The following is a 228,124-nucleotide window of genomic DNA, read 5'->3' as shown; positions in this document are numbered from 1 at the left end:
CCTCTTTCCCTCCGCCACCCAACACCAGCTCATGGACGCGACAGCCGCAGTGCTTGCCCCGGCGGGTGCCTTCACCGCGTTCACCTACCTCCACGCCGTTCCCCTCACCCCCGCCCGTCGATTCCGCGAACTGATGGCCAACCGCTTCGAGGAAGTCGTCCCGAGCCGCACCATATGGCGCAACACACCCCCGGCCTTCGTCCTCCACGCCCGCAGACCCCGCCCATGACCCATCCTTCCGTCGTGGTCGGCACCCCCGCGGACCACTTTCGCGGTGCTCGCACGTGAGGGCCTGGCCGCTGCCGAGGCGGCCGGGGCCGGGCCGGGCTGCTGGTCGCCGTGGTCGGCGACCCCGGAATCCCGGTCACGGAGTTGACGCACGACGTCGGCGTACTGCCGCCGACCAACTTGCCCGCCGGCGTCCTCCGGAGCGGTGCCCGACCCGGCGTGGTCGGGCCGCCTACCCGATGCCGTTCCAGGAGCAGTTGACGTCGGTCCGCCTGAAATCCATGTGCCTCACGGCAGGTTGAGGCCGAGCCGGGCGAGGACGCCCGCCACGTCGGGCACCGGTGCCAGGCCGTCCGGCAGGGGCGGCCGTCGTACCACCACGACGGGCAGCGCGAGTTCGCGTGCGGCCATGAGCTTGGCCGCGGTCGCCTCTGCCCCGCTGTCCTTTGTCACCAGTACGTCGACACAGTGCTCGCGCGGCAGCGCGGACTCGTCGGCCACGGTGAACGGGCCTCGCGCCGGCAGCACTCCGGTGTGCGGGGGCATCGGCTGCTCGAACAACTCCACGGACCGAACGACGAAGTGACGGTCTCTCAGATGGGCGAAGGCGGCCGGGCTCGTCCGGCCCGTGGTCAGGAACACCCGGCTGCCGCACCGCGGCAGCAGGTCCGCCGCCGCGTGCAGGGAGTCGACCAGGTGCCAGCGGTCCCCGAGGCCTGGCAGCCAGCCCGGGCGGCGCAGCACCACCGCCGGACCCCGGTGGCCGCCGGGGCCCGCGCCGCGTTGACGGTGATCGTCTCGGCGAACGGGTGCGTGGCGTCGACCAGGGCGTCCACGTGCTGCTCACGCAGCCATCGGGCCAGCCCCTCGGCCGCGCCGAAGCCCCCGACGCGTACGTCCCCGGCAAGTGCCCCGGGCCGCGCCACACGCCCCGTGAGAGGCGTGGTGACCTGGACACCGGGGCGCGCCGCGAGCGCGGCGGCCCGGTTCGCGCGCCTCGGCGGTGCCGCCGAGGCTCAGGCCATGGGGGGGCATAGTGACGAGCGTACGAGATCCCGGACGGCTGACCGCACGCCGGGGTAGACAGGACAGCACGTGAGGTAGCGCTCCTCCCGGCACAGCCGCGAGAGCAGCAGCCGGCGAAATCCGGGAGTGCAACGACAGGGCGAACCACCGGTGGGCCTTGCGGCAGGGTCCACCGGAAGAGCCCTGGCCCGGGATCGAGCGATCCGGGGCCAGACCCATGGAAGTTCCGCTACTCGCACCCCCGTATAACGAGTGGATAACGCGCCAGGACGGTGGAAGGCGGCTGCGCTCCTCAACGGGTGACAGATCCTTTGGGGCGCTCGTGCGATGAGCGTCGCTCGGGAGCCCCGTGCAAGTTCGGAGTTCGCTCGCACCTCGCGAGCCGCTCAACCACCGGAAGGACCCCTCCCATGCGTGTGCCTCGCGGCGCCCTGCTCATGTCCGCCGCCTGCACGTCCGTCGCACTGGCTGCGACGGCACCGTCCACCGCCGCTGCCGCGGACGGCCCCGCCCCGCGGCGGATCCAGATTGCGCTGATCAACTTCAGCGACAGCTCCTTCGCTGACCCCGCGAAGGCCAGGAGCAACGCGCAGAACAGCTACTTCGGCAAGACCCGGTCCCTGAACTCGTACTACAACGAGGTGACCCGGCAAGCCACCACGTTCAAGCCGGCCGCGGGGGGTGAGGGCGGAGTGATCGGCCCGATCAATCTCGACCTGTCGGCCGCCGGCTGTGACAAGGACTCGATCTATGGGATGACGAAGAAGGCGCTGGAGGAACAGGGCTTGACGTGGGTGGACGACTTTGATCACCTGTCGCTGGTCTTCCCCGGCGAGAAGGCGGGCTGTGGCTGGGGGGGACTCGGCTCTCTGAGCGGCGGCGTGAGCTGGCTTCCGAGCGGCGACGGCACAGTCGACCAGACGGTGATATCCCACGAGTTCGGCCACAACCTCGGCTACGGCCACCAGATGCGGATCCGCTGCGAGGATTCGGACCTGGCGAGCTGCCGGGACACGGAGGACAACAGCTTCAAGACCCCCATGGGGGGAGGCGGCGTGGGCGTGGGCCTGACCGCGCCCGAGCTGATTCACTCAAAGTTCCTGTCGGACAGGGAAGCCGTGAAGGTCACCAAGTCCAGTACGTACAAGATGCGTTCTTTGCACGGGCCGGGTGACGGCGTGCGCGCGCTGATCGTTCCGGCCGGGCAGGACAGCCTGATCGTGGAGGTGCGCGGCGGGGCCGCCGGCAAGCTCGACGATCGCCTCGCGGGCGTGCACGCCTACCGCGTGAAGAACGGCGACTTCGGCAGGGACGCCGACCTGATCGACACCACGCCTGGCGACGATGACACTCTCAAGGCCGGCACGGTCTTCACCGACAAGGCGCACAAGGTGGAGATCAAGGTGGAGCAGTCCGGTGACGGTGCGGCGACGGTGGCAGTCAGCCTCAATGGCGTGCCGAGCCCCGCGAAGACCGATGGCGAGTCCGGCAACGGCGCGGCACCGCAGACCGGCAGCAGTAAGCCGGTCGCTTCCCCGAGCGAGGACGGTGCGGAAGGCAGGGACGGTGCCGGCGGCCAGAATGGCGCCAATCTCGCCGAGACCGGCGCCGACACCACCAACTACCTGCCCATGGCGGCGGGCGCCGCCGCGCTGTTCGCGGTCGGCGGTGCGTTCCTGCTCAAGTCCCGCCGCAAGCGGGCGGCCATGGCCCGCCACGCACGCTGACTCCGGCTTCCTGAACCGGTTCTGGGCACCTCTCGCGGGAGGGAGGTGCCCAGAAACCTCGGACGTCCCCACGAGGAGTGGCCCTCGTCAGCCGCTGAAGACGTCTCCTGTGTAACGGAACCGGAGGGAGTCGGTGTCGTAGTAGTTCGCCGTCGTGCCGATGGCAGGCGAGTGAGGCCCGTCGGCCTTGTTCCACTCATCGATGCCCAGGAAGTACGTGGTGTTCCCCTTCTGAGCGAAGTTGACCGTGCCGGAAGCCTGGAAGAAGTAGGTCCACCGGGCCGTGACCGCGGTGGAGTCGCAGGCGCGCTCCTGGCGGACCGGGGCGCCGTCCGTCGACGTGCCGCTGTGGGTAAGACACATGCCGGTCGCGTAGTTCCGGATACGGGCCTCCTGCGCGGCACGGTCGACGAGCAGCTCCCACTGCTGCGTACGGCTGCCGTCGCACTCGGCTTCGTACGGCTCGGCGCCCTCTGTCGTGGAAATGTCCATGCAGCGGCCGGTGGACACGATCGGCAGCTGGGCGCGGTCGTCGGCGGCCGGCTGCCAAGCGGGAGGAGTCGACTTCTTGGAGGCGCGTGCGGACGGTGTACGGGCGGGGGGCTTCGGGTCGTGCCGTTCGCTCCGGGTGGGGGCGGGGGACGAGGGGAGCGAGGGTCGCGTGGCCGCCAGGGTGGGCCGCGGCGACGGTGGGTCGTTGCCGTCGGGCAGGGCCGCGTAGCCGCCGATCGATACGGCGAGGAGGGCGGCGCCGACGCCGGCGACCTTGACGGTCGTGCCGGCCCCTGTGGTGGCCGTGGTCGTCCCGGCCGCGGACCCCGTGCCGGGGGAGCCGGCGACCGCGGCCGCTCCCACGGCCTTCGTGCCGTATGAGGCACCCACCCACAGCAGAACACCCGCCGGGAGTACGGCCTTGAGCGAGTTGTTCAGCTCCCACAGCTGGTGGTTCGCACGGCGACACCGGCGGCATCCCGAGAGATGGTGCTGGAGACCTGAGTGCGCGCCGTGTCGCCCGCCGCGGCGGACCGACGCGGCCAACAGGCCCGTGAAGTGCCGGCAGTCGTCGGACATCGTCGGTTCCGCCGCGTACTCGGTCAGGTACGCCTGACGCAGCCCCTCACGCGCCCGGGCGGTGAGGGACGCGACGCCGCTCGGACTGATGCCGAGCAGTGGCGCGATCCGCTTCGCTGGTTCTTCTTCCACAGCCGAGTGCCACAGCGCGGTCTGCCAGCGCTCGGGAAGACTGCGGAACGCGCGCTGCACCAGACCGGCGTCCTCCCGCAGCAACGCCTGTTCCTCACCGCTCGGCGCTTCGGAGAGCCAGGTCTCGAAGTCGGGGGACAGCTCGATCCGGTCGGCGGTGGCGGCCCACGACGCGGCCGTGCGGCGGACCGTGGTCAGCAGGTACGGCCGCCAGGCCCCCTCGGGACCGGCACCTTGGCGCACGGCGCGCAGCGCGCGGGCGAACGCCTCCGAGGCCAGGTCTTCCGCCGTGTGCCTGTCTCGTGTGCAGGTGCGGGCATAGGCGGTGACCGAACTGCGGTGCCGCCGGTAGAGCTCGTCAAGCGCGGCGTCGGCGGCGTCCGGGGGGCCGTTGCGTATGAAGGCGGTCAGGTGGGCGTCGCTGGCGGCTGCCGGAGCGGCGGCTACGGAGGTGCGGTCGCGCATGATGATCATCCTGAGGGGCGGTAGACAGGAAGGCTTGTCGAAGGCGACGAGCGGTCAGCGGGCACGCCGTCCCGGGGTGTTATGAAGCCGTGATCTGGCGGGTTCAACGGGCTGGTGCGGACGAGTGAGAGGTATCGCTGACCGGCATGTCGGTCGATCAGCTACACCACCAAGGGGCATGACCGCCGGCCGTGACTTGCAGCAGGCCGCACGGCATCGTGCCGTTCCTTGAGCCGAGCACATGCACGGAGAGTCGGACGCGCGGCATCGTCGGCATGCCTGTTCGCATCCGGTGCGGTTTTCCTCACTGGGCCGTTCAGTCGGATGTCCTCCGACGGCGCCGTATCGGATCGAGCCCACAAGGCCGCAGTACATGCTGGGAATTACGCGGCGAAGGCATTGGACACCTTCCGGGAGCACGGGTGGGGCGTGATCACCGTCTGGATGTGCGCTGGTCCATTCACAAGGCACGTCCAGGGCACGTAAGCCTGGGAAGCGCGGGACCGGAACTTCAGCCATGGGCTGCATGAGGCGGGGAATCAGCGGCCTGCGTACGGAGGCGGGTACGGGAGCAGGTGCGGGTGCTCTGCTACGTCATGTCAGCTGCTTGAGCATCTCGGCTGCTGCCGGTCCGGCGGAGGCGGGGTTCTGGCCGGTGACCAGGTTGCGGTCGACTACCACGTTCGGGGCCCACGGTTCGCCCTCCTGGTAGTCGGCGCCGATCTCGACCAGGCGGTCCTGGAGCAGCCACTTGGCGCCGGCCGCAAGGCCGCCCTGGATCTCCTCGGCGTTACTGAAACCGGTGAGCCGGTAGCCGGCGAAGGCGTTGTTGCCGTCGGCCTTGGTGGCGGCCAGCAGCGCGGCCGGGGCGTGGCAGACCACGCCGAGCGGTCTGCCCGAGGCGAGGACGTCGATGAGTAGCTTGCCGGAGACTGCGTCGACGGCCAGGTCCTCCATCGGGCCGTGGCCACCGGGGTAGAAAACGGCGGCGTAGTCGTCGAGGTCGACGTCCTCCAGCTTGACGGGGTGCTGGATCTCGCTGATCGAGGCGAGGGCGTCCGCCACCTTCCTCGCGCCCTCCTTGCCGCCGTTGAACTGCGGCGCCAGGCTTCCTTGGTCCAAGGGCGGCACGACACCGCCGGGCGTGGCGGCGACGATCTCGTGGCCGACGGCTGTGAAGGCCTGGTACGGGGTCACGGCCTCCTCAGCCCAGAAGCCGGTCGGGTGCTTGCTGCCGTCCGCCAGTGTCCAGTGGTCGGCGCCGGTCATCACGAAAAGGATCTTCGACATAGTGCGGTCTCCTGGAGAGGTTTGATCGGGAGGCGCCCCGCGGATGCCGGCGCCCCAAGTCTCTTTGCTTGTTACTCGGTCTCGGCCAAGGCGCCGAGAATCCGGTCGCTGACGGCCTTGGTGGAGACCGGGTTCTGGCCTGTGATCAGGCGGCCGTCCCGCACGGCGTGCGGTGTCATCGGGATGGTGGAGCGCACGTACTTGGCCCCCTTGGAGCGCAGTTCGTCCTCCAGCAGGAACGGCACCCTCCCCTTCACCCCGGCCAGCCTTTCCTCGACGGTCGCGAAGCCGGTGACTGTGCGGTTCCGTACGAGCGGGTTCCCGTCGGCGTCCTGGAGGTTGATGAGGGCGCCGGCGCCATGGCAAACCGAGGAGACGATGCCACCACCGGCGCAGACGGCCTGGGCTGTTCGCTGCATGTGGTCAGCCCGGCGTGAGTTCACCCAGCCAGAGGCCGGTCCGGTGTTTGCTCGCCCCGTAGGAGGCCTGATTGGTTACTACTGCCAGGATCTTTTTCTGTCTTACTTCTTCCACGTCTCCATTGGCCAACGACACATTCGGGGCCGGGTGTGGCAGAGCCGCCAACCCGCACATGACCGGTGCCTCAGGAAGTGGCCAGCGCTCGTCTGGATCTGAGTGCGGTGGAATGCGCCCAGACGATGACGATCGAGAGGATGAATTCCAGGAGGGCGGAGGCGAGGAAGACTCCCTCCGGGCTGGGTATGCCGTACTGGCCGAAGGAGACCAGCCGACCGACGCCCCCGAGGAAGATCGGGACGGCCAGGAAGTAGACGAGTACTCCCTGCCGGCGGATCGTTGCCGCCGCCCAGGCGAACAGGGGAGCCCAGCCGATGTAGACGCCGGCCAGGAAGCGGTGCGCGTTGTCCGCGTCCGCTGGGCCTCCCTGCGCCAGTTGCTGCAGGCCGTCTCCGAGCGCGATGGCAGTGGCCAGCAGCAGGCAGACACAGACGATGGTGTTGGCTGCTGCGACAGGATTGCGGGCCGCCATCACGACTCCTTGTGGTTCTCGGGATTGGTGGTCAGGCCTGCTCGGTGGGGCGTACGAGCAGTTCGGCGACAGCCACGTGCCGGGGGCGGGTGACGATGTAGCCGACGGTGTCGGCGATGTCCTGGCTCTGCAGCCGGTCGATGTCGCCGAGTCCGGCGTTGAGGAGCTGCTGGACGGCGTCTGAGTTATGGGTGCGCAGTTCGGTGTCGACGCTGCCCGGCTCGACGACGGACACACGGACATGCTGCTTTGCCAGTTCCTGGCGCAGTGCCTCGCTGAAGCCGGTGACGCCGAACTTGGTGGCGGTGTACACGGCCATCATGGCGTAGGCGTTGCGGCCGTTCAGCGAGCTGATGTTGACGATGTCGGCGACCCGGCGCGGCCCGTCGGCGGCGGCCTTGACCAGGTGCGGCATGGCCGCGTGGCTGGTGTACATCAGACCCATCAGGTTGATGTCGACCATGCGCTGCCATTCGTTCAGGTCCGCGCCGGGGGCGGGGCCGAGCAGCATGAGGCCGGCGTTGTTGACCAGCGTGTCCAGGCGGCCCAGGCCCTCGACGGTCCGCTCAACCGCCTCCGCGGCGGCCTCGGCGGTGGTGATGTCGGCGGGTACGACCAGGGCCTTGCCGCCGGTGCTTGAGATCTCCGAGGCGAGGTCGGTGAGCCGGTCCTCACGCCGGCCGACCACGGCCACGGACGCGCCCTTGCGAGCAAGCTCCAAGGCGGTGGCGTGGCCGATGCCGCTGGATGCTCCGGTGACCAGGGCGACGGTTCCTTCGAGACGACGAGTCATGATTCAAGCCTTTCAATGAACGGCCACGTTGCTCGGGCCGTACGGGATAGGGGTGACGGCCCTGGCAGGCCGTATGGGGGTGGGGACCACTCAGGGCCGGGCTGCGGGCAGAATGGGGAAGTGAGTACTACTGGGCAGAAGACAACCCACCCCAAGCGTCAGGAGAGCACGATCGAAGGAGACCTGCCTCCTCGCGAACGCCTGGTCAGGGCCGCGTCGCGGTTGTTCTACTACGAGGGTGTACGCGCGATCGGCGTGGAGCGGCTGATCGCCGAGGCCGGGGTGACGAAGGCGACCTTCTACCGGCACTTCGCCTCCAAGGACGACCTGGTCGTGGCCTATCTGCTGACCAAGGACGCCTACTACAAGGAGGTGGCCGAACCGCTGGCCGCCGGGCACCCGCCCGCGGAGGCGATCGACCTGATCTTCGAGGCGATCGCCGAGCACGCCCGCGAGCGCGGCTTTCGCGGATCGCCGTTCCTGAACGCGGCCGCCGAGTACCCGGACGTCGACCACCCGGTCCGTGACCTGGTGACGACCCACCGGAACTGGATCCGCACCCTCTTCCAGGACCTGCTCACCCGGCTCGGCCACGCCGACCCGGAGTCGGCCGCCGGTGCGCTGCTGATGCTGTACGACGGCGCGATGGCCGCCGGCTACCTGGACGACTCCACGGCCGCCTACGAGACCCTGCTGAACGCGGTCCGGCTGATCCGGTCGGGAGGCTGACCCCGTCGGGGTGGCATCAAACAGCGACGACTCTGTGCAGGGCCCAGGCCGGGCCGGGGCGCGGATTGGTTTCACGGAACTCTTGATCTCTCTCGACGTGCACCGGCGACCTACTGGCATGTCTCCGCCTGGGGGCAGCCCGGCCAGGAAGTCCGAGCGACCGCCCCCAGGGGGTAGGAAGACCGGTCGTTCTACTGTCCGACGATAACTCCCTTGACGTCCGTGCGCCACTTATCGGCCCGCTTGCGGCTCCCTCACGAGTCCTTGCCGTCCCGCGGTACCTCCTGCCCCTCTGTGGCCGTCTGGAGCGGCCGAACCTTGCAGGGCGGCGAAACGAAGACCGCGCCGGGCGGTGGCGGAGCCCGGCAGGTTCGGTTTTATGTAGATTTTCTACAGGCATTCTCAGTCGCACGACCAGGCGAGTACGTCATGCGTTCCGAGCCGGTTGAGCCCGTATCGACTTGCGCATTTCTGCAGGCGGAGGGGGATTTCCCGCCGAAGCGGGGGTATGGACGCCGCCCGGATCCGCTCGGAGCGTGCCCATTCACTGCCCGCGTCTTCTTCTGTGGATCGGCGACGTTCCAGCGCGACCGGTGCACGGCATCGAGGTCGGGTGCACGCTGCGGCAGTTGCCCGTGGGCCGGGTTCCCGGTGCTCCAACGGTGCTGTGCCCCGGAAACTCAGGAGTTCCAGAGAGCTTCTGCAAGGGGTTAGAGGAAGCCTCTTCCAAACTCTCGGAGCTGCGTGCGGCCCTGTCGCGCGATGGCCCTGTGACTCCGAGCGCCAGCAGGCGCATTCGCACATGGGAGCGTGCCCATCACTCCCAGCCTGCGGAAATCCATCAACGACCGCCCCGGGGTAAGCGATTTCGCGAGGTCATTGGTTTTCGTAAGGGTCAGAAAAAGTGGCGCACGACTCTTGACGTTCGGTAGGCCGAACGGATCTCATGGGCGCGCCGTTTGGTCTCGTTTGCTTCTGAGTGAACTTGTGCTCCCGTGGGCTGCACCCCAAGGGCCCGCTGCTCTGTACCCAGGAGTCGTCATGCAACTTTCCTCCTCCAGTCCTTCCTCTCCCGGCCCCGACCGCCGGCGTCCTGCTGCTGAGCGTCTGCGGAGGCAGCGGTACGGCGAGTGACCCGAAGACCGTCACTCTCGGCTCCAAGGCATCCGACGCCGTGCCGAAGAAGGCGTTCGCGGACATCTGCGCGGCCTACAAGACGAAGTCAGGTATCAGCACCGATCCACCCATCCGCGAGTGGTGGACGACTACGCCGAGAGGCAGCGGCGGCGCGCGTGGCGCCGTGCGAACAAGTCCATGAGACGGGCCGCTCGGCAGGCGATGCCGTGCTGGCTGGGCGAAGCCGACTCCAGCGGACTCACCTTGAGCCGACATCTGCCATGGCTCGAACGAAGCCGGCTGTCGTCCTCGGCGCCCGCCCGCGCCACCTCGATCGGCGGCCGGTACAGAGCCGTATGTACAGAGCCGCAAGCACAGAAGGGACACGAGACAGATACGCCGGAGCCATCGATGCCGCGACAGCCAAGGGCTTCAAGGTCATCCTCTCCTACTGGGAAGGGGACGGCGAGGACAGGAACAACGACGGGAAACCGGACGGGCCCGGCTGGAACGGCAAGGTCGTCGATGCGGACGTGTTCAAGTCGATGTGGAACGCCGTGGCGGACAGGTACGCGTCCAACGGGCTGGTCTGCTTCGAGCCGTTCAGCGAGCCCCATGGACACAGTGCCACCGAGTGGGCGGACATCGCCGCCAAGTGGATCGCCGACCACCCGTCGGTCCCCAGGAACCGGATCCTCGTGAGCGGACCCGGCTACAACGACTGCGTCACGAGCGTGTGCGCCGACTCCCGCCTCGACGGGACCTACCTCTCGCTCCACCACTACGCCTTCAGTAAGCCGGCGAGGACCTACCGCGAGTGGGTCACCGACTTCAAGAGCAAGGTCGGCACCTGCGCCAAGCGCACCATCCTGGACGAATTCGGCGCACCGATGGGCGGCGCAGGGGCAGACGCCGGCAAGGACTACAACGACGCCAACAGCACCGACAACTTCGTGGGGTACCTGCGCGCCGACACCGACACCGTCCGCGAACTCGGCATGGGCGCGGTCTACTGGCCGGCCATCGGCGGCAAGTACCAGGAGTACCCCGACCACGACTACTACTCGCTCTTCGACCTTGAGGGCCGCGGTGCCAACCTGACGCTGGGCATCCGCAACATCAGCGGGATCGACGCCGTCAAGCGTGCCTGGGGTGCCGACCCCGGCTCACACACGAGCATCCTGCGCAACGCCGACGGCAACGGCTGCCTCGACGTCCCCTATGTCAGCCACGACAACGTCCAGGTCCAGGTCTACGACCAGTGCTCGGGCGGCGCCAACCAGCAGTGGACCCTGACGCCCTCCGGACAGCTCACCGTCTACGGCGGCACGAAGTGCCTGGACGCCTACCGTGAAGGCACGAGCAACGCCACCGAGGTCGGCACCTACGACTGCAGCGGGCAGAACAACCAGAAGTGGATGTTTTACTCCGACGGCACGATCCGCTCGGTGCAGTCCGGTCTGTGCCTGGACAAGGACCTGGCCACCTCCAAGGTCCAGCTCTGGTCCTGCTGGGGCGGCGACAACCAGAAGTGGAAGACCAGCTAGCGGGAAACCCCACGGGGCGCGCCAGCAGGCCGGTCGCGGACGCCGAGAGCCGCGACCGGCCTCCCGAGGGCGCTCGTGGCGAGGGAGAGTGAGCGAGCCGGCCTACGGCCAGCGCAAGATTGGGCCGACGGCCCCAGAAGATCATCCCACCCGGTCGGTCAACGTGACAGAGCCCTGCGGGTACGTCGGCGCGCTGATCTCCCTTTTGAGGATCTTGCCGCTGGGGCCGGTCGGCAGCGTGTCCACGAGCCACACCTGGCGCGGGTACTTGTACGCCGCCACGCGCTCCTTGACGAACTGCTGGAGCTCGGCGGGCGTGGCCTCGGCCTTCGGGCGCAGCACCACAGCGGCCGCGATCTCCTCGCCCAGATGCGCGTCGGCCACGCCCACCACCGCGGCCAGCGCGACGGCCGGGTGCTCGTGCAGCACCTCCTCGATCTCGCGCGGGTAGACGTTGTAGCCGCCGCGGATGATCATGTCCTTCTTGCGGTCGACGATGTACAGGTAGCCGTCCTCGTCCTGGCGTGCGAGGTCGCCGCTGCGCAGCCATCCGTCCGGGATGGTGGCCGCCGTCTCCTCAGGGCGCTTCCAGTAACCCTTCATCACGTTCGGCCCACGGACGGCCAGTTCGCCGATCTCGCCGGGCGCCACGTCCTGGCCCTTGTCGTCGAGGAGCCGCACCTCCACGTCCTTGATCGGGGTGCCGATGGACCCGGCCTTGCGCGGCCGGTCGGGGTGGTTGAAGGTGACGACCGGACTGGTCTCGGACATGCCGAAGCCCTCCAGCACCATGCACCCGAAGCGCCGCTCGAAGCCGTGAAGGATCTCCACGGGCAGCGAAGCCCCGCCGGAGACGCACATCCGCAGCGTGGACACGTCGGCCTCGGACGGGTGCTGGAGCAGTGCGGCATACATGGTCGGTACGCCCTCGAAGATGGTCGCCCGGTCGCGGGCGATGGCCTCCAGCACGGTCTGCGGGTCGAAGCGGGGGATCAGGGTGAGCGAGGCGCCGGCGCGGACGGTCACGCTCATCGTGCAGATCTGGCCGAAGATGTGGAACAGCGGCAGACAGCCCACGACCACGTCGTCCGCCGTCACCCGCTGCACATGGACGGCGTTGACCTCGGTGTTGTGCCGCAGTCCGGTGTGGGTGAGCGTGGCGCCCTTGGGGCGGCCGGTGGTGCCGGAGGTGTACAGCAGCACGGCCACGTCCTCGCCGTCCGGCTCGCTCACCTCCGGCAGCGGCTCGCGACCGGCCAGCAGCTCCGCGAAGGCGGCGGGCTCGACGGCCATGTGCCGCACTCCGGCGGCGGCCGCGCCCTGCGCGCCCTCGCCCGGCGCCTGGTGCCACTCGAAGAGCATCCCCGCGCCCGAGTCGCGCAGGTGGTACTCGGTCTCCCGGGCCTTCAGCAACGGGTTCATCGGCACGACAACCGCTCCGGCGCGCAGCACGCCGTAGTACAGGACGACGAACTCGGGAACGTTGGGCAGCATCAGAGCGACCCGGTCTCCAGCTCGTACGCCCTCGGCCCGCAGTAGCGCGGCGGCGCGGGCACTGCGCTCGTCGAGCTCCGCGTAGCTGGTGACCTGGCCCCCAAGTCGCAGCGCGGGGCGTTCCGGCTGCCGCCGTGCCGTCTCCACCAGGAACTGAGCCAGATTGGCCATGACCGCCTCCACGAAAGTCGCCGTCGAAATCCGCTGTTCACGTTGACGACATCGTGCAGATGTCCGTGGCGACGGCCTATGTGCGGCATGCCAGCGTCTGCCCTCCCGCATTGTTCCCGAGGACAAAGCAGGGGCGTTACGCTGCGGGTATGAACCTCTCAGGGGTGGTCTCGGCGCTTCAGGCGAGGCTGCCGGAACTGGGCGAGCGGATGGCGCAGCGCATCCGCTCGGACGTCGATGCCTACAAGGACGAGTCGCTGATTCCGTTCGACTCGCTGCGCCGCTCGTGCACCGCCAACGCGGATCTGCTCCTGAACCAGCTCGGCCGCGCGGACGCACAGGACCCGAGCCCGGCGCGGGAGACCGGCCGCGTCCGCGCGGAGCAGGGCGTGCCGCTGGCGGACACCCTGCACGCGTACCGGATCGGCTTCGAGCTCGTGTGGACGGAGATCCTCGCCGAGGCGCGGACCCATCCCGAGGTCGATGACGCCCAACTGGTGTCCCAGTCCGCGGAGATCTGGGCTTTGTTCGGCCGCTACGCGGAGGCCGTGGCGGCGGCCTACCGGGAGACGACCGCCGAGCTGACCTCGCGGCGTCAGGCGCGCCGCTCGGCACTGGTGGAGGCGCTGTTCACCGGTGTCATCGCCGACCGCACGCTGTGGGAGGCCGCCCGCGAGCTGGGCCTGCCGGACCGCGGTCCGTACGTCGTCGCCGCTGCGGCTGCCGACGCTCCCGGCGAGGAGCCGCTGGCCGGGGCGGAAGCGGCACTGCGTCAGGCCCAGGTCCATTTCGCCTGGCGGCTGCTGCCCGACCAGCAGATCGGCCTGGCCGCCGTGCCCACGGCGACCGCGGAGAGCACGTGTCTGCGCATCCTGCGCCGGGCAGGCGCCCGCGTAGGCATCAGCCCGTGCTTCCACTCGCTGCGAGACACCCCTCAGGCTCTGCGCTTCGCCCGTCTGGCTCTGGCCGGCCTCCAGGGCACCGGCCCCGGCGTCGCGCGGTTCGACGACGACCCGCTGGCGATGGTCGTCGCCGCGGCGCCTGCCGAGGCGGCGCACCTGGTGGGGGTGGTCTTCCAGCCCCTGCTCGACCTCCCGGCCGCGGAGCGTGCCCGTCTCCTTCAGACACTGGAGCACTGGTACGCCGCCGCCGGCTCCGCCACAGACGCGGCGCGGAGCCTGTTCGTCCACCCCAACACCGTCCGCTACCGGCTGCGCCGCGTCGAGGAACTCACGGCCCGCTCGCTGTCCGATCCACGGGCGGCGTCGGACATCCGCGTCGCGCTCCTGGCGGTACGCCGGGCGAGCGTGCCCCTCAGTGACGCCAGGTCATGAACATTGCCTGGTGCCAACTAGTGCCGCATCAGGCAACGTTCACCCTGGGCGGTCTGCGACGATGGCGCCATGGACGAGGAAGTCATTCCTATTCTTCGCGTCGAGGACGCTGCGGCGGCTGTCGCGTGGTACGAGCGACTGGGCTTCGCCAAGCAGTGGGAACACCGCTTCGAACCGGGACTTCCCGCGTTCGTCGAGGTCGCCCGGGGCGGGGTGCGGTTGTTCTTGTCGGAGCACACGGGCGACGCCCGCCCCGACACGTTGGTCTACCTCCGCTTCGGTGATGTCGAGGCCCTCGCCTCCGAGTTCGGTGTGCAGGCGAAGGACGCTAAGTGGGCGCGTGAGATTGAGCTGCGCGACCCTGACGGCAATCGGCTTCGGATCGGCACGCCGACGGAATGACACTCGCCGGCGGCGCGCGGCAGGGAAGCTGTGCGGGTGGCTGAGCGAGTACGTGTCCGTGAGATCGAGGACGACGAAGGCAGACGGCTTCTGCGGATCATCCGCAGGGGCACCCGGTCGGTGGTGACCTGGCGGCGGGCTCAGATGGTCCTGCTGTCCGCGCAGGGCATGCCAGTGGCGAAGATCGCCGAGGTCACGTTCGCCAGTGACGACAGGGTTCGCGACGTGATCCACAACTTCAACGCCGACGGCTTCGACTCGCTCTACCCGAAGTGCAAGGGCGGCCGGCCGAAGACGTTCACGCTGCCCGAACGCCGCGAGATCAAGAAGATCGCCAAGTCCAGGCCTGCCGAGCACCACCTGCCGTTCTCGACCTGGAGCCTGGCCAAGCTGGCCGACTTCCTGGTTGCTGAGGGGGTGGTCGACGACATCAGCCACGAGGGCCTGCGCATCCTGCTCCGCGAGGAAGGCGTCTCCTGCCAACGCCTGAAGACCTGGAAGACCTCCCGCGACCCGGAATACGCGGCGAAGAAGGCGCGGGTCGAGCATCTCTACGCGATCGCCGACGGCGAGATCATGCACGAAGAGGGAGAGCCGGAAATCATCTTCTGCGTGGATGAGTTCGGCCCGCTCAACCTGATGCCACACCCTGGCCGACAATGGGCCAGAGCGTGACGCCGTGTTGAACCGGTCCCCCTCGGCCGACCGGAACAGCCGACCAAACTCCTCAACTACCTGGCATCCCCCGACAGCGGTCCCGCCCGGACCGTCCTACCGCCGCAGATCGTGGACAGCATCGAGACGGCGTCCGCGGCCTAACCACTGAAGAAGGTTGCTCAGTGGCCAAGATCGTGAGACGAACTACTCATGGCCACTGCTGAGACGCGACTGATCAGTGCAGGTAGGCGAGGTGCGATTGGTCAGCGGATTCGAGAACCTACACCGGCGCTCTCCCGGGCCGCACCGCCGTCCTCCCGGGCCAGCCGGTGCGGCCACCACACCTTCGGGCCGACGTCCATGAACAGGGACGTCACCAGCACCGAGCGCACGATGAAGGTGTCGATGAGGACGCCGAGGGCGACCGCGAAGCCGATCTCGGCGAAGGCCACCATCGGGAGGGTGCCGAGGGCGGCGAACGTGCCGGCCAGGACCAGGCCCGCCGAGGTGATGACCGCGCCGGTGGCGGCCAGGCCGGTGACCACGCCCGCTCTGGTGCCCTGGCGGGCCGCCTCCTCGCGGATGCGGGTGGTCAGGAAGATGTTGTAGTCGATGCCCAGGGCGACCAGGAACACGAAGACGAACAGCGGGAAGTCGGTCGCCTCGCCCGCGTAGTCGAAGACGTACCGGAACGCGAGCGCGCTGATGCCGAGTGCGGCCGTGAACGACAGGATCACCGTGCCGATCAGCAGCAGCGGGGCGATCAGGGCCCGTAGCAGGACGCAGAGGATCAGCAGGACGACCACCAGCACCAGCGGGATGATCAGCACGTTGTCGTGCGTGGTCGCCTTGTCCATGTCGAGCAGGGCCGCCGTACCGCCGCCCACCTTGGCGTCGGCGTCCGGTACCGCGTGCACGGCGTCCCGCACCCGCTCCACCGTCTGCTTGGCGGCCTCGCTGTCCGCCGGGGCGGTCATGGTGGCCTCGAAGAGGACCTTGCCCTCGAAGGCCGGTTTCGTGCCGGGCGGCAGACCGAGGGACTGGGGGACCACGCCCTGAGTCCCGGCGACCGCGCGGCCCACCTGCACGGCCTGCGCCTGGTTGCTGACGATGACCAGCGGATCACCGCTGCCCGCCGGGAAGTAGCGCGCCGACACCTCCTGGCCGGTGATCGAGTCCGGCTTCCCGGTGAAGGCGTCCGCGTTGCCGATGCCCTCCGCGCGCAGCTGGATCAGGCCGAGGGAGCAGACCGCCAGGGCGAGCGCCGTGACGGCCCAGGTCATGCGCGGGCGGCGGGCGATACGGCGGCCCGTGCGCGCCCAGACGCCGCGCTCGGTCGGTTCGGGGGAACCCAGGTGCGGGATCACCGGCCAGAAGATCCACCGGCCGAAGATCACCAGCAGCGCCGGGAACAGGCTCATCATCGCGAGCAGGGCGACGGCGACACCGATCGCGGCGACCGGGCCCAGGCCGCTGGTCGAGTTCATCTCGGCGGTCAGCAGCACCAGCATGCTCAGGACGACCGTCGCACCCGAGGCGAGCACGGCCGGCCCGGCGCGGTGCAGGGCCAGGGCCATCGCCTCGTGCCGGTCCTCGTGCCGGCGCAACTCCTCCCGGTAGCGGGCGACCAGCAGCAGGGCGTAGTCCGTCCCGGCGCCGAAGACGAGCACCGTGAGGATGCCGGCGCTCTGGCCGTTGACCGTCAGGCCCGCGTGTTCGGCCAGCACGTAGATCAGCGCCTGGGAGGTGAACAGCGCACAGACGACCGCGATCAGGGGGACCAGCAGCAGGGTCAGGCTGCGGTAGGTGATGAGCAGCATGACGATGACGACGGTCATCGCCGCGAACAGCAGCGTCGAGTCGATGCCCTCGAAGGCCTCCGCGAAGTCAGCCGAGGTGCCGCCCGGGCCGGTGATGTGCACGCTCAGCCCGTCCCCGCCGGTACCGACGTCGTCCCGGATGGACTCCACGGCCGGTGAGATCCGCTCCCAGCCCTCCTCGTCCATCATGATCGGCACGAAGACCTGCGCCGCCCGCGGATCGGGCTGCCGGTCGAACACCGGCCCCCGGGTCTGCTCACCGATGATGCCGTGGTCACGCAGCTGCTTGAGCTGCGAGACGTCCTCGGCGATCTCCGCACGGTCCTGCGCCGTCAGGCCGCTGTCCCGCGCGTAGATCACCACCGCCGGGATCTGCTCCGGCCGGAAGTCCTCGGAGATCTCCAGCACCTGCGTGGACTCCGCGGACCCCGGCAGCCAGGACGCGGCGTCGTTGTCCTGGGCATCGGTCAGCTTCATGGCGAACGGCGCGGCGATGAACAGCACGACCACCCAGAAGACCAGCACCAGCCACTTGGCCCGCCGCCCGCAGACGAGATGCGCGACGCCCTGCTGCCCGGTCATGCCAACCCCCTCTGTGGCAGCGCCCCGCCAGGGGCGCTGGGCTGTGACATGTGCGGCTCCGCCGCGTGGGCGCGAGCGACCCGCCACGGCCCGCGGCCGACGTACCACCGTTCCCACCCGGGACCGGTGCCCACAACCCCCGGAGGGCATGGCAGTCTTAGGACATGGCCGCGCAGATCAACCCCAGCATCCTGTCCGCAGACTTCGCCCGCCTCGCGGACGAGGCGAAGGCCGTGGAAGGAGCCGACTGGCTCCACGTCGACGTCATGGACAACCATTTCGTCCCGAACCTCACGCTCGGCGTGCCGGTCGTAGAGTCGCTCGCCCGTGCGACGGACACCCCGCTGGACTGCCACCTGATGATCGAGGCCCCCGATCGCTGGGCGCCCCAGTACGTGGAAGCGGGGGCCGGTTCCGTCACCTTCCACGTCGAGGCCGCCGCTGCTCCCGTCCGGCTCGCCCGTGAGATCCGGGCCAAGGGCGCCCGCGCCTCCATGGCGCTGAAGCCCGCGACCCCCATCGAGCCGTACGAGGACCTGCTCCCCGAGCTCGACATGCTGCTGATCATGACGGTCGAACCGGGCTTCGGGGGACAGGCCTTTCTCGACATCATGCTTCCGAAGATTCGCCGCACCCGCGAGTTGATCAGCAAGCACGGACTGGAGCTCTGGCTCCAGGTCGACGGCGGAGTTTCCGCTTCCACCATCGAGCGGTGCGCGGACGCCGGAGCCGACGTCTTCGTGGCCGGATCGGCGGTCTACGGGGCAAACGACCCGGCAGAAGCGGTACGTGCACTACGCACCCAGGCGGAGGCGACGACGGCGAAGGCCTCCTGGGCCTGCGACCACTGAGCCACAGCAAAGTGAACGGCTCTCATCAGGGCTGATCAACCGCGCCGGATCTGCAAGGATGAACGGCGAATCCAGAGTGTGAACAGCAGTGAGGAGATCGCCGTGTCGGGTATGTCGGCGGGCCGGTCAGCCATGCGGATGGGACCCGCTGAGCTGGTGCAGGCGGCGGCCATGGCCCGCCGCTTCTACCTTGAGGGCAAGTCCAAGATCCAGATCGCGGAGGAGTTCGGCGTCAGCCGCTTCAAGGTGGCCCGGGTCCTGGAGACCGCCCTCGAACGGGACCTCGTACGCATCGAGATCCGTGTGCCTGCGGAGCTGGACGCCGAGCGCTCGGACGCGCTCCGCGCCCGCTACGGCCTCAGGCACGCCGTCGTGGTCGAGTCTCCGGCCGAGGCCGAGGAGACGCCCGACCCCGAGAACCTGGGAGAGGTGGCCGCCGACCTGCTCGGCGAACTGGTCGACGAAGGGGATGTGCTGGGCCTGGCCTGGGGCCGCTCCACCATCCACATGGCGGCGGCGCTCGACCGGCTGCCGCCGTGCACGGTGGTGCAGCTGACGGGCGTGTACGACGCCGGGACCGCCGAACGCGGCTCGGTCGAGGCCGTGCGCCGCGCCGCCCAGGTGGCCGGCGGGGACGCCCACCCCATCTACGCGCCCATGCTGCTGCCCGACGCGGCCACGGCCGCGGCGCTGCGCAACCAGACGGGCATCGCCCGGGCCTTCGAGCACTTCGACAAGGTCACGGTCGCCTGTGTCTCCATCGGGTCCTGGGAGCCGGGCATCTCCACGGTGCACGACATGCTCAGCGACGAGGAGCGGGCGCACTACGCGTCCCTCGGGGTCGCCGCCGAGATGTCGGCCCACCTCTTCGACGCCGAGGGCCGCCGGGTCGGCCGGGACCTGGGCGAGCGGTGCATCACGGTGAAGGCCGACCAGCTCCGCCGGATCCCCGAGGTCGTCGCGATCGCGGGCGGGCAGCGCAAGGGACCGGCGATCGACGCCGTGCTGCGGTCCGGGCTCGTCACCAGTCTCGTGACGGACACGTCGGCCGCGGACTACCTGATGACGGCCGGCCCGGCGCCGAAGTCCGCGCTCAACCGGTCCGACCCGGACGGGGTCTGACAGGTGGCGGGGGAGTCGCGCGCGGTGCCGGACGACCCGGCGGGCCGGATCGTGGTCGTCCTGGACCTGGGCGGGGTCACGGACAAGGCGGCCTTCATGGACCGCTGCGCCCGTGACCTGGCCCTGCCCGACTGGTTCGGCCGCAACTGGGACGCCCTCGCCGACTCCATGGCCGACCCCGCCCTCTGGCCCGAGGGGGCCGGCGAGCGGGGCCTGCTGGTCGTCGTCCAGGGCTGGCGGAGGTACGCGGAGACGCGGCCCGAGGAGTGGCAGGTCGCTGAGGAGATCTTCGCCGAGGCGACGGACCGGGGCCCTGGGCTGTTCGTGACCCTAGGCCTTGGAGAATCCTCCGAGAGCCCCCCTGGCCAGCCTGGATGATCCGCTGGGGGCGGTTCGGGCGTCCGTCATGGGAGAATGAAGTACGTGCTCTTTCCCCCTGGCCGGCCGGTCCGGGGGTCACCTCTGATCGACTGGGATGTGCAGCACGTGCGTTTCCTCAATGACATCCAGCCCGGGTACGACCTGACGTACGACGACGTCTTCATGGTCCCCAGCCGCTCCTCGGTGGGCTCGCGGCAGGCCGTCGACCTCAGCTCCCCGGACGGCACGGGCACCACCATCCCGCTCGTCGTCGCCAACATGACCGCCATCGCCGGCCGCCGCATGGCCGAGACCGTGGCCCGCCGCGGCGGCCTCGTGGTGATACCCCAGGACATCCCGAACGACGTGGTCACCGACGTCGTCTCCTGGGTGAAGAGCCGGCACCTGGTGCTGGACACCCCGATCATCCTGTCCCCGCACCAGACGGTCGCGGACGCGCTGGCCCTGCTGCCCAAGCGCGCGCACAACGCCGGCGTCGTCGTCGACGGGGACCACAAGCCGGTCGGCGTGGTCACCGACGCCGACCTGTCCGGCGTGGACCGCTTCACGCAGCTCGCCGAGGTCATGTCCCGGGACCTGCTGCTCATCGACGCGGACATGGACCCGGGCGAGGCCTTCAACACCCTCGACCACGCCAACCGCCGTTACGCCCCCGCGGTCAACCAGGACGGCACGCTCGCCGGCATCCTGACCCGCAAGGGCGCCCTGCGCGCCACGCTCTACCAGCCGGCCACCGACGCACAGGGCCGGTTGCGCATCGCCGCCGCCGTCGGCATCAACGGCGACGTCGCGGGCAAGGCGCAGGAGCTGCTGGACGCGGGGGTCGACGCGCTCGTCATCGACACGGCGCACGGCCACCAGGAGTCGATGATCAGCGCCCTGAAGCTGGTGCGCGACCTCGACCCGCAGGTGCCGATCGTCGCGGGCAACGTGGTCGCAGCCGCGGGTGTGCGCGACCTGATCGAGGCCGGCGCGGACATCGTCAAGGTCGGTGTCGGCCCCGGCGCCATGTGCACCACGCGCATGATGACCGGCGTCGGCCGGCCGCAGTTCTCCGCCGTCCTGGAATGCGCCGCCGAGGCGAAGAAGTACGGCAAGCACGTGTGGGCCGACGGCGGTGTCCGCCACCCGCGCGACGTCGCCATGGCCCTCGCGGCCGGCGCGTCCAACGTGATGGTCGGCTCGTGGTTCGCGGGCACCTACGAGTCCCCGGGCGACCTCCAGCACGACGCCCAGGGACGGGCGTACAAGGAGTCCTTCGGCATGGCCTCCGCCCGGGCCGTGCGCAACCGCACCTCGGAGGAGTCCGCGTACGACCGCGCCCGCAAGGGGCTGTTCGAGGAGGGGATCTCCACCTCCCGCATGTTCCTCGACCCGGCCCGCCCGGGTGTCGAGGACCTGATCGACTCGATCATCGCGGGCGTCCGCTCCTCCTGCACCTACGCCGGCGCGGGCTCCCTGGAGGAGTTCGCCGAGAAGGCCATCGTCGGCATCCAGAGCGCGGCCGGCTACGCCGAGGGCAAGCCGCTGCACGCCAGCTGGAGCTGACGCGCCCAACGCCCTTGCCTGGAGCCCCCGATGGAAATCGGGGGCTTCGCGCATGCGGACGGCCTGCCGTCGTACGCCATGGAGATCACCGTATGCAGGGCAGCCGATGTCGACGTGCTCGACCGGTGCATCGGCTCCCCGGGGGCCACCTCGTTCCACGCGCGCCGCTTCGAGCGCCAGGAACGGGGTTCGAGTACCTCTCTCGTCGCCTGGCACGGCCGACGGCCCGTCGGTCATACGGAGGTGCGCTGGGGCGGCTGCGACGACGTGACGGTGCGGGCGGTGTGGCCCGGCCCGGCTACCGGGCCGTCGCTCCGTACGTCGGCCGCTGGTCGTTCGAGAACCACGAGGGCGTCCCGCGCGAATGTGTCGAAAACCTGATGTTCCTCGTGAAAGAGCTGCCCTGAGCAAGCCGTGCGCAACGGATGAAATCAGCTGCGCAACGAACCTCCGGCCGACTGCGAGGAACGCAATGATCTTACGGTTGCGCGCAAGGTTGCTGCATTTCACCAGCAACGCCGTTGCTCATAGGCTGTCGCCTCGTACGTGGCGTGGCGGGGACTCCGCTCGGTGGGTCCCTGCTCAAGGGTGCCCGCGGTCCCTGCCGCCCTGACCGGCAGCGAAAAGGAGCCAGCGCGTGCTCGACCAAGGCGCACCCCCGCAGAACCCAGGCCAGACAGCCGACCCCACGCCCCCCGGCATCGGTGCGCGCCTCATGCGCCGCAAGCCGGTGGAACGGCTGGTCGCGGAGGGTGGCCAGGGCGAGGGAGGCTCGCTGCGCCGCACCCTCGGGCTGTGGCAGCTCACCATGATCAGCATCGGTGCCACTCTCGGCACCGGCATCTTCGTCGTCCTCGGCGAGGCCGTCCCCAAGGCGGGCCCGGCCGTCACGCTCTCCTTCGTCATCGCCGGCCTCACCGCCCTGTTCTCGGCCCTGTCCTACGCCGAGCTGGCCGGCTCCATCCCGGTCTCCGGCTCCTCGTACTCGTATGCGTACGCAACGATGGGTGAGCTGGTCGCCTGGATATGCGGCTGGTGCCTGGTCCTGGAGTACGGCGTGTCGGTGGCCGCCGTCGCCGTCGGCTGGGGCGAATACCTCAACGAACTGCTCGACGGCACCATCGGCGTCACCATCCCGGCCGCCCTGTCCGCCCCGCCCGGCGACGGCGGCGTGTTCAACCTGCCGGCGCTGATCGTCGTGCTGCTCGCGATGGCGTTCCTGCTGGGCGGCGCCCGCGAGTCCGCCCGGGCCAACACCGTCATGGTCGTCGTGAAGATCGCCGCGCTGGTGATGTTCTGCGCCATCGGCGTCCAGGGCTTCCGCTCCGGCAACTACGAGAACTTCATGCCGCTCGGCATGGCGGGCGTCAGCGCCGCCGGCGCCACCCTGTTCTTCTCCTACATCGGCTTCGACGCCGCCTCCACCGCCGGTGAGGAGGCGAAGAACGCCCAGCGCGACCTGCCGCGCGCGATCATGCTGTCGCTGGTCGTCGTCACCGCGCTGTACGTCCTCGTCGCCGCCGTCGCCGTAGGCGCCAAGCCGTGGGAGAACTTCACCGACTCCGAGGCCGCCCTCGCCCAGATCATGCGCGAGGTCACCGGGCAGACCTTCTGGGGCACGCTGCTCGCCTTCTGCGCCGTCATCGCCATCGCGAGCGTCGTCCTGACCGTGCTGTACGGCCAGACCCGCATCCTGTTCGCCATGTCCCGCGACGGTCTCGTGCCCAAGGTCTTCGCCAAGGTCCACCCGAAGACCGGTGCCCCGCGCGCCAACACCCTGATCGTGTCGCTGTTCTGCGGTGTCCTGGCCGCCGCGATCCCGCTCGGGCAGCTCGCCGACGCCACCAGCATCGGCACCCTGTTCGCCTTCGCCCTCGTCAACGTGGCCGTCGTCGTGCTGCGCCGGACCAAGCCGGACATGCCCCGCACCTTCCGGGTGCCGCTCTCGCCGGTCATGCCCGCGCTGGGCTTCGCCTTCTGCATCTGGATGATGGGCAGCCTGTCGACCGTGACCTGGGTCGTCTTCGGTGTCTGGATGGCCGCCGGGCTCGTGTTCTACTTCGTGTACGGCTTCCGCCGCTCCCGACTGGCACCATCCGAGAAGTGATCGACCCACTGTGCTGAACGATCTCGACGAACGCATCGTGCACGCCCTCGCCGAGGACGCCCGCCGCTCCTACGCCGACATCGGCTCAATCGTCGGCCTGTCCGCACCCGCCGTGAAGCGGCGTGTGGACCGGCTGCGGGCCACCGGAGCCATCACCGGCTTCACCGTACGGGTGGACCCGGGCGCCCTCGGCTGGGAGACCGAGGGGTTCGTCGAGATCTACTGCCGCGGGAACACCTCCCCGGAGACCATCCAGCGGGGTCTGGAGCGCTACCAGGAGGTCGTGGCCGCGTCCACCGTCACCGGAGACGCGGACGCGATCGTCCAGGTCTTCGCCTCCGACATGCGCCACTTCGAACGGGTCCTGGAACGGATCGCCGGGGAGCCGTTCGTCGAGCGGACCAAGTCCGTGCTCGTGCTCTCGCCGCTGCTGCGGCGCTTCTCGTCCGGGTCGCCCACGTAACTCCGTGGCCCGTTCCATGGGACACCTCTAGCCTGGGTGTCATGACCTGGCGACATTGATCCACCAGCCGTGCCTCCCGAGGACCGCCTCGGACGCCGTCCCTCCGGCGTCCGATCCGTCCTTCCGGGAAGGCCTCATGACACTCTCACCCGCGCGCGTGCCCGTCGCCGGTGTCCGCCGTCTGACCCGCACGCTGTACGGCTACGCGTTCCTCGACGACTTCGTCCTGCTCTACCCGGTGTACGCGCTGCTGTTCGCCGACACCGGCATGTCGCTCTGGCAGATCTCCTCCCTGTTCGCCCTGTGGTCGGTCACCGGTGTGGTGCTCGAAGTGCCCTCCGGCGCCTGGGCCGACGCCGTGTCGCGTCGCAGGCTGCTGTGGATCGGTCCCCTGCTCACCGCCGCCGGCTTCGCGCTGTGGGTGGCCGTTCCCTCGTACGGGGCCTTCGCGGTGGGCTTCATCCTGTGGGGCGCGGGCGGTGCCCTCGGCTCCGGCGCTCTGGAGGCGCTGGTCTACGACGAACTGGACCGGCTCGGTGCCGCCGACCGGTACGCGCGGGTCATGGGCCGGGCCCGGGCCGCGCGACTGCTGGGCACCGTGGCTTCCATAGGCCTGGCGGGGCCGGTCTTCGCGCAGGGCGGCTACGCGGCCGTCGGAGCCGCGAGCTTCCTGGCCTGCGTGCTGACCGCCGTCACCGCGACCCGGTTCCCCGAACACCGGGTGCGGGCGGAAGGCGCGGGCGACACCTGGGCGACGACCCTGCGGACCGGCCTCGCCGAAGTCCGCGGGGACCGTTCGGTGCGCGGCGCCCTGCTGCTGGTCCCGGCCGTGGCCGCGGTGTGGGGCGCGCTCGACGAGTACACCCCCCTGCTGGTCCGCGACATCGGCGTCGCCGAGGCGACGGTGCCCTACCTGATCATGCTGATCTGGGCCGGCGTCACCCTCGGCAGCCTCCTGGCCGGACCGGCCGAACGCCTCGGCACGAGCGGGCTCGCGATGCTGCTCGCGGGCGCCGCCCTCGCCCTGGCGGTGGGAGCCGTGTCCCGTTCCCTGGCCGGAATCGCCCTCGTGAGCCTCGCCTTCGCCGGGTTCCAGCTGGCCGAGGTACTCGCCGACGTCCGTCTCCAGCACCGCATCGACGAGTCACGCCGGGCCACGCTGACCTCCGTGGCGAGCCTGGGCACCGAGCTGGCCACGGTCGCCGCGTTCGGCGTGTACGCGCTGCTCGGCACGGACCTGCCGCACGGCACGGTCTTCGCGGTGCTGGCGTTTCCCTACCTCGTGACGGCCCTGGCGCTGGCTAGAGCTCGGGCTGCCACGGGACGACCGTGAAGTCGCCGGTCCCCTTCTTCACCTTCTCGAAGGGGGCGGAGCTCACGCACCGGGGAGGCTCGTCACCCTCGCCCGGACGGCCCGTCGAGGCCCAGCTGTAGCCGAGCCGGTCGTGGCGGCCGAGGTCGTGGACGGTGACGCCGACGCGCTTGCCCTCGGCCCCCGGCAGGTCCGACTCGGTGATCACACCGGAGACGACGGCCACCTTGCCGCCGGTGATCAGGCAGTCGACCTCGACCTCGGCCCGGGCGCCGGAGCCGTTCAGATAGTGGCTGAACCGGAAGGTGCCGGTGGCCTTCATCGGATCGGCCTTGTCCTTCGCGGCCAGATGCGCGTCGAAGGAGAACGTGATGTCGTCCCCGGCCGAGCGGTACAGCTTGGCGGTGCCGGTGAGGGCCGCGGCCTCCCGCTGCCGGGGCGCGTCCGACGTGGCCTCATGGCGCCGGGGCGCGTCCGACGCGGCCTCCTGCTGCCGGGGCGCGTTTGATGCCGTCGCGGCCGAGGCCGCCCCGGCTGTGAGCAGCAGTGCGGAGCCGAGCATGACGATCTTCGTACGGCGCTTCATTTCGGTCCTTTCCGCAGGTTGACCGGACAGCCCCAACTCTCCCGGCCCGGTGCGGCCGCGACATCGCGCGCAGGGCGGGACCCCGTCTCCGCCGCGCGGCGGGGAGAGGGCGACGGGCCCGGGCTCCGAGGTGGAGCCGTGCTACGCCTCAGGGCGCGCAACGAATCGCCGCCCGCCCCCGGACGCACGCAACGAACCGTTCACCGGCGCGCAACGGCTCCTTCTTGTCCGCCCTGGTCAGCCGCCCGTACCGTCTACGTGGCCCCTCCAACGACCCTTCCGCCCGGTGAGGAACACGCATGCGCACCGCCCTGCTCCAGAGCTCCGGCCGACCCGGCTCCACCGTCGAGAACCTCAAGGTTCTCGACGAGGCCGCGGGCCGGGCCGCCGCCGCGGGGGCGGGGCTGCTCGTGACGCCGGAGATGTTCCTGACCGGGTACGCGATCGGCGACGCCATCGGCCGCCTCGCCGAGCCCGCCGACGGCGAGTGCGCGGACGCGATCGCCGAGATCGCGACGAACCACGGCCTGGCGATCGCCTACGCGTACCCCGAGCGCGACGGCGACGCCGTGTTCAATTCCGCCCAGCTGATCTCCGCCGACGGCACCCGGCTCGCGAACTACCGCAAGACCCACCTCTTCGGCTGTTTCGAGCGCGACCACTTCACGCCCGGCGACCGGCAGATCGTTCAGGCCGAGATCGACGGCGTACGCGTCGGCATCCTCATCTGCTACGACGTGGAGTTCCCGGAGAACGTCCGGGCCCACGCCCTCGCCGGCACCGACCTGCTGGTCGTGCCGACCGCGCAGATGCACCCGTTCCAGTTCGTGGCCGAGTCGATGATCCCGGTGCGGGCCTTCGAGAACCAGATGTACGTCGCGTACGTCAACCGGGCCGGTCAGGAGGGCGAGTTCGAGTTCGTGGGCCTGTCCACGCTCGCCGGGCCCGACGGGATCGCCCGCACCCGGGCCGGACGCGGTGAGGACCTCGTCCTCGCCGACGTCGATCCCGCCTTCCTCGCCGCCTCGCGCGAGGCCAACCCGTATCTGCTCGACCGGCGGCCCGGCCTCTACGGGCCGCTCGTCTGACCACCCCCGCTGAACCGCCCGTTCGTACCCGTGCAAGGAGTTCGTACCCCATGACGTCCACCGTGCCCAACGCCGTCGAGCACGCAGACGCGCAGCAGCCGCCGATCACCATGTTCGGCCCGGACTTCCCGTACGCGTACGACGACTTCCTCGCCCACCCGGCGGGCCTCGGGCAGATACCCGCGACCGGGCACGGCACGGAGGTCGCGGTCATCGGCGGCGGCCTGTCCGGCATCGTCGCCGCGTACGAGCTGATGAAGATGGGCCTCAAGCCGGTCGTGTACGAGGCCGACCAGATCGGCGGCCGGCTGCGCACGGTGGGCTTCGACGGCTGCGACGAGTCCCTCACCGCCGAGATGGGCGCGATGCGCTTCCCGCCCTCCTCCACGGCCCTCCAGCACTACATCGACCTCGTCGGCCTGGAGACCCGGGCGTTCCCCAACCCGCTCGCCGAGGCGACCCCGTCGACGGTCGTCGACCTCAAGGGCGAGTCGCACTACGCCGAGACGGTCGCCGACCTGCCCCAGGTCTACCGGGACGTCGCCGAGGCCTGGAACCGGTGCCTGGAGGAGGGCGCCGACTTCTCCGACATGAACCGCGCCCTGCGCGAGCGGGACGTCCCGCGCATCCGCGAGATCTGGTCCCGGCTCGTGGAGAAGCTCGACAACCAGACCTTCTACGGCTTCCTCTGCGACTCCGAGGCGTTCAAGTCCTTCCGGCACCGCGAGATCTTCGGGCAGGTCGGCTTCGGCACGGGCGGCTGGGACACCGACTTCCCGAACTCCATCCTGGAGATCCTGCGCGTCGTCTACACCGAGGCCGACGACCACCACCGCGGCATCGTCGGCGGCTCGCAGCAGCTGCCGCTGCGCCTGTGGGAGCGCGAGCCGCAGAAGATCGTGCACTGGGCCCAGGGCACCTCGCTCGCGAGCCTGCACGAGGGCGGCGAGCCCCGCCCGGCGGTGACCCGGCTGCACCGCACCGCCGGCAACCGCATCACGGTGACCGACGCGGACGGCGACATCCGCACGTTCCAGGCGGCCATCTTCACCGCCCAGTCCTGGATGCTGCTGTCGAAGATCGCCTGTGACGACTCGCTCTTCCCGATCGACCACTGGACGGCGATCGAGCGCACCCACTACATGGAGAGCTCCAAGCTCTTCGTGCCGGTCGACAGGCCTTTCTGGCTGGACAAGGACGAGGAGACGGGCCGTGACGTCATGTCGATGACGCTCACCGACCGTATGACGCGCGGTACTTACCTGCTCGACGACGGCCCCGACAAGCCCGCCGTCATCTGCCTCTCCTACACCTGGTGCGACGACAGCCTGAAGTGGCTGCCGCTGTCCGCGAACGAGCGGATGGAGGTCATGCTGAAGTCGCTCGGCGAGATCTATCCCAAGGTCGACATCCGGGGGCACATCATCGGCAACCCCGTGACGGTCTCCTGGGAGAACGAGCCCTACTTCATGGGCGCGTTCAAGGCCAACCTGCCCGGCCACTACCGCTACCAGCGGCGCCTGTTCACGCACTTCATGCAGGACCGGCTGCCCGAGGACAAGCGCGGCATCTTCCTGGCCGGCGACGACATCTCCTGGACGGCCGGCTGGGCCGAGGGCGCCATCCAGACCGCCCTCAACGCCGTCTGGGGCGTGATGCACCACCTCGGCGGCACGACCGACCCGACGAACCCGGGCCCCGGCGACGTCTACGACGAGATCGCCCCCGTGGAACTGCCGGAGGACTAGGCACTAGCGACACCCGGGTTCGGCCAGGGGCGTGAGCAGCATGCGCCCAGCGAAGCCGACCGCCGTGTCCAGCCGTTCCGTGAACTCGTCGGCCACATCGGGGAGTTCACCCAGGGCCCACAGCGCCCGGGCCGCCGTCCACGCGGCGTCCCGGGCGCGCTCCAGGCTCCAGGAGCCGAGCAGATGGGTCAGCGGGTCGGCGATCCGGAACAGATCGGGACCCGGCATCAGATCGTCGCGGATGCGCTCCTCCAGCGAGAGGAGGAGATCGCCCACCATGTCGAACTCGTCCTCCAGATCGACGGGAGCGCAGCCGAGCGTACGGCAGGTGTCCACGACGGCCAGCGCGAGATCGTGCCCGATGTGCGCGTTGATGCCCGCCAGCGCGAACTGCAACGGACGTACCCCGGGATGGCGGCGGAACTGGAACAGCGGCCGCCAGCAGGCAGGCGGACGCCGCTCGTCCGCGACCGCCTGGACGGCCGCCAGGTACCGCTGCGCGAACCGTACGTCCAGCGTGATCGCGGCGTGGGCGTCCGCGAACCGCCCGGTGTCGACGTACCGGTCCACCGCCTCCGTCACGGCGAGGTAGACGCGGTTGAAGACCGCCACCCCGTCCCGCGGGTGCAGGGTCGCGTCGAGCGCGCGCAGACGGGAGATGACGGTGTCGACCGGAGTGTCCACGGCTGGGGGGAGTTGTTCGCATCGCGGCATGCGGGCAGAGTCGCAGTTCTAGGCTGGCGGGAGCACCGGCGGGCCCGGCTCTTCCCCGAAACGGGGGAACAGTGCCCGCCGCAGGGGGAGGGGGAGCAGCACCGTGGCAGGCTCGCGTGCCCAGCGCCTGGCCGCCCGCAGGGCAGGGCGCAGGCGTGCCGCCCGGCGTGGCGCGATGGTCGTGGCGGCCTCGCTCGTCGTCGTGGCCGGTGCGGTCGCGGGGGTCCTCGCCGCGTTCGGCGACGGCGGTCGGTCCTCCGACGAGGCCGGGCCTCCCGAGGTGTCGGCCTCGCCCCGGCTGGCGCCGCTGCCGGCGGTGCCGACGCCGTCCGCACCGGCCACCACCGCGTCCGCCCCGCCCTCGCCGTCCCCGTCCGCGCGCCGGACGACGACCTCCACGCCCTCGAAGCCCGCGAAGAAGCGGGAGCACCGCACCGCCGCAGCCGGACGTCTCTACCGCCACCCGGACTCCCAGGTCCTGGAGTGGGTCCGCTCCCACTCGGGCGACGCCCGGCACGCGGTCATCGCGTCCCGTATCGCCGAGCAGCCGGCGGCCGTCTGGTTCGCCGACTACTCGCCGGACACCGTCACCGCCCGGGTCGCCGCCGTGACCTCGGGCGGGGCCGCGCTCGGCCGGGTGCCCGTCCTCGTGCCGTACGCGATCCCCGGCCGGGACTGCGGCGGCCACTCCCAGGGCGGGGCGCCCGGCCTGGACGCCTACGACGCCTGGATCGAACGGTTCGCGGCGGGGCTGGGCTCGGGCGAGGTCATCGTCGTCCTGGAGCCCGACTCGCTCGCCCAGGCCGAGTGCCTCTCCGCCGGTGAACGCGCGGACCGCTTCGCCTCGCTGGCCCGGGCCGGCCGCGTCCTGAAGGCCGCCAACCCCCGGGCCCGGGTCTACTTCGACGCGGGGCACTCGGGCTGGAACGCGCCCGGCAAGCAGGCGGCCTGGCTCCGGCAGGCCGGTGCCGCCTCACCCGAGTCCTCCGACGGCATCTTCAGCAACGTCTCCAACTTCCACACCACCGCCGACGAGGTCGGCTACGACCGGCGGGTGCTGGACGCGCTCGGCGGCCCGGAGAACCTCGGCGCGGTCATCGACACCAGCCGCAACGGCAACGGCGCCCCGGCCGACGGCGAGTGGTGCGACCCGGCGGGCCGCAAACTGGGCCGGACCCCGACCCTGAGCACGGGCGAGGCCCGGATCGACGCCTACCTGTGGGTGAAGCTGCCGGGGGAGTCGGACGGCTGCAAGGGCAGGCCGGGGACGTTCACGGCGTCGTACGCCTACGACTTGGCGTTGTCGTAGGAGGAGGTGCCCTCGTCCAGCAGGGGCGCCTGCGTCTTCAAGTGGGCCGGGGCGAAGGCCCGCAGGGCGTGGTAGCCGGTGATGACGACGATCGTGCCGAGCGCGATGCCGCTCAGCGAGAACGTGTCCGAGAACTTCAGAGAGACGTTGCCGACCCCGATGATGATGCCCGCGGCGGCCGGGACCAGGTTCAGCGGATTGCGCAGATCCACCTTGGCGTTGATCCAGATCTGCGCGCCGAGCAGGCCGATCATGCCGTACAGGATGACGGTGATGCCGCCGAGCACCCCGCCCGGGATCGCCGCCACGACCGCGCCGAACTTCGGGCAGACGCCGAAGAGCAGGGCGAAGCCGGCAGCGGCCCAGTACGCGGCCGTCGAGTACACGCGGGTCGCGGCCATCACGCCGATGTTCTCGGAGTACGTGGTGTTCGGCGGGCCGCCCACCGCGGTGGACAGCATCGAGCCGACGCCGTCGGCCGCGATCGCCGTGCCGAGCTTGTCGTCCAGCGGGTCGCCGGTCATCTCGCCGACCGCCTTGACGTGCCCGGCGTTCTCCGCCACCAGCGCGATGACGACGGGCAGGGCGACCAGGATCGCCGACCACTCGAACGACGGGGCGTGCAGGGTCGGCAGCCCGATCCAGTCGGCCTGGCCCACGCCGGAGAGGTCGAGCCGCCAGTGGTCGGTGACCTTGCCGCTCGCGTCCACCGAGTGGATCTTGCCGAAGACCAGGTCGAACACCCAGGAGATGCCGTACCCGAAGACCAGCCCCAGGAAGATCGCGATCCGGGACCAGAAGCCGCGCAGGCAGACGACCGCCAGACCGGTGAACAGCATCACCAGCAGGGCGGTCCACTGGTCCTGCGGCCAGTACGTCGAGGCCGTCACCGGTGCCAGGTTGAAGCCGATCAGCATCACCACCGCGCCGGTCACGATCGGCGGCATGGTGGCGTGGATGATCCGCGCCCCGAAGCGCCGCACGGCGAGCCCCACCAGGAACAGCGCGCCCCCGACGACGAACACCGCTCCTGTGACGGTCGCGCTGCTGCCGCCCTGCGCGCGGATCACCGCCGCCACGCCGACGAAGGAGAGCGAGCATCCCAGGTAGCTGGGCACACTGCCGCGGGTGGCGAGCAGGAACACCACGGTCGCGACGCCCGACATCATGATCGCGAGGTTCGGGTCCAGGCCCATCAGAACCGGGGCAACGAAGGACGCGCCGAACATCGCCACGACGTGCTGGGCGCCGAGCCCTGCCGTGCGGGGCCAGGAGAGCCGCTCGTCGGGGCGGACCACCGCGCCGGGCGCCGGGGTGCGTCCGTCGCCGTGCAGTTTCCAGCGGACGCCGAGATCCATCGGGTGTCGCTTTCGTCGTGGGACCGTTTATGTCCGGACCATTGTCAGGGATGACCGGAGGTGCCCCGCACACGTCAGCGCACGTGGCGGCGACGGCACCGCCTCACCCCTCGAACCAGCTCCTGAACACCCCTCCGGCGGGCGGCCGCCTGGCGTGGCTCTAACCTGACGAGGTGGTGATACCGGAGGGAAGGCTGGTGCCGCGCCCGAGCGCGCGCGTGGTGCTGCTGGACGACGCCGATCGGCTGTTGCTGTTCTCAGCGAGGAACGAAGACGACGGTTCCGTCCGCTGGTTCACCCCCGGAGGGGGACTCGCACCAGGCGAAAGCCATGAACAGGCAGCCCTGCGGGAGCTGCGGGAGGAAACCGGGCTGCCCCATGTCTCCCTGGGGCCTGAGATATGGCGAGGGCGTCCGTGGACGACGGTCCGGGGCGGCGTGGCCTACGAGGTTCGCCAGCGGTACTACATGGCCCGGGTGCATGCGTTCGAGGTCGATACCTCGGCTTTCGAGGAGATCGAGAAGGCCGCCATCACAGGGCACCGCTGGTGGACCGCGGCGGAACTGGCCACGACCTCGGATGTGCTGAGGCCGGCCGAGCTGCCGGAGCTGCTGCCGCCCTTGCTGAAGGACGGCCCACCGGACTCACCGATCATGGTGAACGGCTGAGCGTCGCCGACGGCGCGGGCGTTGGGCGCGCCCCGGCGGCTCGCACCCCCGCTGAGAGTCCCTCCCCGTGGGCGCCGTGCGGCGGCTTCAGGGCCGCCGGTCGGGGACCGCCGCGTCCGGCCGGCCGATCTTCGTCCGCTCGCCGGGGCGGAGCACACCGGCGAATGCCACCAGGCCACACGACAGCGCCGTCACCAGGCAGAACGACACCATCAGGCTGGTCGCTTGCGCCAGCATGCCGATCGCGCTCGGCGCGATCAGGCCCGAGGTGTAGGTGATGGTCGCGACGCCCGCGATGGCCAGGCTCGGGTTGGCCCCGCTGCGGCCGGCCGCGGCGAAGCACAGCGGTACGACGACGGCGATGCCCAGGCCCATCAGCGCGAACCCGCCCATGGCCACCGCCGGATGGTCCGCCACGACGATCAGCAGCCCGCCGAGGACGGCGAACACACCGCTCGCCCGCACGGTCCGTACGGCACCGAAACGGTCCACGATCCTGTCACCGGCGAGCCGGGCGACGGCCATGGTGAGCGTGAAGCCCGTCGTGCAGGCCGCGGCGAGCCCGGCCGAGGTCTCCAGCTGCTCGCGCAGATAGACCGCCGACCAGTCCAGGCTGGCGCCCTCCGCGAACACCGCGCAGAACCCGATCGCGCCGATGAGCAGCGCCGAGCGGGGCGGCAGCGCGAAGCGCGGCGGCGGCTCCTCGTCCTCGGCGGGCTGCAGGTCGAGCACCCACTGGCAGGACGCCACGCCGACGACGGTGAGGACCGCGGCGGCCAGGACGTGGTGCAGCCGGGCGTCCGAGCCGAGGTGTGCGGCGAGGGTGCCGGCCGCCGAGCCGACCAGGGCGCCCGCGCTCCACATGCCGTGCAGCCCGGACATGATCGACCGGCCGAGGCGGTTCTCGACCTCGACCCCCAGCGCGTTCATCGCCACGTCGGCCATGCCCGCCGTCGCGCCGTACGTGAACAGGGCCAGGCAGAGCGTCAACAGGTTCGGGGCGAGGGACGGCAGGACCAGCGACAGGGTCCACAGGGCGATCAGTCCGCGCAGCGCGTTGCGGGCGCCGAAGCGGTGACTGATGCTGCCGGCGAGGGGCATCGCCACGGACGCGCCGAGCGCGGGGAAGGCGAGGGCGATCCCCAACTGGCCCGCGCTCACGCCCGCGTGGTCCTGGATCCACGGCACGCGGGTCGCGAACGAGCCGGTCACGGCGCCGTGCACGGCGAAGACGGCGGCCACGGCGTACCGGGACCGCTTCACCAGGCGCTGTTCGTCGACCACCTTGCCCATTCTGCGGTCCCCCTCCAGGTCTGTGCCGGGCTCGTGTCCGGTGCGGGCGTAAACTATCAGGAACCCTGCCTGATAATAAGAGGGTCTCCCGGCAGGCCACGGCCGACGGCTCCGCCCGTCTGGAAGGATCCCGGCATGCCCGCATCCCCGAGCACCGCCCGGGCCATCAACGACCGGCTCGCCCTGCGTCTGCTCCAGCAGGAAGGCCCGTTGACGGCAGGGCAGTTGAAGCAGCTGACCGGTCTGTCCCGGCCGACCGTCGCCGACCTCGTCGAACGGCTCGGTGCCGCCGGGCTCATCGCGGTCGTCGGTGAGGCGGGGGAGCAGCGGCGCGGCCCCAACGCGAAGGTCTACGGCATCGTCGCCGACCGGGCCCACCTCGCCGCCCTCGACGTCCGCACCGAAGGCGTCGCCGTGGCCGTCACGGACCTGGTGGGGCGGGTGCTGGCCGAGGCGTCGGTGCCGATCGGCGGAGACACCGGAACGGGTCCCGCCGTGCAGCAGGCGGTCACGCTGGTCGAGCGTGTGGCGAAGGAGGCCGGGGCCGGCCGCCTGCACACCGTGGGGATCGGAGCGCCCGGTCTGATCGACCCGTCCAGCGGCGAACTCCGCGACTCCACCGGGCTGCCGGAGTGGCACCGCCGACTCGTCGCCACCCTCCAGGAGCGGCTGCCCGAGGCCCGCGTCAGCGTCGAGAACGAGACCAACCTCGCGGCACTGGCCGAGCAGCGCTACGGAGCGGCCCGGGACCGGGACACCTTCGTCCTGCTGTGGCTGGGCCAGGGGACGGGAGCGGCCGTGGTCCTCGACGGCGCCCTGCGCCGCGGCGCCTCCGGTGGCACCGGCGAGATCGGCTTCCTCCCGGTCCCCGGTACGACGGCACTGCCGACCTCGACGGACTGCGAGGGCGGCTTCCATTCGCTGGCCTCCGCGGCGGCGGTCGTGTCCCTCGCGGCCGAGTGCGACATCGCGGCGACGCCGCGGGAGCTGACGTCCGCGGCGGGGGTGGTACGGGCGGCCGTCGCCGTGACGCGTGCGTCGGACGGGGGGCCGGGGGAGGAGCCGGCCGCGGACGACGCCGAGGGAGCGGTGCGGGCGAGCGGAACTGGGAGCTCCATGCTTATGCCGCGAGGGGACGCGCCCACACCTGGGGATGCGGCGCCGCTGCTGCCGGGAGGGGCCGCGCCCGTGCCCGGGGCCGAGTCTCGCTCCCCCGGAGCCGAGGCACCCCCACCCCCCGCCCCTGCCTCAGCCGCCCGCTTCCTGGACGCCCTCGCCGATCGTCTGGCCGTCGGGGTCGCCTCCGTGGTGGCGATCCTGGACCCCGGGTGCGTGGTGCTCGGCGGTGAGGTCGGTCAGGCCGGTGGCGAGGAGCTCGCCTCGCGGGTGCGGGACCGCATCGCCCGGATGACGCCCCTGCCGACGGAGGTACGGGCGACGACGCTGGGCGGCGGCGCGGTCCTGCGCGGCGCACTGCTGACGGCCCGGGACCGTGCCCAGGAGGAACTCTTCGCGCCGGGAGGGCCCCCACCCCAGCCCTCCCAGGGCTGGTAGGCCGTGGAACCGTCCCCTCCGCAGCCCCCGGGCCGCCCGCTGCGCGCCTACACCCGGCCGCCCCCGAACCGGCTCTCCAGGTGCTCCTCGAACGATCCCTTGCCCACCGCCCGTCGCGGCGTCAGATGGCCCCCGCTCCGGAAGCCCCGGTACGCCGCTCCCCACAGCGGTACGTTCACCACCGCTCGCCGACGGCCTGACGCCCTCAGATACGCACGGGCCAGGGACTCCAGCGGTCGTACCTCCGGCCCGCCCATGTCCTCGACCCGCCCCGCCGGCGCGGCCTCCGCCAGCTCGGCCAGCCGGTCCGCGACCTCGGCCACCTCCACCGGCTGGTCCCGCACGCCCGCCGGGAGGAACATCACCGGCAGCTTCGACAGCCCCTGGAACATCATGATCAGCAGATCGTGGAACTGCGTCGCCCGCAGCACGGTCCAGCCGATCCCCGACTCCTCGACCAGCCTCTCCACCGCGAGCTTGCTCCGGTAGTACGGGAGCGGTACCTCGTCGACGCCCACGATCGACACATAGACAAGATGTGGCACGCCCGCACCGTGGGCCGCCCTGATCAGGTTCTGGGCCGCCTGCTCGTCCCCCTTCTGTGCCGACGCGCAGTGCACGATCGTGTCCACGCCGGCGACGGCCGCGTCCAGGCCGGCTCCGCCCGCTCGCAGATCCACCGCGTACGGCTCGCTGTGCCGGCTGAGCACCCGCACCTCGTGCCCGCCTGCGCGCAACCGCTCGGCGACGAGCCGCCCCAGCGTTCCGGTGCCGCCGGTCACCAGGATCGTGGTCATGCTGTTCAGCCCCTTCGGACGTCGGGCGCTCCCGGGTGGAGCGCCCCTCGCCACTGAGACCGAACAGCCCCGCCGAATGTGACAGGCGCGCCCTGCGGTCCTACGGCCGGGTGAGCTGACGCCGTGCGAACGCCAGCTTCTCCGGATTGACCACGGCACGCACACCCGTGACCAGCCCGTCGCGCACCTCGATCACCGACAGTCCGACGAGCGTGTCGCCCGCCCAGCTCGCCAGCCCCAGCGCCCCGTTGACCTCGGCGGGCACGAAATCCAGGCCCCGCGCGAACTTCGGCCCGCCGCCCGCCAGGAACCGGGCGATGCCGGCCCCGCCCTCGATGGGCCACCGCGCCGCGGTGACCTTGCCGCCACCGTCGCTCCACCAGGTCGCGTCGGCCGCGAGTAGCTTCTCCAGCCCGGCCAGGTCCCCGTCACGGGCCGCCGTGATGAACGACGAGACCAGCTCCTCCTGGCGCTCGGAGGCGGGCTCGAACCGGGCCTGGGGTTCGCCCACCCGTCGCACGGCACGCCGGTACAGCTGACGGCAGTTGGCCTCGCTCAGGTCCAGCACCCCGGCGATCTCCCGGTGCCCGTAGCCGAACGCCTCCCGCAGCACGTACACGGCCCGCTCGGTCGGTGTCAGCCGCTCCAGCAGCACCAGCATCGCCATCGACACGGCGTCCCGCTGCTCCGCGGACTCCAGCGGGCCGAGCGTGCCGTCCGAGGTGATCACGGGCTCGGGCAGCCAGGTCCCGACGTACCGCTCGCGCCGGGCCCGCGCGGAGGTGAGCCGGTTCAGACAGAGGTTGGTGACGACCTTGGCCAGCCAGGCCGCCGGGTGCTCGATCCCCGCCCGGTCGGCGCCGCTGTAGCGCAGGTAGACGTCCTGGACCGCGTCCTCGGCCTCCTCGGCGGAGCCCAGCAATCGGTAGGCGAGCGAGAACAGCCGGGGCCGGTGGACTTCGAACTCCTCGGCGCTGGTTGTGGTCATACGCCTCACCCTGCCAGAGGCCGCACGCCCGGCGTGAGGAGGCCCGACGGCGGGCAAGGGCCGTCGTCACCGCCGCCGGGCCGGTCGGGGGGTTGAGCCGATCCCGGCGATGACCCTAGAAAGGACTAGACCACATCGTCAATAGGTGTGTACCAATACCGGACCTCAAGAAGTCGGCCCGGTGGGAGAGTTGGAGTGCCGGTCGCGCTCGGGAAGGGGTGTGACACGGTCTGTGAGGCAGCCCACACGTCGGGCCTCTCTCCAGCGCGATCAGGCGTGGCACACTGGCCGTGTACCAGTAGCAGCGCACTCCGGGGTCGGTGAAAGTCCGAACCGGCGGTTACAGTCCGCGACCCGGTCGCCTCCAGCGGCCGGTTGACCAGGTGAAATTCCTGGACCGACGGTTAAAGTCCGGATGGGAGGCAGTGCGCGGCGAGCGGGCATTCGTGCGCGCCGCCGAGAAGTCCGTCCCCGTGACGGGCTCCGTCCGGCGTCGTCCCCGGTGTCCCTGCTCGTACCTCTGTCGTCATCGACAGCCCCGGAGTCCGTGCCCGAAGAGGCAGGAGGACCCGGGAAGTGTTCACCGGAATCGTCGAAGAGCTGGGCGAGGTCACCGCCGTCGAGACCCTCGACGACGCCTGTCGCTTCCGCCTGCGAGGCCCGGTCGTCACCGAAGGCGCCAAGCACGGCGATTCGATCGCCGTGAACGGCGTCTGCCTCACGGTCGTCGACCACGAAGGCGACGAATTCACCGCCGACGTCATGGCCGAGACGCTGAACCGCTCCAGCCTCGGCGCCCTCAGGGCCGGCTCCCGGGTCAACCTCGAACGCCCCATGGCCGTCGGCGAACGCCTCGGCGGGCACATCGTGCAGGGCCACGTGGACGGCACCGGCGAGATCCTGGAGCGCAAGCCCTCGGAGAACTGGGAGATCGTGAAGATCTCCCTGCCCGCCGACCTCACCCGGTACGTGGTCGAGAAGGGCTCCATCACCGTCGACGGCATCAGCCTCACCGTCGTCGACGCCGGCCAGGACCACTTCACGGTGAGCCTCATCCCCACCACCCTCGACCTGACCACGCTCGGCCACAAGCAGCCCGGCGACCCGGTCAACCTCGAAGTGGACGTCATCGCCAAGTACGTCGAGCGGATGCTGGGCGACCGTGCTCTGGGCGACCGTGCGCAGGGGGCGACCCGGTGAACTCGCTGAACTCCGAGGCGTTCGTCCTCTTCGGCCAGCACATCCTCTGGTCGGACATGGTCGGCAACCTCTTCGGCCTGGCCGCCCTCGCCCTCGGCTGGCGGCGCTCCATCTGGACCTGGCCCGTGCAGTTCCTGGCCGGCCTCATCCTCTTCGGAGCCTTCTTCGGGCATCTGACCGGCAGCGCGGGCAAGCAGGCGGTCGTCATGCTCGTCGCGCTGTACGGCTGGTGGCAGTGGCAGCGCGGCAAGGAGCAGGGGGGCGACGGTCACATCGCCGTACGGTTCGCCACCTGGCGCGAGCGCGCCGCGATGGCCGCGGCGGCGGCCGCCGGCACGGTCGCGGTGGCGCTGCTCTTCACGGCGTACCCGAAGCTGTCCTGGGACCCCTGGCCGGACGCCTACATCTTCGTCGGCACCGTCGTCGCCATGTACGCCCAGGCACGCGGCATGGTCGAGTTCTGGTTCGCCTGGCTGCTCGTCGACCTCGTCGGCGTACCCCTCAACTTCGCCAACGGCTACGCCTTCTCCGGCTTCGTCTACGTCATCTACGGCGCGCTCGTCCTGTGGGGCCTGCGCGACTGGTGGCTGCGCTCGCGTCAGCCCGCGCGGCCCACCCTGGAAGGAGCGCCGGCATGAGCGCCACAACCGCCCTCTACAGCACCGACGACGTCGAGACCTTCGCGCTCGACCCCGTCGAGCAGGCCATCGCCGACATCGCGGCCGGCCGCCCCGTCGTGGTCGTCGACGACGAGGACCGGGAGAACGAGGGCGACCTCGTCATCGCCGCCGAGAAGGCGACCCCCGAGATCGTCGCCTTCATGATGAGCGAGTGCCGCGGTCTGATCTGCGCCCCCATGGAGGGCGACGAACTGGACCGGCTGAGGCTGCCGCAGATGGTCGAGGACAACACCGAGTCGATGAAGACCGCGTTCACGGTCTCCGTCGACGCCTCCGCCGCGCACGGCGTGAGCACCGGCATCTCCGCCTCCGACCGCGCCACCACGCTCCGGCTGCTCGCCGACGGCGTCTCCGGGTCCGACGACTTCGTCCGCCCCGGCCACATCTTCCCGCTGCGCGCCCGGCCCGGCGGGGTCCTCACCCGCAACGGCCACACCGAGGCCGCCGTCGACCTCGCCCGGCTCGCGGGGCTGCGCCCGGCCGGCGCGATCGTCGAGATCGCCGGCGAGGACGGCACCATGCTGCGCCTGCCCGAGCTGATCCCCTTCGCCCGCAAGCACGGCCTGACGATCATCTCCATCGAGGACCTGATCGCCTACCGCCGCAGCAGCGAACCCACCGTCCGCCGCGAGGCCAGGACCCAACTGCCCACCGCCCACGGCACCTTCACCGCCCATGGCTACCGCTCCACGGTCGACGGCGTCGAGCACATCGCCCTGGTGCACGGCGAGATCGGCGACGGCCAGGACGTCCTCGTCCGCGTCCACTCCGAATGCCTCACCGGCGACGTCTTCGGCTCGGCCCGCTGCGACTGCGGCCCCCAGCTCGACGCCTCCCTCGCCCGCATCCAGGAAGAGGGCCGCGGCGTCGTGGTCTACCTGCGCGGACACGAGGGCCGCGGCATCGGCCTGATGTCCAAGCTGCGCGCCTACGAACTCCAGGAACGCGGCCGTGACACGCTCGACGCCAACCTCGAACTGGGCCTGCCCGCCGACGCCCGCGACTACGCCGCCGGGGCGCAGATCCTCGCCGACCTCGGCGTGCGCGGTGTCCGGCTGCTGACCAACAACCCCGACAAGACCGACGCGCTCGTCCGCCATGGCATCGCGGTCAAGGCCCGTGTGCCGATGCCCGTGAACGCCGGCGAGCACAACCTCCGCTACCTGCGCACCAAGCGGGACCGGATGGGCCACGACCTGCCCTGGCTGGACACGACCACCGTGCCGGCCTGCGGCAACCAGTAACAGAGCACAAGAGGAGCAACGTGAGCGGCAAGGGTGCACCGGAGCTGTCCGTACGCAATGTGGGTGACCTCCGGGTCGCCGTCATCGCGGCACAGTGGCACGAGAAGGTGATGGACGGACTGGTGGACGGCGCCCTGCGCGCCCTGCACGACCTGGGCATCGACGAGCCGACCCTGCTCCGGGTCCCCGGCAGCTGGGAGCTCCCGGTCGTCGCCAAGGTCCTCGCGGGCCGCGGCTACGACGCGATCGTCGCCCTCGGCGTCGTCATCCGCGGCGGAACCCCGCACTTCGAGTACGTGTGCCAGGGCGTGACCCAGGGCCTCACCCAGGTCTCCGTCGACACCGGCGTCCCCGTCGGCTTCGGCGTGCTCACCTGCGACACCGAGGAGCAGGCCCTGGACCGCGCCGGCATCGAGGGCTCGAACGAGGACAAGGGACACGAGGCGGTGACGGCGGCGGTGGCGACCGCGGCCACCCTCCGCTCAGTATCCGAACCCTGGCGCTGACGGAAGCCACCTGTGGCATAGGCTGAGCGTCACCATGTCCAAGAAGACGTTCGAGGAGCTCTTCACCGAGCTCCAGCACAAGGCCGCCCAGGGCGATCCCGCCACTTCCCGCACCGCAGAACTGGTCGAGAAGGGCGTCCACGCCATCGGCAAGAAGGTCGTCGAAGAGGCCGCCGAGGTGTGGATGGCCGCCGAGTACGAGGGCAAGGAAGCCGCCGCCGAGGAGATCTCGCAGCTGCTGTACCACGTCCAGGTGATGATGGTCGCCCGCGGCATCTCCCTCGACGACGTCTACGCCCACCTCTGAGCCGCACCCGTTCCCGTCCCGCACGACGCAAAGGAAGCCGACCTCATGCTGCGCATCGCCGTCCCCAACAAGGGTTCCCTGTCCGGCCCTGCGGCGGAGATGCTGCATGAGGCCGGCTACCAGCAGCGCCGGGAGTCCAAGGAACTGCGGATCGTCGACCCGGTGAACGAGGTCGAGTTCTTCTACCTCCGCCCCCGCGACATCGCGATCTACGTCGCCTCCGGGCAGCTGGACATCGGCCTCACCGGCCGGGACCTGCTCATCGACTCCGGCGCCGAAGCCGAGGAGATCCTCGCCCTCGGCTTCGCCCGCTCCACCTTCCACTACGCCGCCAAGCCCGGCACGATCGGCGGCCTGGCCGACCTGGCCGGCAAGACCGTCGCCACCTCCTACGAGGGCATCGTCGCGGCGCACCTCGCCGAGCACGGCATCGACGCCTCCGTCGTCCACCTCGACGGCGCCGTCGAGACCGCCATCCAGCTCGGCGTCGCCCAGGTCATCGCCGACGTCGTCGAGACCGGCACCTCGCTGCGCAACGCGGGCCTGGAGGTCGCCGGCGAGCCGATCATGAAGTCCGAGGCCGTGGTGATCCGCCGCACCGGCGCGGACGCCGACGACCTCAAGGTGCAGCAGTTCCTGCGCCGCCTCCAAGGCGTCCTGGTCGCCCGGACGTACGTGATGATGGACTACGACTGCCGCGTCGAGCAGCTGGAGAAGGCCGTCGCCCTCACGCCCGGCCTGGAGTCCCCGACCGTCTCCCCGCTGCACAACGAGGGCTGGGTCGCCGTCCGCGCCATGGTTCCGGCCAAGGAAGCCCAGCGGATCATGGACGACCTGTACGACATCGGCGCCCGGGCCATCCTGACCACGGCCATCCACGCCTGCCGTCTCTGAGGGACGTGCGCGAGATGTCCGACATTCCGACCCTGCCCGTCACGTTCCGGCCGGGCAGCACCCGCGTGGTGCTGCTCACGGCCGCCGTCGCCATCTTCGTGGTGATCACGGCGGTCGCGATGCTGCTGAAGCAGCTCAGCCCCGGCGAACGCGTCAGCTTCATCTTCACGGCGCTCCTGCTGGACGCCGTGCTGCTGCTCCTGGCGCGTCCCAAGGTCGTCGTCGACGAGGACGGCGTCACTGTCGTCAATCTCACGAACAAGCGCCGGCTGGAGTGGGCGGAGATCCTCCAGGTGACCCTCCGGCCGGGCGACCCCTGGGTCTTCCTCAACCTCAGCGACGGCACCAGCCTGCCTGCTCTGGGCATCCAGCCGGGCCTGGCCAAGCAGCGTGCGATCGCCGACGCCCGGGCGCTGCGGGCGCTTGTCGAGGCCCGTTCCACGGCAGGCCCCGAACGGCACCAGAGCTGACTCGCGGGATCCTCCGGGCGGCCGCCACTGCCGTACCGGGCCATGTCTTGATTAATCTGTTGGCGGAGGCGTGATGGATGCGCCTCCGCTTCTGTCGCCCCGACCGGTGCGCAGAGGCTCCTGCTAACCGAGGAGTGACCCCCTCCGGCGATGGACGGATCGTCCTGCAGTACCTGCGCCGCCCCCTGCCCAGATAGCGCGAACCTCGTAGCCGGGGTTCGCGACCGTGTGGAGGCGGCGGCACCATGACCACCCCCCTGCTGCTCCTGGCAGCTGCGTTCCTGCTGATTCTCGCCAACGGATTCTTCGTGGCGGCCGAGTTCGGACTCGTGACGGTCGAACGGCCGGAGGCCGAGAAGGCCGCCGCCGAAGGCGACCGGCGCGCCCTCCGGGTCGTCGAATCACTCAGGGAACTGTCCTTCCAGCTCTCCGGCACCCAGCTCGGCATCACCATCACCTCGCTCGTCGTCGGCATGCTCGCCGAACCGGCGCTCGCCGAGCTGCTGCACGGCCCGTTCATCTCGATCGGCATCCCCGAGGGAGCCGTCTCCGGTGTCACCGTCGTCGTCGGCATGCTGCTGGCCTCCGCCGTGCAGATGGTGATCGGCGAGCTGCTGCCCAAGAACTGGGCGGTCTCCCGGCCGCTGCAGGTCGCGCGTTTCGTCGCGGGCCCGCAGCACGTCTTCGCCCGGCTGTTCCGCCCGGTCATCGCCGGCCTCAACGCCGTCGCCAACCGGCTCGTGCGCGCCCTGGGCATCGAACCCACCGAGGAGCTGGCCTCCGCGCGCACCCCGGGAGAGCTCGTCTCCCTGGCCCGCCACTCGGCCCGGGCCGGCGCCCTGGAGCAGGACACGGCCGACCTGTTCGTGCGGACCCTGTCGCTGGGCGAGCTGACCGCGCAGCACGTGATGACGCCGCGCGTGAAGGTCAGCGCCCTGCAGTCCTCGGCCACCGCCGAGGACGTCGTCAACCTGACCCGCGCCACGGGCCTGTCCCGCTTCCCGGTCTACCGGGAGAAGATCGACGAGGTCGTCGGCATGGCCCACCTCAAGGACGCCCTGGCCGTGCCCGTCCAGGACCGGCTGCGCACCCCCGTCGGCCACATCGCCCGCCCGGCGCTGCTCGTCCCCGAGACGCTGCCGGTACGGCCGCTCCTCACCCGTCTGCGCAGTGAGCAGCCCATCGCGGTCGTCGTCGACGAGTACGGCGGCACCGCCGGTGTCGTCACGCTGGAGGACATCGTCGAGGAGATCGTCGGCGAGGTCCGCGACGAGCACGACGGCCACGACCTGCCCGAGCTGGCCGCCGCGCCGCCCGAGGACGGCAGGCCCGCCTGGGACGTCGACGGCAGCTGCCGGGTCGACATCCTGCAGCGCATAGGCCTCGACGTGCCCGAGGGCCCGTACGAGACCGTCGCCGGCCTGATCGCCGACCTCTTGGGCCGCATCCCGGCCGTCGGCGACAAGGCGGAGCTGCCCGGCTGGCGGCTGGCGGTGCGCCAGGTCGGCCACTACCGCGCGGAGCGGGTCCGGCTGGTGCGGACCGCCCCGGTGGTCTCCATGGCGGAGGCCGTCCGATGAGCGTGCTCCAGCTTCTCTTCGCCGCGCTGCTCGTGCTCGCCAACGGCTTCTTCGTCGGCGCCGAGTTCGCGCTGGTCTCCGTACGCCGCAGCCAGATCGAGCCGCTCGGCACCGCCCGTGCCCGGCAGGTCCTCTACGGTCTTGAGCGGCTGCCGCAGATGATGGCGGCGGCCCAGTTCGGCATCACGATCTGCTCCCTCACCCTCGGTGCTGTCGCCGAACCGACGGTCGCCCACCTGCTGGAGCCGGTCTTCGAGTGGATCCACCTGCCGCACGGCATGATCCACCCGCTCACCTACGTCATCGCGCTGGCCGCCGTGGTCTTCTTCCACCTCGTCATCGGCGAGATGGTCCCGAAGAACCTGGCGATGGCGGCGCCGGAGAAGGCCGCGCTGTGGCTCAGCCCCGGCCTGGTCTGGTTCGCGCGCTTCTGCAAGCCCATCACCGCCGCCCTCGGCGCGGTCTCGCAGGGCATCCTGCGGCTCTTCCACGTCGAGCCCAAGGACGAGGTCGAGGCCGTCTTCACCAGTGAGCAGCTGAACCGGCTGGTGGAGGACGCCGGCCAGGCGGGCCTGCTCGACCCCGAGGAGGCCGAACGTCTGGAGGACGCCCTGGAGCTGGGCTCGCGCCCGGTGACGGACGTCCTGCTGAAGCGGGAGTCCCTGGTCACGGTCAGCCCGTCGGTCACGCCCGGGCGGATCGTCGAACTCACCGCCCGCACGGGGTACTCCCGGTTCCCGGTCGCCGCGGACACCGGCGCGTTCATGGGGTACCTGCACGTCAAGGACGTCCTCGACGTGGAGGACTCCGACCGCGCCGTTCCGCAGCACCTGTGGCGCCCCATGACGACCCTGCGGCCCGAGCTGCCCCTCGACGACGCCCTCACCGTGATGCGGCGGGCGGCGACGCACCTGGCCCAGGTCGCCGACGCGTCCGGCAAGGTGCTCGGGCTGGTCGCGCTGGAGGACGTGCTGGAGCTGCTGGTGGGGGAGGTACGGGATCCCGCGCACCGGGAGGTGCGCGAGGTGAAGCTGACCGAGCCGAGGAGCAGCGGGGCGTCGGAGGAGGTACTGGCCACCTAGGTCCAGCTGCGGGCATGCGTGCCGCCTGAGGGCGGCACGGGTGGGCGCGCAACCCCGCTCCGCCGGGTTGCGCGCCCACCCGCCTCTCAGCGGCAATGCCGGTTCCTCACACGCCCGATGGATTCCCGGGCCCCCGCCCCGACAGCACCTCCCCGTACGCCTGCATCAGATCCGGCAACCGCAACGTCGCCAGGTCCTCCCTGCCCAACACGCCCGGGTACACGGACAGCCGCAGATCCCGGTACGCGCAGCTCTTCTCGTACAGCGTCCGCAGGAACCGCCCGTTCCCCAGCTCGTCGATCCACCCCTGGTCCACCACGTGCCCCGCGATGGACCGCAGCTCGTCGAGGGACTCGTCGTCCCACAGGTCGCCGTTCTCCGCGGCGAGCACCTTGCCGATCTCGGTGAGTTCGAGCGGCCGGTACGAGGGGAAGTCGACGCGGGTGGTGAAACGGGACGACAGCCCGGGGTTCGCGGCGAGCAGGCGGTCCATGCCCTCCGGGTAGCCGGCCAGGATCACCACGAGGTGGTCGCGGTTGTCCTCCGCGCGCTTCAGCAGGACCTGCAGGGCCTCGTCCCCGTACGCGTCCCCCTTGCCGTAGCCCGAGTTGGACAGCGAGTAGGCCTCGTCGACGAAGAGGACGCCGCCGAGGGCCGAGTCGATCAGATCGTTCGCCTTCACCGCTGTCTGCCCGAGGTACTCGCCGACGAGGTCGGCCCGCTGTGCCTCCACGAGATGGTCGCCGCCGAGCAGCCCGAGGGCGTAGAAGACGCGGCCGAGGATGCGGGCGACGGTGGTCTTGCCGGTGCCGGAGGGGCCGGAGAAGACGAAGTGGCGTTTCGGCGGTTGGACCGGGAGGCCCTGCCCGGCCCGCAGCCGGGCCATGTTCAGCTGTGCCGACAGTGCCTTGACCTGGCGCTTCACCGGCTCCAGCCCCACCATGCGCTCCAGCTCGGCGAGCGCTTCCTCCAGTAACGCCGGGTCGGTGGGCCCGGCGGGCAGTGAGGGAACGGGGCCGGTCCGCTCGCGCACCGGAGGGCCGGTCACCGGCGGCAGGGGAGCGATCGGCAGCTCGGGGTCGGGCAGTCTCAGGTCGCGCCCCTCGATGCCGAAGAGCGGATCGAACCCGTCCGGCCCGTCCACGGCGTCCTGGCCCGCGCCGGTGAGTGTGATCGCCGCGAGGTCCGTGACGTCGTCGTACCCGTCGCCCTCGGCGATGGCGGCGAGCCGGGCGGAAGTGTCCATGAAGGCCGGGTCGACGCGGTGCACGGCCCGGTACAGGGGGAGCGCGGCGGCGCTGCGGCCCGTGCCCTCGTGGGCCCGGGCCAGCCAGTAGCGCAGCTCCTTGCGCTGCGGCTGCTCGCTGCGGCAGCGCATCAGCGCGGCGGACAGGAGCGGTTCGGCCTGGCCGTACATCTCCAGGCGGACCCGGGCCATGCCCCCGAACAGGCCGGCCTCGATGCCGAGCATCGGATCGCCGAGCAGCGGGTCGGTGTGACGGACCAGCTGCTCCCAGTCCTTGACCAGGTAGGCGCGGCAGGCGTGCAGGAAGCGGACCTGGTGGTCGGTGTCGACGGGCGGCAGCCCGGCGAGGGCCTGGTCCAGTTCGGGGACATGGCGGCCGTCCAGCCAGTGGGAGGCGTGCGCGAGCAGCAGATCGCGGGGGCTCTCCAGCACGGGCTGCACCCACCAGCCCAGCCAGTACCAGGAGTTGAGCGTGCGGCCGTAGCGGGAGCGCTGCTCCCCGAAGCGGTCCCGGTGCCGGAACATCCGCAGCAGCGCGGTCGTCGTGTCGACGCGCAGCGCGTGCAGCCCCAGCCAGCCGTCGGCCATCCCGGAGTCCATCCGCACGGCGGCACGGAACTCCTCCTCCGCCTGCGGATACGCGCCCATGGTGTAGGCGTCCACGCCTCGCAGCCAGGCGAGGTCGGCCGGGGCCTGAGGGCCCTGCGTGCCGAAGTCCATCACGTCCCCCACGAAAGCGTGCCCCCGTCGGTATGCCAACGAGCCGTCCCCCAGCCGGCGCTGCCCTGCTCGAACCGCTGTGCCACGGACCGGAGTTGCGTCGTGCGCGAAGCAACCGTCCGTAGGTCGCGACGAGGGCATCGTACCTGCGGGGGCGGCGCGCCCGTAGGGTGCCGCACGGGCCGTTCGGCGAGGTGGGAGCGGACACGGCGCACTCGTGCGCGGTGACCCAGGGTGAGCGTCCGGCGCCCCGCGGCGGCCGTGAAACCGGAAGAAGGCAGAACGAAGCCCCCGATCACGGGGGAACAACCGGGGGCTTCGCGTCTGTGGGCGGCTCCGATGCCGCACATTGAGAACGTAAGACCTGTGCGGCCCGGTGGTCAAGCCGAGTTGAAGCACTCCGGAAACTTGCCCCGCAAGCGCCTTCACAAGTTCAGCACACAGCGGGCGGCCCGTCACCGTGCGTGAGGGGCTGGTCCGGTCCAACGGTCCCAGCAGGTCCCGCGAGCACCTCGTATCCCTCATCTCGCTGCCGTACCAGGAGGTCGGCGAACGGCCGCGAGGGATCGTCGGCGAAATGCCGGCGCTCCGCTGGAACCCACCCGTCCCAGAACTCCCGCTGTTCCTCCCCGTCACGCGACCTTCCTCGCGCCCAGGCCTCCTCGCGTGGCAGCTCCATCCACAGCAGCAGGGCCAGGTGGGAGCGCAGTGCCCGGCGTCCGGCGCCGACGCCCTCCACGAGGAGCACCGGGGCCGGCGGCAGCGGACGCGGCGGGCCGAAGCGGCGGGCCCGCCAGTCGTAGGGGGCGTAGTGCGCGGTCCGGCCGTGGGAGAGCGGCTCGATCACCTGCTCCAGCAGCCGGACGGTCCAGGCGAACAGCGCGTCATGGCTGGCGATGTCGTCGAGGCGCAGCACCGGCGCATCGCCCAGCGCCGCGGCCAACTGCTCGGCGAACGTGCTCTTTCCGGATCCGGCGTGCCCGTCGACGCCGACGAGCCGGACCGGGCCGCAGGAGGGGGAGAGGTGCCGGATGCGGGCGGCCAGGTCGCGGACCGCGGGGCCCGGTGCGGGGCGGAAGGAGGGATTCATCTCGCTCAGCACTCTAATGACGGGGTCCGGCCCGGATGCCACTGGTCGACGCCAATATTGGTGGGCGCGGCGCGCGTCGAAGTGCTGGCAGGACACGGCGTGCTGTGCTCATATGTGGCGCACGCACGGATACGACCGGCCGTGCACGGACTTGCCCCGCTCCTGCCCGACTCCGACATCCGGGGGTCCCTGTCATGCGCAGAGCCGAACCGCCCTCCCGCCGAACCGTCCTGGCCGCCGCGGTCGCCGCCGCCGTCACCGCGGGCGCGGGTCCGGCGGCCGCCGGACCCGAGGCCCCTGTGACGACCGACGCCGCAGATCCCGCCCGGGCCGTCCCGGCCCGCACCGTCGACAACCGGGCCTGGGTCTCGTACGGCGACTGGCGCGGCGGCACCGCCAAGGGCACCGGGGCCGTCGCGGGCACCCGCCCGGGCCTGGTGATCGCCAAGCCCGCCGGAACCGCCGCCTACACGGATCCGCACACCGGCAAGACCGCCGAGTGGCAGTACGGCACCTGGACGTCCCCCGTCCACCGGCTCGCCGTCCCCGCGGCCGAGGCGATCGTCTCGTGGAACGCGCGCACCCCGGCCGGCACCTGGATCCAGATCGAGATCAAGGGCACCTACACCGACGGCACCAGCACCCCCTGGTACGTGATGGCCCGCTGGGCGGCCGGCGACCAGGACATCCGGCGCACCTCGGTCGACGACCAGAGCGACGGCAAGAGCACCGTCTGGACCGACACACTGGCGATCGACGACGCGTCGACCGGCCTGCGCCTGGCCTCCTGCCGGCTGCGCCTGACCCTCCACCGCAAGCCCGGTACCAAGGCGACCCCCACCGTGTGGCGGCTCGGCGTCATGGGCTCCGACGTGCCCGACCGGTTCACCGTCCCGGCGTCCGTGCCCGGCCTCGCGAAGGAGCTGGCCGTCCCGCGCTACTCGCAGGAGATCCACAAGGGCCAGTACCCCGAGTACGACAACGGCGGCGAGGCCTGGTGCAGCCCGACGTCCTCCCAGATGATCATCGAGTACTGGGGCGGCCGGCTCACCGACGGGCAGCTGGCCTGGGTCGATCCCTCGTACGCCGACCCACAGGTCTGCCACGCGGCCCGCTACACCTACGACTACCAGTACGCGGGCTGCGGCAACTGGCCCTTCAACGCCGCCTACGCCGCCACGTTCAAGGACCTCCAGGGCGTCGTCACCCGGCTCGGCTCGCTCACCGAACTGGAGACGCTGATCGCCGCGGGCATCCCGGCCATAACGTCCCAGTCGTTCCTCAAGGAGGAGCTGACCGGTGCCGGCTACGGCACCGCCGGGCACCTGATGACCGTCATCGGCTTCACCGCCGACGGCGACGTGATCGCCAACGACCCCTTCTCGGCGAGCAACGAGGCCGTACGGCGCGTCTACCGGCGGCGCGAGTGGGAGAACATCTGGCTCCGGACCAAGCGGTACAACGCCTCCGGCAAGGTCGTCTCGGGCACGGGCGGCGTCTGCTACCTGTACTTCCCGGCGCGTCCGAGCAAGGCCCAGAGCAAGGCGCTGACCGCCGTGGGCGTACGCGTGTGAGCAAGCTCTCGGCCGCAAAAGCCACTTCCGGTGGCAAGGTGGACGGAACTCCGGGGGAGTCCCTCCAGCCACCGAATGAGCGAGAAGCCATGACCACGCACTCAGTCACCGCCCCACGCGTCCGCACCGGCGGTCCTCAGGACGACGGTCCGAAGGTCGTCGAGCACCTCATGGGCTGGGCCCTCGTCGTGGTCGTGGCGATGCTCGTGACCCAGCTCGGGCTGCTGTGACCTGACCCACGGACCGGGAGTGGGGCCTGCCATACTGCGGAGGTCCCACCCCGCCCGTTGAGACCAGGGTCGAAATTGAATATCAGCCCCCAGCCCGCCGCGCGTCCCAGGGCCCGCGGTACCGAGCGCTCGATGGCGCGCCGTGCCGAACTCATCGTTATCGGGCGGAGGTTGTTCGCCGACACCTCCTACGACGCCCTGTCGATGGACGACATCGCCCGGCAGGCGCACGTCGCCAAGGGGTTGATCTACTACTACTTCCAGTCCAAGCGCGGCTACTACCTGGCCATCATCCAGGACTCCGTCACCGAGCTGCTCACCCTGGCCGCGAGCGGTCTGGAACTGCCCCCGGTCGACCGGGTCCAGCGCACCATCGACAGCTATCTGCGCTACGCCGAGCACAACCAGGCCGCGTACCGCACGATCGTGAGTGGCGGAGTCGGCTTCGACACCGAGGTGCACGCCATCCGTGACGGAGTGCGCGAAGCCGTCGTGACCACCATCGCCGAGGGTGCGTACGGCCGTGCCGACGTCACCGCGCTGACGCGGATGGGCCTGCTGTCCTGGGTGTGCAGTGTCGAGGGCGCCACGCTCGAATGGATCGACCGCCCCGAGCTGCCCCGCGACACCATGTGCGAGCTGCTGGTGAAGACCCTCGGGGGCGTCCTGCGCGCCATCGAGGAACTCGACCCCGCCCATCCGGCACCGCAGCCCGCCCGCCGGGGCGCATGAGAAAGGGGCGGAGAGTCCGCCGCGGACCTCCGCCCCTCGCCCGGCGCGCTAACGGATGGCCTTGATCAGCTCACCGTTCGACGTGTCGCCGCTCAGCTCCCAGAAGAACGTGCCGCCCAGGCCCTGCTGGTTCTTGTAGTTCATCTTGGTGCCGATGGTCGCCGGGGTGTCGTAACTCCACCAGTTGCTGCCGCACTTGGCATACGCCGTGCCGGCCACCGTCCCCGTCGCCGGGCATGTTCCCTTGAGTACCTTGTAGTCCTCGATGCCCTGCTCGTACGTGCCCGCCGCCGGGCCGGTCGCGGTGCCGCCGGGGGCCGCCTGGGTGACGCCCGTCCAGCCACGGCCGTAGAAGCCGATGCCGAGCAGCAGCTTCGACGCGGGGATGCCGAGGCCCTTGAGCTTGGCGATGGTCGCCGAGCTGTGGTTGTCCGCCTTCGGGATGCCGGAGTACGAGGTCAGCGGCGAGTGCGGGGCCGTCGGACCGGCCGCGTCCCAGGCGCCGAAGAAGTCGTACGTCATCGGGTTGTACCAGTCGACGTACCGGGCGGCGCCCGCGTAGTCCGCCGCGTCGATCTTGCCGCCCGGGGTGGCGTCGGCGGTGATCGCCGCGGTCACGAGGTTCCGCGGACCGAATTTGGCCCGCAGCGCCTGCATCAGGTTCCTGAAGGCGGCCTTGCCGCTGGTGTCGCAGGTGGCGCCGCAGGTGTTCGGGTACTCCCAGTCGATGTCGATGCCGTCGAACACATCCGCCCACTTGGAGTTCTCCACGAGGTCCCAGCAGGACTGGGCGAAGGCGGCCGGGTTCTTCGCGGCCTCACCGAACCCGCCCGACCAGGTCCAGCCGCCGAAGGACCACAGGACCTTGAGATCCGGGTGCTTCTGCTTCAGCTTGCGCAGCTGGTTGAAGTTGCCGCGCAGCGGCTGGTCCCAGGTGTCGGCCTTGCCGTCGACGGACTCGGCGGCGGTGTAGGCCCGGTCGGTGGCGGCGTAGCCGTCGCCCATGGCGCACTTGCCGCCGGTGACGTTGCCGAAGGCGTAGTTGATGTGGGTGAGCCTGCTGCCCGATCCGGACGTCTCGATGTTCTTGACGTAGTACTTGCGGTCGTAGGTGCCCCATTCGGTGAAGTACCCGATGACCTTGGATCCGGCCCTGGCGCCGGGAGCGGCCTTCGAATCGGCGGCGGCCTCCTGAGCCGAGGTCGCCGCGGTGGCGGAGGTGCCCGCGCCGGCCAGCAGGCCGGCGCCGAGGACGGCGCAGCAGGCCGCGGACACGATGGCCCGGAAGCGGGAACGGTGGGGGGTGTGCATCCGGTGTCTCCTCGTGGGGAGAGGGAAACGCGCGCCGATTGGCATGAACGCGGTGAATCGGTGGAGCGAAACAGTAGGAGGACTAGACCACTTGGGTCAATGGTTCGGACCAATTTCGCCGCACCGGTCGCGCGCGGCTTATTCTTGAAGTGAGCGGTCGTTAACTGGTGACGGGATGCCTCCGATCGGGCATACTCACAGCGCACAGCCGCTGGTCAGCAGCTCCCGAGACCCGGGACTGCAAGCATCGGCCAGGCACCAGAACGACCCGGCGGCGCCGCCCCCACCCATGGGCCCGTCCGCCAGTGCCCGACAGGGAGGAGAGCGTCGCCATGCCCGACCGTGCCCCGCAGCCGGTGGACCGACAACTGCCCACGGAGGAGGCCCGGGACCTGATCTCACTCGTGCGCGACATCGCGCAGCAGGAGATCACCCCGAATGCGGCCGAGGAGGAGGACGCCGGCCGCTTCCCCCGTGAGCTGTTCACACTGCTCTCCCGCTCCGGGCTGCTCGGCCTGCCGTACGACTCCGAGTACGGCGGAGGCGACCAGCCCTACGAGGTCTACCTCCAGGTCCTGGAGGAGCTCGCCGCGGCCCGCCTCACCGTCGGCCTCGGCGTCAGCGTCCACTCCCTGGCCTCCTACGCGCTCGCCGCCTACGGCACCAAGGAGCAGCAGGTCGAGCACCTGCCCGCGATGCTCGGCGGCGGCCTGCTCGGCGCCTACTGCCTCTCCGAGCCGCACTCCGGCTCGGACGCGGCGGCCCTGCGCACCAAGGCCGTACGGGACGGCGACGACTGGGTGATCACCGGCACCAAGGCCTGGATCACGCACGGCGGCGTCGCGGACTTCTACACGGTGATGGCGCGCACCGGCGAGGAGGGCCCCCGCGGGATCAGTGCGTTCCTGGTGCCCGGCGACGCCGAGGGGCTGAGCGCGGCGGTGCCCGAGAAGAAGATGGGCATGAAGGGCTCGCCCACCGCGCAGGTCCACTTCGACGGCGTCCGCGTCTCGGACGACCGCCGCATCGGCGAGGAGGGGCAGGGCTTCGCGATCGCCCTGTCGTCGCTCGACTCGGGGCGGCTCGGCATCTCGGCGTGCGCGATCGGCGTGGCGCAGGCCGCGCTCGACGAGGCGCTCGCCTACGCGGCCGAAAGGCGCCAGTTCGGCAAGCCCATCGCCGACTTCCAGGGGCTGCGGTTCATGCTCGCCGACATGGCGACGCAGATCGAGGCGGGCCGCGCGCTCTACCTCGCGGCGGCGCGGCTGAAGGACGCCGGCCGGCCGTTCGCCAGGCAGGCCGCCATGGCCAAGCTGCACTGCACCGATACGGCGATGCGGGTCACCACCGACGCCGTGCAGATCCTCGGCGGCTACGGCTACACCGCCGACTTCCCGGCCGAGCGCTATATGCGCGAGGCCAAGGTGCTGCAGATCGTGGAGGGCACCAACCAGATCCAGCGGATGGTCATCGCCCGCCATCTCGTGGGTCCAGAGGGACGCTGAACTGGTCGAGGCCCCGCCAGGGGGCCGCGAGCCGCATCCACTCCGGATCGTGCCGGCCCGGAAGGGTGCGGCCGCCCTCGGCCCAGGTCTGCATCAAGTCGCGGTAGATCGGCGGGTCCTGATAGCGCGGCGGAGCCGGCCGAACCGATTCTGCGGGCGGCGGGACGTACAGGAGGCGCTGACGCCCGGTCGCTGAGGAGATGGGGGTCATACCAGGGCAACGCGGCAAGCCCGGACAGGTCACCGGACGACGGAATCGGGCGTTCGTTCAGTGCCGCACACGACTCCGGACACACCGAACCGCACCACGGCGATCCACGAGCCGTGGTGCGGTTTCAGCTACGGGAGTGGAGCGAACGGGCCGGGAGGGCCCGCGCTCAGGCCGCGCGGCGCATGACCGGAACCCTGATGGGCCGTGAGCCCGGGCCGCCGACGTGCGAGAAGGGCTGGGTCCGCCAGTCGAGCCCCTGAGGGAGCGTCAACAGCAGTGCGGTGTCCTGCTCCTGAGGTTCCGCGGACTCGTCCGCGGAACGGGCGTCCGTTGCCCTGCGGCCGGTCCCGGCGCAGACCGTGAGCCCGAAGGGGTTCCACGGTGAGGCGCACAGCGCGTGCTCCGGCAGAACCTCCTCGTCCGCCAGCAGGGCGATGGGCTGCGCGCAGTCCGGGCAGACGACCCGGAACATCTCGAACGTGTCGTAGGCGTCGAGTTCGTCGTCGAAGGCGTCGGGTTCGACACCCTCCGGCTCGGGCTCGACGACGAGCTGCTGCCGCTTGGGTGCGGTGCGACCAGGGCGCTTAAGACTCTGCATTGGGTTCTCCCCCTCGGGCTGGGCCGTATCAGGCACTGCGGCCTCGACCACAGCAAGCACTTCCCGTCACCCCTGGGCGGTAATCACGAGAACATTACGGAGACTGTTCGAGGCCTGTGGCGTTCGTCACATGCCCCGTGCAGGTGTCCGCTGCGGCGCATTTGTCCCCCGGACGGCTGACAGTCGGCTTCCGGCCACATCACGAACCGGGCATGACCTGGGCTGCTCAGGTATCCGAGGAGATCAACCGCCCTGTAGGTTCTTGCGCCATGGAGGAGCTGGACCGACAGATCGTGCAGCTGCTCGTCAAGGACGGGCGGATGAGCTACACCGACCTGGGCAAGGCCACGGGGCTGTCCACGTCGGCCGTGCATCAGCGGGTGCGGCGGCTGGAGCAGCGGGGTGTCATCCGGGGCTATGCCGCGGTCGTCGACCCGGAGGCGGTCGGACTGCCGATGACGGCGTTCATCTCGGTGAAACCGTTCGATCCCAGTGCGCCGGACGACATCGCGGACCGGCTGGCCGGCGTGCCCGAGATCGAGGCGTGCCACAGTGTCGCGGGCGACGAGAACTACATCCTGAAGGTGCGGGTGGCGACGCCGCACGAGCTGGAGGAGCTGCTGGCCCGGTTGCGGTCGCTGGCGGGGGTGTCCACGCGGACGACGGTGGTGCTGTCCACTCCGTACGAGGCGCGGCCGCCGCGAATCTGACGCCGGTTGCCGGTTGCCGGGCGCGGGGTCGTGCGGGGTTGTTCGCGCAGTTCCCCGCGCCCCTGATTCAGGAGTCGCCCCCGCCCCTGTGAGACTGTGCTCCATGAGTGAGTCCACCGCCCCGCCCAAGACCGTTCTTCTCCGTCGTGGAGAGGTCCACAGCCCCGCCGACCCCTTCGCCACCGCGATGGTCGTGGAGCGGGGGCAGATCGCCTGGGTGGGGTCCGAAGGGGCCGCGGACGCCTTCGCGGACGGGGTCGACGAGGTCGTCGATCTCGATGGAGCGTTGGTCACTCCGGCGTTCACGGACGCGCATGTGCACACCACTTCCACGGGGCTCGCCCTCACCGGGCTCGATCTGTCCGGTGCCCCCTCTCTCGAAGCCGCCCTCGCCCTCGTACGGGACTTCGCCGCCGCGCGTCCGGGCGACCGCGTCCTGCTCGGGCACGGGTGGGACGCCGCCCGCTGGCCCGGAGGCCGGCCTCCGACGCGGGCCGAACTCGACGAGGCCACCGGGCACCGACCCCTCTACCTCAGCCGGATCGACGTCCACTCGGCGGTCGTGAGCTCCGCCCTGCTCGACCTGGTTCCCGATGTCACCCGTGCGGACGGTCCGCTCACCGCGGACGCCCATCACGCCGTGCGGGGCGCCGCGTTCGCCGCCGTGACGCCGCAGCAGCGCACGGAGGCGCAACGCGCCGCCCTCGCGCACGCCGTCTCGCTCGGGATCGGCACGGTCCACGAGTGCGCCGGGCCCGAGATCTCCTCCGAGGACGACTTCACCGGCTTGCTGCGCCTCGCGGGAGAGGGGCCCGGGCCGCGGGTCGTCGGCTACTGGGCCGAGCAGGACGTCGCCAAGGCGCGGGAGTTGGGTGCGGCCGGTGCCGCGGGGGATCTGTTCGTCGACGGCGCACTCGGCTCGCACACGGCCTGTCTGCACCAGCCGTACGCCGATGCCGGGCACACGGGCATCGCCTACCTGGACGCCGCCGCGGTCGCCGCGCACGTCGTGGCCTGCACGGAGGCGGGACTGCAGGCCGGTTTCCACGCCATCGGCGACGCCGCCGTGGACGCCGTGGTGGAGGGCATGCGCGCCGCCGCCGAGAAGCTCGGGCTCGGCCGGATCCGCGCCGCCCGGCACCGCGTCGAGCACGCCGAGATGCTCACCCCGGAGAGTGTCGCCGCCTTTGCCGAACTCGGCCTCACCGCCTCCGTGCAGCCGGCCTTCGACGCCCTGTGGGGCGGCGAGGAGGGCATGTACGCGCAGCGGCTCGGGAAGGAGCGGGCCCGGGCCCTGAACCCCTTCGCGGCCCTGCTGCGCGCCGGTGTCCCGCTCGCGTTCGGCTCCGACAGCCCGGTCACCCCGCTCGACCCGTGGGGCACGGTCCGGGCCGCCGCCTTTCACCGCACGGCGGAGCACCGCGTCTCCGTTCGCGCCGCGTTCACGGCGCACACGCGCGGCGGCTGGCGGGCCGTCGGACGGGACGACGCGGGCGTGCTGGTCCCCGGCGCCCCCGCCGACTACGCCGTCTGGCGCACCGGCGAACTCGTCGTCCAGGCCCCGGACGACCGCGTCGCCCGCTGGTCGACGGACCCCCGCTCCGGCACCCCGGGACTGCCCGACCTCACCCCGGGCCGCGACCTGCCCGTCTGTCTGCGCACCGTCGTGGGCGGACGCACGGTCTTCGTAGGGCCGGGCGAGTGATCTACGGGGGTGGCGCGCATGAAGTCGTGCGCCGCGCCCCCGGCGCGCGACCTGCGCATCCTCGGCCCTGACCAGGGCTTTACCGCAAGATGCGCAGGTCGGAGGGCTGTTGACAGGCGGCCGCAGGAGGCCGGTAGGTTCGTCCGAGTCCACCACCGGACGCCCGACCGGGGAACGTCCGAGCACTCGCCGCGGCGCCGCCGGGTCAGGGACGGTGCCGCACCGGGCACCGCCACTGGGAGCCAGGCTCAGGCCGGCGCAGCGCCGAGGGAACGTTCCGGCCGGTCGGGGAGGTGTGACCCGGGTGGGGCCCGGGCGCTCAGTAGACAACGGCTCTCGGTCGATCCGCAGCCGGCGGATCCCAGGCCGGCCCGAAGGGCGCCGGGCCCCCATCCGCCGTACGCGCACGCCGGGAGGCGCCCTCTTACCCGCGTCTTGCGGATTCGACACCGCGATTCGAACGTCCTGTCACGTCATCGCAGGCCGGGCCCACTATGGTGGACCCCTGCGTATGAACATGAAGGGGCAGCAGTGAACGACGGCGACGGAACCCTCGCGGCAGAAGCCCAGGTGAGGAAGTTCGGCCCGCTCGGTACGGCCTTGGTGATCATCCCGACCTACAACGAGGCGGAGAACATCAAGAGCATCGTCGGCCGGGTACGCAAGGCCGTCCCCGAGGCGCACGTGCTCGTGGCCGACGACAACAGCCCGGACGGCACGGGCAAGCTGGCCGACGAAGTGGCCGTCGAGGACGATCACGTCCACGTGCTGCACCGCAAGGGCAAGGAAGGCCTGGGCGCCGCCTACCTCGCGGGCTTCCACTGGGGCCTGGAGCGCGACTACGGCGTGCTGATCGAGATGGACGCCGACGGCTCCCACCAGCCCGAGGAACTGCCCCGTCTGCTCACCGCCCTCAAGGGCGCCGACCTGGTCCTGGGCTCGCGCTGGGTGCCGGGCGGCCGGGTGGTGAACTGGCCGAAGTCCCGCGAGGTGATCTCCCGGGGCGGCAGCCTCTACTCCAGGCTGGCGCTCGACCTGCCGCTGCGGGACATCACCGGCGGCTACCGTGCCTTCCGCCGCGAGACCCTTCAGGGCCTCGGCCTCGACGAGGTCTCCTCGCAGGGGTACTGCTTCCAGGTCGATCTCGCCCGCCGCGCGGTCCGGGCCGGCTACCACGTGGTCGAGGTGCCCATCACCTTCGTCGAGCGCGAACTCGGCGACTCCAAGATGAGTCGGGACATCCTCGTCGAGGCGCTGTGGCGCGTCACGGCCTGGGGCGTGGGGGAGCGGGTCGGCAAGGTCACGGGGCGCGGCGGCAAACCCCCGAAGCCCTAACCGCGCGCACGGCCGGGGCAGCCGTTCACAGAGACAACCGGGGCAGCCGTTCACAGAAACAGCTGATGGCGGCCTTATCCCGTGCTGAGCCGGGGCCAGGCACACTGGAGGCATGACGACTGGCGCTCAGACCCCGCTGCCCCCTGCCCGGCCCAAGCGCTCCCGGCTGCGTACGTTCCTGCCGCTGGGTGTCGCCGCGTGGTTCGTGCTGGAGATCTGGCTGCTCACGCTGGTCGCGGGGGCGACGAGCGGGCTGGTGGTCTTCCTCGTCCTGCTGGCGGGTCTCGTGCTCGGCTCGGTCGTCATCAAGCGGGCCGGCCGGCGGGCCTTCCGCAAGCTCTCCGAGGCGCTGCAACAGCAGCAGAGCGGTGTGATGCCCGACGCGGCCCACCCGGGCAGCGAGGGCAACGGCCTGATGATGCTGGGCGGCCTGCTCCTGATCATCCCCGGCCTGGCGTCGGACGCGGTCGGCCTGCTCCTGTTGCTGCCGCCGGTTCAGAAGGCCGTGAGCCGCTCGGCGGAGCGCACCTTCGAGCGCAAGCTCAGTCAGGCCCGCCCCGGCACCCTGGGCGATGCCTTCCAGCAGGCCCGGATGCACCAGCCCGACGGCAAGGTCGTGCAGGGCGAGGTGATCAGGGACGAGCCCGGGGACGCCGCGCAGCCGCCCCGCCCGCCGCTGACGTACTGAGCCGTGCCCGGGCGCACACACCCGGGCACCGGACACGCGGAAGACCGCGGGCGCCGTACTCCTCGTACGGCGCCCGCGGTCTTCTGATGCGCTGTTACTTCGGCCGGGCCCGTGAAGGGCTATGCCGACTTGCGGCTGTCCCGGGGATGAACAGCGATGTTCATCGCACCGGATCGCAGAACCGCCAGGCGCTCCTCGAGGACCTCTTCGAGTTCCTCACGGGTGCGCCGCTCCATCAGCATGTCCCAATGCGTACGCGCGGGCTTGCCCTTCTTTTCTTCAGGGACATCGCCGTCCACGAGGAGTGCCTGGGCCCCACAGACCTTGCACTCCCACTCCGGCGGGATCTCCGCCTCGACCGAGAAGGGCATCTCGAAGCGGTGCCCCTTCTCGCATGCGTACTCCACGGCCTGGCGCGGGGCCAAGTCGATGCCGCGGTCCGTCTCGTAGCTGGTCACCACGAGGCGCGTGCCGCGAAGAGCTCGCTCACTCATGAATCGTGCCTCCCGGGCTTGTCGCCCACAGGACAGGTGTCGCTGTCGTCGTCATCCGGTCAACGTCCGGTCGGCGGTAAAGATTCCCGTTCCGAGTCCCGTTCCGGGTCGTGCGTCGCCGTCGTAGCCGCCCTTGTTGTACCCACCAGCGCCCGGTTTGTCACATCTGATAGCAGATATAACCCAGCGTTTCGGCATCTTTGACGCGCAGTAACGGTCCGCCTGGCAGGCCAAACGCGTACACTACAGCCCTTTCGCTCCGAGTGCTAAATCCTGTCTGGAACCGGATTCCCCGCTTCGCCGATCGCACGCCGCACCGGCACCCGAGCGAGCAGGACGAAGCCGAGAACGAAGAAGGCCACCAGCGAGATGATCGCGTCCCGGTAGCTCCCGGTCAGCTGGTAGGTGATCCCGAACAGCAGCGGCCCGAGCCAGCTCATGCCGCGGTCGCTCATCTCGTACGCCGAGAAGTATTCGGCCTCCTTGCCCGGCGGGATCAGATGGGAGAACAGCGAGCGGGACAGCGCCTGGCTGCCGCCCAGGACCAGGCCGATCCCGGCGGCCAGGACGAAGAACCACACCGGCGCCCCGGCCGGCAGGAAGTACCCGGCCGCCAGCGTCACCGTCCACGCGACCAGCGAACCGAGGATCGTGCGCTTGGCCCCGTACACCCGGGCCAGCCGGCCCATGGTCAGTGCGCCCGCCACCGCCAGCACCTGCACCAGCAGCACGGCACCGATGAGGGTGGACTGCCCGAGGCCGAGTTCCTCGGAGCCGTAGACCGAGGCCTGGGAGATCACCGTCTGGATGCCATCGTTGTAGACGAGGTACGCGAGCAGGAAGGCCAGCGTCAGCGGGTGGCGGCGCATGTCGCGGACCGTCGCCGCGAGCTGCTTGAAGCCCGGCAGGGCCGCCTCCCGCCCGGCCGTCCGGCGATCGCGCAGCCGCCGCAGCGGGATGAGGGCGAACGCACCCCACCACAGGCCGGCCGAGGCCAGGCAGATGCGCACCGCCGTGCTCTCGGAGAGGCCGAAGCCGTCGTGCCCCGTGTAGAGGACCAGGTTCGCGACGAGGACCAGTGAACCGGCCGCGTAACCGAAGGCCCAGCCGCGGGAGGAGACGGCGTCCCGCTGCTCGGGCGGGGCGATCTGCGGCAGGTAGGAGTTGTAGAGCATCATCGCCACGGACTGCGCGGCGTTCGCGACGATCAGGAGGGCCCCGCCCAGCAGGTAGCGGTCGCCGTCCAGGAAGAACATGGCCGCCGTGGCCGTGGCGCCGGTGTAGGCGGCGGCCGCGAGCAGGGGCTTCTTGCGGCCGGTGCGGTCGGCGGCGGCGCCCACCAGCGGCATCACCAGCACGGCCACGATCACCGACAGGGACACCGAGTAGGCGAAGAAGGAGCCGGCCCGCACCGGGATACCGAGGGGGTGGACGTACCCGTCGGCGTCCGCGGCCGACTTGGCGACCGAGGTCAGATAGGGGCCGAGGAACACGGTCAGGACGCTCGTCGAGTAGACGGAGCAGGCCCAGTCGTAGAAGTACCAGCCGCGCTGCTCGCGTCTCAGCTCCGCCGATCCGTCGGCCGGCGGTGTCCGCACGGTGTCGTTGCCCACCCCTGCCCTCGCTTCCCCGTGACCGCGCGGAGGGGACGGGCCCGGGGTCTCAGACCCAGACGCCGCGGTCCTCCATGACCTTGCGCAACGTGTCGATGTGATCGGTCATGATGCCATCCACGCCCAGGTCGAGGAGCCGGTGCATGCCCTCGGGATCGTTGACGGTCCACACGTGCACCTGGAGCCCGCGCGCGTGGGCCGCGAGCAGGAAGCGCCGGTCCACGACCTGGATGCCGGACTGGATCTCGGGGACCTGGGCGGCCACCGCCGAGCGGCGCACCGCGGCCGGCAGCCCCCAGGAGCGCAGTCGCAGGTTGAGTACGCCGCGCGTGCCGTACGACGTGGCCAGACGGGGGCCGGCCAGCCGCTGGGCGCGGACCACCCGCGCCTCGGAGAACGAGCCGACGCAGATCCGGTCCCAGGAGTCCGTCCGGCCGACCAGGTCGAGGAAGGGCAGCAGGGCTGCCTCCGCCTTGACGTCCACGTTCCAGCGCACACCCGGGAAGGTCTCCAGGAGCTCCTCGAAGAGGGGGAGCGGTTCCTCGCCCGCCACGCGCGCCTGCCGTACCTCCTGCCACGGCAGGTCGGCGATCCGGCCCGCGCCGTCCGTCACCCGGTCCAGGGTCGCGTCGTGGAAGGCGACGACCCTGCCGTCCCGGGTGGTGTGGACGTCCGTCTCGATGTACCGGTATCCGGCCTCGACCGCGCACCGGAACTGCCGCACGGTGTTCTCCAGGCCGTCCGCGGCTCCGCCCCGGTGGGCGAAGGCGATCGGGCCGGGATGGTCGAGGTAGGGGTGGCGTATCCGCGGGGTCACGGACGCAGTATCGCTCCTCGGGGTTGACCGCTGGCAACGGTCGTACTGACGCCGGATGCCGCAGGGACGGCGAACACGCGCAGGAACGCCTGGGCGAGGGGGCCGATCGCCAGGGCGTACAGCAGGGTGCCGATCCCGACGGTGCCGCCGAGGGCGAAGCCGGTCGCCACCACCGTGAGCTCGATGCCCGTGCGCACCAGCCTGATCGAGACGCCGGTGAGCTGGTGCAGTCCGGTCATGAGGCCGTCGCGCGGGCCCGGCCCGAAGCGGGCCGCGATGTACAGGCCGGTCGCCGCGCCGTTCAGGACGATCCCCGCCAGCATCAGCGTGATGCGTGGCGCCAGGCCGTGCGCGTCGGGCACCAGGGCCAGCGCCGCGTCCATCGCCATGCCGATGACCAGCACGTTGGAGACCGTGCCCAGGCCCGGCCGCTGGCGCAGCGGGATCCACGCGAGCAGCACCGCTGCGCCCACGAGGGTCAGGACGACGCCGATCGACAGGCCGGTCCGCTCGGCCAGCCCCTGGTGCAGCACGTTCCACGGCTCCAGGCCGAGCCCCGACCGGACGAGCAGTGCCGAGCTCGCGCCGTACAGCGCGAGACCGGTGTAGAGCTGGACGAGTCGCCGGGTGAGCCGATCCCGCGTAAACATGATGCGCCCCCTGTGTGGCGGTAGTGGACTGCTGCATGACACCCTGTGGCTTGGATGGAGAGGCCATCCATGGCCAATTCGGGGAAGGTGGACTGATTTCGATGGCGGAGTGGACCTCGGCAGTGGGTGCGGCACAGCTCGCCCGGCTCCTCAGCTCCCAGCAGGACCGCCCGGCGGGCCCCGGCACGCGCCGGCCGCCGGCCTACCGTGCCCTCGCCGACGGCATCCGGCTGCTGGTGCTCGAAGGGCGGGTCCCGGTGGCGGCCCGGCTGCCCGCCGAACGGGAACTCGCCCTCTCCCTGTCCGTCAGCCGCACGACGGTCGCCGCCGCGTACGAGGCGCTGCGCAGCGAGGGCTTCCTGGAGTCCCGGCGTGGCGCAGGCAGCTGGACCGCCGTCCCGGCCGGGAATCCGCTGCCCGCGCGCGGGCTTGAGCCCCTGCCTCCGGAGGCACTCGGCTCGCTGATCGACCTCGGCTGCGCCGCCCTCCCCGCTCCCGAACCCTGGCTCACCCGGGCCGTCCAGGGCGCGCTGGAGGAACTGCCGCCCTACGCGCACACCCACGGCGACTACCCCGCTGGGCTGCCCGCGCTGCGGGCGATGATCGCCGAGCGGTACACCGCCCGCGGGATTCCGACCATGCCCGAGCAGATCATGGTGACGACCGGGGCGATGGGCGCGATCGACGCCATCTGCCATCTGTTCGCGGGGCGGGGTGAGCGCATCGCCGTCGAGTCGCCCTCCTACGCCAACATCCTCCAGCTGATGCGGGAGGCCGGGGCCCGGCTGGTGCCCGTGGCCATGGCCGAGGGGCTCACCGGGTGGGACATGGACCGCTGGCGGCAGGTCCTGAGGGACGCCGCGCCCCGCATCGCGTACGTCGTGGCCGACTTCCACAACCCCACCGGGGCGCTCGCCGACGAGGACCAGCGGCGGCGGCTGGTGGACGCGGCACGGTCCGCGGGGACGGTGCTGATCGCGGACGAGACGATGAGCGAGCTGTGGCTCGACGCCGAGGTGCGGATGCCTCGGCCGGTGTGCGCGTTCGATCCCGCCGGGTCGACGGTGATCACGGTGGGGTCGGCGAGCAAGGCCTTCTGGGCGGGGATGCGGATCGGCTGGGTGCGGGCCGCGCCGGACGTGATCCGCAGCCTGGTCGCCGCCCGGGCGTACGCCGATCTCGGTACGCCGGTGCTGGAGCAGCTGGCAGTGAACTGGCTGTTCGGGACCGGGGGCTGGGAGCAGGCCGTGGAGGTGCGGCGGGAGCAGGCGCGGTCGAATCGGGACGAGCTGGTGGCCGCGGTGCGACGGGAGCTGCCCGGGTGGGAGTTCGAGGTGCCGCGGGGCGGATTGACGCTGTGGGTGCGTACGGGCGGTCTGTCCGGGTCACGGCTCGCCGAGGCGGGGGAGCGTGTGGGCGTGCGGGTGCCGTCCGGGCCGCGGTTCGGGGTGGACGGGGCGTTCGAGGGGTATGTGCGGTTGCCGTTCACCGTGGGCGGCGCGGTGGCCGAGGAGGCCGCCGTGCGGCTCGCCGCCGCAGCGGCGCTGGTGGAGAGCGGTGCGGTGGGGAACGCGGAGGCGCCGCGTACGTTCGTGGCCTGAGGCCGGACGGGTGTGACCGCTGGGGCTCGAAGCCTCGGCTATGTCTCCTTGGTCAGGACGGGCACCGCGGCCGGAGCTGCTTCCGGCGTCTCCGGGGCTCCCGGCTCCGGTTCCGGCTCCGGTTCCTCCGCCGTCGGAACCGGCTCCGGTACGTCTTCCGACTGGTCCTGCTCCGGGATCGTCTCCCCGTCCGCCGGGGTCGTGCGCGGCGGCAGCAGGCTGAGGACCGCCTCGCACAGGGCGTCGGGCGTCGCGTCGTCATAGGGGTTCGGGGTGGCCGGCACCTGGAGGCGGTGGACCGGCCCCGTGCCGAGGCGGGCGTAGCCGCGGCCGGGCGGGAGCTCGTCGATCGGGGTGGTGTGCGGGGGTGCGCCCAGGACCGACTCGAGTTGTTCCGCCGTCGCCGGGCCCAGGACCACACGGGCGCGGGTGTGCTGGCGCACCGGCTCGATCAGGGCGTCCATGCTGTCCAGCTGGTCGGCGACGACCACCGTAACGTTCGCCGGGCGGCCGTGCCGGAGGGGGACCTGGAGGAGGGACTGCGGATCCTTGCGGCCGTCCGCCGCGGCCAGGTGGGTGAAGGCCGTCGGACGGTCGAGGAGGATCCACAGCGGGCGCTTGGTGTCGTCGGGCGGCGGGTCGCCGGCCTGGTGGGCCCGGTTGGCGGCGATGAGGCGGCGCTCCGTCTCCGTCGCGGCCCACTCCAGGCTGGCCGTGACCCCGGCGAGCCCCGCCTCGACCGCCAGGACGCCGTCCCGGCCGGTCAGACAGGCGTACTCGCCGGTGCCGCCGCCGTCGACGATCACCACGTCGCCGTGGAGCAGGGCCTGCAGGGCGATGGACCGCAGCAGGGTGGAGGTGCCGCTGCCCGGCTGGCCGAGAGCCAGCAGGTGCGGCTCGGTGGAGCGCAGGCCCGTGCGCCAGACGACCGGCGGTACGTCCCGCTGCCGTTCCCCGTGGGTGACGGGGAGCGTGCGCTGGACCCGGGTGGGGTCGGTGAAGCCGAGAACCGTTTCGCCGGAGGTGGTGACGAAATGCTGGGCGGCGATGTCGACGGGCAGCGGCAGGAGTACGCCCACCGTCAACTGGTTGCCCTCCTCGTCCCACGTGAAGTGGTATTCGCGGCCTCGGCCCGACTTGGCCGCGAGGAGGTGCTCGATCCGGGCGCGGGCCTCGGCCTCGCCGTCGGTGAAGTACGCCGGGTAGCGGACCACCAGCTGCGAGATCCGGCCGCTGCCGTCGAAGGCGTAGGTGGGGAAGGCCTTGTCCCAGGCGCCGCCGTGGGAGTAGAGCGGCTCGGGGTCCTCGGCGGCGGAGAAGTACGGCACCAGCGCCTCGTACAGCGACTTCAGCCGCTGGGTCTGCGACTCGTCGGGCCCGTCGGACGCCGAGGGGGAGCGGTCCCGGCCCTGCCAGGCCGCCGCCGACATCAGGGTGATGGCGGCGAGCAGGGGTCCGTACGGCACCAGCGCCACGACCAGGACCACGGAGGCCGCCAGGAACAGCAGCGCCCCCCTTCGCTCCTTGGGCGTCTCGGTCCATCTGCGCCGTCCGGCCGCTGCCAGCCGGCGCAGACCCCGCGCGATCGTGATCAGCGGGTGGAGGACGTCGGTGGCGCTGTCGGCGGCCGTCCGGGCCAGCTCCCGGCTCCGGGCGAGCTGCGCGCTGCCGTTGCTCAGAATGCGGGGGAGGGGGCGCCGGGCCACTACTGCCTCCAGTGAGTGCGTACGGGCGGGATGCGTACGGGGAGCGGGGACGTCAGAACTTGATACCGCCGAGGAGGCTCGCCAGGCTCTCGCCGCCCGCCTTGATGCTCGGGGCGATGGCCGTACTCGCCAGGTAGAAGCCGAACAGCATGGCGACCACGGCATGCGACGCCTTCAGCCCGTCCTTGCGGAAGAAGATGAAGACGACGATGCCGAGCAGGACCACGCCTGAGATGGAGAGGATCATGTGAGTTCTCCTGGTTCGCGGGGACAGTCACCATGAGTACTTCCAGGCTCACAGGATGTATCCATACGATAAAAGGTGCAACTGGGTGAAATTCGGACGTTTTCCCCCGAGTGGCGGAGTGCTCCCGGGCCCGGTGGAGCCGGGCGGTTGTGCATGTCCGGGTCTGTACTGATCTTTACCTCGGGCACATCGGGTCATGTGCCGCACGAGCCAGTACCCTGGCGATTCACTCGTACGGCTGCGCCCCTCGCAGGCGTACGCACCGAGACGATGAGCAGTGGAGAGGCGGTCCGGCCGATGACCGAAGTCCCCGACCCCGAGGTCGTGGAGCTGGCGACCAAGATCTTCGATCTGGCCCGGCGGGGACAGACCGAGGCGCTCGTGGCATACGTCGACGCGGGTGTTCCGGCCAACCTCACCAACGACCGCGGCGACTCGCTCGTGATGCTCGCCGCCTACCACGGCCACTCCGACGCGGTGCGTGCGCTGCTGGAGCGCGGCGCCGAGGCCGACAGGGTGAACGACCGAGGCCAGACCCCGCTCGCCGGAGCGGTCTTCAAGGGCGAGACGGACGTGATCAAGGCCCTTCTGGAGGGCGGCGCCGATCCGTCGGCCGGGACGCCCTCGGCCGTCGACACCGCCCGGATGTTCGGCCGGACGGAATTGCTCGAACTGTTCGGCGAGCACTGAACCGACAGGTCTGACCAGCAAGGACACGGAAAACGGGGGAGGCGGTACAGGGCCGCCGAAATTTCGGTCGCGGCAGACGAGAGTGCCGAGTCATCATGACGACGTGGTTCACGGACGTGATGGTTGGGCAGGTGTTGCCGCACCGCGCGGGCCGTGACGCGGTCCGCAAGGGCCACCGACGAGAGGCAGAGGAAGATGGTCTACAGCAAGCAGGAAACGGCGGGCACTCCGACGTGTTGTCGCGCGGCCAGGTAGTACACGTCCCCGGTTGCGTCGACGCTTGATGTGAGGCTGTTTCCCATGTTCGATCCGGTCATAGCGCCCAGCGGTACGCTGCTCGGCCTGCTTCAGCGGGGCCGCGGCGACGGCACGCTGCACGCGCTCACCGCCCCGCGCCCCGAGGCGCTGGCGGCGTTGAACCACTGCGTGCTGCGCGATCCCCGCCACGACTGGCAGGTGGAGAACCGCTCCCTCTACTACGCCCGCCTCTACCTCGACCTCAACGGCGAGCTGGACGAGGTCGAGGCCCATCTCTTCTGCGCCGAGGACGTCCTCGACACCGACGAGTCCCGTACCGGGCTCGCCCTCGCCGTCCTCGGGCACCTCGCCTCCTACGGCAGGCGGGACGCGCTGGAACTGCTGCGCAGGTACGCCTCCCACGGATCCAACTGGGCCTGGGCCCTGGACGAGCTGGCCCTCAGGGACGACGACGCGGGCCTGCGTGCCCTCGCCGCACCCGTCCTCGCCCGGTTCCCCGCCGATTCGGAGGGCGATGCCGAACTGGCCGCCACCGTCCGGGACGCCTTCGAGCCCCGCCCGTGGCGTCTGTGGGCCGAGGATCCCCGCGAATCCGTCGCCGCACGCGTGCGTGCCGCCCACGAGACGGGCTCCTTCGACCGCTGGCAGCGGCAGATGCGGCCCTCCGGCCCCCGCCCGGGGTGGAGCGTGCAGGCCGTCTTCGAGTGGGCCCAGCAGGGCATCGAGCGGGGTGCCGCCCTCCATGTGCCGGCCGCCCGCTGTCTCACCGCCGTGGCGGGCCCCGAGGACCGGGCCGAGATCGTCCGGGCGGCGAAGGACGGCTCCGACGGGGCCCGGTGCACGGCCCTCAGGTACCTCGCCGACGGCAACGATCCCGAGGCCCTCGATCTCATCGAGGGCGCCGTCGCCACCGGCTCGACGCTCGTCGTGGACGCTGCCGTCGACGCCTTCGAGCGGATGCGCTCACTGGCCGCCGTGGACCGGGCGCGCGGCTGGTCCACGCGCCCCGACGCGCTGGGCGCCGCCGCCGGACGCGTCCTCGCCTGCCGGGGCGGGGTGCAGGATCGCGACCTGGTACTCGCCGCCCTACGTGAGGCCGTGAGGGGCGAAGGCCCCGACGCGCAGACCCTGTGGACCCTCGTGGACGGCGCCGGACGGCTCGGCATCGCCTGCGCCGCCCCGGTACTGCGCCACGTCTACCGCGAGACCGCCTCCTCCCATCTGCGCGGCCGCACCGCCCGGGCCCTGGCCGCCACCGACCCCTCCTTCGCCACCGGCTTCGCCGTCGAATGCCTGTGGGACTGCGAGGAGACCACCCGGGAGATCGCCGCCCGGCACGCCGAGACCGGAGACACCCGCGTCGTCGAGCGACTGCGACGGCTCGCCGCCGACCCGGCCGAGGAGGCCGAGGTGCAGACGGCCGTACGCAGCCGGATCGGGCCCGAGGAGACCGCTGTGTGACCCCCTTGCCGGCAGGATGCCGGGGCGGAATCGCGCCTTTGAGGTGAACACGGGATGACTCGCGGGTCAGGAGGGCGTGGACGCCGCCTGACCTGCGCGGGTGCACCTCAGAACGCTCATAGGACGTTCCTCGGCCGGAAAGATCCACGTTGACGCGGCCACGTCCGGCACGGCGACAACAGCGGTATGCGTGTCGTCATCGTGACCGAATCCTTTCCCCCCGATGTGAACGGCGTGGCCCACTGCGCGCTCCAGACCGCCCGGCACCTCGTCGATCGCGGTCACGCCCCCGTCGTCGTCGCCCCGGCCCCCGCGCCCGGCAGCAAGCCCGACGCCTCCGCGCCGTGCCCCGTCGTCCACGTCCCCTCCCTCCCGCTCCCCGGCTACCCCCAGGTGCGCGTCGCCCTCCCCAGCCGCCGCCTGGCCGCCACCCTCATCGAGCACCGTCCCGACGTCGTCCACCTCGCCAGCCCCTTCGTCCTCGGTGTGCGCGGCATGGCCGCCGCCGCGCGCCTCGGCATCCCCGCCGTCGGCGTCTACCAGACCGACCTGGCCGGGTACGCCCGTACCTACATGGGCGCAGGGGAGGCCGCCGCCTGGCGGCGTATCCGCTCCGTGCACGGCGCCTGCGACCTCACCCTCGCCCCGTCCAGCGCCGCCCTGCACGACTTGCAGACCCACGGTGTCCCGCGCGTCGAGCTGTGGCCGCGTGGCGTGGACACCGAGCGCTTCCGGCCCGACCGGCGCGACGAGGCCCTGCGGCGGGAACTCGCCCCGAACGGCGAGCTGATCGTCGGCTACGTCGGCCGGCTCGCCCCCGAGAAGCAGGTCGAACTCCTCTCCGGTGCCTGTGGCCTGGAGGGCGTCCGGGTCGTGATCGTCGGCGACGGCCCCAGCCGGCCCGGTCTGGAGCAGGCGCTGCCGGGTGCCCTCTTCCTCGGCCGGCGCACCGGTGACGACCTCGCCCGGGTCTTCGCCTCGTTCGACGTCTTCGCCCACACGGGCCCCTTCGAGACGTTCTGCCAGACGGTCCAGGAGGCCATGGCCAGCGGCCTGCCGGTGGTGGCGCCCGCCGCGGGCGGACCGCTGGACCTGGTCGCCCACGGACGCACGGGGCTGCTGGTGCCCCCGCGCGACGCGAGCGCCGTCCGCGACGCGGTGCGGTCCCTGGCCGCCGACGCCGGGCTGCGGGCAGCCTTCGGCGCCGCCGGGCGCGCCACGGTCGAGGGCCGCACCTGGGCGGCCGTCGGGGACCAGCTGATCGGGCACTACGCGAAGGTCCTCGCCGGGCGCCGGACGGCGGTGGCGGCATGAGCGCCTCCCGCTCCGGCGGCAGCACCCGGTCGCTGCGGATCGTCCGGCTCGCCAACTTCGTCGCCCCGTCGTCCGGCGGCCTGCGCACCGCCCTGCGCGAACTCGGCAAGGGCTACAAGGACGCGGGACACGACCCCGTCCTCGTGATCCCCGGCGAGTGCCTGAGCGACCGAGAGACCGAGCAGGGGCGGGTGATCACCCTGCCCGGGCCGCTGCTGCCCGGCACCGGCGGATACCGCGTCCTCGCCGACAAGCGGCGCGTGGCCCGGCTCCTGGAGGAGCTCGCGCCGGACCGGCTAGAGGTGTCCGACCGGACGACCTTGCGGTGGACCGGCAAGTGGGCGCGCCGCGCCCGGATCCCGGCCGTGATGGTCTCCCACGAGACGGCCGACGGGGTGCTGCGCACCTGGGGTGTGCCCGAGGGGGCCGCCCGGCGTGCCGCCGACGCCCTCAACACCCGTACGGCGCACACCTACGCGCGCGTGGTGTGCACCACCGAGTTCGCCGAGCGGGAGTTCGTGCGGATCGGGGCCCGCAACGTCGTCCGAGCCCCGCTCGGCGTCGATCTGGTGCGGCGTCACCCGGCGCTGCGCGAGCCGGAGGTACGGGCGCGCCACGCGCGCGTGGACGAGACGTTGCTCGTGATGTGCTCGCGGCTCTCCGTGGAGAAGCGGCCCGGCACGGCTCTGGACGCCCTTCAGACGCTGCGGCGGCGCGGTCGCAGGGCCGTGCTGGTGGTGGCCGGGGACGGTCCGCTGCGGGCCGGGCTCGAACGGCGGGCGCGCGAGGGCGGCCTGCCGGTCACCTTCCTCGGGCACGTCTCCGACCCGGGGCAGCTCGGTGCACTCCAGGCGTCCGCCGACGTGGCACTAGCCCCGGGGCCCGCCGAGACCTTCGGGCTCGCCGCTCTGGAGGCCATGGCCTGCGGCACGCCCGTGGCCGCGAGCGCGTCGTCGGCACTGTCGGAGGTGATCGGCGCCGCCGGCGCCGTCGCGGCGGACCACGGGGAGGCGTTCGCGGACGCCGTGGACCTGCTGCTGGAACGCCAGGAGGCGGACCGGCGCGAAGCGGCACGCGCGCGTGCGGAGTGCTTCGGGTGGAACGCGGCGGTCGACGCGTTTCTCGCCGCGCACGACGCGGCTGTCCCCGTGCGCCCGGCTCGGCCGTTCGTGCCCGGGGGCGTGGCATGAGACCCCCGCGGTCCGAGGGGACCGGGTGGTTCGCAGGGTCCTCGTGGTGCGGGGAGCCTGGGGCGTTCGGCGGGTTCTCGCGGTGCGCGGAGCCTGAGTCGTTCGGAGGGTCCTCGCGGTCCGAGGAGCCCGGGTGCTTCTGCGGGTCCCCGTGGGCCGAGGAGCCTGAGTCGTTCGGAGGGTCCTCGCGCTCCGAGGAGCCCGGGCGGTTCGGCGGGTCCCGGCGGTGCCAGGAGCCCAAGTCGTTCGGCGGGCAACCGCGGTTCGTGGCGCTCGGGGACTCGCTCACCGAGGGCGTGGGGGATCCCGCGGGGAACGGGGCGTGGCGTGGCTGGGCTGCGCTGCTCGCCGACGGGCTCTCCGCGGAGGCGGCCGCGTTCACCAACCTCGCGGTGAGCGGTGCGCAGACCCGGGACGTTCTGGAGCGGCAGCTGCCCACCGCGCTGGAGCTGCGGCCCGACCTCGTGTCCGTGGTCGTCGGCGTCAACGACACCCTGCGCTGCACGTTCGACATCCGGGCCGTGGCAGCCCGGCTCGACCAGGTGTACGCGGCCTGCACCGAGCAGGGGACGTTCCTGCTCACCGCGTGCCTGCCCGACCCGGGCAGGATGCTCGGCCTGCCGGGGGCCCTCGCCAACCCGCTGGCCCGGCGGCAACGGGCCGTGAACACCGTGGTGCACGCCCTGTCCGAGCGGTACGGGGCGCTGCACCTGCACGCGGGCGAGGGCGACTGGACCACCGACCGAGCCCTGTGGAGCGCGGACCGGCTGCACCCCGGGGAGCGCGGGCACCGGCAACTCGCCCTGCGCTTCCATGCGCTGCTCGCGGAGCACGGCCTCGCGACGGGGCCCGCGCCCTCGCCAGAGCCCGAGTTCCCCGCCCCGGCGAAGGCGGCGAGCCTGTGGTGGCTGGCCACGGCCGGCACCGGCTGGGTGGCACGCCGGTGCACCGACCTGCTGCCCCAGCTCCTGGCCCTGGCCGCCGACGAACTCCGGCACCGCGCCCGCGGCACGAGCGCCGGGCTCGACCTGCGGGCCTCGGCCGCGGTGTCCGCCGCGCTCGGCGCCCTGTCGGTGGCTGAGCGGGCGGACGCGGTTTAGGTGTGCTGTCCGGGCAGGTTGACGCTGGGCCTAGCGGCGGCGCACGGTCACGAAGCGGACCGGTGTGTCCGGGACCGCCTGGGCCGCGGCCGGGAGGTCGGCGGCGTGGACCACGGCGATCACCGGATAGCCCCCGGTGGTCGGGTGGTCGGCCAGGAACACCACCGGCCTGCCGTCCGGCGGGACCTGCACGGCGCCCAGCACCATGCCCTCGCTGGGAAGTTCACCCGGCCGGGCCCGCTCCAGGGCGGGCCCCTCCGTGCGCAGTCCGATGCGGTTGCTCGCGGAGGACACCCGGTAGGGCCGGGAAACGAAGGCCCGTACCGCCTCGGGCGTGAACCAGCCGTCGCGCGGACCGAGCGTCACCCGCAGCACCAGCTCGGCCGGTGGCGCCGGCTGCGGAGCGACGTCCACGCGCGCCTGCACGCCGGCCGGCCGGCCCAGGGGCAGCACCGTCCCGTCCGCGAGCGGGGGCGGGCCGAGCCCCGACAGCAGGTCCGTCGACCGGCTGCCGAGCACCGGCTCGACCGCGATGCCCCCGGAGACTCCCACGTAGGCGCGTACGCCCGACACGGCGGGACCGACGTCCAGCAGCGCCCCGGCGGGGACGCGTACCGGCGCGCCCCAGGCGACGGGCCGTCCGTCCACCGTGACCCGGCAGGGCGCGCCCGTGACCGCCACGGTGACGGTCGAACGGGGTCGTACGGCACAGCCGTCGAGGGTCGTCTCCAGTACGGCCGTCTCCGGCGGATCGCCGACGAGCCGGTTGGCGAGGCCGGCCGCAGGCCGGTCCAGCGCCCCGGAGCGGGGGACGCCGAGGTGGGCGTGCCCGGGACGGCCCGCGTCCTGCACGGTGGTGAGGGCCCCGGCCCGGACGACGGCGAGGGCGCGGTCCGTCATGACCCCGCCTCGGGGACGAACCGCACCGGCGTGCCCGGTGACAGCAGCGCGGCCGGCACGCGCGCGTGGTCCCACAGCACCGCGTCCGTGGTGCCGATGAGCTGCCAGCCGCCCGGCGAGGAGCGCGGGTACACGCCCGTGTACGGGCCCGCCAGGGCGACCGACCCGGCCGGGACGGCCGTACGCGGAGTGGCCCGGCGCGGGACGTCGTAGCGCGGCGGCAGCCCCGTGAGGTAGCCGAAGCCGGGTGCGAAGCCGCAGAAGGCCACCCGGAACTCGGTGTCGCCGTGGATACGGGCGACCTCCCGCACCGGCACGCCCCAGTGCGCGGCGACCTCGGCCAGGTCCGGGCCGTCGTAGCGGACCGGGATCTCCACCACGTCACGCGCGCGTGGGGGAGCGGCCGGCAGTTCGGCGGCGGTCAGTTCGGCGGCCAGTCGGGCGGGGGCGTCGAGGCCGTCGAGGAGGACCGTGCGGGCCGCGGGCACGATCTCGCGGACCGAGAGCGTTCCCTCCGCGCGGCGCCGCAGCAGCTCCGCGTGCAGGGCCTGGGCCTCGTCGCCCGAGGAGACCTCGACGAGCAGGGCGTCCTCGCCGACGGGCAGGACCTTCATGCGAAGGCCTCCACCCGGACCCCCGACGCCTCCAGCCGCTCCCGCACCCGGCGCGCCAGCTCCACAGCGCCCGGGGTGTCGCCGTGCAGGCACAGGGAACGCGCGCGTACCTCGATGCGCGTGCCCGAGCGGGAGACGACCTCCCCGGAACGGGCCAGGCCCAGGGACCGCTCCACGACGGCATCCGGGTCGGTGACCACGGCGCCCTCCAGCGTGCGCGGCACCAGGGTGCCCGCGTCGGTGTACGCCCGGTCCGCGAACGCCTCGGTGACGACCGGCAGTCCGGCCTTCCCGGCCAGCTCCAGCAGGCGTGAGCCGGGCAGCCCGAGTACGGGCAGGGCGGCGTCCGCGAGGAGCACGCCGTCGACGACCGCGGCGGCCTGCTCCTCGTCGTGCACGACCCGGTTGTAGAGCGCACCGTGCGGCTTCACGTAGGCCACGCGGGCACCGGCCGCGCGCGCGAAGACCTCCAACGCGCCGATCTGGTAGGCGACTTCCGCTGCCAGCTCGGCGGGCGGCACGTCCATCGCGCGCCGCCCGAACCCGGCCAGGTCCCGGTAGGACACCTGGGCGCCGATGCGGACTGCGCGCTCGGCTGCCAGCTCGCACACCCGACGCATGGTGACCGCGTCCCCGGCGTGGAAGCCGCAGGCCACGTTGGCGCTGGTGACGACGGACAGCAGCCGTTCGTCGTCGGTGAGCCGCCAGCGGCCGAAGCCCTCGCCGAGGTCGGCGTTCAGGTCGATCGAGGTCATGTGCCGTGTCTCCTGTCAGGCCACGCGGTACTGCTCGTCGCGGGCGTCGGTGAGGAACATCTGCCCCGGGGCGTGCGTGAGGGCGAACGGCGGACGCGAGGCCATCACGGCCGCCTGCGGGGTCACCCCGCAGGCCCAGAAGACCGGGATGTCGTCCGGCTCGGCGTCCACCGGGTCCCCGAAGTCGGGGCGGCCGAGGTCGTCGATGCCGAGCCCCGACGGATCGCCGCAGTGCACGGGGCTGCCGTGCACCGCCGGCATGAGACTGCTCTCCCGGATCGCCGCCGCCAGCTGCCGGGGCGGCACCGGCCGCATCGACACCACCAGCGGCCCGTGCAGCCGCCCCGCCGGACGGCACTGCCGGCTCGTCACGTACATCGGGACGTTGCGGCCCTGCTCGACGTGGCGCATCGGAACGCCCGCCTCGCCCAGCGCCCACTCGAAGGTGAAGCTGCACCCGATGAGGAACGACACCAGGTCGTCCCGCCAGTACGCGCGCACGTCCGTCGGTTCGTCCACCAGCTCGCCGTCCCGCCACACCCGGTAGCGCGGCAGGTCGGTGCGCAGGTCCGCGCCATCGGCGAGCACGGTCGTCCAGGAGCCGGCGTCCGTGACGTCGAGGACCGGGCAGGGCTTGGGGTTGCGCTGGCAGAACAGCAGCATGTCGTAGGCCCAGTCGGCGGGCACCGAGATGAGGTTGACCTGGGTGTGGCCCGCCGCGACTCCGGCCGTGGGGCCGGTCAGGCCCGCCCGGAAGCGGGACCGGGCCGTTTGGGGGCTCCACGCGTGCGCGTGCTCGTCGACGAGGAGCAGAGGGCGGTCCTCGGTGCTCGTGTGGTTCACGCGAGCTCCTTTCCGCGCGTCTCCGGCAGCCCCAGCAGCGCGAGCGCCGCGATGCCGTAGCCGATCGCACCGAAGACCAGCGCGCCCCCGACGCCCCAGCTGTCGGCCAGGAACCCGACCGTCGTCGGGAACACGGCGCCCACCGCACGGCCGGTGTTGTACGTGAAGCCCTGCCCCGTCCCGCGCACGGCCGTCGGGTACAGCTCGCTCAGGTAGGAGCCGAAGCCGCTGAAGATCGCCGACATGCAGAACCCGAGCGGGAAACCGAGCACCAGGAGCAGGGTGTTGGCACCGCTCGGGATATTCGCGTACGCCAGGATGCAGAGTGCGGAGAGCAGGGCGAAGAGCCAGATGTTGCGCCGCCGGCCCAGCTTGTCGGTGAGGTAGCCGCCGGTCAGGTAGCCGATGAAGGCGCCCGATATGAGGAACGTCAGATAGCCGCCGGTGCCGACGACCGACAGGTCGCGCTCGGACTTCAGATACGTCGGCACCCAGGTGGCCAGCGTGTAGTAGCCGCCCTGGACACCGGTCGACAGCAGTCCGGCGAAGATCGTGACCCGCAGCAGGCCGGGCTTGAAGATCGCCGTGAACGAGCCCTTCTCTGCGCTCTGTTCACGCGCGGCGGCGGCCTCGGGGGCGTCGTGGACACTGCGCCTCAGCCAGATGACGAGCAGCGCGGGCAGTGCCCCGGTCCAGAACATGATGCGCCAGGCCAGGTCGTCGCCGGCCACCGAGAAGATGACGGTGTAGGCGATCACGGCCATGCCCCAGCCCACCGCCCAGGAGCTCTGGATCGCGCCGAGCGTCTGGCCTCGGTGCTTGGCGCTCGCGTACTCGGCGACCAGGATCGCGCCGACCGCCCACTCGCCGCCGAAACCGAGGCCCTGGAGGGCACGGAAGACCAGCAGCGTCTCGTAGTTGGGCGCGAAACCGCAGGCGACGGTGAACACCGCGTAGGTGATCACCGTGACCATCAGCGCCTTCACCCGGCCGACACGGTCCGCCAGGACGCCCGCGAGGGCGCCGCCGACCGCGGAGACCACCAGGGTGACCGTCGTGAAGAGGCCCGTCTGTCCGCTGTTCAGGCCGAAGTAGGCGGACAGCGCGACCATGCTCAGCGGAAGCGTGAAGTAGTCGTACGAGTCCAGGGCATAGCCGCCGAAGGCACCGGCGAAGGCGCGGCGGCCGCGCGGGCCCAGGGCACGCAGCCAGCCGAACGCCCCGTCGTCCGAGGTGCGTTCGGTGGTCGCGGGGCGTGTGTCGTCGGTCAGGGCCTGCGGTGGAGGGGTCGTGCTCATGGGCACCTCGCAGAGGGAGGACGGAGGGTGCTGAGGGGTGAGCCGTGCCGTACGGAAGCGGTCGGCGCCGCGGTGGGGAAAGCGGTGGGGAAGCGGCCCCGCCGCCGTGACGCCGTGCGTAGCACCGTAGAGGATTGTTCAACGATCCCTCAATACCCATGTTGGTTCGTTCTTGAGATCTGCGATTGAATTCCGGCATGGCAGAGCAGCTGAAGGACCTCGCCGACGACCGGGCTCTCCTGGGGCGCACCAGCACCGCGGAGCGGGTCTCGGACATCCTCAGGAGCCGGATCGCCGAGGGCTACTTCCCTCCCGGCACCCGCCTGTCGGAGGACAGCATCGGCGGCGCCCTCGGCGTCTCCCGCAACACGCTGCGCGAGGCGTTCCGGCTGCTCACGCACGAGCGTCTGCTCGTCCACGAGCTGAACCGGGGGGTCTTCGTCCGGGTTCTGACCGTGGAGGACGTCGAGGACATCTACCGCACCCGGCGGCTCGTCGAGTGCGCCGTCGTGCGCGGTCTGGGCGAGCCCCCGTACGGCCTCGACGGGCTCGCCGGCGCCGTGGAGGAGGGGCGGCGGGCGGCTCGGGAAGGTGACTGGAAGGGTGTGGGTACGGCCAACATCCACTTCCACCGGGAACTGGTCGCTCTCGCCGCGAGCGAGCGCACCGCCGAGCTGATGCGGAGCGTCTTCGCCGAACTGCGGCTGGCCTTCCACGTGGTGGATGAGCCGCAGCGCCTGCACGAGCCGTACATCGCGCGAAATGTCGCGATTCTGGAGGCTCTTCAGGCGGGGGACCGAGGGAAGGCCGAGAGCCTGCTCGCCGGGTACCTCGACGACTCGCTGGAGCGTGTGGTGGAGGTGTACCGGCGGCGGGTCGGCGAGGACGGGTGAGGGCGGCGGTCGGGGACGGGTGAAGACGTCGGTCGAGGGCCGGTGAGGGCGGTGGCCGAGGACGGATGAGGGCGGCGGCGCAGGGGGCGTACCGCGTCGTTTGGGTTGTTGTCAGACCCAGGACCTAGTCTGTGCACCGTGACTTCGCCTGCATCGACGGACAGCGTTCCGCCCCAGCTCAGCGCGGGGCCGCGCCCCGCCCCGGGGCCGGCCGCCGACGAGGGCCTGGCGCGGCGGCTGCGCGCGCTCGCCTGCACCGCGCCGCTGCACGACCTGGACGCCCGCAAGGCCAACCTGGCCGGCGAGTACTCGGTGTACGGCATGGCGGAGGTCGCCCTCGCGGCCATCGACCTGGTCACCCTGAACATGGACTTCGACACGGGTGCCGACCACGACCAGATCGTCGCCCGCCTCATCCCGCGCATCGCCGCCCAGGCCGCCCAGCGGCCCGCAGCCGAGCACGAGCGGGTGGCCCGCTGGGTCCTGGAGAACCTGATCAACGTCGGCAGCGTCGACCGCGGCTTCCGCGCCGTGTACGGCACGTTCGGCGCGGACGGCACCTATGTGCGCCGCGACTACGACTTCAAGCTGATCGAGGAGGTCCCCGGCCCCGGCGGCACGGTCTACCTCCGTACGACGGACGAGGCGGTCAACGTCCTCGTCGGCGCCCTCGACACGGACGTCACCAGCGCCCAGATCGCCGCCGAGGTCAAGCTGGAGGTGCTGATCAGCCGCGGCCGGCTCGCCGACGCCCAGCTCGCGGCCGAACAGGCCCGCTACCGCACCGTGCAGTACTCGGAGACCCTGCGCCGTGCCCTGGACGCGACCCGGCGCAACGTGCGCGCGGTGGACTGGCTGGCCACCGTGCCCGACATGATCGCCGAGGCGCTGGAGCACGTCGCCGACCGCTACCGCCACGAGAACGCGATCCTCACCAACATCCGCAAGGCGCGTGACGAGTCCGAGGATCCCGAGCAGAAGCGCCGCGCCGCCGAGCTCGTCGACATCGTCAAGGACTGCATCCGGCGGCACACACAGCTGCAGTCCCGGCTGCTGGAAGCCGGGCCGCTGTTCCGCGCCGAGCAGGACCGGCAGGCCTTCGCCACCCCGATGACCACCTCGGGGACAGACCTGTACGGGCATCTCCTCTCGCCCGTGCTGCCGCTGCCGCTGGAGCAGGCCGTCCGCGTCACCGACGCCTTCTTCGGCCGCGGCACCGGGCTGCGTACGCCGGTGTCCGTGCGGGTCGGCGACCTGGTCGACATACTGCTCACGCCGCCGGCGGAGCGGGAGCACCTGGGCGCGGAGATGCCGGAGCCGGACCTGATCGCCACGCCGGACGACAGCCGGTTCAGCGAGGAACAGCTGGCGGCGGCGCAGGAGCTGCTCGACCTGCCGGCGGACGCGCCGCGCCGGTTGTCGGGGCTCCTCGCCGAGGCCCGGCGGCAGGATCCCGAGCTGCCCTACCTGGTGGCCCTGCTGGCGGTGCACGCCGCCAGTCCGCCGGTCGGCACGGCCTACCGCCAGGGCGAGCAGAAGCTGCTGTTCGCCGTGGACGACGGGACCGAGCTCGACGACCCGGAGTTCGGCGGGGCGGACCTGATCGTCGGCACCGCACTGCTGGACGCGGCGGGGATGGCGGCGGACCGGACGGAAGCAGCATGAGTCAGTACGAGTGGCACAAGGAGTCCCGACCGTGAGCGAGCATGTCGAGTGGAGCGAGCCGGACGGACCGGCCCCCGCGGCCGGCGCCGCCGTCACTCCCGCCGACGCCGCCGACGCGGCGCGGCTCGTGTCCTTCGGGCTGCAGCCCAAGCTGCAGCCCGCCCGCGACCAGGAGTACGCCGACCTGCTGCGGCGCTACCGCGAGGACCCGCCGTTCGCGCGGCTCGCGGACGCCGTGGCGACCGGTCTGGGGCTGATCGTCCTGGAGGTGTCCCCGCGCGCGGGCATGGCCGTGACCGCCGCGGAGGACTCGGTGTTCGCGGTCCGCATGGGCGACTACGCGCGTCGTACGTCCGCCGACGGCGGCGACCGGTTCCTGCACGGTCTCGCGCACCTCGCCGTCGCCGCCATGGCGTTCCCGCGTCCCGAGGACCTCGCCGACGACGGCTACATCGGCCGCGTCACGGTCAACGGCGTCGACGCCTTCGTGCGCCAGGCCTGCCGCCGGCTGGAGGAGCGCGCCGAGGAACAGGGCGAGAACACCGACCCGGCGACCGACGCACCCGGCCTGGAGGCCGCCTGGCGGATCTGGGTGCGGCGCAGCGCCACCGGCGCCACCAAGGACGCCCGCAGGCTCGCCGGTTCGACCACCGGCATCGTCGCCAAGGCCGTCGCGTTCCTCACCGACTCCGGATTCCTCCAGCGCACCGGCGACGACCACGGTGGCACGTACCGCACGACCGCCCGCTACCAGCTCCAGGTCCGCGACCTGGCCGGCAGCGCAGCCCTGGCCGAGCTGCTGGAGCTCGGCGTCGTCCCCGTCACCGACGGCACACCGACACTGCTGCCCCCCGAGGAGGGCGACGACCTGGAGCTGGTCGCCGACGCCGGGCTGCCGTTCCACTCCTCCTGAACCCTCCCCACCTGACGAAGACTTACGAGAGTCCGCCATGTACGAGCTGTCCCGGGTCCGCCTCTACTCGATCGGGCCCGCCGGTGCGCGCTACGCCGACACCGTGCTTGACCTGCGCGGTGTGGGCGAGATCGTGCCCGACCCCGCGCCCGCCCAGGCGGAGTTCTTCGAGGAGGAGCCGGTCGGCCCGCCGCGCCGGCCCGCCCCCGCGGGCGTGCTCTTCCTGGAGAACGGCGGCGGCAAGTCGGTGCTGCTCAAGCTGATCTTCTCCGTGATGCTGCCGGGTCACCGCAACACGCTCGGCGGCGCCAGCTCCGGCGTGCTGCGCAAGTTCCTGCTCGCCGACGACTGCGGACACGTCGCGCTGGAGTGGCAGCACGTGCTGACCGGCGAGTGCGTCGTCGTCGGAAAGGTCAGCGAGTGGCGCGGGCGGCAGGTCTCCAACGACCCGCGGAAGTTCGCCGAGGCCTGGTACTCCTTCCGCCCTGGGCCGGGACTGAGCCTCGACAGCCTCCCCGTGGCGGAGGCCACCGCCGTACGGGCCCCGGTCGAGGGCCAGTCCAGTGCGCGCGGGCGGCGCCGCACCATGAAGGGCTTCCGGGACGCCCTCACGGAGGCGGGCAAGACGTACCCGCACCTGGAGGTGCACTGGGAGGAGATCCACGACCGCTGGATCGAGCACCTCGGCGACCTCGGCCTCGACCCCGAACTCTTCCGCTACCAGCGCGAGATGAACGCCGACGAAGGTGAGGCCGCCGGTCTCTTCGCGGTCAAGAAGGACGCCGACTTCACCGACCTGCTGCTGCGCGCCGTCACCGACACCCGCGACACCGACGGGCTCGCCGACCTGGTCAGCGGCTTCGGCAACAAGCTGGGCCGGCGCGCCGAGCTGATCGCCGAACGCGACTTCACCGCCGGCTCCGTCGACCTCCTCGGCCGGATCGTGGAGGCCGCGGAGGCCCGCTCCCGCGCGCGTGACATCCACGCCGGAGCCGAGCGCCGCACCCGGACCCTGGCCCGCCGGCTCTCCGCGCGCGGTGTGCGGGAGCGGGTCCGGGCCGCCGACCTGGCCCAGCGCGTCACCGCCGCCGCGTACGCCGTCACACACGCCGAGGCGGCCCGCGAGCGCAGTGCGCTGATCTCCGCCGAACTCGCCTACCGGCACGCCTCGCTCGCGCTCGCCGGGGCCGAGAAGTCCGCCGCCGCGCAGAAGCGCGAGCTCGCCGACGCCCGCACGCTGTACGCGGCGTGGCAGGCCGCCGAGGCCGTGCTGCGCCACCGCGCCGCCTCCGACCGCGTCACCCGCGTGTCCGCCGCGATCCAGGAGGCCGAGCGGGACGCCGCCCCGGCACTGGCCGCGCGCTCCAAGGCCGCCGTCGACCTCGTACGGGCCCTGCACGCGGCCGCGGAGAAGGCGGAGAGCCACGCCAACGAGGAGGAGGAGCGCTCCGCCGCCCTCCAGGAGGTCAGCGACGCGGCCTACCGCGACTCCACCGCCGCCGCCACGCAGGCGCAGCGCGCCCGCAGCGAGATCGGTCACCTCAAGCAGCGCCTCGCCGAGGTCGAGCAGGAGACCGCCGAGGCGGTGCGGGCCGGCTGGCTCGACGACTCCGCGCCCGACGCCGACCCGGCCCGGGCGGCCCTGGCCGCCAGCGACGCCGAGAAGTCCGCCGTCGCAGCCTGGGACTCGGCCCGCGAGGCGTCCCGCCGGGCCACGGAGCACGCCCGCGAAGCCGCTGCCGGCGAGAGCCGCGCCGAACTGACCGCCGCCCGCGCGGCCGATGCGGCGACAGCGGCGGAGCGGTCGTACGAGGCCGAGCGTCGCACCGCCGGGGCCCTGGCGGGGGAGGAGCGGCTGGCGGAACTGCTCAGCCTGACCCCGGAGCCCCGCCCGGGCATCCCGCAACCCCGCCACGGCACGGACAGCGAGCCGGTCATGCCGTCGGCCCACGGGGAGCAGGGGCTCACCGCCGACGAACTCGACCGCTTCGCCGACGACCTGCGCGACCTGCTCGACGACGCCGTCTCCTCCGCCGAGCGGCAGCTGTTCGAGCTGCGTACGGCCGCCGCCGACGACTCCCGGATCCTCGGCGCGCTCGGCGATGGCGGGCTCCTGCCGCCCGGCCCGGACGTCCTGGCCACGGTCGAATTCCTCGGCGAGCACGGCATCCCCGCGCTGCCCGGCTGGCGTTACCTCGCCCAGGCCGTCGACCCGGCCGACCACGCACGCGTGCTGGCCGCCCGGCCCGAACTCGTCGACGGCGTGATCATCACCGACCCGGACTCCCACGCCCGGGCCCGGGAGGCGCTGGGCGACGCCGCACTGCTGCCCCGCTCCGCCGTGGCGGTCGGCACCGCCGCCGCCCTGCTCGCCCCGACCCCGGCCCCGGACAGCGACAGCGGCGATGTGTTCCTCGTGCCGCCGAACCCCGCCATGCACGACGAGCACGCCGCCGACGAGGAGCGGCAGGCACTGCGCGCCCGGGCGACCGAGCGGGACGAGGAGATCCGCACACTCGCCGCCCGGCTCGGCAAGGACCGCGAACTGGCCGCCCGGCTCGCCTCCTGGCGCACCGGCTGCCCCGCCGGCCGGCTCGCCGAACTGGCCCAGGCGGCCCACGCCGCCCGGACGTTCGCCGAGGAGTCGGAGGCCGAACTCGCCGAGGCCCGCACCGTGCGGGCCGAGGCCGACGAGGTCGCCGCCGAAGCCGCGCGCGTCCGGGACGAGCGCCAGGAAGCCGCCCAGAAGGCCCGCCGCTCCGCCGACGCCCTCGCCGGACTCGCCTTCCGGCTGCGCGAGCGGGCCGGCTGGCAGGTCAAGCTGCGCGAACTGGCCGACGAGGCGGCCGAGTCAGAGGCGAGCGCCCAGGCCTGCCTGGAGCGGGCCCGGGCCGCCGACGAGGACCGGCGTGCCGCCCAGCGCGCCGCCGACGACACCCGCCGTACCGCCCGCGCGCTGCGCGCCGAGCGCTCCGAGATCGCCGGCGCCCCCGACGACGTACCCGAGGACGACGACCAGACCCCCAAGGCATCCCTGCCCGCCCTGCGCGAGGCCTACCGGGCCGCGTCCCAGGTGTACGAGAAGGTCGGCGTCGGCGCCGACCTGCGCGCCGAGCAGGCCCGCGCCGAGAGCGACGAGAGCGCAGCCCGCGCCGAGCTGGACCGGCTCAGCAACAAGGTCCGCACGCGCGCGGAGCAGCTCCTCGAATCACCCGACGGCTCCGACGGGCCCAGCCGCCAGGCCGCCGCCGCCCGCGCCGAGGAGCTGGTGCAGCTCCTGGAAACCCGGATGTCGACCGCGAGCGAGCAGCTCGGACGGCTGCGCGGCGAGGCTGAACGCCTCGCTCCCGCAGACGACGGCGAGACACACACCGACCTGCCCGAGGACCTCCAGCCGCGCGACGCCGAGCACGCGCAGACCCTGCTGCGCACCGCCACAGCCGAACTCGCCTCCCACACCGAGGCACTCGACCGGGCCCGTGACGCACACGCCGAACTCCTCGACGCCCACCGCGCCGCCGAGGACGCGGCGAGCGGCTTCGACGAGATCGCCGCCATGCTCCGCGACCTGCTGCGCGAGCACACCACGGACGAGGAGCACGAAGAGCCCGAGCCCTACCCCGGGACCACGGAGGAGGCCCGGCAGGCGGCCGCCGAGGCCCGCCGTTCCCTGCGCGGCTGCGCCGCCGACCTGTCCGCTGCCGAGGCCGCCGTCCGCGAGGCGAGCGACATCCTCGTCCGGCACGCCAACTCCACGCGCTACGAACAGGTCCGTACCCCGGCCCGCCAGCAGATCCGCGAACTGCCCGCCTCCACGCTGCCCGAGCATGCCCAGAAGTGGGCGGACGCCTTCGCGCCCCGGCTCCGCGTCCTGACCGACGAATTGGAGCAGCTGGAGCGCAACCGCGACTCGATCGTGGACCGCCTGCGCGGCCTCGTCGAGTCGGCCCTGGCCACCCTGCGCTCCGCCCAGCGGCTCTCCCGGCTGCCCGAGGGCCTCGGCGAATGGTCCGGGCAGGAGTTCCTCCGCATCCGCTTCGAGGAGCCCGACCAGGCCACGCTCACCGAGCGGCTCGGCGAGGTCATCGACGAAGCCACCCGCGCCGCCGTCAAGAAGAACTCCGACCTGCGCCGCGACGGCATGTCCCTGCTGCTGCGGGGTGTCGCCGCCGCCCTGCAGCCCAAGGGCGTCGCCGTCGAGATCCTCAAGCCGGACGCGGTGCTGCGCGCCGAGCGCGTCCCCGTCGGGCAGATGGGCGACGTCTTCTCCGGCGGGCAGCTCCTCACCGCCGCCATCGCCCTCTACTGCACGATGGCCGCGCTGCGTTCGAACGACCGGGGCCGCGACAAGCACCGGCACGCCGGCACGCTGTTCCTCGACAACCCCATCGGCCGCGCCAACGCCACGTACCTGCTGGAACTCCAGCGGGCGGTGTCGGACGCCTTGGGCGTCCAGCTCCTTTACACCACGGGCCTGTTCGACACCACCGCGCTGGCCGAGTTCCCCCTGGTCATCCGCATGCGCAACGACGCCGACCTGAGGGCGGGCCTCAAGTACATCAGCGTCGAGGAGCACCTCCGCCCGGGCCTGCCGCGTGAGGCTCCCGCCGGGGAAGCCGTCCACAGCGAGATCACGGCGACCAGGATGTACAAACGCCCGGTTTCCTAGGCCGGGGCGGCCTATTCTGCTGGGTCCTTCTTCGCGTAGGGGTTGTCCGGCGATCAATAGCCGGCCGTCAGCCGCTGGCGGCCAGCGCTAAGCCGCCATCGGTGGGTCAGCCGTCGGCCGACGGTCAGCCAGCCGCCAGCCGTTGGCCGACGGTCAGTCAGCCGCCAGCCGCCAGCCGTTGGCCGACGGTCGGTCAGCGTCGGCCGTCGGTCAGTCGGCCGTCGGCGCGGCGGCGGGAGCGGTGGTCGGGGCCTCGGAACGGTGCTCGGCGAGCACGCCGGTCCGGTGCCGCTGGACGAACCAGTAGTAGGCGAAGCCGCCGCCCGCGATGACGGCGACGAACAACACCGCGCCCCAGCGCAGGTACCAGTGGTAGGGAGCCGCGGCGTTGTAGACCGCGGCGCGCGGCCAGATCAGGTTGAGCGTCATGGCGGCGCCCCACAGCACGGCCAGGATGTTGACCGGCAGACCCCAGCGGCCCAGTGAGAACCGGCCCTCACCCGCGGGCTGCCACTTCCCACGCAGCCGGGCGACCAGCAGCGGGACCGTGACGCCCAGGTAGGCCAGGTAGATCATGATGATGCCGATGCTGGTGACGACCGTGAAGATCTGCGGCTGACGGATGTTGACCACGAGGATCGCCAGAGCCAGGATGCCGATGATCACGGTCGGCAGGACCGGTGTCTGGAACCGCGGGTGGCACTTGGCCAGCTTCGAGGACGCGGGCAGGTTGTTGTCGCGGGCCATGGCGAACGCCAGCCGGACGGCCGCCGTGTGCACGGCAAGGGCGCACACCGTGACCGCGATCAGCACACACCACAGCATCGCCTTGCCGGCCGTCGGCCCGAGCACGTCCAGCACGATGTACTGCAGGCCGTCCGTGGACAGCTTCTCGCCCTTGAGGCTGGACACGCTCATCAGCGCGAGCAGCAGGATCAGGCCGCCGAGCACGAAGGACGCCACGATCGCCCGGATGATCGCACGCGGCGCGTTCCTGGTCGGGTCCAGGGACTCCTCGCCGAGCGAGGCGGCGGTGTCGAAGCCGTACATGACGTACGCCGAGGCCAGCGAGGCCACCAGGAAGGCGCCCAGGTAACCGTTTCCGTACCCCGCGCCGGTGCCGTGCGTTTCCATGACGACCTGCGGACCGCGCGTGATGTGGACCGCGAAGAGGACGATCAGAACGACGGTGGCGATCAACTCGATGAACACGCCCGCCGTGTTGATCCTTGCCATCAACTTGACGCCGAAGGCGTTCACGAGGGTCGTGAACAGGATCAACACCGCGGCCAGGATGACCGCGTTGGTCGCCACGTCGTACGTACCGGTGCCGTCCCCCACGAACTGGAAGAACGACGAGATCTGCGGCAGCGTCAACTGGTAGGCCAGCGCGACCGCCGATATGGACACGATCGAGGCGATCAGCATCATCCAGCCGGCGAGCCAGCCCAGATGCGGATTGCCTATCTTCTTCGACCAGTTGTAGACCGAGCCCGCCACGGGGTAGCGGGCGGCGAGCTCCGCGAAGCACAGGGCGACCATGAACTGGCCGACGAAGACCATCGGCCACGACCACCAGTAGGCAGGACCTCCGCTTCCGTAGCCGAAGTAGAAGAGCTGAAAGGTGCCGGTCAGGATCGAGATGTAGCTGATCCCGGCGGCGAAGGTGTGGAAGTTGCCGAGGGTGCGTTTGAGCTCGGGGCGGTAGCCGAATTCGGTGAGTTCGGCGTCGTCCCGGCCGTGGGGATCGGTTGGCTCTGCGGTTGTTCTCATGGCGGATTCCTCAACGGGTGTGTCTCAGGGCGATGTGGATCAGTCGGACCAACCCTGGTGGGTGAGGCAGGTGTTGCGCCAGAGGTGCTTCGTCTCAGGGGGCTCCGCCGGCCCCGCGAGCCTGATTCCGGGACCGAGGCCGGGGTGCTCGTGACTGCCCCACTCCGCACTCGTCCCGCCGTTTCGATGAGTCCACAGGCAGCGTCGTGCCGGTCCGGGCCCCACAGCCTGCCGCAGGGCGCCACAACGCCCCTCAGCCGAACGCCGCGCCACGGACCGCCGGTCGGAGTGGAATCAGCCGGTCCCAGAGTGAGGAGCAGGCGCGGCCTGCCCCGGGGCGAGGAGGTGGTGGTCCGGTTCCCTGATCCCGGCGGCCGCTCTCAAGCATCCGGTCGCCCCGCCCCGCCCCCGTGCCAGGGGTCTTACGAGTGGGACAACTGCCCGGCTCCACCCCGGCGGCGTATCCGCCCCTGGGCCCGCGCGGCGGCCCGCTCCTGCCGCCGGGTGCGGCGCCGCTCGCGCCGCAGGGTCCGCGCCGTGCTGCTCGGCACGGACACCACCCCGTTGCGCTGGTTCCAGACCTGACGCGTCACCCACACGTCGAGCGCACCCCAGGTGGCCGCGATCGTGCTGACCACACTGCTGATCACCATCGGGAATGCCAGCCAGGACCCGGCCATGGTGCACAGGAAGGCCACCATCGCCTGGATCAGCGTCACGGCTATGAGGAGGACCGCTCGCACGGCCGCCGTCCGCACCGGATCCGGCAAGCGGCGCCGGCGCGCGGGCTCCTCGACCCAGAGGGGCCGGTACTGCTGCCGCTCTCTGCTGCGGCGGCCCACCTCGTGTCCCTGGCCCTCCGACTCCCGTCCCGAGGGGGCCGCCACGCCCCCGGGGATGTCGCGATCGGTCGCCTCGGGATCCCGATGCCCCGTCAGCTGCGCCCCACCCGCCCTGGGCGCACCGCGCCGTTCCGCCGTGCCCATCACCGTGTCACTCCCCACCGCCAGCAGACCGCTCGCTCGCATCCGAAGACCCGTGCTCCCCAGTGGCTGCCCGGCTTGCGCTGTTTTACGCCGCCCAGGTGCGGCACGCGGCTCCTGTGGCCGATTCCGCCCCCGTTACCCGTAAGGAATGACGAACAACTCCTCACGAAGATTCCCGGGAACCGAAAAATTTCAGCCAACCGCCCTGGCGGAGTCCGGGGATTGGTCGGCGCCATGACCACTGCTTTCGGGGAGACAACTCCCGCAATGCCCGGACAACTCGCCACGCCGCGTGGCTGGCGCGGAAGTTCAGGTTCCGGACCGGCTTTCGAGTTCCCTGTGGGTCGGTAGTAGGCTCGCGCCGTTTGTTGACGCACATGTGTACCCCCGGTAGCCGGGGGCCCGAGCTGGGGGAGGCCATGCGCTTTCGCGGGAAGTCCATCCGCCGGAAGATCGTGGCGCTGCTTCTCGTGCCGCTGGTGTCCCTCACCGCGATCTGGGCCTTCGCCACCGTGCTCACGGGACGTGAGGCGGGCGACCTGTTCAACGTGTCGTCCGTGGTGGAGAAGATCGGCTACCCCATCGAGGACACCGTGCGCGTCCTCCAGGAGGAACGCCGCCAGACCCTCGTCCACCTCGCCGACCCCCGCGCCTCCGACGGGCTCGCCGCGCTCCGGCGCAGCCGGACCGCCACCGACAAGGCCGTCAGCAGCATCCGCGAGAACGCCCGCAACCCTGATGTGCGCGACGCCATGGGCGCGGACACCGACGAGCGGCTGACCGCCGTTCTGGACGCCTTCGACGGCATCGAGTCGCTGCGCCGCAGTGTCGAGGACGGCACGGTCAACCGCACCCAGGCCCTCGACCTCTACAACCGGCTCGTCGACCCCTGCTACGTCCTCCTCGCCAACCTGCACGTGGTCGACAACGTCGAACTGGACAAGCAGTACCGCGCGCTGGTCAACCTCGCCCGCGCCCGCGAACTGCTCTCCCGCGAGGACGCCCTCCTCGGCTCCGCCCTGATCGTCGGCAGGATCTCCCACTCCGAAGAGCGGGACATCTCCGACCTCGTGGCCCAGCGCACCCTGATGTACGACGTCAACCTCCCGCTGCTGCCCGTGGCGGAGCGGGACCGCTACCAGAGCTTCTGGAAGAACGCCTCCTCCGCCCCCCTGCGTGTGGCCGAGGAAGCCGCCGTCTCCTCCGGGGCCGGGACCCCCCGCGGCGTCTCCGCCAAGGGCTGGGACAGCGCCGCCGGCAACGTGCTCGACGAGCTCGGCACCCTCAACGACCAGGCCAACGACCGCTACCAGGACCGTGTCCACCCCGTCGCCGTAGGCGTCATCGCCAAGGCGGTCATCGCCGGCGCGCTCGGCCTGATCGCGCTCCTGCTCTCCCTCTTCCTGTCCGTACGCGTCGGCCGCACCCTCATCCGCGATCTGCGGCAGCTGCGCCTGGAGGCCCACGAGGCGTCCGGAGTGCGCCTGCCCAGCGTCATGCGCCGCCTCTCCGCGGGCGAGCAGGTCGACGTCGAGACCGAGGTCCCCCGCCTCGAATACGACAAGAACGAGATGGGCGAGGTCGGCCAGGCCCTCAACACCCTGCAGCGCGCCGCCGTCGAGGCCGCCGTCAAGCAGGCCGAGCTGCGCGCGGGCGTCTCCGAGGTCTTCGTCAACCTCGCGCGCCGCAGCCAGGTCCTGCTCCACAAGCAGCTCACCCTGCTCGACGCCATGGAACGCCGGACCGAGGACACCGAGGAACTCGCCGACCTGTTCCGCCTCGACCACCTCACCACGCGCATGCGCCGGCACGCCGAGGGTCTCGTCATCCTCTCCGGCGCCGCGCCATCCCGGCAGTGGCGCAAGCCCGTCCAGCTCATGGACGTCGTGCGCGCCGCCGTCGCCGAGGTCGAGGACTACGAACGCATCGAGGTCCGCCGCCTTCCGCGCATCGCCATCAGCGGCCCGGCCGTCGCGGACCTCACGCATCTCGTGGCCGAACTCCTGGAGAACGCCACGGTGTTCTCGCCGCCGCACACCGCCGTACAGGTTCTCGGCGAGCGCGTCGCCAACGGCTTCACCCTGGAGATCCACGACCGAGGTCTCGGCATGGCCGCCGAAGCGCTGCTGGACGCCAACCTCCGGCTCGCCGAGACGCCGGAGTTCGAGCTGTCCGACACCGACCGGCTCGGCCTGTTCGTGGTCAGCCGACTCGCCCAACGCCAGAACGTCCGGGTCTCCCTGCAGCCCTCCCCGTACGGCGGCACGACCGCAGTGGTCTTCATCCCCGACGCCCTGCTGACCGACGACGTCCCGGACACCAACGGCATCGGATTCCGGCTCGACCGCCCCCAGCTGGCCCCGGAGAGCGAGCCGCAGGACAGCCGCCGTGCCGCGCTGTCCCAGGCACCCGCACAGCGCGCCGGTCTGCCCGCCTCCCTGCTGGACGGCCCGGTCGAGCTGGAGGCCCCCGTCGGCCTGGAGACCATCGGGGATTTCCCCGGCGCCATCCAGGACGAGGACAGTGAACACGGCGGCCTGTTCCGCCCCCGCCACTCCCTCACCCGTGCCCCGGACGAGACGGCGGGCCGCCGCACCGACCCGCGCCGGCAGAGCGCCGATGCCCGCGGCGCGGCGGACCCGAGCGACAGCGACGAGGAGCTGAGCGCTCCTGTCACACTGCCCCGCCGCCACACCCCCAAGCTGGTCAGTTCGCACGGGCGCCCGGTCACCGAGCAGCGCCCCCGGCGGGGGAAGACCGACGAGGAGACCACCACGGCCATCGGCCGAACGGAGTCCAGCCCCACCTCAGCCCTACCGCAGCGCCGCCGGGGCGAGGAGCCCACGAGCGGCCGGGCCACCGGCCGGCCGGGCCCCGAGCCCGCGTCCACCCTTCCGGCCCGCCGGCCCGGCGAGAGCTCCACGGCAGGCAGCCGACGCGGGGACGCCCTGCCGGACGCACCGCCGCCGCTGCCCGCGCGCCGTCGCGGGACGGACTCCGCCCGCCGTGGCATCGGCTCGTCCGGCCGCGATGAGAACCACACGGAATCCCCGGCCCCGCCCGGCAGCGCCGCCGGCAACCGGTCCGAGCCGCCCGCTCTGCCCTTGCGGACCCGCCGCGCGGAGATCGCCTCCAGCGGCCCGGACGGACCGGACCACGGCTCCGGCTCCACGTCGCAGGTCACCGGCGGGCCCTCGCGCCACGAAACAGGCTCCCGCGCCGCGGCCCAGCAGACCGGTTCCGCACCACCGCCCGGCTCCGGCTCCGCGCCGCTGCCCCGGCGTGTCCGCCAGGCCAACCTGGCCCCGCAGCTGAAGCGGAGCTCGGAGCCGCGTACGGACGACAGGGCCGAGCCCGTCGAACGCGACGCCGAGGAAGTACGCAGCCGCATGGCATCGCTCCAGCGCGGCTGGCAGCGTGGCCGTGAGGAGAACGCCGAGGGCGATTCAGCCCACAGCGGCGCAGCACCACAAGGAACGACAGAGGGGGACGGTCGATGACCGCACCGAAGGCGACCGGCCACACCGCGACCAAGGGGGAGCTGAACTGGCTCCTCGACGACCTGGTGGACCGTGTCGCGAGCATCCGCAAGGCCCTCGTGCTCTCCGGCGACGGTTTGCCGACGGGCGTGTCCAAGGACCTGACCAGGGAGGACAGCGAGCACCTTGCCGCCGTCGCCTCCGGCTTCCACAGCCTCGCCAAGGGCGTGGGGCGCCATTTCGAGGCCGGCAACGTCCGCCAGACGGTTGTCGAGCTCGACGACGCCTTCCTGTTCGTGACGGCCGCCGGTGACGGCAGCTGCCTGGCCGTCCTCTCGGACGCCGACTCCGACGTCGGCCAGGTCGCCTACGAGATGACGCTCCTCGTGAAGCGAGTGGGCGTGCATTTGGCCAGCGCCCCGCGCACCGATCTGCCCGCAGGCGGGTAGTGGGATGACATGAGCGCTGACGGTCAGGGAAGAAGCCACTGGTTCGACGACGATGCCGGACCGGTCGTCCGCCCGTACGCCATGACCCGCGGCCGCACCAGCAGTCAGGGCCAGCACCGCCTGGACCTGATCGCGGTCGTGGTCACGGAGCCGCACGCGGACGATCCGGAAGCCGACCACATGCTCTCCCCGGAGCATGTGGACATCGTCGAACTGTGCCGCGACCTCCCGCAGTCGGTCGCCGAACTCGCAGCGGAACTCGACCTGCCGATAGGGGTGGTACGGGTCCTCGTCGGAGATCTCGTGGACGCGGAATTCGTCCATGTGAACCGGCCCGTACCCCCTGCCGAACTGCCGGACGAGAGTATTCTGCGCGACGTGATCAACGGCCTCCGGGCGCTGTGAGCAGCGCGGAAGCGGGGTACTGACGTGACTGGCTGGCAGTTCTGGGTGGACCGAGGCGGCACCTTCACCGACATCGTCGCCCGGCGCCCGGACGGCCGGCTGCTCACGCACAAGCTGCTCTCAGACAGCCCCGCACGCTACGCCGACGCCGCGGTCGAGGGCGTCCGCACCCTGCTGGCCGGCTCCGATGACCCCGTCGACAGCGTGCGCATGGGGACCACCGTCGCCACCAACGCCCTCCTGGAGCGCAAGGGCGAGCGCACCCTGCTGCTCATCACCCGCGGCTTCCACGACGCCCTGCGCATCGCCTACCAGAACCGCCCCCGCATCTTCGCCCGCCGCATCGACCTGCCCGAGCTGCTGTACGAGCGGGTCGTCGAGGTCGACGAGCGCATCGCCGCCGACGGCACCGTCCTGCGCGCCCCCGACCCGGACGCCCTCACCGGGCCATTGCAGGAGGCGTACGACGACGGGATCCGCGCCGTCGCGGTGGTCTGCATGCACAGCCACCTCCACCCGGCCCACGAGCAGGCCGTCGGGGAACTCGCCGCCCGCATCGGCTTCCCGCAGATCTCGCTCTCCAGCGAGGCCAGCCCTCTGATGAAACTCGTGCCCCGCGGGGACACCGCCGTCGTCGACGCCTACCTCTCGCCCGTGCTGCGGCGCTACGTCCGGCAGGTCGCCGACGAGCTCGAAGGCGTGCGGCTGATGTTCATGCAGTCCAATGGCGGCCTCACTGAAGCAGGGCAGTTCCGCGGGAAGGACGCCATCCTGTCCGGGCCGGCCGGAGGCATCGTCGGCATGGCCCGCATGTCGCAGCTCGCCGGCTTCGACAGGGTCATCGGCTTCGACATGGGCGGGACCTCCACCGACGTCTCCCACTTCGCGGGCGCGTACGAGCGCGTCTTCACCAGCCAGATCGCCGGCGTCCGGCTGCGCGCCCCCATGCTGGACATCCACACCGTCGCCGCCGGCGGCGGGTCGGTCCTGCACTTCGACGGCTCCCGCTACCGCGTAGGGCCGGACTCGGCGGGCGCGGACCCGGGGCCCGCCTGCTACCGCGGCGGCGGACCGCTCGCCGTCACCGACGCCAACGTCATGCTCGGCCGGATCCAGCCCGCTCACTTCCCGAAGGTGTTCGGACCCGACGGCGACCAGCCCCTCGACGAGACACTCGTCCGGGACCGTTTCACCGCCCTCGCCCGCGAGATCGCCGAGCGGACCGGCGACGACCGCACGCCCGAACAGGTCGCCGAGGGCTACCTGCAGATCGCCGTGGCCAACATCGCCTCCGCCGTGAAGCGGATCTCCGTCCAGCAGGGCCACGACGTCACCCGCTACGCCCTCACCACCTTCGGAGGGGCCGGCGGCCAGCACGCCTGCATGGTCGCCGACTCCCTCGGCATCCGCACCGTCCTGGTGCCCCCCATGGCCGGAGTCCTGTCCGCACTCGGCATCGGCCTCGCCGACACCACCGCCATGCGTGAGCAGTCCGTCGAGGCGCCCTTGGCACCGGCCTCGATGCCCGGCGTCCTCAAGACCGCCGAAGACCTGGAAGCGGCGGCGCGCGCCGAACTTCTCGCCGAGGACGTCCCCGAGGAGCACATCGCGGTCACCCGTCGCGCGGAGCTCCGCTACGACGGCACCGACACCACCCTCACCGTGGAGCTGACCGAGCCCGGCGCGATGCGGCACGCCTTCGAAGACCGTCATCGCGCCACGTACTCCTTCACGCTCGACCGCCCGATCGTCGTCGAAGCCCTCTCCGTCGAAGCCACCGGCATCACAGAACCCCCCGATCTCTCCGCTCTCGCCCCCTACGAAGCCACCACGGACGGCAGCCCCCCGGCGCCGCGCACCGTCCGCCTTCACACCGGCGGCGCCTGGCGCGACGTACCCCTCCACCGCCGCGAGGACCTTCCCCCCGGCGACTCCGTCACCGGCCCGGCGATCATCACCGAAGCCGGCTCGACGACCGTCGTCGACGACGGCTGGCGGGCCGCGGCGACCGACGACGGGCATCTGGTCATGGAACGCGCCGCGATCACGCAGAGTTCCGATCTCGACACGAAAGTCGACCCGGTTCTACTGGAGGTCTTCAACAACCTGTTCATGTCGATCGCCGAGCAGATGGGCGCCCGCCTCGAATCCACCGCCCAGTCCGTCAACATCAAGGAGCGCCTGGACTTCTCCTGCGCCCTCTTCGACCCGGACGGAAACCTGGTGGCCAACGCCCCGCACATCCCCGTCCACCTGGGCTCGATGGGCACGAGCGTCAAGGAGGTCATCCGCCGGCGCGGCCCCCGCATGCGCCCCGGCGACACCTACGCCGTCAACGACCCGTACCACGGCGGCACCCACCTGCCCGACGTCACCGTGATCACACCGGTCTTCGACACCCCACCACCGGCCGACACGGAGAGTGACGCGACCGGAAGGGCGGGGAGCGACCCGGAGGTCCTCTTCTACGTCGCCTCGCGCGGCCATCACGCCGAGATCGGCGGCATCGCCCCCGGCTCCATGCCCGCGGGCAGCCGCACCATCGAGGAGGAGGGCGTCCTCTTCGACAACTGGCTTCTCGCCGAGAACGGCCGCTTCCGCGAGGACGAGACTCTCCGCCTCCTCACCGAGGCGCCCTACCCCTCTCGCAACCCGAAGACCAACCTCGCCGACCTGCGCGCCCAGATCGCCGCCAACCACAAGGGCGTCGACGAGGTCCGGCGCATGATCGAGGACTACGGCCTCGACGTCGTCCAGGCCTACATGAGGCACGTCCAGGACAACGCCGAAGAGGCCGTGCGCCGCGTCATCGGCGCCCTCGACGACGGCGACTACGCCTACGAGACCGACTCCGGCGCCGTCATCCGCGTGGCCGTGCGCGTGGACCGCCAAAACCGTTCCGCGACCATCGACTTCACCGGCACGTCCGCGCAACTGCCCACCAACTTCAACGCCCCCTTCTCGGTCGTCAACGCAGCCGTCCTCTACGTCTTCCGCACCCTCGTCGCCGACGACATCCCCCTCAACGACGGCTGCCTGCGCCCCCTGAGCATCGTCGTCCCGCCCGGCTGCCTGCTCGCCCCCGAGCCGCCCGCCGCCGTGGTCGCCGGGAACGTCGAGACCTCCCAGGCCGTCACCGGCGCCCTCTACGCGGCGCTCGGCGTCCAGGCCGAGGGCTCCGGGACCATGAACAACGTCACCTTCGGCAACGAACAGCACCAGTACTACGAAACCGTTGCCTCAGGCTCCGGCGCGGGCGACGGCTTCCCCGGCGCACCCGTCGTCCAGACCCACATGACCAACTCCCGCCTCACCGACCCCGAGGTCCTGGAGTGGCGACTGCCCGTACGCCTCGAGGAGTTCGCCGTCCGGCGCGGCAGCGGCGGCGCCGGTCGGTGGCACGGCGGGGACGGCGCCGTACGCCGCATCCGCTTCCTCGAACCCATGACCGTCTCCACCCTGTCCCAGCACCGCCGGGTCCCGCCCTACGGCATGGCGGGCGGCGAGCCGGGCGCTCTCGGCGCCAACCGGGTGGAGCACGCCGACGGCACGGTGACCGCACTCGGCGGCAGCGACTCCGCCGACCTCGTCACCGGCGACGTACTCGTCATCGAAACCCCCGGCGGCGGAGGCTACGGCCCGCCGTCGCCCGACCCCCATCAAGCAGGAGAAGAGATCGATGATCTTCGGGCGTTCTGAGCGCGGCAAGCCTCCGGTCGAGCCCGTCACGCTCAAGATCCTGGTGGCCGGCGGCTTCGGCGTGGGCAAGACCACGCTCGTCGGCGCGGTCAGCGAGATCAGGCCGCTGCGCACCGAGGAGCTGCTCACCGAGGCCGGGCGCCCGGTCGACGACACCAGCGGCGTGGAAGGCAAGAACACCACGACCGTGGCCATGGACTTCGGCCGCATCACCCTCCGCGAGGACCTCGTCCTCTACCTCTTCGGCACGCCCGGCCAGGAGCGGTTCTGGTTCATGTGGGACGAGCTCTCCGAGGGCGCCCTCGGAGCCGTCGTCCTCGCCGACACCCGCCGTCTGGAGGACTGCTTCGCCGCCGTCGACTACTTCGAGCGGCGCTCGATCCCCTTCCTCGTCGGCGTCAACTGCTTCGAGGGCGCTCCCCGTTACCCGATCGAGGACGTCCGCCAGGCCCTCGATTTGGACGAGGGCGTGCCGCTGATGATGTGCGACGCCCGTGACCGCGAGTCGGTGAAGGAGGCACTCATCGGCGTCGTCCAGCACGCCATGGCTTACGCGGCCGACCGCCGCGAGGCCGTCACCGGCTGACGCGCCCGGTTGGCGTACGCGGCCCGCGCCCCGCCGACCGGGGTACGGGCCGCTGCCCTGAAGGACGCTCCACGCGCGCGTGGTCAGCTGTCGCCCTCCTCCCAGCCGAAGCTCTTCTCCACGGCCTTGCGCCAGTTGTGGTACTCGCGGTCCCGCACCGACGCCTCCATGTTCGGTGTCCACTCGACGTCCTTCTGCCAGTGGGCCTTGAGCTCGTCCGTGTCGTTCCACACACCGGTGGCCAGACCGGCCGCGTACGCGGCACCCAGGCAGGTCGTCTCGGAGACCTTGGGCCGCACCACCGGCACGTCGAGCACGTCCGACTGGTGCTGCATCAGCAGGTTGTTCTTCGTCATGCCGCCGTCGACCTTGAGGGTCGTGATGTGCACCCCGGAGTCCTGGTACATGGCGTCCACGACCTCGCGGGTCTGCCAGCTCGTCGCCTCCAGCACCGCGCGCGCGAGGTGCGCCTTAGTGACGTACCTGGTGAGTCCGGTGATCACGCCACGCGCGTCGGAGCGCCAGTACGGCGCGAACAGGCCGGAGAACGCCGGCACGATGTACGAGCCGCCGTTGTCCTCGACGCTCGCCGCCAAGGGCTCGATCTCGTCGGCCGTCCGGATGATGCCGAGCTGGTCCCGGAACCACTGCACCAGCGCGCCCGTGATGGCGATCGCGCCCTCCAGGCAGTAGACCGGCGCCTCGGTGCCGATCTTGTACCCCATCGTCGTCAGCAGTCCGCTCTTCGACGGCACCGGGCGGTCGCCCGTGTTGAGCAGCAGGAAACTTCCCGTGCCGTACGTGTTCTTGGCGGTGCCCACGTCATAGCAGGCCTGCCCGAACACGGCCGCCTGCTGGTCGCCCAACGCGGAGGCCACGGGCACACCGGCGAGCTGCCCGACGGCGGTGCCGTACACCTCGGAGGAGGACCGGATCTCGGGCAGCATGGCCTCGGGGATGTTCATGGCCGAGAGGATCGAGGGGTCCCACTGGAGGGTCTCCAGGTTCATCAGCATGGTGCGCCCGGCGTTGGTCACGTCGGTGACGTGCTGCCCGCCGTCCGTGCCGCCGGTGAGGTTCCAGATCAGCCAGGAGTCCATCGTGCCGAAGGCGATCTCGCCGCGTTCGGCGCGCGCCCGGAGGTCGGGCACGTTGTCGAGCAGCCAGGCCGCCTTCGGGCCCGAGAAGTAGGTGGCCAGCGGCAGACCCGTCTGCTCGCGGAAGCGGTCCTGCCCGTCCTGGCCGCCCAGCTGGTTGCACAGCGCCGCCGTGCGCGTGTCCTGCCAGACGATGGCATTGTGCACCGGCTTGCCCGTGGAGCGGTCCCACAGGAGGGTCGTCTCGCGCTGGTTGGTGATCCCCATCGCGCTCAGCTGGTCGGCCCTCAGACCGGCCTTGGCGATCGCCCCTGCCACCACCGCCTGCGTCTTGGACCAGATCTCGGTGGCGTCGTGCTCCACCCAGCCGGGCTTCGGGAAGATCTGGCGGTGCTCACGCTGGTCCACGGCGACGATCGCGCCGTCCTGGTTGAAGACGATGCAGCGGCTCGACGTGGTGCCCTGGTCGATGGCTGCGACGTACTTCGCGGAGTTGTCCGTCATGGCTATCCCTTCGGCTGGTCAGAAGGCTGCGTTGTAGATGACGCCACCCAGGAGGCCGCCGATCAGTGGTCCGACGACGGGGATCCACGAGTAGCCCCAGTCGGAGGTGCCCTTGTTCGGGATCGGCAGGATGGCGTGGATGATGCGCGGGCCGAGGTCACGCGCCGGGTTGATGGCATAGCCGGTGGGGCCACCCAGGGACAGGCCGATGCCGACGACCAGGAAGGAGACCAGAAGGATCGCGATGCCGGACCCGTAGATGCCCTCCCCGCCCTCGATCAAACCGATGCCGATGCCCTCGACGTGCCTGTTGCTGCCCACCAGGGCGAGGAGGGGAAGCACCAGGGCGATGGTGGCGAGGATCTCGGTGATCAGGTTGGCCACCGGATTACGGATCTCGGGGATCGTGGAGAAGATGCCCAGCGTCGGAACCGGCTCGTCCACCGTGCCTTCCGTGGTGCCCGTCTTCCGCACGTTCGCCTGGAACTGGGCCAAGTACACGAGGTAGGCGAGGACGGCCCCGATCATGGCGCCGGTGATCTGTCCCAGTAGGTAGACCCACACCTTGTCCCACACGCCGGTGTCGACGGCCAGGCCGAAGGTGACAGCCGGGTTGAGGTGCCCTCCGGAGAGGGGAGCGGCGGTGTACGCGCCTGCCAGCACGCCGAAGCCCCAGCCGAACGCGATCACCACCCACCCCGCGGCTCGGGCTTTCGAGAACCTGAGGGTGACGGCGGCACACACGCCGGCACCGAACAGGATCAGAATCGCCGTGCCGATCATCTCGCCGACGAAAATGTCTCCGTTAGTCATGGCGGCTCCTCAGCCCTGGCCCGGGACGATCGGCCCCGGTTCTCACCTGCAGGGTGCGTTTCCCGTGGCTACTTCAGCCGGAGGCAGGGGTTCCGCGCCCCGCCCGGCATCCGTGACGAGCGTGCCGTCGCAGCCGAATCGCCCGTGGAGGAATGGGCCTTGGCGCAGGCGCATTCACGCGCCGCAGTGCCGGAATACGCCGCGTATGTACGGCGATGTCGACTGACACCGGAAGTGTTCACCGGCACCCAAAGGGCGTCAAGGTCGCCGACCGCAACGGTTGACGGCCATCCGACGGCCGCCGGGCTCGCGCCGGGCCGACGGGCCGGTTGCTCGGCCATGGCGGCGCCCGGTCGGGTCGATGTTCAGATCTGTTCCGGACCCGCGCGGGCCTGGGTGAGCCGCGCGAGGCTTGGCTGATGGTGTCCGGCCTCCGCCGGGCTCCGCTGGGGCGAAAGCCCGGCCGCACCTGACTCCTCGCTTGCTAGTGTCCAGGATTCACCTGACCTGGCGGTTTCTCAACCGCAGGAGTTCCGCGGGGCTATGACTGCCGCGGAAGGCCCCCGGCGGACCGGGTGCCGTCCGCTCCAAGCACGACCTCGACAGCGCCGCAACCCCGTGCGCAGATCCCCTTGGCACAGCTGCTGAAGGGCCGTGTACGCCGCGGCCCCGGACCACAGGATCAGGACCGGCACTGTCAGCACCCCACCGATCACCCTCCGCCCGTCAGGATCCCGCCCGACAAGATCTCGCCGGCCAGGAACCGACGCCCGGACCGCAGACGAGCCCGGCCGGGTCGCAGCCGCATCAGCGTCTCCCACACCCAAAAAGGCCGTGCTCGGTGTGGCCGGGCACATCGTCACCGGCCACACCGGGCACGCCCCGCCCTCAGACGCCCTGTACGCCCCTCTCGACCGCCACTCCGCGCCCCGCCGACGCCGGCGTCGGTCGCGAGCCCCTGCGGGCTTCATGGCCCGGCACGCCCGCCCGGCCCAGCACCCAACTCGCCCCGTGCAGCGCCTTCGCCGCCTTCTTCAACGGAGCCAGGCAGGCCGCCGCCTGCCGGTGGTCGGTCACACTGCCCGGCGCGCACACCACCGTCGCGAGGGACAGCGTGACCGGCCTGCCCCCGGCCGACCAGTCGGCGCCCAGCACCGAAGCGGCCAGCGGATCGAGACCGTCCGGATCGGCGAGCACCAGGAAGTCGTCCCCGCCGATGTGCCCCACGCGCGAGCCCTCCGACGAGGCACGCTGCAGCGCACGGCCCACCGCCCGGATCAGCTCGTCGCCCGCCGCGAACCCGGCCCCGTCGTTGACCTGCTTGAAGTGGTCGACGTCCAGCCAGCTCAACGCGAACGCCCGCCCCGCAGCGATCCGCCGGTCCACCTCGTCGGTGATCGCGTCCGAGCCGGGCAGACGCGTCAGCGGATTGAGCCCCGCAGCCTCCTCCACCCGCGTCTCGGCCAGCGCCCGCACGAGATCCGCGAGCCGCACGGCCCCCATGCACCGCCCGTGCTCGTCCACCACGGCAACGTCGTCCGACGTGCGGTCCCGCCCTCCGACCGCCACCACGTCCAGGACTTCCCAGGCCGTCGCGTCGACGCCCACCGTCCGCGGCGGGTCACCGAGTTTGGCCGCGGGCCGGTCGGCGTACAGGGCGTGTCCGTAGCGCCCCGACATCGACAGCAGGAAGCGGGAGCGGTGCACCGACCGGACCGGCACCCCGGCGGTGTCCACGAGCAGCACCCCGGACACGTCCGGCGACCCTGTCAGCAGGGCACGCACCTGCCCTGCGGACGCGGTGGCCGGCAGCAGAGCGGCCGGCCGGACGAACTCCCGCACCGACGGCCCGGTCCGTGGTGCGCCCGGCTCGGCGGGGGAGCGTGGCGGGACGTAGACGTCCGCGGCGGGCAGGCGCGCCGGCGGTGCGAACAGCTCGCCCTGTGCCAGTTGCGCCCCGCTCGCCAGCGCCGCCGCACACTGCCCCTCGGTCTCGACGCCCTCCACGGCCAGGAGCGCCCCCAGCTCGTCGCACAGCGTCCGCATCGACCGCACCACCGCCGGTCGCGCCAGCAGCGAGGCGTCCAGCTTCAACAGGCCGGGGGAGAGGTCCGAGAGCAGCCGCAAGGGCACGTCCCCGTCGCCGATCCCGTCCGCGCAGATCCGGAAACCCTGCCCGCGCAGCGTGGCCACCGCCTCCAGCAGAGCCTTCTGCGGCACATGCGTGTAGGGCGGGCAGAGGTCGATCGTGACCTCCCAGGGCAGTCGCCCCGCCTCCCGCACGGCCTCGTGCAGCGACGAGAGCCCGCCGAGGTCCGCGAGTGTCCCGGCGAACACGTTGACGAACAGCGGAAGCAAGGTCTCCCTGCGCGCCGCCGCGCGAACGGCCGACACGGCCAGTCGGGCGTCGAGCCCGGGGTCCCGGCGGGCCTCCGCAAGGACGTCGCCGGTCTCCGGCCGGGCGAGTATCTCCAGCCCCGCGACCGCGCCGGTCGTCAGATTGACCACCGGTTGGAAGGCGAAGCGGAGAGTGTCCGTCCAGGAGTGCACGGGAGCATGATTGACGCCATCGGCGCACGCCCAAGCGCAGTTCATGAGACGTTCACGCAGGATTCCGGAGCGATCACGCAGCGTATGGATCAGGGTCCGACCTGGCGGTGCGACCCGCACGAACGCCGACCGGGGCCCTCGTCTCCGACACCACAGGTGTGGTGCTCGCGCCACAGCACCCTCTCCAGGCGGAATATGACGATGCATCGGAAGTGTGCGCCACGGTCGGCCGAAAATCGGCAGCCCACGATCCCCGGTCCGTCGGGCAGTCGCCATGCCGCCCGCCATCCCCTTCCACGGCGCCCCCACTCCTGATAGACGCAGGGGCATGACACGACTCACCACCGTGGCACGTGCCCTGATCACCGCGTTCGCCGCCGTCCTGGCATCGACCGCCCCCACCGCGACCGCCCGGGCCAGCAGCGATCCCAAGGCGCCGGGGGACTTCGTGGCGCTGAGAAGCGTTGACCCGACGATCATCCAGGAGATGCGCTACGTCACCCCGCACACCTTCGTCGGCGAGCGCATCGACGGCTACCGGCAGCCCATCTGCATCCTCACCCGCCCCGCCGCAGAAGCCCTCCACAAGGCCCAGCGGAAGCTCCTGCACCAGGGCTACACGCTCAAGGTGTACGACTGCTACCGGCCACAACGGGCGGTGGACCACTTCGTCCGCTGGGCCGAGGATCTCGACGACGAGGCCATGAAGGGCGAGTTCTACCCGAACGTCGACAAGGCCCGGCTGTTCGCCGACGGGTACATCGCGGCGAAATCCGGCCACAGTCGCGGTTCCACCCTGGACGTCACGCTCGTCCGGCTCCCGGCGAAGCCGACCAGGCCCTACCGTCCAGGAGAGCCCCTCGTGCCGTGCTTCGCTCCCCAGAACGAGCGGTTCCCCGACAACTCGGTCGACATGGGGACCGGATTCGACTGCTTCGACACCCTCTCGCACACCCTCGACCCCCGCATCCAGGGCCGACAGCGCCACAACCGGCTGCTCCTCAAGAGCACCCTGGAAGGGCTCGGCTTCGTGAACCTGGCAGAGGAGTGGTGGCACTACACCTTCAAGCCAGAGGTCTATCCGGACACCTACTTCGACTTCCCCGTGTCCAGGAAGTCGCTGACCAGCGCCCACTGAGCAGCCTGCTCGATGTGCCCTCTCCGTGATCGGCTACAGTCCGCCGCGTGTCCGAGAATCAGCACTCCGCTTCCAACTCCGCGCCGAACTCCCACTGTTCGAGCTGCGGAGCGCCCTACGGAGAGGGCATCACCGGCTGGCCCCGCACCTGCCCGGTGTGCGGGGCCGTGGCCTACCGCAATCCACTCCCGGTCGCGGTGGCCCTCCAGCCCGTGTACGACACCCAGGGCACCGCCCTGGTCGTCATCACCCGAACCATCGCCCCCGCGCGCGGGGGGATCGCCCTGCCCGGTGGCTACATCGACGACCGCGAGGACTGGCGGCAGGCCGTCATACGCGAACTCCGGGAGGAAACCGGTATCGACGCGGCCGGCCGTGACGTACGGCTCGCCGACGCGATGAGCTCACCCGACGGTCACCTGTTGCTGTTCGGTCTCCTGCCGGAGCGGCCCGCCGAGGGCCTGCCCTCCTCCGCCGCCACGGACGAGACATCCGGCTGGCACCTCCTGCGCAGGCCCGAGGAACTCGCCTTCCCCCTGCACACCCTGGCCGTACGCGCCTGGTTCGAGGGCCGGTACATCTGAGCTCACCGCTCACCGCTCACCGGTCCCGCGGACGCGCACCGGGTAGGGCGGCGCGCCCCCGCCGTCCTCACCCGCCCGCTCCACGACCACCCGCGAGCCCACCCACCGAGCGGTGTAGCGCTCGATCTCAGGCTCGTCCCACCCGTCGCCCCCGTCCGGCACGACCAGCCCGCCCCCGGTCCGCCCCCGGGCGGGCGCCCACACCTCCAGTTCCAGCCCGCCGTCCTCCCCGCGCACCGGAAGCACGGCACCCGCGCGTGCCAGCACGGGGATGCGCGACAGGGGCGCGTCGACGAGCACCTTCCCCGGCCCCTCGTACGCCCGCCCTGTCGCGGTGTCGTACCAGCGCCCCCGCGGCAACTGCACCGCACGCCGGTCGGCGCCCGGGTCCAGCACCGGCGCCACCAGCAGGCTGTCACCCAGCAGAAAGGCGTCCTGACACTCCCGCAGCGCCCGCTCCTCCGGCGCCGTCCACCACAGAGGCCGCACGTAGGGCGCTCCCGTACGCCGCGCCAGATGCGCCAGCGTCATGAAGTACGGCAGCAGCCTCCGGCGTTCGACGAGCGCCACGCGCGCGTGCTCCAGCACCTCGCCACCGAACTCCCACGGCTCCCTGCGCCCCGCCCGCAGACTCGCGTGCGTACGGAACAGCGGCAGATAAGCGCCCAGCTGGAACCACCGCAGATACAGCTCGGGGGACGGATCCCCGTCGAAGCCCCCGACGTCGGGCCCCGAGTACGGGACACCGCACAGCCCGAGCCCCATCACCAGGGCCAGCGAGGCCCGCAGCCCCGGCCAGCCGGTGGCCACGTCCCCCGACCACGTCCCTCCGTAGCGCTGCATACCGGCCCACCCGGAGCGGGAGAACAGGAACGGCCGCTCCTCGGGAGCGAGCTTCCGCAGGCCTTCGTAGGCCGCCCTGGCCATGCACAGCGCGTAGACGTTGTGCGCCTCGCGATGGTCACCGCCCCGCCCCTCCAGGGAGTGCCGGGCCGACCGCGGCAGCGTCGACTCACCGAAGGCGGTGAACGACGTGGGTTCGTTCAGGTCGTGCCAGAAACCCGAGAAGCCCTGGGCGAGCCGCTCCTCGTAGAGCCCGCCCCACCACTCACGCACGCGCGCGTGCGTGAAATCGGGAAACACCGCCTCCCCGGACCACGCGACCCCCTCCACCACGTCCCCAGAGGCGCCCCTCACGAACGCGTCCTCGGCGGCCCCGCCGTCGTACACCGCATGGCCGGGCAGGGCCCTCACCGCCGGGTCGACGATCGACACCAGCCTGACGCCGTCCCGCCGGAGCTCCTCTGCCAGGACGGGCAACTTCGGGAAGCGGTCCTGGTCGACGGTGAAGACCTGATGTCCCTCCAGGTGGTCGATGTCCAGGTGCACGGCATCCAGCGGCAGACCGCGTTCCAGGTATCCCGTGACGATCCGCCGCACCTCCTGCTCGCTGCCGAACCCCCACCGCGCGTGATGGTGCCCGAGCGCCCACGCGGGCGGCAGCGCGGGCGCCCCGGTGAGCGACGCCCAGGCGAGCAGCACGCGCGCGGGAGTGCCCACCATCACCCAGCAGCGCAGCGGACCACCGTCCATGCGCAACTCGCTCGTCCCGGCACGGTCGTGCCCCGAACCCGCGCCCTCCTCGCCCTCCCGCAACGTCACCGTGCCGTCCCACGAGCTGTCGTGGAACGCCAGATGCGTACCTCCGTCGGACACCACCAGCTGCACCGGCATCGTGATGTACAGCGGGTCGTCCCCCGGAGCGAAGGAACGGCCCGGATCGGTGTTCCACAGCCGGTACGTCCCGTCCGGCAGCCGGGGGCCCGAGGCACGCCCCCCGAGTCCGAAGAACCGCGCGTCGGCGCCCACCTCGGACCGCTGCATCCACCGCGCCGGACCGCCACCGACCGGCTCCCACCACCGCGGCGGCAGATCACGCCGCAGGGTCACACCACCCGGAGTGAGCACCTCCACCGCGCCGTGCCGCGAGACCACCACCGTCACCCGCTCGGCCACCACACGCCAGCCACCGTCCTTGTCCGGCTCCAGGACCGCCCGCGGATCGGGCTCCGGGCAGCGGCCGGCCAGCGCGTACGACGGCTCGGGCTCCGCCCCGTCCCAACCCCAGAACACGGCCCCGTTCACGGCGACCAGAATCCGCAGCTCCGACCGGCTGAACCGGACGACGCCGCCACCCGGCCCCGGCTCCGCGTCCTCCACGAGCCCGGGCACCCGCGCACGCTCCGTCCCCCGCGCCGGCAGCCAGGTGGCGTCGGCCCGGTGCCTGCGCCACGCTGCTCGTACGGTACGCAGACCCTGCGCCGCCCCCACCGAAGCCACCGCTTTCACCGAACGCACCAGGTCACGACCGTTCATGCTGCTCACCCTGCCACTGACCGCCTCGCGAACGGGTGTCGTTCAACTGCCGTTCACCCATGCCGGGACCACATCTTCACGACACGGACTATGTGGGGCGCGCCCTGGTGCCGAAGTCGATCACATGGCATTGTCCGTGCCAGCCGCTCACGCGCACACCCCAGCCCGTGCGCGGAGGACGCACACGACGCGCACAGTCCGGGAGCCGACCATGCCGACCGACAGTTTCCAGCCGCTCTGGCAGCCCGACCCCGGGCGCATCGCCCGGGCACGGATCACCAGGTTCCAGGCCTGGGCCGCCGAACACCACGGCGCCCCCGCCGAAGGCGGCTACGCGGCCCTGCAGCGCTGGTCCGTCGACGACCTGGACACCTTCTGGAAAGCCGTCACCGAGTGGTTCGACGTCCGCTTCTCCCACCCCTACGCGCGCGTGCTGGGCGACCGCTCGATGCCGGGCGCCCAGTGGTTCCCCGAAGCGACCCTCAACTACGCCGAACACGCTCTGCGCGCGGCCGACACCCGCGCGGACGAACCGGCCCTCCTGTACGTCGACGAGACCCACGAACCACGCCCCGTCACCTGGGCCGAGCTGCGCCGTCAGGTGGGCTCCCTCGCCGCTGAACTGCGCGCCCTCGGAGTACGCCCCGGCGACCGCGTCAGCGGCTACCTCCCGAACGTCCCGCAGGCGGTGGTCGCCCTCCTCGCCACAGCCGCCGTCGGCGCGGTCTGGACGTCCTGCGCACCCGACTTCGGCGCCCGCAGCGTCCTCGACCGCTTCCAGCAGGTCGAACCCGTGGTGCTCTTCACGGTCGACGGCTACCGCTACGGCGGCAAGGAGCACGACCGGCGCGACGTCGTCACCGAACTGCGCCGCGAACTGCCCACCCTGCGCGCAGTGATCCACATCCCGCTCCTCGGCACCGAGGCACCCGAGGGCGCCCTGGACTGGTCGGCCCTCACCACGGCCGACACCGAGCCCGTCTTCGAGCAGGTGCCCTTCGACCACCCCCTGTGGGTGCTCTACTCCTCCGGCACGACCGGACTGCCCAAGGCCATCGTCCAGTCCCAGGGCGGCATCCTGGTCGAGCACCTCAAGCAACTCGGCCTGCACTGCGACCTCGGCCCCGAGGACCGCTTCTTCTGGTACACCTCGACCGGCTGGATGATGTGGAACTTCCTCGTCTCCGGCCTGCTCACCGGCACCACGATCGTCCTCTACGACGGCAGCCCCGGCTACCCCGACACCGGCGCCCAGTGGCGGATCGCCGAACGCACGAAAGCCACCCTCTACGGCACCTCGGCCGCCTACGTCATGGCGTGCCGCAAGGCCGACGTGCACCCCTCCCGCGACTTCGACCTGTCCTCCGTCCAGTGCGTCGCCACCACCGGCTCGCCCCTGCCGCCCGACGGCTTCCGCTGGCTCCACGACGAGGTCCGCGACGACCTGTGGATCGCCTCCGTCAGCGGCGGCACCGACGTGTGCTCCTGCTTCGCCGGAGCCGTACCGACCCTCCCGGTCCACGTCGGCGAACTCCAGGCCCCCTGCCTGGGCACCGACCTCCAGTCCTGGGACCCCAACGGCGGCCCCCTCGTCGACGAGGTCGGCGAACTCGTCGTCACCAACCCCATGCCGTCGATGCCCATCCACTTCTGGAACGACCCCGACGGCAGCCGCTACCACGACAGCTACTTCGACACCTACCCCGGCGTGTGGCGGCACGGCGACTGGATCACCGTCACCTCCCGCGGATCGGTCGTCATCCACGGCCGCTCCGACTCCACGCTCAACCGCCAGGGCGTCCGCATGGGATCCGCCGACATCTACGAAGCCGTCGAGCGGCTCCCCGAGATCAGGGAGTCCCTCGTCATCGGTATCGAGCAGCCCGACGGCGGCTACTGGATGCCCCTCTTCGTGCACCTGGCCCCTGGAGCCGTCCTCGACGAGGCCCTGCTCAGCCGCATCAAGCAGACGATCCGCGAGCAGTTGTCTCCGCGCCACGTCCCCGACGAGATCATCGAAGTACCCGGCGTCCCGCACACCCTCACCGGCAAGCGCATCGAGGTCCCCGTCAAGCGTCTCCTCCAGGGCACCCCGCTGGAGAAGGCGGTCAACCCGGGCTCCATCGACAACCTCGACCTGCTGAACTTCTACGAGGACCTGGCCCGCAAGCGCGCCTGACCCCGACGACCTCCGTCACACACTCCCCGTCACCGCCGCTCGGGGCGCAGGTCACACGACTACACCCGCTGTGACCTGCCCCTTCCGGCCGTGCCTGCGCACGCGATCGCCCGGAGCCAGGCCGATGTCAGTGCCGTCGATTACTGTGAGTGAGCATTGATCGACCGTGCACAGGGGGAAACAATGGCGCACACCGACAACCGGACCATGCGACGCGTTCTGCACCGCGAGATCGCCGGCACATCGGCCTGCTGACCGACGAACACGACTTCCGGGCCATGCGGCGCTACCGCAGCTTCACCTTCGCCGACCACGCGACCTACCTGAAACAGGTGGAGGGCCTCCTCAGGACCCGCGCCCTGCAGGGCAGCCACACCACGGTGGCCCTCTTCGATCCCGAGGAGTACGCCGAGTTCTGCACACAGAAGGGCCTGGACCCCGACCACCCGTCGAGCCGCACACGCTTCACCGCACAGATCGCAGCCACAGGCCCGACCCTTCCCTACGACGGCCGCCCACTGGCCGACCTGCTCCCGGCCCTCGTCGACGAAGCCGTACGGCAGGCCACCTGGGAGTACGCGACCACCCTCCTCGCCAGCCTCGGCTCCTGCACCTCCTGCGGCGAGGACATCGCACGCGCCGCCTTCACCCGAGCCGCGGGCCTGCTCGTCCACATCCTCGACACAGCCCCACCCGGCGACCGCCACCTCGTCTGCAGCGTCACCGGACCGCCCGAAACCCTCACCGCGGCCCTCCACATCACCGACGACGGGGCCTCCCTGCAACTGAACGAAACCGAAGCCCTCGAATTCACCACCCTCCTGGCCCTCGGCCTGGCCACCGAGAGCCCCGGAGGACTCGTCATCCGCGTCAGCGCCCCGGACACACCCGACCGCGTCTACGGCTGGCGCATGCGCGCATACGGACTCGAACCCCTCACCGCAGGAGAGGTCTTCGACGCCTACTGCACCGACGTGGAATCCGGAGACCTGATCTCCCCTGAATCCAACGTCGACTACTGCGCGCCGCCCGACCTCAGGGAGGAGAAGCCCACCCCTGGGCACCAGCACTGAAACGCCGGCAGGGGCACCCCACCTCAGTGGAGTGCCCCTGCCGGGAAACGGTCGCCGCGGGCCGGACCGGGCCTATTCGCCCGACAGCACCGCTTGCGCGGCGATGCGCGCCTCCTCAGCGCTGTCCGTCGCCCGCGCCGCCGCAGCAGCCCGCTCGCACTGCGCCAGCGTGTACTTTGCCAGCGTCGCCCGGACATAGGGAATCGACGCGGCACCCATCGAAAGAGAGGTGACGCCCAGACCGGTCAGCACGCACGCGAGCAGCGGGTCGGACGCGGCCTCACCGCAGACACCACAGCTCTTGCCCTCGGCCTTGGCCGCCTCGGCTGACAGCTCCACCAGGTCGAGCAGAGCGGGCTGCCAGGGATCCTGCAGACGGGACACAGCGCCCACCTGACGGTCGGCGGCGAAGGTGTACTGAGCGAGGTCGTTCGTTCCCAGCGACAGGAACTCGACCTCCTGAAGGATCGAGCGGGCCCGCAGCGCGGCCGACGGGATCTCGACCATCGCACCGAACTTCGCCCGCAGCCCAGCGGCACGGCAGGCGTCCGCGAAGGCCCGGGCATCCGTACGGTCCGCCACCATCGGGGCCATGACCTCAAGGTAGACGGGCAGTCCCTCCGCGGCCTTGGCCAGCGCGGCCAGCTGGGTACGCAGGACCTCCGGGTGGTCGAGGAGCGTCCGCAGACCCCGCACGCCGAGCGCCGGGTTCGGCTCGTCCGCGGGAGTGAGGAAGTCGAGCGGCTTGTCCGCGCCCGCGTCCAGCACCCGCACCACGACACGCCCCTCGGGGAACGCCTCGAGCACCTGCCGGTACGCAGCGACCTGCTTCTCCTCGGACGGCGCCTGCTTGCTGTCGTCCAGGAAGAGGAACTCGGTACGGAAGAGACCCACTCCCTCGGCACCGGCCTCGACGGCGGCCGCCACATCAGCGGGGCCACCGATGTTCGCGAGCAGCGGCACCTTGTGACCGTCCGCGGTGGCTCCGGGCCCGGTCGACGCAGCCAACGCGGCCTTCCGCTGGGCGGCCGCGGCCTCGAGCTGAGCCTTCTTCTCGTCGCTCGGGTCCACGAAGATCTCTCCCGTGCTGCCGTCGACCGCGATCATCGTGCCCTCGGCGAGCTCACCGGCACCCGGCAGCGCCACCACGGCCGGCACACCGAGCGCCCGGGCCAGAATCGCGCTGTGGCTGGTCGGACCGCCCTCCTCCGTGACGAAGCCGAGCACCAGAGTCGGGTCCAGCAGCGCGGTGTCGGCCGGAGCAAGGTCGCGGGCAACCAGGACGTAGGGCTCGTCGCTGTCGGGGACGCCCGGCATCGGCACCCCCAGCAGACGGGCGACGATACGGTTCCGCACGTCGTCGAGGTCGGCCACACGACCGGCCAGGTACTCACCGGCCCCCGCCAGCAGCTCGCGGTAGGAGGCGAACGCGTCGTACACCCCGCGCTCCGCCGTGCTGCCGACGGCGATCCGCCGCTCCACATCGGCCATCAACTCGGGGTCCTGGGCCATCATGGCCTGTGCCTCGAGCACGGCCTGGGCTTCACCGCCGGCCAGGTTGCCGCGCGCCATCAGGTCAGCCGCCACCGCCTCCACGGCCTTGCGGGCGCGCCCCTGCTCACGCTCCGCCTCTTCCGCCGGGATCTGCTTCGCGGGCGGCTCGAGTACCGCCGTTCCCATGTGCCGAACCTCGCCGATGGCCACACCGTGGCTCACCCCGACGCCTCGCAGCGTTGTCTCCATCTCACCCGTCTCCGATAGAGCGGCGGGCCCCGCCGCCGCGTTGGTTGTCGTACTCGCCGTCATACGACGGCACTGACGTCACTTCCAGAGGAAGAGACTGTCGCCGGCCTTCACTTCGCCGTCGATGCGAAGATCGGAGAGAGCCTCGGCCGTGGCCTCCAGGGCCACGACCGGGCAGATCGCGGACTTGCCGGCGGCCTCGACGGCAGCCGGGTTCCAGCGCACGACACCCTGTCCGCGCGTGACGGTGTCGCCCTTGTTCACGAGCAGCTCGAAACCCTCGCCGTTGAGCTGCACGGTGTCGATACCGAGGTGGGTGAGCACGCCGTGCCCGCTCTCGTCGACGACGACGAACGCGTGCGGGTGCAGGGAGACGATGACGCCGTCCACGGGCGAGACGGCCTCGGAAGGTTCACGTACGGGGTCGATCGCTGTGCCCGGGCCGACCATGGCCCCGGAGAAGACGGGATCCGGCACGGCTGCCAGTCCGATGGCGCGTCCTGCGAGCGGGGACGTCACGGTGGTCATGGGAAGCCTCCCAGGGGTGGAGATCGATATGGCCGTCCCTGTAGGTACCGGGCGGCACACTGTTCAGCAGCGTATGTCACCTGAAGTGCCGGTTCCGCGGGAGCACCTCGAAGTGGTCTAGACCATACCCCAAATTGATTTGCACCTGCTCCGCGGCCGCGTGTACAGTCGTACTCCTGCCTGGGGCTGAGCGATGCGACCGCGCGTCCCGGCCGGGCAGCAACCAACTTGTCAGATCCTAACTTTGGGTCACCTTCTGCATGCCTGCGGGAGAGTGGTCAGGGGGCCGGAAAAACACTGATAGAGTTTGGAACACCGAAGGGAAGCGCCCAGAGGAAAGCCCGAGAGGGTGAGTACAAAGGAAGCGACCGTTCCTTGAGAACTCAACAGCGTGCCAAAAGTCAACGCCAGATATGTTGATACCCCGTCCATCGGACAACCGATGGTCGAGGTTCCTTTGAAAAAACACAGCGAGGACGCTGTGAACGGTCGGGCCTATTCCGCCTGACTGTTCCGCTCTCGTGCGTGTCATCCCGATTACGGGAAAACATTCACGGAGAGTTTGATCCTGGCTCAGGACGAACGCTGGCGGCGTGCTTAACACATGCAAGTCGAACGATGAACCACTTCGGTGGGGATTAGTGGCGAACGGGTGAGTAACACGTGGGCAATCTGCCCTGCACTCTGGGACAAGCCCTGGAAACGGGGTCTAATACCGGATACTGATCCGTCTGGGCATCCAGATGGTTCGAAAGCTCCGGCGGTGCAGGATGAGCCCGCGGCCTATCAGCTTGTTGGTGAGGTAGTGGCTCACCAAGGCGACGACGGGTAGCCGGCCTGAGAGGGCGACCGGCCACACTGGGACTGAGACACGGCCCAGACTCCTACGGGAGGCAGCAGTGGGGAATATTGCACAATGGGCGAAAGCCTGATGCAGCGACGCCGCGTGAGGGATGACGGCCTTCGGGTTGTAAACCTCTTTCAGCAGGGAAGAAGCGAAAGTGACGGTACCTGCAGAAGAAGCGCCGGCTAACTACGTGCCAGCAGCCGCGGTAATACGTAGGGCGCGAGCGTTGTCCGGAATTATTGGGCGTAAAGAGCTCGTAGGCGGCTTGTCACGTCGGTTGTGAAAGCCCGGGGCTTAACCCCGGGTCTGCAGTCGATACGGGCAGGCTAGAGTTCGGTAGGGGAGATCGGAATTCCTGGTGTAGCGGTGAAATGCGCAGATATCAGGAGGAACACCGGTGGCGAAGGCGGATCTCTGGGCCGATACTGACGCTGAGGAGCGAAAGCGTGGGGAGCGAACAGGATTAGATACCCTGGTAGTCCACGCCGTAAACGGTGGGCACTAGGTGTGGGCAACATTCCACGTTGTCCGTGCCGCAGCTAACGCATTAAGTGCCCCGCCTGGGGAGTACGGCCGCAAGGCTAAAACTCAAAGGAATTGACGGGGGCCCGCACAAGCGGCGGAGCATGTGGCTTAATTCGACGCAACGCGAAGAACCTTACCAAGGCTTGACATACACCGGAAAGCATTAGAGATAGTGCCCCCCTTGTGGTCGGTGTACAGGTGGTGCATGGCTGTCGTCAGCTCGTGTCGTGAGATGTTGGGTTAAGTCCCGCAACGAGCGCAACCCTTGTCCCGTGTTGCCAGCAGGCCCTTGTGGTGCTGGGGACTCACGGGAGACCGCCGGGGTCAACTCGGAGGAAGGTGGGGACGACGTCAAGTCATCATGCCCCTTATGTCTTGGGCTGCACACGTGCTACAATGGCCGGTACAATGAGCTGCGATACCGCGAGGTGGAGCGAATCTCAAAAAGCCGGTCTCAGTTCGGATTGGGGTCTGCAACTCGACCCCATGAAGTCGGAGTCGCTAGTAATCGCAGATCAGCATTGCTGCGGTGAATACGTTCCCGGGCCTTGTACACACCGCCCGTCACGTCACGAAAGTCGGTAACACCCGAAGCCGGTGGCCCAACCCCTTGTGGGAGGGAGCTGTCGAAGGTGGGACTGGCGATTGGGACGAAGTCGTAACAAGGTAGCCGTACCGGAAGGTGCGGCTGGATCACCTCCTTTCTAAGGAGCACTTCTTACCGATCCCTTCGGGGTGAGGTCAGAGGCCAGTACATCAGCGAATGTCTGATGCTGGTTGCTCATGGGTGGAACGTTGACTATTCGGCCAGGACCTCGGGTCGGAGGCTGCTAGTACTGCTCGTAAGAGCGTGGAACGCATGATCTCCGGACGGGACTTGGCCGGGCACGCTGTTGGGTGTCTGAGGGAATGAACTTCCTCAGTCGCCGGCCCCAGTGAACTCGCCTGTAGAGGGCGGGGTGATGGGTGGCTGGTCGTTGTTTGAGAACTGCACAGTGGACGCGAGCATCTGTGGCCAAGTTTTTAAGGGCGCACGGTGGATGCCTTGGCACCAGGAACCGATGAAGGACGTGGGAGGCCACGATAGTCCCCGGGGAGTCGTCAACCAGGCTTTGATCCGGGGGTTTCCGAATGGGGAAACCCGGCAGTCGTCATGGGCTGTCACCCTTGTCTGAACACATAGGGCAAGTGGAGGGAACGCGGGGAAGTGAAACATCTCAGTACCCGCAGGAAGAGAAAACAACCGTGATTCCGGGAGTAGTGGCGAGCGAAACCGGATGAGGCTAAACCGTATACGTGTGAGACCCGGCAGGGGTTGCGTATGCGGGGTTGTGGGATCTCTCTTCCACGGTCTGCCGGCCGTGGGACGAGTCAGAAACCGTTGATGTAGGCGAAGGACATGCGAAAGGTCCGGCGTAGAGGGTAAGACCCCCGTAGTCGAAACATCAGCGGCTCGTTTGAGAGACACCCAAGTAGCACGGGGCCCGAGAAATCCCGTGTGAATCTGGCGGGACCACCCGCTAAGCCTAAATATTCCCTGGTGACCGATAGCGGATAGTACCGTGAGGGAATGGTGAAAAGTACCCCGGGAGGGGAGTGAAATAGTACCTGAAACCGTGTGCCTACAAGCCGTGGGAGCGTCGGAACAAGGCTTGCCTTGTTCTCGTGACTGCGTGCCTTTTGAAGAATGAGCCTGCGAGTTTGCGGTGTGTTGCGAGGTTAACCCGTGTGGGGAAGCCGTAGCGAAAGCGAGTCCGAATAGGGCGTTTCAGTAGCACGCTCAAGACCCGAAGCGGAGTGATCTAGCCATGGGCAGGTTGAAGCGGAGGTAAGACTTCGTGGAGGACCGAACCCACCAGGGTTGAAAACCTGGGGGATGACCTGTGGTTAGGGGTGAAAGGCCAATCAAACTCCGTGATAGCTGGTTCTCCCCGAAATGCATTTAGGTGCAGCGTCGTGTGTTTCTTGCCGGAGGTAGAGCACTGGATAGGCGATGGGCCCTACCGGGTTACTGACCTTAGCCAAACTCCGAATGCCGGTAAGTGAGAGCGCGGCAGTGAGACTGTGGGGGATAAGCTCCATGGTCGAGAGGGAAACAGCCCAGAGCATCGACTAAGGCCCCTAAGCGTACGCTAAGTGGGAAAGGATGTGGAGTCGCAGAGACAACCAGGAGGTTGGCTTAGAAGCAGCCACCCTTGAAAGAGTGCGTAATAGCTCACTGGTCTAGTGATTCCGCGCCGACAATGTAGCGGGGCTCAAGCGTACCGCCGAAGTCGTGTCATTCACACAATAGGGCCAACGCCTGTGTGGATGGGTAGGGGAGCGTCGTGTGCCGGGTGAAGCAGCACCGGAAGGTAGTTGTGGACGGTTCACGAGTGAGAATGCAGGCATGAGTAGCGATTCACACGTGAGAAACGTGTGCGCCGATTGACTAAGGGTTCCTGGGTCAAGCTGATCTGCCCAGGGTAAGTCGGGACCTAAGGCGAGGCCGACAGGCGTAGTCGATGGATAACCGGTTGATATTCCGGTACCCGCTGTGAAGCGTCAAACATCGAGCATCGTGATGCTAAGGCCGTGAAGCCGCCCTGGAGCCTTCGGGCAAAGGGGAGTGGTGGAGCCGCTGAACCAAGCGGTTAGTAGGTGAGTGATGGGGTGACGCAGGAAGGTAGTCCATCCCGGGCGGTGGTTGTCCCGGGGTAAGGGTGTAGGCCGTGCGATAGGCAAATCCGTCGCACATTAAGGCTGAGACCTGATGCCGAGCCGATTGTGGTGAAGTGGATGATCCTATGCTGTCGAGAAAAGCCTCTAGCGAGTTTCATGGCGGCCCGTACCCTAAACCGACTCAGGTGGTCAGGTAGAGAATACCGAGGCGTTCGGGTGAACTATGGTTAAGGAACTCGGCAAAATGCCCCCGTAACTTCGGGAGAAGGGGGGCCACACTCGGTGATCCGATTTACTCGGTGAGCTGGGGGTGGCCGCAGAGACCAGCGAGAAGCGACTGTTTACTAAAAACACAGGTCCGTGCGAAGCCGTAAGGCGATGTATACGGACTGACGCCTGCCCGGTGCTGGAACGTTAAGGGGACCGGTTAGCTCAGATTCGTCTGGGCGAAGCTGAGAACTTAAGCGCCAGTAAACGGCGGTGGTAACTATAACCATCCTAAGGTAGCGAAATTCCTTGTCGGGTAAGTTCCGACCTGCACGAATGGCGTAACGACTTCTCGACTGTCTCAACCATAGGCCCGGTGAAATTGCACTACGAGTAAAGATGCTCGTTTCGCGCAGCAGGACGGAAAGACCCCGGGACCTTTACTACAGTTTGATATTGGTGTTCGGTTCGGCTTGTGTAGGATAGCTGGGAGACTGTGAACTCTGGACGCCAGTTCAGGGGGAGTCGTCGTTGAAATACCAGTCTGGTCGTGCTGGATGTCTAACCTGGGTCCGTGATCCGGATCAGGGACAGTGTCTGATGGGTAGTTTAACTGGGGCGGTTGCCTCCTAAAGAGTAACGGAGGCGCCCAAAGGTTCCCTCAGCCTGGTTGGCAATCAGGTGTTGAGTGTAAGTGCACAAGGGAGCTTGACTGTGAGACCGACGGGTCGAGCAGGGACGAAAGTCGGGACTAGTGATCCGGCGGTGGCTTGTGGAAGCGCCGTCGCTCAACGGATAAAAGGTACCCCGGGGATAACAGGCTGATCTTCCCCAAGAGTCCATATCGACGGGATGGTTTGGCACCTCGATGTCGGCTCGTCGCATCCTGGGGCTGGAGTCGGTCCCAAGGGTTGGGCTGTTCGCCCATTAAAGCGGTACGCGAGCTGGGTTTAGAACGTCGTGAGACAGTTCGGTCCCTATCCGCTGTGCGCGTAGGAATATTGAGAAGGGCTGTCCCTAGTACGAGAGGACCGGGACGGACGAACCTCTGGTGTGCCAGTTGTTCTGCCAAGGGCATGGCTGGTTGGCTACGTTCGGGAGGGATAACCGCTGAAAGCATCTAAGCGGGAAGCCTGCTTCGAGATGAGTATTCCCACCTCCTTGAGAGGGTAAGGCTCCCAGTAGACGACTGGGTTGATAGGCCGGATATGGAAGCACGGTAACGTGTGGAGTTGACCGGTACTAATAGGCCGAGGGCTTGTCCTCAGTTGCTCGCGTCCACTGTGTTGGTTCTGAAACCACGAACGGCCCCATGCCATGGTCACGGTGTGGTGCGGCATTGTTCGACAGTTTCATAGTGTTTCGGTGGTTATAGCGTAGGGGAAACGCCCGGTTACATTCCGAACCCGGAAGCTAAGCCTTACAGCGCCGATGGTACTGCAGGGGGGACCCTGTGGGAGAGTAGGACGCCGCCGAACTCCTTTTAGAGCTCTGGCTCTTGGGCACTCAGCCCAAGAGCCAGAGCCTTTTTGCGTTGAGGTAAGGTCAGGGGGCATCGTCGGTACATTTCCCACAGGAGGCCCCCGGGTGGAGGTTCAGGAGACTCGCGTCCAGACGGACCGTGTGCTCACCATCCCGAACATCCTCAGCATGGCGCGCCTCGTCGGCGTGCCCGTGTTCCTGTGGCTGATCCTGCGGCCTGAGTTCGGTGGGCCCCAAAGTGACGGCTGGGCCCTTCTGGTGCTGGCCCTGAGCGGTGTCAGTGACTATCTGGACGGCAAGCTCGCGCGTCGCTGGAACCAGATCAGCAGCCTCGGCCGGCTCCTCGATCCTGCGGCCGATCGGCTGTACATTCTCTCGACCCTGGTCGGCCTCACCTGGCGCGAGATTCTGCCCCTCTGGTTGACCGCTCTACTCCTGGCGCGAGAGCTGGTTCTGCTGGTCATGGTCGGCATCCTCCGCCGGCACGGCTATCCGCCGCCCCAGGTGAACTTCCTGGGCAAGGCCGCGACCTTCAACCTGATGTACGCCTTCCCCTTGCTGCTGCTCAGTGACGGAAGCGGCTGGATCTCGTCACTGGCTGCTATTTTCGGATGGGCGTTCGCAGGGTGGGGTACAACGCTGTACTGGTGGGCAGGAGTCCTCTACGTGGTACAAGTCCGCCGCCTGGTCCGTGCGGACGCCACGACCGATTGAACTCCCGGATGGTCCTGCTGCCGTAGCGGAGCGATGGCCCGTGCTGGATATGTGCGGGACAATCCTGGCGGGGGAAGTCGGCCAGACCGTCTCTTCGAGGAGGACGCTTCCGACATGAAGGCCGTCGTGATGGCCGGAGGCGAAGGCACGCGCCTTCGTCCTATGACCTCAAGCATGCCCAAGCCGCTCCTGCCGGTGGCCAACCGGCCGATCATGGAGCATGTTCTGCGGCTGCTCAAGAGGCATGGGCTCAACGAAACAGTCGTGACTGTCCAGTTCCTGGCGTCGCTCGTCAAGAACTACTTCGGTGACGGCGAAGAGCTCGGTATGGAGCTCACCTATGCCAATGAGGAGAAGCCACTCGGTACCGCCGGAAGCGTCAAGAACGCAGAGGAAGCGCTGAAGGACGATGCCTTCCTCGTCATCTCCGGCGATGCTCTGACGGATTTCGACCTCACCGAGCTCATCAATTTCCACAAGGAGAAGGGCGCGCTCGTCACGGTCTGTCTGACGCGTGTGCCCAATCCGCTGGAATTCGGTATCACCATTGTCGACGAAGAAGGCAAGGTGGAGCGCTTCCTGGAGAAGCCCACCTGGGGCCAGGTCTTCTCCGACACCGTGAACACCGGCATCTACGTGATGGAGCCCGAGGTCTTCGACTATGTCGAGCCCGACGTGCCCGTCGACTGGTCCGGCGATGTCTTCCCGCAGCTGATGAAGGAAGGCAAGCCCATCTACGGCTACATCGCCGAGGGCTACTGGGAGGACGTCGGCACGCACGAGAGCTATGTGAAGGCTCAGGCCGATGTCCTGGAGGGCAAGGTCGACGTTGACGTCGACGGATTCGAGATCTCCCCGGGCGTATGGGTCGCCGAGGGAGCGGAGGTCCATCCCGACGCCGTCCTCCGCGGGCCCGTCTACATCGGTGACTACGCCAAGGTCGAGGCGGGCTCCGAGATCCGTGAGCACACCGTCGTGGGCTCCAACGTCGTCGTCAAGAGCGGTGCTTTCCTGCACAAGGCCGTCGTCCACGACAACGTCTACGTGGGGCCGCACAGCAATCTCCGCGGCTGCGTGGTCGGCAAGAACACCGACATCATGCGCGCGGCGCGGATCGAGGACGGGGCGGTCATCGGTGATGAGTGCCTGATCGGTGAAGAATCGATTGTCCAGGGCAATGTGCGGGTCTATCCCTTCAAGACCATCGAGGCCGGCGCCTTCGTCAACACCTCGGTGATCTGGGAGTCCAGGGGACAGGCCCATCTCTTCGGCGCCCGTGGTGTGTCCGGGATCCTGAACGTGGAGATCACTCCGGAGCTCGCGGTCCGCCTCGCAGGCGCGTACGCGACGACGCTGAAGAAGGGCTCGACCGTCACCACGGCCCGGGACCACTCCCGTGGTGCCCGCGCGCTCAAGCGGGCGGTGATCTCCGCGCTTCAGGCCAGCGCGATCGACGTGCGGGACCTGGAGAACGTCCCGTTGCCGGTTGCCCGGCAGCAGACCGCGCGGGGCAGCGCGGGCGGCATCATGATCCGCACCACGCCCGGGGTGCCGGATTCCGTGGACATCATGTTCTTCGACGGGAACGGCGCGGACCTGTCGCAGGGCAGCCAGCGGAAGCTGGACCGGGTGTTCGCGCGGCAGGAGTACCGTCGGGCGTTCCCCGGTGAGATCGGGGATCTGCACTTCCCGGCCAGCGTCTTCGATTCGTACACCGGGTCGTTGCTGCGGAACGTCGACACGACGGGCATCTCCGAGTCCGGGCTGAAGGTCGTCGTGGACGCGTCCAACGGAAGCGCGGGACTCGTCCTGCCGAGCCTCCTCGGCAAGCTCGGGGTGGACTCGCTGACGATCAACCCCGGCCTCGACGAGTCCAGGCCCACGGAGACGGCCGACATGCGGCGGTCGGGGATGGTGCGTCTCGGGGAGATCGTGGCGTCCTCGGGGGCCGCGTTCGGCGTCCGGTTCGACCCTGTCGGTGAGCGGCTGTCGCTCGTCGACGAGAAGGGGCGGATCATCGAGGACGACCGGGCGCTGCTCGTGATGCTGGACCTCGTCGCCGCCGAGCGGCGCAGCGGCCGGGTCGCGCTGCCGGTGACCACGACCCGGATCGCCGAGCAGGTGGCGGCGTACCACGGGACGCAGGTCGAGTGGACGACCACCTCTCCCGACGACCTCACCCGGGTCGGCGGTGAGGAGGGGACGATCTTCGGCGGTGACGGCAAGGGCGGCTTCATCGTCCCCGAGTTCAGCAGCGTGTACGACGCGACCGCGGCCTTCGTGCGGCTCATCGGACTCGTGGCGCGGACGCAGCTCACGCTCAGCCAGATCGACGCGCGGATTCCGCGGGCGCACGTCCTGAAGCGCGATCTGGCGACCCCGTGGGCCGTCAAGGGGCTCGTGATGCGGCGGGTCGTCGAAGCGGCCGGAGATCGCTTCGTGGACACCACGGACGGGGTGCGGGTGGTGGAGACCGACGGCCGCTGGGTGATGGTGCTGCCCGATCCGGCCGAGGCCGTCACCCACCTGTGGGCCGAGGGGCCGGACGACGCCTCCGCGCAGGCCCTGCTTGACGAATGGTCGGCGGTCGTGGACAGCGCCGGCCGGTAGAACGGGCTGCACGCGTGCGTGCCGGACAAGTGTCCCCAACGGGGCCTGTCCGGCACGCCGGTGGGGCCGTTCGGAGGTAGCGCTCGCGACGTGCGACGATGTGCGGCATGCCGCAGCAACCCCCCATTCGGAGCACACCCGCGCGGCCCCGGCGCCCGGATGCGTCCATGTCGTTGCTGACCAACGTCATGGACCACAGCCTCGACGACGGATATGCCGAGGCCGCGGCGCGCAAGAAGGCCGCGGGAGACAGCGGCATGCCGAAGACGCTCCGGGCGAAGCTCGGGCTTGCCGCCGGACTGGTGCTCGCGGCCCTCGTCGTGACCCTCGGAGCGGCGCAGGCGCGGGTCGCGGCTCCGGTCGTCGCCAAGGAGCGGGAAGAGCTCGTCGACCGCATCGACCGGGAGACCGAGACGGCGGACAAGCTGGAGGACTCCGTCGACGAGCTGCGCGCGGACGTGAGCGCACGGCAGCGCGAGGCGCTGAGGAACAGCGGCGGCAGCGCGGACTCCGACCTGGCGGGCATCCTGTCGGGCGCGGTAGCGGTGCACGGGCCCGGCGTGAAGCTCGTGGTGAACGACGCCAAGGAAGCCGCCACGGGTGGCGACGGCGACCCGCGGGAGACCTCCGGGTTCTCCGACACCGGCCGGGTGCGGGACCGGGACATGCAGCGCGTGGTGAACGGGCTGTGGGAGTCGGGTGCCGAGGCCGTCTCGATCAACGGGCAGAGGCTGACGGCACTGTCCGCGATCAGGGCCGCCGGTGACGCCATACTGGTCGACAACAAGCCGCTGGTGCCGCCGTACACGGTGCTGGCGGTGGGGGACGGGCAGCGGCTGAGCACGCGGTTCCAGAACAGCGCGGACGGGTTGTATCTGAACGCGCTGCAGGAGAGCTACGGCATCAGGACAGGCATCTCCGTGGAGGACGACCTCCGGCTGCCTGCCGCACCGAGTGTGACCGTACGTACAGCACAGCCGAGCGTTGAGAAGAGTGAGAAGGGCACATCGTGATCGCCGTACTGGGCCTCGTCGTGGGAGTCGTGGCCGGCCTGTTGGTCCGGCCTGAGGTTCCGGCGGTGGTCGAGCCTTATCTGCCGATCGCCGTCGTGGCAGCGCTCGACGCCGTCTTCGGCGGCCTGCGGGCCATGCTCGACGGCATCTTCGACGACAAGGTCTTCGTGGTGTCGTTCCTGTCGAACGTCGTCGTGGCCGCGTTGATCGTGTTCCTGGGCGACAAGCTCGGCGTGGGCGCCCAGCTGTCCACCGGTGTGGTGGTCGTCCTCGGTATCCGGATCTTCTCCAACGCCGCGGCGATCCGCCGGCACGTGTTCCGGGCGTGAGGCCGATGAGCGATCACGACGAGAAGACCGCCGAGGACCGGGGCGACACGCGCGACGGCGGGGGCGAATCCGGGAACGGGCTGCGCAAGGAGCTGCCTCAGGAGGTGCCCTCGGCGGCGCCTGCCGCCGAGGAGGCGCCGAAGGAGCCGGAGCCCGAGCAGGTACCGGAACCGCAGCCGGACCCCGGGCCGCGGCTGACCGGCAGGCAGCGGCTGGTGCAGGGGCTGTGGCCGCCGCGTGTCACCCGGGCGCAACTCATCGTCGCGGTGCTGTTGTTCGGTCTGGGGTTCGGGCTGGCCGTGCAGGTGGCCTCCAACAGCGACAGCGACAGCGCCCTGCGGGGCGCGCGGCAGGAAGATCTTGTCCGCATTCTCGATGAACTGGATGACCGTACTCAGCGTCTTGAGGACGAGAAGCAGGGTCTCGAACAGCAGCGCGACGAGCTGGAGAACAGCTCGGACCAGGCCGAGGAGGCCAGGAAGCAGACGATCGAGAAGGAGAGGCAACTCGGCATCCTGGCGGGCACGGTGGCCGCGCAGGGGCCCGGCATCACCATGACGATCGTGGACACGAAGGGGACGGTCGAGGCGGACATGCTGCTCGACGCGATCCAGGAGCTGCGCGCCGCGGGCGCGGAGGCGATTCAGGTCAACGGCGTCCGGGTCGTCGCCGGCACCTATCTCGCGGACTCCGGCAAGGGTGTGAGCGTCGACGGGAACAAGATCAACGCGCCCTATCGTTTCAAGGTCATCGGCAAGTCGCAGGACCTGGAGCCGGCGCTCAACATCCCCGGAGGCGTGGTGCAGACTCTCGAGAAGGAACAGGCCACCGTCGCGATCGAGCGGTCCACCGACATCGTGGTGGACGCCTTGCGAGCAGCGAAGCGGCCTGACTACGCTCGGTCGTCCTCGCAGTGAACCGGGGGTGCATGGGCGGCGTCGGGCGAGGGCATGACGTTGCGGGGGGTCGGCGCACCGAATGGGCGGTGCGTGGTGGAAACTGTCTGGTGCAGACGGACGTTGTCAGGATGTCCGGGTCGGCCAGAGTGTTCAGTCAGGGTTCGTCCTGCCCCACGGGCGGGTCTGTTTCGGTCAAGGGGAATCGCCCGTGAAGTTGTTTGCGAAGTTGTTCGGCAAGAGCGCGCGAGAGGGCAGCGACAATGCGACCGCCCGTCATCGCGCACAGCCTGACGCGGAGGGCCAGCGGCCGCTGTTCCGGGACCAGGTCGGCGGCCCGGGCGGCGATGTTTCCGGTGGTCAGGGCGCGCCGTCGGTTGACCCTGCGCAGCCCGGCGGCATAGGTTTCGGGCAACCGTCAACCTCAAGTGCGGGTGGAGGGTTTTCCGACCCGTATGCGTCCAACGCCCCCGGTGGGCAGCCGCGGCAGGAGGATCCGATGTCGGCACTGGTGTGTACGAGGTGCGGTAACCGCAACGCGGAGAACAGCCGTTTCTGCTCCAACTGCGGCGCGCCGCTGCGGGCGGGGGCGACGCCGGAGCGTCCGTCCGAGACGACCTCCACGATCTCCATCTCCGGTCTCGAGGCCTACGACAGCGAGACCACCGGCCAGACGCCGATGCCGACGCTGTCCCCGGAGGCTCAGGCCGCCGTCGAGGCGCTGCCGCTGGGTTCCGCGCTCCTGGTGGTGCGGCGCGGTCCGAATTCGGGCAGCCGCTTCCTGCTGGACGGCGATCTGACGACGGCCGGCCGGCATCCGCAGAGCGACATCTTCCTGGACGACGTGACGGTGTCCCGGCGCCACGTGGAGTTCCGCCGCGGCCAGGACGGTTCGTTCACGGTGGCCGACGTGGGCAGCCTGAACGGCACGTACGTGAACCGCGAGCGGATCGACCAGGTCGCTCTGAACAACGGCGACGAGGTGCAGATCGGCAAGTACCGGCTGGTCTTCTACGCCAGCCAGCGGGGCTACTGACCGGCTCCGTCCGGGCAGACCCCAGCGAGGGTCCATCCGTCAGGGAAGGTCCATGCTGCAAAAACCGAGCGGCGGTGCCGGGCGCGGCGCCGCCGCCACGGACAGTGGGCTGATGAGCATCGGCGCGGTGCTGAACGCGCTGCGCGACGAGTTTCCCGAAGTGACCATCTCCAAGATCCGTTTCCTGGAGTCGGAAGGGCTCATCGAGCCGCAGCGGACCCCGTCGGGGTACCGCAAGTTCAGCGCCCATGACGTCGAGCGCCTCGGTCACGTCCTGAGGATGCAGCGGGATCACTATCTGCCCCTGAAGGTGATCCGGGAGCACCTGGCGGCCATGGAGCGCGGTGAGGCCGTACCGCTGCCGGTGGTGGGCCGTCAGCGGGACGGAGAGTCCGCAGCCGAGCCGTCCGAGGGGCCCACGGCGGCCAGGATCGGGCGGGACGCGCTGCTCGCCGCCGCGGATGTCGACGAGCAGGAGCTCAAGGAGTGGGAGTCCTACGGTCTTCTCACCCCCCTGGAGGACGGTGCCTATGACGCCGAGGCGGTCACCGTCGCCCTGCTCGTCATCGAGCTCGGGCGGTTCGGGATCGAGCCGCGGCACCTGCGGGCGATGAAGGCCGCCGCGGACCGTGAGGCCGGGCTCGTGGACCAGGTGGTGGCCCCGTTGAGGCGGCACCGGAACCCGCAGACCAGGGCTCATGCCGAGGCCCGCACCAAGGAGCTGGCGGGGCTCACGGTGAAGCTGCACGCCGCGCTGGTGCGGACGGCGCTCGGCGTGCGGCTGCCCTGAGGTGGGCGCGCAGGGGGCCGGATCAGGCGCCCGATACCGGCCCGACTACCCAAACGTCCCGAGCACGGCCTAGGGTTGCTGTGTGAACGAGCTCGATGTCGTAGGTGTCCGGGTCGAAATGCCCTCCAACCAACCGATCGTGCTGCTGCGTGAAGTGGGAGGCGACCGTTACCTCCCCATCTGGATCGGGCCGGGGGAGGCGACGGCGATCGCCTTCGCCCAGCAGGGCATGGCTCCCGCGCGGCCGCTGACTCACGACCTGTTCAAGGACGTGCTGGAAGCCGTCGGCCAGGAGCTCACGGAAGTGCGCATCACGGACCTGCGTGAGGGCGTCTTCTACGCGGAGCTGGTCTTCGCCAGCGGCGTCGAGGTGAGCGCCCGCCCGTCCGACGCCATAGCGCTCGCGCTGCGCACCGGGACGCCGATCTACGGCAGTGACACGGTGCTCGACGACGCCGGCATCGCGATTCCGGACGAGCAGGAGGACGAGGTGGAGAAGTTCCGCGAGTTCCTCGACCAGATCTCCCCGGAGGACTTCGGCAGCAGTAGCCAGTGAGCGCCTCGGGAGGGGCAGCGGCCTGAGAAGGCGTGTGGGCGGCCCGGCGGACGATGTGGTCCGTGGCGGGGCCGCCCGCCGTATGTGGGACGGGTGAAATGCCCGCATGTGCCGGAGGCGATGGAGAGCGTCACACGGCTTGCGCCGAGCACATTCGGCTAGCCTTTCCCCGCGGTGGGGCACGGGAAACCACTCTCAGGGTGATTATCACTCGGCGTGGCGAGTGTGGCGATCGTTGACGCACCCCTGGTGACTGCCTACCGTCGAGAAGGCAGGTCAAGGACGGAGGTCGGCGTGAGAAGCAGCGGCGACGGTACGGCTGGGGGCGGCCCCGAGCGCAGTCTCAGGGCGAGCGGTCCGTACCCTCCCCCCGGCTCACGGCCCCTCCCGGGCGGGGGATGCCCTCAGCCCGGAGGCGCGGCCGAGCACGCTCCGCAGCGACCGAGTGCGGTGCCGAGCAGCGGAGGGACGACGTCCATGGCGTCCGAGCAGATCGGCTATCGCGGCCCCACGGCCTGTGCGGCCGCCGGTATCACCTACCGGCAGTTGGACTACTGGGCCCGCACGGGGCTCGTCGAGCCGAGCGTGCGCCCCGCCTACGGGTCCGGGACGCAGCGGCTGTACAGCTTCCGGGACGTGGTCGTCCTGAAGATCGTCAAGCGGTTCCTCGACACCGGGGTGTCCCTGCAGAACATCCGTACGGCCGTCCACCACCTCAGGGAACGCGGTTTCAGCGATCTGGAGCGCATGACGCTGATGAGCGACGGCGCGACGGTCTACGAGTGCACCTCGCCCGACGAGGTCCATGCCCTGCTCCAGGGAGGCCAGGGTGTGTTCGGGATCGCCGTGGGCGTGGTGTGGCGGGACGTCGAGAGCGCGCTGTCCCAGCTGCACGGCGAGCGGATCGACACCGGCGAGACCCTGGTCGGGCCCAATCCCGCGGACGAGCTGGCGCGTCGGCGGAATCGGGCCGTCTGAGCCGTCCGGCAGCGCAGGACCGCACGCGGCCGCAGGAGGCGGGACGTTTCCGCACCGGAGGCAAGCGGTTTCCCGTTGGGCGTTCGGAGCGGTCGCGTGGGGCGTTCAGGGCGGTCGCGCGGGGCGTTGTCAGTGGCGTAGGGCAGCATCGGAGTTGTGAGAACCGCGCCCACGATCCTGCATCTCGACATGGATGCCTTCTTCGCCTCGGTGGAGCAGGCGTCCAAGCCGAGTCTGCGCGGGAAGGCCGTGGTGGTGGGAGGGCTCGGGCCGCGGGGCGTGGTGGCGACCGCGTCGTACGAGGCGCGGGTCTTCGGGGTGCATTCGGCGATGCCCATGGGGCAGGCCCGGCGGCTCGCGCCGAACGCCGCGTATCTCGTGCCGCGCTTCAATTTCTACCGGTCGATCAGCGAGCGGGTGATGGAGCTGCTGCGGGCACTGTCGCCGCTGGTGGAGCCGCTGAGCCTGGACGAGGCGTTCGTGGATCTGGAGGCCGGAGGCGTGGCCTGGGACGAGCGGTCGGCGCGGCTGGCCGGGGTGAAGCTGCGCGCGGACATACGGGCCGTCACGGGGCTCACCGGGTCGGTGGGTCTCGCCGCCTCCAAGATGCTCGCGAAGATCGCCTCGGAGGAGGCCAAGCCCGACGGGCTGGTGGTGATCGAGCCCGGGACGGAGCGGGCCATGCTCGCGCCGATGTCGGTGCGGACGCTGCCGGGGGTGGGGCCGGCCACGGGGGACCATCTGAGGCGGGCAGGGATCACCACGGTCGAGGAGATCGTCGAGGCGGGCGAGGACGAACTGGTCCGGCTGCTGGGAAAGGCGCACGGGCACGGTCTCCACGCCATGGCGCTGGCGCGGGACGACCGGCCCGTGGTGGCGGAGCGCGAGACGAAGTCGGTGTCGGTCGAGGACACCTACGACGTCGACATCCACGACCGGACACGGGTCGGGCTGGAGGTGCAGCGGCTCGCCGAGCGGTGCGTACGGCGGCTGCGCGGGGCAGGGCTGTCCGGGCGGACGATCGTGCTGAAGGTGCGGCGGTACGACTTCTCGACGCTCACCCGGTCCGAGACGCTGCGCGGGCCCACGGACGATCCCGGGGTGATCCGCGAGGCGGCGGCCAGACTGCTGGACTCGGTCGATACGACCGGTGGGGTGCGGCTCCTCGGGGTGGGGGTCAGCGGCCTCGCCGATTACACGCAGGAGGACCTGTTCGCCCAGGCGGCGGGGGAGCGGGCGGTCGCGGAAGGCCCGGTCGAGGAGCACGCCGTGGCGGCGGCCGAGGAGCAGCCGTCGCTCGCCGAGCGGCGGTGGCCCGCCGGGCACGACGTGCGGCACGCCGAGTTCGGGCACGGATGGGTGCAGGGCAGCGGCCTCGGGCGGGTCACCGTACGGTTCGAGACGCCCGACTCGGAGCCCGGGCGCGTGCGGACCTTCCGGGTCGACGACCCGGATCTGGAGGCGGCCGATCCGCTGCCGTTGGTGTTACGAGGGACCGAAGGGGGAGACGAAGCGCCCGGGACGGCGGCTCAGGCCGTCTCGTCGGTGCCCGCCAGCTTGCCGAAGTCGTGGTCCGGGAGCGGGGGCGGGGCGGCGACGTCGAGACCGTAGTGGTGGTAGAGCTGCAGTTCCTGCTCCGGGGAGAGGTGACGGCCGACGCCGAAGTCGGGGGCGTCCTTGATCAGGGCGCGTTCGAAGGGCACGTGCAGGGCGCCCTCGATCAGTTCACTGGGCTCCAGGGGGACGAATGCGTCCCTGCTGAACAGACCGGTCCGTATGGCCGCCCACTCCGGCTCGCCGGTGGCGTCGTCGAGGTAGACCTCGTCGATGGTGCCGATCCTGGTCCCGTTGCGGTCGAACGCCTTGCGGCCGATCAGGTTGCGCGGATCGATATCGGTTCGCACGGGCCCTCCAGCTGGTCGCACCTCATCCGTAAACACTACAAAACGGTACAAGTGGGGATGCGGCCACTCGACGGTTCGTGCGTTGACCTCGCTGGTACGCTGGCAGCGGCTGTTGACCCCGTGCGGGAGAGTCCTCCAGACACCATCGGAGGCGCCGAAGGAGCAAATCCTCCCCGGAATCTCTCAGGCTCACGTACCGCACGGACGAGGTCACTCTGGAAAGCAGGGCGGGTGTCGACGGCGTCCGCTCTCACCGACGGTGAAAGCCGGAGGCCTTCGGGCGATCCGGTGAAGCTCTCAGGTTGAGATGACAGAGGGGGAGGCCGTCCGGGTACCCGTGCCGTGGTGCCCCTCGCAGGTCGTGTCGACCAGGAGGCCTCCGTAATGACCGCCCACCGCATTCCGCTCTCCGAGCTCGAAGAGGCAGTCCCCTTCGAGCAGCGCCACATCGGCCCCGACCACGAGGCCTGCGCCAAGATGCTCGCCCACGTCGGCTACGGGTCGCTCGACGAGCTCACGGCCGCCGCGGTCCCGGCAGTGATCAAGAGCACCGAGGCACTGGACCTCCCGGGCGCCCGCAGCGAGGCCGAGGTGATCGCCGAGCTGCGCTCCCTCGCCGACCGCAACGAGGTCCTCGGCTCCATGATCGGCCTCGGCTACTACGGCACCTTCACGCCGCCCGTCATCATGCGCAACGTCATGGAGAACCCGTCCTGGTACACGGCCTACACGCCGTACCAGCCGGAGATCTCGCAGGGCCGGCTGGAGGCGCTGCTCAACTTCCAGACGATGGTCGCCGAGCTGACCGGTCTGCCGACCTCCGGCGCCTCCCTGCTCGACGAGGGCACCGCGGCCGCCGAGGCCATGGCGCTGTCGCGGCGCCTGGGCAAGAACAAGAAGGGCCTGTTCCTGGTCGACGCGGACACGCTGCCGCAGACCGTCGCCGTGATCCAGACCCGCGCCGAGCCGGCCGGAGTCGAGGTCGTCGTCGCCGACCTGAGCGAGGGCATCCCCGCCGACATCGCCGAGCGCGACATCAACGGCGTGCTGCTCCAGTACCCGGGCGCCTCCGGTGCCGTGCGGGACATCAAGCCGGTCATCGACCGGGCGCACGAGCTCGGGGCGCTCGTCACCGTCGCCGCCGACCTGCTGGCGCTGACGCTGCTGAAGTCGCCCGGTGAGCTCGGGGCGGACATCGCCGTCGGCACGACGCAGCGCTTCGGCGTCCCCATGGGCTTCGGCGGACCGCACGCCGGCTACATGGCAGTCCAGGACAAGATGGCGCGCAGCCTGCCCGGGCGGCTCGTCGGCGTGTCCGTGGACGCCGACGGCAACAAGGCCTACCGGCTGGCGCTGCAGACGCGTGAGCAGCACATCCGCCGTGAGAAGGCCACCAGCAACATCTGCACCGCGCAGGTGCTGCTCGCCGTCATGGCCGGCATGTACGCCGTCTACCACGGTCCGGAGGGCCTGAAGGGCATCGCGCGGCGCACCCACCGGTACGCCACCGTCCTCGCCGCCGGACTCGCGAACGGCGGGGTCGAGGTCGTGCACGGCTCCTACTTCGACACGGTGACCGTGCGCGTCGAGGGCCGGGCCGCCGAGGTCGTGGCCGCCGCCCGTGACAACGGGGTCAACCTGCGCCTCGTCGACGCCGACCGCGTCTCGATCGCCTGCGACGAGACCACGACGCGGGCCCAGCTGCGTGCCGTATGGGCCGCCTTCGGTGTCGAAGGTGTCGTCGAGGCACTGGACGCATCGACCGAGGACGGGCTGCCGGCCGCGCTGCTGCGTACCGACGACTACCTGACCCACCCCGTCTTCCACCAGCACCGCTCCGAGACCGCCATGCTGCGCTACCTGCGCAAGCTGGCCGACCGCGACTACGCGCTCGACCGGGGCATGATCCCGCTGGGCTCCTGCACGATGAAGCTCAACGCGACGACCGAGATGGAGCCGGTCACCTGGCCCGAGTTCGGGCAGCTGCACCCCTTCGCGCCCGCCGAGCAGGCAGGGGGCTACCTCACCCTCATCCACGAGCTGGAGGACCGCCTCGCCGAGGTCACCGGCTACGACAAGGTCTCCCTCCAGCCGAACGCCGGGTCTCAGGGTGAGCTGGCCGGTCTGCTCGCCGTCCGCGGGTACCACCGGGCCAACGGGGACGAGCAGCGCACCGTCTGCCTGATCCCGTCGTCCGCGCACGGCACCAACGCCGCCAGCGCCGTCATGGCGGGCATGAAGGTCGTGGTCGTGAAGACCGCCGAGGACGGCGAGATCGACGTCGATGACCTGCGGGCGAAGATCGAGCAGTACCGCGACCAGCTGGCCGTGCTGATGATCACGTACCCGTCCACGCACGGTGTGTTCGAGGAGCACGTCGCCGACATCTGTGCGCAGGTGCACGAGGCGGGCGGGCAGGTCTACGTCGACGGGGCCAACCTCAACGCTCTTGTCGGGCTCGCCAAGCCGGGGCACTTCGGCGGCGACGTCTCGCACCTGAACCTGCACAAGACCTTCTGCATCCCGCACGGCGGCGGAGGCCCCGGCGTCGGCCCGGTCGCGGTGCGTGAGCACCTCGCGCCCTACCTGCCGAACCACCCGCTGCAGCCCGAGGCCGGCCCGGAGACGGGCGTCGGCCCCATCTCGGCGGCTCCCTGGGGCTCGGCCGGCATCCTGCCCATCTCATGGGCGTACGTCCGGCTCATGGGCGGCGAGGGGCTGAAGCGGGCCACGCAGGTGGCCGTGCTCAGCGCCAACTACATCGCCAAGCGGCTGGAGCCGCACTACCCGGTCCTCTACACCGGTCCCGGCGGGCTCGTCGCCCACGAGTGCATCATCGACCTGCGCCCGCTGACCAAGGCGACCGGTGTGAGCGTCGACGACGTCGCCAAGCGGCTGATCGACTACGGCTTCCACGCGCCGACCATGTCGTTCCCGGTGGCCGGGACGCTGATGATCGAGCCGACCGAGTCGGAGGACCTGGCCGAGCTGGACCGGTTCTGCGAGGCGATGATCGCCATCCGCGCGGAGATCGAGAAGGTCGGCTCCGGCGAGTGGCCCGCGGAGGACAACCCACTGCGCGGCGCTCCGCACACCGCCGGCGCGCTCGCCGGGGAGTGGGAGCACGCCTACAGCCGTGAGGAGGCCGTCTTCCCGGCCGGGGTGTCGACCGCCGACAAGTACTGGCCGCCGGTGCGCCGCATCGACCAGGCCTACGGCGACCGGAACCTGGTGTGCTCCTGCCCGCCGCTGGACGCGTACGAGGACTGATCGGCCGACCGGTCAACGGGAGGGGCTCCGCGGTGCGGGGCCCCTCCCGCCGTCTCCGGGCTCGTCAGGGGGTGGCGAGTGACACCTCGGTCGCCTTGATCAGGGCGACGACGGGGATCCCGGGGGACAGGGCCAGGTCGTCCGCCGCGTCCCGGGTGATCGCGGCGGTCAGTTCGCCGCCCTCGACCGTGACGCGGACCGACGCCATCGCGTCGCCGGCCGCGATGTCCGTGACCGTCCCGGGGAGCTGATTGCGGATCGACAGGCCCTCGACCGGCGCGGTGGCCAGGGAGACCTCCGTCGACTTCATCAGGGCGCGCACGGTGGCGCCCGGGGTGAGACGGAGCTCTTCCGCGGCCTCGCGGGTGATCGCCGCGGTGAGGTCCTGGCCGCCGGTGAGGCGGACCCTGACCGTCGCCATGGCCTCGCCTGGAGTGACGGCGGTGACGGTGCCGGGGAGCTGGTTGCGGATGCTCAGGCTCATGGGTGCACGGTAGCCCGATGGCGGTGTTCGCCCTGGCAGGTGTGCGCTTGCGTCGCCTCCGCCTCCCCTCGGGGTTCAGACGCGGTCGATGTGGACGTTCGTCGACTTCACACGGGCCGTCGCCTCCATGCCGACCTCCAGGCCCAGTTCCTCCACCGCCTCGCGGGTGAGCAGGGAGACGAGCCGGTGCGGGCCGGCCTGGATCTCGACCTGGGCGGCGACGTCGCCGAGCTTGATCGCGGTGACGATGCCCGGGAACGCGTTGCGGGCCGAGGTGTACGTCGTGTCCTCCTCGGCGGAGCCGGACCGGGCCAGTTCGACCGAGAACGCGGCCAGGTCCCGCCCGTCGATGAGCCGTCGCCCGGTCTCGTCGCGGTGGGTCGTGATGCGGCCCGCGTCCGCCCAGCGGCGGGCGGTGTCCGGGCTCACGCCGAGCAGCCGTGCTGCCTGGCCGATCGTGTAGGACTGCATGCCGGTCACGATAGGCGCGCGGGAAGGGAACGGCGGATGCGGGGTTGGCCGTTGGGTATAACGCGATATAGCGTTAGTCCCGACTGGTGGGCCGGGTGCCGTGCCCGGGGGATCGGGGTGGAGTGATGGCGGCGGAGATCGTGCGGACCGGTGGATCGCCCGAGGTGAGGGCGTCGCACGCGGACCGGGACCGGGCCGTGGATGTGCTGCGCGTCGCCGCGGGCGACGGCCGGCTCACCCTGGAAGAGCTCGACGAGCGGCTGGAGGCCGCGTTGTCCGCCCGGACGATGGGCGAACTCGCCGTGCTGACGGAGGACCTGCCCGTGCCCGTCGGCGGGACGCCCGCCGAGGCCGACGGCGTGGTCCGGATCCGGCAGGAGGGGGCCTCGACCCGGCGGGGCGACGGCTGGGTGGTGCCGCGGCGGCTGGAGATCCGTTCGGCGTGGGGCGAGGTGACGCTCGACTTCACCGACGCGGTGATCACACACGACACCCTGGACATCGACCTGGACCTGCGCGCCGGCTCCCTGAAACTGCTGACCAGGCCGGGTGTCGTCGTGGACACCGACGGCCTGGTGATGAACTACTCGGCGCTCAAGGCGCGTCGGCCGGCCGACGCCCCCGTCCGGCTGCGGGTACGGATCACCGGCGAGGTCACCTACGGGCAGCTCGTCGTGCGCTCGCCGCGCAGGGGCTTCGGCAGGAGGAGCGCGACGGCCTGACTCAGCCCACGTGCACCCTCGGCCGCCGCTTGCGGTCCCGCTCCGCCTCGCGCAGGACCTCGCGCGTCACCGGGGCGACCTCGCCCTGGCCGAACAGGAAGAAGCGCAGGAAGTTGGCGAAGGGCCCGCCCTCGGTCCACTCGAAGTAGATGTGCGGGGTGCACCCCGTCGAGTCGCGGACGTGCAGCAGCAGCGCGGCCAGGGCGTTGGGGATGGAGGACGACTCCAGGGTCAGCACACGGTAGCGGCCGTGCAGCACCTCCCCGCGTACGGTCAGGCCCGCCTCGAACTCGGACGGGTCGGTGACCGTCACCTCGACGAAGACGAAGTCCTCCTGGCCGGGCACGTCGTTGTCCTGCCGGATCTGCTCGATCTTGTCGCGGTACTCGGCGATGTCGCGCCGGTCCGGCTCGTTGGCGATGAACCGCATCCGGCGGCTGGCCATGTCCCGGACGAAACGTTCCGCCATGTCGTCCAGCGTCACGCTGGTCACACGGAGCTCGAACGCCCGGGCCAGCCGTGAGAGCAGGGAGACCAGGATGATGCCGGCGATGAAGCAGGCGCCGATCTTCACGCCGTCCGGGCGCTCGATCACGTTGAGCACGGTGGTGTACAGGAACACCGCGGAGATCACCGCGAAGGCGACCGTCCAGTTCCGCTGCCGGGCCTTGCGGGCGGCGATGGTCACCGCGATCGCCGCGGAGCTGATGAGGACCAGCACGCCGGTGGCGTAGGCACCGCCCTGGGCGTTGACGTCGGCGTCGAAGATCCAGGTGACCACGAAGGCGATCAGTGTGAAGACGATGACCATGGGCCGCACGGCACGGGCCCAGTGCGGGGCCATGCCGTAGCGGGGCAGATAGCGCGGCATCAGATTGAGCAGGCCGGCCATCGCGGAGGCGCCGGCGAACCACAGGATGGCGATCGTCGAGGCGTCGTAGACGGTGCCGAAGGTGTTGCCCAGGTAGTCGTGCGCCAGATAGGCGAGCGCCCGGCCGTTGGCCTGGCCGCCCGCCTCGAACTCCTTCTCCGGGATGAGGAGGGTGGTGATGAAGCTGGTGGTGATCAGGAAGACGCTCATGATCAGCGCGGCGGTGGTGAGCAGCTTCTTCGTGTCGCGGATGCGGCCGGTCGGCCGGGCCTCGGTGTCGTCCGGGTCGCCCTTGACGTGCGGCATCACGGCGACGCCCGTCTCGAACCCGGAGAGGCCGAGCGCCAGTTTCGGGAAGACGAGCAGGGCGACGCCGATCATGGCGAAGACGTTGCTGTGCTGGGTGGTGAGGGCGCTCGACCAGTCGGTGACCACATGACCCGCGGTGATGACGTGGTAGAGGCCGACGATCACCACGACCACGTTCAGTGCGAGGTAGGCACCGACGAGGGCGACCGCGACACCGATCGCCTCCAGGAAGCCTTTGAGGAACACCGCGCCCAGCAGCGCCACCAGGATCAGGGTGATCAGCATCTGCTTGTCGTGCAGGACGCCGGTGAGATGCGGGTTCTCCACGAGGTGGGTGGAGGCGTCGGCGGCCGACAGGGTGATGGTGATGAGGAAGTCGGTGGCGGCGAAGCCCAGCAGGGTCAGCACGAACAGCTTGCCCTGCCAGAAGGAGAGCAGCCTCTCCAGCATCGCGATCGAGCCCTCGCCGTGCGGGCTCTCCTCGGCCACGCGGCGGTAGACGGGCAGGGCCCCGGCCAGCGTGACGACGACGAGGACGATCGTCGCGATCGGCGACAGCAGTCCGGCGGCGAGGGCCGCGATACCCGGCTGGTAGCCGAGCGTGGAGAAGTAGTCGACGCCGGTCAGGCACATCACCCGCCACCAGGGCTGGCCCCGGTGCGGGGGTTCCGGCTCGGCATGGGGCCCGGTGTGGCCGCCGCCCTTGCCCATGTCGGACAGGCCCTCCAGCATCCAGCTGCGCAGACGGCTGGGTGAAGGGGGCTCCGGAGGGCTCGGTGCCGGGTGCTCGGTGGTGGCCATCGACGTGCTCCCGATGTGCGGACTCAGCGTGGTTCCGGCCATCACTGGACGGCCCGATCAGCGTAAGCGGAGCGTGATGCCGTGGCCCCTGAATGCGGGGGTCGTGCGCGTCAAGCTTCCGTTAAGACTCGCGGCCGGGGCGGACGCGGATGCAGAAACGCGAGCTGAGAGCGCGTTCGGCGGCTCGGCTCGCGCGGTGTGGGGGGTCGGTCTCCGGCTCCTGGGCGGACACCCTGTGTGATCGCGATCAGGGCAGCTTCGTAACGTTCGCCTGACGAGCCGAATGTTTCGTCAGCCCTCCCCGTCGATGTCCTGACGCAAGATTCAGCGTGCACGAGGGGTTGCCACCGTTTACCCGCTGTCTCTAGGGTGCGGCAGCAGCGAACCTTTCTGGAACTACTTCGAAACTTTCGAGGAGCGCATGATGGGCGACCCCGCACTGTCCCGACGCGGCTTCCTGGCGGCCTCCGCCGCGGCCGGTCTGGGGATGACGGCACTGACCGCATGCGGCGGGGACTCGGACGGAGGGTCGTCCGGGACGACCACGGTCGAATGGTGGAACATCTCCACCACCGAGCCGTCCAAGACCGTCTGGGCTGCCCTCGCCCGGAAGTACGAGGCGCAGAACCCCAAGGTCAAGATAAAGATCGTCCAGATGGAGAACGACGCCTACAAGTCGAAGATGACGGCCCTGACCGCCTCCGGGAAGCTGCCCGACATCTTCCACACCTGGGGCGGCGGCGTGCTGAAGCAGCAGGTCGACGCCGGGCTCGTCGAGAACCTCACGGACCGCACCAAACCGTGGGGCGAGGCCCTGCTGCCGGTCGCCAAGGAGCCCTACCTGCTCGACGACCAGGTCTACGGCATCCCGTTCGACATCGGCATGATCGGCTTCTGGTACAACAAGGCGCTCTTCGAGAAGGCCGGCATCGCCGAGCCCCCGACCACCTGGGACGGTTTCCTCGACGCCGTACGCAAGCTCAAGGCCGCCGAGGTCACCCCGCTGGCGCTGGCCGGCAAGGAGAAGTGGCCCGGCATGTACTACTGGGCCTACCTGGCGATGCGCACCGCCGGCGCGGAAGCCCTCCAGAAGGCCTACGACGACAAGGACTTCACCGGTGCCCCCTTCGTCGAGGCGGGCGAGCACCTGGAGGAACTCGTCGGACTCCAGCCGTTCCAGAAGGGCTTCCTCGGCGCCGCCTACTCCTCACCCACCGGCCAGGCCGCCACCGTCGGCAACGGCAAGGCGGCGATGGAGCTCATGGGCCAGTGGGCGCCCACGGTCCAGGCCGACGCGGGCAAGGGCCTCGGCAAGGACCTCGGCTTCTTCCCGTTCCCCGCGGTCGAGGGCGGCAAGGGCGCCATCACCGAGGTGTTCGGCGGAGGCGGCGGACACGCCCTGCGCCGGGGAGCCCCGCAGGAGGCCGTCGACTTCCTCAAGTTCTTCGCGTCCGAGGCGACCGACCTGGAACTGGTCAAGAAGACCGGCGTGCTGCCCGTGGTCCCCGCGGCCGAGAGCGCCATCGCCGACCCCAACATCAAGGCCGTACAGGCTCAGCTGAAGGCGGCCACCGGCTTCCAGCTCTACCTCGACCAGGCCTACGCGCCCGCCGTCGGCCAGGAGGTCAACGACAGTGTGGCCGCGCTCATCGCCGGCTCCAAGTCGCCCGGGCAGGTCGCCCAGTCCATCACGAAGACCGCGAAGGAAGAGCAGTAGCCGGCGATGACCTCCACGTTCCTGCCGGACAAACGGGCCGGCCGCGGCGCCGGTGCCCCGCCCCCGGCCGCTGACCGGCGGCCCCCGGGGCGGACCCGGCGACGCGCGCTGCACTGGCTCACCGCGGCCGGCTTCCAACTCCCCGCCCTGGTGCTGTTCATGGGGCTCGTGCTGCTGCCGATGCTGTTCGCCCTGTACGCCGCGTTCTTCCGCTGGGGCGGCTTCGGCATGCCCTCCGACTACATCGGCGGCGAGAACTTCACCCGGCTCCTCCAGGACGACGTCTTCCTCGGCGACCTGTGGCGCTGTCTGGTCCTGGTGGTGCTGTCGCTCGCCCTCCAACTGCCGTTCGCGCTCGCCATGGCCGTGCTGCTCAACCAGCGGATGCGCGGCCGGGCGGTCTACCGGATGCTGTTCTTCGCCCCCTACGTCCTGTCCGAGGCGATCACCGGAATCCTCTTCGGCATGATCTTCGCCCCGGACGACGGCTTCGCCGACCAGGTCCTCGGCAAGGTAGGACTGGAGGGGCTGGGCGGGGAGTGGTTCGCGGATCCGTCCACCGTCATGGCGACCGTCTTCCTGGTCATGACCTGGAAGTACTTCGGCTTCCACATGATGCTGTACCTCGCCGGGCTTCAGGCCGTCCCCCGGGAACTGACCGAGGCGGCGCTCATCGACGGGGCGAGCGCCTGGCAGCGGTTCCGCAACGTCACCCTGCCGCTGCTCGCGCCCACCCTGCGCATCAGCGTGTTCCTGGCGGTCATCGGGTCCATCCAGCTCTTCGACCTGGTCTGGGTCACCACCGCGGGCGGTCCCGACCACCACTCGGAAACCATGGCCGTGACCATGTTCCAGTACGGCTTCAAGCGCTACCAGGTCGGCTACGCCAGCGCGATCAGTGTGGTCATGTTCGGCATCAGCCTCGTCTTCGCCCTCGCCTACCAGCGGTTCGTGCTCCGGCGCGATCTCGAAGGGGCCACCACGACCATGCGGGGGGACGGAAAGTGACCGCCAGTCAGAAGACCCGTGAGGGCGGCAGGACCTGGGGCCTGCACCTCGTCCTCACCGCAGTGGGCGCGGTCATGGCCGTCCCCCTGCTCTACGCCGTGCTCTCCGGCTTCAAGTCCACCGACGAACTCTCCCGCAACCCGGTCGGTCTGCCCGAGTCGTGGGTCACCTCCAACTACACCCAGATCCTCGGCTCGGGGGACTTCTGGCGGCTGATCGGCAACAGCACACTGATCGCGGTGGGCACGACCGTCCTGATCGTCGCCGTCTCCGCCCTGTCGGCGTTCTCCTTCGCGCGGTTCGCCTTCCGGGGCCGGGAAGCGCTGTTCACGCTGTTCACCATGGGGCTGATGTTCCCCTTCGCGGTGGCCGCCCTGCCGCTGTTCCTGCTGCTGCGCTCCCTGGACCTGCTGGACAACCCCCTCGGCGTGATCCTCCCGCAGGCCGCCTTCGGACTGCCCATGACGATCATCATCCTGCGGGGCTTCTTCCGGCAGATCCCCGGTGAGCTGGAAGAGGCCGCCACGCTCGACGGGTGCACTCCGTTCGGCTTCTTCTGGCGGGTGCTGCTGCCCATGGCCCGGCCCGCGCTCGGCACCGTCTCCGTGCTGGCCGTGGTCACCAGCTGGAACAACTTCTTCCTGCCGCTGCTGGTGTTCACCGACGCGCAGTGGTGGACGCTGCCGATCGGCGTCCAGCAGTTCCAGGGGCAGTACTCCGCCGAGTACGCGAAGGTCTTCGCCTATCTGGTGCTGGCCATGGTGCCCGCACTCGCCTTCTACTCGGTCGCCGAGCGTCAGCTCGTCGGCGGCCTCACCGCCGGCGCCACCAAGGGCTGACGCGCTCCGCCAACGTACGGCTCTGCCCACCCACCTGTCGTGAGGAGTCGCACCATGCGCACCACCCGTCTGAGACTCGCCGGCGCCGTCGCCGCGCTCCTGGTCGCCGCCGGCATCACAGCCGGCACCCCCGCCCACGCGGATCACCAGCAGCCCACCCTCGCCGACCTCGCCCAGCGGCACGGCCGCTACTTCGGCAGCGCCACCGACAACCCCGAGCTCGTGGACGGGCCGTACAAGGCCCTGCTCGGCAGCGAGTTCGACCAGATCACACCCGGCAACGGCATGAAGTGGTACGCGACCGAGCCCGAGCAGGGCGTGTTCGACTTCTCCCAGGGCGACGAGATCGTGAACCTCGCCCGGGCCAACCGGCAGAAGGTACGCGGTCACACCCTGGTCTGGCACAGCCAGCTGCCCGGATGGCTCACCAGCAGGGAGTGGACGGCCCCGGAGCTGAGGGCCGTGCTGAAGAAGCACATCCAGGCGGAGGTACGGCACTATCGGGGCAAGGTGTTCGCCTGGGACGTCGTCAACGAGGCGTTCAACGAGGACGGTACGTACCGGGAGTCGGTCTTCTACAAGACGCTCGGCCCCGGCTACATCGCCGATGCGCTGCGCTGGGCTCACCAGGCCGATCCTCGGGTCAAGCTGTACCTCAACGACTACAACATCGAGGCGACCGGCCCGAAGAGCGACGCCTACTACCGGCTGGCCAAGGAACTGAAGGCCGCGGGCGTCCCGCTGCACGGCATCGGCCTCCAGGCTCATCTGGCCCTGCAGTACGGCTATCCGGCCACCCTGGAGGACAACCTCCGCCGCTTCTCCCGGCTCGGCCTCGACACCGCGCTCACCGAGGTCGACATCCGGATGCAGCTGCCCGCGACCGAGGAGAAGCTGACCCAGCAGGCCCAGTGGTACGCCGACCTGACCGAGGCGTGCCTGGCGGTACGCCGATGCGTCGGCATCACCCTGTGGGACTACACCGACAAGTACTCGTGGATCCCGGCGTTCTTCCCGGGTGAGGGCGCGGCCCTGCCGTGGGACGAGGAACTGCGGCCGAAGCCGGCGTACTTCGCGCTGCGTGAGGCGCTCGGCGGGAAGTAGCGGGGGCGGACGGCGCCCTGCCCGACAGGGGGTGGCGGGGCGCCGTTCCTCAAGCCGGAGTCAGGCCGGAGGCGCGGTACTTGCCCGTACCACCAGGTCGGTGCCCAGTTCCACGCGCGGTGAGTCCGGCTGCTCGTCGCGGGTGAGCCGGAGCACCGTGCGCACGGCCAGTTTGCCCATGTCGGCCAGGGGCTGGCGGACCGTCGTGAGCGGCGGGGCCGACCAGCGGACCTCTGGAAGGTCGTCGAAGCCGACCACGCTCATGTCCTGCGGCACCCGCAGCCCGCGCCGGCGCAGCGCCTCGACAGCGCCGAGTGCCATCTGGTCGCTGGCCGCGAACAGAGCGGTCGGCGGTTCGGGGAGGTCGAGCAGGGTGGTGCAGGCGGTGAATCCGGACTCGGGGCGGAAGTCTCCGGGGACGACGAGGGACGCGTCGGGCGTGATGCCGGCGCCCTCCAGGGCCGCGCGGTAGCCGTCCAGACGGGCCCGTGAGCACAGCAGGCGGGGCGGGCCGGCGATCAGGCCGATCCGGCGGTGGCCGAGGGACAGCAGGTGTTCGGTGGCCGCGAGGCCGCCCGACCAGTTCGCCGCGCCGATGGTCGGGGCGTCCAGGGCGGGGGAGCCCGCCGGGTCGACGACCACCAGGGGCACGCCGAGGATCCGCAGCTCCTCGTGCAGCGTGGAATCCAGGGCCGACGTCACGAGGATGACGCCGTCGGAGGCGCGGGCCCTCAGGTTGCGCATCCACTCGCGGGCGTCTCCCGAGCGCCCGTGGATGGCCGACACGACCGTGCCCACCCCGGCGGCGTGCGCGACCTCCTCGACCCCGCGGATGATCTCCACGGCCCAGGGGCTGTCGAGGTCGTTGAAGACCAGGTCGAGCAGGGCGGCACGGGCTCCCGGGGCCGCGGGACGCCTGCGGTAGCCGTGGCGGCGCAGGAGGTCCTCGACTCGGGCCCGGGTCTGCGGCGACACGTCGGACCGGCCGTTGACGACCCGGGACACGGTCGGTACGGACACGCCGGCCTGCCGGGCGATCTCCGTGATCGTGACCTTGCCCTCGGCGTCGGCCCCACGTCCTCCCACTTGCCCCACCTCCGTCGACGGGTGACCGCGAAACTTCCAGGAGTCTTCCGGAAAACGGGCATCCGTGGGAAGGCGTACGAGCCGGGAACGGCACGTCGCGACGGGTGACGGTGAGTGACGGCCGCCGGACATGCGTCGGGGCCGGTTCGCAGGGTGCGCTGCGGCCGGCCCCTCATGTGTGCCGGCGGGGCGTCGCCCCGCCGAGCGGCCTCAGGCGGCCGTCATCACCTGGCCGGCCAGCGGACGGTGCGGGGCGATGGCCCGGCCGTCCGGCAGGAGCTCGCCGGTGTCCTCGAAGAGCACCACGCCGTTGCACAGCAGGCTCCATCCCTGCTCCGGGTGGTGCGCCACGAGGCGGGCGGATTCCCGGTCGGCGGATTCTGCTGAGGGGCACTGGGTCTGGTGCTGGCACATGGGTGGGATCTTTCGCTGGGTCGAGATGGACGATGAGAGTGAGTTGGCTGAGTTGGCTGTCGTGTCTGTTCCGCGGCTAGAAGTGTCGTTCATGGCCGCCCCCCGTTGTGATAAGTCGTCGGAACCCAGTGTTGCCCTACGGGCGTCAATCCGCAGGGATTTCGCGGCACCGCCTCTCACAGATTCATGACGCATCACCCGCGCCGACGGTTCATCCCAACTGCACTGTCCCTTCGGGTGGTTCGCAGTGGCCGAATGGGGCTAGTCCGCTCGGGCCGACGACTATTCCGGCTCGTACGAGCCATTAGGTGCTCGTACGAGCGATCGTGTGAGCGAGGAAGCGATCGTGCGAGCGAAAGAGCAGCCGTGCGAGCGAAAGAGCAGTCGTGCGAGTGGGAAAACGAGCGGCCGGGTGGGAAAGCGAGCCGCCGGGCGGGTGACTGGCGGCGGGCGGAGGAATGGCGGCGGGCTGGGCAACGAACGACCCCGCCGCCGGAAATCGGCGACGGGGTGCGAGAGAGGGGACTGCGCGGCGCTTCAGGCAGGTGAGCCGAGCAATCTGGTGGGAGTGACCCGGTGGGTCAGCACCGGGAGGAGCTCGGCGACGCGGTGCGGGCGATGGGCCGCGATGCCGGGAGGCGCGGGCGCCAGCGGGACGAGCAGGTCGGTGGCGGCGGGGTGGCCGGCGGCACCGTCCGCGGTGCAGTCCTCGTGCAGCCAGAGCGTCAGCATGTACAGGCCGGGCACCGACAGCAGGCGGGGCTGGTACGGCTGCGGCATCGTCTCCGCCTGGCGCAGGGCGCGCTCGGTGGAGGTGATGTACGGGCCCTCGAAGAAGTGGGAGAAGGTCCAGCCGTCGGGAGTCAGCACGGTCTCCGCCGCGGCCACGGCGCGATCGCCGCAGCGGATCAGGAAGCGCCACCCGGCCAGCCGGGTCGCGGACACGCCCTCGGCCGTCACATGGTCGAGGACGTGCACGGGCAGGGGGAGCTCGGGTGTGGCGGGTCCCTGGGTGCCGAGCAGGGAAGGAGTTCGGGCTTCGCGGACCGCTGTGGGAGAGGAGAGGGCGGTGAGGACGGAACGGAGTGCGGGCGCGGGAGCCGGGGGGACATGCAGCGGCATGGTGGGTCGCCTCTCATTCAAAGGCACGGTGGCGCGAGGGCGGGGGCGGACGGCGCTGTCAGCTCACGAGGGTCAGAGAGGCAGGGGCCGGGGTCATGAGAACGAGAGGGGGGTGGGGTCCGCGTCGCCTCGACGGCAGGCCCCATCGACCGTGGGCGCCAACCTTCTGCCTTGTTCGCGGAGTTTATACGACACGGGTTCAGACTGTGTTTCGTCTAGCCGTTTCCGGTGAGTAGAACAAGGGTACATTCGGTCGGCGATACGCGAGAATCATCCTGATTTCAGGTGGGGGTGCACTGCGGTGACCTCGGCGAATGCCCGCGAACCGGTCGGCCCATTCTCGTCGGCGTTTTTCACGAGTTCCTGGGCCCCGAAACCTGTCCTGTGCGTCATGCCGAGTGAATGTGCCACCGGTCACTCGTGACCAGCGTAGCGGCCGACAGGTCCGCCCGGGACGTTATCGATCGCTTTCGCTGGGCATCCTCCACCTGACCGGGACCCCGGCGGCCCTGGATCCTGGCCCGCAACACCGAGGAAGGACGCTTCGATGGGGGAGAAGGTCGCGGCAGGCCGGTTCGACCTGTCCGATCGCCAGCGCTACCGCGACAAGCTGCGTCAGTGCCTGACGGGCTTGGAGCGACTCCTGGCGGAGAAGCGGTTCGATCGTCCCAGGAACCTCATGGGGCTGGAGATCGAGCTGAATCTCGCGGGCGCCGACGGCATGCCGAAAATGTTGAACGGGCAAGTCCTCGAACGCATCGCGAGCCGTGATTTCCAAACAGAACTCGCCATGTTCAATCTGGAAGTCAACATTCCCCCACACCGTCTGGGGGGCCGGGTATTCGACCGCCTCGCGGAGGAACTCCGTACGTCACTGGCATATGCCGACCGGAAAGCCGGCGAGGTCGACGCCGGTATTGTGATGATCGGTATTCTGCCGACTCTCGACCGTGACGACCTGGTGTCGTCGAACCTCTCCGACGTCGACCGGTACACCCTCCTCAACGACCAGATCGTGGCCGCCCGCGGCGAGGAGTTCACCCTCGACATCGACGGCGTGGAGCACCTGAGCTGCACCTCGAAGTCCATCGCGCCGGAGGCCGCCTGTACCTCCGTGCAGCTGCACCTCCAGGTGACCCCGGCCCGCTTCTCCGACGTGTGGAACGCGGCCCAGGCGGTCGCCGCCGCGCAGATCGCCGTCGGCGCCAACTCGCCCTTCCTCTTCGGCCGGGAGCTGTGGCGCGAGTCGCGGCCCCCGCTGTTCCAGCAGTCCACCGACACCCGCCCGCCCGAGCTCCAGGCCCAGGGCGTCCGGCCGCGCACCTGGTTCGGGGAGCGCTGGGTCACCTCGGCGTACGACCTCTTCGAGGAGAACCTGCGCTACTACCCGGCCCTGCTGCCGATCTGCGACGACGAGGACCCGCTGAAGGTGCTCGACCAGGGCGGCACACCGTCGCTCGCCGAACTCGTCCTGCACAACGGCACGATCTACCGCTGGAACCGCCCCGTGTACGGCATCGCCGACGGTGTCCCGCACCTGCGGGTGGAGAACCGCGTGCTGCCGGCCGGGCCCACGGTCATCGACGTCATCGCCAACGCGGCCTTCTTCTACGGGGTCGTCCGGGCCCTCGCCGAGGAGTCCCGGCCGGTCTGGACGAGGCTGCCGTTCGAGGCGGCCGCCGCCAACTTCGACGCCGCGTGCAAGGACGGTATCGACGCCCGCTTCACCTGGCCCCGGCGCGGCCGTTACAGCGGCACCACCCAGGTCGACGCCGTGAGCCTGATCCGCGACGAACTGCTGCCGCTCGCCGAGGCCGGACTGGACGCCTGGGGAGTCGAGCCGGCCGACCGTGATCTGTACCTGGGCGTCATCGAGGAGCGGTGCCGGCGCAGGGTGAACGGGGCGAGCTGGCAGGCCGCCACGTTCCACAAGGCACTGGACGCGGGCCTCTCCCGGGACGACGCGCTGGCCGCCACGACCCGGCGGTACCGCGAGCTGATGCACAAGGGCGACCCGGTCCACACCTGGCCGGTGGGACCGCCGGAGCCGGTGTCGCCGGACTGACCGCCGCCGTCGGGGTGACGTCACGCTGCCGCCATACTGATCCGACACGTCGGTGAAGTGGAGGCAGGTGTGCAGGCGGAGGCGAGCCCGGTGGGCGGTTCCATTCCCCAGCAGGGGCTCTCACGGCGGATGCTCCGCAACGAGACGCTGCTGGTCCTCGCGCTGTCGCTGGGCGCGAGCGGAGTGTCCGCGCTGATCAGCTTCATCGGGTCGGTCACCAAGCCGGGCGGCCTCAAGGACCAGGCGGCCACGATGAACGCCTCGGCCGCGCCCGGCCGGCCCTGGCTCGACCTCGCCTGGCAGCTCTTCGGCATCACCACGGCGCTCGTCCCCGTCGCGCTCGTCGCGCACTTCCTGCTGCGCGAGGGCGCGAGCCTGCGCACGATCGGCTTCGACCGCACCCGGCCGTGGTTCGACCTCGGTCGCGGGGCGGCGATCGCGGCGGTCATCGGCAGCACCGGCATCGCCTTCTACCTCGCGGCCCGCGGGCTCGGCTTCAACCTCACCGTGGTGCCCGAGGCGCTGCCGGCGGTGTGGTGGAAGTACCCCGTGCTGATCCTCGCGGCGATCCAGAACGCGGTGCTGGAGGAGGTGATCGTCGTCGGCTACCTGCTGAGGCGCCTCGACCGGCTGGGCTGGAGCCCGACGGCCGCGCTGGCCGGCAGTGCCGTGCTGCGCGGCTCGTACCACCTCTACCAGGGCATCGGCGGCTTCATCGGGAACATGGTCATGGGCGTCGTCTTCGTCTACCTCTACCGGCGCTGGGGGCGCGTCGGCCCGCTCGTGGTGGCCCACTCGCTGCTCGACATCGGGGCGTTCGTCGGGTACGCGCTGCTGGCGGGCAAGGTGGGCTGGCTGCCCACGGCGTGACGCGCTGCGAGAGGGGGCGTACGACGGTGTCGTGCGCCCCCTTTCCGCTTCTCAGGCCAGCAGATCGCCCTCGATGACGGTGACCGCCCTGCCGGTCAGCAGGGTGCGGTCGCCGCGCAGCTCCGTTCGGACGCGCCCGGAGCGGGGTGAGGCCTGGAGCCCGGTGAGGTCGGCGCGGCCCAGGCGTTCGGACCAGAACGGGGCGAGCGCGGTGTGGGCGCTGCCGGTCACCGGGTCCTCGTCGATGCCGACGTTCGGGAAGAAGCAGCGCGAGACGAAGTCGTAGCCACGGGCGGGGTCCTCGGCGCGGGCGGTGGCGATGACGCCGCGCTCGGAGTGGGCGGCGAGGGCCTTCAGGTCGGGGGTGAGGCCGTGCACCGTCTTCTCGTCGGCGACCTCTACGAGCAGGTCGCCCACGTTCGGGCCGGTGTCGAGGACCGTGAGCGGGTCGGTGCCGAGCGCCTCGGCCAGGCCGCCGGGCGGGTCGACGGGGGTGAGCGGGGCCGTCGGGAAGTCCAGTGTCACGGAGCCGTCCCCGGCGGGCGTGGCGACGAGGACGCCACTGCGGGTGGCGAAGCGTACCGGGCCGTCGTGGGCGCCGGTCGTGTGCAGCACGTGGGCGGTGGCGAGGGTCGCGTGGCCGCACATGGCGACCTCGGTGGCAGGCGTGAACCAGCGCAGGGCCCAGTCGGCCCCGGCACCCTCGGGGAGCGGGTGGGCGAAGGCCGTCTCGGCGTGGTTGACCTCCAGGGCGACGTCCTGCAGCCAGGTGTCGTCCGGGAAGGCGTGCGCGCCGGTCAGGAGCAGGACCCCGGCCGGGTTGCCGGAGAAGGGGCGATCGGTGAAGGCGTCGACGATTCGTATCCGCATGCCCGGACGCTAGGGCTCCCACGAACCCGGAGGCCAAGGCCAATACGCGAGCACTGGACCGGTTCTGCCGGTCGGCCGGGCGGTGAGGAGCCTTGTCGAACCGAGCATTACCGATATATCGTTGAGACATCGCGACAGATCAACGATGGAATGGAGAGTGGTTGCGATGCGTACCCATGGATTCGAGCGTGGACATGGACACGGCGGCCCGCATCACGGCCGGGGCGGCTTCGAAGGGCTGCGTGCGGCCTTCGGTCCGTTCGGGCCGGGTGGTCCCGGCTGGGGCGGGCCCGGTGGGCCGGGCTTCGGTCCCGGCCCCTGGGGCGGGCGAGGGCGCGGGGGGCCGAGGGGAAGGGCGCGGCGCGGTGACGTGCGCGCCTCGATCCTGGCCCTGCTGAAGGACCGGCCGATGCACGGCTACGAGATGATCCAGGAGATCGCCGAGCGCAGCGGCGGGGCGTGGAAGCCCAGCCCCGGCTCGGTGTACCCGACCCTTCAGCTGCTGGAGGACGAGGGGCTGATCGCCAGCGCGTCCGAGGGCGGCAAGAAGCTGTTCTCGCTCACCGAGGCGGGCCGCGCGGCCGCCGAGGAGGGGCCCGAGGCGCCCTGGGAGGAGGCCTCACGGGGGGTCGACTGGGAGGCTCTGGGTGAGATCCGTCAGGCCGGCTTCGGTCTGATGGAGGCCTTCGGTCAGGTCTGGAAGACGGGCAGCAAGGAGCAGCGGGAGAAGGCGCTGGGCGTCATCAACGAAGCCCGCAAGAAGCTGTATCTCATCCTCGCCGACGAGGACTGAACCCCGTCGCGGGACAAGCGCCCCCGGTCCGCTCCGGGGGCGCTTCCGTGTGCCGGAGCCGGGGTCAGGTCACCAGGCCGTCCAGCTTGCGCAGCGACTCGTGCAGGGCCGCCGTGGCCGAGTCCTTCAGCTTGCCCGCCATCAGGGACACCGTCGCGCCCGTGAACTCGCCGTCGATGCGGACCCTCGTGGCGTCGCCCTCGGGCGTGAGGGTGTAGCGCGTCGCCACGGTCACGGCCATCGGGCCCTTGCCGCGGATCGCGAGCACACGTGCCGGTTCCAGCGCCTCGACGGTCCATGCCACCTCGGCCGGGAAGTTCATGAGCCGCATGTTCTCCTGGAACGTCGCACCCACCTCCAGGGGCTCCGGGCCGCCCGCAGGGAAGCTCGTGTGGGTGGCGTTCCACTCGCCCCACGCGGACCAGTCCGTGAGCCTGGACCACACCTTCTCGGCCGGTGCCCCGATGCGTGCCTCCGCGCTGACTTCGGCCATGCGACCACCTCTTCGTGTCGGGGCTGGGTGTCGCGGAACGTAGCCGCGGCGGGCGCAATGTTCAATACTGACGAACTGTCAGCCCTGCGCGGGCCTCCACCTGAATCCGCCTGATCTCCTCCGTAAGGAGGAGATTCCGCTCGCTGAGGTCCACTTCCCGTGGGACGCCAAGATGCTTCCCGCCGGGGATGACCCGGGGCCGCGGGGCTGATGGGGTAGAGGATGTGCAACCCCTCATCTCCCGGCAGTCGGCCCATGAGCACGGCATTCAGCGCGTGGACAACGATGCCAGGCTCAGTGACGAGCTGGCTTCGGTGGTCGGCGGCGCCCGGCGCCGGGCCGTCCGGGACGGGGACCGGCAGATCGACACCGCCCATCTGCTCCACTCGCTGCTGGAGTCCGACCCCGAGGCGCGCTCCGTCTTCGGCGAGGGGCCGCAGATCGCGCGGCTGCTCGGCTACCTCGTCCAGCGCAGCATCGGCTACGGCCTGCGCTGGCAGAGCGGCGTCGAGGACTCCGGCGCCGTCCCCGTGGTGACGGAGACGGCGGGCTACTCCCCGCTCGCCGCCGGGTGCATGGAGTACGCCCGCGAACGCGCCGCCGGGCGCGGCGGACCGGCCCGTGGCACCGATCTGCTCGCGGCGATCGTCGCCGACCCGCAGGCCCGCGCGGTCGAGGTGCTCGAACGGGCCGGCATCGACCCGCGCGAGGTGTTCGCCCGGCTCGACGACCGGTACGGCCTCACGGGGGAGTGCGGCGAGGCCGCGCTGTGAGCGCAGCCGCTCTGTGAGCCGGCAGCCATCCTCTGAGGGGCAGTCATCCCCTGAGCCGCAGCAGCCCTCTCATGAGTCGCAGCCGCCCTCTGAGCGGTAGCCCCCCTCTGCATGAGGGGCGGCCCCTCTGATGGGCAGCCCCGAGGGGTCGTCCGCCGCATCCAGGCAGTGAGACAGGTGCCACAGGGGATGACGCTCCTGTCATGGCCTGCCATCATGTGCCGGTGCGTACCTCTGACAGCAGCGTGAGCGGACCCGGCAGGGGTGTGGGGCTCGGCCTCGCGCTCCTGTCAGCGGTGGCCTTCGGCGGATCCGGTGTCGCGGCCAAGCCGCTGATCGAGGCGGGCCTGGACCCGCTGCACGTGGTGTGGCTGCGCGTGGCCGGGGCTGCCCTGGTCATGCTGCCGCTCGCCGTGCGCCATCGCGCGCTGCTGCGGCGGCGACCCGGGCTGCTCGCCGGGTTCGGACTGCTCGCCGTCGCCGGAGTCCAGGCCTGCTACTTCGCGGCGCTCTCCCGCATCCCCGTCGGGGTGGCACTGCTCATCGAGTACCTGGCACCCGCGCTCGTGCTCGGCTGGGTGCGGTTCGTGCAGAAACGGCCCGTGACGCGTGCCGCGGCCGTCGGCGTCGTGCTCGCGGTCGGCGGACTCGCCTGTGTCGTCGAGGTGTGGTCGGGCCTCGGCTTCGACGCTCTGGGGCTGCTCCTCGCGCTCGGCGCGGCCTGCTGCCAGGTCGGCTACTTCGTCCTGTCCGACCAGGGCAGCGATGCCGGGGAGGAGGCGCCCGACCCGCTGGGCGTCATCGCCTACGGGCTGCTCGTCGGCGCGGCCGTGCTGACCGTCGTCGCCCGGCCCTGGACCATGGACTGGTCGGTGCTCCAGGGCACCGCGAGCATGGACGGCAGGCCCGTCGCCGCCGTCGTCCTGCTGGCGTGGATCGTCCTCGTCGCCACCGTCGTCGCCTACGTCACCGGTGTGGTCTCCGTGCGCCGGCTCTCCCCGCAGGTCGCGGGCGTCGTGGCCTGCCTCGAAGCGGTCATCGCCACCGTCCTGGCCTGGGTCCTGCTCGGTGAGCACCTCTCGGCACCGCAGATCGTCGGTGGGGCGATCGTGCTCGCGGGCGCGTTCATCGCGCAGTCCTCGACGCCCTCGAAGGGTTCCGCGCAGCCGGTGGCGAGCGGCGGCCCGGAAAGGGAATTGTCCCGGCGCGGAACCAGCGCATAGGGTGTCGATCATGCCTTCGAACGCACTCGTTCTTCCGCCTCCGGCCGCCTGAGGCGGGCCCTCCGGACACCGCGCCCGGCGATTCGCCGCCGCGTAGAACGGTGCTGCCCGCAGACGAAGTCCGTGGACCCCTGATCCCGACCGATCCGGGGTTCTTCCCGAACTTCCGCGCACCTGCCGCCGCTTGTCGCGTGCGGCGTGCCGTGCGCGTCTGCGGAGAGAACGCGTGTCGAACACTGCCTTCGGCCTGCCCGTCGGGCGAGGCCTCCTCTATCTGATCGTCGCCGGTGTCGCCTGGGGCACCGCCGGCGCGGCCGCCTCCCTGGTCTACCGGACCAGTGACCTGGGGCCCGTCGCCCTTTCGTTCTGGCGCTGCGCCGCCGGTCTCGTGCTGCTGCTCGCCGTCCGCCTGCTGCGGCCCCGCGGCGGAACTCCCGTGCGTGAACCGCTCGGCCGCCGGGCGCTGCGGGCCGGGGTCACCGGGCTCGGGCTCGCCGTCTTCCAGACCGCGTACTTCGCGGCCGTCTCGGCCACCGGCCTCGCCGTGGCCACCGTCGTCACCCTGGGGGCGGGGCCCGTCCTCATCGCGCTCGGCGCCCGGCTGACCCTGGCCGAGCGGCTGGGCCGGGGCGGAGCCGTCGCCGTCACGGGCGCCCTCGCCGGGCTCGCGGTGCTCGTCCTCGGGGGAGAGGGCACGACCGTACGCACCGTGGGGGTGCTGCTCGCGCTGCTGTCCGCGGCCGGGTACAGCGCGATGACCCTGCTCACCCGCCGGTGGGGCCGTGACGGCGGGACCGACGCCGCGCGGACGACCACGGGGGCCTTCGCCGTCACGAGCCTGTGCCTGCTGCCGTTCGCCCTGGCGGAGGGACTGCTGCCGCACACCGAGGAGCCCGGCCGCCTCCTGCTCCTGCTGGTCTACGTCGCCGCCGTCCCCACCGCGCTCGCCTACGGCCTCTACTTCGCGGGCGCGGCCGTCGTGCGGTCCGCCACCGTCTCGGTGATCATGCTGCTCGAACCGGTGAGCGCGGCGGTGCTCGCCGTCGTCCTGCTCGGCGAGCACCTCACGGCGGCGACGCTGGCCGGGACCCTGCTGATGCTGGGCTCGGTGGCGGGCCTCGCGGTGGGGGAGGCGCGAGGCGCCCGGATGCGCGAGGAGCCGGTGACGGCCGTGTGACGCGGTGAGGCCGCGTGACGCGGTGACCGGCCGTGTGAGGCGAGACCGGCCATGTGGGCGAGGACGGCCGTTCGAGGCGGGGCGGCGGCCTAGGCCTGCTGTCTGCGCAGGAGGTGGTCGCGAGCCCTCGTATCACCCGGGCCGCCGCGGGCCGCGAGGCCCGCGGCGATCCGGTCCCGGACTTCGGCAGGCCTGTGGTTCGCGTACTTGAACTTCGCCCGTACGTCCGTCACTTCGAGGCGCAGGCCGCGAATGCCGGCCAGCATCCTGCCGTACGGGGCCTCGCCCGCCGCCGCCCGTGCGGAGCCGCCCCGCGGCTGGAAGTGGTCGACCTGGCGGTTGAGCAGCGCGGCCTTCTCCGCCGGGTCGTCCACGACATGTGCGCGGCAGCGGAGCTGTACGGCCGTGTAGAAACTCGTCGGGGTGCCGTGCTCGGGCGGGACGTCGGGGGCAGCCTGCCAGGGGCCGGGTACGAACACGTAGTCGTCGACCACGCTCAGCAGGACGTCCGGGCAGGCCTCCAGCGCGGGCCAGAGCGGGTTCGGACGGGCGAGATGGGTGACGATCTCGCGGCCCCCGGCGTCGTAGGCGAAGTGCAGGGGCTGGACGTGGGGCGGTTCGCCGGGCAGGCCGTTGACGGCGAGCTGGCCGAAGTCGTGACCGGCCAGCCACTGCTGCCACTCGGCGTCGTCGCGGGGCGCGTCCCAGGGGTGGATCAGCATCACAGGGCCCCGAGGTAGCCGGGCAGTTCGGTGCCGGGCGCCAGGCCGGGGTCGGAGACCGGGGTGCCGTAGGTGCGCCGCACCGGGACGACGCCGGCCCAGTGCGGGAGGGCGAGGTCCTCCGGTTCGTCGTTCACGCCACCGGTGCGCAGCTTCGCGGAGACCTCGTCCAGGTCCAGGAGGATCACGGCGGTCGCGGCGAGTTCCTTCTTGTCGGCGGGGCGCGAGTCGGCTGAGCGGCCGGGCACGACGTGGTCGACCAGCGCGTCCAAGGCCTGCCGCTTCTCGTCGGGGTCCGTCACGTCGTGGGCGACGCCGTGCACCACGACGGAGCGGTAGTTGATCGAGTGGTGGAAGGCCGAGCGGGCCAGAACCAGACCGTCGACGTGCGTGACCGTCAGACAGACCTCAAGGCCCGGGTCGGCCTGACCGGCCGCCCGCAGCGGACGCGAGCCCGTGGAACCGTGCACGTACAGCCGCTCGCCGACCCGGGCGAACAGCGTGGGCAGCACGACCGGCGCGCCGTCGCGGACGAAACCGAGATGGCATACGTAGGCCTCGTCGAGTATCGAGTGCACCAAGTCCTTGTCGTACGAGGCCCGGTCCGGGGAGCGGGTGGGGACGGTGCGGTCGGTCGGGGTGTAGCCGGTGTCGGGCTGCGACGGCGTCTGCGCGGTCCCCTGCATGGCGCTCTCCATTGCACTAGTGCATACTTGGCTTTGTGCTAGGAGAGTATCCGATCAGTGGGCGTCGCGCAGCGGACATTTCCGCGAGCATCGAGCGGGCGGTGGGGGCCGGCGGGCTTCGGCCGGGGCAACTGCTGCCTCCGATGCGGGAGTTGGCGGAACGGCTGGGGGTGAATCCCAACACGGTCGCGGCCGCGTACCGGACCCTGCGCGAGCGCGGGGTCATCGAGACCGCGGGCCGGCGGGGCAGCCGGGTGCGGCCCGCACCGGCGACGACCGGGCGGGAGCACTTCAGGGTGGACGTCCCCGAGGGCGTGCGGGACGTCGCACAGGGCAATCCGGACCCGGCGCTGCTGCCGCCGCTCGCGGGCGTGTTCGCGGCGGCCGCCGCCGAAGGCGACCGGGCGCCCGTGCTCTACGGGGACACCGCCGTGGAACCGGAGCTGGCCCGGATCGCGCGGGCCGGCTTCGACGCCGACGGGGTGCCGGAGGGGCCGGTCGCCGTGGTCTCCGGGGCGCTGGACGGCGTCGAGCGGGTGCTCGCGGCCCACCTCAAGCCCGGCGACACCGTCGCCGTGGAGGACCCCGGCTGGGGCCGCACCCTCGATCTCGTGCCGGCGCTCGGCCTGCGGACCGTTCCGGTGGGCGTCGACGACGAGGGCCCCCGTGCGGAGGACGTGCGCCGGGCGCTGGAGGCCGGGGCGCGCGCCCTGATCGTGACGGACCGGGCGCAGAACCCGACCGGCGCTGCGGTGAGCGCGCCGCGCGCGCGGGCCCTGCGAGCCGTGCTCCGGGAGCACCCCGAGGTCCTGCTGATCGAGGACGACCACGGGCACGGCATCGTCGACGTGCCCCTGCACCCGCTGGCCGGAGTCACCCGGCACTGGGCTTTCGTCCGCTCGGCGGCCAAGGCCTACGGTCCCGATCTGCGGCTCGCCCTGCTCACGGGGGACGCCCTCACCGTGGACCGGGTCCGCGGACGGCACCGGCTCGGACCGGGCTGGGTCAGCCGGCTGATGCAGCGGGCCCTGGTACGGCTGTGGGGCGACGGTGCGGTGGACACGGCAGAGGTGGCGGCGTCGTACGGGAGGCGGCGGGACGCGCTGATCGGCGCGCTCGAACGGCGCGGTGTCGCGGCGCACGGGCGCAGCGGTATGAACGTGTGGGTGCCCGTGCCGGACGAGACCGGCGCCGTCGCCCGGCTGCTGCACGCCGGCTGGGCCGTGGCCCCCGGAGCCCGCTTCCGGCTGGCCGCGCCGCCCGGCATCCGGGTCACCGTCTCGACGCTCGCCGGGAGCGAGATCGAGGCGCTGGCCGACGCGATCACCTCGGCGGTCGGTCCCGCTCCGGCGCGGAGCTACGACTGATCGGACCTACGACTGATCAGATCTGCGGAAGGGCTGGGCCGTGGGTTTCTGCGCGGGGCTACGACGGGGGTACGCCTTCCGGCCTCGGGGCGGCGCGCAGCTACGGCCGTGGCATCTGGCTTCCGCGGAGGCAACGACCCGGACCCCGGCCGGGTCGTCGGTCCTGGTGCAGTGAGGGCTGAACCGCAGCTGAGGGCTTCTGGCCTCCGAGGAGCTGGAGTACGGAGGCTCCGGCCGGGGCTTCCATGCCCGCAAGGGGCGGCGGCTGAGACGCGGCTCAGGCTCCTGGCCCGCTCCCCCCGGTGACGGCCGGGAGGCCGCCGCGCCTCCGGGCCCTGCTGAGCTGAAACCGAGGCAGCGGCCAAGTCGTCAGGCCCTGCGGAGTTACCGCCGGGATGTCCGGCGGGGCTTCGGGCGGATCTGGGTGAGTGCCGCTCCCGTCAGTACGATCACCGCCCCGACCGGGGTCGACCACGTGAGCGCCTCGCCGAGGAGAGCCACGCCCGCGGCCGTGGCGATGACCGGGATGAAGTACGTGACCATCTGGGCGGTCGTCGGGCCGACTTCGGCGACCAGGCCGTACTGGAGGAGCACCGCCAGACCCGTGCCCAGTGCGCCCAGGGCGGCGATCGCCAGCAGCGGTCCGACGGACACGCGGGTCGGCAGGGTCGTGAACAGCGGGGTGACCACCGCCAGCTGGACCGTCGCGAGCAGCAGCTGGGCTCCGGTCATCGACAGGTGGGAGTCGCCGGTCCCGGCCAGGGTGCGGCGGACGTAGATCCAGCCGATCGGGTAGCTGAGGGAGCCGAGCAGCGCCAGTGCCGTCCCGGTGGCGTCCAGGCCGTGGAAGCCCTGCCAGGCACCCAGCACCGTGAGCACCCCGAGGAAGCCGAGGCCGAGCCCGGCGACCCGCACCCGGGTCGGGCGGTCCTCCGACAGGGCGATCAGCGACAGCGCCATGCCCCACAGCGGTGAGGTCGCGTTGCAGATGCCCGCCAGCGTGGACGGGATGGTCAGCTCGGCGTAGGCGAACAGCGAGAACGGCAGGGCGTTGAGCAGGAACGCGGCGACCGCCAGATGCCCCCAGACCCGGATCCCGCGCGGCAGCCGCTCTCGGCGCACCGCCATCGCCGCGGCCAGCACCGCCGTGCCGAACAGCAGCCGGCCGAGCGTCACCTGGAACGGCGCGTACGCCCCGGTGCCCACCTTGATGAGGAGGAAGCTGAAGCCCCAGATCAGGGACAGGGCGGCGAACCGGAGGCGCCAGTCGAGGCGGCGGCGGGCCGGTGCGGGCGGGGCGTCGGCGAGCCGGCCGGGCGGTGTGGTGACGGTGCTCATGCCAGCCACGATGTGACACCGGAACCTCGTAGCACAATCGAGATTTCGCACTCGGTACTGCGTAGCATTGCTTACATGTTGAATCTGGAGCGCCTGCGCACCCTCGATGCCCTCGCCCGGCACGGCTCGGTCAGCGGCGCGGCTGAGGGGCTGCACATCACCACGTCCGCCGTCTCGCAGCAGCTCTCCAAGCTGGAACGGGAGGTCGGGCAGCAGCTCCTCGCCAAGAACGGGCGGGGCGTGCGGCTCACCGACGCGGGCCGGCTGCTCGCCGAGCACGCCGCACGCATCCTGTCCCAGGTCGAACTCGCCCAGTCCGACCTGGAGGCGCAGCGCGGACAGGTCGTCGGCGAGCTCAGACTGTCGGCGTTCCCGACGGCCGCGCGGGGGCTGTTCCCCCGCGCGCTGGCCGAGCTGCGCGAGCAGCACCCCGCGCTCCGGCTGCGCTCCTGCGAGCTCGAACCGGAGCTCGGCATCGCCGGAGTCGTGCGCGGCGACCTCGACCTCGCCGTGGTGCTCGACTGGTACAACAAGCCGATGGCGCTGCCCGACGGGCTGGTCAAGGCGTCGATCCTGGACGACCCGGCCGAGGTCGCCATGCCGGTGGCCCACCGGCTCGCGGCGCGCGAAGAGGTGGATCTCGCCGAGTTCGCCGACGACGAGTGGATCACCTGGGGCGAGGGCGAGTTCTGCCATGAGTGGCTGATGTTCACGCTGCGCTCCAAGGGCGTCGAGCCGATCGTCGGCCACCGCGCCGCCGAGAACCACACCCAGCTGGCGCTGGTCGCCGCAGGGCTCGGGGTGTGCATCGCCCCGGTGCTCGGCCGCCGTCCCGTGCCCGCCGGGGTCGTGACCGTGCCGCTCAGACAGCGGGTCCGGCGGCACGTGTACGTCGTCTGGCGCGCGGACGCGGACCGCCGCCCGTCGATCCGGGCGGCGGTGCAGGCCCTGCGGGCGGCGGGGGAGAGTGCCGGCTGACGTCCCCGGGAGCGGCCGTGGCCCGTGCCTCGGCCGGAGTTCCGGGAGGAGCGGCTACTGCCCGGCCAGTTTGCGGAAGTCCCAGGAGACGATCTTCTCCGGCGTCAGCCGGATCCAGGCGTGCCGGCCGTCGTGCGGCATCTCCTCAAGGCCGAAGTTCTTCCGCGCGAACAGCGTCTCCGGGACGTCGAGTTCGGCGCGCAGCTCGCCCGTCCGCGGTATCTCGCCCACGAACTCGACCGTGCCGGACAGCTCGGCGCCGCGCAGCTCGTCGTACTCCTCGCCGGTGTCGACCACGATCGCCACCCGCGGGTCGCGCCGCAGGTCGGTCCAGCGCTTGCTGCGCACGACCGAGTACAGCCACATCGACGCGCCGTCCCAGGCGAACCACAGCGTGCTCACGTGCGGTGCGCCGCCGGCCGAGACCGTGGCGACCCGGCAGGTGCGCTGGGTGGTCAGGAAGTCGTCCAGCTCGCCCGGCGTCATCATGATCTTCCGGCCTCTGCGCTGCTGTGTGACAGTCATGCTCCCCCTCTTTCTCCCACGTCGTGCCAGAGGAGATCCTCTGACATCACGTCAGAAAAGGATGGGTTCTCTTCCGTCCGTGCGCAATGGTGGTTACGCTCGCCCGCCCAGCCGCCGGTGACAGGGGGAACCGTGCCCTCGTACGAAGCGCTCAGCCGACTCCTCGAACCGGGCACCACGGTGCTGCTCACCGTCGAGTGCCAGGAGGGTGTCGTCGGGGCGGACAGCGCACTGCCCGAACTCGCCGAGGAGGCACGCGCCGGCGGTGCCCTGGCCAACGTCGCCCGGCTGGTGGCAGCCGCCCACGAAAGGGGCGTTCAGGTCGTGCACGCCGTCGCCGAGCGCCGCTCCGACGGCCGGGGGGCCAGCCGCAACGCCCGCCTCTTCCGCGCCGCCGCACGCCTGCCCGTCCAGCAGCTGGCCGGCACCCCGGCGGTGCGGGTGGCGGCCCCGATCGAGGTCGCCGACGAGGACCTCGTCGTACGGCGGCTGCACGGGCTGTCACCCCTGCAGGGCACCGACGTCGACCCGCTGCTGCGCAACCTCGGCTGCCGCACGCTGATCGTCACCGGGGTCTCGGCCAACGTGGCCGTGCCCAACGCCGTGTTCGACGCCGTGAACCGCGGCTACACCGTCGTCGTCCCGGCGGACGCCATCGCGGGGGTGCCTTCCGACTACACCCCCGCGATGATCCGCCACACCCTCGCGTTGGTCGCCACGGTCGCGACCACGGACGAGGTGCTGGCGTGCCTGGAGCGGCCGGGCGGAATCAGGCGAGCGTGATCGAGTCGCCGTTCACCGTCACCTTCTTCGCCTCCAGCGGCTTGACCGCGGGGCCCTTCTTCACACTGCCGTCGAGGACGGAGAACTGACTGCCGTGGCAGGCACAGGAGATGACGTCGTCCTTGAGGTCCACCATCGGACAGTTCTGATGGGTGCAGATCGTCGAGAAGGCCTTGTAGTCGCCCGCGGCCGGCTGTGAGACCACCACCTTCTCGTCCTTGAAGATCTTGCCGCTGCCCTCGGGGATGTCGGTGGTCTTCGCGAGCGCCGCACCACCGGCTCCCGCTCCGGCCGACGAGCCGCCCCCTTCGTTCGTCGCGCCGCCGCCGGCGGCGCCCTGTTCGGTGGACGGGTCGGACGCCTTGTCGTCCGACCCGCACGCCGTCAGCGCCACGGTGAGCCCCGCCGCGCCAACCGCCGCCACGACGGTGCGGCGGCTCGGTCCCGACATCGGCTGAACTGATTCGCTGGTCATGCTGACGTTCCTTCCGGGGGTTTCGTGATCTGCGGAGAGGTACGGCCCCTGCGGACCGGCTGTTCAGACCCTGCCGAAATCCTGGCCCGTTAGCGGAAGGACACGGGTAAAGCGGAGCTGTCGGTTGGCTGTCGGGTTCCGGCCCGGTGCCGCGAGGCCGTCGCCACGACCGCCGCGTACGTCAGTAACCTGGGGCGATGCTCAAGGAAGTGATCGCGACCCGGTTCATCGCGCCCCTGCGCGAGGGCGGTTCGCTGCCGGGCCTGGTCGAGGCCGACGACTCCGGCACCTACGTCCTGAAGTTCACCGGTGCGGGACAGGGCCGCAAGACACTGGTCGCCGAGGTCGTCTGCGGCGAACTCGCCCGCCGGCTCGGGCTGCGGATGCCGCGCCTGGTCACCGTCGAGCTCGACCCGGAGCTGGGCCTCGGCGAACCGGACGAGCAGGTGCAGAGCCTGCTGAGGTCCAGCGGCGGCACCAACCTCGGCATGGACTTCCTCTCCGGCGCCCTCGGGTTCGACCCGCTCGCGTTCCCGGTGAGCCCCGAGGAGTCAGGCCGGGTCATCTGGTTCGACGCGCTGATCAACAACGTCGACCGGTCCTGGCGCAATCCCAACCTGCTGAGGTGGCGGGGCGAGCTGTGGCTCGTCGATCACGGCGCGACGATGATCTGGCACCACAACTGGCCCGGCGTGGACGCCTCCGCCGCCCGCCCGTACGACGCCTCCGACCACGCGCTGGCGTCCTTCTCACCCGATGTCGCCTCCGCCGCGGCCGAGTTGGCGCCCCTGGTCACCGAGGAACTCCTCGCCGACGTCACCGCGCAGATCCCCGACGCCTGGCTCCTGGACGAACCCGGCTTCGCCACGCCGGGCGACCTGCGGCAGGCCTACGCGCGCCCGCTGCTGGCACGGGCCGCCGACATCCACGACCGCATCCAGGGGCTGAAGTGAACGACCGGCACATCATCAAGGGCGGGCCCCGGGACCGCCACGTCTACGAGTACGCCGTGCTGCGCGTCGTCCCGCGTGTCGAACGCGGCGAGTGCATCAACGCAGGCGTCCTCGTCTACTGCCGCGCCGCGTCCTACGTCGGTGCGCGCACCCACCTCGACGAGACCCGGCTGCTGGCCCTCGACCCCCGCGCCGACGCGGCCGGGGTCCGTGCCGCCCTGCGGGCGGTGGAGGGGCTGTGCGCGGGCGGCCCGACGGCGGGCCAAGCGGCGGCCGACGACCCGGGCCGCCGCTTCCGCTGGCTCGTCGCCCCCCGCTCCACGATCGTCCAGCCCGGCCCGGTGCACACCGGCCTGACCACGGACCCGGAGGCGGAGACCGGGCGGTTGCTGGACCTGCTGGTGAGGTGACTGCCGTCCCGCGGTTGTCCCCCACGACCGCCGCGCCCGGCCGTCAGCGCCGGCGGCGCCTCACCACGTACCCGGCGGCGACGGCGGCACCCGCCGCGAAGGCCAGACCGATGGCGAGGTCCCAGTGGCTCGGCCCCGAGGCCACCGCGCCCCCGAGCCCGCCTCGCACACCCTGGCTCGGACCGCCGGTGGGAGTGGCGGTCACGGGAGCGGAGGGAGTGACGGACGGGCTGACCGACGGGCTCACGGACGGACTGACCGAGGGGCCGGCCGAGGTGGGCGACGTCGTGGGGTCGATGATGCCGCGGTGGGCCAGCGCCTCGCACGCGACGCCGTCGTCGCGGCCCTGGTCCTCGTCCAGCCTGTTGGGATCGCTCGGATCCGCGTTCAAGACTGCCTGCGCGTCCTCCTGGAAGGCGAAGTCGCGGCAGTCCAGGTCCTGCCGGGCGTGAGCGGGGTCGGCCAGCGGCACGATCGCGGCGATCGCGAACAGCGTGCCGATGGCACCGGTGCGACGGCGCATGGAGCGCCTCCCTTCCGGTCATGGGTGGCTCGCGCTCCGACGCTAGGCGCCGAGAGGTGCGGCGGCGCGTGTCCGTAGGCCGATCGGGTGTCCCGGAAGGTGCCGTCGGGCAGGGTGGGCCCGGGTGATGGATCACATGCCGCCCTGGGCCGTTGACACCGCGTGCCAGGGCTTCTAGCGTCACACCCACTGAAGGTACTAAGCGGTCGCTCACCTGAGGAGTAGCAGTCATGTCCACCACTGAGCAGCGGGTTGCCGTCGTGACCGGTGCCGCGCGCGGCATCGGTGCCGCCACCGCCGTACGACTGGCCGCCGAGGGCCGCGCGGTCGCCGTGCTCGACCTCGACGAGGCGGCCTGCAAGGACACCGTCGAGAAGATCACCGCCGCGGGCGGCAAGGCCGTCGCGGTCGGGTGTGACGTCTCGGACGAGGCGCAGGTCGAGGCGGCCGTCGCCCGGATCGCCGAGGAGCTCGGCGCGCCGACGATCCTGGTCAACAACGCGGGCGTGCTGCGCGACAACCTGCTGTTCAAGATGAGCGTCTCCGACTGGGACACCGTCATGAACGTGCACCTGCGCGGCGCCTTCCTGATGTCCAAGGCCTGCCAGAAGCACATGGTGGACGCGGGCTTCGGCCGGATCGTCAACCTGTCGTCGTCGTCCGCGCTCGGCAACCGCGGCCAGGTGAACTACTCGGCCGCCAAGGCGGGTCTGCAGGGCTTCACCAAGACGCTCGCCAAGGAGCTCGGCAAGTTCGGCGTCACCGCCAACTCCGTCGCCCCCGGCTTCATCGCCACCGAGATGACCAAGGCCACCGCCGACCGCGTCGGCATGGGCTTCGAGGACTTCAAGGCCGCCGCCGCCACCCAGATCCCGGTGGCCCGGGTCGGCGAGCCGGAGGACATCGCCAACGCCATCGCCTTCTTCACGGGCGAGGCGGCCGGGTTCGTCTCCGGCCAGGTGCTGTACGTGGCCGGCGGACCGCTCGACTAAGGGATGTAGAACATGACTTCCGTGGAACTCTCCGGCAAGGTCGCCCTCGTCACGGGCGCCAGCCGCGGCATCGGCTACGGCGTCGCCGAGGCCCTCGTCGCGCGCGGTGACCGCGTGTGCATCACCGGCCGCAACGAGGACGCCCTCAAGGAGGCCGTCGAGCAGCTCGGCGCCGACCGCGCGGTCTACGTGGCGGGCAAGGCGCACGACGAGGCCCACCAGGCCGTCGCCGTCGAGCGCACGTTGGAGGCCTTCGGCCGCGTCGACTACCTGGTCAACAACGCCGGCACGAACCCGGTGTTCGGGCCGATCGCCGACCTCGACCTCAACGTCGCCCGCAAGGTCTTCGAGACCAACGTCGTCTCGGCCCTGGGCTTCGCCCAGCGGACCTGGCACGCCTGGCAGAAGGACAACGGCGGCGCGATCGTCAACATCGCCTCCGTCGCGGGTCTGTCGCCCTCGCCCTTCATCGGCGCGTACGGCGTCAGCAAGGCCGCGATGATCAACCTGACCGTGCAGCTCGCACACGAGTTCGCACCCAAGGTCCGGGTCAACGCGATCGCCCCGGCCGTCGTGAAGACCAAGTTCGCCGAGGCCCTGTACGAGGGCCGCGAGGAGGAGGCCGCCGCGGCCTACCCGCTGGGCCGGCTCGGCGTGCCGTCCGACATCGGGGGCGCGGCCGCGTTCCTCACCTCCGAGCAGTCCGACTGGGTCACCGGCCAGACGCTCGTGGTGGACGGCGGCATCTTCCTCAACGCCGGGACCGGCTGACGCGGACCGCACCTGCGGACCGAAACGGGCGCCGTCGACTCCGACGGCGCCCGTGCCTGCGTAAAGACATGGCAAAGGGCGATGACAACGTCGTCAAAGGTTTATCGATCAAGAGGTCATGCACCGGGGAGGGCCAGGGGGCGCGGCACTGCGGTATGGTCTGCCGACCCTTGGTATGGCAGATCGAGGAGCGTGCGCGTGTTCAAGCGGAACCGGTGCCTGTGGCAGGTGGCGGCCATCGCGTCCATATCGTCCCTGCTCGCCGGGTGCGGCGTGCTGTCGTCAGACACCCCGGAGGACGAAGGACCGATCGTTCTGGGCACCACCAGTGCCCCCAGCACCCTCGACCCCGCCGCGTCGTGGGACAGCTCCTGGGAGCTGTTCCGCAACATCTACCAGACGCTGCTGAGCTATCCGACGGGCGCGAGCGAGCCCCAGCCGGACGCCGCCGAGCAGTGCGGCTTCAGCGACTCCTCGAACCAGGTCTACCGCTGCGAGCTGCGCGAGGGCCTGAAGTTCTCCAACGGCGACGCGCTCGACGCCCAGGCCGTGAAGTACTCGTTCGACCGGATCCGCAAGATCAACGTCAACGGTGGCCCCGCCGGTCTGCTGGGCAGCCTGGAGCGGGTCCAGGCCCCCAACGACCGTGAGGTGATCTTCCACCTCAACAAGCCCGACGCCACCTTCCCGTTCGTGCTCGCCACCCCGGCCATGTCGATCGTGTCCCCGAAGGCCTATCCGCGGGACAGCCTGCACAAGGGCAGCGACGTGGTCGGATCCGGGCCGTACACCCTCGACTCGTACGCCGACGGCAAGGAAGCCGTCCTCGTCCGCAACAACTCCTACACGGGCTACGCGGAGCGCCGGAACGACGCGGTGACCGTCCGCTACTTCCAGGACTCCGGTGCCATGGTGAAGGCCCTGCGGGACAAGGAGATCGACGTGACGTACCGCGGCCTGGCCGCCGGAGACGTCGTCGACCTCCAGAGCAAGTCCTCCAAGGACGAGGAGATCCAGCTCGTCGAGGGCACGGGCACCGACATCAACTACCTGGTGTTCAACCCGAAGGACTCCTGGGCGAACAAGAAGGCCGTGCGGCAGGCCATCGCGCAGGTCGTCGACCGGGCGGCGATCGCCCACAAGGTCTACAAGGACACCGTCGACCCGCTCTACTCCATGGTCCCCAAGGGCCTCACGGGCCACACCACGGGCTTCTTCGACGACTACGGCGACCCGGACGTCGCAAAGGCCCGCAAGATCCTCACCGAGGCGGGCATCAACCAGCGCGTCCCGCTCACCTTCTGGTACACGAGCGACCGCTACGGCTCCGAGACCGCCGGCGAGTTCAAGGAGCTGAAGCGCCAGCTCGAAGCCTCCGGCCTGTTCTCGATCAGCCTGAAGAGCCGCCCCTGGAAGACCTACGTCGAGGGCTACCAGAAGGGCGAGTACCCGGTCTTCGGGCGCGGCTGGTTCCCCGACTTCCCGGACGCCGAGAACTTCATCGCGCCGTTCGTCGGCGACCAGAACGCCCTCGGCACGCCCTACTCGGCGCCCGAGATCACCGGCGATCTGCTGCCCAGGTCGCGCCGGGAGAGCGACCGCGCGAACGTGGTGAAGGAGTTCGAGGAGGCCCAGCAGATCCTCGTGGAGGACGCGCGACTGCTGCCGCTGTGGCAGGGGCGGCAGTACGTGGCGTCGAGCCGGGACGTCTCGGGCGCCGAGCGGGCCCTGGACCCGTCGACGATCATGATGCTGTGGGAGCTGCACCGCAAGACCGCCTGGTAGCGGGTCGGCTTCGGGCTCTCCCGGGCACGGTGTCAGTGGTCGCCTGTAGGTTCTGTGGCCTGAAGTGACCGCACATCGTGAGGACGTTGACGTGACCGACATCGCCATGCTGCCCGAGTCCTGGCGCGGGGTTCTGGGCGACGAACTGCAGCAGCCCTGGTTCAAGGAGCTGACGGAGTTCGTCGAGGAGGAGCGGGCGAAGGGTCCCGTCCATCCGCCGCGCGAGGAGGTCTTCGCGGCGCTGGACGCCACGCCGTACGAGGGGGTCAAGGTCCTGATCCTCGGTCAGGACCCGTACCACGGCGAGGGGCAGGGGCACGGACTGTGCTTCTCGGTCCGGCCGGGGGTGCGGATCCCGCCGTCCCTGCGCAACATCTACAAGGAGATGCACCAGGAGCTGGGCACGCCGATCCCGGACAACGGCTATCTCATGCCGTGGGCCGAGCAGGGCGTGCTGCTGCTCAACGCGGTGCTCACGGTCCGCGGCGGCGAGGCCAACTCGCACAAGGGCCGGGGCTGGGAGAAGTTCACCGACGCCGTGATCCGGGCCGTGGCCGAGCGCCCCGACCCGGCGGTCTTCGTGCTGTGGGGCAACTACGCGCAGAAGAAGCTCCCGCTGATCGACGAGTCCCGGCATGCCGTGATCAAGGGCGCGCATCCCTCGCCCCTGTCCGCGAAGAAGTTCTTCGGCTCCCGGCCCTTCACACAGATCAACGAGGCCGTGGCGGCCCAGGGGCACACGCCGATCGACTGGACGATCCCGAACCTGGGCTGACGCACCCCGCCCGTACGGCCGTGCCGTGCCCGGCCCGGCGGTGTCCGGAGCCGCCTGAGCCGGATCGCCCCCGCCTGCGGTTAGCGTCGGCGGGAACAGCCGGCGAGTACGCGGAGGGCGTCGTGGCGGAGCGACAGGAGCAGGCGGCGCCCGATGCCGTGCTGACGCGGATCGGGCAGGTCGTCATGCTGCACCACGCCGGGGACCGGGAGGAGGCCCGGCACCGCTACCTCGGCCTGTGGGCGGAGATCGGCGAGCACGGCGACCCGCTGCACCGCTGCACCCTCGCCCACTACCTGGCCGACACCCAGGACGACCCGGCGGACGAACTGGCCTGGGACCTGCGTGCCCTGACGGCGGCCGACGAGGCCAGGGAGGAGGCCGTCGCGGTGGCCGCGGTGATCGCGATCTACCCCTCCCTGCATCTGAACCTGGCGGACGACTACCTCGGGCTCGGCCGCCGCGACGCCGCCCGCACCCATCTGCGGTGGGCCCGGGAAGCCGCCGCCGGCCTCGCCGACGACAGCTACGGCGAGGGCGTGTGGGCGGCCATCGGCCGACTGGAGTCCCGGCTGGGGGAGGGCGGCACGGGGACCTGGACGCCGCCGCGGCAACGGCCCTGAGGCGACCGCGTCGACGGTCTGTGGTGCCTGCGGCGCTGGGGCGACCGCGTCGACGACCTGCGGTGCCTGCGGCCCTGGGGTGACCGCGTCGACGACCTGCGGTGCCTGCGGCCCTGGGGTGACCGCGCCAACGACCCGCCGCGGCGGCGGCCCCGAGGCGACTGCGTTGGCGAACCACACGCGCCGCGGCCATGACGGGAGCGCGTGGGCGAATCAGAGGCGGGGGCGGCCCTGGGGCGATCGTGCTGGCGGGCCCGGCGGGGCGGCGATCTTGGGGCCGGCCGTGCTCTCGCCCGACGTGTCAGTGGCTCTGAGGTGACCCCGCTGAGGGGCCCTGGGGCGACCATGCTGAACGGGCCCGACGGGCCGGCGGTCCTGGGGTGACCCCGCCGACGGGCCCGACGTGTCAGTGGCCCCGAGGTGACCCCGCTGCGGGGCCCGACGGGCGGCTGTCCGGGGGCGACCCCGGCTGACATGCCCGGCGGGCCGGCGATCCCGGGGCGGCCCCGCCTACGGGCCCGACGTTGCAGCGGCCGGCCCTGAGGTGACGCCGCCTCCTGGCCCAGCAGGCCGGCGGCTCAGGGGCGACCACGCCGGTGACCCCGGCGTGAAATGTGGGCGCCCGGCCGACACCCCGCCGGCGCCCGTTCAGCGCCCGTACGTGTCACGGCAGATCGTCGCCTCCGGGCTGTCCGCCCGCCATCCCCCGTAGCGCCTGCCCAGTGCGCACACGTCCGCGTTGTCGTTCGGGGCGCTCCGATCGACGTCCTGCCGTACCGCATCCGACATGTCGGGGAGGCCGGTGTGCGACCGCCGGGGGCCGCGGCGGGCGGGCTCGGGGTGTTCGGGGCGGGCCGGGCGGGGGCGGACGGTGCGGTGGCCGGGCTGGGGCCCCGGTTCCGGCGTGGCTGCCGGTGGCGCGGGCGGGCGGGTCGTCGGCGTGGCCGGCTCCGGGCGGCGGGACGCCTCTTCGATGAGCTGCAGGGCCTCGCGGGCCGGCGCCTGCACGATCTGGGTCTCCGCCTCGGCCTTCCGCTCCGGCGCCGACGGCCGGGACGGTGCCGCAGAGGGCCCCGGCGCGGTGGGATGCGGGACCGTCGTCGTACAGCCGGAGAGGGCCGAGACCGCCACGGTCAGCAGGAGCGTCGCTGTGGTCGTCGTTCGATGCACCCGCGCAACTCTGGTGCGTCCGACCGTCCCTGGGGCCGCGGACCTGGAGCAGGATGCCCCGCACGGGTGATCTCGCGCCCCGTACGGAGGGCGTCGGTGCGGCGGGGGTGACGTCAGTCGCCGGTCGCGCCGTCGACGCGCTCGCGGATCAGGTCGGCGTGGCCGTTGTGCCGCGCGTACTCCTCGATCATGTGCGTGTAGATCCAGCGCAGGTTGAAGCGCTCGCCGGTGCGGCGGTGCTTGCCCTCGGAGACGTCGTCGAGGCCGAAGCGGGCCGCGTTGCGCCGGGCGGTCTCGATCTCGGACTGCCAGGTGGCGTACGCCTCCTCCCACGTGTCGCTCTCGGAGAGATGGAACTCGCCGTCCGGATCCTCGTCGGTGTAGTAGACCGGGCCGGCGTCCTCGGCCGCGAGCACCTTGCGGAACCAGCCCCGCTCCACCTCCGTCATGTGCCGCACCAGTCCCATCAGGCTCAGCTCGGACGGCTCCACCGCGGCGGTGCGGAGCTGGACGTCGGTGAGGCCCTCGCACTTCCAGGCGAGGGTCTGGCGGTGGTAGTCCAGCCAGCCCTCCAGCATCGTGCGCTCGTCGGCGGTGGTGGCGGGCTCGTGGCGTTCGTTGGTCATGGACGCATCCTTTCCGAGCCGCCCCCGCCGCACCACAAGATTTTCAGCCCCCGAGCATGCCCTCCAGCAGTTCCCGCAGCCCGGCCCGCACCTCCTCCAGGCTCGGCACCTCGGCGCCGAACGACCCCGCCACACAGCTGAACATCAGCCCGTCCCCCCAGGCGATCAGCGACAGGGTGTGCCGGGCCGGGTCGGTCGAGCCCAAGCCGCCGACCAGTGCGGCGAGCTGGTCCCGGAAGCGGGCGCCGGTGGCGTCGAAGAAGGCCCGCAGTTCGGGGCGGCGCGTCGCCTCCAGGGCCAGTTCGTAGCGGGCGAGCGTGAGTGCGCGGTGGCCCGTCAACGCCCGGTGGGTCGCCAGGGCCAGCGCGTCCGCCAGAGGGCCGGGCCCGGCCCCGGGATCCGGCATCTCGTGCAGCGCCAGGACCCGGGCCTCGCGCTCCGCCAGGCGCCGCACCGTCAGCTCCAGCAGCGCCTGCCGGGTGCGCGCGAGGTTCGACGTGGAGCCCTGGGGGAGCCCGGCCGCCTCGTCGACCGCCCGGTGCGTGAGGCCGCGCATGCCGCGCTCGGCGAGCAGGGCGAGGGCGGTGTCGGCGACCAGATCGGAGCGGGAGGGGCCGGCGGTGCGTACGGACATGGGTTCACGCTACCCGTTCGACTACAGCTGTAGTAACGTCGACGGTGTCACTACAGATGTAGTCGATTTCGAGGAGGGGCCATGACACAACCCGGGCATGCCGTCGTGATCGGTGGCGGTATCGGAGGCCTGACGGCGGCGGTCGCCCTGCACCGGCGCGGCCTGCGGGTCACGGTGCTGGAGCGCGCCCCCTCGCTGGAGCCGGTCGGCGCGGCGATCTCCCTCGCGCCCAACTCCCTGCGCGCGCTGGACGCCATCGGACTCGGCGACGAGATCCGCGACCTCGCCGCCTGGTCCGGGGACGGCGGGCTGCGGGCCCCCTCCGGGCGGTGGCTCTCGCGGTCCTCCGCCGCCGCCGCCGCCGAGCGCTTCGGCGGCCCGCTCGTGCTGCTGCACCGCGCCACGCTCATCGCGAACCTGGCCTCGCGGCTCCCCCCGGGTGCCATCCGCACCGACGCCGCAGCGACCCTCACCGACAGCGGCGGCCCCGACCGGCCCGCCCGGGTCGACGCGGGCGGCAGGGTGCTGGAGGCCGACCTGGTGGTGGGAGCGGACGGCATCCGCTCCGCCGTACGCCACGCGCTCTTCCCCGCTCACCCCGGGGCCGTGTACTCCGGCTTCACCGCCTGGCGGCTCGTGATCCCCGTGCCCGGCGCCGAGTTCGCCTCGCACGAGACCTGGGGCAGGGGCCGCATCTGGGGCACACACCCGCTCAAGGACGACCGCGTCTACGCCTACGCCGCCGCCGTCGCACCCGCCGGCGGCCACGCGCCCGACGAGAGGGCCGAGCTGCTGAGCCGCTTCGGCGACTGGCACGACCCGATCCCCGCCGTGCTCGCCGCCGCCCGGCCCGAGGACGTCCTGCGCCACGACGTCCACCACATCACCGAACCACTGCCCGCCTACCACCACGGCCGGGTCGCCCTGCTCGGCGACGCCGCGCACGCCATGCCCCCGACCCTCGGCCAGGGCGGCAACCAGGCCATCGAGGACGCGATCGTCCTCGCACACCACCGTGACGACCTGCCCGCCTACACCGCCGCCCGGCTGCCCCGCACGACCGCCGTCGCACGCCGGGCCGTGCGGGTCGCCCGCCTCAACCTCATGACGAACCGCGCTGCGATCGCCGTACGCGACACCGCCATGGCCACGCTGGCGAAGGCCGGGCCCGCCCTGTTCCTGCGCGGCTTCGACGGCATCGCCGACTGGAGGCCCCCGCGGCCGGACGCCGTATGCTCCGAGCAGACCCCGGCAGGCAACCGTTAGAGGAGATCACCCCGTGAAGGTCGGCTGCATCGGACTCGGCGACATCGCGCAGAAGGCCTACCTCCCGGTCCTCGCCTTCCAGCCCGGGGTGGAACTGCACCTGCAGACCCGTACGCCCGCCACCCTCGACCGGGTCGCCGAGGGCCTGCACGTCCCGCCGGAGCGGCGGCACACCACCCTCGACTCCCTGCTCGCGGCGGGCCTCGACGCGGCGTTCGTGCACGCGCCCACGCTCGTGCACCCGGAGATCGTGACGCGGCTGCTCGAGGCGGGCGTACCGACGTACGTCGACAAGCCGCTCGCCTACGAAATCGACGACTCCGCGCGGCTGGTGGCGCTCGCCGAGGAGCGGGGCGTGAGTCTCGCCGTCGGCTTCAACCGGCGCCACGCCCCGGGCTACACGCAGTGCGCGGACCATCCGCGCGAGCTGATCCTGATGCAGAAGAACCGCATCGGGCTGCCGGAGGAACCCCGCGCGATGATCCTCGACGACTTCATCCACGTCGTCGACACCCTCCGGTTCCTGGTGCCCGGCGAGATCGACGACGTGACCGTGCGCGCCCGCGTCCAGGACGGGCTGCTGCACCACCTGGTGCTCCAGCTCGGCGGGGACGGCTTCACCGCGCTCGGCGTGATGAACCGGCTCAGCGGTTCCGCCGAGGAGATCCTGGAAGTGTCCGGGCAGGACACCAAGCGGCAGGTGATCAACCTCGCCGAGGTCGTCGACCACAAGGGGCAGCCGACCGTCCGGCGACGCGGGGACTGGGTGCCGGTGGCCCGGCAGCGCGGGATCGAGCAGGCGGTGCTCGCGTTCCTCGACGCGGTCCGCACGGGCAAGCCGCTCAGCGCCCGGGACGCGCTGGAGACCCATGAACTGTGCGAGCGGGTGGTACGCGCGATCCAGGAGCGGACCGCCTGAGCCGCACGGTCCGTACGCCCTCGCCGACGGCCCACAGGGCGAGGATCAGCATCGCCGCGTGCACCGCCCAGTCGCCGTGACGGACGTACGGCGTGGTGCCGTGGGCGAGGGGGATCTCGTAGATCCGCGCGGCGGAGGCGTCCGTACCGAGCCATGATCCGACCCGCTGCCCGTCGGGGCCGTAGACGGCGGAGACGCCCGTCAGCGTCGCGTGCACCATGGGGCGGCCGGTCTCGGCGGCCCGCAGCGCGGCGAGCGACGCGTGCTGCCCGGGCGCCCAGCTGTGCTGGAACGTGGACGTCGACGACTGGCCGATCAGCACGTCGACGCCCTCCCGGGTGAGGTGGCGCGTCATGTCGGGGAAGGCGGTCTCGAAGCACACCAGCGGGCCGACGCGCAGATCGTCCCCGATGTTCATCACGACCGGCTGCGAGCCGCGCCTGCGGTCCTCGCCCGCGGCCTTGCCGACGGAGGTGGCCCAGCCGAGCAGGGACCGGGCCGGGATGTACTCGCCGAAGGGCACGAGCCGCATCTTGTCGTAGCGCTCGCCGGTCAGGCCGTCGGGCCCGACCAGGACCGAACTCTTGTAGATGCCGGGCTTGTCGGAGCGCCGGGCGTCCACGTTGACCAGGATGTCGGCGCCCGTCGCGCGGGAGAGGTCCGCGAGCCGACGGGCGAGGTCGGGCCGGTCGTCGAGGTCGAAGCCGACGCTGCTCTCGCCCCAGACGATCAGGTCGACGTCCTGCCCGGCGAGCCGGCGGGTGAGCTGCTCCTCGCGGGCGAACCGGCCGTCCGGGCCGGCGATGACGCCCGGCTGCACGACGGCGATCCTCACCTGGCCGTCGACGGCGGGGCGGGGCGAGAACGCCCAGGCGGCGGAGGTGGCGGCGGCGGTGGCGACGAGACCGGCCACGGCGGGCATCCTGGCCCGGCGGACCGCGACGAGGACGGCGACCGCGACGTTGACGGCCACGAGCAGGTAGCTGAGCAGCCACACCCCGCCCACCGAGGCGAGTCGCAGCGCGGGCTCGGCCTGCCACTGACTGCTGCCGAGCATGCCCCAGGGGCCGCCGAGCCCCTGCCAGGAGCGGACCAGCTCGACGGCCAGCCAGCCCGACGGCAGGACCAGCAGCGCGACCGTGACCCGACCGAGGGAGGGAAGGCCTCCGAGGAGACGGCGTACCAGCCAGCCCCACGGTGCCCACAGCGCGCCCAGCAGGGCGGCGATGAGGAACGTGAACACGTGCAGGCTCGGCAGCAGCCAGTGGTGCATGGCCAGCATGAAGCCGAAGCCGCCCCACCAGCCGTCGTACGCGGCCCGCTTCCCGGCCGGCGCGGTGCGCAGCAGGAGGAGCCAGGGGACCAGGGCGACGTAGGCGCACCACCACAGGGCCGGCGCGGGGAAGGCCAGGACGGGGAGGGCGCCCGCGACCGCCGCGGCGGCCGAGCGGCGCCACGGGGAGGCGACCCAGTGGCCGAGCGTCTTCATAGGCGCCTCCTACCCGCGGGTGCCTCCAGTGTGCGCCCTGCGGACGATCTAGGACACAGGACGCCGGGTCAGTGGACCACAGGCGCGGTCCGCGGCTCGGGAAGGCGCCGCCACTTCTCCCGCACGACGACTCCACTCAGCCGCCAGCCGTCGTCCGTGCGCAGCACCGCGAAGGCGTACCGGCCTCCGCACACGAAATCCGGAGCGGGCCCCGCGGTGGCCATGGGATTGACGTAGTCGGCCTGCACCTCGGCGGTGTCGCCGGTGTCCTGCTCCCAGATCCCGAAGCGCACCCGCCGGTTGACGATCAGATGCTGCCGCATCGGGAACAGCCGCAGGCTCTCCGCGAGCCACGCGGCGACCGCCCGGGCCTCTCCCTCGATGCCGCCGGCCGAGCGGTAGTCCGCCCGCCCCCGAGGGGCGAACAGTCCCCGGTACGCCTCCCAGTCACCGTCGTCGACCGCCACCGCGTAGTCGGTGATCAAACCGTCGACGGCCAGCCGGTCCCTCACGGTAGCGAGCTCCACGCGCTGCGTCATCGGCTCAGTGTTGGGCATGGCGGAGCAGGGGCCAAGAGCCGTGCGTGCGCGATATTCGGTGGCCGCCGGGGGACGCCGGAGGCCAGCCTGTCCTCCGTGAACGATCGAAACGAACCGAGATTCCGGGTGCGCGCCCGCCATACCGAGTCCACGATCACCGTCTACCAGGCCTACCGCCCGGAGATCGGCGACCCCGCCGCCCGCCTGGGCCGCTTCCCGTCGTCCTGGAAGCGGGAGCGCATGACATGGATCAAGCCGTCGTTCCTGTGGATGATGTACCGCTGCGGCTGGGGCACCAAGGAGGGCCAGGAGACGGTCCTGGCGGTCGAGATCCACCGCGAGGGCTTCCTCTGGGCGCTGCGCAACGCCTGCCTGTCCCACCACGTCCCCGCCCTGCACGGCGACCGGGCCTCCTGGAAGCGGCAGTTGAGGCAGGCTCCCGCGCGGGTGCAGTGGGATCCGGAACGGGACCTGCACCTCAACCCGCTGCCGCACCGGTCGCTTCAGCTGGGGCTCGCGGGGGAGGCCGCCGCGCGGTACGCGGACGAGTGGATCGTGGGGATCGAGGACGTCACGCCGCTCGCCAGGGAGATCCACGGGCTGGTACGGGCCGGACAACCGGACGCGGCCGCGGGGCTGTTGCCCGAGGAGCGGCCCTTCGCCCTCGACGACGAGGTGCTGGAGCGGCTGCGCGCCTAGCGGGAACGGGAGGGAAGGGGGGCCGCTCAGGCCGCCGTGACGACGCCGCCTCGGATCGCGGCCGCCCACTCGACGACGAGCAGCTCGTACTCCGCGCGCTCCTCGGCCGACAGGGTGCCGCCCGTGCGCTGCCACAGCGCACGGATCTCGTCGTTGACCTCGGCGGCGGGCCGCACGGAACCAGGGGTCACGAAATCGGGGGACATGCGGACAAGCCTAGGGGCAGCCACTGACAGCCCGCTACCGGACGGCTACCCGATCGATATGCGGTTGGTCACGAGAGCGGGGTCACACGGCCCCGAACCCGCCCCGGGTCAGCCCGCCGACTCGGCCGCGTGAGGATTCAGCGCACCCATGCTGACCAGCACGATGATGACGATGCCGAGGGCGATGCGGTAGTAGACGAAGGGCATGAAACTTTTGGTTGAAATGAACTTCATGAACCACGCGATCACGGCGTACCCGACCCCGAAGGCGATCACCGTGGCGAAGATCGTCGGACCCCAGGAGACATGGCCGCCCTCGGTGGCGTCCTTCAGCTCGAACACGCCGGAGGCGAGCACCGCGGGGATGGCGAGGAGGAAGGAGTAGCGGGCCGCGGCCTCGCGCTTGTAGCCCATGAACAGGCCGCCGCTGATGGTGGCGCCGGAGCGCGAGACGCCCGGGACGAGCGCCATGGCCTGGCAGACGCCGTAGATCAGGCCGTCCCGGACGCCCAGGTCCTCAAGGGCCTTGCGCTGCTTGGGTGCGCGGTGCTTGCCGCCGCTCTCGTCGCGGGCCGCGAGGCGGTCGGCGACGCCCAGGACGATGCCCATGCCGATCAGCATCGTCGCGGTGATCCGCAGATCGCGGAACGGTCCCTCGATCTGGTCCTTCAGCGTCACGCCCAGCACGCCGATCGGGATCGAGCCGACGATCACCAGCCAGCCCATCCGGGCATCGGGGTCACTGCGCAGCGCCTTGTTCGTGAGCGAGCGCGTCCACGCCGAGATGATCCGTCCGATGTCCTTGCGGAAGTAGATCAGCACGGCTGCCTCGGTGCCGATCTGCGTGATCGCCGTGAAGGCCGCGCCCGGGTCCTTCCAGCCCGAGAAGGCCGCCGTCAGCCGCAGGTGGGCGCTGGAGGAGACGGGGAGGAACTCGGTCAGCCCCTGGACGAGTCCGAGGATGAGTGATTCGAACCAAGACATGAGGTAACGGAGTCCAAGTGCCGATCGTGGGACGGACGACGGGCACGCCGGACCGCCGTTGCGGGGAACGGGGGATCAGGTGTGCCGAGGGGGAAGCGTAGCGCCCCCGAGAGGCCGCCCGGACACAGGGGTTTGGATGCCGCTCCCGACCAGCGGCGATCAGGCCGCGGTGGGTCCGGTCACCGTCCATCCGGGTGTCTGGGGGCGGGCCGTGAGGTCCTCGTGGCGCACCTCGTCGCCGCACGCCCGGCAGGTGACGGCCGGGGCGAGGGCCTGGCCGCAGGAGTGCTCCAGGAGCATCGGACGGTCGCCGTCGGGCCTGAGGTGGCGGTCGCCCCAGGCCATGAGGGTCACCAGCACCGGCTCCAGTTCCAGCCCCGCCCGCGTCGGCCGGTACTCGAAGCGCTGTGGCCGCTCGCTGTAGAGGTGCTTGGCCAGGATCCCGGCGTCGACCAGCCGGCGCAGCCGGGTGGCCAGGATGTCGCGCGGGGCGCCGGTGTTGCGGACCAGCTGGTCGAACCGGCCGTTGCCCAGGCACACCTCCCGCAGTACCAGCAGGGAGTACTTCTCGCCGACGAGCGCGAGGGTGTCGGCGATGGAGCAGGGGCGCGGGTCTTTGCGGGCGGCCATGAAACCCAGTCTAGGAGAGGGTTGGAAATTCAAACCCTCGGGGCTACGGTGAGTTCGGATTTCCTACTCATCGGTGGTCGTGGAGGCCCGCACATGCGTGACGCAGTCATCGTCGAAGCCGTACGCACCCCCATCGGCAAGGGCAAGCCGAACGGCGCCCTGGCGCACGTCCACCCCGTGGAGCTCCTGGCCCACACCCTGCGCACCCTCGTCGAACGGTCCGGGATCGACCCGGCGCTGATCGACGACGTCATCGGTGGCACCGTCGACCAGGTCGGCGAACAGGCCATGAACACCACCCGCTACGCCGTGCTGTCGGCGGGCTTCCCGGAGTCCGTGCCCGCGACCACCGTGGACCGCCAGTGCGGCTCCTCCCAGCAGGCCGTGCACTTCGCGGCGCAGGGCGTCCTCTCGGGTGCGTACGACCTGGTCGTGGCCTGCGGGGTCGAGTCGATGAGCCGGGTGCCGATGTGGTCCAACGTGCCCGCGGGCGCGGATCCCTTCGGACCCGGGGTCGCCGAGCGCTACCCCGAGGGGCTCGTCCCGCAGGGCATCAGCGCCGAGCTGATCGCCGCGAAGTGGTCGATCGGCCGCGAGCAGATGGACGCCTTCGCCGTCTCCTCGCACCGGAAGGCCGCCGAGGCCTGGGACAGCGGCCTGTTCGACGCCGAGGTCGCGCCGCTGGAGGGGGTCGCACGCGACGAGTGCGTCCGGCCCGGCAGCACCACCGAGATCCTCGCCGGGCTCAAGCCCGCCTACCACGACCCGGTCTTCGCCGAGCGGTTCCCGCAGATCGAGTGGAACGTCACGGCGGGCAACGCCAGCCCCATCAACGACGGGGCCTCGGCGGTGCTCATCACGTCGAGCGAGACGGCGGCCCGGCTCGGACTGCGCCCCCTCGCCCGGCTGCACAGCTTCGCCGTCACTGGTTCCGACCCCCTGCTGATGCTCACGGGCGTGATCCCGGCGACCGAGAAGGTGCTGCGCAGGGCGTCGCTGACCCTCGACGACGTCGACCTGTTCGAGGTCAACGAGGCGTTCTCCAGTGTCGTCCTGGCCTGGCGGCAGGAGACCGGCGCCGACCTCGCCCGGGTCAACGTGCACGGCGGGGCCATCGCCCTCGGGCATCCGCTCGGTGCGAGCGGAACCCGCCTGACGACGACGCTCGTGCACGCGATGCGGGAACGCAACGCCCGCTACGCGCTCCAGACCATGTGCGAGGCGGGCGGACTCGCCAACGCCATGGTGCTGGAACGGGTGTGACCCGGGCAGGTGTGACAGGGCGTCAGAGGCGGCGCAGCTGGTGCCGCTTGCGCCAGGCCACCACCACGCCCGCCAGCGCGGGCAGGGCGATGCACGCCAGGGCGATCAGGAAGGCGGGCGAGGTCGGGGTGGAGGCACGGGCGCCCGCGACGGCGTAGGCGGCGGTGTTCGGGATCGAGCCGAGGCCCGTGGCCAGCAGGAACGGCAGCAGGCCCATGCGGGAGACGGAGGCGCAGTAGTTCGCGGCCCAGAACGGCACACCCGGGAACAGCCGCACCGCCAGCATCGAACGGAAGCCGTGCCGGCTGAGCTGGCCGTCCGCGGCCTTCAGCCAGCGCCCCCGCAGCAGCGGGCGCAGGGCGTCCTGCCCCAGCGCCCGGCCCAGGCAGAAGGCGATCCCGGCGCCCAGCACCGTGCCCGCCAGGGCCACGCCGAGGCCGAGCTGCGAACCGAACAGGGCGCCCGCCGCCAGGTTCAGCAGTGGCCTCGGCACGAACGCCACGGTGCACACGCCGTACGCCACCGCGAACACCGCCGCTGCCGCGGCACCGCCGAGCTGCGGCGGCCAGCCCTCCGTCAGCAGCCGCTGCGGCTCGAACAGCAGCACGCCGCAGGCGCCCGCGCCGAGCAGAGCGACGAGCAGGGACAGCCGCGACCACGGGGACAGCAGAACTCTCGTGCAGCGGGCGGCGAAACGGGTCGGTACGGCGGTCGAGGCGTTCGTTGCCGGGGGAACGGCGACGGCGAGCTCCGCGGCGGTGGCCCGGGGAGAGGCCGTGGCGGTGCCCCCAGAGCGGGTGGTGGCATCGAGCATCCGGTGACACTAACCGACAAATGTGTGTGATCGCCGTATGGTTCGTCTCACGAGCGTCACAGGCCGGCGTGCGCAACGGGGCGTGCAGCCTCGTGCGCAGGCAACCTAAAACCATTCGACGTGCGGTAAAGCGTCGGCAATGATCGACGACATGTTCCGGCACGCCTTCACCCTCGCAGCATCCGTGGTCACGGATGCCCCGAAGGCTGCCGTCGCCGATCTCACGGCCGTCATGGACGGCGCCCGAAGCTGACCCTCTCCGGTTCGTCCGGCGGACCCCGCAAGGGGAGGGTCGGGCAGGCACTCGGGGTCCCACTTCTTCTTCGCCGATCACACGCTTCGAGGTACCGCCATGTCCAAAACGGCCTACATCCGTACGAAACCGCATCTCAACATCGGCACGATGGGTCATGTCGACCACGGCAAGACCACGTTGACGGCCGCCATCACCAAGGTCCTCGCCGACCGCGGCAGCGGCGCGTTCGTGCCGTTCGACCGGATCGACCGGGCGCCCGAGGAGGCGGCGCGCGGCATCACCATCAACATCGCGCACGTCGAGTACGAGACCGACACCCGGCACTACGCGCACGTCGACATGCCGGGCCACGCCGACTACGTCAAGAACATGGTCACCGGCGCCGCCCAGCTCGACGGGGCGATCCTCGTCGTCTCCGCGCTCGACGGGATCATGCCGCAGACCGCCGAACACGTCCTGCTCGCCCGGCAGGTGGGCGTCGACCACATCGTGGTCGCCCTCAACAAGGCCGACGCGGGGGACGAGGAGCTGACCGACCTGGTCGAGCTGGAGGTCCGCGACCTGCTCACCGCGCACGGCTACGGCGGCGACTCCGTACCCGTCGTACGCGTCTCCGGTCTGAAGGCGCTGGAGGGGGACCCGCGCTGGACGGCGTCGATCGAGGCGCTGCTCGACGCGGTGGACACGTACGTGCCCATGCCGGAGCGGTATCTGGACGCTCCGTTCCTGCTGTCGGTGGAGAACGTGCTGACCATCACCGGGCGGGGGACCGTGGTGACCGGGGCCGTCGAGCGGGGTGTGGTGCGGGTCGGTGACCGGGTCGAGGTGCTCGGGGCTTCCGTCGAGACGGTGGTCACGGGCCTGGAGACCTTCGGCAAGCCGATGGACGAGGCGCAGGCCGGGGACAACGTGGCCATGCTGCTGCGGGGCGTTCCGCGGGACGCCGTCCGGCGGGGGCACGTCGTCGCGGCGCCGGGGAGTGTCGTGCCGAGTCGCCGGTTCACCGCGCAGGTGTACGTCTTGTCCGCGCGTGAGGGCGGTCGTACGACGGCTCTCTCCAGCGGGTACCGGCCGCAGTTCTACATCCGTACCGCGGATGTGGTCGGGGACGTCGACCTGGGGGAGGCGGCGGTGGCCCGGCCCGGTGACACGGTGGTGATGACGGTGGAGCTGGGGCGGGACGTGCCGTTGGAGGCGGGGCTCGGGTTCGCCATCCGTGAGGGTGGCAGAACGGTCGGGGCGGGGACCGTGACCGTGGTGGGCTGAGGTCGTGGGGGACCGCGGGCCGTACCGGGCTGGTCGCGCCCACGCGGCGCAGCCGCTTATCGGAACAGGCCCGCGCCCCTTCACCGCGTCGCCCCACAGCACAATGGAGCAGTGAACGATCCCATTCCCGTGACCAGGACCACCGATCACGGCACCGCCAAGCTCATGCCGGACGTCGATCGGGAACGGGCCTGGCTGCTGACCGTCGACGGGGCACCTCAGTCGTACGTTGACCTGGATGAACCGACGCATCTGGAGTTCGAGTACACGCGGCGGCTCGGGCACGTGCTGGATGTCGTGGCCGAGCCGGGGCGGGCGCTGGACGTGGCGCATCTCGGGGGAGGGGCGCTCACCCTGCCCCGGTACGTGGCCGTGACCCGGCCGGGCTCGCGGCAGGACGTCGTGGAGGCCGACCGGGGGCTGCTGGAGCTGGTGTCCGGGCATCTGCCGCTGCCGGAAGGCGCGGACATCGCCCTGCACACGGCGGACGCCCGGGTCTGGCTGGAGCACGCTCCGGCGGCCTCGGCGGACGTTCTCCTCGCGGATGTCTTCAGCGGGTCGCGGGTGCCGGCGCACCTCACCTCCGTCGCCTACGTCCGTGAGGCCGCGCGGGTGCTGCGGGGACACGGGGTCTATCTCGCCAACCTGCCCGACGCCGCGCCCTTCGCCTTCCTGCGGTCGCAACTCGCCACCCTGGCCACCGCCTTCGAGGAACTCGTGCTGATCGCCGAGCCGGGGGTCCTGCGGGGACGGCGGTTCGGGAACGCCGTGCTCGTCGCCGGGCATCAGCCCGTCGACGTCGCGGCCCTCGCCCGGCTCACCGCCGCCGACGCCTTCCCGGCCCGGGTCGAACACGGCGCCGGGCTGCGGGAGTTCATCGGCGATGCGCGGCCGGTGGGGGACGCGGACGCCGTGCCGTCACCCGTGCCCCCGGACGGCGCGTTCGGCATCGGCTGAGGCAGGCTCGGTGCCGTGCGTGCCACCGGCGTGGTCCGGCGGCGCGGTTCCCGGGGTCCTGTCCACCGCGGGCACCTGAAGGGCTGATCCCCCCTCGCGATGCTTCGGTGAGCCCGGACCGCCCCCGTCGCGGGGGGCGGGCCCGTTCCGTGTCCGGGTCAGCCGCCGGTCGGCTCGCCATGCAGCCGGACCGTGCTGAGGATCTTCAGGACGGTCTTCTCGGGCACCTCGCCCTTGACGCCCTTGGCGCCGAAGAAGCTCCACGCGACGAAGTCACCGGCGGAGTTCTTGAAGCCGAACGTGACCGCCTTGCCGTCGCTCGCGCACTTGCCCTTGTCCGGCGTGTCCTCCGAGTGCGCCCAGGCGACGCTGCCCTTCACGCCCGAGGCGGTGGTGTAGGGCTTGGCCTTGTCGTCGGCCTTGACGCTCTTCTTGTCCGGCTGCGTGTAGCCGCCGTACACCCACCAGGCCACCTGGTTGACCGCGACCTCGTCGGTGTCCTTGGCGCCGTCGGCGCCCTTGGTGCCCGCCCCGGCCAGTGACTCGCTCTCGGTCCGGCCGTCCTTGTCGTCGTCGCTCGTGCACCACTCGGACTTGTAGAACGCCGGTGCCGACATGAGGATCAGCGGCTTGCCGTCGTCGGACTTCTCGTCCTCGAAGAAGACGGACGAGGTCGGGGAGGCCACCTCCCAGTCCGCCGGGACGTCGAAGGCGGTGCCCCACTTGGGGTTGATGACGACCTTCCAGCCCTTGACCGTGGGCTGCGCCGCCTCGCCGCCGCGGGGGTTGTCGCCGGTGGCGCCGGCGCTCGGCTCCTCGGCCGGCGGGCTCGACGCGGCCTTGTCTTTCTTGCCCTTCTTGCCGCCGTCCGCGGTGTCGTCCTTGTCGCCGCCCAGCACCAGGAAGCCGGTGACACCGGCCGCGACGACCACCGCGGTGGCAGCGATGAGCGCGACCAGTTTCGTCCGGTTGCCGCCGCCACCGCCCTGCGGGGGCTGCGGCGCCCCGGCCGGCGCGGGGGTGCCCCACTGCGGCTGCTGCCCATAGGGGCCGGGCTGCTGCTGGTACCCCGGCTGCTGGTACGGATTCGGCTGCTGGTACCCCGGCTGCTGGTACGGGTTGTTCGCCTGCGGGTTCTGCTCGCCCCCGGGCGGCTGCTGTCCTGGCCACATGAGCAGTCACCCTAGCCGTGCCCCGGACACGATTCGGTCACTGCCCGTGGACGGAGACGTAGCAACCCGGGGAGCGGACGGTGGGGATGTCGTGCGGACCGGTGCGGCGGTCGTCACACGGCCTGGTCAGCCGTCTCTACTCGTGAGTAACATGCGGCCATGAGCGCAGACCAGATGTCCATCGGCGAGATGCTCGCCGCCACGGTGCCCATGGCCCGGACCCTGAACCTCCAGTTCCTGGAGACCTCGCCGGAGCGGGCGGTGCTGTCGCTGCCGGACCAGGCCGAGTACCACAACCACGTGGGCGGCCCGCACGCCGGTGCGATGTTCACGCTCGGCGAGTCCGCCAGCGGGGCGATCGTGCTGGCCGCGTTCGGGGACCAGCTCTCGCGCGCCGTGCCGCTCGCCGTCAGCGCCGAGATCTCCTACAAGAAGCTGGCGATGGGCGCCGTCACCGCCACGGCCACCCTCGGCCGCCCGGCCGCCGAGGTCGTCGCCCAGCTGGACGCCGGTGAGCGCCCCGAGTTCCCGGTGGCCATCGCCCTTCAGCGGGCCGACGGTGCCGTCACCGGCGAGATGACCGTGGTGTGGACCCTGCGGCCCAACAGCTGACCGGGCTGTCGCGTGTGCGGGGACCCCGGCCGGGTGCCGGGGCTTTCGCATGTCGGGCCGCCACGTCCCGGTGCCCGGGGCGCGCGCCGTCCAGCTCCCCGGGGGAGCCTCTGAGTCATGTCGCGAACTCCGGCCCCAGGCCGGGACGTTGGCAGGCCTGCCTGCTCACCGTGCGCAGATGGCCGGCCCTGTCGCCGGTGTCGTGACGCAGATCCTCGAAGACGACCCCGTGCACGGTGCCGCCCGCGGCCGGCTCCCACGGGGCGGCGGCCGGCTGGTTCTCGCCGCCCTGGCCGGGCGGGGTGCGCTCCAGGGCGGTGAAGACGTCCGGGTCGAGGACGTGGCGGCCGATGAGGGCGTAGCGGTTCGGTGCGTTCTGCGGGGCCGGCTCCTCGACCAGGCCCGTGACGCGGACGACGTCCTCCTCGCCGGTCGGTTCGACGGCGGCGCAGCCGTAGCGGTGGATCCGCTCGGGCGGGACCTCCGTCAGGGCGAGCACGCTGCCGGGCCATCGGTCGCGGACGTCGAGCATCCGGCTCGGCAGAGTCTCGCGAGGGTCGATCAGGTCGTGGCCGCGGAGGACCGCGAAAGGCTGGTCGCCGACATGACGGCGGGCGCACAGCACAGAGTGGCCCAGGCTGAGCGGCTCGCCCTGCCGCATGTGGTGGATGCTCGCCGGCTGCGCCGGGTCGCGCACCGCGGCCGGCCGCACGGTGTCACCCCTGGCCGCGAAGCCTGCTCCAGCTCGAAGGCACGGTCGAAGTGGTCTCATGCGGCCCATGCCGACGGGCGGAGCTGAGAGCCCGCCGGGAGCCGGATGGGGGCGCGCTGCGGAGTTGGAGATTTCGTGTACCAACCGCCTTTGCGCGCACACAACTTGTGGCCCCCGACGGCCTCGTTTTCGAAAGCCGGTGCGGATACCGTCGGTAACGTATCTGAAATTCCCGCGTTTTGAACTCGGGTCATGCGAACTCCTTGTTACCAGTGAGTCGTATGTGCGAAAGTGAGCCACCTCACAGCCGGGTCCGCCGTTTGACGCGGCACAGGTATGCACCAATCACGCACCTGCTTTCCGACGGACGCGCAATTCGCCTGCCGTTCTGCGGCTGGAAGGAAATGGTTCCGTGCAATCCCCCAACCCCCCACGCCCGCCGTACCCGCCACGACCCGGAGCGGGGCCCGCGGAGTCCGACCGCAATCTTCTCGCCCGGGTCGGTGAACCCGCCGAAGCACCGCGCGCCGTCGCGCTGTTGCTGGCGCGGCACTGGCGCTCGGTCTACGAGTACGCCGTGATCTGCCTGGCGTCCTCTCAGGATTCCGCGGCGATGGCGGCAGCCGCCGCCTTCCGCGAGGAACTGGCCCGGCCGGGCGGTGGCGCCCTGCGTCCGCGGCTGCTCAGGAGCGTCCGGGAGACGGTCGGGAAGTGGGCCGCCGACGACGGCATTTCCGGAGTACTGCCGGAACTCCGCAAAACCGTCGGCGCCCGCGGCCTGCGCGCCGCCCGCTCCGGCACACCCGAAAGGCGACGCCTCGCGGAGCGCGCTTTCCGGGGCCTTCCGGGTGCGTCCCAATGCCTGCTGTGGCACACGGAGGTCGAGGCCGAGCCCATATCCGTACCGGCCGGTCTGCTGGGAGTGGACGCCGCCACGGCTTCGGCCGCACTGATGCAGGCGCGCGAGCAATTCAGGTCGGGATGCGTACGGGCGCACCGGGAACTCGCACCGTCGCAGGAATGCCGCTACTACAACCGCCTGCTGGACGTTCCGATGCGCCGCGGCGGGGCCCTGCTGCCGGATGTGCAGCGGCATCTCATGGCATGCCGCTACTGCCGTCACGCCGCTGAACAGCTCAGCCATTTCGAGGGCGGTCTGGAAGACCTGCTCGTGGAGACGGTGCTCGGCTGGGGCGCCCGCCGCTACCTCGCGTCACGACAGGGCCGCGACGAGGGCCGGAGCGCCCTGCCCGCCGGCGGACGGCACCGCTTCCGGCCCCGGGCCGACCCGGCGACCGGCCGGTCCCTGTCGCCGAGGAGGCACACCAAGGCACTGGCCGCCGCGATCGGGGTGACCTCCCTCGTGCTGCTGGCGACCCTGCTCACCGCCCGGGGCTGGACCGAGGAGAGCGGCACCGCCGGCCCACGGGCCACCTGGGGCGCGGTCAGCGGTCACTCCGTCGCCCCGGACGGCGCGGAATCCGCCCCCGGGGAACCGGACTCCACGGCCGCCTCGTCCGACGGGTCCTCGTCGGCCGGCGCCGGCGCCCCGTCGGCCGCCTCCGCCGGCAGCTCCGCGGAAGTGGCCCGGGGGCGCCTGCGCAACCTCGACGACGGCCTGTGCCTCGACGTCCAAGGCGGCCGGGCCCGGGCCGAGGCCCGCATCGTGCTGACCGCCTGCTCAACGGGCGGGTCCCAGCAGTGGTCGTACCAGGAGGACGGCGTCCTGCGCAGCGGCGCCGACCCCACCCTGTGCCTCGGTTCCGACCCCGCCGAGGGCTCGGTCGTCCTGGCCGGCTGCCTGGTGCACGCCGGAGTCGTCCGCTACGACCTGACCGTGCGCGGCGAACTGCTGCCGCGCGGCGGCAGGGGACTGGCCCTCGCCCCGGGCAAGGGCCGGGACGTGACCGTCACCGGTCGCGACGGCTCCGCGGCGCAACGCTGGACGGTGGAACCGCCGGACGCCATCGGCGGCCCGGAGGAGCCCCGGCGGAAGCGGGCCGAGGACGCACCGCGCGAGAGCCGCGAGGAGCGCGGGCAGCGCCCGTACGGCGAGACCCCGCCCGGGCAGCGGCCCGAACCACCGCGCGGCGGGTCGGGGGCACCGACCCAGGAGCGGTACGAGACGCGGGTCGCGCCCGTGGGCTGCTGCGAGGAAGCCGAACCCGAGGCCGGCGACACCGGCCGGCGGCCCGGCGCCGACGTCCTCGGTCCCGCGACCGCGGCGGTGACCGACGTGGTGACGGCACTCCACTCCGGCGCCCTGCCGTAGAACGGACCGGGGGCCGCCCGCCCGGGAGTCTCCTGGGGGCGCGCAGTGGTGCGAGGACGCTGCGCCGGGGAGTCTCCTGGGGTGCGGCGGAGTGCTGCGAAGACAATGCGCCCGGGCGTGCCCTGGGGTGCGGCGCAGTGCTGCGCGGACACTCCGCCCGGGCGCCCCCCGGGGCGCGGCGTGGTGCTGCGAGGACACCGGCTGCTCACGCTGACGACGCACGGGTGGGCTGTTCACGCCCGGCGGTGCGACCGGCATGGCCGAGAGGCGCCTGGCATCGAACCGGAACAAACTGGTACTCCTCCTGAGGCAGCCCGCAGAACCCCAGGGAGTCACTCATGCCCGAGGCCCCGCGCCAGGACAGCAGGACCGACAGCCCGACCGCCCCGACCGACGAGGAACTGCGCACGCTGGACGCCCACTGGCGGGCCGCCAACTACCTGGCGGCCGGTCAGATCTATCTGCTGGCCAACCCCCTGCTCACCGAGCCGCTGCGGCCGGAGCACATCAAGCCGCGGCTGCTGGGCCACTGGGGCACCTCACCCGGGCTGAACCTGGTGTACACGCACCTCAACCGTGTGATCAGGGCACGCGAGCTGGACGCCCTGTGCATCTGGGGCCCGGGCCACGGCGGGCCGTCGGTCCTCGCCAACTCCTGGCTGGAGGGCAGCTACAGCGAGAAGTACCCGGACGCCTCCCGGGACGCCGAGGGCATGGAACTGCTGATGCGGCAGTTCTCCTTCCCCGGCGGTGTGCCCAGCCACGTCGCCCCGGAAGTGCCCGGCTCGATCCACGAGGGCGGCGAACTCGGCTACTCCCTCGCCCACGCCTACGGCGCCGCCCTCGACAACCCGGACCTGCTGGTGGCCTGCGTGATCGGCGACGGCGAGGCGGAGACCGGGCCGCTCGCCGGGTCCTGGCACGCCAACAAGTTCCTCGACCCCGTCCACGACGGTGCCGTCCTGCCGATCCTGCACCTCAACGGCTACAAGATCGCCAATCCGACCGTGCTGGCCCGGATCCCGGAGGAGGAACTCGACGCGCTGCTGCGCGGCTACGGACACGAGCCGATCCATGTCGCCGGCGACGAACCGGCCACCGTCCACCGCGCGATGGCCGCGGCCATGGACACCGCGCTCGACCGCATCGCCGCCGCACAGCGCGCCGCCCGCGAGGACGGCGCGACCGAGCGCCCGCACTGGCCGGTGATCGTACTGCGCACCCCCAAGGGCTGGACCGGCCCGGCCGAGGTCGACGGCGAACCGGTCGAGGGTACGTGGCGCGCCCACCAGGTGCCGCTGTCCGGCGTCCGCGACAACCCCGAGCACCTGCGGCAGCTGGAGTCCTGGCTGCGCTCGTACCGGCCCGAGGAACTGTTCGACGCCGAGGGCCGCCCCGTCGCGGACGTCCTCGCCTGCGTCCCCGACGACACCAGGCGGCTCGGCGCCACCCCGCACGCCAACGGCGGACTGCTCGTCCGCGACCTGCCGATCCCGTCCCTGGACGACTTCGCCGTCCCCGTCGACAAGCCCGGCACGACGACGCACGAACCCACCCGGGTCCTCGGCGACCTTCTCGCCCGGGTCATGCGCGACACCGCCGACCGCCGCGACTTCCGCCTGGTCGGGCCCGACGAGACCGCCTCCAACCGCCTCCAGGCCGTCTACGGCGCGAGCGGCAAGGCCTGGCAGGCCGGGACCCTGCCCGTGGACGAGCACCTGGACCGGCACGGCCGGGTGATGGAGATCCTCTCCGAGCACCTGTGCCAGGGCTGGCTGGAGGGCTACCTGCTCACCGGCCGGCACGGGCTGTTCTCCTGCTACGAAGCGTTCGTGCACATCGTCGACTCCATGGTCAACCAGCACATCAAGTGGCTGCGCACCTCCCGCAGGCTGCCCTGGCGGGCCCCCATCTCCTCCCTGAACTACCTGCTGACCTCCCATGTGTGGCGGCAGGACCACAACGGCTTCTCCCACCAGGACCCCGGCTTCGTCGACCACGTCCTCAACAAGAGCCCCGAGGTCGTCCGCGTCTACCTCCCGCCGGACGCCAACACCCTGCTGTCGGTGGCCGACCACGCCCTGCGCAGCCGCGACTACGTCAACGTCATCGTGGCCGGCAAGCAGCCCTGCTTCGACTGGCTGTCGAACGAGGAGGCCCGGGTGCACTGCGCCCGCGGCGCCGGCATCTGGGAGTGGGCGGGCACCGAGGACGGCGCCGAGCCCGACGTCGTGCTGGCCTGCGCCGGTGACGTCCCGACCCAGGAGACGCTGGCCGCCGCGCACCTGCTCCGCCGGTACCTGCCCGAGCTGTCCGTCCGGGTCGTCAACGTCGTCGACCTCGCCCGGCTGCTGCCCCAGGGGGAGCACCCGCACGGCATGAGCGACTTCGAGTACGACGGCCTGTTCACCACGACCAAGCCGGTGATCTTCGCCTACCACGGCTATCCGTGGCTGATCCACCGCCTCGCCTACCGCCGCACCGGCCATCAGAACCTGCACGTGCGCGGCTACAAGGAGGCCGGCACCACGACCACGCCGTTCGACATGGTCGTCCGCAACGACCTCGACCGCTACCGCCTGGTCATGGACGTCATCGACCGCGTCCCGGGCCTCGCGGTGCGCGCCACGGCCGTACGCCAGCGGATGGCCGACGCCCGCACCCGCCATCACGCCTGGATCCGTGAGCACGGCACCGACCTGCCCGAGGTCGCCGAGTGGAGCTGGAACGCCTGAGCCGCGAGGGACGTCTTCAGAGCCGGTAGGCTTCCCGGGGCACGCAGGGAAGCTCAGAGAAAGGAACCGGCGTTGCACGTCCAGGAGTGGCTCGAAACCGTACCCGCCGTCGCCGTCTACGCGCTGGTGGGAGTGGTCATCGGCCTGGAGAGCCTGGGCATCCCGCTGCCGGGCGAGATCATCCTCGTCTCCTCGGCGCTGCTCGCGTCCCAGCACGGCGAGATCGACCCCGTCGTCCTCGGCGCCAGCGCCACGGCCGGTGCGATCATCGGCGACTCGATCGGCTACGCGATCGGCCGCAAGGGCGGGCGGCCCCTGCTGGCCTGGCTGGGCGGCAAGTTCCCCAAGCACTTCAGCGAGGGGCACATCGCCACCGCCGAGCGCTCCTTCGAGAAGTGGGGCATGTGGGCGGTCTTCTTCGGCCGCTTCGTCGCCCTGCTGCGCATCTTCGCCGGCCCCCTCGCCGGTGTGCTCCGCATGCCGTACTGGAAGTTCCTCATCGCCAACATCCTCGGCGGCATCCTCTGGGCCGGCGGCACGACGGCGGTCATCTACTACGTCGGCATCGTCGCGGAGTCCTGGCTGAAGCGCTTCTCGTGGCTCGGCCTGGTCGCGGCGGTCCTGGTGGGCCTCACGTCCATGCTGGTGCTCAAGCGCAAGGCGAAGAAGGCGGGCCAGAACCTGGAAGCGGCAGAAGCACAGGTCCCCTAGGCAGTTTCGTTTGGATCACCGGGCGGACCAGAGGAAGATGCCCGCGACGTGGAGTCCGGCCAGGTAGATGGTGGCGGTCTTCTCGTAGCGGGTGGCGATACCTCGCCACTGCTTCAGGCGGTTGATGCACCGCTCGACGGTGTTGCGCTGCTTGTAAGTCTCGCGGTCGAATGCCGGTGGCCTGCCACCGCGGCTGCCCCGACGCAGCCGGTGTGCGTGCTGGTCAGCGGGGACGGGGATCACTGCCCGGATGCCGCGCTTGCGCAGGTGCTCGCGGATCGCGCGGGAGGAGTACGCCTTGTCGGCCAGGACCAGGTCCGGTCTGGTGCGGGGCCGTCCTCGCCGACGAGGAACGCGCAGGCGGGCCATGACATCGGTGAAAGCGGGTGCGTCACCGGCCTGGCCCGCGGTGAGAACGAACGCCAGAGGTCGGCAGCGGGCATCGGCAGCGAGGTGGATTTTCGTGGTCAGTCCGCCCCGGGACCGGCCGATGGCGTGGTCGGCGGGTTCGCCGGCCGGGGCCCCCTTTTGCGCGCCCCGGCCGCGTGCTGGTGAGCCCGCACGATGGTGGAGTCCACCGACACGGCCCAGCTCAGGTCCTCGTCCGCGTCGGCCTGGGCGACCAAAGCGGTGAACACCCGCTCCCAGGTGCCGTCCACGGCCCACATCCGCAGCCGGTTGTAGACGCCTCGCCAGTTGCCGTACTTCTCCGGCAGGTGAACCCACTGCGTTCCGGTCTGGAACTTGTAGGCGATCGCGTCGATCACCTCGCGGTGGTCCCGCCAGCGGCCACCCCGCTTCGGCGTTCGGTCCGGGAGTAACGGCTCAATCCGCGCCCACTGCAGGTCAGTCAACGACACACCCGGACCAACGACCGACTGATCCAAACGAAACTGCCTAGGGGTGCGGGGCTGTATCGATGTGCGGCTCCGCCGCGTGAGCGCGACCAGCCCCCACGATGCCGCACCCGCCGAAGAACCTACGCATGCACATCCCGATGCGCCTTCGCCAGCTCGGCGTACATCGTGCCGTTGAGGGTGACGCCCTGCCGCTCCTCCTCCGACAGCTCCCGCCGGACCTTCGCGGGCACACCCGCCACCAGCGAACCGGGCGGCACCACCATCCCCTGCGGCACCAGCGCCTGCGCGGCAACCAGCGACCCGGCCCCGATCACCGCCCCGTTCAGCACCGTCGCGCCCATCCCGATCAGACAGTCGTCCTCGACCGTCGCCCCGTGCACCACCGCGTTGTGCCCGATGCTCACCCGCTCACCGACGCTCACCGGGAACCCAGGGTCGGCGTGGAGGGTGCAGTTGTCCTGGACGTTGCTGCTGGCCCCGACGGAGATCGCCTCGACGTCGCCGCGCACCACGGCTCCGTACCAGACGCTCGCCCCCGCGCCCAGCGTCACGCCCCCGATCACCGACGCCGTCGGCGCCACGAAAGCCGTCTCGTCGATCTCCGGCTCCCTGCCGCCGATCCCCGTGATCATCGCGCGCCGACCCATGTCCGCCTCCCAGCGTCGTAGACAACGCGCAAACCGTACGCCACCCGGTGGGGCGAAGATCACAGGCATCCGACGCCGCGGGTGGAGCTACCGCTGAGTACCGTGAGCACGTGCCGAAGCGCAAGAACACGTTCTCATCCTGGCGGCGGGGCCTCACGCAGCGCGCCGTCCACGTGGGCTGGGCCTGGGTGCAGCGCACGGGCTCCGTCACCGCCGAGCACCCCGGCCGCTACCGGTTCGGCACGATGGGAACAGGTACTAGACTCGCCTTCCCGCTCGGCACGGTCTTCGGCGAGCCCTGGATCCACCTCGGCTCCTACTGCATCATCGGCGAGCAGGTCACCCTCACCGCCGGCCTGATGCCCGACCTCGACCTCGGCCCGGACCCGATCCTGCGCATCGGCGACGGCGTCGTCCTGGGCCGCGGCAGCCACGTCATCGCCGACACGACGGTCACGATCGGCAACGACTGCTACTTCGGCCCGTACGTCTACGTCACGTCCACGAACCACTCCTACGACGATCCGCACCAGCCGATCGGCAAGCAGTGGCCGCGGATGGAGCCGGTGGAGATCGGGCCCGGCTGCTGGATCGGCACCGGAGCGGTGATCCTGCCGGGCGCCCGGATCGGGCGGAACGTGGTGGTGGCCGCGGGCGCGGTCGTGCGGGGGGCGGTGCCCGACCACTGTGTGGTGGCGGGCGCACCGGCCCGCGTCGTACGGCGCTGGACCCCCGCCGACGGCTGGCAGCCACCGTTGCGCACCCCGGCGCCGGTGCCGATACCGGACGGCGTCACCCCCGAGCAGCTGAGCGCGCTGTCCGGCCTGGACGAGGAGACGGCGGCGCGGCTGGCCGAGCTGGACGAGGAGGCGGCGGCCGGACTCGCGGAGCTGGAGCCGGGTTCCTGACGGTCCGGTCAGCCCGACGCCAGCAGCACCGTCCCCACCAGGGCCAGTCCCGCCCCCGCGGCCTGCACCGCCCGCAGCCGTTCACGCAGCACGCCCCGCGCGGCCACGGCCGTCACCACCGGGTACAGGGAGGCCAGCACGGCGGCGACCGTCACCGGGCCGTGCTGTGCGGCGATCGAGTACGTGCCGTTCGCGGCGACGTCCGCGAGGCCGACGAAGGCGAGGGCGGGCAGGGTGCGCCAGGGGAAGCCGTCCGCCGGGAGGGCGGGCCCGCCGCGTCGCACCGACACGAACAGCGCGAGACCGCCCGCGGCGACGTTCGTCACCCGCTGCACGAACAGGGCGAGGAACAGCCCGGTCAGCGTCGTCGACGCCTCGGCGATCAGGGCCATCACCGCGCCGAAGCCGAACGCCGCGAGCAGGGTCAGGGCGATGGCCTGGCGCTGGACGGGGGCGCCGCGGAACTGGGGGCCGCCGGCGAGGCAGACTCCCGCCACGGCGACCAGGATGCCGGCGAGCTGCAGCAGGCCCGGACGCTCGCCCAGCATGAGGCCCACCCCGACCGGCACGGCCACACCGATCGACCCCAGCGGCGAGACCACGCCCATCGGGCCCAGCGCGAGCGCCTTGTAGAAGGCGAGCATCGCCACCGGCCCGACCAGCCCGGCCGCGACGGCGAACCACAGCTGTGGCCCCGCCTCGCTCCAGCCGCCGGTCGCCACCACGAGGGCGCCGAGCACCACCACCGCGATCGACTGCGAGACCACGACCACCGTGAGCGCGGGTGTGCGCCGGGTCAGCAGACCGCCGCCGAAATCGGCCAGCCCCCACAACAGGCTGGTGGCCAGGGCGAAGAGCGCTGTCATGGGGCGGAAACCTCGCAGTACAGTTCAGTGAACGATCAGGTCAACCACACCATAGTGCAACACATTGCACTGTGTCATACAGAATATTGGACGGAACGTGTCGGACCTCGACCTGCTGACCCAGTCCCTGGCGCGGAGCGTCAAGCACTGGCGCGCGGTGCGCGGCTTCACCCTGGACGTGCTCGCCGCCCGGGCGGGCGTCAGCCGCGGCATGCTCATCCAGATCGAGCAGGCCCGCACCAACCCCAGCCTCGGTACCGTCGTCAAGATCGGCGACGCACTCGGCGTCAGCATCACCACCCTGCTCGACTACGAGCAGGGCCCGAACGTCCGCATCGTCCCGGCCGAGCAGGCCGTACGGCTGTGGCACACCGACGCCGGCAGCTACAACCGGCTCCTGGCGGGCACCGAGGCGCCCGGCCCGCTGGAGATGTGGGACTGGCGGCTCATGCCCGGCGAGAGCAGCCCGTCGGACCCGCACCCCGCCGGCACGACCGAACTGCTGCACGTCACGACGGGCGAACTGACCCTCACCGTCGACGGCGTCGAACACCGGGTGCCCGCGGGCGCCAGCGTCCACTTCGAGGCCAACGTCCCGCACACCTACGGCAACACCGGCGACGAGCCCATGGAGATGGTCATGGCCGTCTCGGTGCCGCCCGTGGCCTGAGACGCCCGGGACGCCGCCGACGCGCTGTTGTTAGCGTGCGGCCATGCGCGCACCCATCGGACACTTCGACAACGCCCGCCCGGCCCCCGCCTGCCTCGACGAACTCACCGCCCCGGTCGCCGACGCCGTACGCCACTGGCGGGGCAGCGTCCCGGCCGAGCAGATCGTCTACGTCGACACCGACCCGGAGTGGGCCGACACCGCCACCTTCGTGCAGCACTACGGGCAGGACCTGCTGGAGCGGTCGGCGAACTGCGTGGTCGTCGCGGGCAAGCGGGGCGGCGAATCCACACTCGCCGCGTGCGTCGTGCTGTCCACCACCCGGGTCGACGTCAACGGCGTGGTGCGCCGGCAGCTCGGTGCCCGCAAGGCCTCCTTCGCCTCCATGGACACGGCCACCGGCGAGACCGGCATGGAGTACGGCGGCATCACCCCGCTCGGCCTGCCGGACGGCTGGCCCGTCCTGGTGGACGCGGCCGTCGTCGACCTGCCGTACGTGCTCGTCGGCAGTGGCCGGCGGCGCGGCAAGCTGCTGGTTCCGGGCAAGGCGTTCGCGGAACTGCCGGGCGCAGTGGTGCTGGAGGGGCTCGGGGTCTCCTGAGCTACGCCGCGATGTGGTGGGCCAGGGGGAGATGGGGGTCGCTCTCGCCCGGGGCCGGTTCCGGATCCGCGTGGACCAGGGCCGCGGTCAGGCGCGGTACCGCGTGCAGCAGGGCGTGCTCGGCGTCCACGGCGATGCGGTGGGCCTCGCGCACCGTCGCGTCACCGTCCACCACGACCGCCACCTCGGCGCGCAGCCGGTGACCGATCCAGCGCATCCGCAGCTCACCGACCCCGCGCACCCCGGGCACCTCGGTCAGCGCCCGCTCGGCCCGGTCCACCAGGGCCGGGTCGACGGCGTCGAGCACCCGGCGGAACACCTCCCGGGCCGCGTCCCGCAGCACCAGTGCGATCGCCGCGGTGATCAGCAGCCCGACGACCGGGTCCGCCAGTTGCCACCCGAGGGCGGAGCCTCCGGCGCCCAGCAGCACGGCCAGTGAGGTGAAGCCGTCGGTACGGGCGTGCAGCCCGTCGGCGACCAGCGCCGCCGATCCGATCGAACGGCCGACGCGCATGCGGTAGCGGGCCACCCACTCGTTGCCCGCGAAGCCGACGAGGGCGGCCACGGCGACCACCGGGATGTGCTGGACCGGGCGTGGATCCAGCAGCCGGTCCACGGCCGTCCAGCCCGCGAAGGCCGCGGACGCCGCGATCGTCAGCACGATCACGAGACCGGCCAGGTCCTCGGCCCGCCCGTAGCCGTAGGTGAAACGGCGCGTGGCCGCGCGCCGGCCCAGCACGAAGGCGATCCCGAGCGGGACGGCGGTCAGCGCGTCCGCGGTGTTGTGCACCGTGTCCCCGAGCAAGGCCACCGACCCTGAGACGGCCACCACGGCGGCCTGGGCGAGCGCCGTGGCACCGAGGACGGCGAGCGAGACCCAGAGCGCCCGCATGCCGCGGGCCGAGGACTCCAGGGCGGAGTCGACCTTGTCGGCCGTCTCGTGGGAGTGCGGGGCGAAGAGGTGACCCAGGCGATGGCGCAGGCCGTGCCGGTGCCCGTGTTCGTGACCGTGCCCGTGTTCGTGTGCGGGTGTGTGGTCGTGCGAGTGCTCGTGCCGGTCGCTCACGTGGATCCCCTTCCGGTGCGCGCGAGAGTGGACGTACCCGTGACCGGGCGCCATTATGTGCGTATGAGCGCACGCATGCACCTGTCATCTGCGCATGATGCGCATCCGCGCAGCCCCGGCGAGGACCAGCTGGCCCTCGCCGCGGAGCTCCTCGCCCTGCTCGGCGACCGCACCCGTCTCGCCCTGCTGCACGCGCTGACCGGGGGAGAGTCCGACGTCACGACGCTGACGGAGGCCTGTGGGGCGGCCAGACCGGCCGTCAGCCAGCATCTGGCGCGACTGCGCCTCGCGGGCCTGGTGAGCACGCGCAAGGAGGGCCGCCGGGTGATCTACTCACTCCGCGACGGCCATCTGCGCCGGCTCGTCGACGAGGCGCTGAACGTGGCCGACCACCGCCTCAGCGACCGCCCGCCGCACGACTGAGTCAGTAGCGCGCGGCCGTCCCCAGATACTGCTCGGCGAAGGCGGCGGCCGCCGTCGGCGAGGTGAACAGGCGGCGCAGCCGGGCGAGCGTGGTGCCCGCGCGGAACGGGTTGCCCGCCGCCGTGCCGTGGTACACCTCGGACAGCCACTGCGAGAACTCCTGGTAGTCCCACACCCGCCGCAGACACGCCTGCGCGTAGCCGTCGAGGCCGCTGTCGTCGCCTGTGGTGAGCCGCGCGACCAGGGCGTCGCCGAGCAGGAAGGCGTCGTGCAGGGCGAGGTTCATGCCCTTGGCGGCGATCGGGGCGACCAGATGGGCCGCGTCGCCCGCGAGGAAGAGCCGGCCGTGCACCATCGGCTCGACCACGTAGTCGTGCATGTCCAGCACGCGCTTCTCGATCAGCCGGCCTTCGGCCGGAGGCGGCACCCCGGCCGCCCCGAGGCGCTCCCGGAGCTCCGACCAGACGCGCTCGTGCGGCCAGTTCTCCGGGTCGTCGCCCGGCGGGCACTGGAGGTAGTAGCGGGTCACCTCCGGGCTGCGGGGCATCTGGCCGGCGAAGCCGCGCGCATGGCATCCGAACAGCACGCAGTCGGCGGACGGCGGCGCCTCGGCGAGCAGGGCCAGCCAGCCGATGCCGTAGTCGTGCCGCGCGATCCGGACCCGCTCGGGCGGCAGAGAGGCCCGGCTCACCCCGCGCGCGCCGTCACAGCCGGCGACGAAGTCGCAGTGCACGACCTGGCGTTCACCCGTCTCGGGGCAGGTGTACGACACCCACGGCCGGTCGGTGTCGAGGAGGTGGATCCGCACGTCACGGACCCCGAAGCGGATGTGTCCGCCCCGGACGTCGGCGTACTCGCGCACCAGGTCCGTCACCAGCAACGGCTGCGGATACACGAAGTGGTGACTGCCCGTCAGCTCGCCGTAGGGGAACCGGTAGCGCTCCCCGTCGAAGCGGAACTCGCACGCGGTGTGCAGTTCCGCGCGGTCCAGCAGGTTGCGGGCGAGGCCCCGCTTCTCCAGGCCGCGTGCGGCCCATTCCTCGATGACCCCGGCCCGGGGCCGCTGTTCGATGAACTCGCGGGTCTCCGTCTCCAGCACCAGGCAGTCCACGGAGGCGGCCCGCAGGATGTTCCCGACGGTCAGACCCGCGGGTCCGGCGCCCACGACAACGACCGGGAAGCGGTGCGGGGCGCCGGAGCCGGCACGCGGCAGGGGGCGGGTCATGCGCACATTATGGAGGCCGGACTCAGTGGACGGGCACCTCCGCGACGGCCACCTCCTCGATGCTCCGCTCGATCTCCCCGGACCCGGAGGCCGAGGCCCGCGCCCAGTAATAGATCGCCAGCGAGAACACCGCGACGACCAGGATGTCCCACCACAGTGCGAGGTGCCCCTGGCCGCCGAAGCCGCCCTGCCAGGAGATGACGCCCATGCCCAGCAGGTAGACGGGCAGCCACTGGGCGGCCTTCCAGTCGAGCCGCGGCGCGTCGGGCAGACCCTTGCGGGTGGCGTACCAGGCGTAGCCGCCGAGCAGGACGTAGCCGAGGACGATGGCCACGCCGAGCCGCCACAGGGTGTCCCAGGTGGACCAGTAGATGATGAGGTTGGCCACCACGAACGACAGCGGCGAGAGGACCTTTCCGCCGGGCAGGCGGTAGGGGCGCGCCCGGTGCGGCAGCCGGTCCGCGAAGACGCCGTAGGCCAGCGGGGCCCCCGCGTACATCAGCACGCTCGCCGAGGTGATGAAGCTGACCAGCTGTTGCCAGCTCGGGAAGGGCAGGAAGCAGACCACGCCGGTCACGAAGGACACGATCAGGCCGAACCACGGCACGCCGCGCGCGTCGGTACGGACGAAGAGCTTCGGCGCGTAGCCGTTGCGGGCCAGTCCGTAGGAGACGCGGGACGTGGCCGTCGTGTAGATCAGGCCGGTGCCGCCCGGGGAGACCACCGCGTCCAGGTACAGCACCACGCTCAGCCAGCCGAGGCCCACCAGGGTCGCGAGCCCCGCCCACGGGCCGCTGATGCCGGGGTAGTCGAGCTTGGTCCAGCCGTGCGCGAAGGCGCCCAGTGGCAGGGCGGCTATGAAGACGATCTGGAGCAGGACGTAGATGGCCGCCCCGATGGCGACCGAGCCGATCGTGGCGCGCGGCAGGTCCCGCTGCGGGTCGCGGCTCTCGCCGGCCAGCTGGATCGCCTGCTCGAAGCCCAGCAGGGCGAAGATGATGCCGCTGGAGCTGACGGCGCTCAGCACGCCGTGGGCACCGAACGGGGCGAAGCCGTGCTCGGTGAAGTTGCCGGGGTGGAAGTTGCCGGCCGCGATGATGAAGATCGCGGCCAGCGGCACGGCCACCTTCCACCAGGTGGCGGCGCTGTTGGTGTGCGCGAGGATCCGCACGCCGAGGAAGTTGACCACGACGAACACGGCCATCAGCAGGACGGCGACGACGAAGCCGCTCGTCGTCAGCGTCCCGTCCTTCGCGTGCTCGAAGCCCTGGGCCCAGTGCCAGTGCCCGGCGTAGCCGATCATGGCCTCGACCTCGATCGGTGCCACGGTCGCCGCCTGGAGCCAGGAGAACCAGCCGAAGGACATGCCGGCCAGACCGCCGAACGCGTAGTGCGGATAGCGGGCGGTGCCGCCCGCGACCGGGAACATGCCGCCCAGTTCCGCGTGCACCAGCGCCAGCAGCACGATCGCCACAGCACCGATGAGCCAGGACAGGATCGCCGCGGGGCCGGCCGCCACGACCGCCTTCTCGGCGCCGTACAGCCAGCCCGAACCGATGATGGAACCGACCGACGCCCACATGAGCCCGATCAGTCCGACATCCCGCCGCAGGCCGTCTCTTTCCATGAATACAGGGCCTCTCGAAGATGAACTCGGGGAGTTCGGGGAGCAAGAGGCCTCAGGTTAGGAATCGGCCGGCCGGCCGCAGAAGACGAGTTGTGCACCCTTGACCGGGTGCGGGTATTTCGTGGGGAACGCTTCAGGATTCCTGTACGCGGTGATGAGACAGCCGTGGGATCTCGATCGCCGGGCAGCGGTCCATCACCATCTCCAGACCCGCCGCGCGGGTCCGTTCGTAGGCCGCCTCGTCGACGACACCCAGCTGGAACCAGACGCCCTGCGCGCCCTTCGCGACCGCCTCGCCCGCGACGGCCCCGGCGAGGTCGCTGTTCACGAACACGTCGACGACGTCCACGTCGAAGGGGATGTCCGCCAGGCTCGCGTACCCCTTCTCCCCGTGCACCGTCTCCGCCTTCGGATGCACCGGCACGACGCGCTTGCCGAAGCGCTGGAGCACGGCGGCCACCCCGTACGCCGCCCGCTGCCGGTTCGACGACAGGCCCACCACGGCCCAGGTGTCGCCGAGCTCGGTGAGGATCCTGCGGACCGTTGCCTCGTCGCCGTACACCGGCGGCCTCCTCGTAAGTCGTGGACACGCTGCTCTCCCGGCAACGGCGCGGGACGCGCGGTGATTCCCGGGCGCCCCCGTGATAGCTTGCCGAGGCCAGTCGAACCCATGTACGTGGGTCAGGGAATCCGGTGCGAATCCGGAACTGACGCGCAGCGGTGAGGGGGACGGGCGGGGCCTCGGCCACTGGACTCCCTCGCGGACGTCCGGGAAGGCGCTCCGATCCGGGTGAACCCGAGTCCGAAGACCTGCTGGCGGCCCCCGCGGCCGCGTGCGGCGGGGGAGCACCGTACGACCGGGCTCCGCGAATGGGCCCTCGACGCCTGAGGACTGGTTTTCGTGCCCCTCGCCCGACCCGCCCGTGCCGCCGCCCTGCTCGCGGCCGGCTCCCTGCTCCTGACCGGCTGCGGCGGCTCCGCGTCCACCGACGCCAAGGCCGCCGTCACCCTCACCAACTGCGGGCACGACGTCCGGGTGGCCACCCCGCCGCGGTATGCCGTGTCCCTCAACCAGGGCACCACCGAGATCCTGCTCTCCCTCGGCCTCGCCGACCGCCTCGCGGGCACGGCCACCTGGACCGACCCCGTGATGAAGGGGCTGGGGAAGGCCGAGGCCAAGGTCCCGCGCATCGCCGACAACAACCCGTCCTTCGAACGCGTCCTGGACACCGAACCCGACTTCGTCACCGCGTCCTTCGTCTCCACCCTCGGCAAGGGCGGCGTCGCCACCCGCGAGCAGTTCGAGAAGCTCGGCGTCCCCACCTACGTGTCCCCGTCCGACTGCGCCGGCAAGGACAACTCGGGCGGCGGCGACGGCGCCCGCGACAAGGCCCTGGGCATCGACACCGTCTACGGCGAAGTCCGGGACCTCGCGACCGTGTTCGGGGTGAAGAAGCGCGGCGACGCCCTCGTGACCTCACTCCAGCGGCGCATGAAGAAGGCCACCGCCGGGATCGACGCCTCCGACGTCACCCTCCTGTACTGGTTCGCGAACTCCGAGTCGCCCTACATGGCGGGCTGTTGCGGAGCACCCGGCATCATCACCCGGGCCCTCGGCGCGAAGAACGTCTTCGACGACACGCACGAGGAGTGGCCGCAGATCAACTGGGAGACGGTCGCCGACCGCGACCCCGACGTCCTCGTCATCGGCGATCTGACCCGCAAGTCCCAGACCGCCGAGTCGGCCGCGAAGAAGATCGCCTTCCTGGAGTCCAACCCCGTCACCAGGACCATGGACGCCGTCCGGCACAAGCGGTACGTGCTGCTCAGCGGGCAGGCCATGAACCCGACCATCCGCACCGTCGAGGGCGTGGAGCAGGTGGCCGCCGGGCTGCGCCGGTTCGGACTGGTGAAGTGACCGCCCAGGGGCTGCCGGTCGCCGGGACCAAGCCCCGGCGCCGGGCAGGACTCGCGCTGGGAGTGGCCGGGACCGTCGCGCTCGTCGCCTCCCTCGCCGTCGCCATCACCATCGGTCCCGCCGACATCCGCGTCGCCGACGTGTGGTCCGTCGTGGCCGCCCGTCTCGGCCTCGGCAGCTCGGAGCTGACGCCGATCCGGGACGGGATCGTCTGGCAGCTGCGGCTGCCGCGCACCCTGCTCGCGGCCGTGTGCGGAGCCGGACTCGCCGTCTGCGGGGCGGTGATGCAGTCGCTGCTGCGCAACCCGCTCGCCGACCCGTTCGTGCTCGGGGTGTCCTCGGGCGCCTCCACCGGAGCGGTCCTCGTGGTCGTGCTCGGCGCGGGCGGCGGCGCCCTGTCGGTGTCCGCCGGTGCGTTCCTCGGCGCCCTGCTGTCGTTCGCGCTGGTGCTGCTGCTCAGCCACACCCTCGGCGGCACCACCGACCGTGTCGTCCTCGCGGGCGTCGCCGCCATGCAGCTCTTCTCCGCCCTCACCTCCTTCGTCGTGATGACCTCCGCCGACGCCGAGACGACCCGCGGCGTGCTGTTCTGGCTCCTCGGCTCGCTCGGCGGCGCCGGCTGGACCGACGTGTGGCTGTGCCTGGCCGTACTGGCCGTGGCCCTGGTGGTCTGCCTGTCCTACGCCCGTACCCTCGACGCCTTCGCCTTCGGGCAGGACGCGGCGGCCGCGCTCGGGGTGTCCGTCGGCCGCACCCGCCTGGTGCTGCTGTGCGCCACGGCCCTGCTCACGGCCGCGCTCGTCAGCTCGGCCGGGGCGATCGGCTTCGTCGGACTGGTCCTGCCGCACGCCGCCCGGGCCCTGACCGGCCCGGGGCACGCGCGGCTGCTGCCGGTCACCGCCCTCGCGGGCGCGGTGTTCCTGGTGTGGGTGGACACCCTCGCCCGGACGGTCCTCGAACCGCAGGAGGTTCCGGTGGGGGTCGTGACGTCGCTCATCGGGGTGCCCGCGTTCGTGGCGGTGCTGTACCGGACGAGGAGGGCGCGATGAGCGGCGCGGAGGCATCGGTGGGGATGGAGGGCGCGGTGAGTGGCGCGGGGGCATCGGTGGAGGTGGAGGGCGCGGTGAGCGGCACGGGGGCATCGGTGGAGGCGGGGCTGCGGGCCGACCGGGTCAGCCGCCGTGCCGACGGGCATCTCATCCTGGACGGCGTCGCCCTCGCGCCCGAGACAGGCTCCACGGTCGGCGTCCTCGGCCCCAACGGCTCCGGCAAATCCACCCTGCTGCGGCTGCTGGCCGGGCTGCTCACCCCGACCTGCGGAGTCGTCACCCTCGACGGCACACCGCTCGGCGACCTGCCCCGCCGCACGGTCGCGCGCCGCCTCGCCGTCGTGGAGCAGCAGTCGGACACCCAGGTCGAGCTGACGGTCGAGGACGTCGTGCGGCTCGGCCGCGTCCCGCACCGCCGTGCCTGGACGCCCGGAACCGACGACGACGATCGGGCGGTGCGCGCCGCCCTGGAACGCACGGGCCTCGACGAGCGTTCCGGCCGGCTCTGGCACACCCTCTCGGGCGGCGAACGCCAGCGGGTGCAGATCGCCCGCGCGCTCGCCCAGGAACCCCGCGAGCTCCTCCTCGACGAGCCCACCAACCACCTCGACATCCACCACCAGCTCGACCTGCTCACCCTGGTCACGGGCCTGCCGGTCACCACCGTCGTCGCCCTGCACGACCTCAACCTCGCGGCTACATACTGCGATCGGGTCGTCGTGCTGTGCGCGGGACGGGTCGTGGCGGGAGGCACCCCGGGGGACGTCCTCACGGCGGAGCTCATCGCCGAGGTGTACCGGGTGCGGGCCGCCGTCAGCCGTGAAGGGCCCGAGGGGCGGCCCCACGTGCGGTTCCTGGGCACGCTGGCCTGAGGGAGGAGGGGCCGGGCACGCCACGGGTGGGGCGATTGCGCCACGGCGGCCAGAAAACGCCGAACCTGCCCGCGTGTGGCCGCCCGCCCGCCTACGCTCACCTCGTGCTGCGCATCATCGACGCCCGGACCGGCGAGCCGGTCGACGCCGCCCCGGCCCGCCGGGGCCTGACCCGTGTCGAGGTGCACGCGTCCGGATCCGACACGACGGACCTGCGGGTGCTGCTCGTCGGGGACCTGCTCGTCAGGACGCTTGAGCTCGGCGGCACACCGGTGTGGGCGCTGCTGACCGGCGGCCGCCGGGAGGCGGAGCTGCGCGCAGGCGCCGCGACGCTCGGCATCCGCCCCTTCGAGGACAGCCCCGACGTCGGCGCCGGTCTGGGCGAGGCCCAGGTCGTCCATGTCACCGCCCGGGGCGGCAAGGCGCCCGACGGGGTGCGGATCGCCGTCGCGCCCGTGGAGCCGGATCCGCCGGACCACGGCGACCCGGCCGCCCTGCGCCTCGCCCTGATCACCCGTCACCACAGCGCCCCGCTCCGGCTGGAGGCGGCCGGGCTCGACGACGCCCGCGCCACCCTCGCCCGCTGGCGCGGCGCGGTCGCCCGCTGGGCACGGCAGCCCTCACGGCCGATCCCCGACGCCGTGCGGCGAAGGCTGCGCGACGCCTGGGAGGACGACCTGGACGTCCCCGGTGTGCTGGACGTCCTGCGTCACGTCGAGACCGAGCCGGGCCTGGCCGACGGAGCCCGGTTCGAGACGTACGCCTACGCCGACCGGCTCCTCGGCCTCGACCTCACCCGCGATCTGGGAGCCCCGTCATGATCGAACGCGCCGGATCAGGCCCGCTGCGCCGCCTGGTCGTGCTGCGGCACGCCAAGTCCGCCTGGCCCGTGGACGTCGCCGACCACGAACGCCCCCTCGCCCCGCGCGGCCGCCGGGACGCCCCCGCGGCCGGGCGGGCCCTGGCCGATGCCGACCTCCTGCCGGACCTCGCGCTGTGCTCCACCGCCGTCCGCGCCCGCGGGACCTGGGACCTGGCCTCCGCCGAGTGGGGCACACCCCCGCCGGTCCGGTACGACCGGCGGCTGTACGCCGCCGGCCCGGCCGGCCTGCTCGCCGTCGTCCACGAGGTGCCCGCCGAGGTCGAGACGCTGCTGCTGATCGGGCACAACCCCGGGCTGGAGGAACTGGTCCTGGCCCTCGCCGGTGACGGCCTCGACGACACCCTGGAGCAGGTCCGCACGAAGTTCCCCACCTCGGCGATCGCCGTACTGACCTGGCGCGGCACCGCCTGGGGGGCCCTCGCCCCCGACGCCGCGCTGCTCACGTCCGTGACCGTGCCCCGGGGCAAGAAGAAGTAGCCCCGGACCCCGTCCCGGCATGGGTCCTTTCCAGTGATCTGCGCCGGGTCCGTGCTGCGCCCACGTGCCCTCACGGGTACGCCGTCTGCGAAGAACGGCCGTGCCGATCCAGGAGGAGAGCAGCCATGCACGCGGTGATTCGGCGGTACGAAGGCGTGACCGACCCGGCGGAGGCGGGACGCCGGGTGAACGAGGAGTTCCTGCCGCTCCTCCGCCAGGTCCAGGGTTTCGTGGCCTACTACTTCGTCGACGCCGGCGGCGGGGTGATGGTGTCGACCAGCGTCTTCCAGGACCGGGCCGGCGCCGAGGAGTCGACCGAGAGGGCGGGGGACTACGTACGGGACCGGCTCGCCGAGCTGCTGCCCAACCCGCCCCAGGTCACGGCCGGCGAGGCCGTGGCCCACTCGTAGCGGAGGTCCCGGCGGTTGCGGCCGACCGCCCCGCCGGGACGCGGCGGCCACGCGATTAGGCTGGCCGGATGCAGGACGAATACCGCACGGTCGCCGGCACCGGCGTGCACGAGACCGAGGTCAACCGCTCCCGCTTCCTGTGCGCCCTCGCTCCGGCGGCCACCGAGCAGGAGGCGCAGGACTTCATCGCCACGGTCCGCAAGGAGCACGCCGACGCCTCCCACAACTGCTGGGCCTATGTGATCGGCGCCGACGCCTCCGTCCAGAAGGCGAGCGACGACGGCGAGCCGGGCGGCACCGCCGGCGTCCCCATGCTCCAGATGCTGCTGCGCCGCGACATGCGGTACGTCGTCGCCGTCGTCACCCGCTACTTCGGCGGGGCCAAACTCGGCGCCGGCGGGCTCATCCGGGCGTACGGCGGAGCGGTCGGCGAGGCCCTGGACACCCTCGGCACCCGCACCCGCCGCCGGTTCCGGCTGGCCACCGTCACCGTCGACCACCAGCGGGCCGGCAAGCTGGAGAACGACCTGCGCACCACCGGGCGCGAAGTCCGCGACGTGCGCTACGGGGAGGCGGTGACGATCGGGATCGCCCTCCCCGACGCCGACGTGGACGCCTTCCGGTCCTGGCTCGCCGACGCCACCGCCGGGACGGCCGGCTTCGAACTCGGCGGGGAAGCGTACGGGGACGCCTGACGGCGGTTCCGTCCCCTCCACCGCCCGGCAGCCGCGACGGGGGCCAGCGGTCGGCGCCTGTCCGGCCCCCGTCGTCCGCCGCGACGAAGGTCAGCGGTCGGCGCCGGTCCCGCCCCCGTCGTCCGCCGCGTTCCCGCTCGCCGCACCCGTCGGGACGCGCCCCAGCCGGAACGCGAGCAACGCCGTACCGACGGCGAGGGCCGCGAGGACGTACGCGGAGGTCGAAGGCCTGCGCGAAGTCGGCCGAGTCCGTGTCCCGGCCCGGGGACTGGGGATTGGTGCCCAGGAAGCCGCGGTACAGGGCCCCGATGACGGCTGCTCCGAAGGCCATCCCCGCCTGGGTCACGGTGTTCAGCACACCCGACCCGGTGCCCACGTCGTCCCGGTGGACCCGCCGGGTTCTCGTCCCGAAGTAGCGCCCCGCCCTTGCTCCCCGATCTCCGGACCGCCACCCGCTACGAGGAGTGCCGCGCGGACAGCTGCCGGGAGGCCCTCGGTGAGGTCGAGCACCGGCGGGGATGCTCCTCTCTGCCTCGACCGGTGCGATGCCGGAGCGCGGCATCGCACCGGAATGACTTGTTCCACTGCACAGTTGCGACATTTCCCCTGAATTGCCGTCGGATGGGTGTGGCGGTCCGGAGTTCGTGGTGGACCAGGTGTCCACACGCGTTAGCGTGGTGGGTCTGACGACGAGCGGACCGGCTCGTGCCGGTGGAGAACGACAGCAGGGGGAGCCATGCAGGCCGGGGCGGCATCTTGAGGCTGCTGCACACCTCCGACTGGCATCTCGGACGGGCCTTCCACCGGGTGAACATGCTCGGCGCCCAGGCCGAGTTCATCCGCCACCTCGTCACGACCGTGCGGGAGCGGGCCGTGGACGCGGTGGTCGTGTCGGGAGACGTGTACGACCGTGCCGTGCCGCCGCTCGCCGCGGTCGAGCTGTTCGACGACGCCCTGCACCGCCTCGCCGCTCTCGGCGTGCCGACGGTGATGATCTCCGGGAACCACGACTCGGCCCGCCGGCTGGGCGTGGGCGCCGGGCTGATCGGGCGGGCCGGCATCCATCTGCGGACCGAGCCGTCGGCGGCCGGCACCCCCGTGGTGCTGGCCGACGCCGACGGGGAGGTCGCCTTCTACGGGCTGCCGTATCTCGAACCGGCCCTGGTGAAGGACGAGTTCGGTGTGGAGAAGGCCGGACACGAGGCCGTGCTCGCCGCCGCCATGGACCGGGTCCGCGCCGACCTCGCCGCCCGTCCGGCCGGCACCCGCTCCGTCGTCCTCGCGCACGCCTTCGTCACCGGCGGCGAACCCAGCGACAGCGAGCGGGACATCACCGTCGGCGGCGTCGCCGCGGTACCGGCCGGGGTATTCGACGGCGTCGACTACGTGGCGCTCGGGCATCTGCACGGCTGCCAGACCCTCACCGACCGCGTCCGCTACTCCGGCTCCCCGCTGCCCTACTCCTTCTCGGAGGCCGCCCACCGCAAGAGCATGTGGCTGGTCGACCTGGCCGCGGACGGCTCCCTCGGTGCCGAGCGCGTCGACTGCCCGGTGCCCCGCGCCCTGGCCCGGATCCGGGGCACCCTGGAGGACCTGCTCGCCGATCCGGAGCTGGCCCAGCACGAGGAGGCGTGGGTCGAGGCGACCCTGACCGACCCCGTCCGCCCGGCCGACCCGATGGCCCGGCTCGCCGAGCGCTTCCCGCACACGCTCAGCCTCGTCTTCGACCCCGACCGCGACGAGGACGAGTCCGAGGTGTCGTACGCCCGGCGCCTCGCCGGCCGCAGCGACCAGGAGATCGCCGAGGACTTCGTCGCCCATGTGCGCGGCGCCGGCCCCGACCCGCACGAACAGGGCGTGCTGCGGGACGCGTTCGACGCGGTCCGGGCCGACGAGACCGTACGGGAGGTGGCCCGGTGAGGCTCCACCGGCTCACCCTCACCGCCTTCGGGCCCTTCGGAGGCACCCAGGCCGTCGACTTCGACGACCTCTCCAGCGCCGGGCTGTTCCTGCTGCACGGCCCCACCGGCGCCGGCAAGACATCCGTCCTCGACGCGGTCTGCTACGCCCTCTACGGCTCGGTGCCGGGCGCCCGGCAGGGCGGCGGTCAGGGCACCACCCTGCGCAGCGACCACGCCGCCCCCGTGACCCGCACCGAGGTCATCCTCGACCTCACCGTCGCCGGACGCCGCCTGGAGGTCACCCGCCAGCCGCCCTGGGAGCGCCCCAAGAAGCGCGGCACCGGCACGACCCTGGACAAGGCCCAGACGTGGCTGCGCGAGTACGACGCGACGGCCGGGGCCTGGAAGGACCTCAGCCGCTCCCACCAGGAGATCGGCGAGGAGATCACCCAGCTCCTCGGTATGAGCCGGGAGCAGTTCTGCCAGGTCGTGCTGCTGCCGCAGGGCGACTTCGCCCGGTTCCTGCGCGCCGACGCCGAGGCCCGCGGCAAGCTGCTGGGCCGCCTGTTCGACACCCGCCGCTTCGCCGACGTCGAGAAGCGCCTCGCCGAGCGCCGCCGGGCCACCGAGGCCCAGGTGCGGGACGGGGACGCGGAACTGCTGGCCGACGCCCACCGCATGCAGCAGGCCGCGGGCGACGCCATGGAGCTGCCGGCGCTGGCTCCGGGCGAACCGGGACTGGCCGAGGCCGTCCTGAGCGCGGCCGCCGTCGCCCGCAGCACCGCCCGCGATCAGCTCACCGTCGCCGCGTGCACCCTCACCGCCGCCGAGTCCGCGCAGGCCGCCGCCGGCCGCGCCCTGGACGACGCCCGCGAACTGGACCGCCTCCAGCGGCGGTTCGCCCAGGCACGGGAACGGGCCGCGAGTCTGGAACAGGGAGCCGAGGCCTACCGGGAGGCGCAGGCGCTCATGGAGCGGGCCCGCAAGGCCGAAGCGGTCGCCCCCGCCCTGGACCTGCGGGAATCCTCAGAAGCCGAACACCGCCGGGCAGCCGCCGCCGAGGCACGCGCGCGTGCCCTGCTGCCGGAGACCTTCGCCGACGCGGGTGCGGCCGGGCTCGCCTCCGCCGCCCGCCGGGCCGCCGAGGAACTGGGCGGACTCGACTCGGCCCGCCGCGCCGAGCGGCGGCTGGCCGAACTCCTCGACGAGCGCGCCGGCCTGGACCGCCAGGAGCACGCCGACGCCGACCTCCTGCAGGAGGCGGAGGCCTGGCTCGACGGCTGGGAGGAGACGCGCACCGTACTCCAGGCGCGGGTCGACTCCGCCCAGAAGGACGCCGCCCTCGCCGAGCAGCTCGCCGAACGGCGCGAGCCCGCGCGGCAGCGGCTGCGGGCGGCCCGCCTGCGCGACCAGCTCGCCCACGACACGGACCGGGCGGCCGACCGGGTCCGCACCGCCCAGGACAAGGCACTGCGGGCCAAGCAGCACTGGCTCGACCTCAAGGAACAGCGCCTGAACGGCATCGCCGCCGAGCTGGCCGCGCACCTCACCGACGGCGAACCGTGCGCCGTCTGCGGCGCCACCGAACACCCCGCCCCCGCCCGCAAGGTCGCCGGGCACGTCGACCGCGAGGCGGAGGAGCACGCCCTCACCGCCTACCAGCGCGCCGACGAACAGCGTGCCGAGGACGAGCGGCGCCTCGGGGCCGCACGGGAGGCACTGGCCGCCGCCGGCGCGGAGGCCGGTGACACCCCCACCGACCAACTCGCCCAGGAAATGGAGGAGTTGGAGGAGCGGTATGCGCGGGCCCGCAGCGCGGCAGCCGAACTGCACACCGCGCAGGAGCGCCTGCGGCAGGCCGGGCACGAACACGAACGGCGCCTCGCCGCCCGGCAGGAGGCCGCCGTGCGGACCGCGTCCCGGGTCGGTCACCGGGAGCGGCTGGACCGTGAACGGACCGCTCTGGAGGAGGAGCTGGACCGGGCACGGGGCTCCCTGGACAGTGTCGCCGCCCGGGCCGCGCAGCTGGAGCGGCGGACCGCGCTGCTCACGGACGCCGCCGACGCCGCACGGGCCGCCGAGGACAGCGCCCAGCGGCTCAAGGACGCCGACGCCCGGCTCGCCGACGCCGCCTTCCGGGCCGGCTTCGAGACGCCGCAGGCCGCGGCCGCCGCCCTCCTCGACAACGCCGCCCACCGTGAGCTGCAACACCGCCTGGACGCCTGGCAGCACGAGGAGGCCGCCGTCCGGGCCGTCCTCGCCGAGGCCGACACGGCCGCCGCGGCCCGCGAGCCGCGGGCCGACCCGGACGCGGCGCAGCGGACGGCCGACGAGGCGGAACGGCGGCTGCGCGCCGCCGCCTCCGCCCACGACGCCGCCCGTCGGCGCTGCGCCGAACTCGCCTGGCTGTCCGCCCGGGCGGCCGCCTCCATGCGCCGGCTGGCGCCGCTGCGCGAGGAGTACGACCGCGTCGCCCGGATGGCCGGTCTCGCCGCCGGCACCTCGGCGGACAACGAACGCCGCATGCGCCTGGAGTCGTACGTCCTGGCGGCCCGGCTGGAGCAGGTCGCCGCCGCCGCGACCGTACGGCTGCGCCGCATGTCGTCAGGCCGCTACACCCTCGTCCACTCCGACGACCGCACCGGACGCGGCCGCAGTGGGCTCGGACTGCACGTCGTCGACGCCTGGACCGGCCGCGAACGCGACACGGCGACGCTCTCGGGCGGCGAGACGTTCTTCGCCTCGCTGGCCCTGGCCCTCGGCCTCGCGGACGTCGTCACGGACGAGGCGGGCGGGGTGCGGCTGGACACCCTCTTCATCGACGAGGGCTTCGGCAGCCTCGACGACCAGACCCTCGACGAGGTCCTCGACGTCCTCGACTCCCTGCGCGAACGCGACCGCAGCGTCGGCATCGTCAGTCACGTCCCCGACCTGCGGCGGCGGATCCACGCCCAGCTGGAGGTCGTCAAGGGCCGGTCCGGGTCGGCACTGCGGCAGCGCGGCGCCTGAGGTCAGCGGCCCAGGGGACGCCGGGGGAGGGGCGAGGAGTACACCACGCTCGTCGTCACCGAGCCCAGCGCCCCGATCTTCCCCGACACCTCCTCCAGATGGCGCATCGAACGGGCCGTGACCTTGATGACGAAACAGTCGTCGCCCGTGACGTGGTGCGCCTCCAGGATCTCGGGCGTGACGGCGACCAGGTCGTGGAAGGGCTTGTAGTTGCCGTTCGGATAGCGCAGGCGCACGAACGCCAGGATCGGCAGGCCCAGCCGCTCCGGGTCCACCACCGCCGCGTAGCCCTGGATGACCCCGGCCTCCTCCATGCGGCGCACCCGGTCGGTGACCGCGCTCGCGGACATGGACACCGCACGGGCCAGCTCGGCGAAACTGGCCCGCCCCTCCCTCTGGAGGACGTCCAGGATGCGCCAGTCGGTGGCGTCCGGGGAATACTCGGTCATGCCCGAGGGATAGCAGGGGAATCCCCGGCAGATCAAGCGGAGCACCGGGGATCGTCCCTTCATGGACGGGACCGGCGCCCGTAGCTTCTCTCCCATGACCACCGCCGTGAACCCCGTCCTGCGCGTCGCCCCCGCCGCTCCCGCCGAGGCCGCCGCCCACTTCCGTGCCGGTCTCGCCTTCCACACCGACGTGTCCGACGTCGCCGCCGCACTCGGTGCCGGGGGTGACCCCGGATTCGTCCTCGTCGACTCGCGCTCCACCGAGGCCTGGGACCAGGGCCACATCCCCGGCGCGCTCCACCTGCCGACCGCGCTCGTCCCCGAGCAGGCCGGGCAGCTCCTGGACCGGTCGGTGCCGGTCGTGACGTACTGCTGGGGCCCCGGCTGCAACGGCGCCGTCCGGGCTGCCCTCGCCCTCGCCGAACTCGGCTACCGGGTCAAGGAGATGCTCGGCGGCTTCGAGTACTGGGTGCGCGAGGGCCTGGCCTTCGAGACCTGGCAGGGGCGTGAACGCAGAGCCCCGGACCCGCTGACGGCACCCGTGGACGCCGGTGACTGCGGCTGCTGAACCCCCGATCTTTTGCCGTGAGTTGACCCTGTAGGTTCTTGCGCCATGGTGCGATACGCGGAGCCGGGCGCAGTGGAATGGGTGGAGTCGGGCGGCGGGCCGCTGATAGCGGTACCGGAGACCGTCCTGCCGTTCTGGGCGGGCGCCGACGGCGAGGAGACGGCCTCGGACTACGACCGGGCCTGCGAGGTGGACGGCGACGTCGGCCTCCTCCCGGTCGGCGACTGCACCGCCCTGGTCCTGGGCGACGAGCCCGCCGCGACCGCCTACCTGCCCGGCCACGGCATGTTCGTCCGGTGGCGCGCCGGCGACTCGGAGGACGAGCTGCTGGCGAGCGTCCCGCCTGCCGTCGACGGCGCGGAGTGGGAACCGGAGGTGCACTGGGAGGTGCCGGGCACGGTCCTCCTGTTCGACGCGGCCTGGCCCGGGTCGCACCCGTCGGGGGCCGAGCACGTGCGGGTGGCCCTGGAGCCGGGCCGGTACGCCGTGCGCGCGGCAAGGGTCCAGCCCGGCCCGGAGACCTGGCTGGGTCTGGTCCAGCTCCGGCTGCTCGCGCGGAGATGACGCGGCGTCACCGGCGGGAAAACCGTGTGCGCCGGGCGGCCGGCGCGATCACCATGAACTCATGCCACGCCTTCCCCACCCCACCCCCGAGGAACTGCGCCGCGACCCTCTGCCGCTGCGCGGCCGTACCGCACTCGTCACCGGTGCCAGCCGCCGCGGCGGCATCGGGCACGCCGTGGCCCGCCGCCTGGCCGCCTACGGCGCGAGTGTCTATCTGCACCACCACGTCCCCCACGACGCCGACCAGCCCTGGGGCGCCGACCGCCCCGAGGACGTCCTCGTCTCCGTGCGCGAGGCGGCCGGCGACCCCGGGGCCCGAATCGTCGCGGGCCCCGGAGACCTGGCCGACCCCGCCGTACCCGCGGAAGTCGTCGGCAGGGCGGCCGACGCCCTCGGCGGACGTCTCGACATCCTCGTCGCCAACCACGCGCAGAGCGGGTTCGACGGCTCGCTGGACGAGATCGACACGGCGATGCTCGACCGGCACTGGTCGGTCGACACCCGCGCGGTCCTGCTGCTCGTCCAGGCACACGCCCGGTCGAGGCCACCGGGTCCGGGAGGCCGCGTGATGATGATGACCTCGGGTCAGGACACCGCGGGCGGCATGCCCGGCGAGATCGCCTACGCCCTCCAGAAGGGCGCCCTCGCCTCGATCACCCGCTCCCTGGCGACGACGCTCGCCGAGCGGGGCATCACGGTCAACACCGTCAACCCGGGCCCCGTGGACACGGACTACCTGACCGGCGAGTACTACGAGGCCGTCGCCGCCCGCTTCCCCTCGGGCCGGTGGGGCATGCCGGACGACCCGGCCCGCCTCATCGCCTGGCTCGCGACCGACGAGGCGGGCTGGATCACCGGCGAGGTCATCAACTCCGAGGGTGGATTCCGCCGCTGATCACAGGGCCGACAACTCGTCCACCAAGTCGTCCAGACCGAGCGAGCCCTGCGACAGCGCCGCCATGTGCCACGCCTTCGGGTCGAAGGCGTCGCCGTGGCGTGCGCGTGCGTTCTCGCGGCCCAGCAGCCAGGCCCGCTCACCGAGCTTGTAGCCGATGGCCTGGCCCGGCATGGACAGGTAGCGGGTCAGCTCGCTCTCCACGAAGTCCGCCGGCCGGCTGCTGTGCGAGCCGAAGAACTCCTGCGCCAGCTCGGCCGTCCAGCGCTCGCCGGGGTGGAAGGGCGAGTCGTCCGGGATCGTCAGCTCCAGGTGCATGCCGATGTCGATGATGACGCGCACCGCCCGCATCATCTGGGCGTCCAGATAGCCGAGGCGGCGCTCCGGGTCGGTCAGGAAGCCCAGTTCGTCCATCAGCCGCTCCGCGTACAGCGCCCAGCCCTCGGCGTTGGCGCTCACCATGCCGACGCTCGCCTGGTAGCGGGAGAGGTTCTGCGCCACGTGCTTCCACTGGGCCAGCTGGAGGTGATGGCCGGGCACGCCTTCGTGGTACCAGGTCGACACCAGGTCGTAGACCGGGAAGCGCGTCTCGCCCATGGTGGGCAGCCAGGTGCAGCCGGGCCGCGAGAAGTCGTCCGACGGGGGCGTGTAGTAGGGGGCCGCGGCGCTGCCCGGAGGGGCGATGCGCGACTCCACCCGGCGCACCCGCTCGGCCAGGTCGAAGTGGGTGCCGTCGAGCGCGTCCATCGCCTCGTCCATGAGGCTCTGCAGCCAGTCGCGGACCTCGTCGACGCCCTCGATGTGCGTGCCCTGCGCGTCGAGGTGGGCCAGCGCCTCCCACGGCGTGCCGGCGCCCGGCAGGATCTTCTCGGCCTCGGTCTTCATCTCGCCGAGGAGGCGGTGGTACTCGGACCAGCCGTAGGCGTACGCCTCGTCCAGGTCGAGGTCCGTGCCGTTGAAGTAGCGCACCCAGCGCGCGTACCGCTCCCGGCCCACCACGTCCGGCGCGCCCTCGATCGCCGGGGCGTACACGTCCCGCATCCAGTCGCGCAGCCGGACGACGGCCTCGGTGGCCGAGCGGGCGGCGGCGTCCAGCTCGGACCGCAGGGCCTCGGGGCCGGCGGCGGCGTACTGCTCGAACCAGCCGTGGCCCTCGCCGTCCGCGTCGGCCCACTCGCCCAGCTGCTGCACGAACGTGGCCGTGGCGCGGGGCCCGCCGTACAGCTTCCGCTCCAGCCCGAGCGCCAGGGACTCCCGGTAGCCCTCCAGCGCGGCCGGGACGCCGCGCAGCCGCTCGGCGATCGCCGTCCAGTCCTCCTCCGACTGCGCCGGTGTCACGGTGAACACCTGCCGCACCGCGTGGGCGATCGAGCTCAGGTTGCTGACGGAACGCAGGCTCTCGTCGGCCTCGTGCACCGCGAGTTCGGCGCCCAGCCGCTCGCGCAGCAGACGCGCACACCGGCGCTCGATGTCACTGTCCGCGCCGGGCAGCCGCTCGGCCTCGTCCAGCCGGGCCAGCGTCCGCCGCGCCAGCTCCGCGAGTGCCTCCTGGCCCGCAGGCGAGGTGTCGGGCAGCCTGCTCGAACTCTCTTTGTCGCCGAGGAAGGTACCGGTGATCGGGTCGAGGGCGACGAGTTCGTCGACATACGCGTCGGCGACCTCACGGGGCAGCGGGCTCTTGATCTCAGACATGCCGCCATCCTCGTACGACGGGCCGCACACGTCACGCCGATTGAGCCGAGGGCGAAGGCGGCAGCAGCGGCCCGCACTCCCACTGCTGGAAGATCAGCCGGGTCTCCACCCGCGCCACCTCTCGCTGCGACGTGAACTCGTCCAGCACCAGCCGCTGCAGATCGGCCATGTCGGCGACCGCGACATGGACCAGATAGTCGTCCGGGCCGGTCAGGTGGAAGACCGTCCGCGACTCCGGCAGGACCCGGATCCGCTCCACGAACGGCCCCACCAGCTCCCGCCGGTGCGGCCTGACCTGCACCGACAGCAGGGCTTCGAGGCCGCGCCCCAGCTTGGCCGGATCCAGCTCCAGCCGGTGCCCGAGGATCACGCCCGACCGGCGCAGCCGCGTCACCCGGTCCAGACACGTCGACGGCGCGACCCCGACCTGCGTGGCGAGATCCCGGTACGTCGCCCGGGCGTCGTTCTGCAACAGCCGCAACAGATGGAGATCCACCGGATCCAGTACGACAGATTCAGCCATCGGTCGAACGTAGCACGGGATCCGCACACCGCCGCCCGGTCGATGTTCACCCTTGCCCACCATGGACATGGACACAACGAGCACGCGCGCCCACGACGGCGTCCGCACCGCACCGCGAGCCCTCGCCACCGAGGCCGTGCACGCCGGGCGGGACGACCTCGCCCGGCAGGGTCTGCACGCCCCGCCGATCGACCTGTCCACCACCTACCCGTCGTACGACAGCCGCGGCGAGGCGGCCCGCATCGACGCGTTCGCCACCACCGGCGCCGAGCCGGACGGCCCGCCCGTCTACGGGCGGCTGGGGAACCCGACCGTCGCCCGCTTCGAGACGGCCCTGGCCCGTCTCGAAGGCACCGAGGCGGCGGTGGCGTTCGCCAGCGGCATGGCGGCGCTGAGCGCCGTCCTCCTCGTCCGCGGCTCGATGGGCCTGCGCCACGTCGTCGCCGTCCGCCCCCTCTACGGCTGCAGCGACCACTTGCTGACCGCCGGGCTGCTGGGCTCGGAGGTGACCTGGACCGACCCCGCCGGGGTCGCCGACGCGCTGCGCCCGGACACCGGCCTGGTCATCGTCGAGTCCCCGGCCAACCCCACCCTCGCCGAGGTCGACCTGCGAGCCGTCGCGCACGCCTGCGGCTCGGTGCCGCTGCTCGTGGACAACACCTTCGCCACCCCCGTCCTCCAGCGCCCCGCCGAGCACGGCGCGCGGCTGGTGCTGCACAGCGCCACCAAGTACCTCGGCGGCCACGGCGACGTCCTGGCGGGCGTGGTCGCCTGTGACGAGGAGTTCGCGGGCCGGCTGCGGCAGGTGCGCTTCGCCACGGGCGGCGTCCTGCACCCGCTGGCCGGCTACCTGCTGCTGCGCGGCCTGTCCACGCTCCCCGTCCGGGTCCGTGCGGCCTCCGCCACGGCGGCCGAACTCGTCCGCCGCCTCGCCGCCGACCCGCGGGTGGCGCGTGTCCACTACCCGCGCATCGGCGGCGCGATGGTCGCCTTCGAGGTGTACGGCGACCCGCACGAGGTCATCGCCGGCGTCCGCCTGATCACCCCGGCCGTCAGCCTCGGCAGCGTCGACACCCTCATCCAGCACCCGGCGTCCATCAGCCACCGCATCGTCGACGCGGACGACCGCAGGGGAGCCGGAGTGAGCGACCAGCTCCTGCGCATGTCGGTGGGCCTGGAGGACGCGGACGACCTGTGGTCGGATCTGGACGGAGCGCTGGGACGACGCCCCGAAAGGGGCGCGGGGAACTGCGCGAGCAACCACGTAGCACCCGCACTCGCCAACTGACGCACGCCCCTACGGTGCGGAGGCGCTCCCCAGCTCCTCCGCACTCGTCACGACCGCCTCACCCAGCCTTGCCGTGATGACCAGCGTCCCCTCCTCGACCTGGTAGTCGAGAGGCAGCCCCAGCCCCCGCATGGCGGCGACCATGCCCGTGTTGGACGCCTGCGTCACGGCGTACACGCTGGAGCACCCCGCCTCGACGGCCAGGGCCACCAGCCGCGACAGCAACTCCGCTCCGACACCGCGCCGCTGCCAAGCGTCCTCGACGATCAGCGCGACCTCCGTCTCGTCCCCGTCCCACAGCAGGTGACCGAGCCCGACGACCCGCCCTGAGGCCGTCTGCACGGCGAGGGTGCGGCCGTAGCGCGGGCTGAGCAGGTGGTTGAGATACCGGGCGGCGTCACCGACCGGCCCGTGATAGCGCAGCTTCAGCGTGCGCGCCGAGCAGCGCTCGTGCATCGCCCTGGTCGCTTCGAGGTCACGGGTGTCGGCCCGCCGCACGGTGATGTCGCTGCCCTCGGCGAGCGTGAGCACGTCCCGTCCGTGCGGCAGGCGCGGTCCGAGCCGGGCGTCCAGTTCCACCAGCGCCCTGGCCCGGGCGAACTCGGTCGGGGTGAACGGCAGGTACGGCCGCTCCACGATGATCACTCCGCCTTCCGGAGCGCGCAGCCGCATCACCGTGTCGTCGAGGGCGCCTTCCACCGGAAGTCCACCCGGCGCCCGGCCGCCACCGGCCGGAGCGGGCTGGGACCGGATCGTGCACCGGCCCAGCAACTGTCGCAGGGCCAGCGGCAGTTCCGCTGAGTCCAGGGCCGTGCGGGCGGCGAGTCCGAGGATCCGGGTCGGCGCGTCCACGAGGTCGTGGGCGTCGGCCCGCTCGATCCAGGTGTCGGCGCCACCGGCCGACTCGACGGCCGTGGTGATCGCGGACACCGGCAGGGCGGCAGGGCCCCGCAGCAGGAACTCGTCGACCGTGCCCTCGGCCAGCGGGTGCGTCTGCAGGCTGAGGATGTCGACGCGCTGCCCGGCCAGGGCGCCGCACAGCGCCGCCAGCGACCCCGGCTCGTCCTGAACCGTGGTCCGCATCCGCCACAGGGTGTTCGCCCCCGGCACCGCTTCCGGTGCCGGGGACCCGGTATCACTCGTCGGGGGCGCGTGTTCCTGGCGTCGTGTCCGCCAGGCGTGGAACGCCGCCGTGACCCGCCGCCACGAGGTGGCGGGGCGGCAGTTGTCATGGGGCTGGGTCCGGTGAGTCTTTTCTCGCGTCATGCACCCACTGTGACGGAACGGTGTTGCGTGATCGCGAACGCATTGTGACCGGCGGGTAAAGACGCCAGTATTCCCCCTTCGTCCATGCTTCAAACGTTGCGCTTCGTGCCTACTGGCCGACCAGGCCCGGCTGGAGCGTCTGCGTGAACAGCACGGTGCCGTCCTGCTCCCGCAGACGTACCGTCAGTTCGCCGCTGTGGCCGTCGATGTCGACCTCGCCGAAGAACTGGAAGCCGCCGGCGGGGGAGACGTTGGCGGTCGTCGGTGCCTTCACGAACACGCGGTCCGGACCGAAGGTGCCGTCGAGCGCGTTCGCGGGGAAGGCACCGGCGTTGAGGGGCCCCGAGACGAACTCCCAGAACGGCTCGAAGTCGGTGAAGGCGGCCTTCGACGGCAGGTAGTGCTGCGCCGAGGTGTGGTGCACATCGGCCGTCAGCCACACCGTGCCCGTGATCCGCCGGTGCTTGACGAACCGCAGCAGTTCGGCGATCTGCAGCTCGCGGCCGAGCGGCTTGCCGGGGTCGCCCTGGGCGACGGCCTCGATGTTCGTGCCGTCGGGGACCACGAGGCCGATCGGCATGTCGGAGGCGATCACCTTCCACACCGCCCGGGAGCGGGACAGCTCGCGCTTGAGCCACTCCAGTTGCTCCCGGCCGAGGATGCCCTGCGGGTCGGTGGGCTGGTCGTCCGGCGAGTTCGCGTTGCGGTAGGTGCGCATGTCCAGGACGAACACGTCCAGCAGCGGGCCGTGGTGCTGCACGCGGTAGACCCTGCCGTCGGGGCGGCGCAGCGTGGAGACCGGGAAGTACTCGGAGAAGGCCTGGCGGGCGCGGGCGGCGAGCACGTCGACGCGCTTCTCGGTGTAGCGGGCGTCGGTGAGCATCTCGCCCGGGTACCAGTTGTTGACGACCTCGTGGTCGTCCCACTGGACGACGGACGGGACCCGGGCGTTGAAGGCACGCAGGTTCTCGTCGAGCAGGTTGTAGCGGAAGTTGCCGCGGAACTCCGCGAGGGTCTCGGCGACCTTCGCCTTCTCCTCGGTCGTGATGTTCCGCCAGGTGCGGCCGTCGGGCAGCGTCACGGTCCCGGAGATCGGGCCGTCGGCGTAGATGTTGTCGCCGCTGCAGAGGAAGAAGTCCGGGTCGAGGGCGCCCATGGCGTCGTAGATGCGGTAGCCGCCGAGATCCGGGTTGATGCCCCAGCCCTGCCCGGCCAGGTCCCCGGACCACACGAACCGCACACCGTCGCGGCGCTTTGCGGAGGCCGTGCGGAAGGTGCCGGTGACCGGCTCGCCCGTGCGGCGCGGGTCGTCCGGGTCGGCGAGCAGCACGCGGTAGTGGATCTGCTCACCGGCGGGCAGCCCGCGCAGCCGGGTCGTGCCGGTGAAGTCGCTGCCCGGGCCCAGCAGCGGGCCGTGCCACCGGTGCGGGTTGCGGAACGACTCGGTCGCCGAGGTCTCCACGATCATCCGGGCGGGCCGGTCGGAGCGCACCCACACCAGCCCGGAGTCGCAGGTCACGTCTCCCGCCTGCACACCCCATCCCGCCGCCGGGCGCCCGGAGCGCGCGAACGCGGGTGCCGCGCCGAGGGCGGTGGGCAGGGACAGGGCGGCCGACGCCGCGAGGGAACCACGCAGGACGCTACGGCGCCCGGGCAACGGACGGTGTGACATGGATGCGCCTCCAGGGACGGGATCCGGCCAAGTGTGCAGAGCCACAACTACTGGCACGTCGCAGCGCACACACGAACCCCAAGTGAACAACTGACCGCAGGGTGAGGGAACCCGCGAACCGGTCGGCTCACCCGGTCGCAGCCTCCGCCATCAGGCGCACACCCGCGGCGATCCGGGCGGGCGGCACATGGGCGTAACCCAGGACGAGCCGAACCCCGCCGGCCTCCTCGGGCGCGGCCGGCGTGTGGGCGTACGCCGACAGCGGGCGCACCGCCACCCCCGCCTCCGCCACCCGCGCGAGGAACCGCTCCTCGGGCCCGTACCGCTGCGGCAGTGTGGCGATCACATGGAGGCCGGCGGCGATCCCGGACACTCTCGAACCGGGGAAGTGCGCGTCCAGGGCGGCGACCAGCGCGTCACGCCGGTCGCGGTAGGCGCGCTGGCAGCGGCGCAGCTGACGGTCGTAGTCGCCGCGCTCCAGGAAGCGGGCGAACAGGGCCTGGTCGAGGGAGGGGTGGCCGAGATCCATGGTGCGCTTGCGTTCGACGACCTCCTCCGCCCAGGACTCCGGCACCAGCATCCAGCCCAGCCGCAGGCCCGGCGCGAGGGACTTGCTGACCGAGCCCGTGTAGGCCACGTGGTCCGGGTCGAGGCCCTGGAGCGCGCCGACCGGTGCACGGTCGTAACGGAAGTCGCCGTCGTAGTCGTCCTCCAGGACGATGCCGTCCACCGACCGTGCCCAGTCCAGGAGTTCCGCGCGGCGCCGGGCCGAGTAGGCGATGCCGGTGGGGAACTGGTGGGCCGGAGTCGTCACCACGGCCCGGACGCCCGAGGCCCGCAGCGGCTCCGGGGCGACGCCCTCGTCGTCCACCGGCAGGGGCACGACGGTGACCCCGGCCGACGCGTACAGCGCGTCATGCTGCGGACTGCCCGGGTCCTCCACGCCGACCGCGCGCATCCCGCGCGCGTGCAGCGCGAAACCGAGCAGGGTGGTCGCCTGGGCCACCCCCGAGACGACGACGATCCGCTCCGGGTCGGCCACCACGCCCCGCCGCCGGGCGAGCAGTTCGGCCAGCGCGGTACGCAGCCGCGGCAGCCCGCGCGGGTCGGGGTAGCCCAGCTCCTGGTGCGGCAGGTCCGCCAGGACGCCGCGGTGCGCGGCGGCCCACGCGGCGCGCGGGAACAGCGCCAGGTCCGGCGTCCCGGGCACGAAGTCCGCTCGGGTGCCGGGTGAGCGCGGTGCGAGATCGTGCGCCCGCGGCTCCGCCGCCCGGACGGCAGCGCCCACCCAGGTCCCCGAACCCCGGCCGCTGCGCAGATATCCCTCGGCCGTCAGCTGCTCGTAGGCCTCCGTGACCAGCCCGCGCGACACCCCCAGGTCCGCGGCGAGGTCCCGGCTCGACGGCAGCCGGGTGCCCGGGGCGAGCCGGCCCGAGCGGACCGCCTCGCGCAGCGCCGCCTGCAGGGAACGGCCACGCGTGCGTGCCGGAGCGGAAGCGGCGGGGAGCAGCAGCTCCCAGGCGGCGGACGCCGCGCCTTCGCCCGGGTCTGCGCTCCGCGTCTGCCTCATGAGGCAGAACCCTAGAGGAGGTTCTGCCGTCCCCCCCCCGGGCCGGTCAGCGGCTGCCGTCGAGGACCACCCGGGCCACCAGGGCCGGGTCGTCGTTCATCGGGACGTGGCCGCAGCCGGGCAGCCGTACCAGCCGGGCCCCGGGAATGACGCCCTTGGCACGCAGGCCCTGGCGCGGGATGAGCAGCCGGTCCCGGTTGCCCCACGCGACGGTGACCGGCGTGCCCACGATGTCGTCGGTGAACTGCACGGTCCGGCCGGAGCGCAGCGTCTCGGAGAACCCCTGGGCCCGGGCCAGCGCGAGGGTCTCGGCGACCACGGCCTCGGGGGAACGGCGGCCCGGGCGGGCGTAGATGGTGCTCGTCAGCAGGGTGCGGCCGATGGCCGGGCGGGCCAGCCGCTCGACCATGGGCGGCGGCATCCGGCGGGCGATCTGCCGCATGGCCATCAGCACCGTGAAGGCGTAGCGGCGCTCGGCCTCGTTCCAGAACCCGGCGGGGGACAGGGCGGTGACGGAGCGGACGAGTCGCGACCGGGCCAGGTCCAGCGCGAGCAGGCCGCCCAGCGAGTTGCCCGCCACGTGCGGCCGTTCGATCTCCAGCGCGCCGAAGAGCGCGCTCAGGACCGTGCTCATCGTGGGCAGGTCGTGCGCCATGCCGCCGGGGAGCGCCGGCGACTCGCCGCAGCCGGGCAGGTCCACGGCGATCACGTCGCGCTCGGCCGCCAGCGCGGGGATCACCGGGTCCCACACCTGGCGGTGGTGGCCGATGCCGTGCAGGAGCAGGAGCGGCTCGCCGCTGCCCCGGCGCGTGTAGGACAGGGTCACGCTCTGATCGCCCTGCGCGGAGGCGACTTTGAAGGAGACGGTGGCGGACATGGGGTGCTCCTCGGCTGTACTCGCTGACGGACGCCGTAGACAGCTTGTCAGCAATTGCTACCCGCCGGTAGCCCCGTGGCGCCGCCGCCTTCGCGGTGCCGGGCAGCAACGGCTCCCCGGCCGTGGCCGCATGGTGCCGCCGCCCTCACGGTGCCGGGCCGCTCAACGGGCCCGCCGCACCTCCAGGTTGAACTCGCCGTGCCCGAACTTCCGGAACAGGCCGGCCCACAGGGGCAGCCACATCTCCACGGCCCGGGCCGCCCGGATCCCGCCGAGGTCGAGCACGCGGTCCGCCGGCCAGCCGAACTCCCCGAGCAGCGCCGTCACCTGCTCCTTGGCGTCCGGGTCGTCCCCACAGACGAAGACGTTGTGCTCGCCCGGCACGCTCGCCGGATCCACCATCACCCGGCAGTTGACCGTGTTGAGCGACTTCACCACGCGCGCGTGCGGAAACGCCCGCTGGATCTGCTCGCCCACGCTGTCCGACTCGACAGGGGACAGCCGCAGCTCACCCTCCTCGACCGCCAGCGGGTTGGACACGTCCACGACGACCTTCCCGTCGATGTTCTCCGCCCCGGCCGCCTCCAGCGCGGCGAGCGCCACCCGCCCGCCGACCGCGTTCACCACCACCTCCCCGAACTCCGCTGCCTCCGCGAACGTCCCCACGCCCCCGCCCGGGCCCGCGTCGGCGGCCCACTGCACAGCGGCCGTGTTGTCTCGCGTGCGCGAGCCGAGCCGCACCTCGTGCCCCAGCTCCACCAGCCGCCCGCCGAGCGTGCGCCCGACCTGTCCCGTGCCCAGCACCGCGTACCGCATCGCCACCTCCGGGAACCATGCCGCCGATCACCGGCGCGCTGTCGGCCATTGTGTCCGGGAAGGGATGATTCCGCCTGGACAGGGCCGCATCGGTGGGCTGGGATGGAGCCGTGACCACCGAGACCGCGACCGACGTCTTCGAAGCACACCGCCCCGTCCTGCTGGGCGTCGCCTACCGCATGCTCGGCCGGGTGGCCGACGCGGAGGACGTGGTCCAGGAGGCCTGGCTGCGCTGGTCCGGCAGCGACCGAGCAGACGTGCGTGAACCGCGCGGCTACCTCGTACGGATCACCACCCGCCTCGCCATCGACCGGCTGCGCCAGATCAAGTCCCGCGGCGAGACGTACGTCGGACCCTGGCTGCCCGAGCCGTACGTCACCGACTTCGGCGACACCGTGCCGGACACCGCCGAACGGGCCGTGCTCGCCGACTCCGTCTCCCTCGCCGTCCTCGTCGTGCTGGAGTCGCTGTCACCGCTGGAGCGGGCCGTCTTCGTGCTGCGCGAGGCCTTCGGCTTCCCTTACGCCGACATCGCCGCCATGCTCGACCGCGGCGAACCGGCGGTGCGCCAGCTCGCCGGGCGGGCCCGCAAGCACGTCGAGGAGCGGCGCCCGCGCTACGACGTCGACCCCGCCGAGCGCCGCGACCTCACCGAGCGGTTCCTCGCCGCCGCGGCCGACGGCGACCTCGAAGGCCTCATGGCGCTGCTCGCCCCGGAGGTCCGGCTCGTCGGCGACAGCGGCGGCAAGTCGCGGGCGCCGCTGCGGGTCCTGCGGACCGCCGACAAGGTCGGCCGTTTCCTCATCGGCACCGCGCAGAAGAGCCTCCCGGGCCTGACCATGCGCTTCCTGGAGGTCAACGGCGGCCCGGCCGTGCTGATCCTGTCCGGCGGCGAGCCCGACTCCGTCCTCCAGCTCGACGTGGCCGACGGCACCGTGCGGTCGGTCTACATCATCCGCAACCCCGACAAGCTGCGGTCCCTGGCCGCCGCCTAGACACCCCTGCGGGGCCCGGTCCGAGGCCCCGCGCGGACGCCCCGTGAACGTTCCCGGCCATTGGTCTTGACCAAGGATCAGGGCCGCCCTATGGTCGCAGAGAAGTGCAACAACCTTTAATAAACAAGGGCGCTAAAACGCCGCCGACCACGGCGATTGCGGAGGACAGGGTGGGGACCACGCAGCTGGAATCGGTGCAGGAGCCGAAGTACTGGCACCTCAAGACGGTGCTCAGTGAAGCGCTCGACTCGGAGTTCTCGGTGGGGGAGATCCTGCCGAACGAGCGCGACCTCGCGGCCCGCTTCGGCGTCGCGCGGGCCACGCTCCGCCAGGCCTTGGAGCAGCTCGAACTCGAAGGCAGGCTGCAGCGCCGCCGCGGTGTCGGCACGACCGTCGCGCCGCCCCGCATGGGCGTCTCCCTCGGCACCGGCCCGCACACCTGGCCGGGCGGCTCCGAGGACGCCTGGCAGCCGGTCGACTGCACGGCGGACGTGCCGCCGGCGGCCGTCGCCGACGCGCTGGAGACCGCCCGCGACGAGCCCGTGCACATCGTGCGGCGCTCCCGGGTCTCGCACGGCCGGCCCGTGGCCGCGGAGCTGCTGTACATCCCGCAGCCCTCGGTGCCCGAGCTCTCCGGCATCGAAGCGCCCTCCGGGGCGGCACACGCGCGTGCGGTGCTGCGGGAGTTGCAGCGGCTGGAGCCGGAGCGGCAGGAGAACGCGGTGGAGCTCGGCTCCGCCGGGGCCGACGAGGCGAAGGAGCTGGACCGGCTGCCGGGGGCGCCGGTCCTTGTCGTCACGACCCGCTTCATCGCTCTGGGGCGTACGGCTGCGCTGTCCGTGGCGACCTACCGCGCTGACACGTGCCGACTGACCTTCGGCGACTCGGGGAACGTGGAGATCCACGACCGACATCAGCGGCAGGCGTCCTGACCTTCGCGCCGCGGGGGTGTGGTGAACCGGGGCCGCGCGTTCGCTGTGGCTGATCGCGCCCACGCGGAGCCGCATGCCGACACGGCCCCGCGCCCCTAAAGGGGGCGTTGCTCCACCGCGAAGAGCTGTTCCTCCACGTGGTCCAGGGCCAGGCGCAGGGCGCCTGTGGCCACGGCCGCGTCTCCGAGGCCGGAGAGGGTGACCTCCGGGGGGCGCAGGCAGTAGCGGGCGAGTTCCTGGCGGAGGGGGCCCAGGACGCCGTCCAGGCCCGCCGCCCAGCCGCCGACGACGACCAGCTCCGGGTCCAGGGCGAGGACCAGCGCGGCCACGTCGTGGACCAGGCGCTGGAGGAAGCGGTCGACGGCGGCGCGGGCCCGCTGGTCGCCCTCGCGGGCCTGCGCGAAGACCCCGGCGACGGCCTGCTCGTCGAGGGGGTGCAGGGGCTCGCCCGTGGTGGACAGCAGCGTCTCGGGTGTCACCTCCCGGCCCAGCAGATGCAGCGCACCGATCTCGCCGGCCGCTCCGCCGTACCCCCGGTGCAGCCGGCCCCCGATCAGCGAACCGGCTCCCGGGCTCAGCCCCGCCAGCACGAACACCACGTCGTCCGACTCGGTGGCCGCGCCCTTCCAGTGCTCGGCGACGACGGCCGCGTTGGCGTCGTTCTCGACCAGCACCGGGCACTTGAACGACCGGCTCAGCCGCTCGCCCAGCCGCAGCCCCGTCCACCCCGGCAGCGCCGTGCCCAGCCGTACCGTGCCGTCGGCCTCCACGATCCCGGGCGTGGCCACGCCCACGGCCCGCAGCGAGCCGCGTGCCACCCCGGCCCGCCGCAACAACTCGGCGACGGCCCCGCGCAGGCGCTCCAGCCGCTCATCGGCCTCCGCCGTCTCGGGGACCTCCCTGGCCTGCGCGCCGATCACCCGGCCGTCCAGGTCGGACAGCAGCGCTGCCACCCGGTGCGCGCCGATCTCCAGCCCGAGCAGATGACCGGCCTCCGCGCGGAACCGGAACCGCCGCGCCGGACGCCCCTGCCGCCGGGCAGCGCCCTCCTCGGCCGCCTTCTCCACGACGAGCCCGGCCTCGATGAGCCCCTCGACGACGCCTTCCACGGTCGGCCGGGACAGCCCCGTCACCCGGGTGATCTCGGTCAGCGTCGCGCAGTCCGTGGCGCGCAGCGCGTGCAGCACCACCGCGGAGTTGATCCTTCGCAGCAGCGAGGGATCCCCGCCGGTCAGCCGCCCCACCGTCCGTCCTCCCAGGTCGTGCCCGTGTTGGCCGGATCGTACTGCGACGCGGCGCACCCCGGCGAGGGGCGGGCACCGGCCCGGTGATCAGCCGGGCGCCACGAACCCCGACTCGTACGCCGCGATCACCGCCTGGGTGCGGTCCCGCGCCCCCAGCTTCGCCAGCACCGCGCTGACATGCGACTTCACGGTCTCGGTCCCCACGACCAGGCGGGCGGCGATCTCCGCGTTCGACAGGCCCCGGGCCATCAGCCGCAGCACCTCGGACTCGCGCTCGGTCAGCTGGGCCCGCTCCAGCACGGCCCGCGCCGCGCGGTTGCCGCCGGTGTCGCCGTACTCGGCGGCGAGCTGCCGCACCGAGGCCGGGAACAGCAGCGACTCGCCCTCGGCGATCAGCCGCACCGCGTGCACGATCTCGGCGGGCCGGGCCCGCTTGAGCAGGAACCCGTCGGCTCCCGCCCGCAGCGCCTCGTACACGTACTCGTCGTTCTCGAACGTCGTCACCACGAGGATCCGCGGCGGATCGTCGACCGCCCGCAGCAGCGCCCGGGTGGCCTCGATGCCGTCCAGCAGCGGCATCCGTACGTCCATCGCGACCACGTCCGGCCGCAACCGCCGCACCAGCGGGATCACCGCCGCCCCGTCCGCCGCCTCCCCGACGACCTCGATGTCGGGCTGCGCCTCCAGCACGGCCCGCAGACCCGCGCGCACCAGGGGTTCGTCGTCGACGAGGAGAACGGTGACCGGCATCGGACCAGCGTAGATCAACTCAACGGCAGTTCAGCATGGACCTGCCAGTCGCCTTCGTCGGGCCCGGTCCGGGCCAGCCCGCCGAGCAGGGCCGCGCGTTCGCGTATCCCGCGCAGCCCGCTGCCGCGCCCCGCGCCGGGGGCCCCGGCCGGCAGCGGATTGCGTATCGCGAGCACGAGGGCGTCGTCGGCGACGTTCACACGGACGCGCACCGGGACCGCCCCCGCGTGCCGCAGCACGTTGGTCAGCGACTCCTGGAGGATGCGGTAGCCCTCCCGGGACACCGGACCTGGCACCGTCTCCACCGGGCCGGTCACCTCGGCGTCGACCTTCGCCCCGGAGGCCCGGGCCGACTCCAGAAGGCGGTCGGCGTCGGCGAGGGTCGGTCTGCCGCTCACCGGTTTCCCCGACTCACGCAGGACGCCGAGCACCCGCTCCAGGTCCTCCAGGGCGGCCCGGCCGGTCTCCTCGATGGCGCCCAGGGCCCGGTCGGTGAAGGCGGGATCGCCCGCCGCCCGGGCCGCCCCCGCCTGCACGACGGCGACCGTGAGCGCGTGCCCGATGGAGTCGTGCAACTCGCGGGCGATCCGCGTGCGTTCCAGGAGCTGTTCCGTGCGCTCCTCCAGTGCGGCGAGCCGCTCGGCGGGGGAAGGGCCGAGCAGGCGCAGCGCGAGAGCCGTGATGAGGTGCCCCGAACCGACCACGACGGCCGCCGCCAGGACCAGGGGCAGGGGCGCCAGCAGGGCGTGCCACCAGTGGTGACCCGTGACGACGAGCCAGGCGCCGCCGACGCGTTCGCCGCTGATCCCCGTCGACACCAGGTCCACCCCGAGGAGGAGCAGTTGGACGGCGAGATGCGACACCAGGGCGCCGAAGAACAGCCTCGTCTGGAGCCACACCACCACCCGGCCGCGGTCGCCCCAGGTGGCCGAGGGGGTGACGACGATCTCCGGGCTCTCGCCGCCGTCCCGTTGGCCGGTCAGCAGCAGCAGCCTGGCCTGGAACCCCTCCACGACCCGCATGGCGGGGACGAGACCCGCGAGCCCCAGCAGCACGGTCGCCGTGGCCACCGTCCACCACGCCTCGTCGATGAACAGCCACAGGGAGGGCCACACGATGGCCATGGAGAGATGCAGCCACCGCGTGTACGTCACCGCCCGGGTGAAGGGGCGCAGCATGCGGACCATGGCGTCATCGTGCCAGCAGGCACCGACAGCGAGCCTCCCCCGCACGGGGGAGGCGATCTCCACCGCCGGGGGAGGACCGTAGTCCGGTCCGGTTGCCACGCTGCTGTCATGACCAGCATCGACGTCCAGGACCTCACCAAGGAGTTCGGCGGCCGGCGGGCCGTGGACCGGCTCACCTTCCGTGTGCACCCCGGCCGCGTCACCGGCTTCCTCGGCCCGAACGGCGCCGGGAAGTCCACCACCATGCGGCTGGCGCTCGGCCTCGACCGGCCGACCGCCGGCTCCGCCACGATCGGCGGCCGGCCCTACCCGGCGCTCCGCGAACCCCTGCGCCACGTGGGCGCCCTGCTCGACGCACAGGCCGCGCACGGCTCCCGCACCGCCCGCGACCACCTGCGGGTCCTCGCGGCGAGCAACCGCATCCCGGACCGGCGGGTCGACGAGGTCCTCCAGGAGACGGGCCTGACGTCGGTGGCCCGGCGCCGCGTGCGGACGTACTCCCTGGGCATGCGCCAGCGGCTCGGCATCGCCGCCGCCCTGCTGGGCGACCCCGAGGTCGTCATGCTGGACGAGCCGTCCAACGGCCTCGACCCCGAAGGCATCGTGTGGATACGGACGTTGCTGCGCAGGCTCGCGGGGGAGGGCCGCACGGTCCTGGTCTCCAGCCATCTGATGAACGAGACCGCCTCCTTCGCCGACCACCTCGTCGTCCTCGGCCGGGGCCGGCTCCTGGCCGACACCCCGATGCGGGACTTCATCCACGCGCGCGTGCAGCCCCGCGTGCGCATCCGCACGACCGATCCCGTCGCGCTCACGTCTGCCCTCGCCCGGCACGGCCACGACGCGGAGGAGCACCCGGACGGGCACTGGACCGTGCACGACGCACAGGTGGACGACATCGGTCGCATCGCCTCGGCCGCGGGCCTGCCCGTCCTGGAACTGGCCGCCGAGGAGGGCACGTTGGAGCAGGCCTACTTCGACCTCACCGGGGCCGAGACCGAGTTCACCGCACAGCACCAGGAGGCCTGACCATGGAACTCACGCCCGTACTGCGCTCCGAGTGGCTGAAGATCCGCACGCTGCGCTCGCTCCCCGGAGCGCTGCTGGCGCTGTTCGCGGCCACCATCGCGTTCTCCGCGATCGCCGGTGTCTCGGATGCCTCGGAACCGGGGTTCGATCCGCTGTTCGCGTCGCTGTCCGGCGTCATACCGGGCCAGATCGCGGCCGTCTCCTTCGGGGCCATGGCCGTGTCGTCGGAGTTCCACCAGGGCGCGCTGCGGCTCTCGCTGGCCGCGGTGCCGCGACGCGGCCGGTGGTTCGCGGCCAAGGCGGCCGTCATCGCCGTACCGGTGTTCCTCGTGGGGCTGGTGACGGCCCTCGCCGCCCTGTTCGCGGCGCGGGCGGGCCTCGGCCCGGCGGCCGGCGGGCTCAGCACCGGTGAGCAGGTGCGCGCGGTCGTCGGGTGCGGCGTCTACCTCATGCTGATGGCGCTGTTCGCCGCGGGGATCGCCACCCTGCTCCGCAGCGGAGTGGCCACCCTCTCCCTGCTGGTGCCGTTCATCCTCGTGGTCTCGTTCGTGATCGGCGACGCCACCGGCACCGTCGCCGACTTCCTGCCGGACAAGGCCGGCCAACTGGTCCTCCGGGAGACGTACGACGGCACCCTGGGGCCGTGGTCGGGGCTCGCCGTGACCGCGCTGTGGACGGCCGCCGCCCTGCTGGCGGGAGCCTGGCGCCTGCGCCGCAGGGACGCCTGACGGCGAGCCGGGTGATGCCCCGCCAAGTGTCAGTGGGGGCGGGTTTACTGGACCCATGAACATCGCACAGCACATCGCCGTCATCGACGAGCTGTGCTACCGCCCCTTTCCGGCGGAGCACGGCCCGTCGGACGTCGGTTTTTCGGGACCGGGTCACCACGTCGCGGTGTTAGAGGCCGCGGCGGACACCGGCCCGGCGGCCCGGGCGGTGACGATCGACCAGTACGAGAAGGACCGCGACGCGCTCTACGAGCTCCTCGCCTCCCGCTGGGGCGACACGGACCCCTACAACCTGCAGACCCTCCTGCTGCGCACCGAGCGGGAGGAGATACCCCGGCCGTGGGCCGAGTTGAGCGCGTGCGCGGGCGTCGCCCACCTGTGGGAGGTGGAGGGCACGGGCCGCTGGGTCGCCGTGGCGGTCGGGGACCGTGACCTGTCACGGGAAGTCCGGCTGCTGGCCCTGGTCACGGAGACGGACCCGCCGTAGCGGATCAGGCCCCGGAGGCTTCCCTCAGCCGGCCGAACTCCTCCGCCATCGTCTCGGCCGTCCAGTGCGCGTTCAGCCCGCTCGGATTGGGCAGCACCCACAGGTGCGTGTCCCCGATCGTCCGCGACTGCGGCCCCACCCGCGCCGCGCGGTCGTCGAACGCGGCCCGGTAGGCGGTCACCCCTACTACGGCCAGCCAGCGCGGCCGCAGCCGCTCCACCTTCGCTGCGAGCAGCCGCCCGCCCTCCCGGTACTCCTCGGCGCTCAGCTCGTCGGCCCGGGCGGAGGGCCGCGCCACGACATTCGTGATGCCGAGCCCGTACGACAGGAGCTCCTGCTGCTCGGACGGCTTCAGCAGCCGCGGTGTGAACCCGGACCGGTGCAGCACCGGCCAGAAGCGGTTGCCCGGGCGGGCGAAGTGATGGCCCGTCGCGGCCGTCATCAGACCGGGGTTGATGCCGCAGAACAGCACGTGCAGATCCTCCGCGACCACGTCGGGCACGACGCGGTCGCGGGCGGCCTGAAGCTCCTCGGGCGTGAAACGCGGCACCGTCGGCCACCCGGCCGGCGTGTCAGAGGATCGCCCCGGGCGTGTAGCCCGCGGCCTGGGGGTTCTGCTTGACGATCTCCTCGACCCGGGCGACGACGGCGGCGACCTGGTCGCCCGCCGCGCCGGTGAAGGACAGCTTGTCGGCCATCAGCGCGTCCAGCCGGCCCCGGTCCAGCGGGATGCGCGCGTCGGCGGCCAGCTTGTCGAGCAGTTCGTTGCGCTCGGCGCCCTGCTCGCGCATGGCGAGCGCGGAGGCGACGGCGTTCTCCTTGATCGCCTCGTGCGCGAGCTCCCGGCCCACGCCCGCGCGCACGGCGCCCATCAGCACCTTCGTGGTGGCGAGGAACGGCAGGTAGCGGTCCAGCTCACGGGCGACGACCGCCGGGAACGCGCCGAACTCGTCGAGCACCGTCAGGAACGTCTCCAGCAGGCCGTCCAAGGCGAAGAACGCGTCCGGCAGCGCGACCCGGCGCACCACCGAGCAGGAGACGTCGCCCTCGTTCCACTGGTCGCCCGCCAGCTCGCCGGTCATGGAGGCGTAGCCGCGCAGGATCACCATCAGGCCGTTGACGCGCTCGCAGGAGCGGGTGTTCATCTTGTGCGGCATCGCCGAGGAGCCGACCTGGCCGGGCTTGAAGCCCTCGGTGACCAGCTCGTGCCCGGCCATCAGCCGGATCGTCTTGGCCAGCGACGACGGGGCCGCCGCCAGCTGCACCAGCGCGGTGACGACCTCGTAGTCCAGCGAGCGCGGGTAGACCTGGCCGACCGAGGTGAACGCCTGCGAGAAGCCCAGGTGCCCGGCGATCCGCTGCTCCAGGTCCGCGAGCTTTCCGGCGTCCCCGCCGAGCAGGTCCAGCATGTCCTGCGCGGTGCCGACCGGGCCCTTGATGCCGCGCAGCGGGTAGCGGCCCAGCAGCTCCTCGATGCGGCCGTGGGCGACGAGCAGCTCGTCGGCGGCGGTGGCGAAGCGCTTGCCGAGGGTGGTGGCCTGTGCAGCGACGTTGTGCGAGCGGCCGGCCATGACCAGCTCGCCGTACTCGCCGGCGAGCTTGCCGAGCCGGGCCAGGACGGCGACCGTGCGGTCGCGCACCAGTTCCAGCGAGAGGCGGATCTGGAGCTGCTCGACGTTCTCGGTGAGGTCGCGGGAGGTCATGCCCTTGTGCACGTGCTCGTGCCCGGCGAGGTCGTTGAACTCCTCGATCCGCGCCTTCACGTCGTGCCGCGTGACCTTCTCGCGCTCGGCGATGGAGGCCAGGTCGACGGTGTCGAGGACGCGCTCGTAGTCGGCGAGCGCCGCGTCCGGCACCTCGATCCCGAGGTCCTTCTGGGCCCGCAGCACGGCGAGCCAGAGCTGCCGCTCCAGCTTCACCTTCTGCTCGGGCGACCAGAGCGTGGCGAGCTCGGCGGAGGCGTAGCGTCCGGCGAGGACGTTCGGGATGCGGGGCTTGGCGGGAGCGGAAGTCACGTGACCGGATTCTACTGGCGATTCGTGCAGGCCAGCGCCGCGGGTGTCCTTGTCGGAACCTACGAGGCCGTGACCGGCGCGTCCACCTGCGGCTACGCCAGGTCCTCGTAGGGCGCCAGCTCCGGCCGCTTGGGCGGCAGTCCGTCGCCCGAGGAGCGGCCCGTCAGCCGGCGGCCTATCCACGGGAGCAGGTGCTGCCGGGCGAAGCGGGCGTCCGCCACCCGCCGCATGACCCAGCCCGGCGGCAGCGTCGCCGCCATCGGCGTGCGCCAGTCGGCGTCCTCGGGGTCGTAGCCCAGCGTCTGCCACACCGCCTCCGCGACCCGGCGGTGGCCGTCGGCCGTCAGGTGCAGCCGGTCCACGTCCCACATCCGCGGGTCGCTCAGGGACGGCGCGCCGTACAGGTCGACGACGATCGCGCCGTGCCGGGCTGCCAGCTCGTCGACGCAGGCGAACAGCTCCTCCATGCGCGGCCGGAACCGCTCCAGGACGGGGCCCTGCCGGCCCGGGCTGCGCATCAGCACGAGCTGCCGGCAGGCGGGGGCGAGCTTCTCCACGGCCTCCTCCAGGAGCCCGCGCACCCGTCCCATGTCGCACTTGGGCCGCAGGGTGTCGTTGAGGCCGCCGACCAGGGTGATCACGTCGGCTCCCATGGCCGCCGCGACGTCGACCTGCTCGTCGACGATCTGCTGGATCAGCTTGCCGCGCACCGCGAGGTTGGCGTACCGGAAGCCGGGCGTACGGGCCGCCATCCGTGCGGCGAGCAGGTCCGCCCAGCCCCGGTAGGTGCCGTCGGGCATCAGATCCGACATGCCCTCGGTGAAGGAGTCGCCGACCGCGACCAGGCTGCTGTAGGTGGGGTTCGTCTGCATGGCGACGGAAATGGTATCCCGTGCACATACCCGTCAGTCGGTCGGTCCCGCGAACCCGGTCCTCACGCCCGCTGACCGAACAGCTCCCGCAGCACGTCCTCCATGGTCACCAGACCGGCCAGCCGCCCGTCCGCCCCGAGGACGGCCGCGAGGTGCGTACGGCTGCCCCGCATCGCCGT

200 protein-coding genes, 3 rRNA genes, 5 pseudogenes and 3 riboswitches (2 of these 211 only partly in view) are annotated in these 228,124 nt (G+C 71.5%); of the genes and pseudogenes, 123 read left to right on the top strand and 85 right to left on the bottom strand.

The genetic code is table 11. The features are described from left to right. Nucleotides 1-229: the end of a class I SAM-dependent methyltransferase gene (locus RFN52_RS06640; RefSeq protein ID WP_184843647.1), read on the top strand. Its footprint begins 425 nt before the window's first position; 229 of the gene's 654 nt are visible here — the last part of the coding sequence; its start codon lies beyond the left edge, outside the window; its stop codon occupies nt 227-229. Nucleotides 230-516: 287 nt separating this feature from the next. Here the strand turns inward: RFN52_RS06640 and RFN52_RS06635 are convergent. Continuing rightward, nucleotides 517-1,263, bottom strand: a pseudogene (locus RFN52_RS06635) (cobalt-precorrin-6A reductase). Between the two features lie 401 nt (nt 1,264-1,664). Here RFN52_RS06635 and RFN52_RS06630 point away from each other — a divergent pair. Continuing rightward, on the top strand, nt 1,665-2,981 hold the full coding sequence (locus tag RFN52_RS06630) for an LPXTG cell wall anchor domain-containing protein (RefSeq protein WP_184843644.1): 1,317 nt from the start codon (nt 1,665-1,667) through the stop codon (nt 2,979-2,981). Between the two features lie 87 nt (nt 2,982-3,068). Here the strand turns inward: RFN52_RS06630 and RFN52_RS06625 are convergent, their stop codons facing one another. From RFN52_RS06625 to RFN52_RS06605, 5 genes are all read right to left on the bottom strand, one after another. After that, nucleotides 3,069-4,649, bottom strand: coding sequence for a sigma-70 family RNA polymerase sigma factor (locus RFN52_RS06625; RefSeq protein WP_184843641.1), 1,581 nt, complete (start codon nt 4,647-4,649; stop codon nt 3,069-3,071). 594 nt (nt 4,650-5,243) lie between these two features. Then, nucleotides 5,244-5,939 carry a type 1 glutamine amidotransferase domain-containing protein gene (locus RFN52_RS06620; protein WP_184843638.1) on the bottom strand — a complete coding sequence of 232 codons (696 nt, stop codon included), beginning with the start codon at nt 5,937-5,939 and terminating at the stop codon, nt 5,244-5,246. A gap of 71 nt (nt 5,940-6,010) precedes the next feature. After that, on the bottom strand, nt 6,011-6,358 hold the full coding sequence (locus tag RFN52_RS06615; RefSeq protein WP_184843635.1) for a type 1 glutamine amidotransferase family protein: 348 nt from the start codon (nt 6,356-6,358) through the stop codon (nt 6,011-6,013). Nucleotides 6,359-6,543: 185 nt separating this feature from the next. Continuing rightward, nucleotides 6,544-6,948, bottom strand: coding sequence for a DUF4345 domain-containing protein (locus RFN52_RS06610; protein WP_184843631.1), 405 nt, complete (start codon nt 6,946-6,948; stop codon nt 6,544-6,546). A 31-nt stretch (nt 6,949-6,979) separates the two neighbouring features. Continuing rightward, on the bottom strand, nt 6,980-7,741 hold the full coding sequence (locus RFN52_RS06605) for an SDR family NAD(P)-dependent oxidoreductase (protein ID WP_184843628.1): 762 nt from the start codon (nt 7,739-7,741) through the stop codon (nt 6,980-6,982). A gap of 120 nt (nt 7,742-7,861) precedes the next feature. On the opposite strand from RFN52_RS06605, the gene RFN52_RS06600 reads away from it, so the two are divergent. The 3 genes and pseudogenes from RFN52_RS06600 (at nt 7,862) to RFN52_RS06590 (ending at nt 11,133) form a co-directional block, all read left to right on the top strand. Beyond that, nucleotides 7,862-8,470: a TetR/AcrR family transcriptional regulator gene (locus RFN52_RS06600; RefSeq protein ID WP_311240908.1), complete on the top strand. Its 609-nt coding sequence runs from the start codon at nt 7,862-7,864 to the stop codon at nt 8,468-8,470. A 1,093-nt stretch (nt 8,471-9,563) separates the two neighbouring features. Further along, a pseudogene (locus RFN52_RS06595) lies at nt 9,564-9,710 on the top strand (carbohydrate ABC transporter substrate-binding protein); the annotation flags it as partial. A 232-nt stretch (nt 9,711-9,942) separates the two neighbouring features. Beyond that, nucleotides 9,943-11,133, top strand: coding sequence for a ricin-type beta-trefoil lectin domain protein (locus RFN52_RS06590; protein WP_311240907.1), 1,191 nt, complete (start codon nt 9,943-9,945; stop codon nt 11,131-11,133). Between the two features lie 141 nt (nt 11,134-11,274). Here the strand turns inward: RFN52_RS06590 and RFN52_RS06585 are convergent, their stop codons facing one another. Next, complete coding sequence (locus RFN52_RS06585; protein ID WP_184843619.1) at nt 11,275-12,798, bottom strand: long-chain-fatty-acid--CoA ligase; 1,524 nt, start codon at nt 12,796-12,798, stop codon at nt 11,275-11,277. Between the two features lie 164 nt (nt 12,799-12,962). On the opposite strand from RFN52_RS06585, the gene RFN52_RS06580 reads away from it, so the two are divergent. The 3 genes and pseudogenes from RFN52_RS06580 to RFN52_RS06570 form a co-directional block, all read left to right on the top strand. Next, complete coding sequence (locus RFN52_RS06580; RefSeq protein WP_184853813.1) at nt 12,963-14,132, top strand: PucR family transcriptional regulator; 1,170 nt, start codon at nt 12,963-12,965, stop codon at nt 14,130-14,132. A 69-nt stretch (nt 14,133-14,201) separates the two neighbouring features. Next, a complete protein-coding gene (locus RFN52_RS06575; protein ID WP_184843616.1) occupies nt 14,202-14,534 on the top strand; it encodes a glyoxalase superfamily protein in 333 nt (110 codons plus the stop codon). A gap of 36 nt (nt 14,535-14,570) precedes the next feature. After that, nucleotides 14,571-15,200, top strand: a pseudogene (locus RFN52_RS06570) (helix-turn-helix domain-containing protein); the annotation flags it as partial. A 254-nt stretch (nt 15,201-15,454) separates the two neighbouring features. Here RFN52_RS06570 and RFN52_RS06565 read toward each other — a convergent pair. Further along, a complete protein-coding gene (locus RFN52_RS06565) occupies nt 15,455-17,593 on the bottom strand; it encodes an MMPL family transporter (RefSeq protein WP_184843613.1) in 2,139 nt (712 codons plus the stop codon). Nucleotides 17,594-17,757: 164 nt separating this feature from the next. Between RFN52_RS06565 and rpe the strand changes: the two genes are divergently transcribed. From rpe to RFN52_RS06530, 7 genes are all read left to right on the top strand, one after another. Then, on the top strand, nt 17,758-18,444 hold the full coding sequence (gene rpe / locus RFN52_RS06560; RefSeq protein WP_184561535.1) for a ribulose-phosphate 3-epimerase: 687 nt from the start codon (nt 17,758-17,760) through the stop codon (nt 18,442-18,444). 78 nt (nt 18,445-18,522) lie between these two features. Next, nucleotides 18,523-19,566 (top strand): sugar-binding transcriptional regulator, encoded by a 1,044-nt coding sequence (locus RFN52_RS06555; protein WP_184843610.1) that lies wholly within the window; start codon nt 18,523-18,525, stop codon nt 19,564-19,566. A gap of 24 nt (nt 19,567-19,590) precedes the next feature. Beyond that, nucleotides 19,591-19,944 carry a barstar family protein gene (locus tag RFN52_RS06550; RefSeq protein WP_184843607.1) on the top strand — a complete coding sequence of 118 codons (354 nt, stop codon included), beginning with the start codon at nt 19,591-19,593 and terminating at the stop codon, nt 19,942-19,944. 108 nt (nt 19,945-20,052) lie between these two features. After that, on the top strand, nt 20,053-21,495 hold the full coding sequence (locus RFN52_RS06545; RefSeq protein ID WP_184843603.1) for a GuaB1 family IMP dehydrogenase-related protein: 1,443 nt from the start codon (nt 20,053-20,055) through the stop codon (nt 21,493-21,495). A gap of 637 nt (nt 21,496-22,132) precedes the next feature. Then, nucleotides 22,133-23,602 (top strand): amino acid permease, encoded by a 1,470-nt coding sequence (locus RFN52_RS06540; protein WP_184843600.1) that lies wholly within the window; start codon nt 22,133-22,135, stop codon nt 23,600-23,602. Between the two features lie 10 nt (nt 23,603-23,612). Further along, a complete protein-coding gene (locus RFN52_RS06535; RefSeq protein WP_184843598.1) occupies nt 23,613-24,065 on the top strand; it encodes an Lrp/AsnC family transcriptional regulator in 453 nt (150 codons plus the stop codon). A 136-nt stretch (nt 24,066-24,201) separates the two neighbouring features. Beyond that, complete coding sequence (locus RFN52_RS06530; RefSeq protein ID WP_184843595.1) at nt 24,202-25,398, top strand: MFS transporter; 1,197 nt, start codon at nt 24,202-24,204, stop codon at nt 25,396-25,398. Here the strand turns inward: RFN52_RS06530 and RFN52_RS06525 are convergent. Further along, entirely contained in the window at nt 25,367-25,963 is a 597-nt protein-coding gene (locus RFN52_RS06525; protein ID WP_184843592.1) for a Repetin, read from the bottom strand. The genes RFN52_RS06530 and RFN52_RS06525 overlap by 32 nt on opposite strands. Before the next feature lie 299 nt (nt 25,964-26,262). Between RFN52_RS06525 and RFN52_RS06520 the strand changes: the two genes are divergently transcribed. Together RFN52_RS06520 and RFN52_RS06515 are read left to right on the top strand one after the other, a co-directional pair. Then, nucleotides 26,263-27,051 (top strand): carbon-nitrogen hydrolase family protein, encoded by a 789-nt coding sequence (locus tag RFN52_RS06520; protein ID WP_184843589.1) that lies wholly within the window; start codon nt 26,263-26,265, stop codon nt 27,049-27,051. 50 nt (nt 27,052-27,101) lie between these two features. After that, a complete protein-coding gene (locus tag RFN52_RS06515) occupies nt 27,102-28,799 on the top strand; it encodes a flavin monoamine oxidase family protein (RefSeq protein WP_184843586.1) in 1,698 nt (565 codons plus the stop codon). A gap of 3 nt (nt 28,800-28,802) precedes the next feature. On the opposite strand, the gene RFN52_RS06510 is transcribed toward RFN52_RS06515, so the two are convergent. Beyond that, on the bottom strand, nt 28,803-29,513 hold the full coding sequence (locus RFN52_RS06510) for a DUF5995 family protein (protein WP_184843583.1): 711 nt from the start codon (nt 29,511-29,513) through the stop codon (nt 28,803-28,805). A 175-nt stretch (nt 29,514-29,688) separates the two neighbouring features. Here RFN52_RS06510 and RFN52_RS06505 point away from each other — a divergent pair, with 175 nt between their 5' ends. Then, nucleotides 29,689-30,822, top strand: coding sequence for a glycoside hydrolase family 6 protein (locus RFN52_RS06505; RefSeq protein WP_184853812.1), 1,134 nt, complete (start codon nt 29,689-29,691; stop codon nt 30,820-30,822). Here the strand turns inward: RFN52_RS06505 and RFN52_RS06500 are convergent. Continuing rightward, on the bottom strand, nt 30,801-32,180 hold the full coding sequence (locus RFN52_RS06500) for a uracil-xanthine permease family protein (RefSeq protein ID WP_184843580.1): 1,380 nt from the start codon (nt 32,178-32,180) through the stop codon (nt 30,801-30,803). The two genes, RFN52_RS06505 and RFN52_RS06500, sit on opposite strands and share 22 nt — an antisense overlap. Before the next feature lie 173 nt (nt 32,181-32,353). Between RFN52_RS06500 and RFN52_RS06495 the strand changes: the two genes are divergently transcribed. Further along, complete coding sequence (locus RFN52_RS06495) at nt 32,354-32,848, top strand: NUDIX hydrolase (protein WP_184843577.1); 495 nt, start codon at nt 32,354-32,356, stop codon at nt 32,846-32,848. An 87-nt stretch (nt 32,849-32,935) separates the two neighbouring features. On the opposite strand, the gene RFN52_RS06490 is transcribed toward RFN52_RS06495, so the two are convergent. Continuing rightward, a complete protein-coding gene (locus RFN52_RS06490; protein ID WP_184843574.1) occupies nt 32,936-34,141 on the bottom strand; it encodes an MFS transporter in 1,206 nt (401 codons plus the stop codon). Between the two features lie 135 nt (nt 34,142-34,276). Here RFN52_RS06490 and RFN52_RS06485 point away from each other — a divergent pair, with 135 nt between their 5' ends. Further along, nucleotides 34,277-35,695 carry an ROK family transcriptional regulator gene (locus RFN52_RS06485; protein WP_184843572.1) on the top strand — a complete coding sequence of 473 codons (1,419 nt, stop codon included), beginning with the start codon at nt 34,277-34,279 and terminating at the stop codon, nt 35,693-35,695. 47 nt (nt 35,696-35,742) lie between these two features. Here the strand turns inward: RFN52_RS06485 and RFN52_RS06480 are convergent, their stop codons facing one another. Continuing rightward, entirely contained in the window at nt 35,743-36,492 is a 750-nt protein-coding gene (locus RFN52_RS06480; protein ID WP_184843569.1) for an SDR family oxidoreductase, read from the bottom strand. 100 nt (nt 36,493-36,592) lie between these two features. Beyond that, nucleotides 36,593-37,480 carry an RNA polymerase sigma-70 factor gene (locus tag RFN52_RS06475; RefSeq protein WP_184843566.1) on the bottom strand — a complete coding sequence of 296 codons (888 nt, stop codon included), beginning with the start codon at nt 37,478-37,480 and terminating at the stop codon, nt 36,593-36,595. Between the two features lie 302 nt (nt 37,481-37,782). Then, nucleotides 37,783-37,913, top strand: a riboswitch (FMN riboswitch). Between the two features lie 143 nt (nt 37,914-38,056). On the opposite strand from RFN52_RS06475, the gene RFN52_RS06470 reads away from it, so the two are divergent. From RFN52_RS06470 to RFN52_RS06430, 9 genes are all read left to right on the top strand, one after another. Beyond that, on the top strand, nt 38,057-38,680 hold the full coding sequence (locus tag RFN52_RS06470; protein ID WP_184843563.1) for a riboflavin synthase: 624 nt from the start codon (nt 38,057-38,059) through the stop codon (nt 38,678-38,680). Then, entirely contained in the window at nt 38,677-39,318 is a 642-nt protein-coding gene (locus tag RFN52_RS06465; RefSeq protein ID WP_184843560.1) for a nicotinamide mononucleotide transporter family protein, read from the top strand. Before RFN52_RS06470 ends, RFN52_RS06465 begins: the two co-directional genes overlap by 4 nt. Continuing rightward, on the top strand, nt 39,315-40,604 hold the full coding sequence (locus RFN52_RS06460) for a bifunctional 3,4-dihydroxy-2-butanone-4-phosphate synthase/GTP cyclohydrolase II (RefSeq protein WP_184843557.1): 1,290 nt from the start codon (nt 39,315-39,317) through the stop codon (nt 40,602-40,604). Before RFN52_RS06465 ends, RFN52_RS06460 begins: the two co-directional genes overlap by 4 nt. 20 nt (nt 40,605-40,624) lie before the next feature. Beyond that, nucleotides 40,625-41,110 (top strand): 6,7-dimethyl-8-ribityllumazine synthase, encoded by a 486-nt coding sequence (gene ribH / locus RFN52_RS06455; RefSeq protein WP_030038615.1) that lies wholly within the window; start codon nt 40,625-40,627, stop codon nt 41,108-41,110. A gap of 34 nt (nt 41,111-41,144) precedes the next feature. Further along, on the top strand, nt 41,145-41,417 hold the full coding sequence (locus RFN52_RS06450; protein WP_003988914.1) for a phosphoribosyl-ATP diphosphatase: 273 nt from the start codon (nt 41,145-41,147) through the stop codon (nt 41,415-41,417). A gap of 45 nt (nt 41,418-41,462) precedes the next feature. After that, nucleotides 41,463-42,311: an ATP phosphoribosyltransferase gene (gene hisG / locus RFN52_RS06445; protein WP_184843554.1), complete on the top strand. Its 849-nt coding sequence runs from the start codon at nt 41,463-41,465 to the stop codon at nt 42,309-42,311. A gap of 14 nt (nt 42,312-42,325) precedes the next feature. Next, nucleotides 42,326-42,781, top strand: a complete 456-nt coding sequence (locus tag RFN52_RS06440; RefSeq protein ID WP_184843551.1) for a PH domain-containing protein — start codon at nt 42,326-42,328, stop codon at nt 42,779-42,781. Nucleotides 42,782-43,026: 245 nt separating this feature from the next. Further along, a complete protein-coding gene (locus RFN52_RS06435) occupies nt 43,027-44,361 on the top strand; it encodes a hemolysin family protein (RefSeq protein WP_184843548.1) in 1,335 nt (444 codons plus the stop codon). Then, complete coding sequence (locus tag RFN52_RS06430) at nt 44,358-45,443, top strand: hemolysin family protein (RefSeq protein WP_184843546.1); 1,086 nt, start codon at nt 44,358-44,360, stop codon at nt 45,441-45,443. The genes RFN52_RS06435 and RFN52_RS06430 overlap by 4 nt, the downstream gene beginning before the upstream one ends. A gap of 106 nt (nt 45,444-45,549) precedes the next feature. On the opposite strand, the gene RFN52_RS06425 is transcribed toward RFN52_RS06430, so the two are convergent. Both RFN52_RS06425 and RFN52_RS06420 read right to left on the bottom strand, forming a co-directional pair. Beyond that, nucleotides 45,550-47,409 carry an AAA family ATPase gene (locus RFN52_RS06425; protein ID WP_184843543.1) on the bottom strand — a complete coding sequence of 620 codons (1,860 nt, stop codon included), beginning with the start codon at nt 47,407-47,409 and terminating at the stop codon, nt 45,550-45,552. Between the two features lie 433 nt (nt 47,410-47,842). Beyond that, nucleotides 47,843-48,499 (bottom strand): uridine kinase family protein, encoded by a 657-nt coding sequence (locus RFN52_RS06420; protein WP_184843540.1) that lies wholly within the window; start codon nt 48,497-48,499, stop codon nt 47,843-47,845. A gap of 194 nt (nt 48,500-48,693) precedes the next feature. Here RFN52_RS06420 and RFN52_RS06415 point away from each other — a divergent pair, with 194 nt between their 5' ends. From RFN52_RS06415 to RFN52_RS06405, 3 genes are all read left to right on the top strand, one after another. Beyond that, entirely contained in the window at nt 48,694-50,073 is a 1,380-nt protein-coding gene (locus RFN52_RS06415) for a C39 family peptidase (RefSeq protein WP_184843537.1), read from the top strand. An 89-nt stretch (nt 50,074-50,162) separates the two neighbouring features. After that, the gene (locus RFN52_RS06410; protein WP_184843534.1) at nt 50,163-50,303 is read left to right on the top strand and encodes an SCO1431 family membrane protein; all 141 of its coding nucleotides are present in this window, start codon (nt 50,163-50,165) and stop codon (nt 50,301-50,303) included. 75 nt (nt 50,304-50,378) lie between these two features. After that, complete coding sequence (locus tag RFN52_RS06405) at nt 50,379-51,035, top strand: TetR/AcrR family transcriptional regulator (protein WP_184843531.1); 657 nt, start codon at nt 50,379-50,381, stop codon at nt 51,033-51,035. A 48-nt stretch (nt 51,036-51,083) separates the two neighbouring features. On the opposite strand, the gene RFN52_RS06400 is transcribed toward RFN52_RS06405, so the two are convergent. Next, nucleotides 51,084-52,346 carry a glycoside hydrolase family 18 protein gene (locus RFN52_RS06400; protein WP_184843528.1) on the bottom strand — a complete coding sequence of 421 codons (1,263 nt, stop codon included), beginning with the start codon at nt 52,344-52,346 and terminating at the stop codon, nt 51,084-51,086. Between the two features lie 332 nt (nt 52,347-52,678). Between RFN52_RS06400 and RFN52_RS06395 the strand changes: the two genes are divergently transcribed. After that, entirely contained in the window at nt 52,679-53,851 is a 1,173-nt protein-coding gene (locus tag RFN52_RS06395; RefSeq protein WP_184843526.1) for an acyl-CoA dehydrogenase family protein, read from the top strand. Nucleotides 53,852-54,228: 377 nt separating this feature from the next. Here RFN52_RS06395 and RFN52_RS06390 read toward each other — a convergent pair whose 3' ends face one another. After that, the gene (locus RFN52_RS06390; RefSeq protein ID WP_184843523.1) at nt 54,229-54,660 is read right to left on the bottom strand and encodes a hypothetical protein; all 432 of its coding nucleotides are present in this window, start codon (nt 54,658-54,660) and stop codon (nt 54,229-54,231) included. 269 nt (nt 54,661-54,929) lie between these two features. Here RFN52_RS06390 and RFN52_RS06385 point away from each other — a divergent pair, with 269 nt between their 5' ends. The 4 genes from RFN52_RS06385 (at nt 54,930) to fxsA (ending at nt 59,098) form a co-directional block, all read left to right on the top strand. Beyond that, nucleotides 54,930-55,370, top strand: a complete 441-nt coding sequence (locus RFN52_RS06385; protein WP_004002750.1) for an Lrp/AsnC family transcriptional regulator — start codon at nt 54,930-54,932, stop codon at nt 55,368-55,370. Nucleotides 55,371-55,473: 103 nt separating this feature from the next. Beyond that, a complete protein-coding gene (locus RFN52_RS06380; protein ID WP_184843520.1) occupies nt 55,474-57,075 on the top strand; it encodes an amidohydrolase in 1,602 nt (533 codons plus the stop codon). Between the two features lie 531 nt (nt 57,076-57,606). Then, the gene (locus tag RFN52_RS06375; RefSeq protein WP_184843517.1) at nt 57,607-58,410 is read left to right on the top strand and encodes a polyprenol monophosphomannose synthase; all 804 of its coding nucleotides are present in this window, start codon (nt 57,607-57,609) and stop codon (nt 58,408-58,410) included. Between the two features lie 112 nt (nt 58,411-58,522). Next, nucleotides 58,523-59,098: an FxsA family membrane protein gene (gene fxsA, locus RFN52_RS06370; protein WP_184843513.1), complete on the top strand. Its 576-nt coding sequence runs from the start codon at nt 58,523-58,525 to the stop codon at nt 59,096-59,098. Nucleotides 59,099-59,217: 119 nt separating this feature from the next. Here fxsA and RFN52_RS06365 read toward each other — a convergent pair whose 3' ends face one another. The 4 genes from RFN52_RS06365 to yczE form a co-directional block, all read right to left on the bottom strand. Beyond that, entirely contained in the window at nt 59,218-59,592 is a 375-nt protein-coding gene (locus tag RFN52_RS06365) for an RNA polymerase-binding protein RbpA (RefSeq protein ID WP_030247095.1), read from the bottom strand. 266 nt (nt 59,593-59,858) lie between these two features. Then, complete coding sequence (locus RFN52_RS06360; protein WP_184843510.1) at nt 59,859-61,205, bottom strand: MFS transporter; 1,347 nt, start codon at nt 61,203-61,205, stop codon at nt 59,859-59,861. Between the two features lie 49 nt (nt 61,206-61,254). Continuing rightward, nucleotides 61,255-62,022, bottom strand: a complete 768-nt coding sequence (locus RFN52_RS06355) for a glycerophosphodiester phosphodiesterase family protein (protein WP_184843507.1) — start codon at nt 62,020-62,022, stop codon at nt 61,255-61,257. Continuing rightward, the gene (yczE, locus tag RFN52_RS06350) at nt 62,019-62,672 is read right to left on the bottom strand and encodes a membrane protein YczE (protein WP_184843504.1); all 654 of its coding nucleotides are present in this window, start codon (nt 62,670-62,672) and stop codon (nt 62,019-62,021) included. The genes RFN52_RS06355 and yczE overlap by 4 nt, the downstream gene beginning before the upstream one ends. Nucleotides 62,673-62,773: 101 nt before the next feature. Here yczE and RFN52_RS06345 point away from each other — a divergent pair, with 101 nt between their 5' ends. Next, nucleotides 62,774-64,273 carry an SCO1417 family PLP biosynthesis transcription factor gene (locus RFN52_RS06345; protein WP_184843501.1) on the top strand — a complete coding sequence of 500 codons (1,500 nt, stop codon included), beginning with the start codon at nt 62,774-62,776 and terminating at the stop codon, nt 64,271-64,273. Nucleotides 64,274-64,311: 38 nt separating this feature from the next. Here RFN52_RS06345 and RFN52_RS06340 read toward each other — a convergent pair whose 3' ends face one another. Both RFN52_RS06340 and RFN52_RS06335 read right to left on the bottom strand, forming a co-directional pair. After that, nucleotides 64,312-65,979, bottom strand: coding sequence for a hypothetical protein (locus RFN52_RS06340; RefSeq protein WP_311240906.1), 1,668 nt, complete (start codon nt 65,977-65,979; stop codon nt 64,312-64,314). Between the two features lie 52 nt (nt 65,980-66,031). Further along, the gene (locus RFN52_RS06335; protein ID WP_030843336.1) at nt 66,032-66,226 is read right to left on the bottom strand and encodes a hypothetical protein; all 195 of its coding nucleotides are present in this window, start codon (nt 66,224-66,226) and stop codon (nt 66,032-66,034) included. A 297-nt stretch (nt 66,227-66,523) separates the two neighbouring features. Between RFN52_RS06335 and RFN52_RS06330 the strand changes: the two genes are divergently transcribed. From RFN52_RS06330 to RFN52_RS06310, 5 genes are all read left to right on the top strand, one after another. After that, nucleotides 66,524-66,916 carry an ankyrin repeat domain-containing protein gene (locus RFN52_RS06330; protein ID WP_102913968.1) on the top strand — a complete coding sequence of 131 codons (393 nt, stop codon included), beginning with the start codon at nt 66,524-66,526 and terminating at the stop codon, nt 66,914-66,916. A 300-nt stretch (nt 66,917-67,216) separates the two neighbouring features. After that, nucleotides 67,217-68,635, top strand: coding sequence for a HEAT repeat domain-containing protein (locus tag RFN52_RS06325; RefSeq protein ID WP_184843498.1), 1,419 nt, complete (start codon nt 67,217-67,219; stop codon nt 68,633-68,635). Between the two features lie 186 nt (nt 68,636-68,821). Further along, complete coding sequence (locus RFN52_RS06320; protein ID WP_184843495.1) at nt 68,822-69,949, top strand: glycosyltransferase family 4 protein; 1,128 nt, start codon at nt 68,822-68,824, stop codon at nt 69,947-69,949. Next, nucleotides 69,946-71,139 carry a glycosyltransferase gene (locus RFN52_RS06315; protein WP_184843492.1) on the top strand — a complete coding sequence of 398 codons (1,194 nt, stop codon included), beginning with the start codon at nt 69,946-69,948 and terminating at the stop codon, nt 71,137-71,139. The genes RFN52_RS06320 and RFN52_RS06315 overlap by 4 nt, the downstream gene beginning before the upstream one ends. A 266-nt stretch (nt 71,140-71,405) precedes the next feature. Continuing rightward, nucleotides 71,406-72,239, top strand: a complete 834-nt coding sequence (locus RFN52_RS06310; RefSeq protein WP_184843489.1) for an SGNH/GDSL hydrolase family protein — start codon at nt 71,406-71,408, stop codon at nt 72,237-72,239. Between the two features lie 30 nt (nt 72,240-72,269). Here the strand turns inward: RFN52_RS06310 and RFN52_RS06305 are convergent, their stop codons facing one another. From RFN52_RS06305 to RFN52_RS06285, 5 genes are read right to left on the bottom strand one after another with little or no spacing between them, the layout of a single operon-like run. After that, the gene (locus RFN52_RS06305; RefSeq protein WP_184843486.1) at nt 72,270-73,139 is read right to left on the bottom strand and encodes a 5-oxoprolinase subunit C family protein; all 870 of its coding nucleotides are present in this window, start codon (nt 73,137-73,139) and stop codon (nt 72,270-72,272) included. Beyond that, nucleotides 73,136-73,753: a 5-oxoprolinase subunit B family protein gene (locus RFN52_RS06300; protein WP_184843483.1), complete on the bottom strand. Its 618-nt coding sequence runs from the start codon at nt 73,751-73,753 to the stop codon at nt 73,136-73,138. Before RFN52_RS06300 ends, RFN52_RS06305 begins: the two co-directional genes overlap by 4 nt. Beyond that, on the bottom strand, nt 73,750-74,508 hold the full coding sequence (locus RFN52_RS06295; protein ID WP_184843480.1) for a LamB/YcsF family protein: 759 nt from the start codon (nt 74,506-74,508) through the stop codon (nt 73,750-73,752). Before RFN52_RS06295 ends, RFN52_RS06300 begins: the two co-directional genes overlap by 4 nt. Before the next feature lie 15 nt (nt 74,509-74,523). Beyond that, nucleotides 74,524-75,351, bottom strand: a complete 828-nt coding sequence (locus RFN52_RS06290; protein ID WP_184843477.1) for a putative hydro-lyase — start codon at nt 75,349-75,351, stop codon at nt 74,524-74,526. Further along, a complete protein-coding gene (locus RFN52_RS06285; RefSeq protein ID WP_184843474.1) occupies nt 75,348-76,649 on the bottom strand; it encodes an MFS transporter in 1,302 nt (433 codons plus the stop codon). The genes RFN52_RS06290 and RFN52_RS06285 overlap by 4 nt, the downstream gene beginning before the upstream one ends. A 197-nt stretch (nt 76,650-76,846) precedes the next feature. On the opposite strand from RFN52_RS06285, the gene RFN52_RS06280 reads away from it, so the two are divergent. The 4 genes from RFN52_RS06280 (at nt 76,847) to RFN52_RS06265 (ending at nt 84,789) form a co-directional block, all read left to right on the top strand. Then, on the top strand, nt 76,847-77,542 hold the full coding sequence (locus tag RFN52_RS06280) for a GntR family transcriptional regulator (RefSeq protein ID WP_033309730.1): 696 nt from the start codon (nt 76,847-76,849) through the stop codon (nt 77,540-77,542). A gap of 138 nt (nt 77,543-77,680) precedes the next feature. Beyond that, a complete protein-coding gene (locus RFN52_RS06275; RefSeq protein ID WP_184843471.1) occupies nt 77,681-79,207 on the top strand; it encodes a hypothetical protein in 1,527 nt (508 codons plus the stop codon). A gap of 31 nt (nt 79,208-79,238) precedes the next feature. Then, a complete protein-coding gene (locus RFN52_RS06270; RefSeq protein WP_107458388.1) occupies nt 79,239-80,120 on the top strand; it encodes a hypothetical protein in 882 nt (293 codons plus the stop codon). Nucleotides 80,121-80,157: 37 nt separating this feature from the next. After that, entirely contained in the window at nt 80,158-84,789 is a 4,632-nt protein-coding gene (locus RFN52_RS06265) for a coiled-coil domain-containing protein (RefSeq protein WP_184843467.1), read from the top strand. A gap of 210 nt (nt 84,790-84,999) precedes the next feature. On the opposite strand, the gene RFN52_RS06260 is transcribed toward RFN52_RS06265, so the two are convergent. Both RFN52_RS06260 and RFN52_RS06255 read right to left on the bottom strand, forming a co-directional pair. Then, a complete protein-coding gene (locus RFN52_RS06260; protein ID WP_184843464.1) occupies nt 85,000-86,562 on the bottom strand; it encodes an APC family permease in 1,563 nt (520 codons plus the stop codon). Between the two features lie 422 nt (nt 86,563-86,984). Beyond that, nucleotides 86,985-87,590, bottom strand: a complete 606-nt coding sequence (locus RFN52_RS06255) for a hypothetical protein (protein ID WP_184843462.1) — start codon at nt 87,588-87,590, stop codon at nt 86,985-86,987. A 377-nt stretch (nt 87,591-87,967) separates the two neighbouring features. On the opposite strand from RFN52_RS06255, the gene RFN52_RS06250 reads away from it, so the two are divergent. Genes RFN52_RS06250 through RFN52_RS06230 form a run of 5 tightly spaced genes read left to right on the top strand, consistent with a single transcriptional unit; the run spans nt 87,968 to nt 96,166 of the window. Next, nucleotides 87,968-91,048 carry a sensor histidine kinase gene (locus RFN52_RS06250; RefSeq protein WP_184843460.1) on the top strand — a complete coding sequence of 1,027 codons (3,081 nt, stop codon included), beginning with the start codon at nt 87,968-87,970 and terminating at the stop codon, nt 91,046-91,048. Further along, a complete protein-coding gene (locus RFN52_RS06245) occupies nt 91,045-91,476 on the top strand; it encodes a roadblock/LC7 domain-containing protein (RefSeq protein ID WP_184843457.1) in 432 nt (143 codons plus the stop codon). The genes RFN52_RS06250 and RFN52_RS06245 overlap by 4 nt, the downstream gene beginning before the upstream one ends. 9 nt (nt 91,477-91,485) lie before the next feature. Then, entirely contained in the window at nt 91,486-91,881 is a 396-nt protein-coding gene (locus RFN52_RS06240) for a DUF742 domain-containing protein (protein WP_033309737.1), read from the top strand. A 24-nt stretch (nt 91,882-91,905) separates the two neighbouring features. After that, nucleotides 91,906-95,580 carry a hydantoinase B/oxoprolinase family protein gene (locus RFN52_RS06235; protein WP_184843454.1) on the top strand — a complete coding sequence of 1,225 codons (3,675 nt, stop codon included), beginning with the start codon at nt 91,906-91,908 and terminating at the stop codon, nt 95,578-95,580. Continuing rightward, nucleotides 95,561-96,166 (top strand): GTP-binding protein, encoded by a 606-nt coding sequence (locus tag RFN52_RS06230; RefSeq protein WP_031138786.1) that lies wholly within the window; start codon nt 95,561-95,563, stop codon nt 96,164-96,166. The genes RFN52_RS06235 and RFN52_RS06230 overlap by 20 nt, the downstream gene beginning before the upstream one ends. A gap of 83 nt (nt 96,167-96,249) precedes the next feature. On the opposite strand, the gene glpK is transcribed toward RFN52_RS06230, so the two are convergent. From glpK to RFN52_RS06215, 3 genes are all read right to left on the bottom strand, one after another. Then, nucleotides 96,250-97,767 carry a glycerol kinase GlpK gene (gene glpK / locus RFN52_RS06225; protein ID WP_184843449.1) on the bottom strand — a complete coding sequence of 506 codons (1,518 nt, stop codon included), beginning with the start codon at nt 97,765-97,767 and terminating at the stop codon, nt 96,250-96,252. An 18-nt stretch (nt 97,768-97,785) separates the two neighbouring features. Next, the gene (locus tag RFN52_RS06220; protein WP_184843446.1) at nt 97,786-98,580 is read right to left on the bottom strand and encodes an MIP/aquaporin family protein; all 795 of its coding nucleotides are present in this window, start codon (nt 98,578-98,580) and stop codon (nt 97,786-97,788) included. 888 nt (nt 98,581-99,468) lie between these two features. Beyond that, entirely contained in the window at nt 99,469-101,130 is a 1,662-nt protein-coding gene (locus RFN52_RS06215) for a GGDEF domain-containing protein (RefSeq protein ID WP_184843444.1), read from the bottom strand. Nucleotides 101,131-101,458: 328 nt separating this feature from the next. Here RFN52_RS06215 and RFN52_RS06210 point away from each other — a divergent pair, with 328 nt between their 5' ends. Both RFN52_RS06210 and RFN52_RS06205 read left to right on the top strand, forming a co-directional pair. Next, nucleotides 101,459-102,268: a M15 family metallopeptidase gene (locus RFN52_RS06210; protein WP_184843441.1), complete on the top strand. Its 810-nt coding sequence runs from the start codon at nt 101,459-101,461 to the stop codon at nt 102,266-102,268. A 47-nt stretch (nt 102,269-102,315) separates the two neighbouring features. Continuing rightward, a complete protein-coding gene (locus RFN52_RS06205; protein WP_184843438.1) occupies nt 102,316-102,852 on the top strand; it encodes an NUDIX domain-containing protein in 537 nt (178 codons plus the stop codon). Between the two features lie 9 nt (nt 102,853-102,861). Here RFN52_RS06205 and RFN52_RS06200 read toward each other — a convergent pair whose 3' ends face one another. Beyond that, nucleotides 102,862-105,228 (bottom strand): glycoside hydrolase family 31 protein, encoded by a 2,367-nt coding sequence (locus RFN52_RS06200; protein ID WP_184843435.1) that lies wholly within the window; start codon nt 105,226-105,228, stop codon nt 102,862-102,864. 211 nt (nt 105,229-105,439) lie between these two features. On the opposite strand from RFN52_RS06200, the gene RFN52_RS06195 reads away from it, so the two are divergent. Then, entirely contained in the window at nt 105,440-107,407 is a 1,968-nt protein-coding gene (locus tag RFN52_RS06195; RefSeq protein ID WP_184843432.1) for an acetoacetate--CoA ligase, read from the top strand. A gap of 183 nt (nt 107,408-107,590) precedes the next feature. Beyond that, nucleotides 107,591-108,480: pseudogene (locus RFN52_RS06190) on the top strand (DUF8829 domain-containing protein). Nucleotides 108,481-108,552: 72 nt separating this feature from the next. Here RFN52_RS06190 and ptsP read toward each other — a convergent pair. Together ptsP and RFN52_RS06180 are read right to left on the bottom strand one after the other, a co-directional pair. After that, nucleotides 108,553-110,223, bottom strand: a complete 1,671-nt coding sequence (ptsP, locus tag RFN52_RS06185; protein ID WP_184843429.1) for a phosphoenolpyruvate--protein phosphotransferase — start codon at nt 110,221-110,223, stop codon at nt 108,553-108,555. Nucleotides 110,224-110,301: 78 nt separating this feature from the next. Beyond that, a complete protein-coding gene (locus tag RFN52_RS06180) occupies nt 110,302-110,751 on the bottom strand; it encodes a PTS sugar transporter subunit IIA (protein WP_184843426.1) in 450 nt (149 codons plus the stop codon). Nucleotides 110,752-111,301: 550 nt separating this feature from the next. Here RFN52_RS06180 and RFN52_RS06175 point away from each other — a divergent pair. From RFN52_RS06175 to RFN52_RS06115, 13 genes are all read left to right on the top strand, one after another. Then, nucleotides 111,302-112,827 (top strand): 16S ribosomal RNA (locus RFN52_RS06175). 309 nt (nt 112,828-113,136) lie between these two features. Next, nucleotides 113,137-116,257, top strand: a 23S ribosomal RNA gene (locus RFN52_RS06170). Between the two features lie 95 nt (nt 116,258-116,352). Further along, nucleotides 116,353-116,469, top strand: a 5S ribosomal RNA gene (gene rrf / locus RFN52_RS06165). The 16S, 23S and 5S rRNA genes sit together here, the layout of an rRNA operon. 109 nt (nt 116,470-116,578) lie before the next feature. Further along, nucleotides 116,579-117,187: a cardiolipin synthase ClsA gene (gene clsA / locus RFN52_RS06160; RefSeq protein WP_033307453.1), complete on the top strand. Its 609-nt coding sequence runs from the start codon at nt 116,579-116,581 to the stop codon at nt 117,185-117,187. A 114-nt stretch (nt 117,188-117,301) separates the two neighbouring features. Continuing rightward, nucleotides 117,302-119,797, top strand: a complete 2,496-nt coding sequence (locus RFN52_RS06155; protein ID WP_033307452.1) for a mannose-1-phosphate guanyltransferase — start codon at nt 117,302-117,304, stop codon at nt 119,795-119,797. A gap of 98 nt (nt 119,798-119,895) precedes the next feature. Then, the gene (locus tag RFN52_RS06150; RefSeq protein WP_184843422.1) at nt 119,896-120,810 is read left to right on the top strand and encodes a DUF881 domain-containing protein; all 915 of its coding nucleotides are present in this window, start codon (nt 119,896-119,898) and stop codon (nt 120,808-120,810) included. Beyond that, nucleotides 120,807-121,139 carry a small basic family protein gene (locus RFN52_RS06145; protein WP_003988855.1) on the top strand — a complete coding sequence of 111 codons (333 nt, stop codon included), beginning with the start codon at nt 120,807-120,809 and terminating at the stop codon, nt 121,137-121,139. Before RFN52_RS06150 ends, RFN52_RS06145 begins: the two co-directional genes overlap by 4 nt. A gap of 5 nt (nt 121,140-121,144) precedes the next feature. Continuing rightward, nucleotides 121,145-122,056 carry a DUF881 domain-containing protein gene (locus RFN52_RS06140; protein WP_184843419.1) on the top strand — a complete coding sequence of 304 codons (912 nt, stop codon included), beginning with the start codon at nt 121,145-121,147 and terminating at the stop codon, nt 122,054-122,056. 61 nt (nt 122,057-122,117) lie between these two features. Beyond that, the gene (locus RFN52_RS06135; RefSeq protein WP_079128888.1) at nt 122,118-123,071 is read left to right on the top strand and encodes a zinc-ribbon and FHA domain-containing protein; all 954 of its coding nucleotides are present in this window, start codon (nt 122,118-122,120) and stop codon (nt 123,069-123,071) included. A gap of 52 nt (nt 123,072-123,123) precedes the next feature. Next, nucleotides 123,124-123,861 (top strand): transcriptional regulator FtsR, encoded by a 738-nt coding sequence (ftsR, locus tag RFN52_RS06130; protein WP_184843416.1) that lies wholly within the window; start codon nt 123,124-123,126, stop codon nt 123,859-123,861. Nucleotides 123,862-123,943: 82 nt separating this feature from the next. Further along, a complete protein-coding gene (locus tag RFN52_RS06125) occupies nt 123,944-124,417 on the top strand; it encodes a bifunctional nuclease family protein (protein WP_003988851.1) in 474 nt (157 codons plus the stop codon). A 294-nt stretch (nt 124,418-124,711) separates the two neighbouring features. After that, nucleotides 124,712-125,395, top strand: a complete 684-nt coding sequence (locus RFN52_RS06120) for a MerR family transcriptional regulator (RefSeq protein WP_184843413.1) — start codon at nt 124,712-124,714, stop codon at nt 125,393-125,395. A 156-nt stretch (nt 125,396-125,551) separates the two neighbouring features. Beyond that, nucleotides 125,552-127,006, top strand: a complete 1,455-nt coding sequence (locus RFN52_RS06115) for a DNA polymerase IV (RefSeq protein ID WP_184843409.1) — start codon at nt 125,552-125,554, stop codon at nt 127,004-127,006. Here the strand turns inward: RFN52_RS06115 and RFN52_RS06110 are convergent. After that, nucleotides 126,925-127,299: a PRC-barrel domain-containing protein gene (locus RFN52_RS06110; protein WP_031104789.1), complete on the bottom strand. Its 375-nt coding sequence runs from the start codon at nt 127,297-127,299 to the stop codon at nt 126,925-126,927. The two genes, RFN52_RS06115 and RFN52_RS06110, sit on opposite strands and share 82 nt — an antisense overlap. 113 nt (nt 127,300-127,412) lie before the next feature. Further along, nucleotides 127,413-127,508: riboswitch (glycine riboswitch) on the top strand. Between the two features lie 175 nt (nt 127,509-127,683). Here RFN52_RS06110 and gcvP point away from each other — a divergent pair. Beyond that, on the top strand, nt 127,684-130,569 hold the full coding sequence (gcvP, locus tag RFN52_RS06105; protein WP_184843406.1) for an aminomethyl-transferring glycine dehydrogenase: 2,886 nt from the start codon (nt 127,684-127,686) through the stop codon (nt 130,567-130,569). 64 nt (nt 130,570-130,633) lie between these two features. Here the strand turns inward: gcvP and RFN52_RS06100 are convergent, their stop codons facing one another. Both RFN52_RS06100 and RFN52_RS06095 read right to left on the bottom strand, forming a co-directional pair. Next, nucleotides 130,634-131,053: a TOBE domain-containing protein gene (locus RFN52_RS06100; RefSeq protein WP_184843403.1), complete on the bottom strand. Its 420-nt coding sequence runs from the start codon at nt 131,051-131,053 to the stop codon at nt 130,634-130,636. Between the two features lie 75 nt (nt 131,054-131,128). Next, on the bottom strand, nt 131,129-131,524 hold the full coding sequence (locus RFN52_RS06095) for a TOBE domain-containing protein (RefSeq protein WP_184843400.1): 396 nt from the start codon (nt 131,522-131,524) through the stop codon (nt 131,129-131,131). A 125-nt stretch (nt 131,525-131,649) separates the two neighbouring features. Here RFN52_RS06095 and RFN52_RS06090 point away from each other — a divergent pair, with 125 nt between their 5' ends. Then, nucleotides 131,650-132,246, top strand: a complete 597-nt coding sequence (locus RFN52_RS06090; RefSeq protein WP_184843398.1) for a DUF1707 SHOCT-like domain-containing protein — start codon at nt 131,650-131,652, stop codon at nt 132,244-132,246. 1 nt (nt 132,247) lies between these two features. Here the strand turns inward: RFN52_RS06090 and RFN52_RS06085 are convergent, their stop codons facing one another. After that, a complete protein-coding gene (locus RFN52_RS06085) occupies nt 132,248-134,227 on the bottom strand; it encodes an APC family permease (protein WP_184843395.1) in 1,980 nt (659 codons plus the stop codon). Between the two features lie 424 nt (nt 134,228-134,651). Between RFN52_RS06085 and RFN52_RS06080 the strand changes: the two genes are divergently transcribed. The 4 genes from RFN52_RS06080 to RFN52_RS06065 all read left to right on the top strand — a co-directional run bounded on the left by RFN52_RS06080 (nt 134,652) and on the right by RFN52_RS06065 (nt 138,895). Then, nucleotides 134,652-135,944: an extracellular solute-binding protein gene (locus RFN52_RS06080; RefSeq protein ID WP_184843392.1), complete on the top strand. Its 1,293-nt coding sequence runs from the start codon at nt 134,652-134,654 to the stop codon at nt 135,942-135,944. Between the two features lie 6 nt (nt 135,945-135,950). Beyond that, nucleotides 135,951-136,952 carry a carbohydrate ABC transporter permease gene (locus RFN52_RS06075; protein ID WP_184843389.1) on the top strand — a complete coding sequence of 334 codons (1,002 nt, stop codon included), beginning with the start codon at nt 135,951-135,953 and terminating at the stop codon, nt 136,950-136,952. 74 nt (nt 136,953-137,026) lie between these two features. Then, nucleotides 137,027-137,791, top strand: coding sequence for a carbohydrate ABC transporter permease (locus tag RFN52_RS06070; RefSeq protein ID WP_359149692.1), 765 nt, complete (start codon nt 137,027-137,029; stop codon nt 137,789-137,791). Nucleotides 137,792-137,845: 54 nt separating this feature from the next. Continuing rightward, nucleotides 137,846-138,895 (top strand): endo-1,4-beta-xylanase, encoded by a 1,050-nt coding sequence (locus RFN52_RS06065; protein WP_184843383.1) that lies wholly within the window; start codon nt 137,846-137,848, stop codon nt 138,893-138,895. Nucleotides 138,896-138,955: 60 nt separating this feature from the next. On the opposite strand, the gene RFN52_RS06060 is transcribed toward RFN52_RS06065, so the two are convergent. The 3 genes from RFN52_RS06060 to RFN52_RS06050 all read right to left on the bottom strand — a co-directional run bounded on the left by RFN52_RS06060 (nt 138,956) and on the right by RFN52_RS06050 (nt 141,517). Further along, nucleotides 138,956-139,990 carry a LacI family DNA-binding transcriptional regulator gene (locus RFN52_RS06060; RefSeq protein ID WP_184843380.1) on the bottom strand — a complete coding sequence of 345 codons (1,035 nt, stop codon included), beginning with the start codon at nt 139,988-139,990 and terminating at the stop codon, nt 138,956-138,958. A 201-nt stretch (nt 139,991-140,191) separates the two neighbouring features. Beyond that, nucleotides 140,192-140,395, bottom strand: coding sequence for a DUF5999 family protein (locus tag RFN52_RS06055; protein ID WP_033307435.1), 204 nt, complete (start codon nt 140,393-140,395; stop codon nt 140,192-140,194). A gap of 537 nt (nt 140,396-140,932) precedes the next feature. Continuing rightward, nucleotides 140,933-141,517, bottom strand: coding sequence for a hypothetical protein (locus RFN52_RS06050; RefSeq protein WP_184843377.1), 585 nt, complete (start codon nt 141,515-141,517; stop codon nt 140,933-140,935). 547 nt (nt 141,518-142,064) lie between these two features. Here RFN52_RS06050 and RFN52_RS06045 point away from each other — a divergent pair. Together RFN52_RS06045 and RFN52_RS06040 are read left to right on the top strand one after the other, a co-directional pair. Next, nucleotides 142,065-143,582: a glutamate-cysteine ligase family protein gene (locus tag RFN52_RS06045; RefSeq protein ID WP_184843374.1), complete on the top strand. Its 1,518-nt coding sequence runs from the start codon at nt 142,065-142,067 to the stop codon at nt 143,580-143,582. A 69-nt stretch (nt 143,583-143,651) separates the two neighbouring features. After that, nucleotides 143,652-144,452: a CPBP family intramembrane glutamic endopeptidase gene (locus tag RFN52_RS06040; RefSeq protein ID WP_184843371.1), complete on the top strand. Its 801-nt coding sequence runs from the start codon at nt 143,652-143,654 to the stop codon at nt 144,450-144,452. Between the two features lie 51 nt (nt 144,453-144,503). On the opposite strand, the gene RFN52_RS06035 is transcribed toward RFN52_RS06040, so the two are convergent. Further along, nucleotides 144,504-145,322, bottom strand: coding sequence for a PhzF family phenazine biosynthesis protein (locus RFN52_RS06035; protein ID WP_184843368.1), 819 nt, complete (start codon nt 145,320-145,322; stop codon nt 144,504-144,506). 166 nt (nt 145,323-145,488) lie between these two features. Between RFN52_RS06035 and RFN52_RS06030 the strand changes: the two genes are divergently transcribed. After that, nucleotides 145,489-146,115, top strand: coding sequence for a PadR family transcriptional regulator (locus RFN52_RS06030; protein ID WP_184843365.1), 627 nt, complete (start codon nt 145,489-145,491; stop codon nt 146,113-146,115). 64 nt (nt 146,116-146,179) lie between these two features. Here RFN52_RS06030 and RFN52_RS06025 read toward each other — a convergent pair whose 3' ends face one another. Continuing rightward, nucleotides 146,180-146,608, bottom strand: coding sequence for a type II toxin-antitoxin system Rv0910 family toxin (locus RFN52_RS06025; protein ID WP_184843361.1), 429 nt, complete (start codon nt 146,606-146,608; stop codon nt 146,180-146,182). A 188-nt stretch (nt 146,609-146,796) separates the two neighbouring features. Between RFN52_RS06025 and RFN52_RS06020 the strand changes: the two genes are divergently transcribed. From RFN52_RS06020 to RFN52_RS06010, 3 genes are all read left to right on the top strand, one after another. Next, entirely contained in the window at nt 146,797-147,381 is a 585-nt protein-coding gene (locus RFN52_RS06020; protein ID WP_184843358.1) for a Clp protease N-terminal domain-containing protein, read from the top strand. Between the two features lie 218 nt (nt 147,382-147,599). Further along, nucleotides 147,600-148,604 (top strand): EamA family transporter, encoded by a 1,005-nt coding sequence (locus RFN52_RS06015; protein ID WP_184853811.1) that lies wholly within the window; start codon nt 147,600-147,602, stop codon nt 148,602-148,604. Between the two features lie 226 nt (nt 148,605-148,830). Beyond that, the gene (locus RFN52_RS06010; RefSeq protein ID WP_184843355.1) at nt 148,831-149,781 is read left to right on the top strand and encodes a DMT family transporter; all 951 of its coding nucleotides are present in this window, start codon (nt 148,831-148,833) and stop codon (nt 149,779-149,781) included. 89 nt (nt 149,782-149,870) lie between these two features. Here RFN52_RS06010 and RFN52_RS06005 read toward each other — a convergent pair whose 3' ends face one another. Both RFN52_RS06005 and RFN52_RS06000 read right to left on the bottom strand, forming a co-directional pair. Beyond that, a complete protein-coding gene (locus tag RFN52_RS06005) occupies nt 149,871-150,503 on the bottom strand; it encodes an FMN-binding negative transcriptional regulator (protein WP_184843352.1) in 633 nt (210 codons plus the stop codon). Then, nucleotides 150,503-151,189 carry a pyridoxamine 5'-phosphate oxidase family protein gene (locus RFN52_RS06000; protein WP_184843349.1) on the bottom strand — a complete coding sequence of 229 codons (687 nt, stop codon included), beginning with the start codon at nt 151,187-151,189 and terminating at the stop codon, nt 150,503-150,505. The genes RFN52_RS06005 and RFN52_RS06000 overlap by 1 nt, the downstream gene beginning before the upstream one ends. A 35-nt stretch (nt 151,190-151,224) precedes the next feature. On the opposite strand from RFN52_RS06000, the gene RFN52_RS05995 reads away from it, so the two are divergent. Continuing rightward, the gene (locus RFN52_RS05995) at nt 151,225-152,556 is read left to right on the top strand and encodes an aminotransferase class I/II-fold pyridoxal phosphate-dependent enzyme (protein ID WP_184843346.1); all 1,332 of its coding nucleotides are present in this window, start codon (nt 151,225-151,227) and stop codon (nt 152,554-152,556) included. Between the two features lie 384 nt (nt 152,557-152,940). Here the strand turns inward: RFN52_RS05995 and RFN52_RS05990 are convergent, their stop codons facing one another. Next, entirely contained in the window at nt 152,941-153,894 is a 954-nt protein-coding gene (locus RFN52_RS05990; protein WP_184843344.1) for a DMT family transporter, read from the bottom strand. Between the two features lie 75 nt (nt 153,895-153,969). Here RFN52_RS05990 and RFN52_RS05985 point away from each other — a divergent pair, with 75 nt between their 5' ends. Continuing rightward, nucleotides 153,970-154,872, top strand: a complete 903-nt coding sequence (locus RFN52_RS05985; protein WP_184843341.1) for a LysR family transcriptional regulator — start codon at nt 153,970-153,972, stop codon at nt 154,870-154,872. A 54-nt stretch (nt 154,873-154,926) separates the two neighbouring features. Here RFN52_RS05985 and RFN52_RS05980 read toward each other — a convergent pair whose 3' ends face one another. Next, nucleotides 154,927-155,397 (bottom strand): pyridoxamine 5'-phosphate oxidase family protein, encoded by a 471-nt coding sequence (locus RFN52_RS05980; protein WP_107457235.1) that lies wholly within the window; start codon nt 155,395-155,397, stop codon nt 154,927-154,929. A gap of 132 nt (nt 155,398-155,529) precedes the next feature. Between RFN52_RS05980 and RFN52_RS05975 the strand changes: the two genes are divergently transcribed. Further along, nucleotides 155,530-156,180 carry a cysteine hydrolase family protein gene (locus RFN52_RS05975; RefSeq protein ID WP_184843338.1) on the top strand — a complete coding sequence of 217 codons (651 nt, stop codon included), beginning with the start codon at nt 155,530-155,532 and terminating at the stop codon, nt 156,178-156,180. On the opposite strand, the gene RFN52_RS05970 is transcribed toward RFN52_RS05975, so the two are convergent. Next, nucleotides 156,167-156,655: a Rieske (2Fe-2S) protein gene (locus tag RFN52_RS05970; RefSeq protein WP_033307419.1), complete on the bottom strand. Its 489-nt coding sequence runs from the start codon at nt 156,653-156,655 to the stop codon at nt 156,167-156,169. The two genes, RFN52_RS05975 and RFN52_RS05970, sit on opposite strands and share 14 nt — an antisense overlap. A gap of 197 nt (nt 156,656-156,852) precedes the next feature. Here RFN52_RS05970 and RFN52_RS05965 point away from each other — a divergent pair, with 197 nt between their 5' ends. Then, entirely contained in the window at nt 156,853-157,608 is a 756-nt protein-coding gene (locus RFN52_RS05965) for a HipA family kinase (protein WP_184843335.1), read from the top strand. Beyond that, complete coding sequence (locus RFN52_RS05960) at nt 157,605-158,018, top strand: DUF3037 domain-containing protein (RefSeq protein WP_184843332.1); 414 nt, start codon at nt 157,605-157,607, stop codon at nt 158,016-158,018. Before RFN52_RS05965 ends, RFN52_RS05960 begins: the two co-directional genes overlap by 4 nt. Before the next feature lie 43 nt (nt 158,019-158,061). Here the strand turns inward: RFN52_RS05960 and RFN52_RS05955 are convergent, their stop codons facing one another. Continuing rightward, the gene (locus tag RFN52_RS05955) at nt 158,062-158,541 is read right to left on the bottom strand and encodes an excalibur calcium-binding protein (protein WP_184843329.1); all 480 of its coding nucleotides are present in this window, start codon (nt 158,539-158,541) and stop codon (nt 158,062-158,064) included. 230 nt (nt 158,542-158,771) lie between these two features. On the opposite strand from RFN52_RS05955, the gene fabG reads away from it, so the two are divergent. The 5 genes from fabG to RFN52_RS05930 all read left to right on the top strand — a co-directional run bounded on the left by fabG (nt 158,772) and on the right by RFN52_RS05930 (nt 163,487). Continuing rightward, on the top strand, nt 158,772-159,533 hold the full coding sequence (fabG, locus tag RFN52_RS05950) for a 3-oxoacyl-ACP reductase FabG (protein WP_184843326.1): 762 nt from the start codon (nt 158,772-158,774) through the stop codon (nt 159,531-159,533). A gap of 12 nt (nt 159,534-159,545) precedes the next feature. Beyond that, on the top strand, nt 159,546-160,304 hold the full coding sequence (locus RFN52_RS05945) for an SDR family oxidoreductase (RefSeq protein WP_184843323.1): 759 nt from the start codon (nt 159,546-159,548) through the stop codon (nt 160,302-160,304). 198 nt (nt 160,305-160,502) lie between these two features. Beyond that, nucleotides 160,503-162,089: an ABC transporter substrate-binding protein gene (locus RFN52_RS05940; protein WP_184843320.1), complete on the top strand. Its 1,587-nt coding sequence runs from the start codon at nt 160,503-160,505 to the stop codon at nt 162,087-162,089. Nucleotides 162,090-162,180: 91 nt separating this feature from the next. Then, a complete protein-coding gene (locus RFN52_RS05935) occupies nt 162,181-162,864 on the top strand; it encodes a uracil-DNA glycosylase (RefSeq protein ID WP_062925643.1) in 684 nt (227 codons plus the stop codon). A gap of 122 nt (nt 162,865-162,986) precedes the next feature. After that, on the top strand, nt 162,987-163,487 hold the full coding sequence (locus RFN52_RS05930) for a hypothetical protein (protein ID WP_184843317.1): 501 nt from the start codon (nt 162,987-162,989) through the stop codon (nt 163,485-163,487). A gap of 648 nt (nt 163,488-164,135) precedes the next feature. Here the strand turns inward: RFN52_RS05930 and RFN52_RS05925 are convergent. From RFN52_RS05925 to RFN52_RS05915, 3 genes are all read right to left on the bottom strand, one after another. Beyond that, complete coding sequence (locus RFN52_RS05925; protein ID WP_184843314.1) at nt 164,136-164,657, bottom strand: hypothetical protein; 522 nt, start codon at nt 164,655-164,657, stop codon at nt 164,136-164,138. Nucleotides 164,658-164,770: 113 nt separating this feature from the next. Then, nucleotides 164,771-165,283 (bottom strand): DinB family protein, encoded by a 513-nt coding sequence (locus tag RFN52_RS05920; protein ID WP_184843311.1) that lies wholly within the window; start codon nt 165,281-165,283, stop codon nt 164,771-164,773. 43 nt (nt 165,284-165,326) lie between these two features. Continuing rightward, nucleotides 165,327-165,917: a TetR/AcrR family transcriptional regulator gene (locus RFN52_RS05915; protein WP_184843308.1), complete on the bottom strand. Its 591-nt coding sequence runs from the start codon at nt 165,915-165,917 to the stop codon at nt 165,327-165,329. Nucleotides 165,918-165,998: 81 nt separating this feature from the next. Here RFN52_RS05915 and RFN52_RS05910 point away from each other — a divergent pair, with 81 nt between their 5' ends. Further along, nucleotides 165,999-167,183 carry an FAD-dependent monooxygenase gene (locus RFN52_RS05910; protein ID WP_184843305.1) on the top strand — a complete coding sequence of 395 codons (1,185 nt, stop codon included), beginning with the start codon at nt 165,999-166,001 and terminating at the stop codon, nt 167,181-167,183. Between the two features lie 13 nt (nt 167,184-167,196). Beyond that, nucleotides 167,197-168,102, top strand: coding sequence for a Gfo/Idh/MocA family protein (locus tag RFN52_RS05905; RefSeq protein ID WP_184843302.1), 906 nt, complete (start codon nt 167,197-167,199; stop codon nt 168,100-168,102). Here RFN52_RS05905 and lnt read toward each other — a convergent pair. Together lnt and RFN52_RS05895 are read right to left on the bottom strand one after the other, a co-directional pair. Further along, the gene (gene lnt / locus RFN52_RS05900; protein WP_184843299.1) at nt 168,026-169,591 is read right to left on the bottom strand and encodes an apolipoprotein N-acyltransferase; all 1,566 of its coding nucleotides are present in this window, start codon (nt 169,589-169,591) and stop codon (nt 168,026-168,028) included. The two genes, RFN52_RS05905 and lnt, sit on opposite strands and share 77 nt — an antisense overlap. A gap of 68 nt (nt 169,592-169,659) precedes the next feature. Then, nucleotides 169,660-170,130 (bottom strand): nuclear transport factor 2 family protein, encoded by a 471-nt coding sequence (locus RFN52_RS05895; RefSeq protein WP_184843296.1) that lies wholly within the window; start codon nt 170,128-170,130, stop codon nt 169,660-169,662. A gap of 96 nt (nt 170,131-170,226) precedes the next feature. Between RFN52_RS05895 and RFN52_RS05890 the strand changes: the two genes are divergently transcribed. Next, nucleotides 170,227-170,829 (top strand): DUF4291 domain-containing protein, encoded by a 603-nt coding sequence (locus RFN52_RS05890; protein WP_184843293.1) that lies wholly within the window; start codon nt 170,227-170,229, stop codon nt 170,827-170,829. Between the two features lie 26 nt (nt 170,830-170,855). Here RFN52_RS05890 and RFN52_RS05885 read toward each other — a convergent pair whose 3' ends face one another. The 3 genes from RFN52_RS05885 to RFN52_RS05875 form a co-directional block, all read right to left on the bottom strand. After that, nucleotides 170,856-171,035: a hypothetical protein gene (locus RFN52_RS05885; RefSeq protein ID WP_102908844.1), complete on the bottom strand. Its 180-nt coding sequence runs from the start codon at nt 171,033-171,035 to the stop codon at nt 170,856-170,858. A 108-nt stretch (nt 171,036-171,143) separates the two neighbouring features. After that, complete coding sequence (locus RFN52_RS05880) at nt 171,144-172,019, bottom strand: undecaprenyl-diphosphate phosphatase (protein WP_184843290.1); 876 nt, start codon at nt 172,017-172,019, stop codon at nt 171,144-171,146. Nucleotides 172,020-172,178: 159 nt separating this feature from the next. Then, nucleotides 172,179-172,649 (bottom strand): winged helix-turn-helix transcriptional regulator, encoded by a 471-nt coding sequence (locus tag RFN52_RS05875; RefSeq protein WP_184843287.1) that lies wholly within the window; start codon nt 172,647-172,649, stop codon nt 172,179-172,181. A gap of 93 nt (nt 172,650-172,742) precedes the next feature. On the opposite strand from RFN52_RS05875, the gene RFN52_RS05870 reads away from it, so the two are divergent. After that, nucleotides 172,743-173,912 (top strand): thiolase family protein, encoded by a 1,170-nt coding sequence (locus tag RFN52_RS05870; protein ID WP_184843284.1) that lies wholly within the window; start codon nt 172,743-172,745, stop codon nt 173,910-173,912. A 22-nt stretch (nt 173,913-173,934) separates the two neighbouring features. On the opposite strand, the gene RFN52_RS05865 is transcribed toward RFN52_RS05870, so the two are convergent. Further along, complete coding sequence (locus RFN52_RS05865) at nt 173,935-174,726, bottom strand: TVP38/TMEM64 family protein (protein ID WP_184843281.1); 792 nt, start codon at nt 174,724-174,726, stop codon at nt 173,935-173,937. 352 nt (nt 174,727-175,078) lie between these two features. Between RFN52_RS05865 and tuf the strand changes: the two genes are divergently transcribed. Together tuf and RFN52_RS05855 are read left to right on the top strand one after the other, a co-directional pair. Beyond that, entirely contained in the window at nt 175,079-176,248 is a 1,170-nt protein-coding gene (tuf, locus tag RFN52_RS05860; RefSeq protein WP_184843278.1) for an elongation factor Tu, read from the top strand. Between the two features lie 111 nt (nt 176,249-176,359). Further along, complete coding sequence (locus RFN52_RS05855; RefSeq protein WP_184843275.1) at nt 176,360-177,205, top strand: spermidine synthase; 846 nt, start codon at nt 176,360-176,362, stop codon at nt 177,203-177,205. A 158-nt stretch (nt 177,206-177,363) separates the two neighbouring features. Here the strand turns inward: RFN52_RS05855 and RFN52_RS05850 are convergent, their stop codons facing one another. Beyond that, the gene (locus RFN52_RS05850) at nt 177,364-178,377 is read right to left on the bottom strand and encodes a DUF8017 domain-containing protein (RefSeq protein ID WP_184843273.1); all 1,014 of its coding nucleotides are present in this window, start codon (nt 178,375-178,377) and stop codon (nt 177,364-177,366) included. A 159-nt stretch (nt 178,378-178,536) separates the two neighbouring features. Here RFN52_RS05850 and RFN52_RS05845 point away from each other — a divergent pair, with 159 nt between their 5' ends. Further along, a complete protein-coding gene (locus RFN52_RS05845; protein WP_184843270.1) occupies nt 178,537-178,989 on the top strand; it encodes a DUF4442 domain-containing protein in 453 nt (150 codons plus the stop codon). 115 nt (nt 178,990-179,104) lie between these two features. Here the strand turns inward: RFN52_RS05845 and RFN52_RS05840 are convergent. Continuing rightward, nucleotides 179,105-179,757, bottom strand: a pseudogene (locus tag RFN52_RS05840) (UTP--glucose-1-phosphate uridylyltransferase); the annotation flags it as partial. Nucleotides 179,758-180,113: 356 nt separating this feature from the next. Between RFN52_RS05840 and RFN52_RS05835 the strand changes: the two are divergent. From RFN52_RS05835 to RFN52_RS05825, 3 genes are all read left to right on the top strand, one after another. Beyond that, nucleotides 180,114-181,973, top strand: coding sequence for an RICIN domain-containing protein (locus RFN52_RS05835; protein WP_374050153.1), 1,860 nt, complete (start codon nt 180,114-180,116; stop codon nt 181,971-181,973). 338 nt (nt 181,974-182,311) lie between these two features. Beyond that, on the top strand, nt 182,312-184,708 hold the full coding sequence (locus tag RFN52_RS05830) for a phosphoketolase family protein (protein WP_184843267.1): 2,397 nt from the start codon (nt 182,312-182,314) through the stop codon (nt 184,706-184,708). Nucleotides 184,709-184,780: 72 nt separating this feature from the next. After that, nucleotides 184,781-185,419 (top strand): DedA family protein, encoded by a 639-nt coding sequence (locus tag RFN52_RS05825; RefSeq protein ID WP_184843264.1) that lies wholly within the window; start codon nt 184,781-184,783, stop codon nt 185,417-185,419. A gap of 15 nt (nt 185,420-185,434) precedes the next feature. Here RFN52_RS05825 and RFN52_RS05820 read toward each other — a convergent pair. Then, a protein-coding gene (locus tag RFN52_RS05820) for an IS5 family transposase (RefSeq protein ID WP_374050152.1) occupies nt 185,435-186,279 on the bottom strand; the annotation gives its coding sequence in 2 pieces (ribosomal slippage) (nt 185,435-185,949 and nt 185,949-186,279; 846 coding nt in all). 119 nt (nt 186,280-186,398) lie between these two features. Further along, nucleotides 186,399-186,926, bottom strand: a complete 528-nt coding sequence (locus RFN52_RS05815) for a gamma carbonic anhydrase family protein (RefSeq protein WP_184843260.1) — start codon at nt 186,924-186,926, stop codon at nt 186,399-186,401. 110 nt (nt 186,927-187,036) lie between these two features. Between RFN52_RS05815 and RFN52_RS05810 the strand changes: the two genes are divergently transcribed. After that, nucleotides 187,037-187,834 carry an acyltransferase gene (locus RFN52_RS05810; RefSeq protein ID WP_184843257.1) on the top strand — a complete coding sequence of 266 codons (798 nt, stop codon included), beginning with the start codon at nt 187,037-187,039 and terminating at the stop codon, nt 187,832-187,834. Between the two features lie 8 nt (nt 187,835-187,842). Here RFN52_RS05810 and RFN52_RS05805 read toward each other — a convergent pair whose 3' ends face one another. Continuing rightward, the gene (locus RFN52_RS05805; RefSeq protein WP_184843254.1) at nt 187,843-188,700 is read right to left on the bottom strand and encodes a DMT family transporter; all 858 of its coding nucleotides are present in this window, start codon (nt 188,698-188,700) and stop codon (nt 187,843-187,845) included. 97 nt (nt 188,701-188,797) lie between these two features. Here RFN52_RS05805 and RFN52_RS05800 point away from each other — a divergent pair, with 97 nt between their 5' ends. Both RFN52_RS05800 and RFN52_RS05795 read left to right on the top strand, forming a co-directional pair. Then, nucleotides 188,798-189,370, top strand: coding sequence for a helix-turn-helix domain-containing protein (locus RFN52_RS05800; RefSeq protein WP_184843251.1), 573 nt, complete (start codon nt 188,798-188,800; stop codon nt 189,368-189,370). A 43-nt stretch (nt 189,371-189,413) separates the two neighbouring features. After that, nucleotides 189,414-189,971, top strand: coding sequence for a YbaK/EbsC family protein (locus RFN52_RS05795; protein ID WP_184843248.1), 558 nt, complete (start codon nt 189,414-189,416; stop codon nt 189,969-189,971). Nucleotide 189,972: 1 nt separating this feature from the next. Here the strand turns inward: RFN52_RS05795 and RFN52_RS05790 are convergent, their stop codons facing one another. Beyond that, nucleotides 189,973-191,037, bottom strand: a complete 1,065-nt coding sequence (locus RFN52_RS05790; protein ID WP_184843245.1) for a cation diffusion facilitator family transporter — start codon at nt 191,035-191,037, stop codon at nt 189,973-189,975. Nucleotides 191,038-191,100: 63 nt separating this feature from the next. On the opposite strand from RFN52_RS05790, the gene RFN52_RS05785 reads away from it, so the two are divergent. Beyond that, a complete protein-coding gene (locus RFN52_RS05785; protein WP_184843242.1) occupies nt 191,101-191,460 on the top strand; it encodes an ArsR/SmtB family transcription factor in 360 nt (119 codons plus the stop codon). Nucleotide 191,461: 1 nt separating this feature from the next. Here RFN52_RS05785 and RFN52_RS05780 read toward each other — a convergent pair whose 3' ends face one another. From RFN52_RS05780 to RFN52_RS05770, 3 genes are all read right to left on the bottom strand, one after another. After that, a complete protein-coding gene (locus RFN52_RS05780) occupies nt 191,462-192,685 on the bottom strand; it encodes a 4-hydroxybenzoate 3-monooxygenase (RefSeq protein WP_184843239.1) in 1,224 nt (407 codons plus the stop codon). A gap of 22 nt (nt 192,686-192,707) precedes the next feature. Continuing rightward, on the bottom strand, nt 192,708-194,312 hold the full coding sequence (locus RFN52_RS05775; RefSeq protein WP_184843236.1) for an APC family permease: 1,605 nt from the start codon (nt 194,310-194,312) through the stop codon (nt 192,708-192,710). 133 nt (nt 194,313-194,445) lie between these two features. After that, nucleotides 194,446-194,874: a CoA-binding protein gene (locus RFN52_RS05770; protein WP_184843233.1), complete on the bottom strand. Its 429-nt coding sequence runs from the start codon at nt 194,872-194,874 to the stop codon at nt 194,446-194,448. A gap of 95 nt (nt 194,875-194,969) precedes the next feature. After that, nucleotides 194,970-195,130, top strand: a riboswitch (cobalamin riboswitch). A gap of 83 nt (nt 195,131-195,213) precedes the next feature. On the opposite strand from RFN52_RS05770, the gene RFN52_RS05765 reads away from it, so the two are divergent. From RFN52_RS05765 to RFN52_RS05725, 9 genes are all read left to right on the top strand, one after another. Beyond that, a complete protein-coding gene (locus tag RFN52_RS05765) occupies nt 195,214-196,230 on the top strand; it encodes an ABC transporter substrate-binding protein (protein ID WP_184843230.1) in 1,017 nt (338 codons plus the stop codon). Then, the gene (locus RFN52_RS05760) at nt 196,227-197,279 is read left to right on the top strand and encodes a FecCD family ABC transporter permease (protein ID WP_373308560.1); all 1,053 of its coding nucleotides are present in this window, start codon (nt 196,227-196,229) and stop codon (nt 197,277-197,279) included. The genes RFN52_RS05765 and RFN52_RS05760 overlap by 4 nt, the downstream gene beginning before the upstream one ends. Beyond that, nucleotides 197,276-198,151, top strand: a complete 876-nt coding sequence (locus RFN52_RS05755; protein ID WP_311240904.1) for an ABC transporter ATP-binding protein — start codon at nt 197,276-197,278, stop codon at nt 198,149-198,151. The genes RFN52_RS05760 and RFN52_RS05755 overlap by 4 nt, the downstream gene beginning before the upstream one ends. 104 nt (nt 198,152-198,255) lie before the next feature. After that, nucleotides 198,256-198,972: a hypothetical protein gene (locus tag RFN52_RS05750; protein WP_229856818.1), complete on the top strand. Its 717-nt coding sequence runs from the start codon at nt 198,256-198,258 to the stop codon at nt 198,970-198,972. After that, nucleotides 198,969-199,511, top strand: a complete 543-nt coding sequence (locus RFN52_RS05745) for a SixA phosphatase family protein (RefSeq protein WP_184843227.1) — start codon at nt 198,969-198,971, stop codon at nt 199,509-199,511. Before RFN52_RS05750 ends, RFN52_RS05745 begins: the two co-directional genes overlap by 4 nt. Nucleotides 199,512-199,636: 125 nt before the next feature. After that, nucleotides 199,637-199,921: a hypothetical protein gene (locus tag RFN52_RS05740; protein WP_184843224.1), complete on the top strand. Its 285-nt coding sequence runs from the start codon at nt 199,637-199,639 to the stop codon at nt 199,919-199,921. 68 nt (nt 199,922-199,989) lie between these two features. Continuing rightward, on the top strand, nt 199,990-200,616 hold the full coding sequence (locus RFN52_RS05735) for a YigZ family protein (protein ID WP_184843221.1): 627 nt from the start codon (nt 199,990-199,992) through the stop codon (nt 200,614-200,616). 756 nt (nt 200,617-201,372) lie between these two features. Beyond that, nucleotides 201,373-202,536, top strand: coding sequence for an exonuclease SbcCD subunit D (locus tag RFN52_RS05730; protein WP_184843219.1), 1,164 nt, complete (start codon nt 201,373-201,375; stop codon nt 202,534-202,536). Continuing rightward, a complete protein-coding gene (locus RFN52_RS05725; protein WP_184843216.1) occupies nt 202,533-205,526 on the top strand; it encodes an AAA family ATPase in 2,994 nt (997 codons plus the stop codon). Before RFN52_RS05730 ends, RFN52_RS05725 begins: the two co-directional genes overlap by 4 nt. Nucleotides 205,527-205,528: 2 nt before the next feature. On the opposite strand, the gene RFN52_RS05720 is transcribed toward RFN52_RS05725, so the two are convergent. Next, nucleotides 205,529-205,975 carry an Lrp/AsnC family transcriptional regulator gene (locus RFN52_RS05720; protein ID WP_184843213.1) on the bottom strand — a complete coding sequence of 149 codons (447 nt, stop codon included), beginning with the start codon at nt 205,973-205,975 and terminating at the stop codon, nt 205,529-205,531. A gap of 94 nt (nt 205,976-206,069) precedes the next feature. On the opposite strand from RFN52_RS05720, the gene RFN52_RS05715 reads away from it, so the two are divergent. From RFN52_RS05715 to RFN52_RS05705, 3 genes are all read left to right on the top strand, one after another. Further along, a complete protein-coding gene (locus tag RFN52_RS05715) occupies nt 206,070-206,543 on the top strand; it encodes a rhodanese-like domain-containing protein (RefSeq protein WP_184843211.1) in 474 nt (157 codons plus the stop codon). Between the two features lie 45 nt (nt 206,544-206,588). After that, complete coding sequence (locus RFN52_RS05710) at nt 206,589-207,107, top strand: immunity 21 family protein (RefSeq protein ID WP_184843208.1); 519 nt, start codon at nt 206,589-206,591, stop codon at nt 207,105-207,107. 61 nt (nt 207,108-207,168) lie between these two features. Beyond that, the gene (locus RFN52_RS05705) at nt 207,169-208,002 is read left to right on the top strand and encodes an SDR family oxidoreductase (RefSeq protein WP_184843206.1); all 834 of its coding nucleotides are present in this window, start codon (nt 207,169-207,171) and stop codon (nt 208,000-208,002) included. Here the strand turns inward: RFN52_RS05705 and RFN52_RS05700 are convergent, their stop codons facing one another. Both RFN52_RS05700 and RFN52_RS05695 read right to left on the bottom strand, forming a co-directional pair. Continuing rightward, a complete protein-coding gene (locus RFN52_RS05700) occupies nt 208,003-209,694 on the bottom strand; it encodes a DUF885 domain-containing protein (RefSeq protein ID WP_184843203.1) in 1,692 nt (563 codons plus the stop codon). Nucleotides 209,695-209,725: 31 nt separating this feature from the next. Then, nucleotides 209,726-210,217, bottom strand: a complete 492-nt coding sequence (locus RFN52_RS05695; protein ID WP_184843200.1) for an Lrp/AsnC family transcriptional regulator — start codon at nt 210,215-210,217, stop codon at nt 209,726-209,728. Between the two features lie 67 nt (nt 210,218-210,284). Here RFN52_RS05695 and RFN52_RS05690 point away from each other — a divergent pair, with 67 nt between their 5' ends. Then, nucleotides 210,285-211,505, top strand: coding sequence for a trans-sulfuration enzyme family protein (locus RFN52_RS05690; RefSeq protein ID WP_184853806.1), 1,221 nt, complete (start codon nt 210,285-210,287; stop codon nt 211,503-211,505). A gap of 9 nt (nt 211,506-211,514) precedes the next feature. Here RFN52_RS05690 and RFN52_RS05685 read toward each other — a convergent pair whose 3' ends face one another. The 5 genes from RFN52_RS05685 to RFN52_RS05665 form a co-directional block, all read right to left on the bottom strand. After that, nucleotides 211,515-212,771: a GNAT family N-acetyltransferase gene (locus tag RFN52_RS05685; protein ID WP_184843198.1), complete on the bottom strand. Its 1,257-nt coding sequence runs from the start codon at nt 212,769-212,771 to the stop codon at nt 211,515-211,517. Nucleotides 212,772-212,880: 109 nt separating this feature from the next. Beyond that, nucleotides 212,881-214,443 carry an alkaline phosphatase D family protein gene (locus tag RFN52_RS05680; RefSeq protein ID WP_184843195.1) on the bottom strand — a complete coding sequence of 521 codons (1,563 nt, stop codon included), beginning with the start codon at nt 214,441-214,443 and terminating at the stop codon, nt 212,881-212,883. A 127-nt stretch (nt 214,444-214,570) separates the two neighbouring features. After that, a complete protein-coding gene (gene pdxR / locus RFN52_RS05675) occupies nt 214,571-216,013 on the bottom strand; it encodes a MocR-like pyridoxine biosynthesis transcription factor PdxR (protein WP_184843192.1) in 1,443 nt (480 codons plus the stop codon). Between the two features lie 46 nt (nt 216,014-216,059). After that, a complete protein-coding gene (locus RFN52_RS05670) occupies nt 216,060-216,890 on the bottom strand; it encodes an alpha/beta fold hydrolase (protein WP_184843190.1) in 831 nt (276 codons plus the stop codon). Nucleotides 216,891-217,052: 162 nt separating this feature from the next. Continuing rightward, nucleotides 217,053-217,706 (bottom strand): NADPH-dependent F420 reductase, encoded by a 654-nt coding sequence (locus RFN52_RS05665; protein ID WP_184843188.1) that lies wholly within the window; start codon nt 217,704-217,706, stop codon nt 217,053-217,055. A 110-nt stretch (nt 217,707-217,816) separates the two neighbouring features. Here RFN52_RS05665 and RFN52_RS05660 point away from each other — a divergent pair, with 110 nt between their 5' ends. Both RFN52_RS05660 and RFN52_RS05655 read left to right on the top strand, forming a co-directional pair. Next, nucleotides 217,817-218,701 carry an RNA polymerase sigma-70 factor gene (locus RFN52_RS05660; RefSeq protein WP_184843186.1) on the top strand — a complete coding sequence of 295 codons (885 nt, stop codon included), beginning with the start codon at nt 217,817-217,819 and terminating at the stop codon, nt 218,699-218,701. Nucleotides 218,702-218,871: 170 nt separating this feature from the next. After that, the gene (locus RFN52_RS05655; protein WP_184843184.1) at nt 218,872-219,633 is read left to right on the top strand and encodes a GntR family transcriptional regulator; all 762 of its coding nucleotides are present in this window, start codon (nt 218,872-218,874) and stop codon (nt 219,631-219,633) included. A gap of 95 nt (nt 219,634-219,728) precedes the next feature. Here the strand turns inward: RFN52_RS05655 and RFN52_RS05650 are convergent, their stop codons facing one another. From RFN52_RS05650 to RFN52_RS05640, 3 genes are all read right to left on the bottom strand, one after another. Then, nucleotides 219,729-220,877 (bottom strand): ROK family transcriptional regulator, encoded by a 1,149-nt coding sequence (locus RFN52_RS05650; RefSeq protein WP_184843182.1) that lies wholly within the window; start codon nt 220,875-220,877, stop codon nt 219,729-219,731. Nucleotides 220,878-220,964: 87 nt separating this feature from the next. Then, nucleotides 220,965-221,627: a response regulator gene (locus RFN52_RS05645; protein WP_184843180.1), complete on the bottom strand. Its 663-nt coding sequence runs from the start codon at nt 221,625-221,627 to the stop codon at nt 220,965-220,967. A 14-nt stretch (nt 221,628-221,641) separates the two neighbouring features. Next, nucleotides 221,642-222,814, bottom strand: coding sequence for a sensor histidine kinase (locus tag RFN52_RS05640; RefSeq protein ID WP_184843178.1), 1,173 nt, complete (start codon nt 222,812-222,814; stop codon nt 221,642-221,644). A 108-nt stretch (nt 222,815-222,922) separates the two neighbouring features. On the opposite strand from RFN52_RS05640, the gene RFN52_RS05635 reads away from it, so the two are divergent. From RFN52_RS05635 to RFN52_RS05625, 3 genes are read left to right on the top strand one after another with little or no spacing between them, the layout of a single operon-like run. Then, the gene (locus RFN52_RS05635; RefSeq protein ID WP_184843176.1) at nt 222,923-223,843 is read left to right on the top strand and encodes an ATP-binding cassette domain-containing protein; all 921 of its coding nucleotides are present in this window, start codon (nt 222,923-222,925) and stop codon (nt 223,841-223,843) included. Between the two features lie 2 nt (nt 223,844-223,845). Further along, complete coding sequence (locus RFN52_RS05630) at nt 223,846-224,571, top strand: ABC transporter permease (RefSeq protein ID WP_184843174.1); 726 nt, start codon at nt 223,846-223,848, stop codon at nt 224,569-224,571. A 55-nt stretch (nt 224,572-224,626) separates the two neighbouring features. After that, nucleotides 224,627-225,058: a hypothetical protein gene (locus tag RFN52_RS05625; protein WP_184843172.1), complete on the top strand. Its 432-nt coding sequence runs from the start codon at nt 224,627-224,629 to the stop codon at nt 225,056-225,058. 4 nt (nt 225,059-225,062) lie between these two features. Here the strand turns inward: RFN52_RS05625 and mug are convergent, their stop codons facing one another. The 4 genes from mug to RFN52_RS05605 form a co-directional block, all read right to left on the bottom strand. Then, nucleotides 225,063-225,608, bottom strand: a complete 546-nt coding sequence (mug, locus tag RFN52_RS05620) for a G/U mismatch-specific DNA glycosylase (protein WP_184843170.1) — start codon at nt 225,606-225,608, stop codon at nt 225,063-225,065. A 22-nt stretch (nt 225,609-225,630) separates the two neighbouring features. Further along, complete coding sequence (gene purB, locus RFN52_RS05615) at nt 225,631-227,073, bottom strand: adenylosuccinate lyase (RefSeq protein ID WP_184843168.1); 1,443 nt, start codon at nt 227,071-227,073, stop codon at nt 225,631-225,633. Nucleotides 227,074-227,165: 92 nt separating this feature from the next. After that, nucleotides 227,166-227,945 carry an SGNH/GDSL hydrolase family protein gene (locus RFN52_RS05610; RefSeq protein ID WP_184843166.1) on the bottom strand — a complete coding sequence of 260 codons (780 nt, stop codon included), beginning with the start codon at nt 227,943-227,945 and terminating at the stop codon, nt 227,166-227,168. A 62-nt stretch (nt 227,946-228,007) separates the two neighbouring features. After that, nucleotides 228,008-228,124, bottom strand: the 3' end of a protein-coding gene (locus RFN52_RS05605; protein WP_184843164.1) for a hemolysin family protein. It continues 897 nt past the right edge of the window; the window shows 117 of its 1,014 coding nt (coding positions 898-1,014); its start codon lies beyond the right edge, outside the window; its stop codon occupies nt 228,008-228,010.

This window comes from Streptomyces collinus (genome assembly GCF_031348265.1).
GTDB lineage: Bacteria > Actinomycetota > Actinomycetes > Streptomycetales > Streptomycetaceae > Streptomyces > Streptomyces collinus.
Note: the sequence above shows the minus strand (reverse complement) of the source record. Positions and strands in the feature narration are given on the sequence as shown.

Excerpts from the sequence above, each read along its gene's own strand:
- RFN52_RS06630 (WP_184843644.1), top strand. The coding sequence starts at position 1,665 with ATGCGTGTGCCTCGCGGCGCCCTGCTCATGTCCGCCGCCTGCACGTCC.
- RFN52_RS06625 (WP_184843641.1), bottom strand. The coding sequence starts at position 4,649 with ATGCGCGACCGCACCTCCGTAGCCGCCGCTCCGGCAGCCGCCAGCGAC.
- RFN52_RS06620 (WP_184843638.1), bottom strand. The coding sequence starts at position 5,939 with ATGTCGAAGATCCTTTTCGTGATGACCGGCGCCGACCACTGGACACTG.
- RFN52_RS06615 (WP_184843635.1), bottom strand. The coding sequence starts at position 6,358 with ATGCAGCGAACAGCCCAGGCCGTCTGCGCCGGTGGTGGCATCGTCTCC.
- RFN52_RS06610 (WP_184843631.1), bottom strand. The coding sequence starts at position 6,948 with ATGGCGGCCCGCAATCCTGTCGCAGCAGCCAACACCATCGTCTGTGTC.
- RFN52_RS06605 (WP_184843628.1), bottom strand. The coding sequence starts at position 7,741 with ATGACTCGTCGTCTCGAAGGAACCGTCGCCCTGGTCACCGGAGCATCC.
- RFN52_RS06590 (WP_311240907.1), top strand. The coding sequence starts at position 9,943 with ATGTACAGAGCCGCAAGCACAGAAGGGACACGAGACAGATACGCCGGA.
- RFN52_RS06585 (WP_184843619.1), bottom strand. The coding sequence starts at position 12,798 with ATGGCCAATCTGGCTCAGTTCCTGGTGGAGACGGCACGGCGGCAGCCG.
- RFN52_RS06575 (WP_184843616.1), top strand. The coding sequence starts at position 14,202 with ATGGACGAGGAAGTCATTCCTATTCTTCGCGTCGAGGACGCTGCGGCG.
- RFN52_RS06565 (WP_184843613.1), bottom strand. The coding sequence starts at position 17,593 with ATGACCGGGCAGCAGGGCGTCGCGCATCTCGTCTGCGGGCGGCGGGCC.
- rpe (WP_184561535.1), top strand. The coding sequence starts at position 17,758 with ATGGCCGCGCAGATCAACCCCAGCATCCTGTCCGCAGACTTCGCCCGC.
- RFN52_RS06530 (WP_184843595.1), top strand. The coding sequence starts at position 24,202 with ATGACACTCTCACCCGCGCGCGTGCCCGTCGCCGGTGTCCGCCGTCTG.
- RFN52_RS06525 (WP_184843592.1), bottom strand. The coding sequence starts at position 25,963 with ATGAAGCGCCGTACGAAGATCGTCATGCTCGGCTCCGCACTGCTGCTC.
- RFN52_RS06520 (WP_184843589.1), top strand. The coding sequence starts at position 26,263 with ATGCGCACCGCCCTGCTCCAGAGCTCCGGCCGACCCGGCTCCACCGTC.
- RFN52_RS06515 (WP_184843586.1), top strand. The coding sequence starts at position 27,102 with ATGACGTCCACCGTGCCCAACGCCGTCGAGCACGCAGACGCGCAGCAG.
- RFN52_RS06510 (WP_184843583.1), bottom strand. The coding sequence starts at position 29,513 with ATGCCGCGATGCGAACAACTCCCCCCAGCCGTGGACACTCCGGTCGAC.
- RFN52_RS06505 (WP_184853812.1), top strand. The coding sequence starts at position 29,689 with ATGGTCGTGGCGGCCTCGCTCGTCGTCGTGGCCGGTGCGGTCGCGGGG.
- RFN52_RS06500 (WP_184843580.1), bottom strand. The coding sequence starts at position 32,180 with ATGGATCTCGGCGTCCGCTGGAAACTGCACGGCGACGGACGCACCCCG.
- RFN52_RS06490 (WP_184843574.1), bottom strand. The coding sequence starts at position 34,141 with ATGGGCAAGGTGGTCGACGAACAGCGCCTGGTGAAGCGGTCCCGGTAC.
- RFN52_RS06485 (WP_184843572.1), top strand. The coding sequence starts at position 34,277 with ATGCCCGCATCCCCGAGCACCGCCCGGGCCATCAACGACCGGCTCGCC.
- RFN52_RS06480 (WP_184843569.1), bottom strand. The coding sequence starts at position 36,492 with ATGACCACGATCCTGGTGACCGGCGGCACCGGAACGCTGGGGCGGCTC.
- RFN52_RS06475 (WP_184843566.1), bottom strand. The coding sequence starts at position 37,480 with ATGACCACAACCAGCGCCGAGGAGTTCGAAGTCCACCGGCCCCGGCTG.
- RFN52_RS06460 (WP_184843557.1), top strand. The coding sequence starts at position 39,315 with ATGAGCGCCACAACCGCCCTCTACAGCACCGACGACGTCGAGACCTTC.
- RFN52_RS06450 (WP_003988914.1), top strand. The coding sequence starts at position 41,145 with ATGTCCAAGAAGACGTTCGAGGAGCTCTTCACCGAGCTCCAGCACAAG.
- hisG (WP_184843554.1), top strand. The coding sequence starts at position 41,463 with ATGCTGCGCATCGCCGTCCCCAACAAGGGTTCCCTGTCCGGCCCTGCG.
- RFN52_RS06440 (WP_184843551.1), top strand. The coding sequence starts at position 42,326 with ATGTCCGACATTCCGACCCTGCCCGTCACGTTCCGGCCGGGCAGCACC.
- RFN52_RS06435 (WP_184843548.1), top strand. The coding sequence starts at position 43,027 with ATGACCACCCCCCTGCTGCTCCTGGCAGCTGCGTTCCTGCTGATTCTC.
- RFN52_RS06430 (WP_184843546.1), top strand. The coding sequence starts at position 44,358 with ATGAGCGTGCTCCAGCTTCTCTTCGCCGCGCTGCTCGTGCTCGCCAAC.
- RFN52_RS06425 (WP_184843543.1), bottom strand. The coding sequence starts at position 47,409 with ATGGACTTCGGCACGCAGGGCCCTCAGGCCCCGGCCGACCTCGCCTGG.
- RFN52_RS06420 (WP_184843540.1), bottom strand. The coding sequence starts at position 48,499 with ATGAATCCCTCCTTCCGCCCCGCACCGGGCCCCGCGGTCCGCGACCTG.
- RFN52_RS06415 (WP_184843537.1), top strand. The coding sequence starts at position 48,694 with ATGCGCAGAGCCGAACCGCCCTCCCGCCGAACCGTCCTGGCCGCCGCG.
- RFN52_RS06410 (WP_184843534.1), top strand. The coding sequence starts at position 50,163 with ATGACCACGCACTCAGTCACCGCCCCACGCGTCCGCACCGGCGGTCCT.
- RFN52_RS06400 (WP_184843528.1), bottom strand. The coding sequence starts at position 52,346 with ATGCACACCCCCCACCGTTCCCGCTTCCGGGCCATCGTGTCCGCGGCC.
- RFN52_RS06395 (WP_184843526.1), top strand. The coding sequence starts at position 52,679 with ATGCCCGACCGTGCCCCGCAGCCGGTGGACCGACAACTGCCCACGGAG.
- RFN52_RS06390 (WP_184843523.1), bottom strand. The coding sequence starts at position 54,660 with ATGCAGAGTCTTAAGCGCCCTGGTCGCACCGCACCCAAGCGGCAGCAG.
- RFN52_RS06385 (WP_004002750.1), top strand. The coding sequence starts at position 54,930 with ATGGAGGAGCTGGACCGACAGATCGTGCAGCTGCTCGTCAAGGACGGG.
- RFN52_RS06380 (WP_184843520.1), top strand. The coding sequence starts at position 55,474 with ATGAGTGAGTCCACCGCCCCGCCCAAGACCGTTCTTCTCCGTCGTGGA.
- fxsA (WP_184843513.1), top strand. The coding sequence starts at position 58,523 with ATGACGACTGGCGCTCAGACCCCGCTGCCCCCTGCCCGGCCCAAGCGC.
- RFN52_RS06365 (WP_030247095.1), bottom strand. The coding sequence starts at position 59,592 with ATGAGTGAGCGAGCTCTTCGCGGCACGCGCCTCGTGGTGACCAGCTAC.
- yczE (WP_184843504.1), bottom strand. The coding sequence starts at position 62,672 with ATGTTTACGCGGGATCGGCTCACCCGGCGACTCGTCCAGCTCTACACC.
- RFN52_RS06345 (WP_184843501.1), top strand. The coding sequence starts at position 62,774 with ATGGCGGAGTGGACCTCGGCAGTGGGTGCGGCACAGCTCGCCCGGCTC.
- RFN52_RS06335 (WP_030843336.1), bottom strand. The coding sequence starts at position 66,226 with ATGATCCTCTCCATCTCAGGCGTGGTCCTGCTCGGCATCGTCGTCTTC.
- RFN52_RS06330 (WP_102913968.1), top strand. The coding sequence starts at position 66,524 with ATGACCGAAGTCCCCGACCCCGAGGTCGTGGAGCTGGCGACCAAGATC.
- RFN52_RS06325 (WP_184843498.1), top strand. The coding sequence starts at position 67,217 with ATGTTCGATCCGGTCATAGCGCCCAGCGGTACGCTGCTCGGCCTGCTT.
- RFN52_RS06320 (WP_184843495.1), top strand. The coding sequence starts at position 68,822 with ATGCGTGTCGTCATCGTGACCGAATCCTTTCCCCCCGATGTGAACGGC.
- RFN52_RS06315 (WP_184843492.1), top strand. The coding sequence starts at position 69,946 with ATGAGCGCCTCCCGCTCCGGCGGCAGCACCCGGTCGCTGCGGATCGTC.
- RFN52_RS06305 (WP_184843486.1), bottom strand. The coding sequence starts at position 73,139 with ATGACGGACCGCGCCCTCGCCGTCGTCCGGGCCGGGGCCCTCACCACC.
- RFN52_RS06300 (WP_184843483.1), bottom strand. The coding sequence starts at position 73,753 with ATGAAGGTCCTGCCCGTCGGCGAGGACGCCCTGCTCGTCGAGGTCTCC.
- RFN52_RS06295 (WP_184843480.1), bottom strand. The coding sequence starts at position 74,508 with ATGACCTCGATCGACCTGAACGCCGACCTCGGCGAGGGCTTCGGCCGC.
- RFN52_RS06285 (WP_184843474.1), bottom strand. The coding sequence starts at position 76,649 with ATGAGCACGACCCCTCCACCGCAGGCCCTGACCGACGACACACGCCCC.
- RFN52_RS06280 (WP_033309730.1), top strand. The coding sequence starts at position 76,847 with ATGGCAGAGCAGCTGAAGGACCTCGCCGACGACCGGGCTCTCCTGGGG.
- RFN52_RS06265 (WP_184843467.1), top strand. The coding sequence starts at position 80,158 with ATGTACGAGCTGTCCCGGGTCCGCCTCTACTCGATCGGGCCCGCCGGT.
- RFN52_RS06260 (WP_184843464.1), bottom strand. The coding sequence starts at position 86,562 with ATGAGAACAACCGCAGAGCCAACCGATCCCCACGGCCGGGACGACGCC.
- RFN52_RS06255 (WP_184843462.1), bottom strand. The coding sequence starts at position 87,590 with ATGCGAGCGAGCGGTCTGCTGGCGGTGGGGAGTGACACGGTGATGGGC.
- RFN52_RS06250 (WP_184843460.1), top strand. The coding sequence starts at position 87,968 with ATGCGCTTTCGCGGGAAGTCCATCCGCCGGAAGATCGTGGCGCTGCTT.
- RFN52_RS06245 (WP_184843457.1), top strand. The coding sequence starts at position 91,045 with ATGACCGCACCGAAGGCGACCGGCCACACCGCGACCAAGGGGGAGCTG.
- RFN52_RS06240 (WP_033309737.1), top strand. The coding sequence starts at position 91,486 with ATGAGCGCTGACGGTCAGGGAAGAAGCCACTGGTTCGACGACGATGCC.
- RFN52_RS06230 (WP_031138786.1), top strand. The coding sequence starts at position 95,561 with ATGATCTTCGGGCGTTCTGAGCGCGGCAAGCCTCCGGTCGAGCCCGTC.
- glpK (WP_184843449.1), bottom strand. The coding sequence starts at position 97,767 with ATGACGGACAACTCCGCGAAGTACGTCGCAGCCATCGACCAGGGCACC.
- RFN52_RS06220 (WP_184843446.1), bottom strand. The coding sequence starts at position 98,580 with ATGACTAACGGAGACATTTTCGTCGGCGAGATGATCGGCACGGCGATT.
- RFN52_RS06210 (WP_184843441.1), top strand. The coding sequence starts at position 101,459 with ATGACACGACTCACCACCGTGGCACGTGCCCTGATCACCGCGTTCGCC.
- RFN52_RS06200 (WP_184843435.1), bottom strand. The coding sequence starts at position 105,228 with ATGAACGGTCGTGACCTGGTGCGTTCGGTGAAAGCGGTGGCTTCGGTG.
- RFN52_RS06195 (WP_184843432.1), top strand. The coding sequence starts at position 105,440 with ATGCCGACCGACAGTTTCCAGCCGCTCTGGCAGCCCGACCCCGGGCGC.
- ptsP (WP_184843429.1), bottom strand. The coding sequence starts at position 110,223 with ATGGAGACAACGCTGCGAGGCGTCGGGGTGAGCCACGGTGTGGCCATC.
- RFN52_RS06180 (WP_184843426.1), bottom strand. The coding sequence starts at position 110,751 with ATGACCACCGTGACGTCCCCGCTCGCAGGACGCGCCATCGGACTGGCA.
- RFN52_RS06155 (WP_033307452.1), top strand. The coding sequence starts at position 117,302 with ATGAAGGCCGTCGTGATGGCCGGAGGCGAAGGCACGCGCCTTCGTCCT.
- RFN52_RS06150 (WP_184843422.1), top strand. The coding sequence starts at position 119,896 with ATGTGCGGCATGCCGCAGCAACCCCCCATTCGGAGCACACCCGCGCGG.
- RFN52_RS06140 (WP_184843419.1), top strand. The coding sequence starts at position 121,145 with ATGAGCGATCACGACGAGAAGACCGCCGAGGACCGGGGCGACACGCGC.
- RFN52_RS06135 (WP_079128888.1), top strand. The coding sequence starts at position 122,118 with ATGGGCGGTGCGTGGTGGAAACTGTCTGGTGCAGACGGACGTTGTCAG.
- ftsR (WP_184843416.1), top strand. The coding sequence starts at position 123,124 with ATGCTGCAAAAACCGAGCGGCGGTGCCGGGCGCGGCGCCGCCGCCACG.
- gcvP (WP_184843406.1), top strand. The coding sequence starts at position 127,684 with ATGACCGCCCACCGCATTCCGCTCTCCGAGCTCGAAGAGGCAGTCCCC.
- RFN52_RS06100 (WP_184843403.1), bottom strand. The coding sequence starts at position 131,053 with ATGAGCCTGAGCATCCGCAACCAGCTCCCCGGCACCGTCACCGCCGTC.
- RFN52_RS06095 (WP_184843400.1), bottom strand. The coding sequence starts at position 131,524 with ATGCAGTCCTACACGATCGGCCAGGCAGCACGGCTGCTCGGCGTGAGC.
- RFN52_RS06090 (WP_184843398.1), top strand. The coding sequence starts at position 131,650 with ATGGCGGCGGAGATCGTGCGGACCGGTGGATCGCCCGAGGTGAGGGCG.
- RFN52_RS06085 (WP_184843395.1), bottom strand. The coding sequence starts at position 134,227 with ATGGCCACCACCGAGCACCCGGCACCGAGCCCTCCGGAGCCCCCTTCA.
- RFN52_RS06080 (WP_184843392.1), top strand. The coding sequence starts at position 134,652 with ATGGGCGACCCCGCACTGTCCCGACGCGGCTTCCTGGCGGCCTCCGCC.
- RFN52_RS06075 (WP_184843389.1), top strand. The coding sequence starts at position 135,951 with ATGACCTCCACGTTCCTGCCGGACAAACGGGCCGGCCGCGGCGCCGGT.
- RFN52_RS06070 (WP_359149692.1), top strand. The coding sequence starts at position 137,027 with ATGGCCGTCCCCCTGCTCTACGCCGTGCTCTCCGGCTTCAAGTCCACC.
- RFN52_RS06065 (WP_184843383.1), top strand. The coding sequence starts at position 137,846 with ATGCGCACCACCCGTCTGAGACTCGCCGGCGCCGTCGCCGCGCTCCTG.
- RFN52_RS06055 (WP_033307435.1), bottom strand. The coding sequence starts at position 140,395 with ATGTGCCAGCACCAGACCCAGTGCCCCTCAGCAGAATCCGCCGACCGG.
- RFN52_RS06050 (WP_184843377.1), bottom strand. The coding sequence starts at position 141,517 with ATGCCGCTGCATGTCCCCCCGGCTCCCGCGCCCGCACTCCGTTCCGTC.
- RFN52_RS06045 (WP_184843374.1), top strand. The coding sequence starts at position 142,065 with ATGGGGGAGAAGGTCGCGGCAGGCCGGTTCGACCTGTCCGATCGCCAG.
- RFN52_RS06035 (WP_184843368.1), bottom strand. The coding sequence starts at position 145,322 with ATGCGGATACGAATCGTCGACGCCTTCACCGATCGCCCCTTCTCCGGC.
- RFN52_RS06030 (WP_184843365.1), top strand. The coding sequence starts at position 145,489 with ATGCGTACCCATGGATTCGAGCGTGGACATGGACACGGCGGCCCGCAT.
- RFN52_RS06025 (WP_184843361.1), bottom strand. The coding sequence starts at position 146,608 with ATGGCCGAAGTCAGCGCGGAGGCACGCATCGGGGCACCGGCCGAGAAG.
- RFN52_RS06020 (WP_184843358.1), top strand. The coding sequence starts at position 146,797 with ATGACCCGGGGCCGCGGGGCTGATGGGGTAGAGGATGTGCAACCCCTC.
- RFN52_RS06005 (WP_184843352.1), bottom strand. The coding sequence starts at position 150,503 with ATGCTGATCCACCCCTGGGACGCGCCCCGCGACGACGCCGAGTGGCAG.
- RFN52_RS06000 (WP_184843349.1), bottom strand. The coding sequence starts at position 151,189 with ATGCAGGGGACCGCGCAGACGCCGTCGCAGCCCGACACCGGCTACACC.
- RFN52_RS05990 (WP_184843344.1), bottom strand. The coding sequence starts at position 153,894 with ATGAGCACCGTCACCACACCGCCCGGCCGGCTCGCCGACGCCCCGCCC.
- RFN52_RS05985 (WP_184843341.1), top strand. The coding sequence starts at position 153,970 with ATGTTGAATCTGGAGCGCCTGCGCACCCTCGATGCCCTCGCCCGGCAC.
- RFN52_RS05980 (WP_107457235.1), bottom strand. The coding sequence starts at position 155,397 with ATGACTGTCACACAGCAGCGCAGAGGCCGGAAGATCATGATGACGCCG.
- RFN52_RS05970 (WP_033307419.1), bottom strand. The coding sequence starts at position 156,655 with ATGACCAGCGAATCAGTTCAGCCGATGTCGGGACCGAGCCGCCGCACC.
- RFN52_RS05965 (WP_184843335.1), top strand. The coding sequence starts at position 156,853 with ATGCTCAAGGAAGTGATCGCGACCCGGTTCATCGCGCCCCTGCGCGAG.
- RFN52_RS05955 (WP_184843329.1), bottom strand. The coding sequence starts at position 158,541 with ATGCGCCGTCGCACCGGTGCCATCGGCACGCTGTTCGCGATCGCCGCG.
- fabG (WP_184843326.1), top strand. The coding sequence starts at position 158,772 with ATGTCCACCACTGAGCAGCGGGTTGCCGTCGTGACCGGTGCCGCGCGC.
- RFN52_RS05945 (WP_184843323.1), top strand. The coding sequence starts at position 159,546 with ATGACTTCCGTGGAACTCTCCGGCAAGGTCGCCCTCGTCACGGGCGCC.
- RFN52_RS05920 (WP_184843311.1), bottom strand. The coding sequence starts at position 165,283 with ATGACCAACGAACGCCACGAGCCCGCCACCACCGCCGACGAGCGCACG.
- RFN52_RS05915 (WP_184843308.1), bottom strand. The coding sequence starts at position 165,917 with ATGTCCGTACGCACCGCCGGCCCCTCCCGCTCCGATCTGGTCGCCGAC.
- RFN52_RS05910 (WP_184843305.1), top strand. The coding sequence starts at position 165,999 with ATGACACAACCCGGGCATGCCGTCGTGATCGGTGGCGGTATCGGAGGC.
- lnt (WP_184843299.1), bottom strand. The coding sequence starts at position 169,591 with ATGAAGACGCTCGGCCACTGGGTCGCCTCCCCGTGGCGCCGCTCGGCC.
- RFN52_RS05895 (WP_184843296.1), bottom strand. The coding sequence starts at position 170,130 with ATGACGCAGCGCGTGGAGCTCGCTACCGTGAGGGACCGGCTGGCCGTC.
- RFN52_RS05885 (WP_102908844.1), bottom strand. The coding sequence starts at position 171,035 with ATGTCCCCCGATTTCGTGACCCCTGGTTCCGTGCGGCCCGCCGCCGAG.
- RFN52_RS05880 (WP_184843290.1), bottom strand. The coding sequence starts at position 172,019 with ATGTCTTGGTTCGAATCACTCATCCTCGGACTCGTCCAGGGGCTGACC.
- RFN52_RS05875 (WP_184843287.1), bottom strand. The coding sequence starts at position 172,649 with ATGGCCGCCCGCAAAGACCCGCGCCCCTGCTCCATCGCCGACACCCTC.
- RFN52_RS05870 (WP_184843284.1), top strand. The coding sequence starts at position 172,743 with ATGCGTGACGCAGTCATCGTCGAAGCCGTACGCACCCCCATCGGCAAG.
- RFN52_RS05865 (WP_184843281.1), bottom strand. The coding sequence starts at position 174,726 with ATGCTCGATGCCACCACCCGCTCTGGGGGCACCGCCACGGCCTCTCCC.
- tuf (WP_184843278.1), top strand. The coding sequence starts at position 175,079 with ATGTCCAAAACGGCCTACATCCGTACGAAACCGCATCTCAACATCGGC.
- RFN52_RS05850 (WP_184843273.1), bottom strand. The coding sequence starts at position 178,377 with ATGTGGCCAGGACAGCAGCCGCCCGGGGGCGAGCAGAACCCGCAGGCG.
- RFN52_RS05845 (WP_184843270.1), top strand. The coding sequence starts at position 178,537 with ATGAGCGCAGACCAGATGTCCATCGGCGAGATGCTCGCCGCCACGGTG.
- RFN52_RS05830 (WP_184843267.1), top strand. The coding sequence starts at position 182,312 with ATGCCCGAGGCCCCGCGCCAGGACAGCAGGACCGACAGCCCGACCGCC.
- RFN52_RS05815 (WP_184843260.1), bottom strand. The coding sequence starts at position 186,926 with ATGGGTCGGCGCGCGATGATCACGGGGATCGGCGGCAGGGAGCCGGAG.
- RFN52_RS05805 (WP_184843254.1), bottom strand. The coding sequence starts at position 188,700 with ATGACAGCGCTCTTCGCCCTGGCCACCAGCCTGTTGTGGGGGCTGGCC.
- RFN52_RS05795 (WP_184843248.1), top strand. The coding sequence starts at position 189,414 with ATGCGCGCACCCATCGGACACTTCGACAACGCCCGCCCGGCCCCCGCC.
- RFN52_RS05785 (WP_184843242.1), top strand. The coding sequence starts at position 191,101 with ATGAGCGCACGCATGCACCTGTCATCTGCGCATGATGCGCATCCGCGC.
- RFN52_RS05780 (WP_184843239.1), bottom strand. The coding sequence starts at position 192,685 with ATGACCCGCCCCCTGCCGCGTGCCGGCTCCGGCGCCCCGCACCGCTTC.
- RFN52_RS05775 (WP_184843236.1), bottom strand. The coding sequence starts at position 194,312 with ATGGAAAGAGACGGCCTGCGGCGGGATGTCGGACTGATCGGGCTCATG.
- RFN52_RS05755 (WP_311240904.1), top strand. The coding sequence starts at position 197,276 with ATGAGCGGCGCGGAGGCATCGGTGGGGATGGAGGGCGCGGTGAGTGGC.
- RFN52_RS05745 (WP_184843227.1), top strand. The coding sequence starts at position 198,969 with ATGATCGAACGCGCCGGATCAGGCCCGCTGCGCCGCCTGGTCGTGCTG.
- RFN52_RS05740 (WP_184843224.1), top strand. The coding sequence starts at position 199,637 with ATGCACGCGGTGATTCGGCGGTACGAAGGCGTGACCGACCCGGCGGAG.
- RFN52_RS05735 (WP_184843221.1), top strand. The coding sequence starts at position 199,990 with ATGCAGGACGAATACCGCACGGTCGCCGGCACCGGCGTGCACGAGACC.
- RFN52_RS05720 (WP_184843213.1), bottom strand. The coding sequence starts at position 205,975 with ATGACCGAGTATTCCCCGGACGCCACCGACTGGCGCATCCTGGACGTC.
- RFN52_RS05715 (WP_184843211.1), top strand. The coding sequence starts at position 206,070 with ATGACCACCGCCGTGAACCCCGTCCTGCGCGTCGCCCCCGCCGCTCCC.
- RFN52_RS05710 (WP_184843208.1), top strand. The coding sequence starts at position 206,589 with ATGGTGCGATACGCGGAGCCGGGCGCAGTGGAATGGGTGGAGTCGGGC.
- RFN52_RS05705 (WP_184843206.1), top strand. The coding sequence starts at position 207,169 with ATGCCACGCCTTCCCCACCCCACCCCCGAGGAACTGCGCCGCGACCCT.
- RFN52_RS05700 (WP_184843203.1), bottom strand. The coding sequence starts at position 209,694 with ATGTCTGAGATCAAGAGCCCGCTGCCCCGTGAGGTCGCCGACGCGTAT.
- RFN52_RS05695 (WP_184843200.1), bottom strand. The coding sequence starts at position 210,217 with ATGGCTGAATCTGTCGTACTGGATCCGGTGGATCTCCATCTGTTGCGG.
- RFN52_RS05690 (WP_184853806.1), top strand. The coding sequence starts at position 210,285 with ATGGACACAACGAGCACGCGCGCCCACGACGGCGTCCGCACCGCACCG.
- RFN52_RS05685 (WP_184843198.1), bottom strand. The coding sequence starts at position 212,771 with ATGACGCGAGAAAAGACTCACCGGACCCAGCCCCATGACAACTGCCGC.
- RFN52_RS05680 (WP_184843195.1), bottom strand. The coding sequence starts at position 214,443 with ATGTCACACCGTCCGTTGCCCGGGCGCCGTAGCGTCCTGCGTGGTTCC.
- pdxR (WP_184843192.1), bottom strand. The coding sequence starts at position 216,013 with ATGAGGCAGACGCGGAGCGCAGACCCGGGCGAAGGCGCGGCGTCCGCC.
- RFN52_RS05670 (WP_184843190.1), bottom strand. The coding sequence starts at position 216,890 with ATGTCCGCCACCGTCTCCTTCAAAGTCGCCTCCGCGCAGGGCGATCAG.
- RFN52_RS05665 (WP_184843188.1), bottom strand. The coding sequence starts at position 217,706 with ATGCGGTACGCGGTGCTGGGCACGGGACAGGTCGGGCGCACGCTCGGC.
- RFN52_RS05645 (WP_184843180.1), bottom strand. The coding sequence starts at position 221,627 with ATGCCGGTCACCGTTCTCCTCGTCGACGACGAACCCCTGGTGCGCGCG.
- RFN52_RS05640 (WP_184843178.1), bottom strand. The coding sequence starts at position 222,814 with ATGGTCCGCATGCTGCGCCCCTTCACCCGGGCGGTGACGTACACGCGG.
- RFN52_RS05635 (WP_184843176.1), top strand. The coding sequence starts at position 222,923 with ATGACCAGCATCGACGTCCAGGACCTCACCAAGGAGTTCGGCGGCCGG.
- RFN52_RS05630 (WP_184843174.1), top strand. The coding sequence starts at position 223,846 with ATGGAACTCACGCCCGTACTGCGCTCCGAGTGGCTGAAGATCCGCACG.
- RFN52_RS05625 (WP_184843172.1), top strand. The coding sequence starts at position 224,627 with ATGAACATCGCACAGCACATCGCCGTCATCGACGAGCTGTGCTACCGC.
- RFN52_RS05610 (WP_184843166.1), bottom strand. The coding sequence starts at position 227,945 with ATGCAGACGAACCCCACCTACAGCAGCCTGGTCGCGGTCGGCGACTCC.